At 62.4% G+C, this 199,391-nt stretch carries 194 protein-coding genes, 4 tRNA genes, 1 other RNA gene, 2 pseudogenes and 2 riboswitches (1 of these 203 cut by a window edge); of the genes and pseudogenes, 86 read left to right on the top strand and 115 right to left on the bottom strand.

The features are described from left to right. Positions 1 to 65: 65 nt before the first annotated feature. Genes ASD58_RS22880 through ASD58_RS22850 form a run of 7 tightly spaced genes read right to left on the bottom strand, consistent with a single transcriptional unit; the run spans position 66 to position 8,644 of the window. Entirely contained in the window at positions 66 to 1,082 is a 1,017-nt protein-coding gene (locus ASD58_RS22880) for a diguanylate cyclase (RefSeq protein WP_057263513.1), read from the bottom strand. A 9-nt stretch (positions 1,083 to 1,091) separates the two neighbouring features. Continuing rightward, a complete protein-coding gene (gene cheB, locus ASD58_RS22875) occupies positions 1,092 to 2,120 on the bottom strand; it encodes a chemotaxis-specific protein-glutamate methyltransferase CheB (protein ID WP_057263512.1) in 1,029 nt (342 codons plus the stop codon). Beyond that, positions 2,117 to 4,426 carry a hybrid sensor histidine kinase/response regulator gene (locus ASD58_RS22870; protein WP_057263511.1) on the bottom strand — a complete coding sequence of 770 codons (2,310 nt, stop codon included), beginning with the start codon at positions 4,424 to 4,426 and terminating at the stop codon, positions 2,117 to 2,119. The genes cheB and ASD58_RS22870 overlap by 4 nt, the downstream gene beginning before the upstream one ends. Further along, positions 4,423 to 5,094, bottom strand: coding sequence for a chemotaxis protein CheW (locus tag ASD58_RS22865; RefSeq protein ID WP_057263510.1), 672 nt, complete (start codon positions 5,092 to 5,094; stop codon positions 4,423 to 4,425). The genes ASD58_RS22870 and ASD58_RS22865 overlap by 4 nt, the downstream gene beginning before the upstream one ends. A gap of 15 nt (positions 5,095 to 5,109) precedes the next feature. After that, the gene (locus ASD58_RS22860; protein ID WP_057263509.1) at positions 5,110 to 6,381 is read right to left on the bottom strand and encodes a protein-glutamate O-methyltransferase CheR; all 1,272 of its coding nucleotides are present in this window, start codon (positions 6,379 to 6,381) and stop codon (positions 5,110 to 5,112) included. After that, positions 6,378 to 6,836 (bottom strand): chemotaxis protein CheW, encoded by a 459-nt coding sequence (locus ASD58_RS22855; protein WP_057263508.1) that lies wholly within the window; start codon positions 6,834 to 6,836, stop codon positions 6,378 to 6,380. The genes ASD58_RS22860 and ASD58_RS22855 overlap by 4 nt, the downstream gene beginning before the upstream one ends. Beyond that, positions 6,833 to 8,644: a methyl-accepting chemotaxis protein gene (locus ASD58_RS22850; RefSeq protein ID WP_057263507.1), complete on the bottom strand. Its 1,812-nt coding sequence runs from the start codon at positions 8,642 to 8,644 to the stop codon at positions 6,833 to 6,835. Before ASD58_RS22850 ends, ASD58_RS22855 begins: the two co-directional genes overlap by 4 nt. Before the next feature lie 174 nt (positions 8,645 to 8,818). On the opposite strand from ASD58_RS22850, the gene ASD58_RS22845 reads away from it, so the two are divergent. Together ASD58_RS22845 and ASD58_RS22840 are read left to right on the top strand one after the other, a co-directional pair. Beyond that, positions 8,819 to 9,664 carry a phosphate ABC transporter substrate-binding protein gene (locus tag ASD58_RS22845; RefSeq protein WP_057263506.1) on the top strand — a complete coding sequence of 282 codons (846 nt, stop codon included), beginning with the start codon at positions 8,819 to 8,821 and terminating at the stop codon, positions 9,662 to 9,664. Continuing rightward, positions 9,639 to 12,944 carry an EAL domain-containing protein gene (locus tag ASD58_RS22840; RefSeq protein WP_082565617.1) on the top strand — a complete coding sequence of 1,102 codons (3,306 nt, stop codon included), beginning with the start codon at positions 9,639 to 9,641 and terminating at the stop codon, positions 12,942 to 12,944. The genes ASD58_RS22845 and ASD58_RS22840 overlap by 26 nt, the downstream gene beginning before the upstream one ends. A gap of 57 nt (positions 12,945 to 13,001) precedes the next feature. Here the strand turns inward: ASD58_RS22840 and ASD58_RS22835 are convergent, their stop codons facing one another. Genes ASD58_RS22835 through ASD58_RS22810 form a run of 6 tightly spaced genes read right to left on the bottom strand, consistent with a single transcriptional unit; the run spans position 13,002 to position 20,579 of the window. Further along, a complete protein-coding gene (locus ASD58_RS22835; RefSeq protein WP_057263504.1) occupies positions 13,002 to 14,234 on the bottom strand; it encodes an argininosuccinate synthase in 1,233 nt (410 codons plus the stop codon). Positions 14,235 to 14,241: 7 nt separating this feature from the next. Continuing rightward, positions 14,242 to 15,183: an ornithine carbamoyltransferase gene (gene argF, locus ASD58_RS22830; RefSeq protein ID WP_057263503.1), complete on the bottom strand. Its 942-nt coding sequence runs from the start codon at positions 15,181 to 15,183 to the stop codon at positions 14,242 to 14,244. A gap of 45 nt (positions 15,184 to 15,228) precedes the next feature. Further along, positions 15,229 to 18,063 carry an ATP-binding protein gene (locus ASD58_RS22825; RefSeq protein WP_057263502.1) on the bottom strand — a complete coding sequence of 945 codons (2,835 nt, stop codon included), beginning with the start codon at positions 18,061 to 18,063 and terminating at the stop codon, positions 15,229 to 15,231. A 10-nt stretch (positions 18,064 to 18,073) separates the two neighbouring features. Then, positions 18,074 to 18,973 (bottom strand): ribosome small subunit-dependent GTPase A, encoded by a 900-nt coding sequence (rsgA, locus tag ASD58_RS22820; protein WP_057263501.1) that lies wholly within the window; start codon positions 18,971 to 18,973, stop codon positions 18,074 to 18,076. Next, positions 18,970 to 19,311 (bottom strand): 4a-hydroxytetrahydrobiopterin dehydratase, encoded by a 342-nt coding sequence (locus ASD58_RS22815; protein ID WP_057263500.1) that lies wholly within the window; start codon positions 19,309 to 19,311, stop codon positions 18,970 to 18,972. Before ASD58_RS22815 ends, rsgA begins: the two co-directional genes overlap by 4 nt. Next, positions 19,308 to 20,579, bottom strand: a complete 1,272-nt coding sequence (locus ASD58_RS22810) for a M48 family metallopeptidase (RefSeq protein ID WP_057263499.1) — start codon at positions 20,577 to 20,579, stop codon at positions 19,308 to 19,310. The genes ASD58_RS22815 and ASD58_RS22810 overlap by 4 nt, the downstream gene beginning before the upstream one ends. Positions 20,580 to 20,636: 57 nt before the next feature. Here ASD58_RS22810 and orn point away from each other — a divergent pair, with 57 nt between their 5' ends. Beyond that, complete coding sequence (gene orn, locus ASD58_RS22805) at positions 20,637 to 21,233, top strand: oligoribonuclease (RefSeq protein WP_200951655.1); 597 nt, start codon at positions 20,637 to 20,639, stop codon at positions 21,231 to 21,233. An 18-nt stretch (positions 21,234 to 21,251) separates the two neighbouring features. On the opposite strand, the gene ASD58_RS22800 is transcribed toward orn, so the two are convergent. Together ASD58_RS22800 and ASD58_RS22795 are read right to left on the bottom strand one after the other, a co-directional pair. Continuing rightward, positions 21,252 to 22,073: a crotonase/enoyl-CoA hydratase family protein gene (locus ASD58_RS22800; RefSeq protein WP_229210066.1), complete on the bottom strand. Its 822-nt coding sequence runs from the start codon at positions 22,071 to 22,073 to the stop codon at positions 21,252 to 21,254. A gap of 110 nt (positions 22,074 to 22,183) precedes the next feature. Continuing rightward, on the bottom strand, positions 22,184 to 22,873 hold the full coding sequence (locus ASD58_RS22795) for a UPF0149 family protein (RefSeq protein ID WP_057263497.1): 690 nt from the start codon (positions 22,871 to 22,873) through the stop codon (positions 22,184 to 22,186). A 66-nt stretch (positions 22,874 to 22,939) separates the two neighbouring features. Here ASD58_RS22795 and ASD58_RS22790 point away from each other — a divergent pair, with 66 nt between their 5' ends. Continuing rightward, positions 22,940 to 23,917 (top strand): serine/threonine protein kinase, encoded by a 978-nt coding sequence (locus ASD58_RS22790; protein ID WP_057263496.1) that lies wholly within the window; start codon positions 22,940 to 22,942, stop codon positions 23,915 to 23,917. A 109-nt stretch (positions 23,918 to 24,026) separates the two neighbouring features. After that, positions 24,027 to 26,315: a hypothetical protein gene (locus ASD58_RS22785; protein ID WP_057263495.1), complete on the top strand. Its 2,289-nt coding sequence runs from the start codon at positions 24,027 to 24,029 to the stop codon at positions 26,313 to 26,315. Positions 26,316 to 26,421: 106 nt separating this feature from the next. On the opposite strand, the gene ASD58_RS22780 is transcribed toward ASD58_RS22785, so the two are convergent. Together ASD58_RS22780 and ASD58_RS22775 are read right to left on the bottom strand one after the other, a co-directional pair. Continuing rightward, positions 26,422 to 26,784 (bottom strand): hypothetical protein, encoded by a 363-nt coding sequence (locus ASD58_RS22780; RefSeq protein WP_057263494.1) that lies wholly within the window; start codon positions 26,782 to 26,784, stop codon positions 26,422 to 26,424. Continuing rightward, the gene (locus tag ASD58_RS22775; RefSeq protein WP_057263493.1) at positions 26,781 to 27,815 is read right to left on the bottom strand and encodes a DUF475 domain-containing protein; all 1,035 of its coding nucleotides are present in this window, start codon (positions 27,813 to 27,815) and stop codon (positions 26,781 to 26,783) included. The genes ASD58_RS22780 and ASD58_RS22775 overlap by 4 nt, the downstream gene beginning before the upstream one ends. Positions 27,816 to 27,882: 67 nt before the next feature. Between ASD58_RS22775 and ASD58_RS22770 the strand changes: the two genes are divergently transcribed. The 8 genes and pseudogenes from ASD58_RS22770 to ASD58_RS22735 all read left to right on the top strand — a co-directional run bounded on the left by ASD58_RS22770 (position 27,883) and on the right by ASD58_RS22735 (position 39,150). Then, on the top strand, positions 27,883 to 28,305 hold the full coding sequence (locus ASD58_RS22770; protein WP_057263492.1) for a divergent PAP2 family protein: 423 nt from the start codon (positions 27,883 to 27,885) through the stop codon (positions 28,303 to 28,305). A gap of 224 nt (positions 28,306 to 28,529) precedes the next feature. Then, a complete protein-coding gene (locus ASD58_RS22765; RefSeq protein ID WP_057263491.1) occupies positions 28,530 to 29,714 on the top strand; it encodes an efflux RND transporter periplasmic adaptor subunit in 1,185 nt (394 codons plus the stop codon). A 40-nt stretch (positions 29,715 to 29,754) separates the two neighbouring features. Beyond that, complete coding sequence (locus tag ASD58_RS22760; RefSeq protein WP_057263490.1) at positions 29,755 to 32,970, top strand: efflux RND transporter permease subunit; 3,216 nt, start codon at positions 29,755 to 29,757, stop codon at positions 32,968 to 32,970. A gap of 72 nt (positions 32,971 to 33,042) precedes the next feature. Continuing rightward, on the top strand, positions 33,043 to 36,255 hold the full coding sequence (locus tag ASD58_RS22755) for an efflux RND transporter permease subunit (protein ID WP_057263489.1): 3,213 nt from the start codon (positions 33,043 to 33,045) through the stop codon (positions 36,253 to 36,255). A gap of 156 nt (positions 36,256 to 36,411) precedes the next feature. Beyond that, positions 36,412 to 37,854 carry an OmpP1/FadL family transporter gene (locus tag ASD58_RS22750; RefSeq protein ID WP_156401433.1) on the top strand — a complete coding sequence of 481 codons (1,443 nt, stop codon included), beginning with the start codon at positions 36,412 to 36,414 and terminating at the stop codon, positions 37,852 to 37,854. A gap of 404 nt (positions 37,855 to 38,258) precedes the next feature. After that, positions 38,259 to 38,375 (top strand): annotated as a pseudogene (locus tag ASD58_RS30765) (MerR family DNA-binding transcriptional regulator); the annotation flags it as partial. A 24-nt stretch (positions 38,376 to 38,399) separates the two neighbouring features. Further along, positions 38,400 to 38,747 (top strand): hypothetical protein, encoded by a 348-nt coding sequence (locus ASD58_RS22740; RefSeq protein ID WP_057263486.1) that lies wholly within the window; start codon positions 38,400 to 38,402, stop codon positions 38,745 to 38,747. A gap of 10 nt (positions 38,748 to 38,757) precedes the next feature. After that, positions 38,758 to 39,150 (top strand): DUF6632 domain-containing protein, encoded by a 393-nt coding sequence (locus tag ASD58_RS22735; RefSeq protein ID WP_156401432.1) that lies wholly within the window; start codon positions 38,758 to 38,760, stop codon positions 39,148 to 39,150. Here the strand turns inward: ASD58_RS22735 and ASD58_RS22730 are convergent. From ASD58_RS22730 to ASD58_RS22715, 4 genes are all read right to left on the bottom strand, one after another. Further along, positions 39,147 to 39,476, bottom strand: coding sequence for a hypothetical protein (locus ASD58_RS22730; protein ID WP_057263484.1), 330 nt, complete (start codon positions 39,474 to 39,476; stop codon positions 39,147 to 39,149). The two genes, ASD58_RS22735 and ASD58_RS22730, sit on opposite strands and share 4 nt — an antisense overlap. Positions 39,477 to 39,517: 41 nt before the next feature. Then, positions 39,518 to 39,622: riboswitch (SAM-I-IV-variant riboswitch) on the bottom strand. Positions 39,623 to 39,729: 107 nt separating this feature from the next. Next, positions 39,730 to 40,062 (bottom strand): ferredoxin, encoded by a 333-nt coding sequence (locus ASD58_RS32915; RefSeq protein ID WP_082565616.1) that lies wholly within the window; start codon positions 40,060 to 40,062, stop codon positions 39,730 to 39,732. A gap of 58 nt (positions 40,063 to 40,120) precedes the next feature. Then, entirely contained in the window at positions 40,121 to 40,762 is a 642-nt protein-coding gene (locus tag ASD58_RS22720; protein WP_156401431.1) for a GNAT family N-acetyltransferase, read from the bottom strand. Positions 40,763 to 40,804: 42 nt separating this feature from the next. Further along, complete coding sequence (locus ASD58_RS22715; RefSeq protein ID WP_057263481.1) at positions 40,805 to 41,506, bottom strand: SDR family oxidoreductase; 702 nt, start codon at positions 41,504 to 41,506, stop codon at positions 40,805 to 40,807. A 184-nt stretch (positions 41,507 to 41,690) separates the two neighbouring features. Here ASD58_RS22715 and ASD58_RS22710 point away from each other — a divergent pair, with 184 nt between their 5' ends. Further along, positions 41,691 to 43,991, top strand: coding sequence for an isoamylase (locus ASD58_RS22710; RefSeq protein ID WP_057263480.1), 2,301 nt, complete (start codon positions 41,691 to 41,693; stop codon positions 43,989 to 43,991). Between the two features lie 56 nt (positions 43,992 to 44,047). Next, on the top strand, positions 44,048 to 45,133 hold the full coding sequence (locus tag ASD58_RS22705; RefSeq protein WP_082565615.1) for a serine hydrolase: 1,086 nt from the start codon (positions 44,048 to 44,050) through the stop codon (positions 45,131 to 45,133). A 29-nt stretch (positions 45,134 to 45,162) separates the two neighbouring features. On the opposite strand, the gene ASD58_RS31460 is transcribed toward ASD58_RS22705, so the two are convergent. The 17 genes and pseudogenes from ASD58_RS31460 to ASD58_RS22630 form a co-directional block, all read right to left on the bottom strand. Further along, positions 45,163 to 45,513, bottom strand: coding sequence for a hypothetical protein (locus ASD58_RS31460; RefSeq protein ID WP_156401430.1), 351 nt, complete (start codon positions 45,511 to 45,513; stop codon positions 45,163 to 45,165). 15 nt (positions 45,514 to 45,528) lie between these two features. Continuing rightward, complete coding sequence (locus tag ASD58_RS22700; protein ID WP_057263479.1) at positions 45,529 to 45,888, bottom strand: hypothetical protein; 360 nt, start codon at positions 45,886 to 45,888, stop codon at positions 45,529 to 45,531. Between the two features lie 13 nt (positions 45,889 to 45,901). Further along, complete coding sequence (locus ASD58_RS22695; RefSeq protein WP_057263478.1) at positions 45,902 to 46,825, bottom strand: NAD(P)H-hydrate dehydratase; 924 nt, start codon at positions 46,823 to 46,825, stop codon at positions 45,902 to 45,904. After that, a complete protein-coding gene (locus tag ASD58_RS22690) occupies positions 46,822 to 47,586 on the bottom strand; it encodes a histidine phosphatase family protein (protein WP_057263477.1) in 765 nt (254 codons plus the stop codon). The genes ASD58_RS22695 and ASD58_RS22690 overlap by 4 nt, the downstream gene beginning before the upstream one ends. A 174-nt stretch (positions 47,587 to 47,760) precedes the next feature. Continuing rightward, positions 47,761 to 51,300 (bottom strand): pectinesterase family protein, encoded by a 3,540-nt coding sequence (locus tag ASD58_RS22685; protein WP_057263476.1) that lies wholly within the window; start codon positions 51,298 to 51,300, stop codon positions 47,761 to 47,763. 33 nt (positions 51,301 to 51,333) lie between these two features. Next, positions 51,334 to 51,876 (bottom strand): PEP-CTERM sorting domain-containing protein, encoded by a 543-nt coding sequence (locus ASD58_RS22680; protein WP_162253049.1) that lies wholly within the window; start codon positions 51,874 to 51,876, stop codon positions 51,334 to 51,336. Positions 51,877 to 52,069: 193 nt separating this feature from the next. Beyond that, the gene (locus tag ASD58_RS22675; RefSeq protein WP_057263474.1) at positions 52,070 to 52,369 is read right to left on the bottom strand and encodes a cyclic-phosphate processing receiver domain-containing protein; all 300 of its coding nucleotides are present in this window, start codon (positions 52,367 to 52,369) and stop codon (positions 52,070 to 52,072) included. A gap of 53 nt (positions 52,370 to 52,422) precedes the next feature. Then, positions 52,423 to 52,758: a hypothetical protein gene (locus ASD58_RS22670; RefSeq protein ID WP_156401429.1), complete on the bottom strand. Its 336-nt coding sequence runs from the start codon at positions 52,756 to 52,758 to the stop codon at positions 52,423 to 52,425. Positions 52,759 to 53,306: 548 nt separating this feature from the next. Next, on the bottom strand, positions 53,307 to 53,684 hold the full coding sequence (locus ASD58_RS22665) for a hypothetical protein (protein ID WP_156401428.1): 378 nt from the start codon (positions 53,682 to 53,684) through the stop codon (positions 53,307 to 53,309). A gap of 86 nt (positions 53,685 to 53,770) precedes the next feature. Continuing rightward, positions 53,771 to 54,082 carry a hypothetical protein gene (locus ASD58_RS22660; RefSeq protein WP_057263471.1) on the bottom strand — a complete coding sequence of 104 codons (312 nt, stop codon included), beginning with the start codon at positions 54,080 to 54,082 and terminating at the stop codon, positions 53,771 to 53,773. 27 nt (positions 54,083 to 54,109) lie between these two features. Next, positions 54,110 to 54,388, bottom strand: coding sequence for a hypothetical protein (locus ASD58_RS22655; protein ID WP_057263470.1), 279 nt, complete (start codon positions 54,386 to 54,388; stop codon positions 54,110 to 54,112). 7 nt (positions 54,389 to 54,395) lie between these two features. Then, positions 54,396 to 54,665, bottom strand: a pseudogene (locus ASD58_RS30755) (TIGR02594 family protein); the annotation flags it as partial. 52 nt (positions 54,666 to 54,717) lie between these two features. Next, the gene (locus ASD58_RS22650; protein ID WP_057263469.1) at positions 54,718 to 55,152 is read right to left on the bottom strand and encodes a hypothetical protein; all 435 of its coding nucleotides are present in this window, start codon (positions 55,150 to 55,152) and stop codon (positions 54,718 to 54,720) included. 93 nt (positions 55,153 to 55,245) lie between these two features. Beyond that, positions 55,246 to 55,737 carry a hypothetical protein gene (locus ASD58_RS22645; RefSeq protein WP_156401427.1) on the bottom strand — a complete coding sequence of 164 codons (492 nt, stop codon included), beginning with the start codon at positions 55,735 to 55,737 and terminating at the stop codon, positions 55,246 to 55,248. Next, positions 55,709 to 56,161, bottom strand: a complete 453-nt coding sequence (locus ASD58_RS22640) for a type II toxin-antitoxin system RatA family toxin (protein ID WP_057263467.1) — start codon at positions 56,159 to 56,161, stop codon at positions 55,709 to 55,711. Before ASD58_RS22640 ends, ASD58_RS22645 begins: the two co-directional genes overlap by 29 nt. A gap of 23 nt (positions 56,162 to 56,184) precedes the next feature. After that, complete coding sequence (locus ASD58_RS22635; protein WP_156401426.1) at positions 56,185 to 56,637, bottom strand: hypothetical protein; 453 nt, start codon at positions 56,635 to 56,637, stop codon at positions 56,185 to 56,187. Positions 56,638 to 56,668: 31 nt separating this feature from the next. Continuing rightward, entirely contained in the window at positions 56,669 to 58,066 is a 1,398-nt protein-coding gene (locus ASD58_RS22630; protein ID WP_057263465.1) for an L-cystine transporter, read from the bottom strand. Positions 58,067 to 58,173: 107 nt separating this feature from the next. On the opposite strand from ASD58_RS22630, the gene ASD58_RS22625 reads away from it, so the two are divergent. After that, positions 58,174 to 59,805: a methyl-accepting chemotaxis protein gene (locus ASD58_RS22625; protein ID WP_057263464.1), complete on the top strand. Its 1,632-nt coding sequence runs from the start codon at positions 58,174 to 58,176 to the stop codon at positions 59,803 to 59,805. On the opposite strand, the gene ASD58_RS30750 is transcribed toward ASD58_RS22625, so the two are convergent. The 4 genes from ASD58_RS30750 to ASD58_RS22610 form a co-directional block, all read right to left on the bottom strand. Next, positions 59,724 to 59,921, bottom strand: a complete 198-nt coding sequence (locus ASD58_RS30750; RefSeq protein ID WP_082565612.1) for a DUF2970 domain-containing protein — start codon at positions 59,919 to 59,921, stop codon at positions 59,724 to 59,726. The two genes, ASD58_RS22625 and ASD58_RS30750, sit on opposite strands and share 82 nt — an antisense overlap. Before the next feature lie 82 nt (positions 59,922 to 60,003). Continuing rightward, a complete protein-coding gene (locus ASD58_RS22620) occupies positions 60,004 to 60,741 on the bottom strand; it encodes a hypothetical protein (RefSeq protein WP_057263463.1) in 738 nt (245 codons plus the stop codon). Between the two features lie 58 nt (positions 60,742 to 60,799). Beyond that, on the bottom strand, positions 60,800 to 61,720 hold the full coding sequence (locus tag ASD58_RS22615; RefSeq protein WP_057263462.1) for a GGDEF domain-containing protein: 921 nt from the start codon (positions 61,718 to 61,720) through the stop codon (positions 60,800 to 60,802). A 76-nt stretch (positions 61,721 to 61,796) separates the two neighbouring features. After that, entirely contained in the window at positions 61,797 to 62,393 is a 597-nt protein-coding gene (locus ASD58_RS22610; protein ID WP_057263461.1) for a YigZ family protein, read from the bottom strand. 95 nt (positions 62,394 to 62,488) lie between these two features. On the opposite strand from ASD58_RS22610, the gene ASD58_RS22605 reads away from it, so the two are divergent. Continuing rightward, positions 62,489 to 64,102 carry a hypothetical protein gene (locus ASD58_RS22605; protein WP_156401425.1) on the top strand — a complete coding sequence of 538 codons (1,614 nt, stop codon included), beginning with the start codon at positions 62,489 to 62,491 and terminating at the stop codon, positions 64,100 to 64,102. Next, positions 64,092 to 65,207, top strand: a complete 1,116-nt coding sequence (locus ASD58_RS22600) for a sterol desaturase family protein (RefSeq protein WP_057263459.1) — start codon at positions 64,092 to 64,094, stop codon at positions 65,205 to 65,207. The genes ASD58_RS22605 and ASD58_RS22600 overlap by 11 nt, the downstream gene beginning before the upstream one ends. On the opposite strand, the gene ASD58_RS22595 is transcribed toward ASD58_RS22600, so the two are convergent. Continuing rightward, the gene (locus ASD58_RS22595; protein ID WP_057263458.1) at positions 65,119 to 66,468 is read right to left on the bottom strand and encodes an APC family permease; all 1,350 of its coding nucleotides are present in this window, start codon (positions 66,466 to 66,468) and stop codon (positions 65,119 to 65,121) included. The genes ASD58_RS22600 and ASD58_RS22595 overlap by 89 nt on opposite strands. Continuing rightward, positions 66,452 to 67,516 (bottom strand): aromatic ring-hydroxylating dioxygenase subunit alpha, encoded by a 1,065-nt coding sequence (locus ASD58_RS22590; protein ID WP_057263457.1) that lies wholly within the window; start codon positions 67,514 to 67,516, stop codon positions 66,452 to 66,454. The genes ASD58_RS22595 and ASD58_RS22590 overlap by 17 nt, the downstream gene beginning before the upstream one ends. 70 nt (positions 67,517 to 67,586) lie before the next feature. Here ASD58_RS22590 and ASD58_RS22585 point away from each other — a divergent pair, with 70 nt between their 5' ends. From ASD58_RS22585 to ASD58_RS22575, 3 genes are read left to right on the top strand one after another with little or no spacing between them, the layout of a single operon-like run. After that, a complete protein-coding gene (locus ASD58_RS22585) occupies positions 67,587 to 67,979 on the top strand; it encodes a hypothetical protein (RefSeq protein ID WP_057263456.1) in 393 nt (130 codons plus the stop codon). A gap of 21 nt (positions 67,980 to 68,000) precedes the next feature. Continuing rightward, a complete protein-coding gene (locus ASD58_RS22580) occupies positions 68,001 to 68,459 on the top strand; it encodes a MarR family winged helix-turn-helix transcriptional regulator (RefSeq protein ID WP_057263455.1) in 459 nt (152 codons plus the stop codon). Beyond that, positions 68,456 to 69,910 carry an MDR family MFS transporter gene (locus tag ASD58_RS22575; protein WP_229210065.1) on the top strand — a complete coding sequence of 485 codons (1,455 nt, stop codon included), beginning with the start codon at positions 68,456 to 68,458 and terminating at the stop codon, positions 69,908 to 69,910. The genes ASD58_RS22580 and ASD58_RS22575 overlap by 4 nt, the downstream gene beginning before the upstream one ends. A gap of 22 nt (positions 69,911 to 69,932) precedes the next feature. On the opposite strand, the gene ASD58_RS22570 is transcribed toward ASD58_RS22575, so the two are convergent. Beyond that, positions 69,933 to 70,499, bottom strand: coding sequence for a hypothetical protein (locus tag ASD58_RS22570; protein WP_156401424.1), 567 nt, complete (start codon positions 70,497 to 70,499; stop codon positions 69,933 to 69,935). 235 nt (positions 70,500 to 70,734) lie between these two features. Here ASD58_RS22570 and ASD58_RS22565 point away from each other — a divergent pair, with 235 nt between their 5' ends. Then, positions 70,735 to 73,473, top strand: a complete 2,739-nt coding sequence (locus ASD58_RS22565) for a TonB-dependent receptor (protein WP_057263453.1) — start codon at positions 70,735 to 70,737, stop codon at positions 73,471 to 73,473. Here ASD58_RS22565 and ASD58_RS22560 read toward each other — a convergent pair. Together ASD58_RS22560 and ASD58_RS22555 are read right to left on the bottom strand one after the other, a co-directional pair. Then, positions 73,470 to 74,156 carry a YjjG family noncanonical pyrimidine nucleotidase gene (locus tag ASD58_RS22560; protein WP_057263452.1) on the bottom strand — a complete coding sequence of 229 codons (687 nt, stop codon included), beginning with the start codon at positions 74,154 to 74,156 and terminating at the stop codon, positions 73,470 to 73,472. The two genes, ASD58_RS22565 and ASD58_RS22560, sit on opposite strands and share 4 nt — an antisense overlap. A gap of 51 nt (positions 74,157 to 74,207) precedes the next feature. After that, a tRNA-Lys gene (locus ASD58_RS22555) sits at positions 74,208 to 74,283 on the bottom strand. A gap of 106 nt (positions 74,284 to 74,389) precedes the next feature. Between ASD58_RS22555 and ASD58_RS22550 the strand changes: the two genes are divergently transcribed. Next, positions 74,390 to 74,605, top strand: a complete 216-nt coding sequence (locus ASD58_RS22550) for a hypothetical protein (RefSeq protein ID WP_057263451.1) — start codon at positions 74,390 to 74,392, stop codon at positions 74,603 to 74,605. A gap of 7 nt (positions 74,606 to 74,612) precedes the next feature. Further along, positions 74,613 to 75,260 carry a pentapeptide repeat-containing protein gene (locus ASD58_RS22545; RefSeq protein ID WP_373994469.1) on the top strand — a complete coding sequence of 216 codons (648 nt, stop codon included), beginning with the start codon at positions 74,613 to 74,615 and terminating at the stop codon, positions 75,258 to 75,260. Positions 75,261 to 75,265: 5 nt separating this feature from the next. Here the strand turns inward: ASD58_RS22545 and ASD58_RS22540 are convergent, their stop codons facing one another. From ASD58_RS22540 to ASD58_RS22525, 4 genes are read right to left on the bottom strand one after another with little or no spacing between them, the layout of a single operon-like run. Further along, a complete protein-coding gene (locus ASD58_RS22540; protein WP_156401423.1) occupies positions 75,266 to 77,062 on the bottom strand; it encodes an FUSC family protein in 1,797 nt (598 codons plus the stop codon). Between the two features lie 5 nt (positions 77,063 to 77,067). Further along, positions 77,068 to 78,093 (bottom strand): multidrug transporter subunit MdtN, encoded by a 1,026-nt coding sequence (gene mdtN, locus ASD58_RS22535; protein WP_057263448.1) that lies wholly within the window; start codon positions 78,091 to 78,093, stop codon positions 77,068 to 77,070. A 9-nt stretch (positions 78,094 to 78,102) separates the two neighbouring features. Next, complete coding sequence (locus tag ASD58_RS22530; RefSeq protein WP_229210064.1) at positions 78,103 to 78,312, bottom strand: YtcA family lipoprotein; 210 nt, start codon at positions 78,310 to 78,312, stop codon at positions 78,103 to 78,105. Between the two features lie 52 nt (positions 78,313 to 78,364). Then, positions 78,365 to 78,790, bottom strand: a complete 426-nt coding sequence (locus tag ASD58_RS22525; protein WP_057263446.1) for a MarR family winged helix-turn-helix transcriptional regulator — start codon at positions 78,788 to 78,790, stop codon at positions 78,365 to 78,367. A gap of 125 nt (positions 78,791 to 78,915) precedes the next feature. Here ASD58_RS22525 and ASD58_RS22520 point away from each other — a divergent pair, with 125 nt between their 5' ends. Continuing rightward, complete coding sequence (locus ASD58_RS22520; RefSeq protein ID WP_057263445.1) at positions 78,916 to 80,061, top strand: glycerophosphodiester phosphodiesterase; 1,146 nt, start codon at positions 78,916 to 78,918, stop codon at positions 80,059 to 80,061. Between the two features lies 1 nt (position 80,062). On the opposite strand, the gene ASD58_RS22515 is transcribed toward ASD58_RS22520, so the two are convergent. The 4 genes from ASD58_RS22515 to ASD58_RS22500 form a co-directional block, all read right to left on the bottom strand. Then, positions 80,063 to 83,050 carry a TonB-dependent receptor gene (locus tag ASD58_RS22515; protein ID WP_057263444.1) on the bottom strand — a complete coding sequence of 996 codons (2,988 nt, stop codon included), beginning with the start codon at positions 83,048 to 83,050 and terminating at the stop codon, positions 80,063 to 80,065. A 121-nt stretch (positions 83,051 to 83,171) separates the two neighbouring features. Next, positions 83,172 to 85,184 carry a hypothetical protein gene (locus tag ASD58_RS22510; protein ID WP_057263443.1) on the bottom strand — a complete coding sequence of 671 codons (2,013 nt, stop codon included), beginning with the start codon at positions 85,182 to 85,184 and terminating at the stop codon, positions 83,172 to 83,174. A 10-nt stretch (positions 85,185 to 85,194) separates the two neighbouring features. Further along, positions 85,195 to 87,144, bottom strand: a complete 1,950-nt coding sequence (locus tag ASD58_RS22505) for a glycoside hydrolase family 97 protein (RefSeq protein WP_082565611.1) — start codon at positions 87,142 to 87,144, stop codon at positions 85,195 to 85,197. A 78-nt stretch (positions 87,145 to 87,222) separates the two neighbouring features. Then, positions 87,223 to 88,254, bottom strand: coding sequence for a LysR family transcriptional regulator (locus ASD58_RS22500; RefSeq protein WP_082565621.1), 1,032 nt, complete (start codon positions 88,252 to 88,254; stop codon positions 87,223 to 87,225). Between the two features lie 154 nt (positions 88,255 to 88,408). Between ASD58_RS22500 and ASD58_RS22495 the strand changes: the two genes are divergently transcribed. The 4 genes from ASD58_RS22495 to ASD58_RS22480 all read left to right on the top strand — a co-directional run bounded on the left by ASD58_RS22495 (position 88,409) and on the right by ASD58_RS22480 (position 93,038). After that, positions 88,409 to 89,635, top strand: a complete 1,227-nt coding sequence (locus tag ASD58_RS22495) for a GNAT family N-acetyltransferase (protein ID WP_057263441.1) — start codon at positions 88,409 to 88,411, stop codon at positions 89,633 to 89,635. A 104-nt stretch (positions 89,636 to 89,739) separates the two neighbouring features. After that, a complete protein-coding gene (locus ASD58_RS22490; protein WP_307178039.1) occupies positions 89,740 to 90,804 on the top strand; it encodes an acyltransferase in 1,065 nt (354 codons plus the stop codon). 234 nt (positions 90,805 to 91,038) lie between these two features. Then, positions 91,039 to 92,163 (top strand): S1C family serine protease, encoded by a 1,125-nt coding sequence (locus ASD58_RS22485; protein ID WP_156401422.1) that lies wholly within the window; start codon positions 91,039 to 91,041, stop codon positions 92,161 to 92,163. 197 nt (positions 92,164 to 92,360) lie between these two features. Further along, on the top strand, positions 92,361 to 93,038 hold the full coding sequence (locus ASD58_RS22480) for an ABC transporter substrate-binding protein (RefSeq protein WP_162253048.1): 678 nt from the start codon (positions 92,361 to 92,363) through the stop codon (positions 93,036 to 93,038). Between the two features lie 277 nt (positions 93,039 to 93,315). Here ASD58_RS22480 and ASD58_RS32660 read toward each other — a convergent pair whose 3' ends face one another. From ASD58_RS32660 to ASD58_RS22455, 5 genes are all read right to left on the bottom strand, one after another. Further along, positions 93,316 to 96,177 carry a hypothetical protein gene (locus ASD58_RS32660; RefSeq protein ID WP_057263437.1) on the bottom strand — a complete coding sequence of 954 codons (2,862 nt, stop codon included), beginning with the start codon at positions 96,175 to 96,177 and terminating at the stop codon, positions 93,316 to 93,318. 126 nt (positions 96,178 to 96,303) lie between these two features. After that, positions 96,304 to 96,621, bottom strand: a complete 318-nt coding sequence (locus tag ASD58_RS22470; protein ID WP_057263436.1) for a putative quinol monooxygenase — start codon at positions 96,619 to 96,621, stop codon at positions 96,304 to 96,306. A gap of 31 nt (positions 96,622 to 96,652) precedes the next feature. Beyond that, complete coding sequence (locus ASD58_RS22465) at positions 96,653 to 96,868, bottom strand: hypothetical protein (RefSeq protein WP_057263435.1); 216 nt, start codon at positions 96,866 to 96,868, stop codon at positions 96,653 to 96,655. Between the two features lie 50 nt (positions 96,869 to 96,918). Further along, positions 96,919 to 98,871, bottom strand: coding sequence for a phosphatase PAP2 family protein (locus tag ASD58_RS22460; protein WP_057263434.1), 1,953 nt, complete (start codon positions 98,869 to 98,871; stop codon positions 96,919 to 96,921). 97 nt (positions 98,872 to 98,968) lie between these two features. After that, a complete protein-coding gene (locus ASD58_RS22455; RefSeq protein WP_057263433.1) occupies positions 98,969 to 99,892 on the bottom strand; it encodes a LysR family transcriptional regulator in 924 nt (307 codons plus the stop codon). A gap of 114 nt (positions 99,893 to 100,006) precedes the next feature. On the opposite strand from ASD58_RS22455, the gene ASD58_RS22450 reads away from it, so the two are divergent. Then, the gene (locus tag ASD58_RS22450) at positions 100,007 to 100,399 is read left to right on the top strand and encodes a RidA family protein (protein WP_057263535.1); all 393 of its coding nucleotides are present in this window, start codon (positions 100,007 to 100,009) and stop codon (positions 100,397 to 100,399) included. Between the two features lie 65 nt (positions 100,400 to 100,464). Here the strand turns inward: ASD58_RS22450 and ASD58_RS22445 are convergent. The 10 genes from ASD58_RS22445 to ASD58_RS22400 form a co-directional block, all read right to left on the bottom strand. After that, positions 100,465 to 100,540: transfer RNA gene (locus ASD58_RS22445), tRNA-Lys, on the bottom strand. A 17-nt stretch (positions 100,541 to 100,557) separates the two neighbouring features. Next, positions 100,558 to 100,633, bottom strand: a tRNA-Lys gene (locus ASD58_RS22440). 64 nt (positions 100,634 to 100,697) lie between these two features. Beyond that, positions 100,698 to 101,450 (bottom strand): tol-pal system protein YbgF, encoded by a 753-nt coding sequence (ybgF, locus tag ASD58_RS22435; protein ID WP_057263432.1) that lies wholly within the window; start codon positions 101,448 to 101,450, stop codon positions 100,698 to 100,700. An 87-nt stretch (positions 101,451 to 101,537) separates the two neighbouring features. Next, positions 101,538 to 102,062 (bottom strand): peptidoglycan-associated lipoprotein Pal, encoded by a 525-nt coding sequence (pal, locus tag ASD58_RS22430; RefSeq protein ID WP_057263431.1) that lies wholly within the window; start codon positions 102,060 to 102,062, stop codon positions 101,538 to 101,540. A 55-nt stretch (positions 102,063 to 102,117) separates the two neighbouring features. Beyond that, a complete protein-coding gene (tolB, locus tag ASD58_RS22425; protein WP_057263430.1) occupies positions 102,118 to 103,383 on the bottom strand; it encodes a Tol-Pal system beta propeller repeat protein TolB in 1,266 nt (421 codons plus the stop codon). Next, on the bottom strand, positions 103,383 to 104,222 hold the full coding sequence (locus tag ASD58_RS22420) for an energy transducer TonB (protein WP_057263429.1): 840 nt from the start codon (positions 104,220 to 104,222) through the stop codon (positions 103,383 to 103,385). Before ASD58_RS22420 ends, tolB begins: the two co-directional genes overlap by 1 nt. A 3-nt stretch (positions 104,223 to 104,225) precedes the next feature. Continuing rightward, a complete protein-coding gene (locus ASD58_RS22415) occupies positions 104,226 to 104,666 on the bottom strand; it encodes an ExbD/TolR family protein (RefSeq protein ID WP_057263428.1) in 441 nt (146 codons plus the stop codon). A gap of 15 nt (positions 104,667 to 104,681) precedes the next feature. Beyond that, positions 104,682 to 105,371 (bottom strand): protein TolQ, encoded by a 690-nt coding sequence (gene tolQ, locus ASD58_RS22410; RefSeq protein ID WP_057263427.1) that lies wholly within the window; start codon positions 105,369 to 105,371, stop codon positions 104,682 to 104,684. A gap of 18 nt (positions 105,372 to 105,389) precedes the next feature. Next, positions 105,390 to 105,788 carry a tol-pal system-associated acyl-CoA thioesterase gene (ybgC, locus tag ASD58_RS22405; RefSeq protein ID WP_057263426.1) on the bottom strand — a complete coding sequence of 133 codons (399 nt, stop codon included), beginning with the start codon at positions 105,786 to 105,788 and terminating at the stop codon, positions 105,390 to 105,392. 119 nt (positions 105,789 to 105,907) lie between these two features. Further along, positions 105,908 to 106,651, bottom strand: a complete 744-nt coding sequence (locus tag ASD58_RS22400; RefSeq protein ID WP_057263425.1) for an SDR family NAD(P)-dependent oxidoreductase — start codon at positions 106,649 to 106,651, stop codon at positions 105,908 to 105,910. 241 nt (positions 106,652 to 106,892) lie between these two features. Further along, positions 106,893 to 107,005, top strand: a riboswitch (ZMP/ZTP riboswitch). Positions 107,006 to 107,086: 81 nt separating this feature from the next. Here ASD58_RS22400 and glyA point away from each other — a divergent pair. From glyA to ASD58_RS22350, 10 genes are all read left to right on the top strand, one after another. After that, positions 107,087 to 108,331: a serine hydroxymethyltransferase gene (gene glyA, locus ASD58_RS22395; protein ID WP_057263424.1), complete on the top strand. Its 1,245-nt coding sequence runs from the start codon at positions 107,087 to 107,089 to the stop codon at positions 108,329 to 108,331. Positions 108,332 to 108,409: 78 nt separating this feature from the next. Then, a complete protein-coding gene (nrdR, locus tag ASD58_RS22390) occupies positions 108,410 to 108,883 on the top strand; it encodes a transcriptional regulator NrdR (RefSeq protein WP_057263423.1) in 474 nt (157 codons plus the stop codon). Between the two features lie 60 nt (positions 108,884 to 108,943). Next, positions 108,944 to 109,564, top strand: a complete 621-nt coding sequence (gene pilV / locus ASD58_RS22385; protein WP_082565609.1) for a type IV pilus modification protein PilV — start codon at positions 108,944 to 108,946, stop codon at positions 109,562 to 109,564. Further along, a complete protein-coding gene (locus ASD58_RS22380) occupies positions 109,564 to 110,439 on the top strand; it encodes a PilW family protein (protein WP_057263421.1) in 876 nt (291 codons plus the stop codon). The genes pilV and ASD58_RS22380 overlap by 1 nt, the downstream gene beginning before the upstream one ends. Positions 110,440 to 110,450: 11 nt before the next feature. Further along, a complete protein-coding gene (locus tag ASD58_RS22375; RefSeq protein WP_082565608.1) occupies positions 110,451 to 111,056 on the top strand; it encodes a PilX N-terminal domain-containing pilus assembly protein in 606 nt (201 codons plus the stop codon). Then, positions 111,053 to 111,496 carry a type IV pilin protein gene (locus ASD58_RS22370; RefSeq protein WP_057263420.1) on the top strand — a complete coding sequence of 148 codons (444 nt, stop codon included), beginning with the start codon at positions 111,053 to 111,055 and terminating at the stop codon, positions 111,494 to 111,496. Before ASD58_RS22375 ends, ASD58_RS22370 begins: the two co-directional genes overlap by 4 nt. Further along, positions 111,424 to 112,050 carry a GspH/FimT family pseudopilin gene (locus ASD58_RS22365; protein ID WP_082565607.1) on the top strand — a complete coding sequence of 209 codons (627 nt, stop codon included), beginning with the start codon at positions 111,424 to 111,426 and terminating at the stop codon, positions 112,048 to 112,050. Before ASD58_RS22370 ends, ASD58_RS22365 begins: the two co-directional genes overlap by 73 nt. Continuing rightward, on the top strand, positions 112,047 to 113,144 hold the full coding sequence (gene ribD / locus ASD58_RS22360; RefSeq protein WP_057263419.1) for a bifunctional diaminohydroxyphosphoribosylaminopyrimidine deaminase/5-amino-6-(5-phosphoribosylamino)uracil reductase RibD: 1,098 nt from the start codon (positions 112,047 to 112,049) through the stop codon (positions 113,142 to 113,144). The genes ASD58_RS22365 and ribD overlap by 4 nt, the downstream gene beginning before the upstream one ends. 8 nt (positions 113,145 to 113,152) lie before the next feature. Beyond that, positions 113,153 to 113,767, top strand: a complete 615-nt coding sequence (locus tag ASD58_RS22355) for a riboflavin synthase (RefSeq protein WP_057263418.1) — start codon at positions 113,153 to 113,155, stop codon at positions 113,765 to 113,767. Between the two features lie 113 nt (positions 113,768 to 113,880). After that, positions 113,881 to 114,735 (top strand): alpha/beta hydrolase, encoded by an 855-nt coding sequence (locus ASD58_RS22350; protein WP_229210063.1) that lies wholly within the window; start codon positions 113,881 to 113,883, stop codon positions 114,733 to 114,735. Between the two features lie 5 nt (positions 114,736 to 114,740). Here the strand turns inward: ASD58_RS22350 and ASD58_RS22345 are convergent, their stop codons facing one another. Further along, positions 114,741 to 115,454 (bottom strand): SDR family oxidoreductase, encoded by a 714-nt coding sequence (locus ASD58_RS22345; RefSeq protein WP_057263417.1) that lies wholly within the window; start codon positions 115,452 to 115,454, stop codon positions 114,741 to 114,743. Between the two features lie 118 nt (positions 115,455 to 115,572). Next, entirely contained in the window at positions 115,573 to 115,995 is a 423-nt protein-coding gene (locus tag ASD58_RS22340) for an OsmC family protein (protein WP_057263416.1), read from the bottom strand. A gap of 144 nt (positions 115,996 to 116,139) precedes the next feature. Between ASD58_RS22340 and ribBA the strand changes: the two genes are divergently transcribed. The 3 genes from ribBA to nusB are packed head-to-tail and all read left to right on the top strand — an operon-like array spanning position 116,140 to position 118,274. After that, a complete protein-coding gene (gene ribBA / locus ASD58_RS22335; protein WP_057263415.1) occupies positions 116,140 to 117,249 on the top strand; it encodes a bifunctional 3,4-dihydroxy-2-butanone-4-phosphate synthase/GTP cyclohydrolase II in 1,110 nt (369 codons plus the stop codon). A 45-nt stretch (positions 117,250 to 117,294) separates the two neighbouring features. Beyond that, the gene (ribH, locus tag ASD58_RS22330; RefSeq protein WP_057263414.1) at positions 117,295 to 117,783 is read left to right on the top strand and encodes a 6,7-dimethyl-8-ribityllumazine synthase; all 489 of its coding nucleotides are present in this window, start codon (positions 117,295 to 117,297) and stop codon (positions 117,781 to 117,783) included. A 20-nt stretch (positions 117,784 to 117,803) separates the two neighbouring features. Then, positions 117,804 to 118,274: a transcription antitermination factor NusB gene (gene nusB, locus ASD58_RS22325; RefSeq protein ID WP_057263413.1), complete on the top strand. Its 471-nt coding sequence runs from the start codon at positions 117,804 to 117,806 to the stop codon at positions 118,272 to 118,274. Here the strand turns inward: nusB and ASD58_RS22320 are convergent. Next, positions 118,271 to 118,981, bottom strand: a complete 711-nt coding sequence (locus ASD58_RS22320; protein WP_057263412.1) for a hypothetical protein — start codon at positions 118,979 to 118,981, stop codon at positions 118,271 to 118,273. The two genes, nusB and ASD58_RS22320, sit on opposite strands and share 4 nt — an antisense overlap. Before the next feature lie 69 nt (positions 118,982 to 119,050). Further along, positions 119,051 to 119,977, bottom strand: a complete 927-nt coding sequence (locus tag ASD58_RS22315) for a lytic transglycosylase domain-containing protein (RefSeq protein ID WP_082565606.1) — start codon at positions 119,975 to 119,977, stop codon at positions 119,051 to 119,053. A gap of 478 nt (positions 119,978 to 120,455) precedes the next feature. Between ASD58_RS22315 and ubiD the strand changes: the two genes are divergently transcribed. Beyond that, positions 120,456 to 121,940, top strand: coding sequence for a 4-hydroxy-3-polyprenylbenzoate decarboxylase (gene ubiD / locus ASD58_RS22310; protein ID WP_082565605.1), 1,485 nt, complete (start codon positions 120,456 to 120,458; stop codon positions 121,938 to 121,940). A 16-nt stretch (positions 121,941 to 121,956) separates the two neighbouring features. Further along, positions 121,957 to 122,055, top strand: an RNA gene (gene ffs / locus ASD58_RS30745) — signal recognition particle sRNA small type. 45 nt (positions 122,056 to 122,100) lie between these two features. On the opposite strand, the gene ASD58_RS22305 is transcribed toward ffs, so the two are convergent. Further along, a complete protein-coding gene (locus ASD58_RS22305; protein ID WP_057263410.1) occupies positions 122,101 to 122,763 on the bottom strand; it encodes a DUF2987 domain-containing protein in 663 nt (220 codons plus the stop codon). A gap of 96 nt (positions 122,764 to 122,859) precedes the next feature. On the opposite strand from ASD58_RS22305, the gene dnaX reads away from it, so the two are divergent. Genes dnaX through recR form a run of 4 tightly spaced genes read left to right on the top strand, consistent with a single transcriptional unit; the run spans position 122,860 to position 126,635 of the window. Then, positions 122,860 to 125,376, top strand: coding sequence for a DNA polymerase III subunit gamma/tau (gene dnaX, locus ASD58_RS22300; protein WP_057263531.1), 2,517 nt, complete (start codon positions 122,860 to 122,862; stop codon positions 125,374 to 125,376). A gap of 37 nt (positions 125,377 to 125,413) precedes the next feature. Then, positions 125,414 to 125,740, top strand: a complete 327-nt coding sequence (locus ASD58_RS22295; protein ID WP_057263409.1) for a YbaB/EbfC family nucleoid-associated protein — start codon at positions 125,414 to 125,416, stop codon at positions 125,738 to 125,740. A 9-nt stretch (positions 125,741 to 125,749) separates the two neighbouring features. After that, on the top strand, positions 125,750 to 126,040 hold the full coding sequence (locus ASD58_RS22290; protein WP_057263408.1) for a YciI family protein: 291 nt from the start codon (positions 125,750 to 125,752) through the stop codon (positions 126,038 to 126,040). Between the two features lie 4 nt (positions 126,041 to 126,044). Beyond that, entirely contained in the window at positions 126,045 to 126,635 is a 591-nt protein-coding gene (gene recR, locus ASD58_RS22285) for a recombination mediator RecR (protein ID WP_057263407.1), read from the top strand. Here recR and ASD58_RS22280 read toward each other — a convergent pair. The 4 genes from ASD58_RS22280 to ASD58_RS22265 form a co-directional block, all read right to left on the bottom strand. Next, positions 126,615 to 128,702, bottom strand: coding sequence for a bifunctional diguanylate cyclase/phosphodiesterase (locus ASD58_RS22280; RefSeq protein ID WP_057263406.1), 2,088 nt, complete (start codon positions 128,700 to 128,702; stop codon positions 126,615 to 126,617). The genes recR and ASD58_RS22280 overlap by 21 nt on opposite strands. 4 nt (positions 128,703 to 128,706) lie before the next feature. Continuing rightward, on the bottom strand, positions 128,707 to 131,520 hold the full coding sequence (locus ASD58_RS22275; RefSeq protein WP_057263405.1) for a response regulator: 2,814 nt from the start codon (positions 131,518 to 131,520) through the stop codon (positions 128,707 to 128,709). 84 nt (positions 131,521 to 131,604) lie between these two features. Continuing rightward, positions 131,605 to 131,805, bottom strand: a complete 201-nt coding sequence (locus ASD58_RS22270) for a YbdD/YjiX family protein (RefSeq protein WP_057263404.1) — start codon at positions 131,803 to 131,805, stop codon at positions 131,605 to 131,607. A gap of 4 nt (positions 131,806 to 131,809) precedes the next feature. Continuing rightward, entirely contained in the window at positions 131,810 to 133,870 is a 2,061-nt protein-coding gene (locus ASD58_RS22265) for a carbon starvation CstA family protein (protein ID WP_057263403.1), read from the bottom strand. A 129-nt stretch (positions 133,871 to 133,999) separates the two neighbouring features. Here ASD58_RS22265 and ASD58_RS22260 point away from each other — a divergent pair, with 129 nt between their 5' ends. The 4 genes from ASD58_RS22260 (at position 134,000) to ASD58_RS22245 (ending at position 139,419) form a co-directional block, all read left to right on the top strand. Next, a complete protein-coding gene (locus ASD58_RS22260; RefSeq protein ID WP_057263402.1) occupies positions 134,000 to 135,361 on the top strand; it encodes a cache domain-containing protein in 1,362 nt (453 codons plus the stop codon). Then, positions 135,358 to 135,987, top strand: a complete 630-nt coding sequence (locus tag ASD58_RS22255; protein ID WP_057263401.1) for a response regulator transcription factor — start codon at positions 135,358 to 135,360, stop codon at positions 135,985 to 135,987. Before ASD58_RS22260 ends, ASD58_RS22255 begins: the two co-directional genes overlap by 4 nt. Before the next feature lie 295 nt (positions 135,988 to 136,282). Then, positions 136,283 to 137,356 carry an HDOD domain-containing protein gene (locus ASD58_RS22250; protein WP_229210062.1) on the top strand — a complete coding sequence of 358 codons (1,074 nt, stop codon included), beginning with the start codon at positions 136,283 to 136,285 and terminating at the stop codon, positions 137,354 to 137,356. A gap of 2 nt (positions 137,357 to 137,358) precedes the next feature. After that, the gene (locus tag ASD58_RS22245; protein ID WP_057263399.1) at positions 137,359 to 139,419 is read left to right on the top strand and encodes a bifunctional diguanylate cyclase/phosphodiesterase; all 2,061 of its coding nucleotides are present in this window, start codon (positions 137,359 to 137,361) and stop codon (positions 139,417 to 139,419) included. On the opposite strand, the gene ASD58_RS22240 is transcribed toward ASD58_RS22245, so the two are convergent. The 6 genes from ASD58_RS22240 to ASD58_RS22215 form a co-directional block, all read right to left on the bottom strand. Then, positions 139,416 to 140,204, bottom strand: a complete 789-nt coding sequence (locus ASD58_RS22240; protein ID WP_057263398.1) for an alpha/beta fold hydrolase — start codon at positions 140,202 to 140,204, stop codon at positions 139,416 to 139,418. The genes ASD58_RS22245 and ASD58_RS22240 overlap by 4 nt on opposite strands. Before the next feature lie 10 nt (positions 140,205 to 140,214). Then, a complete protein-coding gene (locus ASD58_RS22235) occupies positions 140,215 to 141,240 on the bottom strand; it encodes an alpha/beta hydrolase (protein ID WP_156401421.1) in 1,026 nt (341 codons plus the stop codon). 101 nt (positions 141,241 to 141,341) lie between these two features. Next, entirely contained in the window at positions 141,342 to 141,686 is a 345-nt protein-coding gene (locus ASD58_RS22230; RefSeq protein ID WP_057263397.1) for a YggL family protein, read from the bottom strand. Positions 141,687 to 141,739: 53 nt separating this feature from the next. Continuing rightward, positions 141,740 to 142,072 (bottom strand): response regulator, encoded by a 333-nt coding sequence (locus tag ASD58_RS22225; RefSeq protein ID WP_057263396.1) that lies wholly within the window; start codon positions 142,070 to 142,072, stop codon positions 141,740 to 141,742. Between the two features lie 9 nt (positions 142,073 to 142,081). Then, positions 142,082 to 142,414, bottom strand: a complete 333-nt coding sequence (locus ASD58_RS22220; RefSeq protein ID WP_057263395.1) for a hypothetical protein — start codon at positions 142,412 to 142,414, stop codon at positions 142,082 to 142,084. Positions 142,415 to 142,665: 251 nt separating this feature from the next. Beyond that, positions 142,666 to 142,755 (bottom strand) — tRNA-Ser (locus ASD58_RS22215). A gap of 127 nt (positions 142,756 to 142,882) precedes the next feature. Between ASD58_RS22215 and ASD58_RS22210 the strand changes: the two genes are divergently transcribed. Continuing rightward, a complete protein-coding gene (locus ASD58_RS22210) occupies positions 142,883 to 143,968 on the top strand; it encodes a M23 family metallopeptidase (RefSeq protein ID WP_057263394.1) in 1,086 nt (361 codons plus the stop codon). Positions 143,969 to 143,971: 3 nt separating this feature from the next. Here the strand turns inward: ASD58_RS22210 and ASD58_RS22205 are convergent, their stop codons facing one another. Together ASD58_RS22205 and ASD58_RS22200 are read right to left on the bottom strand one after the other, a co-directional pair. After that, on the bottom strand, positions 143,972 to 145,003 hold the full coding sequence (locus ASD58_RS22205) for a LacI family DNA-binding transcriptional regulator (protein WP_057263393.1): 1,032 nt from the start codon (positions 145,001 to 145,003) through the stop codon (positions 143,972 to 143,974). Between the two features lie 53 nt (positions 145,004 to 145,056). Continuing rightward, on the bottom strand, positions 145,057 to 146,619 hold the full coding sequence (locus ASD58_RS22200) for a tryptophan halogenase family protein (RefSeq protein WP_057263392.1): 1,563 nt from the start codon (positions 146,617 to 146,619) through the stop codon (positions 145,057 to 145,059). 110 nt (positions 146,620 to 146,729) lie between these two features. Here ASD58_RS22200 and ASD58_RS22195 point away from each other — a divergent pair, with 110 nt between their 5' ends. The 3 genes from ASD58_RS22195 to ASD58_RS22185 all read left to right on the top strand — a co-directional run bounded on the left by ASD58_RS22195 (position 146,730) and on the right by ASD58_RS22185 (position 151,758). Then, the gene (locus ASD58_RS22195; protein ID WP_057263391.1) at positions 146,730 to 149,090 is read left to right on the top strand and encodes a TonB-dependent receptor; all 2,361 of its coding nucleotides are present in this window, start codon (positions 146,730 to 146,732) and stop codon (positions 149,088 to 149,090) included. Between the two features lie 71 nt (positions 149,091 to 149,161). Then, positions 149,162 to 150,463 (top strand): GH1 family beta-glucosidase, encoded by a 1,302-nt coding sequence (locus ASD58_RS22190; RefSeq protein ID WP_057263390.1) that lies wholly within the window; start codon positions 149,162 to 149,164, stop codon positions 150,461 to 150,463. Continuing rightward, entirely contained in the window at positions 150,460 to 151,758 is a 1,299-nt protein-coding gene (locus ASD58_RS22185; RefSeq protein WP_057263389.1) for an MFS transporter, read from the top strand. The genes ASD58_RS22190 and ASD58_RS22185 overlap by 4 nt, the downstream gene beginning before the upstream one ends. Here ASD58_RS22185 and ASD58_RS22180 read toward each other — a convergent pair. Next, the gene (locus ASD58_RS22180) at positions 151,734 to 152,564 is read right to left on the bottom strand and encodes an alpha/beta fold hydrolase (RefSeq protein ID WP_057263388.1); all 831 of its coding nucleotides are present in this window, start codon (positions 152,562 to 152,564) and stop codon (positions 151,734 to 151,736) included. The genes ASD58_RS22185 and ASD58_RS22180 overlap by 25 nt on opposite strands. 152 nt (positions 152,565 to 152,716) lie before the next feature. Here ASD58_RS22180 and ASD58_RS22175 point away from each other — a divergent pair, with 152 nt between their 5' ends. From ASD58_RS22175 to ASD58_RS22165, 3 genes are all read left to right on the top strand, one after another. Then, positions 152,717 to 153,613: a ribose-phosphate pyrophosphokinase gene (locus tag ASD58_RS22175; protein WP_057263387.1), complete on the top strand. Its 897-nt coding sequence runs from the start codon at positions 152,717 to 152,719 to the stop codon at positions 153,611 to 153,613. A 15-nt stretch (positions 153,614 to 153,628) separates the two neighbouring features. Next, positions 153,629 to 154,351: a hypothetical protein gene (locus ASD58_RS22170; RefSeq protein WP_057263386.1), complete on the top strand. Its 723-nt coding sequence runs from the start codon at positions 153,629 to 153,631 to the stop codon at positions 154,349 to 154,351. 113 nt (positions 154,352 to 154,464) lie between these two features. Further along, complete coding sequence (locus tag ASD58_RS22165; protein ID WP_057263385.1) at positions 154,465 to 155,025, top strand: hypothetical protein; 561 nt, start codon at positions 154,465 to 154,467, stop codon at positions 155,023 to 155,025. Here ASD58_RS22165 and ASD58_RS22160 read toward each other — a convergent pair. Beyond that, the gene (locus ASD58_RS22160; RefSeq protein WP_057263384.1) at positions 155,022 to 156,038 is read right to left on the bottom strand and encodes a zinc-binding alcohol dehydrogenase family protein; all 1,017 of its coding nucleotides are present in this window, start codon (positions 156,036 to 156,038) and stop codon (positions 155,022 to 155,024) included. The genes ASD58_RS22165 and ASD58_RS22160 overlap by 4 nt on opposite strands. 102 nt (positions 156,039 to 156,140) lie before the next feature. Here ASD58_RS22160 and ASD58_RS22155 point away from each other — a divergent pair, with 102 nt between their 5' ends. Further along, positions 156,141 to 157,043 carry a LysR family transcriptional regulator gene (locus tag ASD58_RS22155; RefSeq protein WP_057263383.1) on the top strand — a complete coding sequence of 301 codons (903 nt, stop codon included), beginning with the start codon at positions 156,141 to 156,143 and terminating at the stop codon, positions 157,041 to 157,043. Here the strand turns inward: ASD58_RS22155 and ASD58_RS22150 are convergent. After that, on the bottom strand, positions 157,040 to 157,264 hold the full coding sequence (locus ASD58_RS22150) for a hypothetical protein (RefSeq protein ID WP_057263382.1): 225 nt from the start codon (positions 157,262 to 157,264) through the stop codon (positions 157,040 to 157,042). The two genes, ASD58_RS22155 and ASD58_RS22150, sit on opposite strands and share 4 nt — an antisense overlap. A gap of 110 nt (positions 157,265 to 157,374) precedes the next feature. On the opposite strand from ASD58_RS22150, the gene ASD58_RS22145 reads away from it, so the two are divergent. From ASD58_RS22145 to ASD58_RS22135, 3 genes are read left to right on the top strand one after another with little or no spacing between them, the layout of a single operon-like run. Continuing rightward, positions 157,375 to 158,037: a phosphatase PAP2 family protein gene (locus tag ASD58_RS22145; RefSeq protein WP_057263381.1), complete on the top strand. Its 663-nt coding sequence runs from the start codon at positions 157,375 to 157,377 to the stop codon at positions 158,035 to 158,037. Next, positions 158,034 to 158,936, top strand: coding sequence for a diacylglycerol kinase family protein (locus tag ASD58_RS22140; RefSeq protein WP_156401419.1), 903 nt, complete (start codon positions 158,034 to 158,036; stop codon positions 158,934 to 158,936). Before ASD58_RS22145 ends, ASD58_RS22140 begins: the two co-directional genes overlap by 4 nt. Continuing rightward, on the top strand, positions 158,936 to 159,745 hold the full coding sequence (locus ASD58_RS22135) for a metallophosphoesterase (protein WP_057263380.1): 810 nt from the start codon (positions 158,936 to 158,938) through the stop codon (positions 159,743 to 159,745). Before ASD58_RS22140 ends, ASD58_RS22135 begins: the two co-directional genes overlap by 1 nt. Here the strand turns inward: ASD58_RS22135 and ASD58_RS22130 are convergent. The 3 genes from ASD58_RS22130 to ASD58_RS22120 form a co-directional block, all read right to left on the bottom strand. After that, a complete protein-coding gene (locus ASD58_RS22130; RefSeq protein ID WP_057263379.1) occupies positions 159,742 to 160,212 on the bottom strand; it encodes a hypothetical protein in 471 nt (156 codons plus the stop codon). The genes ASD58_RS22135 and ASD58_RS22130 overlap by 4 nt on opposite strands. 53 nt (positions 160,213 to 160,265) lie before the next feature. Then, the gene (locus ASD58_RS22125; RefSeq protein ID WP_057263378.1) at positions 160,266 to 161,690 is read right to left on the bottom strand and encodes a phosphatidylserine/phosphatidylglycerophosphate/cardiolipin synthase family protein; all 1,425 of its coding nucleotides are present in this window, start codon (positions 161,688 to 161,690) and stop codon (positions 160,266 to 160,268) included. 64 nt (positions 161,691 to 161,754) lie between these two features. Continuing rightward, on the bottom strand, positions 161,755 to 163,032 hold the full coding sequence (locus ASD58_RS22120) for an acetyl-CoA hydrolase/transferase family protein (protein ID WP_057263377.1): 1,278 nt from the start codon (positions 163,030 to 163,032) through the stop codon (positions 161,755 to 161,757). Between the two features lie 71 nt (positions 163,033 to 163,103). Between ASD58_RS22120 and ASD58_RS22115 the strand changes: the two genes are divergently transcribed. Both ASD58_RS22115 and ASD58_RS22110 read left to right on the top strand, forming a co-directional pair. Then, entirely contained in the window at positions 163,104 to 164,189 is a 1,086-nt protein-coding gene (locus tag ASD58_RS22115; RefSeq protein WP_057263376.1) for a porin, read from the top strand. Between the two features lie 42 nt (positions 164,190 to 164,231). Then, entirely contained in the window at positions 164,232 to 165,071 is an 840-nt protein-coding gene (locus ASD58_RS22110) for a branched-chain amino acid aminotransferase (RefSeq protein ID WP_057263375.1), read from the top strand. Here the strand turns inward: ASD58_RS22110 and ASD58_RS22105 are convergent. The 4 genes from ASD58_RS22105 to ASD58_RS22095 all read right to left on the bottom strand — a co-directional run bounded on the left by ASD58_RS22105 (position 165,052) and on the right by ASD58_RS22095 (position 167,379). Next, positions 165,052 to 165,645, bottom strand: coding sequence for a DUF3617 domain-containing protein (locus tag ASD58_RS22105; RefSeq protein WP_057263374.1), 594 nt, complete (start codon positions 165,643 to 165,645; stop codon positions 165,052 to 165,054). The genes ASD58_RS22110 and ASD58_RS22105 overlap by 20 nt on opposite strands. Positions 165,646 to 165,707: 62 nt before the next feature. Next, a complete protein-coding gene (locus ASD58_RS22100) occupies positions 165,708 to 166,373 on the bottom strand; it encodes an OmpA family protein (RefSeq protein WP_057263373.1) in 666 nt (221 codons plus the stop codon). A gap of 96 nt (positions 166,374 to 166,469) precedes the next feature. Next, the gene (locus ASD58_RS31455) at positions 166,470 to 166,616 is read right to left on the bottom strand and encodes a lmo0937 family membrane protein (RefSeq protein WP_139232699.1); all 147 of its coding nucleotides are present in this window, start codon (positions 166,614 to 166,616) and stop codon (positions 166,470 to 166,472) included. A 79-nt stretch (positions 166,617 to 166,695) separates the two neighbouring features. Next, positions 166,696 to 167,379, bottom strand: a complete 684-nt coding sequence (locus ASD58_RS22095; RefSeq protein WP_057263372.1) for a glycine zipper 2TM domain-containing protein — start codon at positions 167,377 to 167,379, stop codon at positions 166,696 to 166,698. A gap of 128 nt (positions 167,380 to 167,507) precedes the next feature. Between ASD58_RS22095 and ASD58_RS22090 the strand changes: the two genes are divergently transcribed. Next, a complete protein-coding gene (locus tag ASD58_RS22090) occupies positions 167,508 to 168,227 on the top strand; it encodes a Crp/Fnr family transcriptional regulator (RefSeq protein WP_057263371.1) in 720 nt (239 codons plus the stop codon). Here ASD58_RS22090 and ASD58_RS22085 read toward each other — a convergent pair. Both ASD58_RS22085 and ASD58_RS22080 read right to left on the bottom strand, forming a co-directional pair. Continuing rightward, a complete protein-coding gene (locus ASD58_RS22085; protein WP_057263370.1) occupies positions 168,224 to 168,445 on the bottom strand; it encodes a glycine zipper 2TM domain-containing protein in 222 nt (73 codons plus the stop codon). The two genes, ASD58_RS22090 and ASD58_RS22085, sit on opposite strands and share 4 nt — an antisense overlap. Positions 168,446 to 168,534: 89 nt before the next feature. Further along, on the bottom strand, positions 168,535 to 170,553 hold the full coding sequence (locus ASD58_RS22080; RefSeq protein ID WP_057263369.1) for an AsmA family protein: 2,019 nt from the start codon (positions 170,551 to 170,553) through the stop codon (positions 168,535 to 168,537). 109 nt (positions 170,554 to 170,662) lie between these two features. On the opposite strand from ASD58_RS22080, the gene ASD58_RS22075 reads away from it, so the two are divergent. From ASD58_RS22075 to ASD58_RS22050, 6 genes are read left to right on the top strand one after another with little or no spacing between them, the layout of a single operon-like run. Further along, positions 170,663 to 171,055 (top strand): DUF4398 domain-containing protein, encoded by a 393-nt coding sequence (locus ASD58_RS22075; protein ID WP_057263368.1) that lies wholly within the window; start codon positions 170,663 to 170,665, stop codon positions 171,053 to 171,055. A gap of 13 nt (positions 171,056 to 171,068) precedes the next feature. Continuing rightward, positions 171,069 to 171,962, top strand: a complete 894-nt coding sequence (locus ASD58_RS22070) for an OmpA family protein (RefSeq protein WP_057263367.1) — start codon at positions 171,069 to 171,071, stop codon at positions 171,960 to 171,962. Between the two features lie 12 nt (positions 171,963 to 171,974). After that, positions 171,975 to 172,481, top strand: coding sequence for a bacterioferritin (locus ASD58_RS22065; protein ID WP_057263366.1), 507 nt, complete (start codon positions 171,975 to 171,977; stop codon positions 172,479 to 172,481). A 26-nt stretch (positions 172,482 to 172,507) separates the two neighbouring features. Further along, positions 172,508 to 172,810 carry a YqjD family protein gene (locus tag ASD58_RS22060; protein WP_057263365.1) on the top strand — a complete coding sequence of 101 codons (303 nt, stop codon included), beginning with the start codon at positions 172,508 to 172,510 and terminating at the stop codon, positions 172,808 to 172,810. 3 nt (positions 172,811 to 172,813) lie between these two features. Next, on the top strand, positions 172,814 to 173,200 hold the full coding sequence (locus ASD58_RS22055) for a phage holin family protein (RefSeq protein ID WP_057263364.1): 387 nt from the start codon (positions 172,814 to 172,816) through the stop codon (positions 173,198 to 173,200). 10 nt (positions 173,201 to 173,210) lie between these two features. Continuing rightward, complete coding sequence (locus tag ASD58_RS22050) at positions 173,211 to 173,570, top strand: hypothetical protein (RefSeq protein ID WP_057263363.1); 360 nt, start codon at positions 173,211 to 173,213, stop codon at positions 173,568 to 173,570. Here ASD58_RS22050 and ASD58_RS22045 read toward each other — a convergent pair. The 4 genes from ASD58_RS22045 to ASD58_RS22035 all read right to left on the bottom strand — a co-directional run bounded on the left by ASD58_RS22045 (position 173,567) and on the right by ASD58_RS22035 (position 175,232). Further along, positions 173,567 to 174,121 (bottom strand): Crp/Fnr family transcriptional regulator, encoded by a 555-nt coding sequence (locus ASD58_RS22045; protein WP_082565603.1) that lies wholly within the window; start codon positions 174,119 to 174,121, stop codon positions 173,567 to 173,569. The genes ASD58_RS22050 and ASD58_RS22045 overlap by 4 nt on opposite strands. A 135-nt stretch (positions 174,122 to 174,256) precedes the next feature. After that, positions 174,257 to 174,604: a hypothetical protein gene (locus tag ASD58_RS22040; RefSeq protein WP_057263361.1), complete on the bottom strand. Its 348-nt coding sequence runs from the start codon at positions 174,602 to 174,604 to the stop codon at positions 174,257 to 174,259. 14 nt (positions 174,605 to 174,618) lie between these two features. Beyond that, complete coding sequence (locus ASD58_RS30740) at positions 174,619 to 174,771, bottom strand: DUF3309 domain-containing protein (RefSeq protein ID WP_082507486.1); 153 nt, start codon at positions 174,769 to 174,771, stop codon at positions 174,619 to 174,621. Positions 174,772 to 174,782: 11 nt separating this feature from the next. Continuing rightward, positions 174,783 to 175,232: a glycine zipper 2TM domain-containing protein gene (locus ASD58_RS22035; protein WP_057263360.1), complete on the bottom strand. Its 450-nt coding sequence runs from the start codon at positions 175,230 to 175,232 to the stop codon at positions 174,783 to 174,785. A gap of 156 nt (positions 175,233 to 175,388) precedes the next feature. Between ASD58_RS22035 and ASD58_RS22030 the strand changes: the two genes are divergently transcribed. Beyond that, positions 175,389 to 175,700 (top strand): BON domain-containing protein, encoded by a 312-nt coding sequence (locus ASD58_RS22030; protein WP_057263359.1) that lies wholly within the window; start codon positions 175,389 to 175,391, stop codon positions 175,698 to 175,700. Between the two features lie 18 nt (positions 175,701 to 175,718). Continuing rightward, entirely contained in the window at positions 175,719 to 176,789 is a 1,071-nt protein-coding gene (locus tag ASD58_RS22025; protein WP_057263358.1) for an AI-2E family transporter, read from the top strand. A gap of 2 nt (positions 176,790 to 176,791) precedes the next feature. Here ASD58_RS22025 and ASD58_RS22020 read toward each other — a convergent pair whose 3' ends face one another. The 3 genes from ASD58_RS22020 to ASD58_RS31945 form a co-directional block, all read right to left on the bottom strand. Then, on the bottom strand, positions 176,792 to 177,667 hold the full coding sequence (locus ASD58_RS22020) for a YihY/virulence factor BrkB family protein (RefSeq protein WP_057263357.1): 876 nt from the start codon (positions 177,665 to 177,667) through the stop codon (positions 176,792 to 176,794). A gap of 98 nt (positions 177,668 to 177,765) precedes the next feature. Then, positions 177,766 to 178,818, bottom strand: coding sequence for an OmpA family protein (locus ASD58_RS22015; RefSeq protein ID WP_057263356.1), 1,053 nt, complete (start codon positions 178,816 to 178,818; stop codon positions 177,766 to 177,768). A 252-nt stretch (positions 178,819 to 179,070) separates the two neighbouring features. Then, positions 179,071 to 179,319 carry a hypothetical protein gene (locus ASD58_RS31945; protein WP_057263355.1) on the bottom strand — a complete coding sequence of 83 codons (249 nt, stop codon included), beginning with the start codon at positions 179,317 to 179,319 and terminating at the stop codon, positions 179,071 to 179,073. 231 nt (positions 179,320 to 179,550) lie between these two features. Here ASD58_RS31945 and ASD58_RS22005 point away from each other — a divergent pair, with 231 nt between their 5' ends. The 3 genes from ASD58_RS22005 (at position 179,551) to ASD58_RS21995 (ending at position 182,388) form a co-directional block, all read left to right on the top strand. Next, the gene (locus ASD58_RS22005; RefSeq protein ID WP_229210060.1) at positions 179,551 to 180,186 is read left to right on the top strand and encodes a winged helix-turn-helix domain-containing protein; all 636 of its coding nucleotides are present in this window, start codon (positions 179,551 to 179,553) and stop codon (positions 180,184 to 180,186) included. A 93-nt stretch (positions 180,187 to 180,279) separates the two neighbouring features. Further along, positions 180,280 to 181,176 carry a zinc-dependent peptidase gene (locus tag ASD58_RS22000; protein WP_057263527.1) on the top strand — a complete coding sequence of 299 codons (897 nt, stop codon included), beginning with the start codon at positions 180,280 to 180,282 and terminating at the stop codon, positions 181,174 to 181,176. 18 nt (positions 181,177 to 181,194) lie between these two features. After that, positions 181,195 to 182,388, top strand: coding sequence for an ATP-binding protein (locus tag ASD58_RS21995; RefSeq protein WP_057263354.1), 1,194 nt, complete (start codon positions 181,195 to 181,197; stop codon positions 182,386 to 182,388). On the opposite strand, the gene ASD58_RS21990 is transcribed toward ASD58_RS21995, so the two are convergent. Next, entirely contained in the window at positions 182,348 to 183,610 is a 1,263-nt protein-coding gene (locus ASD58_RS21990) for an HD domain-containing phosphohydrolase (protein WP_057263353.1), read from the bottom strand. The two genes, ASD58_RS21995 and ASD58_RS21990, sit on opposite strands and share 41 nt — an antisense overlap. Continuing rightward, positions 183,607 to 185,028: an ATP-binding protein gene (locus tag ASD58_RS21985; RefSeq protein WP_057263352.1), complete on the bottom strand. Its 1,422-nt coding sequence runs from the start codon at positions 185,026 to 185,028 to the stop codon at positions 183,607 to 183,609. Before ASD58_RS21985 ends, ASD58_RS21990 begins: the two co-directional genes overlap by 4 nt. A gap of 122 nt (positions 185,029 to 185,150) precedes the next feature. Between ASD58_RS21985 and ASD58_RS21980 the strand changes: the two genes are divergently transcribed. After that, on the top strand, positions 185,151 to 185,681 hold the full coding sequence (locus ASD58_RS21980; protein WP_057263351.1) for a glycine zipper domain-containing protein: 531 nt from the start codon (positions 185,151 to 185,153) through the stop codon (positions 185,679 to 185,681). 167 nt (positions 185,682 to 185,848) lie between these two features. Continuing rightward, on the top strand, positions 185,849 to 186,208 hold the full coding sequence (locus tag ASD58_RS21975; protein ID WP_057263350.1) for a hypothetical protein: 360 nt from the start codon (positions 185,849 to 185,851) through the stop codon (positions 186,206 to 186,208). 8 nt (positions 186,209 to 186,216) lie between these two features. Here the strand turns inward: ASD58_RS21975 and ASD58_RS21970 are convergent, their stop codons facing one another. The 7 genes from ASD58_RS21970 to ASD58_RS21940 form a co-directional block, all read right to left on the bottom strand. Continuing rightward, complete coding sequence (locus ASD58_RS21970) at positions 186,217 to 187,116, bottom strand: universal stress protein (protein WP_057263349.1); 900 nt, start codon at positions 187,114 to 187,116, stop codon at positions 186,217 to 186,219. Positions 187,117 to 187,125: 9 nt separating this feature from the next. Further along, entirely contained in the window at positions 187,126 to 187,503 is a 378-nt protein-coding gene (locus ASD58_RS21965) for a TraR/DksA family transcriptional regulator (protein ID WP_057263348.1), read from the bottom strand. 54 nt (positions 187,504 to 187,557) lie between these two features. Continuing rightward, complete coding sequence (locus tag ASD58_RS21960) at positions 187,558 to 188,022, bottom strand: hypothetical protein (RefSeq protein WP_057263347.1); 465 nt, start codon at positions 188,020 to 188,022, stop codon at positions 187,558 to 187,560. Beyond that, on the bottom strand, positions 188,019 to 188,849 hold the full coding sequence (locus tag ASD58_RS21955) for a hypothetical protein (protein ID WP_200951650.1): 831 nt from the start codon (positions 188,847 to 188,849) through the stop codon (positions 188,019 to 188,021). Before ASD58_RS21955 ends, ASD58_RS21960 begins: the two co-directional genes overlap by 4 nt. A 72-nt stretch (positions 188,850 to 188,921) precedes the next feature. Further along, the gene (gene otnI / locus ASD58_RS21950; protein WP_057263346.1) at positions 188,922 to 189,704 is read right to left on the bottom strand and encodes a 2-oxo-tetronate isomerase; all 783 of its coding nucleotides are present in this window, start codon (positions 189,702 to 189,704) and stop codon (positions 188,922 to 188,924) included. A 29-nt stretch (positions 189,705 to 189,733) separates the two neighbouring features. Next, complete coding sequence (locus ASD58_RS21945; RefSeq protein WP_082565601.1) at positions 189,734 to 191,152, bottom strand: DEAD/DEAH box helicase; 1,419 nt, start codon at positions 191,150 to 191,152, stop codon at positions 189,734 to 189,736. 152 nt (positions 191,153 to 191,304) lie between these two features. After that, positions 191,305 to 192,087 (bottom strand): inositol monophosphatase family protein, encoded by a 783-nt coding sequence (locus ASD58_RS21940; RefSeq protein ID WP_057263345.1) that lies wholly within the window; start codon positions 192,085 to 192,087, stop codon positions 191,305 to 191,307. Positions 192,088 to 192,238: 151 nt separating this feature from the next. Between ASD58_RS21940 and ASD58_RS21935 the strand changes: the two genes are divergently transcribed. The 6 genes from ASD58_RS21935 to ASD58_RS21910 form a co-directional block, all read left to right on the top strand. Then, positions 192,239 to 193,000 (top strand): RNA methyltransferase, encoded by a 762-nt coding sequence (locus tag ASD58_RS21935; RefSeq protein ID WP_057263344.1) that lies wholly within the window; start codon positions 192,239 to 192,241, stop codon positions 192,998 to 193,000. Between the two features lie 68 nt (positions 193,001 to 193,068). Beyond that, complete coding sequence (locus tag ASD58_RS21930; protein WP_057263343.1) at positions 193,069 to 193,566, top strand: hypothetical protein; 498 nt, start codon at positions 193,069 to 193,071, stop codon at positions 193,564 to 193,566. Continuing rightward, the gene (locus ASD58_RS21925; RefSeq protein WP_057263342.1) at positions 193,563 to 195,170 is read left to right on the top strand and encodes a GMC family oxidoreductase; all 1,608 of its coding nucleotides are present in this window, start codon (positions 193,563 to 193,565) and stop codon (positions 195,168 to 195,170) included. The genes ASD58_RS21930 and ASD58_RS21925 overlap by 4 nt, the downstream gene beginning before the upstream one ends. A gap of 3 nt (positions 195,171 to 195,173) precedes the next feature. Then, complete coding sequence (locus tag ASD58_RS21920) at positions 195,174 to 196,061, top strand: triacylglycerol lipase (protein ID WP_057263341.1); 888 nt, start codon at positions 195,174 to 195,176, stop codon at positions 196,059 to 196,061. Between the two features lie 69 nt (positions 196,062 to 196,130). Then, complete coding sequence (locus ASD58_RS21915; protein WP_057263340.1) at positions 196,131 to 197,099, top strand: PAS domain-containing sensor histidine kinase; 969 nt, start codon at positions 196,131 to 196,133, stop codon at positions 197,097 to 197,099. A gap of 35 nt (positions 197,100 to 197,134) precedes the next feature. Next, on the top strand, positions 197,135 to 199,391 hold the 5' portion of the coding sequence (locus tag ASD58_RS21910) for an EAL domain-containing protein (RefSeq protein ID WP_057263339.1). 1,364 nt of this gene lie beyond the right edge of the window; only the first 2,257 of its 3,621 coding nucleotides appear in the window; its start codon is at positions 197,135 to 197,137; its stop codon lies off the right edge, out of view.

The raw sequence follows: 199,391 nt of genomic DNA, 5'->3' as shown, positions 1-199,391 counted from the left end.
CCGGCAATCGGACATAAATTTCGCTTGCGAAATTTATGTCCGATTGCCGGAGCTGACCCCGACTTTCATTCTGCATTGACGACGCGGTTGCGGCCGGCGGCCTTGGCGGCGTAGAGGGCGCGGTCGGCTGCCCCTACCAACTCGCTCCACGACGATTCCTTGCTCGGCACGACGGTGCGCACCCCAATCGACATGGTCAGCACGCCATAGGGCAGGGCGTTGGCATTCTCGATCTCCAGCTTCTCCAGCTGGCGCAGGCAGGCGCTGGCCACGTTCATGGCGCCGGCGTTGTCGGTTTCCGGCAAGATGATGGCGAATTCCTCGCCGCCGTAGCGCGTGACCAGGTCGGCCGGGCGCTTCAGGTTCTCGGTCATCACGGCCGCCACCTTCTTCAGCGCCAGGTCGCCGGCCGGGTGGCCATAGCTGTCGTTGTATTGCTTGAAATAGTCGACGTCCACCATCAGCAGCGACAAGGGCGTCTTGTCGCGCTTTCCGCGCTGCCATTCCAGTACCAGGGTTTCGTCGAAGCGGCGGCGGTTGGAAATGCCGGTCAGCGGGTCGAGCGCAGCCAGCTTTTGCAGCTCCACATTGGCCGCCGCCAGCTTTTGCTGGCTCTCGCGCAGGAAGCGGAAGGCCTGGTCGCGCTGCAGGCGGTGGATGTGGGCGTTCGAGTGGTGGCGCACGCGTGCCAGCAATTCCAGCTTGTCGGGCAGCTTCACCAGGTAGTCGTTGGCGCCGACGGCAAAGCCGTGCGCCTTCAGTTTGGGATCTTCGCGTGCCGACAGCACGATGATCGGCACATGCGCCAGCATTTCCTCCGCACGGAAACGGCGGATCAGTTCAAAGCCGTCCACTTCCGGCATTACCAGGTCTTGCAGGATCACGGTGGGCTGCAGCGAGTTGGCGCAGGAAATGGCTTCACGCGCGTCGGTGATGAAGTGGAATTCGATATCGTCCTGGTCGGCCAGCATGCGCCGCACCGCTTCCGCAATGATCAACTGGTCGTCAACCAGCAGCACGCGCACCTTGAAGTGGGTCAGGCTTGGTTCGGTTTCCAGGTTCAAGGTGAGTACGTCAGGCATCGCTTTCCTTCAAATCAGTTTGCCTCCGATCGTGCTTCGCAGGAATGGGCCGATCTTTTCGAGAGGCAGGATGGTCTGCGCCGCGTCCAGTTCTATCGCGGCACGCGGCATGCCATATACCGCGCAGCTAGCCTGGTCCTGGGCAATGGTGTTCTTGCCCGCGCGGCGCAGTGCCAGCATGCCTTCGGCGCCATCGCGCCCCATGCCGGTCAGCAGTACGCCGACTGCGTCGCCTTTCCAGTGCTGTGCCACGCAGTTAAAAAACACATCGACCGAAGGCCGGTATGCATAATCCTTCGGGTTGGCATCGTAACCCAGTTGGTACTTTTCATCCAGCACCAGATGGTCGTTGCTTTTGGCGACCATGACAATACCACCCTGCAGTGGGGTACGGTTTTCAATTGCACGCACCGGCACGGCCAGTTGCTCCGACAGCCATTTGGCAAAATGGTCGGCAAAGTTCTCGTCGATGTGTTGTACCACGACGACGGCGCAATTGGGGGGCGGCGTCCAGCCGGCGAGGATGCGTGCCACCGCCATCGGGCCGCCGGTCGAGGCGCCGATCGCCACCAGGGTATCGAGCGCCGCTTCGCGCGGCTCCGGCACGGTCGCATAGCGGCGCGGCGGCATGGACTGGCTGCCGCCGCTGTGGCGGATCAACTTGTCCATGGTCTTGATCTTGTGCAGAAGTTCGGCGTCGCCGCCTTCTTTCCCCTGCAGCACGGGAGTGGCCGTCACGTCGAGCGCGCCGGCGCCCAGGGCGCGGAAAACCTGGTTGACGTTGTCCTGCGGGCGCCCGGTCACCACCAGGATGGCGCAGGGGCATTCCTCCATGATGCGGCGCGTTGCTTCGACCCCGTCCAGCTCCGGCATATTGAGGTCCATCAGGACCAGGTCGGGCCGGTCGGTGGTGCATTTATGTACCGCTTCCAGCCCGGTGCGGGCGATCCATGCCACCTGGTGCTCCTGCGTGCTGGCGACCACGCGCCGCAGCGCTTCGGCCGCCATCGGAACGTCGTTGGCAATTCCTATCCTCATCGGTAAGCGTCGCCTATCAGGTCGGACACTGCATCGAGCAGTGTCTCGTCGTGGAAGCTGCCCTTGGTCAGGTAATAGTCCGCCCCCGCAGCCAGGCCGCGTGCGCGATCTTCCGGCCGGTCCTTGTAGGAGACGATCATCACGGGCAGCTTATGCAAGTGCAGGTCCTTCTTGATCAGGGTGACCAGTTCAATGCCATCCATGCGCGGCATGTCGACGTCGGTGATGACCAGGTCGTAGTCGCCGCTGCGCACCACGTTCCAGCCATCGATGCCGTCAATCGCGATGTCCACCTCAAAACCGCGCCCGACCAGCAATTTACGCTCCATTTCGCGCACCGTGAGCGAATCGTCCACGACAAGGATGCGTTTCATTCTACGCCGTCCGGCGTGGTCTGCGCGCGTAAGTTGATGCAGGCCGCCTTCTTCCAGAAGCTTCTCAACCGATAGCAACAGGTCGGGCACGTCCAGGATCAGCACCGGCTCGCCGTCGTCCAGCAGGGCGGCGGCCGAAATATCGCGCATCTTGCCGAAAATCGGGTCGATCGCCTGTACTGCCAGGCTTTCTTCGCCGCGGATCTTGTCCACCACCAGCGCATAGCGGCGCGTGCTGCCGCCGATGACCACCACCGGCATTTCCCCGGCATGCTCCATGTCGCCCAGTTCCAGCACCTGGGCGGCTGCCACCAGGCCAAGATGCTCGCCATCGTGCTCGAAGAACTGCTTGTTTTCCAAAGTGTGCACGGCGTCTTGCGGCACCATCAGGACGCGTTCCACCTTGACGATGGGGACGGCATAAGCCTCGCCCTTGACGTCCACCACCAGGGCGCGCACGATCGATTGCGTCAGCGGCAGGGTGATCGAAGTGCGGAAGCCCTTGCCCAGTTCGGACTCGATGCGCACCGTGCCGTTTTGCTGGCGGATGGTGTCGTGCACGATGTCCAGACCCACTCCGCGGCCGGAAATTTCGGTAATGCCGCCTTTCAGGCTGAAGGCGGGCAGGAACAGGAATTCCATCAGCTCTGCGTGCGACATGGCGGCCACCATCTGCTCGGTGGCCATCTTGCGTTCGATGACGGTGCGGCGGATCTTTTCCGGATCGACGCCGCGCCCGTCGTCGTTGATTTCGATATTCAGCATTCCGGCGCGGTGGCGCGCTTCCATGACGATGGTGCCGGTGGCCGGCTTGCCGGCGGCAAGTCGTTCGTGTGCGTTTTCCATGCCATGGTCGACGGCATTGCGCAGCATGTGGTTCAGCGGGCTTTCGATGCGCAGCAGGATGTCGCGGTCGACCAGGGTGTCTTCGCCTTCCACCTGCAGCACCACGTCCTTGCCCAGGTTGCGCGCCAGGTCGCGCACCATGCGCGGGAAATGCTGGATGCCGTCGCGGAAGGGACGCATGCGCAGGGACAGCACTTCGTCGACCATGTTCTCGGAACCGGTCAGCAGGCGCCGTTCATAATTCTCCATGTCGGTGATGTGCTCCAGCATGAACTGCTTGAGCGGTTGGCTTTTCTGGATCGCCAGCAGGGCTTTTTCCTTCAGCACCGGGTCGCTGGTGTGGGAGGCCGCTTCCATCACGTCTTCCAGTACCGAGAACAGGGTGGCCTGGTTGCGCTTGTAGCGTTGCATGCCCTGGATCAGCGGATGCAGTTGGTGGGCGTTGATGCGGGCTTCGCTCGCCAGCGCGAGCAGGCGGTCGAAATTTTGTGCGGTTTTCATCGGCGGCAGGCTGCGGCCGGGGATGGTCTGCTCCGCGCCTTCCGGCAGCGCATCGATGGACGGGCTGGCGGCGGACACGGGTTCCAATGCCGGTGCCGGTGCCGGTGCAGGCATTTCAGCGGCCATCGCAGGTGCGGGCGGCGTCGCGGACGAAGATGCCAGCACCACCGGCTCCGGCAGGAAAGCAATCCCCTGCACGTCATTCATGGTCTTGCTGACTTGTGCGCCATTGGCAGCCAGCCATGCATCGAGGTCGCCGTTGACGCGCGAGCACTGCACGATCAGGTCGACCGCCGCCAGCAGGGCATCGACCCGGTTCGGCGTCAGTTTCAGCTTGCCCGCCTGGGCGGCGATGAACGCGTCCTCCATGCCATGCGCAAGCTGCACGATCATTTCCAGCCCGACGATTGAGGCGGCCCCCTTGATCGAATGCGCGGCCCGCATCATCGATTCCACGGCCGCCGGATCGTTGCGGCGCTCGAAGGCCAGCAGGCCGTCGGTCAGGATCTGGGTCTGGCTGTCGGCTTCCATACGGAACAGGTCCAGCATGGAAAACTGGCTCAGGTCATCCTTCTTGTCGCTCATCGCAAGGTCCTCGCGAGTTGGTAGCCAAGCAGGCTGTCGTCCAGGCAGCCGACTTGCATGTCCTGGTGCGGCAATACGCCGGCCAGGTAACGCTCGATGCCCTTGTTAATGGTGGCGGCGGGAGGTTTCAGTTCGCCGGCGGCGTAGCGGATGATGCCGTGCAGTTCGGCCACAGGAAGGGCGTAGGCCTGGCTTTCCCACTGTACCAGCAGCATGCGGGCGAAAGTATGGCGGCCGGTGCTTGCCTCGCCGCCGGCTTCATCGATGCCCAACAGCTCGGCTAGCGATATGCAGGGATACAGCTTGCCGCCGGCGTTCACCACGCCGCGCAAGCCGCGCGCATCGCGGTGCGGCAGGCGGTGCGGGATGGCTTTCGGTGCGATCTGCAGGAACATGCTGGTCGGCAGGGCGAGCCACTCGCGGCCGATGCGGAAGGCGACGCAGGAGCTGTCGTGGCGCGCGCCTTCGTCCTGCGTAGCGCGGAAGTGTTCGGCCCATTCGCGCAGATAGCCCGGACCGACGGGGCGCTGCAGGTTGCGGACTGCGGCGCCGGCGTACACCTCGCAGTTGCGGCAGTGGACCGCCTTGTCGAGGATCTCGCAGCTATGGTCGCCGGCAACACCGATGCGTTTCCAGCAGGCGTCCAGGTCTTGGATTTGATCAGTCATTGTTCTCGTCGGCTATCACTGTGGCTGCTGGCGCTGGAATACGCGCGCCGCACGCGCCTTCAGCGTGGCGGCGGCACTGCTGTTGCCGCCTTGCTCTTGCAGCAGGGCCAGGTGGCACAGGGCTTCGTAATGGTCCGGCTGCAGGTAGAGGCAGCGTTTCAGGTGCATTTCGGCGTCGGCAGGCTTGCCGGCAGTTTCGGCCAGCAGGCCGAGGATGAAATACGCCTCGGCCGATTCAGGTTGCTGGGCGAGGAATTCGCGGCAGGCGGAATCGGCTTCCAGCAATTTTCCGGCGTCGGCCAGCTTGCGCGCGTGCGCGAGCAGGGATTCGTCGCCGGCGGCGACCATCGGAGGCGTTGCGGGCGCGTGGGCGCCGGGGCGGCTGGCATGAGGCGAGCGCGGCGCGCCGCCTTGGCGCGGGGCGGGCGCAGCGGGACGTTGCGCACGGTCGGCGCTGGCCGTTTGGCCTGGGCGCGACGCGCCGACGGGCAGGGCTGCACGAGCTGGGGCGCCGGGGCGCTTGATGTCCTTGCGCAGGGCGAATGCCTGGCGGTGCGGCAGCGGCGAGAAGCCGTAGCGGACGAAGGACGGTACTTCCGCGTACCCCGCCAGGATCATGCCGTCATTGGCCAGGTGCGCGGACAGGCGCTCGATGGCGGCAGCGGTCGTCGGTTCGTCGAAGTAGATCAGCAGGTTGCGGCAGAAAATCACGTCATATTGCTGCGCCGTGCCAAGCTCGCCTTCCAGGATACTGCCCTGCCCGAATCGGATGCGCGAGCGCAGGGCGTCGTTGATGCGGTATTGCTCGTCTTCGCCGGTCCAGGTGAAGTAGCGGTCACGGAAAGACAGTTCCTGACCGCGGAAGGCGTTGCGCCCGAATACGCCTGCTTCGGCGCGCGCAATGCAGGCTGCGCTGATGTCCAAGGCATCGATCACGAAGGCTTGCGTCTTTACCCCGGCATCGCACAAGGCCATCGCCATCGAATAGGGCTCCTCGCCGCCGGCACAAGGCACGGACAGGATGCGCACGATTTTGGCGCCTGCGGCGAGCCGCTGGCGAACAAACCCGACCGCCGCTGCAAACGCCTGCGGGTCGCGGAACAGCCAGGACTCCGGCACCACCACCAGCTCCACCAGTTCGCGCAGCTCCGCTTCGTCAAGCCGGTCGGCGTAAGACTTGCGCACCGTTTCGCCAGTCGTCTCCATGCGCCGTTTCACCGCCTGTTCGACCGTGCCGCGGGCCAGGTTCATGCCGGTCAGGCGGCGCAATGTGGAGAGTACGTTCATCCTGTTGCAGCCTCCGCCGGGAACAGGCGCGCCCGCAACTCGGCCGGCAGCAGGTCATTGACCTCGACCAGTTGCACCATGCCTTTCGCGTCGCCTGCCACCCGGCCCAGGAACGGTGCCCCCCGCACTCCGCTTGGCGCCAGGTCCTGCGGCGATATGTCTTGCACGCCGTGCACGCGCTCGGCCATCAAACCCAGCGCATGCACCGTGCCATCGGGCGCCGCGTAATCGGTCACCACGATGCGCGTGTCGAAATGCTGCCGCGATGGCGCCCCGCCGCCGATGCGCGACAGGTCGATCACCGGTATCGGATCACCGTGCAGGTTCAACAGGCCCGCCACACTGTCCGGCGCCAGCGGAATGCCTTTCAATTCCAGCAAGGGCAGCACGCGCCGCACCTGCCGCAGCGGCAGGCCGTAGCGGTCGGGGCCAATGTGGAAGACCAGTACCTTCATGCGTTCACGGCGAAAGTGGAGACACTCGATTGCAGGTCGCCGGCCGCGTACTGGAGCTGGTGCACGGCTTCGCTGGTGGCCTTCAGCGATTCGACGGTCTGCTGGGTCGCGTCGTTAAGCTGCATCATGGTCTCGGTGATCTGCTGCGCGCCCACGGCCTGCGCCTGCATGCCTTGCAGCACGGCGTCGAATTGCGGCGCCAACTTCTGCACCTGGTCCATCACGCCGGACAACTGGTCGGTCACCTGGCGCACCTCGCCCACGCTGCGGCGGATCTCCTCCGAGAACTTGTCCATGCCCATCACGCTGGCGGAAACGGCCGACTGCATTTCCTTCAACATCTGCTCGATATCCCAGGTCGACACCGATGTCTGGTCGGCCAGGCGGCGGATTTCGGTTGCCACCACCGAGAAGCCGCGGCCCGCTTCGCCCGCCTTCTCCGCTTCGATGGCGGCATTCAGCGACAGGATATTGGTCTGGTCGGCCACCTTGGTGATGGTGGTCAGCACGGAGTTGATGTTGGAAGCCTTTTCCGACAAGGCCGCCAGCTTGGCATTGATCGAATCGGTCGCATTGACCATATTCTGCATGGTCTGGTCCATGCGGCGCAGGTTGCCTTGCGCTTCGGAAGTGGCGCTGGTGGTGTAGTCGGCCACCGCAGTCGCATCTTCCATGGTCTTGAGGAGCTGCGATGTATTCGAAGAGATCTCCTTGGTAGTGCTGAGCACTTCAACGGAGGTCTGCGCCTGCTCGACGCCGGTCGCCTCCTGCTGCTTGGCCGAAGCGGCAATCTCGGTTGCCGAAGTCGTGACCTGGATACCGGCCTTCTGCACATTGGTCAACAGTTGGCGCAGGTTGTCGAACATGCGCTGCAGGCCGTCGCCAAGCTGGCCGATGGCATCTTCGCCGCTTACGGAGATCTTGCCGGTCATGTCGCCGCCCGCGGCTCGCGAAACCGCCTCCAGCAGGGAATCGACTTTAGAGCGAAGCTGGTTGGTCTGCTCCATTTCGCGCTGCGTTGCAGTTTGAAGTTCAAGTGCCATCTTGTTGAAGTTCTCGCTGACCTTGCCCAGTTCGTCGCCTGATGTCACGTCAACGCGTACCGACTGCTCACCGCTGCCGAGCCGGGAAAGCGCCGCGGTAAGATTGCCCAGGGGCCCCAGGATTGCACGCGCCAGCGTATAGGAGATCAGCAGCGACAGGACCACGACTGCGGCACCGCCACCGATCATCAGGTTGTTCTGGCTGGAATGCAGGTCTACAGCCTTGGTGCTGCGTTCGGCCAGCAGCTTGCGCTCTTCGTCGGCCGCCTGGTCCAGCAGGTCCCGTGCACCGCTGACAATCGCGCCGGCTTCCTTCAGTTCCGAGGACTGGGCCAGGATTTCAGCTGCGCCCTTGGTGTCGCCCAGTGCGCGGCGCTTGTCGATCTGGCGGCGGATATTGACATCGGCCCAGGTGGCGAGCAAGGCTTGCGCGCGCTTCAATCTTTCGTTCTGCTGTGGATTGTCGGCCGTGAGCTGAACGGCCTTCAAGACATGCTGCTTCAGCAGTTCCGAATTTTCGCGTTCGCTGGCGATCAGCGACTCGCTGCCGGTCAGTATATAGCCGCGCGTATCGACCTGGATTTGCAGCGATACGCTGTTGATCCGGTCAAGTTCGATCAGCACTTCCATCGTGTGCCGGTCCCACCGATTGGCGTCGGTAAGGCTGGCAAAATTGTTATAGGCCAGCATCAGCAGGATCACAATAATGCCGACTATGGTGCCGAAACCCAGGTACAGCTTGTTTTTGATACTGAAGTTATTCATGCACGGGCTCCCGGTGTTGACTTTCAAGCGAATGTAGCAAAAAAGCATAGGGGGCGCAAAGTAATCCAGGTGATAACCTGCATATTGCAAGTTGATTCGCCGCTGCCGCTTCCTTTGCAGGCCCCGCAAGAGTTGTTACGATATCCTGTAACTCGGTCCCCCTGGAGGTGCGTGATGAGATCCTGGACGGCAGTTCTGGCCTGCGCACTGGCGGCGCTTTGCATGGTAACGGGCTCCCGCGCCCAGTCGAATCCGGTCCACAGCAGGGACGTCCAGACTGGCCAGTTGCGCATTGCAGGATCCAGCACCATGGCTCCGCTGGTAACGGCTATCGCGCAACGCTTCCACGCGCGCTATCCGCAGGTCGACATCAGCGTGGAAGCGGGAGGTTCCGGCCGCGGCCTGCAAGATGCCCGAGCCGGCAACGTCAACATAGGCATGGTCTCGCGCGCCTTGGGCGAGGCGGACAAGGACTTGTACACCTTGCCGATTGGCCGCGATGGCGTCGCCGTGGTGATTCACGGCTCCAACCCGGTAAACGCCCTCACGCTCAGGCAGGTTGCCGATATCTATACCGGCAAGATAAACAACTGGAAGCAGGTCGGAGGCAAGGCAGCGCCGATTGCGGTCATCAAATCGGAGGAGAAGCGCAGTTCGTCGGAACTGTTCACCCATTACTTCCAGTTGCGCTACCAGGACCTGAAGAGCCAACTGACTGCCGGCGACAACGTGGAACGGATCGGCATGCTCCTCCAGCATCCGAACGCCATCCTCTACATGTCGGTGGGGGAGGCCGAGCGCAACGCAGTGAAGGGCGCACCCCTGAAGCTGCTGCCGATTGAGGGCATCCCGGCCACCAGCCGTTCCATTCGCAGCGGCGATTACCCGATTGCCCGGCCACTGACCCTGGTCACCAAAGGTACCCCGTCAGGCCTGACCAAGCTATTCATTGAGTTTGCGGCATCATCCCAGGTATCGGACCTGGTGGTCGCCCATGACTTCGTTCCCTACCTCGACTGATATGCCGATACTGCGCTATTTCGACCTGCTTAGCCTGCGCGCGAAACTCTTCATCGGTTTTTCGGCGTTGACGGCCCTGATGCTGGTCGCCGGCGCGGTGTCGATTATCAGCCACCGCGAGGCGCTGGAGTCCGTCAGGCGCTACCTGGCCCATGACCGGCGCATTTCCGAATACAGCCTGCAAAGCAGCGCCCTGATGCTCAAGGCCCGGCGCAATGAAAAAGACTTCCTGCTCAAGGTGCGTGAGTATGGATATGAAGAAGCGCGCTCGCGTTATGTGACTTTGCTGCAGGCATCCCTTGCCGGTGTGCGCGACAATATGCGCATGGTGCGCAGCCTGACCGACAACGCCGGCGAGCGCGAACAGGCCAGCATGATCGAACGGATCTGCGGCGAATACGAAGAGGGACTGCTGCGTGTCGTCAAGAGCTACGAGCAGTTGGGGCGGCGCGACAGCGGCCTGGAAGCGCAAATGCGGCAGCAGGCCCACGAGCTGGAAGACCGGTTTGCAGGCGGCATGCCGGCCAGTTGGACCATTCAGCTGCTGCAACTGCGCCGGGCGGAGAAAGACTTCATCATGCGCGGCAGTGTCGTATATGTGAACAGATTCCGCGATCACGCCACGCAACTGAGGGATTCGATCGTCCAAAGCCCGCTGCCGGAGCGTTCGCGCAATCGGGTAATTGGCCTGCTGGATGCCTACCGAACGCTGTTCCGCCAGTACGCAGACGTCGCGCAGCAAATCGAAACCGATTCGAACGCTTACCTGAATGCTGTGCACACGGTGGAGCCCATGCTGGAACGCCTGCGGGCCAACACCGACAACCAGGAGCTTGCCACCATCGCCGCCCTGAACCAGCGTGGCCAGGACACCATGCTGACCTTTGTGGCCACGACCATAGTCGCGACGTTGATTGCAGTGATCATCGCCAGCTTCATCCTGCGCAATGTGACCGATTCGCTGGAAGCGTGCGTGGGTTTTGCGCGTCGCCTCGAAGTGGGCGACCTGTCGGCACGCCTGCTGACCGAACCAGGCAGGGACTTCAGCGTCTTGATCCAGTCGATGAACCGCATGGCGGCGGGACTGCAGGGCGCTGAGCAAGCCCGGCGCCGCAATGAAGAAGAACTGCAAAGGCTGAACCGCGCCTTGCGCGTGCTCTCGCTATGTAATGAAACCCTGGTACGTGCTGCCAACGAGCCGGAACTGCTGGAAGCGCTATGCCGCCATATCGCCGATAGCGGCGGCTACCGGCTGGCGCTGGTCGTTTTCCCGAACATGAGCGAGCCGGCAGCATATGCCGGATCAGGCCTGGATTCGATCGATCCCGTGCAACTGCTCGCTGTGGTGGAAACGCTGCAGCAAGGCACCTCGGTCGTCATATTCGGTAACGGCATTGCCCTGGCGTTGCAGGCGCGCGAACGGATGCTTGGCGTGCTGGCGATTTACGCCGGACAGGAATCCATGTTCGATGCCGAGGAGGTGCGGGTGCTTCGGCAGTTGGCAGGTGACCTGGCTGTCGGCATCGCCAGTTTGCGCGAGTCGGTACAGCGCAAGTGCTTCGAACTGGAACTGGAGCGTCAGGCCAATTTCGACTCACTGACCGGCCTTGCCAACCGCTTTACTTTGGAAGCGCGGGTCGCGCAGTCCGTCGACGATGCCCGGCGCAACTACAGCAAACTGGTCACGATGTTCATCGACCTGAATCGCTTCAAGGTCGTGAACGATACGCTGGGCCATGCCGCCGGCGACCAATTGCTGGTGGAAGTGGCACGGCGGCTGGAACGCGCAATTCGCGCATCGGACACGGTGGCGCGCGTGGGCGGGGATGAATTCGTGGTGATCATGAAGAACATCCAGTTGGCCTCCGATGCGGAAGCTGTCGCCAGGAAGATTGTCGAATCGCTGGCACATCCCCTGGTGGTCAAGGGCCACGAGCTGATTCCCTCTGCCGCGATCGGCATCAGCATCTTCCCGGACGATGCCGAGGATGCGCAAGCCATGATGCGCAATGCCGACCTGGCGATGTATGACGCCAAGGTCCTGGGTAGCTCAAATTTCAGGTTCTATGCCCCAGAGATGAATGCGCGCATGGCTGCACGCTTCGCGATGGAGGCGGACCTGCGGCACGCCCTCAAGCACGGCGAATTCGAAGTGTATTACCAGCCGCAGGTCAGCCTTGCCACAGGCGGGGTGAAGGGCGCTGAAGCGCTGGTGCGCTGGCGGCACCCAGGCCAGGGCATGATCTCGCCGGCGGAGTTCATTCCCTTGGCGGAGGACACTGGGCTGATCCTGCCCCTAGGCGAGTGGGTGCTGCGCGATGTGTGCGCGCAATTGCGCCGCTGGCTCGATGCCGGGGTGCCGGTGCCGCCTGTCGCAGTCAACCTGTCAGCTCGCCAGTTTCGCCACGGCGGGCTGGCGGAACTGGTAGGCGAGATACTGGCCAGCTACCGGCTGGAAGCCAGGTTGCTGCACCTGGAAATCACCGAGAGCGCGATCATGCACGATGTGGAGGCGGCGGTCGAAACCCTGCGTTCGTTGAAGGCGCTGGGCATCGGGATCTCGCTGGACGATTTCGGCACCGGTTATTCCTCGCTTAGCTACTTGAAACGCTTCCCGGTCGATTACCTGAAAATCGACCAGTCATTTGTACGTGACATCACCCGCGTTCCGGACGACGCGGCGATCTGCAATGCGATTATCGGCCTGGCCCACCACCTGCGCCTGACGGTGATTGCAGAAGGCGTGGAAACCGACGCGCAGTTGCAATACCTGCGCAAGCAGGAGTGCGAGCTGGTGCAGGGCTATTTCCTCAGCAAGCCCTTGCCGGCGGCCGGCTTCGAGGCTTTCCTGGAGGCGCCGGCCGCACTTGGCGGACAAGACGCCGAGGAAGGGCAGAAGACCCTGTTGATCGTCGACGACGAAGCCAGCATCGTGCGCGCACTGCAACGCGAGCTGTATGGGGAGGGCTATCGCATCCTGACGGCGGAAAATGCGGAAGAAGCGCTCGAGCTGCTGGCCTTGCATGACGTGCACGTGATTATTTCCGACCAGAAGATGCCCGGCATGAGCGGGACGGAATTCCTTGGCCGCGCAAGGGATATGTACCCTGACACGGTTCGCCTGATGTTGTCCGGCTATGCCGAACTGGAATCGGCGCTGGATGCCATCAATCACGGTGCGGTGTTCCGCTTCTTTACCAAGCCATGGAATGATGAATCCATGCGGCGCCACATCCGGGAGGCGTTTCGCCATCACGCCATGGCACGTGAGTACACCTAGCGGGCAAAAAAAAATCGGGCCGCATGTGCGGCCCGATCGATAAAGCGGGATCAGTGATTACTGGCCGCGCTTATTCCTTGCGTTGGCGGCGATGCGCATGCGCAGCGCGTTCAGCTTGATGAAGCCGCCAGCGTCGGCCTGGTTGTAGGCGCCGCCGTCTTCGTCGAAGGTGGCGATGGTCTGGTCGAACAGCGAATCGGTCTTCGAATCGCGGGCCACCACGATCACGTTGCCCTTGTACAGCTTGACGCGCACCCAACCGTTGACGGTTGCCTGGGTGTGGTCGATCAGGGTTTGCAGGGCAACGCGCTCCGGCGCCCACCAGTAGCCGTTGTAAATCAGCGAAGCGTAGCGCGGCATCAGGTCGTCCTTCAGGTGCGCCACTTCGCGGTCCAGGGTGATCGACTCGATGGCGCGGTGCGCCTTCAGCATGATGGTGCCGCCAGGGGTTTCGTAGCAGCCGCGCGACTTCATGCCGACGTAGCGGTTCTCCACCAGGTCCAGGCGGCCGATGCCGTGCTTGCCGCCCAGGCGGTTCAGCTCAGTCAGCACGGTGGCAGGGGACATGCGGGTACCGTTCAGGGCCACGATGTCGCCTTTCTCGAATTCGATATCCAGGTATTCCGCCTGGTCCGGTGCCGCTTCCGGGCTGACCGTCCAGCGCCACATCGATTCCTCGGCTTCGGCACTCGGGTTTTCCAGGTGGCGGCCTTCGAACGAGATGTGCAGCAGGTTGGCGTCCATCGAGTAAGGCGCGCCGCCATTCTTGTGCTTCATGTCGATGTCGATGCCGGCGTCTTCCGCGTATTTCAGCAGCTTTTCGCGCGACAGCAGGTCCCACTCGCGCCATGGTGCGATCACGCGCACGCCCGGCTTCAGTGCGTAGGCGCCCAGCTCGAAACGAACCTGGTCGTTGCCCTTGCCGGTGGCGCCGTGCGAGATGGCGTCGGCGCCGGTCTGGTTGGCGATCTCGATCAGGCGCTTGGCGATCAGCGGACGTGCGATCGAGGTGCCCAGCAGGTATTCGCCTTCGTACACGGTGTTGGCGCGGAACATCGGGAACACGAAGTCGCGCACGAATTCTTCGCGCACGTCGTCGATGAAGATGTTTTCAGGCTTGATGCCGAACTTCAGCGCCTTGGCGCGTGCCGGCTCCAGCTCTTCACCCTGGCCCAGGTCGGCGGTGAAGGTCACGATCTCGCAGTTGTAGTTATCCTGCAGCCATTTCAGGATCACGGAGGTGTCCAGGCCGCCGGAGTAGGCGAGGACTACTTTTTTTACGTCACTCATGGTTTTCTCAGTCAGTTGGGTTTTCGTTGTCGATCTTGCCGAGCAAGAGATATTCGATCAGTGCCTTCTGCACGTGCAGGCGGTTCTCGGCTTCGTCCCAGACCACGGATTGCGGGCCGTCGATGACTTCAGCGGCCACTTCTTCGCCGCGGTGGGCCGGCAGGCAGTGCATGAACAGGGCGTCCGGCTTGGCGCGGGACATCTTGGCCGAATCGACGATCCAGCCGTCGAAGGCCTTCAGGCGGGCTGCGTTTTCTTCTTCGTAGCCCATCGAGGTCCAGACGTCGGTGTTGACCAGGTCCGCGCCTTCGCAGGCGTCGGACGGGTTGGCGAAGAAGGTGTAGCGGTCGGTCGACACCAGCGACATGTCCATGTCGTAGCCGTGCGGCGTCGAGACATTGACGTGGAAGCCGAAGACTTCGGCCGCCTGCAGCCAGGAGTACAGCATATTGTTGGCGTCGCCCACCCAGGCCACCACCTTGCCCTTGATCGAGCCGCGATGCTCGATATAGGTGAAGATATCGGCAAATACCTGGCACGGATGGTGTTCGTTGGTCAGGCCGTTAATCACCGGCACGCGCGAATGGGCAGCGAAACGCTCGATGATGTCCTGGCCGAAGGTGCGCACCATGATGATGTCGCACATGCGGGACATGACCTGGCCCGCGTCTTCCACCGGCTCGCCGCGGCCCAGTTGGGAATCGCGGGTATTCAGGTAGATCGCAGCGCCGCCCAGCTGGTGCATGCCGGCCTCGAAGGACAGGCGGGTACGGGTCGAATTCTTGTCGAACACCATGACCAGGGTACGGTCGACCAGGGGATGGTAAATCTCGTAGGCTTTGAACTTGCGCTTGATTTCCGCCGCGCGGGCGATCACATATTCGTACTCCTCCAGGCTCAGGTCATTGAACTGGAGATAGTGCTTGATGCTGTTAGGTGGTATAGACATCTTTGCTAAGTTTTGCTGCGGTGGACTAAAGATTATACGGGCATTTCAATAAATCGTGGCCGGGCGTTCGGGGTCATGCCTTGGCGCTGATAACGGCAGGTCCAGGGTGAAGGTGGTGCCTGCGTTGCCGCTGTCGACGGCGATCTGGCCGCCCAGCAGGGACGTGACGATGTTGTAACTGATTGATAACCCCAGTCCCGAGCCGCCTTGCCCCAGTTTGGTGGTGAAAAACGGGTCGAAAATGCGCGTCAGGTTCTCCGGCGCGATGCCGCCGCCGTCGTCACTGAATGATATCAGCACGCGGCCTTGCGCCGGCGTCGTGGCCACCAGGCGCAGTTGGCCGCCTTGGCGGCCGTCGAAGGCATGCAGCAGGGCGTTGTTGATCAAATTGGTGATGACCTGGCCGAAGGGGCCTGGATAGCTGTCCAGCATGACCATCTCCGGCACCTCGAACTCCATCGAGTGGCCGTCCTTGCGGATGCGGTTCATTACAGTCGCCACCACCTCGTGCGTCACCTGGTGCAGGTTGAAGATGCGCCGCTGCTCGGTGGTGCGGTCGACCGCCACCTGCTTGAAGCTCGAAACCAGGTCGGCCGCGCTATGCAGCCCGCGCATTACCAGGGTGGACGCCTTGCGCGCATCGTCGATGAAGGTCAGCAGTTCCGACTTGCGCAGGCCACGGCCGTTGATGACCTCTTCCAGCTCGGTGGTTTTCTGTTCCAGCGTGCTGGCAATCAGCAGGCTGTTGCCGATCGGCGTATTCAGTTCATGCGCCACGCCGGCCATCAGCGCGCCGAGGGCGGCCAGCTTTTGCTGCGACACCAGTTGCGACTGCGCTTCCTGCAGCTGCATATAGGCCAGTGCGTTGTCGAGGGCGATGGCGCCGTAGGCGCACAGGGTACGGAAGATCAGGCGCTCCCGTTCACCATAGGCATTGGCATGCATGGCTTGCGCCGTCATCACGCCCAGCGCGCGTTCGCCCACCAGCAGCGGCACATACAATGCGCTGCGGCTGGCTGCCGTGCCGGGCGTGACCAGGCTGTCGCGCTCGGACGGTACCTGGTCGATATAGACCTCGCGCCGCTCGCGCAGGCATTGCGCGGTATAGGCGGTGGGGTGGTCGAGCGGGATCGCGTTGCGGGGCAGGGCTTGTCCGGCTTCCACGCCAAAGGCGCGCTCCAGTTGGCGGCCGGAAGCATCGACCAGGTAGACCGCGAAGGTATTGGCCGACAGCAGGGCGTGGGCATGGCGGTCCAGTGCCTGGAATACGGCGCCGGCATCGAGGTGGGTGGTGATTTCCTGGCCGATGGCGGACAGGCGCTCCAGCAGCTTGCTGGTCTGCTGCAGCACTTCGGCGCGGCGCGCTTCGGACATGGCCAGTTCGCGGTGGTGCAGGCCCTCCGCGCGCGCTTGCTCCGTCTGGTGGTGCACCTGCATGGCGATGGCGCGGCTGGTGGCTTCCAGCGTGTGGGTCTTTTCGCGCGCCGCGCTGGCGGCGGTAGCCATTTCATAGGCCCGGGCAAAATCGCCCAGGCGCGCATATTCGGCACCCAGCGCGTCGTACAGGTCGCCCGGCACCGTGTAGCCCTGGATGGTTTGCGCCGCCTCCAGCGCCTGGTGCAGGTAATGCAGGCGGGCGTTCGGCGCCTGCATGCCGGGCGGCGCCGACAACTGGAGCTGGCCATGGATCAGGGCCAGCACGCGCAGCGCCGCGATATGGTGGAAGGCGTTGTGGTGGCGGGCGGCGCGATCCACCGCCAGCAGCGCCATGTCCAGCGCTTCCAGTGAACGATTGAGGAAGCACAGGGCGTGGGCCTGGCCGCGCAGGGCCACGATCTTGAAGTCGCCCTGTTGCAGCGCTTCGGCGCGTTCCGACAGGCGCTGGAAGGCGTCCAGCGCCTCTCCATAATCTTTTTTGTCCAGGCATAATTCCCCCAGGTGCTGCAAGGCGATGGCGTAGGTTCTGCCATTGGCCTGCGGCGCCAGGATCACCAGCGCTTCGCGCAGCAATTCTTCCGCTGCGTCCAGCCGGCCCAGGCGGCGCACGATGTCCGCCGTGTGCACCAGGCAGGAGCCGATGCTGCGCGGCCAGCCGGTCGGCTTGGTCAGCTCCATGGCGCGTTGCATCCAATCCAGGCCAGAGTGGTGATCGTTCAGTTGCGAGAACTTTTCCGCGATATTGGTGGCGGCGGTGGCGGCAGCGCGGACCTGGCCGGTTTCCAGCGCTGCTTCGTAGCTGCGGATGTAGAAGCCGGCCGAATTGCCGATGTCGCCTGCCTGGCTGGCTGCAATGGCGAAGAAATCGTTGATCCAGCAGTCGACGCTGGGCGGCACGTCCTGGGACAGGTCGAAACGCAGACCCCAGCGCTTGGTGGCGGCGTGCAGGTCGCGCAAGGCTGCCCAGCGCGCCTGGACTGCATCTGCAATGGCGGCACGCTGTTCATCGCCCGCCGCGTGGGCCGCGTTGGCGCAGGCTTCCAGTTCGGCGTCGCGCTGCCCGTGGTTGCCGCGGTCGACCGAGATCCACGCTTTCAGCCAGTGCGCGTCGGCGCGGCCCGTATTGTCTTCCTGCGCTTCGAACACCTGCAATGCGCGCGAAGCCAGGTTGGCGGCGACATCGAGTTCGCCCAGCAGCCAGCGGATTTCACCGTCCACCAGCTGCAGCCGCGCTTCCAGGGAAGCGCGCGCATCGTCCGGCAGGTGGGCCGAGGGCAGCAGGGCAGCCGCTTCGCGCGCCAGCTCCTGCGCACGCTTGCCGTCGCGCTGGCGCAGGTGCCAGGCCAGGGGCAGCAGCACCGGAAGCCGCGCAATGCCACGCAAGGGCAGGAGCTCCAGCTCCCACTGCGCAACGGCATCGTCATCGACAAACAGAAGCTGCATTGGCGTCCCGTCAATAAAGCGTTTGCGAGGACTCGTGCAACAACTGGCCGTAAAGCGTATGCCGCATTTTCGCGATCTTGCCTTCGTTGACCGCCTCCAGCACCGCGCATTGCGGCTCGCTCAGGTGCCGGCAGTTGTAGAAGCGGCAGCTACCAAGATACGGCTGGAAATCGCGGAAGGCGCGCTCCAGCATGCCTTCGCTCAGGTGGTACAGCCCAAACTCCTGGAAGCCCGGCGAATCGATCACGCTCGAATCGGGGCCCACGTGGTACAGGCGGGTAAAGGTGGTGGTGTGCTTGCCGGTATCGAGCGCCTCGCTGATCTCGCGGGTGGCGATATCGGCGTCCGGCACCAGGATGTTGATCAGGGAAGACTTGCCCATGCCGGACTGGCCGATCAGGATCGAGGAATGCCCCTGCAGCAGCGGCGCCAGGGCGGCGTCGGTCTGCTCCGGCTGGCCAGTGGCCGACACTTCGATCACTTCATAGCCCATGGCCGAATACACCTGCAGGCGCTTGCGTGCGTGCTCCAGCATGTCGGTCACGTCGACCTTGTTCAGCAGCAGGCGCACGTGGATGCCGGCCGCCTCCGCCGCCACCAGGGCGCGCGACACCAGGTCGTCCGAGAAGCTTGGTTCGGTCGCAACCACGATGAACAGTTGGTCCACATTGGCGGCCAGCAGCTTGGATTTGTACTGGTCGGAGCGGTACAGCAGCGTCTTGCGCTCCTGGATCTTGTCGATCACCGCCTGGTCGGGCGAGGTCAGGGTCAGGTCGACGAAATCGCCGACCGCCACATTGGTCTTTTTGCCGCGCGTGACGCATTGCAGGCGCTGGCCTTCCGCTTCCGCCAGGTAGTGGCGGCCGTGCGCTGCGATGATGGTGCCGGTGCGTTTGGTTCCCTTGCTCATGCCTGGCCCAGTGCATCGGCCTTGGCGGCGCAAATGAAATCGTTGATCGACAAGCCGTTGACCGAGTGCGTGTCATAGCGCACCTGGCAAGTCTTGTAGCCCACCACCAGCTCGGGATGATGGTCTTCGCGGTGGGAGATGTAGGCCAGCGCATTCACGAAGGCCATGGTCTCGTAGTAGTTGTTGAAGCCGAAGGTGTTCACCAGTTTGCCGCTGGCCATGCTCCAGCCATCCAGCAATTGGCACAGGCGCAGCGCTTCGGCTGCATCCAGGGCTTGCGTCTGGTGGCCGCAGCGCAGGGCACGCAGGTCGGCCGCGGTGTGGATATTTGCAGTCATTGAGATGCCGCCAGGTTGAGTTGACGGATCCGCACGCTGGCGGGTGGATGCGAATCGTAGAAGGCCGAATGCAGCGGGTCGGGCGTCAGGGTTGATGCATTGTCGTCGAACATCTTGACCAGTGCCGAAACCAGGTCGCGCGAATTGGTGTGCTTGACGGCGAATGCATCGGCTTCGAATTCATGCTTGCGCGAGCCGATCGAGAACAGCGGCGCAAACAGGAAGGTGAATATTGGCAAGGTCAGCAAGAACAGCAGCAGCGCCAGCGCGTCGTTGCTTTGGCCCGGCACGATGATGGGGTTGACGCCCAGGCCGGTGTAGAACCAGAGCTGGGTTTTCAGGTAGCCCAGCAAGGCCAGCATCGGCAGCAGCAGCGCCAGCATGATGGCGAGACCCTTGGCCACGTGCTTCAGCTTGAAGTGACCCAATTCATGCGCCAGCACGGCCTCGATTTCCTGCGGCGCCAGGCGCTCGATCAGGGTGTCGTAGAACACGATGCGCTTGGTGCGGCCAAAGCCGGAGAAGTAGGCATTCGACTTGGTGCTGCGCTTGGAGCCATCCATCACGAACAGGCCGCGCGATGCAAACGACACGCGCTGGGCCAGGCCATTGATGCGCGCAGTCAGCGCCTCGTCGGCCAGTGGCGTGAACTTGTTAAACAGGGGCATGATGACTGTGGGCGCAATTGCCTGGATCAGCAGGTTGTAGGCGGCGATGGCGCCCCACGCATACAGCCACCACAGGGTGCCGGCCTTGGCCATCAGTTCCAGCACAATCCAGGCCAGCGGCAGCATCAGCGCCAGGGACAAGCCCAACTCCTTGGCGAAGTCCTGGAAGAACAAGCCCTTGCCCATGCGGTTGAAGCCAAAGCGCTGCTCCAGTACAAACTGGCGGTAGTAACTGAGGGGCAGGTCCAGAATGCTGGTGATCAGCGCGAAGGAGGCCAGCAGGCCAAGCTGGTAGACCATGCCGCCATCGGTCAGCTTGAAAATGGTGACGGACAGCCATTGCAGGCCGCCCAGCAAGGTAAAGCAGACCAGCATGATCGCGCTGAACATGAGGTCAACCAGGCCAAGCTTGGTGCGTGCCACCGTGTATGCCGCAGCCTTCTGGTGTGCCATCAGCGAGATTTTTTCCGCGAAATCAGCGGGAACCGCGTGGCGGTGCTGCAGCACGTGGCGAATTTGGCGCGAGGCCAGCCAGAAGCGCACCAGCAGGGATGATGTTAAAAATGCAATGAACAAAAACGAAAACGCGTGTGAATACATTCTGTGCCTGTGAGAAAATGGCGGATTAACCTGCCTTATATTGTCTTAGAGAGAATTATGTCACAAGCGAACGACACCCCAGCAACCCCAGCAACCCCAGCCACCCCACAACGCCCGAATGAGATGAACCTGGTTTGGGTCGATATGGAGATGACCGGCCTGGAGCCTGAGACCGACCGCATTATCGAAGTGGCAATGGTGGTCACCGACATGCACCTGAACGTGCTGGCCGAAGGCCCGGTGCTGGCGATCCACCAGTCGGACGAAACGCTGGACAAGATGGACGCCTGGAACAAAGGCACCCACGGCCGTTCCGGCCTGATCGACCGCGTGAAAGCGTCGACCGTGAGCGAAGCCCAGGCTGAAGCCGAACTGATTGCCTTCATGCGCCAATGGGTCCCGAACGGCAAATCGCCAATGTGCGGCAATACCATCGGTCAGGACCGCCGCTTCATGGTCAAGTACATGCCGAAGCTGGAGGCCTTCTTCCACTATCGCAATATCGACGTCTCGACCCTGAAAGAACTGGGCCGCCGCTGGAAGCCGGAAATGGTCGCCGGCTTCAAGAAAGCACAAAAGCACACCGCGCTGGCCGACATCGTCGAATCGATCGAAGAACTGAAGTACTACCGCGAAAACTTCATCAAGCTGTAAATACAGCAGAGCCCGTGTCTAGTCCTTGAAGGCCGGGGCGCGTTTGGCCATGCTGGACATCATGGCTTCCTGCAGGTCGGCCGACATCAGCATGGCGGCGTTCCAGGTGGCGTTGTAAGTGAGGCCGTCGGCGATCGAGTGGTCGCGGGCGTAGGTGATCATCTCTTTCACGCCGCGCACGGCCAGCGGGGCCTTGGATGCGATGTCGGCGGCAATCGCGCGGACGCCTTCGCGTAGCGCTTCCGGCGATTCGAACACGCGGTTCACCAGGCGGATTTCTTTGGCTTCGGCGGCGTCAACCTTGCGTGCGGTGTAGGCCAGTTCGCGCGCCATGCCTTCGCCGATCAGGCGCGGCAGGCGCTGCAAGGTGCCCACGTCGGCCGTCATGCCGATATCGATTTCCTTGATCGAGAACCAGGCATCTGCCGAGCAATAGCGCATGTCGGCACAGGTGACCAGGTCGATGCCGCCGCCGACGCAGGCGCCGTGCACCGATGCCAGGACCGGCTTGCGGCAGCGTTCCAGGCTGGTCAGGGTGTCCTGCAGGTCGAGGATGATGCGGCGCAGGGATTCTCGCATGCGGCCATCGCAGTCGTTCCGGATCTGCTGGCCCAGGCCCATCATCATCTGCAGGTCGATCCCCGCCGTGAAGGCCTTGCCTTCGCCTTCCAGCACCGCTACGCGGATCTCGGGCGTATCGTCCACGTAGCGGAATGCGCTGCGGATGTCGTGCCACATGGCCAGGTTCATGGCGTTCATTTTTTCCGGCCGGTTCAGCCGCACGGTGGCGATGTGGGCGTCGACGCTGATGGTGACTGTTTCCAGATCGGGAATGCTCATGGGTCTCTCCTCTATGGTCAGGCTCGCAATTATGGCAGCGGCCTTGCGCCAGGTTTAGAGTAAAGACCTTAAAAAGCCCGCGCTTGGCGGGCTTTCAGGAAGCTTGGCGCTTATTGTTCGGCGCCGTGGCACTTCTTGTACTTCTTGCCGCTGCCGCATGGGCAGTCGTCGTTGCGGCCGACCTTCGGCTCTTCGTGCTTGACGGTGGTCACGCCGGTCTTGCGGCGCGGTACCCACCATTTGTGGATGGCTGGCAGGTTGGCTTCGATATCCAGTGCCAGTTGGTGGGCTTTCACCGGGTCTTCCACTTCCGGCAGTTCTTCCGGCTTGATCTCGTCGGCGCCCAGCAGGTAGATCGGGCGCATCAGCGGCGCCGCTTCGGAATCCCAGATCTCGTCCCAGGAACCTTCGCGCAGTTCCATGCCTTCCCAGAAGCCCCAGCACCAGGCTTCGGCGTTCAGCAGGACCTTGCCTTCGTGCTCGTGCTCGACGAACAGCGGCTCGAACTCTTTCGGCGCCACTTCAAAGGTCACCAGCACTTCGTTCATGAAGCGGGTGATCAGGTTGTAGATGCGCTCTTCCTGCTTGGGATTCTTGAACTTCGGGCCATCCTTGCGGTCTTCGCCCCAGATGCTGGGCAGCCATTCCGCCGGTGTGATCGGCTCCGGGCCGATGGCGATGGCGGTCAGGTAGCCATGCAGGTGGTCCATTGTCATGGAATCCTCCGGGCTCTGGTCGCCCAGCAGGAAGTTGTCGAGTTCGTCGAATTCTTTGTCGGTCAATGGCTGGTCGAGTTGCATGGCTTGGTGCTCAATATATTGGGTCGAAGGGCGACAGTATACGCCCTGGCCCTTACAATAGCGAGAATGACGCACCCATTCTTCGATTTGAGCCCGGACCGGGTACTCGACGCCCTGGCCAGCATCGGCCTGTATGGCGATGGCCGCCTGCTGGCGCTGAATTCCTATGAAAACCGTGTCTACCAGGTGGGCATGGAGGAGGGGCCGCCGCTGGTGGCCAAGTTTTACCGCCCCGGACGCTGGAGCGACGAGCAGATCCTGGAGGAGCATGCCTTCGTGCAGGAGCTTCAGGAACGCGAGGTTCCTGCCGTGCCTGCGCTGGAGCGCGACGGCCGTACCCTGCATGCATTCGAGGGCTTCCGCTTCGCAGTCTTCCCGCGCCATGGCGGGCGGGCACCGGAAATGGACGACCCCAAGGTGCTGGAATGGACCGGCCGCTTTATCGGCCGTATTCACGCGGCCGGCGCGGCGCGTCCGTTTGCCACGCGCCCCACGCTGGATGCAGCTTCCTTCGGCGCAGAGCCGCGCGACTGGCTGCTGGCCAACGACTTCCTGCCGCCGGAACTGGTCACGCCCTGGCGTTCGGTGGTCGACCAGGCCCTGGACGGCGTGCGGCGCTGCTATGAGCGGGCAGGGCAGGTGGAGTTGATCCGCCTGCATGGGGATTGTCATGGCGGCAATGTTTTGTGGACCGATGCCGGCCCGCATTTCGTCGACTTCGACGATGCCCGCATGGGCCCGGCCGTGCAGGACTTATGGATGATGCTGTCCGGCGAGCGCAGCGACATGGTGCGCCAGATGGGCGATATCCTGGCCGGGTACGAGGACATGCGCGAATTCGACCCGCGCGAGCTCTACCTGGTGGAAGCCCTGCGCACGTTGCGCCTTATCCACTACTCGGCCTGGCTGGCGCGGCGTTGGGACGATCCGGCGTTCCCGGTGGCTTTTCCGTGGTTTAATACACAACGATACTGGCAAGATCGTATCCTCGAATTGCGCGAACAGATCGCGCTGATGGACGAGCCTCCCCTCTGGCCGGTTTAACTGGTAAAACGCGAGAATTGGCGGGATTTTCCCGCCTTGCTCGCGAGCTTCGCCCCTGCTGGACTCATCGATAATGGCAACATCACCCTAAAAGCCAAGCGAGATCCTCATGCAAGCACAACTGCCGCCAAACACCGACACCGTCGCCAGCGACCGTGCTGAGCATGAGAAAGCCGAGCTGAAGGCGATCACCGAAGCGATCGCCCGCGTCGAAGCCGAAGCAAAAGCCCAGTGCGCCGCCGAATCGCGCGCCGTGGCCGAAGCCCGCGCCCGCGCCTTGGCTGAAGACCGCGCCGCACTCGAATCGGCAGCCGCTGCAGCGGCAGTCCAGAACGCCGAAGCTGCCGAAGAAGCCATCAAAGTCAACAAGGAGCGCCTGGAAACCCTGCGCGCCGCCGCCTCCGCCAGTGTGGCCCGCCTGGAAGCCGTCAAGCAGGAGACCGCCGAACTGCGCGCCCGCGTCGATGCCGACATCCAGGTGCGCCTGGCCGCCGAACAGCGCGCCAAGGCGGAAGAAGAAGGCCGCCGCCGCGCCGCCGAACAGGTCGCCGAAGAAGCCAAGCTGACCGAGATGGCCAGCAAGGCCGCCGAAGATCTGGCCGTCCAGGCCGAACAAGCCCGTATGCAAGCCGTCGAGCGTGCCGCCGCCGTGCAGGCCGCCCGCGACGAAGTGGTGGGCGTGGCATCCGCCGACGCCCGCATGGCCGCCATCGCCCGTGAGCGCGAGCGCCAGGCCCACGCTGCCCGCATGACCGCCGAACAACTGGCCAACACCGAAGCCGAAGCGCTGGAAGCGACCCGCCAGCGCGAGCGTGCCGACCAGGTAGCGCTGGAAGCGGCCTTCAAGCGCGCCGCCGCCGAAGTGCGCGCGCTGGAAGAAGCCCGCGCCCTGGCCCACCTGGAGCAGGAGCGCGAACAGATCGCCCTGGCCAAGGCGGAATCCGACCGCAGCGCCGCCCAGTCGCTGCACCTGCGCCTGCAGACTGAAAAAGAAATCCGCGACGCCGCCCTGCATCGCGAACGGGTCGAAGCCATGGCTGCCGGCGCCGCCCAGGCGCGCCGCGATGCCGACTTACAGATCATTGCCGCCACCGAGCGCCGCGTCGACTCCGACCGCCAACTGCACGCCATCGCCATGGCGCGCGTGGAAGCCGAGCAGCAAGCCGATTTCGAAACCCGTGCCCGCCTGGAAGCGGAAGCGGTGGCGCTGGAGCAGGCCAAGCTGCGCGAACAGGCCGAGCAGGCTGCCGCCGAGCAGGCCCGCATCGAAGCCGAAGAACACCAGCGCGCAGCCGCCATCGCCGCCGAGCGCAAGGAACTGTCAGCGCGCTCCATCACCGTGGCGGCCGAACAGGCATCCGCCGAAAAGATCGAACGCGATGCCGTGGCTGTCCAAATGGCCGCGGCCGAACATGCCAATGCCCTGGCCCAGGAAAAAGCCGCCGCCGCCGTGCGCCTGGCCGATGCCGAGCGTGCCCGCGCCGAGGCGGAGCAGGCGGCCCTGGATGCCATCAATGCCCGCCTGGCGGAAGCCGAACGTGGCCGTGCTGAAGCCGAACAGGCGGCAATGGCTGCCATGAGCGAGCGCATCGCCGCTGAAGAAGTGGCGACTGCGGCGGCCAAGGCGCGGGTCGATGCCGAACGCGCCGGTGCGGCCGAAGCGCGTCGCAAGGCCGCTGCCGATGCCCGCCTGCAGGTGGCAGCCGAACAGGAAGCCGCCGCCGTGCGCGCAATGGCCGAGCAGGTTGAGTACGACGCGGCGAACAAGGCCGCCGCTGCCGAAGCCGCTGCCGCCCAGGCACGCCTGGCCGGTGAGCTGGTCAAGGCGCAGGCTGAGCGTACCAAGGCCGAGCAGGCCCGCGTTGCGGCGGAGGAGTCGCTGCTCAAGTCCGAACTGGAATTCGTGGCCAAGGAGCGCGATACCCTGGCGCTGATCGACCAGAAACTGGTGCAGCAGCGCGCGGCCAATGCAGCCGAGGTGCGCGCGGCGAAGGCGATCGAGGTGCGCGTGGAGCTGGAGAAGAAGGCGGCCGCTGCGGCCAAGGCGCGCGCGGATGCCGAGGAACAGTTGGTTGAAGTAGCGCGCCAGCGTGAGGCGGCCGAGGTGGCTGCAAATGAGGCGGAGTGGGCCAAGCTGGCGGAGCAGAAGACCCTGGTCGATACCGTTCATGCCCATGCCGAGCTGCAGCGCCGTGTGACCGCGACGACTGCGGCGATGGTGGAGTCGAAGAAGAAGCTGCTGGAGCAGGAGTCGCGCCGCCAGCATGCGGCGCAGAATATGCTGACCGCGATGGAGGATAAGGCGGCGCATCCGGCCGATGAGCATTCTGAAACCATGGCGCGCGATGTGATTGGGCGCCTGAAGGATACTGCCGGCGCCGTGTGGCGCGGCCGCTAAAACCGGTAAACCGGTGTCTGACCCGCAGGGTCAGACACCCGGCCCGCGGCCGCCGCGAGATAGTGTCAGACCCTGCGGGTCTGACACTGGTTTACCGGTTTGGTGGTTACGGCTGAACGCTCACCGACTCAACAAAGTACTGGGTATCGCCAAAGCACGAAGTCGGCACCCCCTTATGCTGCGCATAATGCAGCACCACCCGCTTGCCCGCCGCCGCGCCGATCTGTGCCGCCACCGCATCGTCCCGCACGGTAAATTCAAACTTTTCCGGAATCGCGCCCGGCATGGAAGTCAGCAGGATCTCTCCCTCCCAGGTCTTGCAAATCCACCCGCGCTTGGAAAACTTCTGCAGGTAGCCGGCGCGTTCACCTTCCGAATACGAATAGCTCAACGCCATCCACACATACGCTGCAAACAGCAGCGCCACGGCGGCCAGCAGGCCGCCAACAATCACCAACACACGGCTCATTCAGACTCCACGGGATTTGATTTCTTATATTTGAGGGAAGACCACAGCGAAACACCGATGAACGCCACCCCGGACAGGCCGGTGAACCACTCCGGAATGTGATACTTCACGCTGGCGAACATGATCAGGGCCAGGATGCCGATCGCATAGTGCGCGCCGTGTTCGAGGTAAATGAACTCGTCCAGGGTGCCCTTGTGCACCAGGTAGACCGTCAGCGAACGCACGTACATGGCGCCAATCGCCAGGCCCAGCATGATGATCACCACGTCGCTGGTGATGGCAAAGGCGCCGATCACGCCGTCGAAGGAGAAGGAAGCATCCAGCACTTCCAGGTAGAGGAAGCCGCCGATCGAGCCGCCGGCTACCGCCTTGCCGACTTCGCCGTGGCCTTCTTCTTCCAGCAGGCTGCTGATCCAGCCCACGCCCACGTAAATCGCGGTGCCGATCACGCCGGAATAGAGCACGGTATAGCGCTTGGTCTCCGGCACCATCTGCACGCACAGCACCACAGCCACCAGGGTCAGCAGCACGGCCAGGCTCTCGGTGCCGTACTTGCCTACTTTTTCCTCAAACCAGTGAATCCAGTGCACGTCCTTTTCTTCGTCGAACAGGAAATTCAGGAAAACCAGCAGCAGGAAGGCGCCGCCGAAGGCTGCCACTTCCTCATGCACGCCCAGCAGGTGGCGCGAATACTCTTCCGGCGTCTTGAGCGCCATATCCCACACCGACAGCATGTCCAGCCCGGTCGCTGCCGCCACAATCGCCAGCGGGAAGATCAGACGCATGCCGAACACGGCCACCAGGATACCGACCGTCAGGAACAGCTTCTGCCAGAATGCATTCCAGTTCTTGAGCACCGAGGCGTTGACCACGGCATTGTCAAACGAGAGGGAGACTTCCATCACCCCCAGGACACCGGTAATCCACAGCGCGGTAATTGCGGCGGACATGCCGCCATGGTTATAGCCCCACCAGCCGGCCAGCCCCATCAGAACGATGGTGACAATAAAAGAAATCCTGAAATGCTTCATTTTTGCTTGCTATTAATATTGTTAGTGCGCCGATTATAATGGGGGATTGCACCTTAGGACGCTATAAATGGATCTCGCTTACCTGCTGACGCCTGTTTTGACCTGGATTACTGTCGGTCCGATCAAATTCCTGATTAACAGTATCAAAGCCCGCAAATGGGCATTCAACCTGGTCGGGAATGGCGGTTTCCCATCCAACCACAGCGCCGTGGTCTCCAGCATGGCGACCCTGATCGCCCTGCGCGAAGGCATCGGCCACCCGGCTTTCGGCGTGGCGGTCGCGCTGTGCTTCATCGTGATCATCGATGCCAACAGCCTGCGCCAGCACGTCGGCCGTCAGGCAGCTGCCATCAACCGCCTGGCCAAGGATGCCACGGACCACAAATGGCTGCGCGAACGGATGGGCCATACCGTGATTGAGATCAGCGGCGGCCTGGCCACCGGTATTGCGATGGGCCACATCATTTTTGCCCTGTTCCCCCGCGTTTAATCCCCTCCAAATCCATCCGGATTGCTACACTAATGTAATAATCCGGATCAGCCGTTCAGTCTTCATTTTTGCGGTTCATCCGCGAATCCTGCAGTCCAGCCCTAAAAACCCGCAGTCTGGCCCGCGGTGAATTGACACTCTCCCTCTGTAAAAGGATACTTTTGCACGCTGCAGAAGTATGCATTCAATATTCAAATAAGCCGTCCACCAAACTGGAGATTCACATGTTGCGTAAAACCCTATTAGCTCTCGCCGTTGCATCCGCGCTGGTCGCTTGCGGCAAGTCCGACAAGGCGCCTGAAGCCGGCAAGGCCAGCGCTTCGGCGACTGCCGACGCGAAAGGCAAGGGCGATGACAAGAAGCTTGCAACGCTGCAGGTTGCATCTGAAGATCTGGTGACGGTGGAAAGCAATGCCCTGTCGTCCGGCCCGGTGGTCACCGGCTCCATCCAGCCTGAGCGCAAGGCCGACCTGCGCGCCGAAGTTGGCGCCGTCGTCATGCAAGTGCTGAAAGAGAACGGCGAGCCGGTGAAAAAAGGCGACCTGCTGGTGCGCCTGGACGACACCTCCTTGCGCGACGCGCTGAACTCGGCCCAGGAGGCGGTGCGCGCCTCGACCCAGTCGATGGACCAGGCCGAACGCGTGCTGGCCCGCCAGAAGACCCTGAAAGCCTCCGGTATGGTGTCCTCCCAGGTGCTGGAAGACGCGGAAGTGCGCCGTAACAATGCCCAATCCGACCTGTCGGCCGCCAAGGCCCGCCTGGTCGCCGCCAACCAGCAACTGACCCGCACCCTGGTGCGCGCGCCGTTCGACGGCATCGTCTCCGAGCGTAAAGTCTCGGCCGGCGACACCGCGCAAATCGGCAAGGAACTGGTGAAAGTGGTCGACCCGGCTTCGATGCGCTTTGAGGGCCGCGTCTCGGCCGACTCGGTAGGCGTGGTGAAAGCAGGGCAGGGCGTGGTGTTCGCCATCAACGGCTACCCGGGCCAGAATTTCCTGGGCAAGGTCAAGCGCGTCGACCCGGCTGCCAACCCTGTCACCCGCCAGGTGGAAGTGCTGGTCGATTTCGCCGACAAGAACCTGCCGCGCGTTGCCGGCCTGTTTGCCGAAGGCCGCATCGAAGCGGAAACCACGTCGGCCCTGATGGTGCCGGAATCGGCCCTGGTCAAGCAAGGCGACACTACCTATGTCTGGAAGATCAAGGACAAGGCCCTGGCCAAAGCCACGCTCCAGATGGGCGCCCGCGATGCGCGCAGCGGCAACTGGCAGGTGCAGACCGGCCTGTCCAAGGGCGACATCGTGATGCGCACCCCGGCCTCCGGTTTCCGCGACGGCCAGAAAGTCGACCTGCAGATCAACAAGGCAGTCGCTTCCGCCTCGGTGCCGGCCGATGCCGTCAAAGGCAACTAAAAGAAACATAGCAATCCAGGGCAACCGGGGAAACCAAACCATGTTCCTTTCCAATTTCAGTATCAAGCGCCCCGTCGCCATGATCGTGCTGATCGTGGCAATGATGGCCATGGGCCTGCTGGCCCTGTCCAAGCTGCGCGTCAACCAGAATCCCGACGTCGAGATTCCGCTGTTGATCGTCAACATCCCGTATCCGGGCGCTTCGCCGGAAACGGTCGAACGCGAGGTGGTCAACCGCCTGGAAAAGTCGCTGCAATCGATCGCCGGCGTGACCGACCTGTACTCGACCTCGCGCGAGGGCAGTGCCACCATCGAAATGCGCTTCACGTTCCAGAAGAACCTGATCGAAGCGTCCGACGAGGTGCGCAACGCCATCGCTTCGGTGCGCTACAAGCTGCCGACCGAGATGCGCGAGCCGATGATCCAGCGTATCGACACCTCGGCCGACCCGATCATGCAGATGTCGCTGTCGTCCAAGACCCAGTCGCACGCCGTGCTGTCGCGCCTGGCCGAAGACAAGCTGGCTGACCGCTACCGCGCGCTGGATGGCGTGGCGGTGGTCAACGTCAACGGCTCGCTGCGCCGCGAACTGTCGGTGCTGCTGCGCGCCGACAAGCTGCGCGAGTTCAATGTCTCGGTAGCCGAAGTGGCCAATGCGGTGCGCATGCAGAACACCAATGCCCCGGTAGGCAAGGTGCGCGGCGACCTGGAAGAGAAGGCGATCCGCCTGGTGGGCCGCATCGAGCGTCCGGAAGAATTCAAGGACATCGTGGTCAAGCGCAATGGCGACCAGCTGGTGCGCCTGGGCCAGGTCGCCACCATTGAAGACGGCTTTGCCGAAATCAATAACGTCAGCCTGCGCTCGGGCAAGCCGAACGTCGGCCTGGCCGTGATCCGCGCCCGCGACGCTTCCACCGTATCGGTGGCCAAGGCAGTACGCAAGCTGACCGACGAGATCAACAAGGAGTTCAAGGACGAAGGCCAGGGCACCTCGCTGGAAGTCACGCGCGACGGCGGCGAAGACGCGCAGGATTCCCTGAACAACGTGATCGAGGCGCTGGTGTTCGGCGCCGTGCTGACCATTTTCGTGGTGTACGCCTTCCTCAATTCCTGGCGCTCCACCCTGATCACCGCGCTGTCGCTGCCAACGTCGGTGGTGGCGGCCTTCATCGCGGTCTGGCTGTGCGGCTTTACCCTGAATTTCATGACCCTGCTCGGCCTGTCGCTAGCGATCGGCGTGCTGATCGACGATGCGATCGTGGTGCGTGAAAACATCGTGCGCCATATGCAGAACGGTTCCGATCGCCGCAAGGCAGCGCTGGAAGGCACGGCCGAAATCGGCCTGGCCGTGGCGGCAACCACTTTCTCCATCATGGCCGTGTTCATCCCGGTCGCCTTCATGGGCGGCATGCCGGGCGAATGGTTCCGTCCATTCGCGCTGACCGTGACCTGTTCGGTGGCTGTTTCGCTGTTCATTTCCTTTACGCTGGACCCGATGCTGTCGGCTTACTGGGGCGATCCGCCTGATCACCACAGCGCGCCGAAGAAGGGCATCGGCAAGGTGCTCGACAAGTTCAATCACTGGTTCGACCACCAGGCCGATCGCTACGGCAAGGTGATTGCCTGGGCGCTGCACCACCGCCGCTGGATGGCAGTGATTGCGGTGGCAACCTTTGTTGGCGCGCTGTTCTTGCAGGGTACCCTGGGCGGCTCGAGCTTCCTGCCTAAAGTGGACTTCGGCACAATCGCCATCGACGTGCGCACGCCATCCTCGTCCAGCCTCGATTACACCAAGACCAAGATGGACAAGGCTGCGCAGATCGCCCACACCATCAAGGAAGTGAAGGCGACCAGCACCTACGTCAACCTGTCGGGCGGCCGTATCTGGGTCGACATCGGCAAGCGCAAGGAGCGCAAGCGCGACGCCACCGAAATCGGCATGGAACTGCGCCAGAAGCTGGCCGGCCTGGTGGGCGGCGAGTTCGTGGTGCTGGAAGACATCAACAACGGCGCCCGCAAGCCGGTGCAGATCGACTTCGTCGGCCCGGATTCGCGCAAGCTGATGGAGATCACCAACCAGTACATGGAGAAGCTGCGCCAGGTCAAAGGTGCGGTCGACGTCGGCCTGTCCGAACAGGATCCGAAAGACGAGCTGCAGATTGAGCTGAACCGAGGCCTGGCCAACTCGATGGGCATTTCCGCCGGCGATGCGGCGCAATCCCTGCGCGTCGCCTTCGCCGGTATCGAAGTGGGCGATTGGGTCGATCCGACCGGCGAGACCCGCGACGTGGCAGTACGCCTGCATCCGGAAGATCGCGTCAGCCCCGATAACATCGAGCGCCTGCCAATCGCCGTGACCGGCACCAACCAGATGGTGCCGCTGGACCAGATTGCCAAGATCACGATGGGCAAGGGCCCGGCCACCATCCGCCACAAGAACGGCAAGCGCATGGTGTCGGTCTCGGCCAACGTGGAAGGGCGTTCGAACGGCGAGGTGATCGAGGAAGCCCGCAAGCTGGCAACGCAAATGGACTACCCGCCGGGCTTCGGCATGGACGTGGGCGGCTCCGGCAAGGACCAGGCGGAAGTGTTCGGCGCGATGGGCATTGCCCTGGTGTCCGGCATTGGCCTGATGTACCTGGTGTTGGTGATGCAGTTCGGCTCCTTTACGGCGCCGGGCGCGGTGATGCTGTCCTTGCCGCTGTCCCTGATCGGCGTGGTGGTCGGCCTGCTGCTAACTGGGGGCACGCTGAACCTGATGAGCTTTATCGGGGTGATCATGCTGATGGGCCTGGTGGCCAAGAACGCCATCCTGCTGCTTGATGCGGCGCGCAAGCGCGAAGAAGAGGGCTACGGTCGCGAAGATGCGCTGATGTATGCCGGCCGCATGCGCCTGCGCCCGATCCTGATGACGACCTTCGCGCTGATCGCGGGCATGATGCCAGTGGCCATCGGCATGGGCGATGGCGGTGAGTTCTACCGCCCGATGGCGGTGGCCATTATCGGCGGCACCATCACTTCCACCCTGCTGACCCTGCTGGTGGTGCCGACCTTCTACGACAGCATCGAAATCACCCGCGACAGCATGGTGGCCAAGTTCAAGTTGCGCGCGGAACGCTGGAACACTGCCGTGGCCTTCGTGCTCACTTTCGTGGAAGCGATCCTGGCGCTGCTCTTCGTGCGCCTGGTGTACCGCTTGCTCAAGAAGCTGTTCGTCCTGGCCACCGGCCGTGGCCGCCAGGCGAACATGGCCTGACCTGCCGGCAGGACCAAGGAAGGGCCCCCGGGCCCTTTTTTGATACATCACAAATTAACAAAAAGTTAATCAATGTTTTTATCTAACTTCAGTGTGAAACGGCCGGTCGCGATGATCGTGCTGATCGTGGCAATGATGGCGATGGGTTTGCTGGCCCTGTCCAAATTGCGCGTCAACCAGAACCCGGACGTCGAAGTCCCGGCCCTGTTCATCAACATTCCTTATCCCGGCGCTTCGCCGGAAACGGTGGAACGCGAGGTAGTCAACCGCCTGGAAAAGTCGCTGCAGTCGATTACCGGCGTGACCCAGATTGAAACGGAAGCGCGCGAAGGCGTGGCGACCTTCGAAATCGAGTTCAGCTTCGACAAGAACCTGATCGAAGCGTCCGACGAGGTACGCAACGCCATCGCCGCGGTACGCTACAAGCTGCCGACCGAGATGCGCGAGCCGATGATCCAGCGCTTCGACACCAGCCAGGAGCCGGTGATGCAACTGGCGCTGTCGTCCACCAAGCAGTCGCACGCCGCCATCTCGCGCCTGGCCGAAGACAAGCTGGCCGACCGCTTCCGTGCGCTCGATGGCGTGGCGGTGGTCAACGTCAACGGTGCGCTGCGCCGCGAACTGTCGGTGCTGTTGCGCGCCGAGAAGCTGCGTGAATACAATGTGTCGGTGTCGGATGTGGCCAACGCCCTGCGCATGCAGAACACCAATGCGCCGGTGGGCAAGGTGCGCGGCACTTTGGAAGAATCGGCGATCCGCCTGGTGGGCCGCATCGAGCGTCCGGAAGAATTCAAGGACGTGGTGGTCAAGCGCAATGGCGATATGCTGGTGCGCCTGGGCCAGGTGGCGACCATCGAGGACGGTTTTGCCGAGGTCAATAACGTCAGCCTGCGGTCCAGCAAGGACAATGTGGGCCTGTTCGTGATCCGCGCGCGCGACGCGTCGGCTGTTTCGGTAGCCAAGAAAATCCGCACGCTGGTGGATACCATCAACAAGGAGCTGGCGGCCGAAGGGCAGGGCAGCAAGCTGGAAATTACCCGCGACGGCGGTGAACAGGCCCAGCGTTCGCTGAACAACGTGGTCGAAGCACTGGTGTTCGGCGCCGTGCTGACCATTTTCGTGGTGTACGCCTTCCTCAATTCCTGGCGCTCCACCCTGATCACCGCGCTGTCGCTGCCGACCTCCGTGATCGCGGCCTTCATCGCGGTGTGGCTGTGCGGTTTCACCCTGAACTTCATGACCCTGCTCGGCCTGTCGCTGGCGATCGGCGTGCTGATCGACGATGCGATCGTGGTGCGTGAAAACATCGTGCGCCATATGCAGAACGGTTCCGACCGCCGCAGCGCGGCCCTGAACGGCACGGCCGAAATCGGCCTGGCCGTGGCAGCGACCACCTTCTCCATCATGGCGGTGTTCATTCCTGTCGCCTTCATGGGCGGCATGGCCGGCCAGTGGTTCCGTCCCTTCGCACTGACCGTGACCTGCTCGGTGGCGGTGTCGCTGTTCATTTCCTTCACGCTGGACCCGATGCTGTCGGCCTTCTGGGGCGACCCGCCGGACCATCACACGGCGCCGAAGAAGGGCATTGGCAAGGCGCTCGACAATTTCAACCACTGGTTCGACCACCAGGCCGACCGTTACGGCAAGGTGATCGCCTGGGCGCTGCACCACCGCCGCTGGATGGCCGTGATCGCCTTTGCCACCTTCGTTGGCGCCATCGTGCTGCAGGCCACCATGGGCGGCACGAGCTTCCTGCCGAAGCAGGATATCGGCTTGATCAAGGTGGAAGTGCGCACGCCGTCTTCCTCCAGCCTGGCCTTTACCCGCAGCAAAATGAGCAAGGTCTCCGAGATCGCGCTTGGCATCAAGGACGTCAAGGCCACCAATGTGAATGTCAACCTGGCCGGCGGCTCGATTTATGTGGATATCGGCAAGCGCAGTGAACGCAAGCGCAATGCCCAGGATATCGGCAGCGAGTTGCGCCAGAAGCTGGCGGGCATGGTGGGCGGCGAGTTCACCGTGATCGACGACTTCTCCAACAATGGCCGCAAGCCGGTGCAGATCGACTTTATCGGTCCCGATTCGCGCAAGCTGATGGAACTGACCAGCCAGTTCATGGAAAGGCTGCGCCAGGTCAACGGCGCGGTGGATGTGGGCCTGTCGGAACAGGATCCGAAGTCCGAACTGCAAATCGAACTGAACCGCGGCCTGGCCAATTCGATGGGCATTTCGGCCGGCGATGCAGCCACCTCGCTGCGCGTGGCCTTTGCCGGCATCGAGGTGGGCGACTGGGTTGACCCGACCGGCGAAACCCGTGACGTGGCAGTGCGCCTGCATCCGCTGGACCGCCTGAGCCCGGAAAACATCGAACGCTTGCCGATCAGCGTGCCGGGCACCGGCCAGATGGTGCCGCTGGACCAGATCGCCAAGATCACGATGGGCAAGGGGCCGGCTGCCATCCGTCACCTGAACGGCATGCGTACCATTTCCGTCACCGCCAACGTGGAAGGCCGTTCGGCTGGCGAAGTGAACAAGGATGCCCAGAAGATCGCCAAGGAAATGAACTTCCCGCCGGGCTTCGGCATGGATGTGGGCGGCGCCGGCAAGGACCAGAATGAAGTGTTCGGCGCCATGGGCATTGCCCTGCTGGCGGGCATCGGCTTGATGTACCTGGTGCTGGTGATGCAGTTCGGCTCCTTCACGGCGCCGGGCGCGGTGATGCTGTCGCTGCCGCTGTCCCTGATCGGCGTGGTGCTGGGCCTGCTGTTCACCCACAACACGCTGAACCTGATGTCGCTGATCGGGGTGATCATGCTGATGGGCCTGGTCGCCAAGAATGCGATCCTGCTGCTCGACGCCGCCCGCAAGCAGGAAGAAGAGGGCGTCAGCCGCGAAGATGCGCTGATGAACGCCGGCCGCATGCGCCTGCGCCCGATCCTGATGACGACCTTTGCCCTGATTGCCGGCATGATGCCGGTGGCCATCGGCTGGGGCGATGGCGGCCAGTTCTATGCGCCGATGGCGGTGGCGATCATTGGCGGTACGGTCACGTCCACGCTGCTCACTTTGCTGGTCGTGCCGACTTTCTACGACAGCATCGAGATTGCCAAGGACCGCATGATTGCCAAGTTCCACCGCCGCGACGAGCGCTGGGGTGCGGCAGCAGCTTTCCTGCTGACGTTCGTGGAAGCGATCCTGGCCTTGCTGTTTGTCCGCCTGGCATTCCGCCTTGTTGTGAAGCTGTTCTCGCTTGTAACCAGAAAGCAACAAAGAGGGATGGCCTGATCCCCTGGGAAAGAGGGCCTGCGGGCCCTGTTTTCTTAAACTATTTTCAATCAAAAAGCACCGTCGTACTGTTTTAGTGTAGACTTCGGTGCCCTTGCGCATTTTCTAATCGCGCAAGGTTAAACATATATCAATAACGAACAGCCGAGACCTACCTTGAACCCAAAATACCTCTCCCTGATGATTGCTGCAGCGCTGTCGGCTGCCGCAATGAACGCTAACGCATCCGGTTACCGCTTCGGTTCCCAGTCGGTGTCCGGCCAAGGCACTGCGGATTCCAATACCGCTGAAGCTGCCGACGCTTCCACCATTTTCGCCAACCCAGCCGGCCTGTCCCGTCTGGAAGGCACCCAATTCTCCGGCGGCATCACCGCCGTGGTACCGCATTCGAGCTACGAAGACCAGGGTTCGAAGCGCTTCACCGGCACCCCGGCTGGCGGCACTGCCACCCAGGACGACTACGCGCCGAACGCGGTCGCTGCACCATCCCTGTACATCTCCCACAAGCTGAACGACCAGTGGGCCCTGGGCTTTGGTACCTTCGTGCCTTACGGCGCAAAGCTGGACTATGACAACAACTGGACCGGCCGCTACGCGCTGACCAAGATCGACCTGAAGTCGGTCACCCTGAACCCATCCGTCTCCTTCAAGCTGAACGAGCGCCACTCCTTCGGCTTCGGTATCGATGCCGAGTTCATGAAGGCCAAGCTGGGCCAGGGCGTTGACGTGCCTGGTTCCATCATCTTCCTGAACGCCAACGCAGCGAACCCAGCGATTGCCGCGCGCCGCGCTGCGCTGCTGCAAGCAATCGTCGCCAAAGGCGGCAACCCGGCAGCCCTGGCAGCCGTCAAAGACGCGCATGCCACCATGGACGGCAAGGATTGGGGCGTAGGCTTCAACCTGGGCTACATGTTCAACCTGACCCAGGACACCCGCTTCGGCCTGTCCTACCGTTCGTCGATCCATCACAAGCTGAAGGGCGACGCAGTATGGGACTTCTCCGGCGTGACCACCGATCCAGTCGTGAACGCGGTGCTGCAAGCTTCCTCGCGCAAGACCAACTCGCCAGCGCTGGTTGACATCAAGACCCCGGAAACCCTGTCGGCCAACGTGTTCTCCCAGATCGACGACAAGCTGGCTCTGATGGCTGACCTGACCTGGTCGCGTCACTCCCGCATGGAAAACCTGAACATTCAGTTCGTGGGCACCGGCGAAGGCGACGAAGTGATCCGCCAGCAATGGAAAAACACCATGCGCGCATCGCTGGGCATGAACTACAAGCTGAACGACGCGTGGCTGCTGCGCGCCGGTGTGGCAATCGACGAGTCCCCAGTGGACAAGGCATCCCTGCGCCACGCAGCACTGCCTGATTCGGACCGCAAGCAGATCTCCTTCGGTGCAAACTGGAAGGTGTCGGCCAACTCCTCGATCGACCTGGCATACAGCTTCCTGAAGTTCGATGATGCATCGACCTCTTACCAGAACCAGTGCAGCCCACTGGCCGCGGCAGGCACCTGCACCGGCAACGGCGAAACCACCATCGGCACCTGGAAGACCCACATGTCGCTGGTTGGCCTGTCGTACAACTACAAGTTCTAATCCTTCCCGGATGAACCGAGAAGCCGGCGCTTGCGCCGGCTTTTTTCATTTGGGCGCGGCTTGCATCCATTGGCGGTATTGAAAATTCCTGATGACAGTGTCCGACTGCTGCCGCACAGGCCTTCGGCAAGTGCGGCTGGCATCTGGCGGCCCGGATGGTTTCGGAAGGGGCGTGGTCCTTGTCCGCCCTATTTTCCTCCATAGCGGCCTTGGCGATGCGGTTCGGAATTACAGCCCCGTTGGGCAGTGTCAATGATGCGAAAGGATTCATCGTGGAGTCACGTGAGTTGCGATGGCTCCACCTTAGGATTAAAGTTCACTTGAAGGTCAAGCATTTATTCTGGCCGTTGACCTTCAAGCGGGCTTTAAGCTTATAGTAATGGCATGAGCCATGGATGGGCGCTATGAAAATTGGGGAACTGGCCAGGCATGCCGGCCTTGCTGCGTCGGCGATTCGCTTCTACGAATCGAAAGGGCTGCTGAAGGTCGGTAGCCGGCAGTCGAACGGCTATCGTGAATATCGCAAGCGTCCGGCATAACGAATCATGGCTCTTAAATTCGTCATAGGCTTGTTGTTCCTGTTTTCCGCTTACTTCCATTGGTTCGCGATCGAGAATTCGGCGTTCGTCTGGATGGACCTTGCTGCGCTGCCTATGCTGTGCGGTATCGGTTTGGTGTTGGGCCGTCGTTGGGCGAGTTATCTTTGGTATTTGATGGCGGCCGGCGTCAGCGCCTGGTGGCTGGTCACCATTGCCGGCATGGCGTTAAGCGGGTGGCCGGCGAGTGACGTTACAGAAACCGTAGTCTCCTTGATACCCGGGCTTCTCCTTTTGGCGGTTGCCATTGGCGGCAGTGTCGCGGTGCGAAGAGCTTATTTGCGGAGTGCCACATAGGGAGCGCGGAATGAGAGCAGAAGATCGCTTGAAGTACCTCAAAGTCTCGCTGCTGGTCTTTGGCGCTACTTTCCTTTTCGCCGTATATCCGCTTACCGTTCTCTGGCCCGCCGGGTGGGCGTGGCATCACGGGCGCTCGGAATATCTCGAAATGATCATTGCCATCTACGCGACCTTAGGCATATTCCTTCTGCTTGCGGCCAGGGACCCGGAGCGGCACACCAGCCTTATTGCATTCACCATCTGGTCCAGCATTGTTCATGGAGCAGTCATGGCGGTGCAGGCCATGGGCAATCCAATGCATGCAGGCCACCTGGCTGGCGACGTTCCTGCCCTGTTCATCGTTGCTGCCGTCCTGGGGTGGCTATGTCCTCGAGCCCTCAGGGCCCCGTTTGGCAATTAAGAACGCTGCGTTGTGTCGCTGTCGAAGTGGAGCATGTGCTCGACATGCACTTTGAATTCCCCATTCAGGCTTGCGAGTTCCGAGCGCAATTCGCGCGCCGAGTCGTCACCGATGCCTTTGACGGTAATACAGTGCTCGTAGCAGCCTGCCCGCCGCGAAATGACCCATTTCTCGATTTGGGCGTTGGAGTTTTTTAGTGTCGTTTCCAACTGGCCGGCAACCGGCTCATTCGTTCCCAGCGAAAGATGGAACGTATGGGTCATGCGGAATTGGTTGCGCCATACGCTGGTGTCGATGGACGGGGCGTGGGAGGTATGTGTTGTCATGGTCTCTCCTGAGAGCTTGGCCCGATTCGGAGCAAACCATGTCGCGCCCGCTTCGTTGCCGTTAATAGGCCGCATCGCCGTATTGGCTTCCACCTTGCCCGGGTGAGGCAGGTTGGCGTCGGAAAATCCGACTCTTGATGCTAATTAGCTGATAACAAAGTTCGTTGAACGAATTTCGTTATACAGAACATGTGTTCAATATAGCGGAATTTTTTGGAGTCAGCAACAGGTCGATCAAATGATGGCCAAGTCGTCAACATTGCAGTTTGGACTTGAGCCGATGGAGCCAGTTGACCTTCTTTGGCTGGAGGTGATCGCAGCAAACTGGATTATTGCCCAGGCGTTCGATGATCCGTGGATCGTCCCCACCATAACGGAGGGCATCCACGCAGCACACTTCGATTGCCTGGCAGGCGTGTTCGATTTCCTCAGGCGTAGTTGGCTGCCGCAAAAAGTACGTGTCAGAGTTGTCGTCGTTGAGTTCGGCGAGAAGTTCAGGCGCCAGGCTTTCAGGGGCGCCGCAGGACAGACATTCACCAGTTGTATAAAACGACCCTGGCGCGTTCTTTTTGAAGCGTTGACTCATATTTTTCTCAACGTGTTAGATGCGGAGATAGGTCCGCCAGTGAGCAGAACCTGAGCGATCATTGATTTGCGGGCAGTACGGCAGTGGACCAAGGCGCAATGACGCTCCATCCAAGTCGAGTGTAAAGAGCGCGGCCGTCCTCGGTCGCTACCAGCAGCCGTTCGTTCACATCGGCTTGGACTGCGAGGCGGTCCAGCGAGTGCATGACGACACTGCCCAAGCCGCGGCGCCGATGGGATTCTGCCGTTTCGATCTGGTCGAATATGGCGGTCCGGCCGTGCAGCACAATGCGCCCTGATGCGGCAAGTTCTCCGCTTTCGTGAATCACGCGCACGACCTGTGCGCCGTGCTCTGCTTCGAACCTGGTGTGATATCCATGGGGAATCGTCACTTCGCTTAACGCTTGCCGGGGTCCCATCATGAGGTAGCCGGGGCTTTCAACATTCCAGCGCACGGGCAGCGCCTGCCGCAACACATGAGGCGCAACGGCCGCTTTGAGGAATATGCAAGGGGCGTGAATGCGGTCGGCGCAGGCTTGAAGCGCTTGCCCTGCATCGAGAAAAACGTGGCGTCGCAATTGCTCCGGCTTCCCGACTTCAACGACAAGGCCTCCGTCCAACGGAAGCGGCAAAGGCACACCGCGCGATAAACTCCAGCCAGTGAGCCAGCGTTCGATAAGTGCGAGATCTACAGTTTTCAACCTTGGTACTCCATTCACGTTACATTCTCGAACACAGTGGTTCTATGGGTTTTTCAGCTTCCAGCCGCCGTCGCAGTCGATGATGCTGCCGGTGATGAAGGTGTTGGTCGTGACAAACATGATGGCGCTGGCCAAGTCTTCGGGTTTGCCAACGCGGCCGACCGGGACTTCGCTGGCGAGCTTTTCAAACAGTTCGGCCTTCGCTGCCTCGGGAACGCGCGACCACCAGGGCGTGTCGACAACCCCGGGCACAACGGCGTTGACGCGCGTGGGGCGCAACTCCGATGCGAGGATGGGCACCATGGCTTCCAGCGCCGCGTTAATGGCGGCCAGGCCCGCGGTGCCTGGCTTCAGCGCGCGCGAGGAGATAGCGCCGACGAAGGTGATCGATCCTCCCGGCCTGAGCGTTGCCAATGCAGCCTTGGCGCAGGCGACCTGCGGCCAGAACTTTCCTTCGAAGCCCTTTCGCAGCTCACCGATATCAAGCTCACGGAAATTTCCGGCGCCGGATGCGCCGGAGACGCTTAGTACCAGGTGATCGAATTCGCCGTGTTCGGCAAAGAAGCGCTGCACCGATTCAGGATCGCTGGCGTCGATTTGGGCCGTGGCGGCGCCGGCTGCCTGTGCATCGGGAAATTTCCCCATATCGCGGCCGGCGGCCAGCACCGAATGTCCCGCCTCAACGGCCATCGTGGCGGCAGCCAGGCCAATCCCGGAGGTTCCGCCAATGATGATGTATCTCATGCCTGCTCCAAGTGATGTTTTTACCAACACGGCGCACGAGTGTAGCAGGGGCGGGAAGATCTTGCTTTTGTAGTGCAATTACATCGCCGTGATTGCAATGTAGTTGAGTAAACACCAGCTAAGGCGCAGAATCGATTCGCTACCAAGTAGCAAAAATACATAAATCAAGAATAGGGAGACATTAATGAAAGTTCGCCGTACCCTCCGGGTGGCGATGCTGGGCTGCGCATTGCTCGGCAGCCCAGTCGTCCAAGCTGCCATCAATGCCAATAGCCTCGGCGCCGCCTACGACGCCACCAAATCCAGCGTCAACTTCAAGATTTACTCGAGCCGCGCCACCCGTATCGACCTGTACCTGTACAGCGCCGCCACCGGCCAACAGGAAAAAGCCAGCTTGCCGATGACCCTTGGCAGCGGCGGGATCTGGAGCCTGAATGTCACCAGCAGCCAATTGGCCAGCTACGGCATCAGCGGCATGGTCTATTACGGCTACCGCGCCTGGGGACCGAACTGGCCATACAACGCGGGGTGGACCAAAGGTTCGTCGACCGGTTTCATTGCCGATGTCGATGCCAACGGCAACCGCTTCAACCCCAACAAGCTGCTGACCGACCCTTACGCGCTGGAGATCAGCCACGACCCAACCACTGCCACCATGAGCAACGGTACGATCTACGCCAGTGGTGCCCTGTACCGCAATATCGACAGCGGCAGCAGTGCGCCCAAAGGCATCGTGCTGCAAGGGGATACCCAGTCGATCGGCACCAAGCCGACCCGCGCATTCAAGGACGACATCGTGTACGAAGCCCATGTGCGGGGGCTGACCAGGAACGACAGCAGCATTGCGGCTTCCTATCGCGGCACCTACAAGGGCGCCGGCCTGAAAGCGCCATACCTGGCAAGCCTTGGCGTGACCGCAGTCGAATTCCTGCCGGTACAGGAAACCCAGAACGACACCAACGATGCGGACCCGAATTCCAACACTGGAGACAATTACTGGGGCTACATGACCCTGAACTATTTTGCGCCGGACCGCCGCTACAGCTACGACCAGGTAGCAGGGGGCCCGACCCGCGAGTTCAAGGAAATGGTCAAAGCCTTCCACGACAACGGCATCAAGGTGTACATCGACGTGGTCTACAACCACACGGGCGAGGGCGGCCAATGGAATGCCGGCGACAAGACCACTTACAACATCTACGGCATGCGCGGGCTGGATAACCCGACCTACTACTCGCTGACCAGCGATTTCCAGAATTCCTGGGACAACACCGGCGTAGGCGGCAACTACAACACCCGCAACACCGTGGCACAGAACCTGATCGTCGATTCGCTGGCCTACTGGCGCGACAAACTGGGCGTGGACGGCTTCCGCTACGACCTGGCTTCGGTGCTGGGCAACACCTGCCAGCACGGTTGCTACAACTTCGACAAAATGGACAGCGGCAATGCGCTGAACCGCATCGTGGCTGAATTGCCGCCACGCGCCGCCACCGGCGGCAGCGGTGTTGACCATATCGCCGAGCCTTGGGCGATCGGCGGCAATTCTTACCAGGTCGGCGGCTTCCCGACTGGCTGGGCCGAGTGGAACGGCATCTATCGCGACGTCATCCGGCAGGACCAGAACAAGATGGGGCAGGTGGCCATCACTCCGGGCACCCTGGCGACGCGCTTTTCAGGCTCCAGCGACTTGTACGGCGACGATGGGCGCAAGCCATGGCACTCGGTGAACTTCATCACCGCCCACGATGGCTTCACGCTGAAGGACCTGTATAGCTGCAATGCGAAGAACAACAGCCAGGCCTGGCCTTATGGCCCAAGCGATGGCGGCGAAGACAATAACAATAGCTGGGACCAGGGCGGCATAGCGAGCGATCAGCGCAAGGCGGCGCGCAACGGCATGGCGCTGATGTTGTTGTCGGGCGGCGTGCCGATGATGGTGGGCGGCGACGAGTCGCTGCGCAGCATCAACTGCAACAACAATCCCTACAACCTGGATTCCGCCGCCACGTGGCAGAACTGGAGCTGGAATTCGGACCAGTCCAACTTCCAGTCCTTCAGTAAAGGACTGGTCGCCTTCCGCAAAGCGCATCCCGCGCTGCGGCCGGCGAACTTCTACTCATCGACAGACGGCAACGGCAACGTGATGGAGCAACTGCGCTGGTTCAAGCCCGACGGAGCAGTGGCCGATGCGGCTTACTTCAACGACAGCAATAACCACGCGATTGCCTGGCGCGTCGACGGCAGCGAGTTTGGCGACAGCGCCTCGGCCATCTACGTTGCCTACAACGGCTGGAGCGGCAGTGTGAACTTCACGCTGCCTTGGCCCGGCACTGGCAAGAGCTGGTACCGCGTGACCGACACCTGCACCTGGGCCGAAGGCGCCGGCCAGGTTCGTGCCGCTGGCGCTGAAGACGTCATCGGCGGCGAAAACTATGTCTATGGTGTCTGCGGCCGTGGCCTGCTGCTGCTGATTGCGAAGTAGAATAGTCGGCGTCGCCAGCCAGGTGGCGCCGAATCTTCTTGAGTGAGGGTTTTCTAATGAACCGCCGCGAATACTTGGGCCTTGTTGGAACGTTTGCCATGACGCCGCTTGCCTCAGCGTTCGCCGAGGCGCTGCCGTCCAGCTATGAGGCGGCGCTGGCTGCCTATCCCGACTTCAATGGCACCGTCGTCGTGGGCCGCGGTTCTTCCATTTTGTTCGGCAGGGCGATTGGCGTGGCCGATCCGCAATCGCAGGCTCCGATGGCGTTGGGCACGCGTTTCGAGACGGGATCGGTGTCGAAATGGGTTGCCTCGATGGTTGTGATGAAAATGGTCGACCAGGGCATCCTCCGGCTGGACGAGCCGATCAAGCAGTATCTGCCCGGTTACCGCGCGGACAATGGCGCCCGGCTGACGCTGCGCCATCTGATGTATCATTCAAGCGGCGTGCCCAATGACTTGATCGCGGCCAGGAAGGCCGATCCCGCCGTGGCGCATACCGAGCTCGAACAAATGGACGCGGTGCAGCGCTATGCCAGCGGCGACTTGCGTTTCACGCCGGGCTCCGCCTGGGACTATTCCCATTCGAACTGGCTGATTGTGAAAGCGATTGCCGAGCGCATGGGGCGCCGACCCTACCGCGACGTGGTTGCGGCCTGGTTACTGGAACCTTTGGGCCTGCGCGACAGCGGCCTTTTCAACGGTGAGTCGAGTGCAGTGCCAGGTATGGCGCTGGCTTACTCAGGCCCGGTCACCGCATGGCAACGCAAAGTGAACGCCGTACCGGATTATATGGCCATGGCGGGAGGCTTCTACAGCAGCGCGCCCGACATGCTGCGGCTGATGGATGGCGTACTCAGTGGCAGTATCCTGACACCGGCCTCTCGGGCGGCGCTGATGAAAGTGCAGATGCCCGACCAGCGCTACGCGCTTGGCGGTCGAACACGCGTGGAATCGATCGCAGGCCAGCCACGCGAGGCAGCCTGGGAGGATGGCTCGAATGGCGGTTTTCGCCTGGTTGCGCGGCGTGTGCTGGCAGACGGTATCACCGTCATCATTTTCAATAACAGCAGCTTCGACCATCAAAAGCTTGGCACCCTGGCAAGCGGATTGATGGACGCAGCCTATGCCAGATCTGGATAAAACGCCGACGTTGTGACGTCGGCGTTGTATCAGCGGCCGGGTTGCTGACCGGTGGGCGGGGTTGAGGTGCCGGGCGTATTGGCGGGGTTATCGGCGGGTGTTGCCCCAGTGGCGGGAGCTGTTGGCTGGGTGCCTTGCGTGGCGGCGCTACCACCGCTGGCGCCACTGGTTGAATTGCCGGCACCGGCCGCAGGTGGGCTAGCGAGCGCGGCCGCAGGCGTTGCTGCGGTACCGGTGCCGCCCGTATCCGGGGTGGTTTTGGTCCCGATGCCTGTCGGCGGATTGGCCGGGCTTTCGGCGTTTTTCCTGTTGCAGGCCGGGAGTGAGGTTGCAAGCAGGGTGGCCAGTATCAGGGCACCTGCGTGGCGGAAGGTCGGCATGGCATGGCCTCCGCATTAATAAGTGGGACGGCGGTCGCGTTGCGCGTCCTTTTGGTCCACCTTGTCCGGCGCGGTGGATGGCGGCTGGCCGGCGCCGGCCGTGCCACTGGTTCCGCTGGTGCCGCTGGTGCCGGGGGTGGCGCCGGTAGCTGGCGGTGTCGTGGTGTCAGGCGGTGGCGTCGCGGTGTCGGACGGAGGCGTGGTGGGCGTCACTGGCGCTGGGGCCGGCGTGGCAGGCGCCGCTGCCGGTGGCACGGTTTCTGGCGCAGTTACGGGCGCCGGCACCGTGTCTTCCGCATTTTTTTTGCAGCCGGCCAGGCCGGCCGCCAGGGCTGCGCCCAGCAACAGGGCGCCTGCTTTGCTCATGGTATTCATTTTAAGATTCCTTTCATTGGGCAGCCAGCACCCGCAATAGCGCAGGGACTTCGGCTGCAATTTCACGGGCCAGGTAGCCCAGCGGGCCGCAACGCAGCGCCAGTTGTTCGCCGGCCGCCGCGTGCAGCACCACGCCCCAGGCCGCAGCCTGTTCCAGCGAAGCGCCACGCGCCAGCAGCCCGGCGATGATGCCGGCCAGGGTATCCCCCGAACCAGAGATGGCCAGGCCGGCATTGCCGCCCTGGTGCCGCCACAGCTTGCCGTCCGGCGTCGCCAACACCGTCGCGGCGCCTTTCAAGGCAACCACGGCATTCCAGCGGCCGGCGGCGGTTTGCGCTGCGCGGTGCGGTTCCTGTTCGATATGGCTCCGCACGCCGCCCGTCAGGCGCGCCAGTTCACCGGCATGGGGTGTCAGCAGCACTGGCGTGGAAAAGCGGAAGTGCTCCCAATCGACCGCTTCGTCCAGCAAATGCGGCTCGCCGCGCGGATGCACAGCGCACATGGCGGTGGCATCGAGCACGATGGGGATGGCGCTGAAGCGTTGCAATAGGTGATGCACCAGTTCTACGCAACTGGCTTCATCTTCCATGCCGGGGCCGACCAGCAAGGCATCGGCCTTGCCCGCCAGTTCAGCGAGGCGGCGCGTGCTGTCGGCCTGGAAGCCGTGCGCCGGTGTTTCCCCCAAACTGATCACGTGCGCTTCAGGAATCGCTGCCCCCACTTGGGGCGCAACGCTGGCAGCGGTGGCGATAGTCAGCTTGCCGGCGCCGGCGCGCAAGGCCGCTTCGCCGGCCAGGATGGCTGCACCCGGCATTTCCGCCGAGCCTGCCACGACCAGCACGTGGCCACGTGCTTCCTTATCGCCGTCGAAGCCGGGTTGCGGCAAGGGCCAGTCGCGCAGCAGGGCAGGATTCAGATCGATCGGTGCGGCGTTCATGGTTTCGGCGCAGCCGGAATGTCCGGCTTATCGGTAACGGGCGTGCCGCTTTCTTTCAGCGGCGCGACGAAGTTTTCCAGTTCCAGCACCAGCTTGCCACGCTTGCCTGCTTGCGGATCGAACTGGTAGGAGGTCACGCCGCAATTTGGTACGTCGGCCCCGCGGTCGATGGCGAGGATGGTTTCCTCGTCAAGTCGCTCGACCAGGTAGCGGAAGCAATTCACGATGACCTGGTGGCCGATGATCAGCACGCGCTCGCGGCGATATTCGCGGGTGATGGTATCGAGCACGCTGCGCAGGCGCAGGATCACGTCGCACCAGCTCTCGCCGCCGGGCGGGCGGAAGTAAAACTTGCCGACGTGCTTACGCTGCGCCGCCAGGTCGGGATATTTATCCGCGATGCCCAGTGGCGTCAGGCGGTCGGTGATGCCGAATTCTTTTTCGCGCAGGCGTTCGTCGGAGACCACGGCCAGCATGTCTTCCGGGCCGAGGCACTGCAGCACGGCTTGCGCGGTGGCGCGGGCGCGCAGGTAAGGGGAGTACAGCACGACGTTAGGCTGCTGCCCGGGCGGCAGGGCGGCGAACCATTGCGCCAGCGCGACGGCCTGGCGCATGCCCAGTTCGGAGAGGGGGACATCAACATCGCGCTCGGCAATGTCGATCAGCAACTCATTGGCAGCCGTGGCAGCGTCGCGCGCCACATTGCCGGCACTCTGGCCGTGCCGCACGAGCCAGATCTGTTGCGGCCATTTTTGCTCCATCGCCTACCTTTCGGTGGATAGCCAAAAGCCTATGGTAAGCGATGCGATCATGAGGCGGCACACAATCGCCACCAGCAAGGTCTACGGCCGCGCCCGTGTCACACCATGGGGTCACACCCCAAGTGTGACACGGGCTCTGCCATGCAACGGCCGAGCTTGTGTACCGATCGGCATTTACGGATTCCAGCCGGTGCCGTTGTTGTAGGCGGCGAAGATCTGGGCGCGGTTGGCGAATCCGGCGGCGACGTCGGAGGCGCTGAGCTGGTAGCCGCCGACGCGCGTGGCGAGGTTGAGTGGATTGCCCAGCAAGTCGCTACTGCCATATTCGCGCCAGCCGCTGGCGGCATTCGGCACGGACGGATTGGGGGCTGGTTGGCCATTGACCCCGGCCCCGGCCCAGCCGACTGCAGCTATGTGGCTATCCATCTGGCAGTTGATGAAGGCGATGTTGTCCCATACGCTTGCGCTGCCGGAACTGCGTGCCAGGTAGGTCGCGCCGCTTGGCACGTCGCCGTGCGCCGGGCCTGGCCCGGGGCCGTGCGTCAGGCGGCTGTTGAGGAAGACGTAGCCTTTGTCGCTGGCATTCGGCACGCGCGCCTGCAGGACGTAGCCTCCGCTGCTGGCGCTGGTGGTGTCGCCGACCGAGCGGATTTCGCTTTCTTCGAACAATGCGGCGTGGCTGCCGCCCCAGATGAAATCGACATTGCCCGCTACCAGCGTGTGGAAGAACCACGACCAGCCTTTCAGGTTCAGCGTGTCCTGCTCGCTGTGGAAGGCGGCGTCTCGCGCGACCAGGCGGCCGTTGTCGTTGTTGAAGTAGAGCGCCTCCGCTTGCGCTGAGATGTTGGCTGCGCGCAGGGTGGTATTGCGCAGGGTGAGGGTGTCGAGTACCAGCATGTCCGAGGCCTCTACCAGCATGACGGAGCGCCCGCCGGCCGCAGTGGCGCTGGTGCCGGGAACCTGGCTGGCACCGGTGCCCGGGTTCAGGGTGTCGTAGTTGGCGTACTGGATCACCGTGCCGTCGCGGCTTTCACCGCGCAGTGTCACATTGTCCTTGCCGCGCAGGTAGAGCAATTCGTTGTAGCTGCCGTTGCGGATGGTGACTGTCGCCGGCGTGGCCTTGTCCACGTTCTGCATCAGGAAGTTCAGCGCGCCCTGGATGGTGGCGAAGTCGCTGCCGGCGTCGGTGCCGACCAAGAGGTCCGGCCCGGATGGTGCGGCAGCCCTGGTGGTGAAGGACCAGTTGCCCAGTTTGCCGATGCCGACGAACGGTGTGCCATTCAGCGTGGCGCCATTGAATACGCCATTGGCAATTGCGACGTAGTATTCGGTGCCGTAGGCCAGCTTGCCATTGTGCGGCTTGACCGTTACGACGTTGCCGTTGATGGCGATCGGATTGGTATTCAACTTGCGCACCGCAGCCTGGCCCGGATAGCCCAGTTCATCGGATTCGCCGGACAGCTTGATCACGTCGACCAGCACATCGTCCAACTTGCGGAAGATGCGGATAGTGCCGCTATTGCCCAGCGTCGGCGTGCTGTCGAATACCAGCCGCAGGCCGGCGTCGACATGTGCTTCGCCTTGTACGGCGGAAGGCGACGCGCGGCCGGTAAGGGTGTAAGTCTGGGTCGGCTGCACAAATTGCGCACCAATGGTGGCGCTGATCAGCCGGACCAGGGTTGGATCGCTGTCGCTGGACACGCGCACGGTGGCGTTGCCGGCGCCGACAGGCGTCAGCACCAGGGTATTGCCACTGATGCCGACCGCCAGTACCGCCGGGTTGTTGGAACTGGCGCTAAAACCATCGGCCGTGCCGTCCGGCTTGAGCGCGGTGACCGCCAACTGCAAAGGAGCATCGCCCGCTTCGGCGTTGTAGCTGGTGGTGGCGGGATTGAGCGTCAGTTGCGAGGGCTTCAGGCTTGGGTCGCCAATCCGTACATCGTCGATCTGGAACGATTTGTTGGCGGTGTAAAGGCCGACCAGCCCGCGTGCGCTGAAGGCGGTGTCAGTGACGGAACCAAGCGATTCGCCATCGAGATAGACCGTTAGCGTGCTGCCGATCATCTCGAAGCGCACGGTGTAGAACACCGAATCCATGTTGATTGGTTTGCGCACCTGCTTGGGCCGGGTCAGTGCGCCATTCAGCATCTTGGCGATTTCGACCTGGGTGCTGGTGTTCGAATTCTGCACGTTCAATCCGGCGCCATACCAGTTGCTGGCATTGGTATAGCGCGTAATCAGGTAGAGCTGCTTGTTGCCGGTCGTGCTGTTGGTTTGCGGCTTGATGCGCGCTTCAACGAAGTAGTCGCCGCCCGGCACGTTGGCCATGGCGGAGGGCTTCAGCAGGGCCAGCACGCCGCCGGTAGTGGCGGCGGTGTACTGCATCAGCATATTCGATGCGCCGACAGCTTCGGCCTTGACGCTGAAATTGCCGTTCGGGCCGACCGCGGGCAGCAGGTCCCAGTTGGCGGCGGTGCCGGACTGGAAGTCGTCGCAGAAATACAGGCCGCTGGGTGGGCAAGTCAGGGTAAGGATCGGTGTGCCGCTGGTGTCGCCTGTGCCGCTGATGCTGGTGGACAGCTTGCCGGCGCCAGCCTGCGCCAGGGCGTTGGCTTTCACCAGCGAGACAGGGCGCACACCGTATGTGTATGGCGGCGTCCACGTCACGTTATTGTTGATGGTGCAGCCGGCCAGCAAGGTTCCGTTCAGTAGCGAGCCGCTGTCCTTGAAGGTGCCCGTGGCCGCGCCGCCCGGATTGACCACAATGCTGCTGCAACCCTGTGCGCCCGTGATTTCAAACACGTTTGCATTCGACAGTATCCTGGAGTTGAAGCCGGCGCCAATGCTGTACAAGTTTGCATACACGGCGGCGTCGCGGCTGCCGGTGAAATAGTTGTTGAACAGGTGGACCTGGCCGTAGCGCACGCGTGGAGCGCGGCTGGACACGTTGCGGAATACGTTGTTGCTGAAAGTGACGCGCAGCTTGCCTTCATCGGCCGTGGCACCGTCGCCAGAGCCGATAAGATTGTTTTTGTGGTGTTCGCCGAACACGTTGTACGACACCGTCACGAAGTCGGATGCGTTGGTGATGTCGACCGCACCGTCGTGGCACTGTTTGAGCTGGCCATTCTCCGTTGGAAGCAGGTTGTCCGTCATCGGCGCATCGGTGAAGGTGTTGTGGTCGATCCAGATATGATCGGAGCCCGAAACGCCAATCGCATCGTAAGCGGAATTCCACGCACCGTTGGCGCCATCGTTCGGGTCCCACACTGGGCCGACATCGCAGGGGGCAACGATTTTCAGGTTGCGGATGATGATTTGCGAGACGCCGACAAGCTGGATATGGCCATTGACGATTCCTGCACCGGCTCCGGACCCGATCAGCGTCGTATTGTTCTTCAAACGGATGGCGCCGCGAATAGCCTGGTCGCCTGTATTCGCATAAGGCACGCCCTCGGTCATGTCGATGGTTCCTGTGACCTTGATGACTTTCGGATTGGTGCCGCCGTTGTTGATCGCATTGACCAACTGGGCGCGGTTGGCCACGCTGTAGATTTGCGAAGCGATGGCGGCCGAGCCGGCGGAGGTGCCGCCAGCCTGGCTTGCCCAGCCATCTGCCGGAGCGACGGCGCGTGCCGGTTCGTCGGCCGCGTGTGCGGGCAGGCAAAGCGCCGCGAGCAGGGCGAGCGCGATCCTGAAACCTTTAAGTTCCATATGATTCTCCTTGGGAGGAAAGGGGGGGGCGGTTTAGCTGCGGCGTGTACGGCGGCGGCCTGCCGCCAGCGCGGCAACGCCACCCAGCATCAGCGCAACGCTGCCGGGTTCCGGTACAGCGGCGGCGTCCAGTTGCGCAGTGATGCTGGCAAATTCAGTCCAGGTGGTGCCGGTCAGGTCGATGTCGATCGACTTGCCGTTCGCGCCCAGGGACAGCACCGGGAGCCCGCCAATGCCGCTGCTATCGAGCAGCTTGAAGGCGGACAGCGGTGTGGCCAGTGTATCGCCGAAATCGAAGTGAAACTGGTAAGTGCCCGGCGTGATGGCGCCGTTGGCTATCACGGTCAGCAGGCCGCTGGCGTCGAAGTCGAAACCGAACATGGCATCGGCGCTGAGGAATTCGACGCCGGTGCCCGATGGATCGAGGGCAGTGGTGTTGGAACCCGGTTCAAGCTGGAACAGGTGGTCGAGGCCGACGATGGTGTCGGGCGAGCCGTTGTAAGTGGCCGTAATGACGGCATCCTGCAAAGGTAGCGGTGCTGCGTGTGCAATTCCTGTGGCGAGTACGGCAGCCACTAATGTCTCCATTATGGTTCTTTTCATCGTGCGCTCCGGTGGGGCTGAATAGGCGTGCCTGATCGGCAAGACTAATCTTATATTGGCCTGACCAATAGTTCAATCAATCAGACCAAATGTGATGCGGTCGGACCACGTTGCCCTGCTGGAACATGATTAAGGAGCAGACTCAGCCCCGGCGTTGTTAATCAGGTCAAATGCCTTTTTTTACCATCCGTTCGATAGCCCGAATGCCGGCGACCATCTTGTCCCGGGCGGACGAATTAGCGGAGTGGACGGAGATTCTTGGCGGCTTGAAGCCGCGAAGGGCCACTGCCTCTTCAATCCAGAGTACAACGTCATAACCCGTGCCACGCTCGTCGTCGCCAAGGTCGTGGTCAAGGCTTATTTCCACGACCGATCCGCTTTCCAAAAGAGTGATGGCTTCTTCGGGCCAAAAGACTCGCATCCACCCCTCGGGAGTGCTGCGCTCGTCGTCAAGATATACGCGCATATGATCAGGTTGTAGTCAAAAATGGAGCCCGTCTAATGAAAAGGTAGCTGCGATCATCTCAATGCGCAAGATAGGACAAGGGACCAAATGCTGCCAAAAATGGCTGCCCCCAGGAACCAGCAAAACATTCGTCGGGTGATGATCTCGACTTGAGCGCCCTCTACCGGGTCGAGGAACCAAGTGCGAGAGAATGGCCCTGCGATGCGGCCTATGACAAAAAACACGACTGGAATGACCAGAAACGCTGCGAAGGCAATAAGCGTGACAGCGTTCTTTGTCAGTAAAGAGTCGAACGGATGGCGATCCGTCCAAAGTTCAAACGGAACCATGCCGAAGGTGCACCAGGCGCCTGCAAGCGCAGCGGATCGTTTAGTCGGATCGATACTCATGGTTCGGCTATCGAACATTCCACACCACGAAGGCGCAGGGTTTTGCACAAGACGTTGAGCACCTGCTCATTGTCATTCTGCCCGACAAAGTAACGTCCCGATTGTAGTGCGTCTCGCCCGGAGCTGAAAGCAAAAACCGGGGCGTCTTGGTTCCTGATTGAGCCCTCAAGGTAGTACGCGAACTCATTGTTTGTGCTTTTGCTGGAAAAGACACATGGAAGCTCCGCGAGCCACTTCGAAAATGCCAGACTTATCTTGTGCAGGACAGGAAATTGCGCTCGAAGTGGCGTCGCCAAAAAATGAACTTCGCCGACGCTCCAAAGTACGCCACAACGAACCTGAGGTAAATAAATAGTCACGACAGGAGACGCGTTCGAATCGATTCGTCCGGCTGAGTCATGGTTAAGCGGGCCACAGTCTCCAAAGTACAGAACGTAGCCATAATCGGTGCGAATCTCATCCGGAGGCTGGGACAAAGACCTGAACCATGTAAGGACCTCCGACGTTTCAGAGGGATCTGCAATGAACCTGTATGTGGTACCCATGTATCACTTACCCCGCACTTGTTGGAAGGGCGTGGGTGTGGCGACTGCATCTGAGGCATATGCTTCCCCGGCGGCTTTGAGCTCCAAGTTGATTCCTCTTGCACAACGAAGCGTAGTTGTCCCGTTCGGCGAAACCTTTGCTGTGGTCATCTCGCCGATGGAAAACAAAGTCGCGCCTTCGCCGCCAATCTCGGTAGCGGAGCAGTGATAGATCACCACATCCTTTATCGGAAATGCGACGTCAGCGTAAATTTTGATGCCTAGCGTGCCTGAAGGGGCGGGCGATCTCAAATCGAACCGCTGGTTGATACTCAGGCCATCTGCCGGCACTTCGAGAGGTCCAGCTATCGCAACGCCATTTCGGACCACGAACAATTTCAAAGGCTCGTCGTTTCGTATGACAGAGCTCGAGCATCCAGACAACACGAATGGGAGAAGAGTCACGCATAGAACGGTTTTTAGTCGCATCAAGGTGTTCTGCCTTGGATTAGATTGGACCATAAAGCAAGGGCGGCATCCCGGTCAATTGGTGAGAGCCTCTTTGTTTCAAGCACCTCGGACATGTCCGCATCTGAATACTTCGTGTAGAGCGCATAGCCATTCGAAAAGATCGAAATGCAGCAAAGCGGACCAGATTCGGACCCGCACTCGATCCAGGAATCCGGGTGGTCGGCATCGGCATGATCAAAGAGCTCGTCAAGTGCGTCTTCCATCTGCGCTGTCGTTGGATTTCGCAGCGAGTCGCCGAATACCTTGGTGAGTGTTATCCATTCGTGCATGTAGTGAGTCCCCTGTCCGGAGGTGAGTTAGCCAACGACTTTGCCACCGGAAGCCTGAACCGACTTCAGTACAAATGCCTGCATTTCTTGCGAGACCGTCTCAAGTGGCAACGTGATGAACTGTGCTTTGGAAAACAACAAAAGCCAAAAGCCTGAATAGCACCCTTCCGCGAGCAGCCAGGCGAAGGCAATGGCGACGACTGATAATGCTAAAGGGAGGCGAACGCCGACAGATCGGCGCCAATAAGCCAGCACAGCTCGACGAAGAAGTTGTTTGTCATAGGTGAGAATGGCTTGATGTGACATGTCGTTGCTAATTTTCCGGATTGAGAGGGTTCGGCCACCTATAGGCCAGAACCGTAGATTTTGGATAGAAGTGTTCCCGTACCTGTTGTAGCTGATTTCCGCCTAGGAGGTAGACGAATTCTTCGTCTTCTCTCAAATAGAAGCCCACGTGGCCTTTCCAACTAGCCGGGTCGTCTCGCCAAAGAACTGCGACGCAGCCAGGTACGGGCTGTTCCAGTGTTACGCCCCAGTGAAGCCAAGACCTGGCCAGAGCGGACGCTGTACCGACGATTCCTGCTTGAGCATACGCTCTAACGCCTTGAAAATTGGGTAGCACTTACGTGCTTGATTTAACCGGCGCGCGTCAGCGCGTCCGGGTTGAATGAATTGTTGGGCGAATTTGCAGCCGCAAAGTCTTTTGCTGCCAGAAGTGCCTTTACCAACGCTGGACGTGTGCGGGGAGACTTCAGCTCGCCAGGAAGGCGGCTAAGCCAATGTTGATTCGGACCGACGTTGCTAGCACGTGCCTCGGTCAGATGGCGGGACGTCGGCAAGACCGTCTTCGAAAGGACGTCAATGTAGTGATCGATCTGAGCGGAGGAGCTGAAAAGGAGATCGAACGCCTCGAATTCAACATGCAGCATAGCGAAGCCCTTGTGTGGAACGGCAATCGGTGCCGCCGGCACAAATACACCAAGTACACCTTCGGCCGGAACGTGCACCAAAAATGCACCAGGGGCGCTGCGCCAGTCCGCTTCAAAGGTGAAATGAAATTTGCTGCTCATATGTTCAGGAGGCCCAACGTAGTTATGCGTCATATTGACGATTTATTAAACCTCATTATGACGGCCAAATTCGTCATAATCAAATTGCGAGGGTTAAATGCCGGGGCCTCCGGGCTGAACCGACGATACCTTCACCGTTGCCCAGTCGAGGGCCAAGTGTCCAAGTGAGATTGCGCAGCCATCGTTCGGCAGCATGCAAAACTCCGTCCCACCCGGAGCGTAACCGAGGGCGGTCCAGTTCAGCGATACCACCTTGCCCCAAGGGTAATTGGTGGTGGAAATCAGATTCTTGATTTGATCGCGGCTGGTGTATGCGGTCGAGGCTGACTTGATGAAATACTCGACTATCTCTTGCTCGGTGAATGCGGTCGGGCTGAGTGGGCGTACAACGTGTGGCTTTTTGTCGCGGGGGCCGCCATTCAGGCCGATGACGGTGGCCCAGCCATCAGCCTGTTCTATTTCAAGCAGGTGGCGCACTTCGACCCAGTCTTCGCATATCCAGTCATATTCTGTGCCGTCGCGAGGAACGGATACCAGCGCTGGTTCAAATCTGACTTCAAATGGGCCGATAATTATCGAGTGCATACCGTTGGAGTGCGGCGATTCGCTTTCGCGTCTCGCGCTTGAAAAAAAATACCACCACTGGTGTCAGCAGCCAGGAAAGCCAGCGCGGCTTGGTGGTGATGTTGTATGAAAAAAGCACCCTGGTCTTGTCGGGGGCCAGCTCCTTGAAGTTCCATCCGCCGGCAAATTTGTCGAAGATGTAGGGCCCCTTGATCAGCTTCACCGCGGCGACCTTGTTGGGCTGGTAGGACACGTAGACCGTATCCATGCTAAGGCCATTGGCCGCGGTGCAGCGAACCAGTTCGCCTTGTGCGGCATCGGTGGCATTGACCAGGAAGGCCCCCGTAGTGAGCGGGTCCCACTTCGCCCTCAAATCGTAGTCCTGGGTGAGGTTGAACAAGTATTCGGCACTTGCGCCGACTTCGAATTCGTAGCGGATCAACATGGCTCTTTTACGCAGGGGCGCTCTTATGCAAGTAATTCTTCTACTTCCAGAATGAACGAAGCGAGATCCGGTTGGGGGCTCTTTCCGCAATTGAAACGCCCTTGTGTGGACCAGCCGACCAGGGCGGTCATTGGCTCTTGCGTCATGGGATCCAGCGAGCGCTCAAGACCGACAACGAGGCCAACTCCGGGCTGCGGCTGCAAGGCTGCCAGAAAATACGCTTCATTGCGCTCTTGAGGTTCTGGCAGCGTGAGGATAAGGGCTGAGTGCCCACCTTTCAATTCGCGAGACATGACGCTCAAGCCGTCGCTGCCGACTCTTTCTTCCTCGGGCAAGTCCAGCCCCAAACCGCCCCATAAGGCCCGGAAATAATCTTCGCCATCCGGCGGCGAAAAGCGTTCCAGGAATTTGTCGATGCTTTGTACCGCCATGGCGGCGATCAGGTGTTTTGCTTTGAAATGATGGGAGCGGGGCATGTGTTATTCTGGCTTGATACCAAAGTCCTTGTTACGCAGCGCTTTGGGAGTCGACCTGCAATTCCTGGTCGCTGGCGAACGCAGCCATATTGGTTTCACCCATCACGCGGCTGGTGACCGTGCCCGCCGCAATGGACCCGCTGACGTTCAGCGCGGTACGGCCCATGTCGATCAGTGGTTCGATCGAGATCAGCAAGCCCGCCAATGCCACCGGCAGGTTCATGGAAGACAGCACGATCAGCGCCGCGAAGGTCGCGCCGCCGCCCACGCCGGCCACTCCGACTGAGCCGATGGTGATGATCGCCAGAAGCGGAACCAGGAACGATGCGGTGAACGGGTCGATGCCGACAGTCGGCGCAATCATCACCGCCAGCATGGCCGGGTAAATGCCCGCGCAGCCGTTCTGGCCGATGGTGGCGCCGAACGAGGCGGCAAAGTTTGCGATGCCTTCCGGCGTGCCCAGGCGCTGGGTCTGGGTTTGCACGCTCATTGGAATGGAGCCTGCGCTGGTGCGGGAAGTGAAGGCGAAGGTCAGCACCGGCAGGATCTTCCTGGTGTAGCGCAGCGGATTGAGTCCGCTGGCGCTGACCATTGCCAGGTGCACGCAGAACATCAGCAGCAGGGCGCAATAGGATGCCACTACAAAGCCAATCAGGTTCAGGATGTCGGCGTAGCTGGAACTGGACACCACCTGCGCCATCAGCGCGAAAACGCCATATGGCGTCAGGCGCAGCACCAGCGTCACCATGCGCATCACGATGGTGTGTGCCACATGCACGGCGTGGTCGAAGGAGGTGAAGTGCTCCGGTTTCTTTTCCGCGATGCCGATGGCGGCAATTCCGACAAATACCGCAAACACCACCACCGCAATGGTCGAGGTCTTGCGCGCTCCCGTCATATCGAGGAAGGGATTGCTCGGGATGAAGGACAGCAGCATGTTCGGCAGCGAAATCGATTGGGCATCGGCCAGCTTGCCTTCCAGGTAGGCGCCGCGCGCCACCTCGGCTGCATTCGAAGCCAGGCCTGCCGCGCTCAGGCCAAACAGCTTGGCCATCAGGATGCCGATCGCCGCCGCCACTGTGGTGGTCAGCATCAGGGTGCCGATGGTGAGTGCGCTGATCTTGCCCAGCGAGCTGGCATTGCGTAGCTTGAGGATGGCTGAAACGATGGACACCATAATCAGCGGCATCACGATCATCTGCAGCAGTTTGACGTAGCCGCTGCCGACGATATCGAGGTACTGGCCGGTCACCTTGATCACTTCGCTGCCGGCGCCATACAAGGCCTGCAGCCCGGCGCCCAGCACAACACCCAGGCCCAGCGCGCTGAATACGCGCACGGTGAAGCTGGCGTGGCGCTTCTGCTGCACGACGAGGAAGGCCAGCACAATGGCCGCGACGGCCAGGTTGAGGATCACTTGCAGGTTCATGTGGGGGCAGCGGCTTATATTTTGGAATCGACAGATTCTAATTGAATTGGTGTAGTCTTGCCTATTTGCAGTACCGAGGTTGCAGAGTCGCTACGAAAGGAATAGCTATGTCAAAGCAATCCATGAAGGTGGGCACCCGGCTTGCGCTTGGCTTTGGCCTGGTACTGGCGCTGATGGCTGGCGTGTCGGGCCTCGGTATCTATAACATGCACCGCATTCACGCCCAGCTCGAAAAGGTCGTTCAGCTCAACGTGGCGAAACTGAGTTATGTACAGGACATGTCGGAATCGGTGCACGTAGTCGCACGCGTTTCGCGCACCCTGGTGCTGCTGTCGGATGAAGCGGCGATGCGGCGTGAACTGCCAAAGATCCAGGAAGCCCGCGCCCAGTACGACAAGGCGCAGGCGGCGCTGGAGGCCCTGCCTGCCACGGAGAAGGGCAAGGCGATCCGCGCCCGCATCCGCGCCCTCCAGCAGGAGGCCAGCCCTTTGACCGACCAGTTGCTGCAACTGGCCTTGCAGCATAAGGACGATGAGGCGGTGGCCCTGCTGATGCAGAAAGCGGGCCCGGTCACCCAGCGCTGGCAGGATGTAATGGATGAAGATGTGCAGCTTCAGCGCCAACACAACGCCAGGGATGCAGCCGCAGCAAGCGAAGCTTACTCCTCGGCTCGCACCATGATGCTGGCCATGAGCGTCATGGCGCTGGTGGCTGGCGTGGTTGCCGCTACCGTGATTGCGCGCCGCCTGCTTGGCCAGTTGGGCGGCGAGCCCGATGTGGCGGCCGAAATCGCAGGACGCATTGCCGCCGGCGACCTGACCGTGCAGGTGGAAACCCGCAAGGACGACGAGGCCAGCATGATGAAGGCCATGAGCGTGATGCGCGACAGCTTGCTGCGCATCGTGTCGGAAGTGCGGCAGGGAACGGAGACCATCAACACGGCCGCGACCCAGATCGCTGCCGGCAACCTGGACCTGTCGTCGCGTACCGAGCAGCAGGCCAGTGCGCTGGAGGAAACCGCATCTTCGATGGAGGAGCTGACCAGCGCCGTGCGTGAAAACGGCAGCAACGCACGCCAGGCCAACGAGCTGGCTGCTGCAGCTACCGCAGTGGCGCAACAGGGCGGCGACGTGGTGGGGCAGGTGGTGCAGACCATGGGGTCGATCAGCGATTCTTCGCGCAAGATCTCGGACATCATCGGCGTGATCGACGGCATCGCGTTCCAGACCAATATCCTGGCCCTGAATGCGGCCGTGGAGGCAGCGCGTGCCGGCGAGCAGGGGCGCGGTTTTGCGGTGGTCGCCAGCGAAGTGCGCCAGCTCGCCCAGCGTTCGGCCGCTGCCGCCAAGGAAATCAAGGACCTGATCGTCAGCTCGGTGGAGCAGGTGGACCAGGGCAGCGCCCTGGTGGCGCGTGCCGGCAGCACCATGGAGGAAGTGGTGGCTTCGGTGCAGCGGGTGTCGCAGATCATGCGCGAAATCACGGCGGCAGGCGACGAGCAGAGCGCCGGCATCGAGCAGATCAACCGGGCCGTGACAGAAATGGATACGGTGACACAGCAGAACGCCGCGTTGGTGGAGGAGGCCGCCTCAGCGGCCGATGCGCTGAAACAGCAGGCCGCCCACCTCGATACTGTGGTGGGCGTGTTCAAGCTGCATCATGATGTGGCCAAGCGCACCACGAACAGCAGGATGCCGACGAAGCAGCTTGCTGCAATCAGCCCGCCTGCGATGACGTAGCCGGGGCGCAGGGCGCCGACGTCGCGTTCAAAATCGCTGCGGCGGCGCAGTCCGATGAAGGACCAGGCCACAGCCAGCATGGTTTCGCCGAAGCCGCGCGGTTTGGTGTTGTCCATGTCGTTTCCTTTCGAGGTTGGGCCTATTGTGCGCCGGCCCGGCCTCGAAAAACAGGCGCAGAAGCGCCGGGAAACGACCGTATCAGTTGGCGCGCAGCCTGGCCGCCGCTTTGAGGAGTTTGCTGCGCTGGCCGCCGGCCCAATCCAGGCGCAGCAGGTCGGCATCGCCCAGCGACTCCAGGCTGGCGGCTGCCTCGTCGCTGCCGCCGTCCGCTTCGTCCAGCATTTCCTCGTACAGCTCGGGGTAGGCCTGGATGCGCAGCATGACTTCGTCCGCCACTTCATCTTCCACCAGGGTGTCGCCCCAGGCCAGCAGGCGTTCGGCCAGCTCATGGAGCGGGGCGTAGCGCTCGGGCGACCTGGCTTGCTGCAGCAGCTGGTCGAAGCTGGCCAATGCCTCCTGCAACTGGCGGGTGCAGGACGAGACGTGGCAGGCGTAGGTGGCAAATTCGCGTGCCAGCGGACCGCCCTCGGCCATCTTGTGCCAGCTTGCCAGCATGGCGTCGCCGCCCAGCACCGGCCCTGCGCCGGGCACTTGCCAGGCCTGCGGCGCGGCCAGCTGGCGCAACTGCACTTCGGCGCGCGCTACGCAGACCTGCAGGTCATCCAGGCGCCGCGCATAGGCGCTGTTGGCGCGCGATTCGCGCAGCTTGTCCAGCAAGTGAAGGGGAAGGGATTCGCGGCCGCGCCATCGGGCAACGGCTGGCAGGGTGGCGGCACGCGGCGCGGAGGCCGGTGCCAGCAGGTGGTTCATTGCGCGCGCGCCGCGGCTGCGCAGCAGCCAGGTGTCGCCAGGTTTGAACTGCAGCAAAGAGTCCATCGCAACCTCCCTCGGTCTTTGAGGGAATTCTGAACCTTTTATCAAGTCCTAGCAAGCCTCAGTCGGTGCCGATAATGCGATTGCGCCCGGCGCGCTTGGCCTGGTACAGGGCGTCGTCGCCGCGTTTCAGCACGTCCTCGCAGGAGCCGTCCCCGGAGCGCAAGCAGGTCAACCCGCCGCTGATGGTGACGCAGTCGCCGATGCGGCCAAGGCCTTGCAGGGTTTCCGCGATGCGCAGGCGCAGGCGTTCTGCAATAGGCGCCGCTTGCTCACAGGTGGTGTGTGGCATCAGGACCACGAATTCGTCGCCGCCCAGGCGGGCCGCCGCATCGGTGCTGCGCAATTCGCGCTGGCAGACGTCGGCGGTGGTCTTGATCACCGCGTCGCCGGCCAGGTGTCCATGTTCGTCGTTCACCCGCTTGAAGTGGTCGATGTCGAAGATCAGCATGGTCATGGGGGTGCCGTAGCGCTCGAAGGTGTCGAAATGCTCGGCCAGCACGCTCATGAGCTTGCGGCGGTTCAGCAGGCCGGACAGGGCATCCACTTCGCTCAGCATGCGGAGCTGGTCTTCCATCTCCTTGCGTGCCGTGATGTTGCTGGCAACCCACAGTACCGCATCTTCCTCGTCAACCTGGAAGTCCAGTGCCTGGATGCGTCCTTCGAACCACAGGCGGTAGCTGGGGCCGCTGGTTGCCAGGCCTTTGATATCGCCCTGCACCAGGCTGTACTCGACAATGTGCAGCGCGCGCCAGGCCAGGGCGGTTTCGATCTCTTTCAGGAACCAGGTGGCCTTGTCCGCTGTCAGCACGTCGTGCACGGTTTTGCCGATCAGGTGCGAACCGTCGTGGTAGTAGCGCACGTCGATGCCGCCGTAAATGGCCTTATAGCGGCCGCTCCGCGTCAGGATGAACGCGGGGTCGGGCAAGGCATTCAACAAGGATGCAAGTTGGATGCCTGAAAATAGTGTTTCGTCGCGCATGTCTACGACAGTAGCCAGAGCCGGGAAATAACGCAAAAATTGTTAATAGGAAATTATTTATTTGTAACTATTTAAACTATTCAGTAATTGCTGAGGGCCATTCGAGCTGGCCGCTGGCCGCATCATTCAGGCGGGCCACCAGCGCTGGCGCGGCGGTTTCCGCAATGCGGAAGGCCAGCGTTACGCGCTGGTCATGGCTCACTTCCAGCAGGCTGGCGCCAGCGGCGGAAAGCTCGCGCCGCAGCAAGCCTTCCAATGAATAAGGCAGGGTGCAGCGCAATTCGGTGTAGCGCACAATGGCGATTTTTTCAACCTTCAGCAAGGCCTGGGCCACCGCATCGGTATAGGCCCGCACCAGGCCGCCGGCGCCCAGCTTGATGCCGCCGTAGTAGCGCACCACTGCGGCCAGCACGCCTTCCAGGTCCTGGTGGCGCAGCACGTCCAGCATGGGGCGGCCGGCGGTGCCGCCCGGTTCGCCATCGTCGACCGCTGCCGACTGGCCACCCGCCAGCAGGGCCCAGCATACGTGGGCTGCATCGGGATGCTCGACGCGCAGGCGTGCCACGATGGCCTGGGCTTCGCTGCGGTCTGCCACAGGGTGGACAAAGCCGAGAAAACGGCTTTTCTTTACAACTAAATCGCTAGTCGCGAGAGATATAATGGTTTGTGGCATGGGGCCAACATGATACAGGTTTGCTGCCTGTTAACGCCCGGCATGACTTACAATGCTGTTGCGATTTTTTCAACTAGGTATTCGTGGCGAGCTTCGTGGCGACTTATCGGATCAAAACCCTTGGCGTGCAAAACGGCTTCCTGCAGGAGCGGGTCGAAGCACGCCTGATGCTTTTGTTCCGCCGCCCGCTGGAAGCGGTGCGCCCGATCCTCGCTGGCAATGGCGCGATCGTGAAAAAAGGTATCGACTGGGCCATGGCCGAGCGTTTCCGCGACGCCTTGATAACCTGCGGCATCCGTTGCGAAGTCGAAGAGGAAAAGCCGCCTCCTGCGCGCGCCACCCTGGCTGAATACGCGGCGCAATTGCAGTCGCACCTGGAGTCGCTGGATCCGGGCCGGCGCTGGACTTTCATGGCGGAAGAAGGCGAGCTGTTTGGCGTGCCCGGCCCCGAGTCGCCGTATCCGCTGGAATTGCTGGTCCCGCTGGAGAACATGTACCAGGAATGGCTGGCCGTGTCGCTGGCCGCCAGCGAGGATCTGCTGCGCCACACTGCCGGCATGGTCCTGATGGGCAATACGCCGGGCATGGTGGAGGAGGCCGTGCGCCACCTGCTGCCGATCGTGCGCAACAGTGCGGAGCGCGGGCAAGCCATGCTGGCCGCGGCCCGTGGCTATTCGCCCCTGCTGTTCCGGCCGATCTGCGAAGGTCTGGAAATGGGCCTGGCATTCCATCGGGGCACGGTGGTGCACCGCGTGGCGCGCGCCCACCTGGAAGCCTGGGACATGACGGAAGATGCGGCGTTCGAAGCCGCCTTTGCCAACCTGCGCGCGCGCTCCACCGCGCCGCTGCTGCCTTCGCCCCAGGGCGTCTTCGGCGGCGGCTGGGACGATGGCTACGATTCGTCGCGCATGCTGCTGCCGGAGCTGATCGAAGCTGCCGTCCCCGAAGGCCGCCCGGTGGTCATGGTGCCCACGCGCGGCATGCTGATGGTGTGCAGCGACAAGAACGAAGTGGCGATGGACGCGATGCTGAAAGCGGCGATTTCCGCCATGCGCGAAGAAAAGATGGTCATGCCCCGCTTGCTGCGCCTGGTGGATGGCCGCTGGCAAATCTTCGTGCCGCCAAGCCTGACGCGGCGCCTGAACAGCTTGTCCAAGTACGTGGAGGGCAACGATTACCGCCTGCAGAAAGAGCTGCTGAAAGCGCACGAATGGGCCAGTGGGCGCAATCGCTGCGTGGTGACCTACCTGGTCGGCAAGCTCGGTCCGGAGCAAGTCCGCACCAGCGCCTGCACCTGGACGCGCGATATGCCAAGCCTGCTGCCGAAGACCGATTTGCTGTACTTTGCCGATCCTGCCAGCCTGGATCCGCCGATTACCGTGACCTGGGAAGCCGCGATGCCGGTGGTCGGTGCACTGATGCAGCGCACCGATGATTACCCGCCCCGCTATTATGTGGAAGGCTTCCCGAACGAAGTGCAGCTGGCGCAACTGGCCGACATCGCTGCCGCCGCGCGGCGCGAAGCAAAGGCCCAGGCCCTGGCCGCGGCCCAGGCTGCGCAAGCTGCCCTGGCGGCGCAGAATACCCGTCCCATGCTGGATTCCCGGCGCATGCAGACTGTCGCGGCGGTGTTGAACCGTCCCGTGGGCGAAGTGTTGCGCAGCGCGCTCGGCCGCAAGGCAGGCGCCAAGCCCGCGCATGCTCGATAACAATGCGCTGGTGGCTGCGGCCACGCCTGTTTTCCTGGTCTTGATCGCGGCCGAAGCCTGGCTGGCGCACCGCCGCCGGTTCAAGGCTTATTCGCTGGCTGACAGCCTGACCAGCATGGCTTGCGGCATCTGGACCGTGACGCTGGAAGTTTTCACCAAATCCGCCATGCTGCTGGCCTACGGCTGGGTGTTCGGCCATTTGTCGCTGTGGCAGTCGGCGCCTGGCTCCATGTGGACCTGGGCATGGTCGTTCATGGCCTTCGACTTTGTCTATTACTGGGCGCACCGCTGGTCGCATGAGATCAACTTCCTGTGGGCGGTGCATTCGCCGCACCACCAGAGCGAAGAATTCAACCTTACCACCGCGCTGCGCCAGGGCGCCTTCCAGGATGTATTCCACGCGCCGCTGTTCATGGTGCTGGCGCTGCTTGGCTGCCCGCCGGGCGTGTTCATCATCCAGCTCACGCTGAGCAAATTCTATCAATTCTGGATTCACACCCGCCTGATAGGGCGCGTGCCGCTGCTCGAAGGTATCCTCAACACGCCCAGTGCGCATCGCGTGCACCATGCCGTGAACGACGTCTACCTGGACCGCAATTACGCCGCCACGCTGATGGTCTGGGACCGCCTGTTCGGCACCTATATCGAAGAAAGCGAGGACTGCGTGTACGGCGTGCGCAAGGGCGGCCCGGGCTGGAATGCGGTGTGGGCGCAATTCGCCTGGCCGGCCGTGATGTGGCATGACGCTGTGCGCACTGCGCGCTGGCGCGACAAGTTCGCGCTGTGGTTCCGCCATACCGGCTGGCGCCCGGCCGATGTCGCCGCTGCCGATCCGTGGCCGGCCTTCACGCTGCCGCCGGGCCGCCTGTTCACCGCGACCCGTGCGGCTACTGGCGGTGCGCGCTGGACCATCGCCGCGCTGTTGGCATTTGCCGCCGCCGTGGTCATGCAGAACCAGTTGATCGCGAATGCAGCGACGCTGGCGCTACCCGCCAGGCTGGCACTGGTCGGTGCCGTTACTGCGGCGCTGCTGCTGGTGGCGTATTGCCTTCAGCCTGCTGCGCCTTCTGTCGCCAGCGCACCAGCCAGAACACCGGCAGGCTGATCGCGCCCAGGGCGACGCCCCACCAGAAGGCTTCCTTGCCCATGCCGTAAAAGGCCCAGAGCGAAAACACGCAGGTCATCACCGCACTCAGCGACAGCGCCGTGCCGCGCGCCAGCACGCCGCGCCGGTGCAGCGTGAATACCGCGGCGCCGCCAACCAGGTAGAGCGGCATGCTGGCTGCCGTCACCACCAGCGTCAGGAAGGTAAAGGCCTCGGCCATGGAGCGGCTGTAGTTCATCGCGCTCATCACGCTGGCCAGTGCCCCCACCAGCAGCAGCGACCGGGCTGGTGCGCCGTGGCGGTTGGCCGCTTTCAGCGCAGCGGGAAAGATGCCGTGGCGGGCCATGGAGGCGGTGACTTCGCCTGCCAGCATGGTCCAGCCGTTCAGCGCACCCAGGCCGCTGAAGATGACGGCAATTGCCAGCCAATGTCCGCTGCCGGCATCCCAGTAGCGGAGGAACAGGTCGACGAAGGGGGCATTGGATGCGGCCAGTTCCGCCTGCGGCAACAGCAGCATGGGAATGGTGCAGACCAGCACATACACCACTGCCGCCACCAGTGTGCCTGCGATCGTGGCGCGCGGGATGGTACGCTCCGGCTGGTGCACCTTGGTGGCCGGCAGGGCGGCGCATTCCACGCCCAGCATGGCGAACAAGGCGATAGTGCCGGCAGCGGCCGTGCCATCCAGGGTGAACGGGGTCGGCGGCAGGTGCGCCGCATATGCCGCGCCGTTGCTGACGAAGATCCATGCGCCGAGCAGCACGATGGCTCCCATCGGCAACAGCTTGAGCGCTGCCGATACGAGCTGCACCCGGCCCGAAGCCAGCGCCCCGCGCAAGCTGACCAGCACGAAGAACCAGATGATGGCCATGGCCGCCAGCGGCGGCAGGGCGGGATGGGACGACAGTGCCGGCAGCAGCGTGGTCAGGTAGCCCACGATGCCGATTGCCAGTGCCGCATTGGTGACCCAGATCGACACCCAATAGCACCACATGGTGAAGAAGGCGACGCCATTGCCGAGGGCGCGGCGGCAGTAGCCGTAGGGCCCGTCCTCGTCCGGCATGGCGCGCGCCAGCCGCGCAAAGACGTGGGCGATGAACAGGCAGCCGATCACGGTGATCGCCCACCCGGCAAAGGCGTTCCTGCCGAACGGCGCCAGCGCGGCGGGCAGCATGAAGATGCCCATGCCGATCATATTCCCCACGATCAGGGAGGTGCACATCCAGAAGCCGAGCGGCTTGCCTTTATCCGTGGCGTGCATAGGCGGCGCGCAACAGGTTCTGGAAATGCCACACGCCGCTTTCGCGCTTCGGGTTCAGGCGCCCAGCGCTGTACGATCCGGATGCCAGGCCTCGCTGGACATGCTCGCAGATGCTGATGTCCTCCGCCTGGATCTCGTCGCTGAAGGCTTGCTCGGCCTGTACGCGTGCCTGCACTTCGGGATCGTCGGTGTAGTAATAGTCGAACTCCACGATGCATTGGCGGTGGCCGAGCGGCAGGATGCGGTTGGTCTGCAAGCGGCCCGGCGTGATGTTCAGCATGATGTTGGGGTAGATGAAGTAGTACCAGGCATTGCCGTCGCCGTAGATGCCGTCGTTGTTGCGCAGCGGCGAATGCTGCAGCGAATGCCATTGCGCCAGTTCGGTGTCGTAGACGCGGTAGTCGAGCACCTTCGACAGGCCGGGATGGACAAAGGGCAGGTGATAACCCTCGAGAAAATTGTCGATATAGACCTTCCAGTTGCATTCGAGCTTGTAGGTGTCGCGTTTGGCGAAACGCATGTGCGACAAGTCGGCCGGTGCGATGCGCTCGGCGATGCCGGCGAAGACTTGTTCGAACGGCGGCGTGGCTTCGTCCAGCGCCACAAACACCAGGCCTTGCCACTCGCGCACCTGGATGCGGGGCAGGCGGATCGCCGACCTGTCGAAACCAGCCGCGCCTTGCATTTCAGTGGCGGCGCGCAGGGCGCCATCCAGTTCGTAAGTCCAGCCGTGGTATTTGCAGTGCAGCGCTCGCGCACCTTTGCCATTGCAGGTCGCGAGCGGCCCGGCGCGATGGCGGCAGACGTTGAAGAAAGCCTGCAGGCTGCCATCGGGCTGGCGTATGATGAGGATCGGCTTGCCGGCAATATCGCCCACCACATGGTCGCCGGCCGCAGCGAGTTCCCCCGTGTGCGCCGCCAGTTGCCAGGTCGAGCCGAAGACTTCGCGCTGTTCGAATTCCAGCCATTGCTGGTCGGTGTAAAAGCTGGCATGCAGCGCGTGGGCGCGGTCCAGCGGTTCGATACGGCAATGCTCCTGAGGGGTCATGTGTGCTCCGCGGTGCGAAAGATTCACTCTCTCACAAATTGCAGCGCACTGGAAGAAAGAGGTTGCAAAAATGGAGGAACGTCTTTTCTTCGAAGGCTTGCAGGCCTTGGCCGCGTCGGCCTTCCCCAAGCATTGCGGCTATTGCGGACGGGTGTTCGCCACCGCGCAGGAGTTCATGCAGCAAACCCAATCGGTCCGCCGCGACATCACAGGCCTCAAGCAAGGCTTCGATGACGACAGCGTTGCGATTGTCGAGGCTTACCGCAATTGCCTGTGCGGCTCCACGCTGATGGACTTCTTCAGCGACCGGCGCGATATCTCCGAAGCCGGCGCCCGGCGCCGCGAAATGTTCGAGAAACTGCTGCCGCACTTGCAGGAGAAGGGCATGACGCTGGCCGCTGCGCGCGAACACCTGCTGGCGCTTTTGCGCGGCCAGGGGAAATCCGGTAATATGGGTAGGTAGCCTACCTAATTATCGTGAGTAATGCCAAAAAAACATGAAGCAAGCTTGTCGCCGCGCGTGCTTGCCGCCAGCGAGGCATTGCGCCTGACACTGAAACGGCTGGTACGCGAGATGCGGCGCGACGCCAGCGAAAACGGCGGCGATATTCCGCTGGTGCAGTACATGCTGCTGGCCATCATCCAGGAGCAGCCTGGCATCGGCGTGGCGGAACTGGCGCGCATGGAAAACGTGCGGGCCGCCACCATGAGTGGCCATATCAAGTCGATGGAGGAGGCGGGCCTGGTCGAACGCAGCGCGCCCGATCCGCAAGACCGGCGCCGCTCCGGCCTGCAGGCCACCGCGCTCGGCACCGAGCGCATCGAAGCCCTGCGCGACAAGCGCCGCGACTGGATGGCGCAGCGCATCGCCGGCCTGACGCCGGCCCAACTATCCGCGCTGGAAGCTGCCATCGAACCCCTGAATCTCATCGGAAGCCCATGAAGGACACCCCCGTTACCGAGCGCGAAATCCGCGCCGTCTACCTGGCCATGATGGCCGTGCTGGGCCTCAGTGCGCTGGACCAGAGCATCGTTGCCACCGCCTTGCCGCGCATCGTGGCCGACCTGGGCGGCATGGCCCACCTGTCCTGGGTGGTGACGGCCTATGTGCTGGCCTCCACCGCCACCATGCCGCTGTACGGCAAGCTGGCCGACCAGTACGGCCGCCGGCCAATGATCTTCGCCGCGATGGGCGCTTTCCTGCTTGGCTCCGCGCTTTGCGGCCTGGCGCAGGACATGACGCAGTTGATCGTGTTCCGCGCGCTGCAAGGCGTGGGCGCAGGCGGCTTCCTGCCGCTGGCGCAGATCATCATCGCCGACATCATTCCGCCTGCGGAACGCGGCAAGCGCATGGGCATGGTGCCGGTGGTGTACGCTGCCACCAGCCTGCTGGGCCCCGTGCTGGGCGGCCTGATTACCGATGCGCTGTCCTGGCACTGGACCTTCTACGTCAACCTGCCGGTTGGCGCCGTGGCTTTCTACGCCATTGCGCGGGCGCTGCACAAGGAAAAGGTGCACCATGCGCACCGCGTCGATTACCTGGGCTCAGTACTGATGACCGGCTCGATCACGTCTGCGTTGCTGGTGCTGGCGCTGGGCGGCACCGAATGGGCCTGGGACTCGCTGCAGGTGCGGGTCTGCTGCGTGCTGGCCGTGGTGCTGGGCAGCTGGCTGGCGGTGCATGTGCGCAAGGTGCCGGAGCCGGTGCTGCCGCCGGACTTGTTCGGCAACCGGGTCTTCAATATCGCCAGCGTGGTGATGGCGCTGACTTTCATGGGCCTGATGGGCGCCACCGTGTTCTTCCCCTTGTTCTTCCAGGTGGTAATGGGCAGCAGCCCCGCCAGTTCGGGCTTGCTGACCGTGGCCATGATGATTGGCCTGGTTGGCTCCTCGATGCTGAGCGGGCGCCGGCTGGCGCGCACCGGCAAGTACAAGGGCGTGCAACAGGGTGGGCTGGTCGCCGCACTGGTGGCATTTGCCACGCTGGCACTGGGAATGGAGGCAGGTTGGGGCTACTGGGTCATCGAGCCGGCAATCTTCCTGCTTGGCGCCGGCCTGGGACTGGTGATGCCCAACATGACCATCGCAGTGCAGAACGCCTTGCCGCTGCCGCGCCGCGGCGTGGGAACGGCGATGCTGACTTTCTTCCGCTCGCTGGGAGGCTTGCTGGGCGTGACGGGTTCGGGCGCCATGCTGGCGCGTTCGCTGCACATCCATGGCGTAAAGGCCGTGGCGGCGGTGGGGCCGGGCATCAGCGTGTTGCCGTCCACGGTGACCGTGTACCGCCACGCGATTGCCGGCATCTTCGGCGCGGGTGCTGTGCTGGTGCTGCTAGGCCTGATCGTGCTGCTGTTCCTGCCGGAGATTCCCATGGCAGGCCAAAAAGCCGATTAATGCGCGGCCCGGGGGGCATGCATCAGGGGATGAGCAGCATGCCGACCGCGAACAGGAACCAGATCACGCCACCGAGCGTGCACCAGATGATATTGGCAACGGTGAAGGTATCGTTACTGCTGCCTTCAGGATCGCCACAGCGGGCGTTGACTTCGGCCTGGGCCTGCTTCAGCAATATGCCTATCGGGAGCAGGAGCAGGATCGAGACTACGGTCAGGAAGGTCGAACTCTTGCCGCCCCACGAAAGGGCGTAGCCGGCGAACATCAGGAATACCATGCCGTTCGCATAGGTTTCACAATCCCAGTCGCGCCAATTGCCGGTGGAGTCGTAGGCGGCGATTTCCCGGTACAGGGTACGCGTGAACAAGATGGCGAAGAGGGCGCGCGGCAGCGGCCAGAGGTCTTCGCCGGTGGCGAGTTTGTGCAACTGCCAGTTCCGGAAATTCCAATAGAGGTGGTACAGGCCGAAGGTAAGGAAGAACAGCGTCAGCATCTTGCGCGTGGAGACCACGTAAAAGCGGTCGTCCACGCCTGAATGGCTTGGTTCGTCGAAGTTGGCGTTCGGTGCGGCGTAGACGTTATCTGACACTGGGAGTCCTGCGGTGCAAAACCGCAAATTGTAACCATCGTTGCAGTAGGCAAACAATCAAATCGTCGCAAGTTGTATAAATCCGACATCAAGCCGGATTAGGTCCTCGCCCGATGGGAAAGGGAGGCCGGTATGACTCATATGTTTTCGGAATATCAATACCGAAAGACGCAATACTTTGATATTGCAGGCCCTGCGTAACATTGGCTCACCAAACCAAAATAACGGAGACAATATGCGTAAGACTGTATTGGCGGCGCTGATCGCAGAGATGCTGCTGCCGCTGGGTGCCTATGCTCAAACGGCCGATGAGGCTATCGACCCTTCGGCCAAGGTGGTAGTGAGCGGTGTCCGCGCTTCCCTGGCTTCCTCGCTCGCGACCAAGCGTTTGCAGGAAGGTGTAGTAGATGCCGTATCGGCCGAAGACGCCGGCAAATTCCCGGATACGAATATCGCGGAATCGCTGCAGCGCGTCACCGGCGTGCAGATCCAGCGCAACAACGGGGAGGGACGTTACATCTCCGTGCGTGGCCTGGGCCCGGAGTTCAATAATGTGCTGGTCAACGGCCGCACCATGACCAGCGACACCGGCGGCCGCGATTTCTCGTTCGACTTGCTGTCGTCCGACCTGATCTCGAAAGCCATCGTCTACAAGACTTCCATGCCCTTCCTGCCCGAGGGCGGTATCGGCTCGACGGTCGACATCCAGACCGCGCGGCCGTTGTCCGGCAAGGCGGGCCACACTGGCGTGGTCAATGTGTTCGACTCCTACGATTCGAACTCGAAGAAGAACACGCCAAACGTCAGCGGCATGTATTCCTTCGCCAACGAGAACAAGTCCTTTGGCGTGACCGCCTCGCTGTCCTACACCGACCGCGCATCGAAGCAGAACAAGGCCATTAACGACGCCTGGAACCTGCGCGACGTCTACATGATCGACGGCGACCTGAATTCCACGGGCCTGACCATGGCCAACGTCACCAGCAAGAAGCTGCTGATGCCGCAAAGCTTCGGCTACCAGCAGGAGAACGAAACCCGTAAGCGCCTGGTCAGCAACGTGACTGTGCAATTCAACCCGTCCGCCGACTGGAAACTGACTGCCGATGCGCTGTACTCGCGTCTTAACCAGCGCAACGACGTGATTGCGATCAGCGATTGGAACAACCCGGTGCAACTGGGGGTGAAGTACGATGCGAACAACCAGGTCACCAGCTTCCTGCGTCCCGGCGCGAACTTCTTTGCCAATAACCCGGCGCTGGTCGGCGACGGCACCGGCGTTCTCACCGACGCCAACTCGAACGACATGATCGTCAAGGGCGGCGACCGGCTGTCGATCACCAAGGCTTTCGGCCTGAATTCGAAGTGGAACGTGTCGCCGGAATGGAAGCTGGAAGGCGATATCTCGAATTCGCGCACCACGACCAAAACCCCGGACCAGTGGATCGTGGCCGGCATGGTGCCGAAGAATGGCGACTCGCTGACCTTCGGCAGCATTCCCAGCCTGACCTTCGGCGACGGCATTACCGACCCGAATGCGGTGCGGGCGCACGCCGTGTCGAACAAGGATGTGCGCTTTGCCGACGAATTGAACGAAGCGCGCATGAGTGCATCGTGGTCGCATGACATGGGCGCCTTCAAAGGCCTCGATACCGGGGTCTCGTATTCGCAGCGCAAAGTGGGGCGTGACCAATGGGAGAGCGATTCCTGGAATGCGTTCAGCGGCTACCATGTCTCGCTGCCCTCGTCGCTGTTTACGGTGAAATCGCTGGATAACGCCTTCCCCGGCGCACCGGCCAGCTACCTGAGCTTCGACCCCTACGCTTACATGAATTACCTGAACCAGCCGTCCACGCTGGCACAGTCGAACGATCCTGCGCTGTACCTGGACAAGACCAAGTTCCCGAACGGCCCGATGGCGATCGACTACACCAAGCCGAACTTCTGGAGCGTCAAGGAAAAGGTATCAAGCATCTTCCTCGATTCGAAATGGGAGGGCGAACGCTGGTCGGCCAATGCCGGCGTGCGGGTGGTGCACGTGAATTCGACGTCCACCGGTATCAGCCGCGTGCTGCTGTCTGCGACCAAGAGCCCGAACGACACCACCTACATCCTGAACTACGGCCCGGCGGTCGAGACTGCGGTCGACAACAGCTATAACAGCGTGCTGCCATCCGGTAACCTGAAGTTCGACCTGACCGACGATATGGTGCTGCGCCTGGCTGCCTCCAAAACCCAGACCCGGCCAACCCTGAACCAGATGGGCGTGGACAACTGGTACGGCGGCCGCTTCGGCGACGTGCAGACCGGCGGCGGCAATCCTTACCTGAAACCGATGGAGTCGAAAAACCTGGACCTGTCGTATGAGTGGTACCTGTCGAAGACCAACTTCCTCGGCGCGGCGATCTTCCAGAAGAAGGTATCGAACTTCCTCGAGAAGCGGCTGGAAGACATCACCATTCCGCAGTATTCGGAGGTGGTGCATGACACCCGTATCCGCAATGGCCAGAAGGGCAAGATCAAGGGCATCGAACTGGCCGGCCAGTACGCCTTCGACAATGGTATCGCCTGGCTGCGCGGCTTTGGTGTCGCAGCCAACTACACCTTCGTCGACGCCACTGCCAGCCGTGAAGATGCCGCGTCGCTGGATTGCGGCTACCCCGGCTTGTCGAAGCAGTCGTACAACGCTTCGGTGTTCTATGAGAACGAGACCTTCTCGGCGCGCGTGAGCTACAACTGGCGCAACAAGTTCGCTGTCGATTGCGGCGGCGGCAGCACCCAGCCGCGCACCCGCGCAGCCTACGGCCAGTACGACCTGAGCCTGCGCTACAACGTCACGCCGAAGATCGCGCTGTACCTGGACGGCATCAACTTGAGCAATTCGCGCATGCACGAATATGCCAACAACGAGAGCCAGTTCCTGACGCTGGAGGATGTGGGACGCCGGGTCAACGCCGGCCTGCGCTTCGCCTTCTAAGCAAGCAAAGGCGCGATCTCGTCGAGGTGGGCGGCTTCGAAAGTGGGCAGTGCTTCCGTGTCGTTGTTCAGGCGGCCCGGGTTGTACCAGCAGCTCTCGATGCCGAAACGGTTGGCGCCGAGGATGTCGGCGTCCAGCCGGTCGCCAACGATGATGGTTGCGCCCTTGTTGAAGGTGCGCGCCATGTTGGTGGCGTATTCGAAGAAGCGGCTGTCCGGCTTGGCAAAGCCGCATGCTTCGGAGGTCGCGGTGAAGGAGATGTAGTCGCCCAGGCCGGAGCTGGCAATGCGGCGGTCCTGGATGTGGGCTACGCCGTTGGTGATGATGCCGACTTCGCCAGCCGCGGCAAGCGTCTCGCACAGGCGCCTTGCGCCATCGATCAGCACCACCGTCTCGGACAGCGACTCCAGGTAACGGAGGCTGGCTTGCTGCGGATCGATTTCCAGCGCGCAGGCGGCGAATGTTTTGCGGAAGCGTTCCACTTTCAGGAACTCCTTCGAAACCGTGCCCGCTTCGAATGCCCGCCACAACTCGATGTTGATGCCTTGATATTGCCGGAACAGCTCGTCGACGCCGTCGCTGTAACCCAGCTCGCGCAACACGCGTTCGAAGGAGAGCTTTTCGGAAGCCCGGAAATCCAGCAGGGTGTCGTCGAGGTCGAACAGGAAGAGGGAGTGCTTCATAGTGCAGATAATAAAATAGCCAGCCCGAAGGCTGGCTATTCTATCTTTTTCTGGTAGGCCGTGCGGGGCTCGAACCTGCGACCAACGGATTAAAAGTCCGCTGCTCTACCAACTGAGCTAACGACCCGAAGGGCCCGAATTATATAGACCTCGAATCGATTCGGCAAGTGCCAACGGCAAGATAGCCGGGCGTTATAATCAGCGGATTGAACCTGCTTCATCCGGAATAAATCATGTCTTACGAAGAATATCTCGACGAAGTGACCACGCTCATCTTCGAAAAATACAACCTGAAAGACTCCCTCGCGGTCAAACTGGTGATGGATGCGCAGGATGCGGAGTTCTTCGTCCGCCACGACGACGACAAGAAGCTCCGCAACATCGACCAGGCCCACAAGGACGCCAAGACGATCTACGAATCCTACGCGGCAAAAAGCCAGCGCCGCTGACATGGAAATGGATCGCGATTCGCTGGCGCAGCAGCTTGCGGCCGGCGTCCGTCATTTCGTGCAGTGCAGCTTTGACGAAGCCGACTTGTCCCGCCTCGACCTGCAGGACTGCGTATTTGAACGCTGCACTTTCAACGAGACGATCCTGTACGCCTGCAAGCTGGCCCGCAGCAGTTGGCAGCGTTGCCGCGGCATGGCGGCGGACTTCGAATCGGCCGACCTGGTCGACGCCCAATTCCAGGGCTGCGACCTGAATAACAGCAAATGGCGCCGCACCAAGCTGGCCTCGGCCAGCTTCCGCAGTTGCAAACTGACCGGCGCGGCGTTTGAAGAGGTGTCGCACCTCGGCGCCAGTTTTGAGGAAAGCCTGCTGGTTGGCGCGGACATGCGCGGTTTCTCATTCCGCAAGGCGAGCCTGAACCAATTGGACTTCTCGGACGCCGACCTGTCCGGCTGCGATTTTCGCGAAGCCGTGCTGGAAGGCTGCAGCCTGCGTGAAGCGGTACTCAAGCTGGCCCGCTTTGAAGGCGCGGACCTGCGAGGGGCCGACCTCGGCGGCTTGAAACTGACCGACGTGCGCGCCTTCAGAGGTGCTGTCATCTCCTACGTCCAGGCCGCGGCAATCCTGGGCGAGATGGGACTTGTCGTAGCCTGACCGCCTCAGTGGCTGGCCTGCTGCATGGCCAGCTTTTCTTCCGCCTGCGCCAGTACGTTCGCAATGCGGCGCGAATTGCGGTCACGCCATCCCGGCTCCAGCGCGACCCTGGCCTGCAATTCCCGGCACTGGTTCAACAATGCCCATGCATTCAGGCGCGCAGCGCCAATGTTTTCGTGGTCTGCATGTGCGCAGGCGGCAACGGCTTTCCGCAGGCGCGACAGGGACGTCTTGAGCGCCTGGCCTTCGCGTTCTGGCCACAGCAGTGTGTACACGGTGATCGAAATCGCCAGCCCAAGCAGGATGCCGATCAGGCGGTCGCGGATTTCCGTCACATCGGACACCGGGCCAAAGCTGCCCAGTTGCGCCAGGGCGAAGGCAAACATCATCTGCACGCCGATGTAGTTCGAGCGGGGCGACCCGACTGCGATCCAGGCGCCCACTGCGATGATGGGCAGGGACATGGCCAGCAGGCCGACGATGCTGTCCAGGTGCGGCACCACGAATACGGTCGCTGCCAGCGCCGCCAGGCTGCCCAGGCAGCAGCCCAGCAGGCGGGCAATGCCCTTATGAGTCGTCGCGCCGAGGCTTGGCAGGGCCAGGATGATGCAGGTCTGCATTGCCGTATGGATGCCTGGCCATTGCAGGCCGGTGTAGATGACATAGCTGACCGTCGCCGCCAGCACGGCCTTGAAGGCAAACTTCAGGTAGACGATGCGCAGCGGGTTGCCGGCGGCGCTGGACGCAGCGGCCTGCCCGGAGTTGCCTGCTGCCGCGCGGGTTCGGCCTGCGGGCGCCTCATCTGCTTCCACATCTGCTTCTGCCGCAGCGCGCAAGGCCCGCGCCATCTCGCGCAAGATTGCCTGGTGCGCAAGCGGTACGCGCGCCGCGCCAGTTGCGGTTTCCTCCGCCGTGCCGGGCAGGCCGGAAATCTCCGGCGCCGCATCAGCAAGCTCGAAGGCCGTGTCGTGGCCAAGGCACTCACGCAAGGCGGCGCATGCTGCGCGAATCGAGGCCATTTGCCGGAGCTCCTCTGGCGAAGGTTCGAACGGCTCAAGCCTTGCCATTTGCGCGGCTGCTGCATGCAGGCGGCTCACTGCCGCAGCGCGCGCCGTGGTGCGTTCCTTGTTTCCCAAGGCCGCAAATGCTAGTTGCCGCTGCAAGGCCAGCACGCCGCGCCCAACCCGGCCGCTGTGAAAGGCAGGCGCTGCGGCGCCGGCGATGCGCGCATCGAGTTGGTGTTCAACTTCGTCGAGCTGGCGGCCATATTCCTCCACCAGCAGCTTGACGGGTAGCGCAGGCCGGAACAGGCGCTGGATGATCATCGTCACCACGATAGGGTAAGTTGTGGCCACGCCCACCCACAGCAGGGCGCGCGTCATGACTTCCGGATCTTCGTAGATGTCGGCCATGCTCTGACCGTACACCACGATCAGCGCAACCAGGAATCCGATGGCGCCAAGCCTGTGGGTTCTCATGAAATACATGCCGCAGAACGCCACCAGGGCCGCACCGAGAATGCGCAGCATTGGCGCGTCGATGAAGACCTTGAGCAGCAGGATGGACGCAAGCACTGAAAGAATGCTGCCGACAATCAGCACCATCCCGCTCATGCGGGTCAGCACCGTGTTCTCCTGCGCCGTGAAGAACACCATGATCAGCGACAGCGAGAGCGAAGGAACCTGCAACGTCATCGAACAGATGATGACCACCGTGCAGCTTGCGAGAAGGCGCAGCACTGCGTCCAGGCGGCCAGGGAAGGGCGCCAGCTCGCTGCGGATGCGCGCAATCAGTGCTTCCATGACGTTCACTTCGCGTTCAGCATGGCCACGGCGGAAGCGCCGATGCGGAATGCCGCGTCAGGCTGTTCGATCAGGATGCGCACGGGGAAGCGCTGCGCCACCCGCACCCAGTTGATGGAACGCGGCACGCGCGGCAGGCCGGCCACTTCACTGCCGCCATCGTCAGGGAATACGCCATAGCCGATCGATTCGACGGTGCCGCTGTAACGCTTGGAGGTGTCGCCAAGCAGGTAGACCTGGGCCTGACGGCCGGCCTTGATGCCTGCCAGATCGGTCTCGCGGAAATTGGCCACCACGTACCAGCGGCTGGAACTGGCCAGCGTGAAGACCGGATGCCCCGCGGCGGCGAACTGCCCCACCGAGGTTTTCAGGTTCAGCACAATGCCGTCGCCAGGCGCTCGCACTTCGGTATAGGACAGGTTCAGCCGCGCCAGCGCGATCTCCGACTTCGCCACTTCGCGCCTGGCGACCAGCGCATCGACGCCGCTGACGGAAGCCTCGGCGCGCCGCGCATCCAGCAAGGCCGCACTGAGTTGCGATTGCGCGCTGCGCTTGGCTGTGCGCGCCTGGTCGATGCGCTCGGCCGAGACAAAGCCCTTGGTCAGCAGGGGCTCCAGCCGCGCCAGTGTATCGCCCGCCTGTTCGGCGGCGGCCTTGGCATGTTCGACGTTAGCCTGGGCTGCTGCCGCGGCAAACTTCTGTGCATCGACCGAGCGCTGGGTCAGCTTGATTTCGCTGTCGAGTGCTTTCAGGCTGGCTTCCGCCTTGGCCAGTGTTTCTTCGAACGGCTGGGGATCGATGCGGAACAGCAGGTCGCCTTTCTTGACGCGCTGGTTGTCGGCCACCGGCAGGTCCACGATGCGTCCATTGACTTCAGGCGCGACGTTGATGGTGTCGGCATAGACGTAGGCGTCATCGGTGCGCGGCGCCTGGTCGATCGAGCGCACCACGTAAATGGCAAGGCCGATTGCTGCCAGTGTCAGGGCCAAAACGATGGCGGTCCAGCGGCGGGAGTTCCTGGTCTTCTTCATGACGTCACCTCAATGTTGGAAAAATACGAGCCAGGCCGACAGGGAAAGCACGGTGGCGAGCGCGGGGTAACCCAGTGCCAGCAGGTGCGACGGGACGCCTGCCAGCCAGCCGCGCGCATTCAGCACTGCATGCAGCAGGAAGCACAGCACCGTGGCGCCGGCAATGCAGAAAAGCCAGTCGGGGAAATAAGCTCCCAGCACATTGATTGAAGGTTCCACATTCATTCCTTAATGTACGATTGCCTAGGCAACCTTTAGGGCAAAAAAAGACCTACTTCCCGGCGAACATTTTCAATAGAAGGGACTCGAAGGTATGCAGTTCCTGCGCGCTGAAAGCGCCGAAATACTGTTCGATCACGGTGCCCGAAGCTTCCAGCAGGCTTGGGAAGAGGCGGCGGCCTTCTGCACTCAATTCCAGTTGCACGGTGCGGCGGTTGTCGACGCTTGGCGCCTTCTGGATCATGCCTTTCTGTTCCAGGCGGTTCAGCATGCGGGTCATCGCGCCCGGGCTGTATGAGAGCTCCTTGCAGATCTGCGCCGCGATATTGGCGCGGCCGCTGTGCAGGGTAGACAGCACCACGTACTGCGCCGCCGTGATATCGAAAGGCGCGAGCTTGATGTCCAGCTCTTCTTCCAGCGTTTTCTGCGCGCGGCTGATGAGCCGGGCAACGCGGCGCGGGGTGGTATGTTTATTCATAAATGTACTATACGTTGCCTAGGCAACGGTTGTCAAGAACCTTGCGCACGCTTGCGCAATTCACAAGCATGTCATTTTCGCTACCTACAATCCGCCACATTTTTAACTTACACAGCGGGGAAAAGATGAAAAAAGCAGTGGGCGGTGCGGTTGCGGCAGCGGTGTTGGCGGCGTGTGGCGGAACTTTACTGGCGCCGCTTCCTACCCTGGATGGCAAGCCGACCTTGGTGGTCGCACACCGGGGCGCCAGCGGCTACCTGCCGGAAGAAACGGTGGAAGCCTATGCCAAGGCCATTGATATGGGTGCCGATGCCATTGAGCCGGACGTGATCTCGACCAAGGACGGCGTGCTGATTGCCCGCCACGATCCAAACCTGGCCTTCAGCACCGACGTGGCGCAACACCCTGAATTCGCGGGCCGCAAGCGCAAGCTGAGTGTCGATGGCGAAATGCAGGATGGCTGGTTCGCCAGCGATTTCACGCTGGCGGAGATCAAGACCCTGGGCGGCATTTCCACCGACGCCGAACGCCCGCAGCAGTTCAATGGCCAATACAAGATTGCGACCATCCAGGAAGTGATCGACTTGATCAAGAAGAGCGGGCGCAATATTGCCATCTACCCGGAAACCAAGAACCCGACTTTCCACCGCCAGCAAGGCTTGCCGCTGGAGGACAAGCTGCTGGCAATGCTGACCGCGGCCGGCTGGACTGAACGCGAATCGCCGGTCTTTATCCAGTCCTTCGAACCAGGCAGCCTGAAATACATGCGCAGCAAAGGTTCCAGGCTGAAGATGGTGCAGTTGATCGACGCCGACGACGTGGACCTGAAAACCGGCGCCCTGACTTACGCAGCGCCATACGACAAGCCGTTCGACTGGGCACAGGCGGGCGACAAGCGCCTGTTCAGCGATATGGTGACGCCGGCCGGCCTGGCCGAGATCAAGACCTATGCCGACGGCATCGGCCCATGGAAACGCTACATCGTCAGCGTGAAGGGAGCGCTGGACATCAACGGCGACGGCAAGGTGAACGATGCCGACACCACCACCATGGAGCCGACCTCGCTGGTGGCGGATGCGCACAAGGCAGGCCTGTTCGTGCATCCCTACACCTTCCGCAACGAGAAGCGCCGCCTGGCCAGCAACTACAAGGGCGATCCTGCGCTGGAATACAAGCAGTTCTTCGCCCTTGGCGTCGATGGCCTGTTCACCGACTTCGCCGACACGGCGCTGGCAGCGCGTGCGGAGTACCTGAAGGAAGTCAAGCGCTGATTCAGAACTTGTGGTTGTACTCCGCGGCAAAGCGCACCTGGCGTTCAGGTGCGCGCCCCAGCACTTGCCCATAGTACGGGCTGACCGTGTTGGCGCCCGCATTGTAGACCGGCTGGGTGGCCAGCGTGGTCTGGCGGTTCAGCAGGTTGAACACGTCCGCCTTCAAGGCCAGTCCCTTGAACATGCGCGGCATATAGGTGGCGTTGAGCGCGATGCGGAAGTCGGTCGGCATCCTGCCCGCGGAGCCTCGCGGTGCGGGCTTGTCGTCGCAGTAGAACACGGCGGCGCCGTAGCCAGCGGCCGGGTTCCTGCCATCCTGGTTAAGCGCAGGCGGCAGGTTGCCGATGCAGGATTTTGGCGCTCCCGTGACGATGTTGATGTTGCCGCCAACGGTCCATTCCTGGCCAAGCTGGTAATAGCCGTAGGCCTTCAGCACATGGGTATGGTCGTTTGGCAGCGGGCCGCTGGCGTAGTCCATCAGCTCCGGGAAGTCGAAGGAGGTGGTGGCGGCAATGTCGGCCTGGCCGATGTCGGACATCACCTGGCCTTCCATATTGCCCCGGCTGCGCGATAGCGTGTAGTTCAATTTTCCGTACCAGCCGTTGCGCATGGGGTGTTCGATGAAGAAGTCCAGCGCGGTGTAAATGCGGCTTACTTTCGGCAGGCCGATGTCTTCGGCCGTCAACGGGATGGACACCAGTTTGCCGTCGCCTGCCAGGTCGAGCGTCAAGGTGTTGTCGCGGCCTGGATTGATCAGCAGGCATGGCATGTCGTATTTGCTGGTATCGACGTTATTGCGTTTGCCCCATGCGCGCAAAGGTCGCGCATCGCACCAGTCCTCGATGGTATTGCGCAGCGTGCGGTAGGTGACTTTGCTGCCGACCGTGTACTCCGGCGTCAATGCCGCTTCCAAGCCCAGCGCAATTTCGTCCTGGTAGGTCGCGCCCAGGTTGCTCGATGCGACCTGGCGCGGGTCTTTGGCATTGCCCCATTCATTGCCGCCGGAAACACGCGGGGAAATTTCCGTCAGCCCGGTCGGTACGCCGGTTTTCGGGTCAACGCCCGTATAAGTGTAGTAGTGGTCGATATGCACCGGGTTGCCAGCCAGGCGCAGTGCCACGCTGGTCGGGATCTGCAGGTGGTAGCGGCCAAGGTTGGCGAAGGCTTTCAATGTGCTGTCGCCGCGCACGTCCCAGGATGCGCCCAAGCGTGGGGCCAGCATGTGGCGTTGCGCCGCGTAGGCCTGGCCGAAGCTGTTCTTGTTGGTGAACTGTTCGTTGCGCAGGCCCAGGTCGAGCAATACGGTATCGGTGACCTGCCAGCGGTCCTGGATGTATTGCGCCGACTGGTCGGTCTTTGGTGAGGCCGAGTCGCTCTGGTGATACTCATTCACGTAGTAGCCCTGCAGTCCGTAGCCGCCGCCGGAAGCGGGCGTGTTGCCGCCTGGGACCCGCTCGTTTGGATCGCCGCGGAAGTAGGTCCAGCTGCCACCGCCCGCCAGCTCCGAGCCATTGATCGAAGAGACGTTGTTGCGGTCGATACCGGCACGCAGCGCATGGTCGCCCAGTTTGTACTCGACATCCAGGCGCAGCGTGGATTGCTTGTCTTCCGCATTTGGCACCTGGATGGTGCCGCCGATGGCCTGCGGGTTGGTATAAACCAGTCCCGGCACCTGCGCATTGATCGGGGCGATGATCTGGTACACGCCAGGCAGGTAGCCTTCGCGTGATTGCGGATAGGTCGACTTGAAACGGCCCGCCAGTGCAGTCACGGTCAGGTTGTCGGTCAGGAAGCCGGTGTACTTCAGGATCGAGTCGTTGGTCTTGGCGCCATCGCCAGTGGTGCCGCCGGCGCGCACGTCGTTACGCTGCAAGGTGGCGTAGTCGAAGCCAAAGATCTGCTGCGTCTTCTTGTTCTCGTCGTGGATCTGGGTGAACTCGAGGCGATGGTTGTCGCTGATGTTGTAATCGAGTTTCAGCAGGTAGCGGGGAGTGCGGGCCTCGCGCTCGGTCCAGCCATTGGTTTTGTTGAGGGAATCGGAATCCTTGCTGATGTAGCCGGTGCTGAAACGGTCCTGTTCGATATTGGCGAACATGAACAGCTTGTCCTTGATCAGCGGGCCGCCGACGTAGGCGCTGCCAAAGACGTCGGTGGCGTTGTTGCTGTGGCGGTAGGTGAGCAGCTTGCCGTCGGTCTTCGGGTTACGGCCGGTATTAGGGTAGTAGGTATCGTCCGGTTTGGCGCGCAGCCAGTCGGGCGTGTATTGCAGCACGGCGCCGGCCTCCCAGCTGTTGGTGCCGCTCTTAGTGGTGATGTTCACCACGCCGCCGGTGGAACGGCCGAATTCCGCACTGTAGCCGCCTTGCAGGATCTGCGCCTGTGCGATGGCGAAGAAGGGCAGGGTGGTCGAGCCGATCTGGCGATAGACGTTCGTGACGGGGAAACCGTTGATAAAGTAAGCATTCTCGGTCACGCCGGCGCCACCGAAGCTGTCGCCGCCGATGCGCGTGTTGCCGCGTGCGGTACCGGGAGCAAGCTGGATGATGCCGGACAGGCTTTGCGAAATCGGCAGCGAAGTCAGTTGGCGTGCGGTGAAGACGGCACCATTGTTGGTGTTGCTGACATCGATCGTCGGACGTCGGCTGCTTACCGTCACGGCCTGGATCGTTTCGAAGGACGCTTCCACACCTTGGCCAATCAGCGCTTCCACTTCCAGCACGCGTTCGACTACGCCGTTTCGGACCAGCATCACCTTGTAGACGCCTGGCGGCATGGAGCTGGCGTTATAGCGCCCGTTGGCATCGACGGTAATGGTACGGCGCGCGCCGGTAGCGATATTCTCCAGCACTACGCTGGCACCGCCCGCGTTGGCGACCTGGCCGAAGATGCTGCCGGTGGCATTCGATTGCGCATGGACTGGCCCAGCGAAAGCCAATGCAAGGGCGTGTGCGACAAGCGTCATCCGCACACGTTGGGATTTGTTCTTCATTGCGTCTCCTGTTGTGGTTATGATTCGGCCGCGCAAGGGCGGCCGACGGAGACATGCTAGGTAGGATGGTGATGGCGAACAATTGAATGTTTACTCGCCATGTATGCCCAAAACGGTATATCTAGTCTGCCAGTGTGACGAGCAGCGGCGCCTTGCCGTCCCAGGCTTGGTCCAGCAAGGTCTTTCCATCAAGGCGCACCAGCACGCGCTGGCCGCGTTGAGCACGCGTTGTGACAATATCGACGCCATCGCCTTCTTCGCCGGCGCCGAACGCACGCATATGCCGCAAGGCCATGCGCGGCCAGCCTTTCGGCAGGCGCGGTGCAATGGTGAAGCTGCGCAGGCTGGTCGCTTCAATGCCGAACAGGCCCTCCGTCACCACCCGCGCATACAGCCCGCTCTCGGCGGACAGGTGGCGCTGCTGGCCTTCCGGCCAGGCTTCCACCGCATACGGAACATGCTCGCCCAGCAGGCGGCGGCCCGAGTAGTAGCGCAGGTAAGGCATGGTGCGTTCCAATTCGCCCGCTTTCAGCAGGCCGCGCAGCGCATACAGCGTGGCGCGGTCCCAGAAGGTTTTGTCGCCTGCTTCTGTGAGCACGCCGTTCTCGCTCCAGAGCTGTGGCGAGAGCAGCGCATCGACCGTGCCGCGCTGGCGTTCAGTGATACCCAAGGCCAGCGGCAATGCGATCCATGCGCGCAGCTTTTCGTTGCCGTCGTAGTAGCGGTATGTGTCGAAGCCGCCCATGCGGGCACCGAAGTATCGCTCGATGGCGCTGCGCTGCGACTCCGCTTCCTGTCGCAGGGCGGTGGCACGCTGCACGTCGCCCAGCGAAGCCGCCAGGCGCGCCGCGCCTTGCAGGCCGCCATAGGCCAGTACATTGGTCGACAGGTTGGCTTTGCCGGACGGGAAGCGGCCTTCCAGTTCATCGCTGTCTGAATGCACGATGCCTTGCGCATCGCGCTTGCGGCGCGTGAATTCCAGGCACCAGTCGATCAGGGGCAGCAACTGGCGTGCGGTACCGCTGTCGCCCTGGGCCAGCGCGAACTGGCTGGCCCCGTAGGAAATCATGGCGCAGTCGCCGCGGTCGCCGGCGCCGTTCCAGTAGCTGCGTCCTTCGGCGATGATGGAGGAGGGAATCGGCTTGAATTCAGCGTTCATGTAGCGCGCGAACATGCCGAAGCTGGTGAGCGCGCTTTGCACGCCGGCGCTGTCGCCCAGGTAAGGGAAGAAGGGGTTGATGTACTCCGCCTGGTCGTTGGCCCAGATGGCTGCGTAATAGCGTGTGCCGCCCGGCCCGTGCAGCAGGCCGCCGCGGGTGGCGAAAATGCTCTCCGCGGCGCGGATTTTTGAAAAGGCGAACATGGCGTCGAGCACCGGCTCCGGCGTTTCCAGCACCAGGTTGGCACGCCATTGCGCTACCTTGCGCGCGCGCTCCTGCAGGGCCTCGCTGCCGTCCACGTACACCATCTCGTTCTGCAGGCGGCCGCTGATGATCACGTCCAGGTGAACGCGGGCCCCGGGCGCAAGCTCGCCTTCGCGGGCAGGCGAGCGCACCTCGATCACGTAGGCGCCATGAGTGCCGCGTTCCGCCGGCGTAGTTTCGCTGCGTTCCAGCGCGCCGAAGCTGTAGCGCCGTGCGGCGGCGCCGGTGTTGACCAGCTCCAGCCGCTCAACCAGTGCCGGCTCGCCGGGCGACGGCGTCAGCGTGCGCGTCAGTACCAGGCCTGGCGCCAATTGCGAGCGTAGCGCGAGCCGGCCGTCGAAACGCACCTGCTGCAGGCGTTCGGCACCGACGGGCCGGCCGTCGATCGCGATGGCTGGCGATGCCTCCTCGCCAAACTTGCGAATCAGGCTGGCGTGGGTGTCATCGGGAATGGTGCGCAGCATCGGCCACACCACGGTGCGCGACAGCAGCAGGGAGCCGTCGGCCTGGCTGCCGTAGTCGATCACGGCCGAGACCTGGCGGCCGCTCATTTCCAGCTGGTCGCGGTGGAGGTCTTTCACCTGCCAGCGAATGGCGTCGCCGTCGATCTGCCAGCGCGGCGTGAAGGCTGGCGGCGCCGCGTGGGCCAACCCGGCGGCCAGCAGCGCGGCAGCGAAAATGGCCGCGCGAGCGCGAAACGTGCGTTGCATCTGTGTCTCCTTATTTTGTCTTGCGGATGATTGCCGCCCAACCGCCGCCCGGCGCCAGGTGCATCATTATGCGGCTGCTGCGAGTAACGCTTGCACTGCCTTTCTGAACATCGGTGGCGAAGACCGCTGCATTCGGGCCGTCCTCCATGCTGTCCAACTGGTAGTTGCCGTCGCCCAGGAATGACAGGTCCAGTTCCAGGTCGCGCCCATCGGCACCTGTCATGGCGCCCACATACCACGTATCGCCGCGCCGGCGCGCCATGGCCACATAGCGGCCAAGCTGCGCGTGCAGCACGCGGCTCTCGTCCCATTCCACCGGTACCTGGCGGATGAATTCCAGCGACGATGGATTGGCGCGGTATTGCGAAGGGCTGTCGGCCAGCATCTGAAGCGGGCTTTCGTAGATCATGTACATCGCCAACTGGTGCGCGCGTGTGCCCTGGCTCATGGGGCGGTCGAAGCTGGCAACGAAGTCCTTGCGGTGCGCGTTGCTCATGGCGCCTGGCGTGTAATCGACCGGGCCGGCGAACATGCGGATGAAGGGCAGGGTGACGTCGTGTTCCGGCGTCTGCTTGTCGCTCCACTTGTTGTTTTCCAGGCCTTTCACGCCTTCGAAGGTAAGCACGTTGGGCCAGGTGCGCTGCAGGCCGCTGGGCTTGAAGCTGCCGTGGAAGTCCACCAGCAGGCGGCGTGCGGCTGCTTCGCGTGCCACGCGCTCGTAGTAGTTCACCATCCACTGGTCGGAGCGCTGCATGAAGTCGACCTTGATGCCGGCTGCGCCCCAGCGCGCGAACTGGTCCAGCGCCGCGGTCATCTGGGTGTCCAGCGTTTTCCACGAAACCCACAGTATGATGCCGACGCCGCGCTGCCTGGCATAGGCCATCAGTTCGGGCATGTCGATCTCCGGCTTGACAGCCAGCAGGTCGCCCAGCTTGTACCAGCCTTCATCCATGATGATGTATTCGAGGCCGTTGTCGGCTGCGAAGTCGATGTAATGGCGGTAGGTGCGCGTGTCGAGGCCGGACTGGAATGGCACGCCATACAGCTTGTTGCCGTTATACCAGTCCCAGGCGACCTTGCCCGGCTTGATCCAGGCAGTTTCCTTCAGCTCCTGCGGTTCCGCCAGCAGGTAAGGCATCTGGTTCAGCAACAGTCCGCCGGCATTGGCGGAAATGCCCAGGATGCGCCACGGGAATGTGCGCTTGCCTTCGGTGCGCGCGATGTAGGGCGCTTCCTGCGTGACCGGCACATTGCGGTCGTCGCGCGCCTTCTCGGCCAGGGCAACTTTCGGGAACAGGGCGCGCAGGCCGGCCGGGTCACCGTGCAAGTACAGGCCGGGATAGTCGCGCAGGCCGGATTCCGTGAACACCAGGTGCACCCCGCCGTCCTGCACCAGGGCTGGCACGCCAACCAGCTTGCCGGCGGCATCACCCACGGTCAACGCCTGGTAATAATGCTCGTTATGCGACTGCATCGACTTTTCCTGCGGCCAGTACAGGGTGTCCTGCGGCCGCAAGTTGATGCCGGCCTGCTCGTCTTCCACCGTGACCTGGCCGGGCAGGGAAGTGCGGAAGCGGTAGGCGATGCCTTCATCGTAGGCGCGCACCTCCAGCGCATAGCCGCCCGCGAAATCGAGTTGCAGCGCGTTGTAATGGTCGCGCACCTCGCGCGACTTCTGCGCCACTACTGGGCGCACGACCGTGTCGACGCTGCGGCGCTGCTGTCCGGTCAGGCGCGGCTTGTCGCCGAGCGTGCCGATGCCGGCCAGGGTCATGCCGATCGGTGTGGGCAATACCAGCTCGGTGCCGTGGTGGCTGACGGCGATAGACAGGCGTTCAGCCGTGTCGACCGTCACGCGCAACTGGCGGTCGGGGGATGTGAGTTCGAGCTGGCGCGCGGCCTGGCTGGCCAGCGGCGCGATCAGCAGCAGCGCGCCGGCCAGGCGGCGCGCGAAGGGCATATGGTTCAAGGCGGGTCTCCGGATCTAGGTGTGCCGCGCCATGCTATGCCTACGCCCGGGAACCGATCCAATGACTTTTTACGCGAGAGCTATGTCGTAGAGGTTATATGCCGCCGCGGCGTGCGGCTCGCATTCTGGCACGGAAGCCGGCGCAGGCAGCGGCTCAGGCGCCGAGTCCGCAGACGCTTCGCGCCGGATCGCTTGCAGCAGCAGTTCGGCGCCCGGCGACAGCACACTGTCGCGCCTACGGATAATGCCGAAAGGGTCCATGCGGCAGTCCAGGTCCAGCGGCAGGATCGCCAGCAGGCCCAGTTCCTGGTAGCGCAGCGCCACGTCCGCCGACATGACGTTCAGCGCATCGCTCATTTGCAGCATGCTGGTGATCAGCACGATCTCGCTGGTATCGACGATATCGCCCGGCGGCTCCAGGCCGGCGTTATGGAATAACTGGTCGAAGCGCTGGCGCAGGATGCTGCCGGGCGGCGGCGTAATCCACGGCGCCTGCACCAGGTCGTGAAGGGTAAGGCCGCTGCGCCCGTCCAATGGGTGCCCGCTACGCGCCACGACTACCACCGGCTCCGGAGCCAGCTCCTCGTACTGCAATTCCGCGCCATCGTGAAAGCCGGTCAGGCGCGCCAGCAGGAAATCGAGCGTGCCGCGCTGCAGGCGCTCCAGCAATTCGTTGCTGGACTCGATCTGCACGCCGATGCGTAGTTGCGGCACCTGCTGCTTGATGCGCGTGATGGCGCGCGGCAGCAGGCTCATTGCGGGCGTCATGATGCTGCCCACGTCGACCTGGCCCGCAAGGCCGGCCTTGAGCGCCACGATATCCTCATGCGCACGCGCCAGGCTGCTCAAGGCCATGCGGGCGTGGCGGATCATGCTTTCGCCATAAATGGTCGGCACCATGCCGCGCGGATGGCGTTCGAACAGGGCGATGCCGAGCATGTCTTCCAGTTCCTTGAGCTGTTTGGACGCTGCCGGCTGTGTCATGCACAAGGCCTCGGCGGCGCGCAGGATATTGCCCGCATCATCGATGGCGATCAACAGCAGGAGCTGGCGCGTCTTGAGCCGCGCCCGCAGGTACCAGTTCGGATTTGGAGCAGTCATTGCATTGCCTTTCGGGTCGATTGGCATTTTTATCATGTTCAAATTGTTATCGGTGTCGCCAATTTGTCGATTGGATGCATATCGTGGCCTCCCTTAACTTATTCAGCACAATGCAGCTCGTGTTAGACTGCGCCGTCCAATTGCCAATTTTGTAATGATGAAGATCCAGCAAAAACTGCGCTCAGTCAAAACCGCCTTGTCCGAACGCCGCGAAGTGCGCAAGCGCCTGCGCGGCCCCGCCCAACTGCGTTATGCCATCGCCGACTCGATCGGCATGCTCGATGCACAGGCGTGGCAAGGCCTCACCGCTCAATCGGGTTTCTTCCTGTCCCACCAGTACCTGCGGTCGTTGGAGAACGTACTGCCGACCAACCTGGAGCCGCGTTACGCGCTGGTGTATGAAGACGACCAGCCGGTTGCCGCACTCTATATGCAGCTCGCCGACATCAAGCTGGCGCAGGCCAGCAAGACCTCCTTCGGTTCGCTGGGCGAGAGCCTGGGCCAGCGCGTGCTCACCTGCGGCAATCTGCTGACCTTCGGCCAGCACGGCATCGCCATCGCGCCTGGCGTCGATCCCGAGCTGGCGTGGCACGGCGTGGCGGAAGTGCTGTACCGCGTGCGGCAGGCGGAAAAGCTGGCCGGCTCGGCCAACTTCGTCATGATCAAGGATCTGCACGGCCCACAGGTGGAGGATGCCGCCTTCCTCAAGAACCTGAGCTACCGTTTCGTTGAGACGGAGCCGAATATGGTGCTGACGCTGGGCGACGACTGGAAAAGCTACGACGACTACCTGGCCAGCCTGGCCTCGAAGTACCGCGCCAACGTTCGCAACGGCATCCTGAAGCCGATCGAAGCGGCGCAATGCACGGTGGAGCACTTCACCGACATGGAAGCAATGCAGGACGAAGTGCACGCCCTGTACAAGGCAGTGCAGGTGAATGCCGGCTTCCGTCCGTTCGAACTGCGGCCGGAATATTTCCCGGCCTTGCAGCAGGCGGCAGGGGAGCGTTTCCGCTGCAGCGTGGTCAAGCGCGAAGGCAAGATGCTGGGCTTCCTGGTGACCATAGCCGACAGCGAGACTGCCATTGCCTTCCACATCGGCTTTGACCGCGCCGCGGCGGCCGACCTGCCGATCTACCTGCGCCTGCTGCACGCCGGTATTGCCGACGCCATTGCCCTGGGCTGCAAGCGCGTATCCTTCGGCCGCACCGCGCTGGAACCGAAAGCCGCCCTGGGCGCTCGTCCGGAGGCGTTCGGCGTATTGATCCGCCACCGCCAGCCTTTGATGAACAAGGTGATCAAGCATCTGTTGTTGAATATTGACCACGATGATGCCCCCGATCGCAGCCCGTTCAAGAAGGCGGAAGGCAAGGCCGCGTAACATCTGGTTACTTACGCGGTGCTAGACGCGCGCCTCTAATCTGCTGAGCTCGGTTATCATGTCGACCTTTTGCATAGTCGGCAGCAGATTGAATGAAGTATGGCGTGATCAATTTATTAAAGGCTGTTGCAGCACAGTTAATTGTGTTGCACCACCTCGCGTTTTACGGCCCCATGGCCGACCACGTGCGGCTTATCCTGCCAGACCTGATCGACTGGCTGGCTGGCAGCGCGCGCATTGCCGTGCAAGTATTCCTGGTGGTGGGCGGCTTTCTGGCCGCCAAATCGCTGGCCCCAAGTGCACAACCGGTAATGGTCGACCCGCTGGGCGCTGTCTGGCGCCGCTATGCCAAGCTGGCGCCGCCCTTCATCGCCGCGACGCTGATTGCCGCGGTGGCGTCCATGCTGGCCAGCCAGTGGATGGACCATCATTCCATTTCCGCCCCGGCCACCGTGAGCCAGCTCGCGGCGCACGCGGTGCTGGCCCATGGCGTGCTCGGTTTCCCATCGCTGTCGGCAGGGGCCTGGTACGTTGCCATTGATTTCCAGTTGTACGTCATGGTGGTGGCCATTTTGTGGCTGGCCGCCCGCATCAGCGGCCCGGTACGCCGCGCCTGGCTGGTGCCTGGCCTGGTCGCCATTGGCAGCGCGCTGTCCCTGCTGCACTTCAACCTGGACTCCGATTGGGATAATTGGGGGCCGTACTTCTTCGGCAGCTATAGTCTGGGCCTGGCCGCATGGTGGGCCGGCGACCCGCGCCGCAAGACGCGCGGCGCAGTCCTGGTGCAGGCGGCGATCTTCCTGCCAGCCCTGGTGGCGCTGGCGGTCAACTTCCGCAGCCGCCTGGCGCTGGCCATGATGGTGGCCTGTGCGCTGGTGATCTTCGGTCGCACGCAGTTCAGCGGTGAAGGCCGCGTGCAGGCAGTCGTCAACTCGCTGGCACGAACCTCCTACTCGGTATTCCTGATTCACTTCCCGGTCTGCCTGCTGGTGAACGCTGCCTTCACCCGCTTCGTGCCGGCCGACCCGGTGTTGCAAGGCGTGGGCATGCTGACCGCCTGGGGCGCCAGCCTGGCTGCCGGTGCCGCATTCCACCGCTGGATCGAAGTGCCGCTGGGACGCCTGTTGCAATCTTCTTCGGCCACCGCCGGCGCCGCCCAGCGCGCATAAGGGCGCGGCGACCAGGATCAAAAAACAACTCCAGGCGAAGGCCGATGCTGCATGAATGATTACATATCTTGCTGATATGCTATTATTTCGGCATTGCCTCTCGGAAATGGAGTTTTCAAGTTGAAGATTTATCGAAGCTTATTGGGCGCCGCCCTGATTGCGTTAACTGGATTGGCAAGCAATGCCGGATGGGCCGCGGACAATCCGCCGGCTGCTCCGATCAGTGTTTCGTCGTTGGGAGTCAAGAAAACGACCCAGTTCAAAATCTGGAGATCCAATATTGAGCCTACTTCTTCCATCGGCACCTGGGGACGTGGGCTGTTCTGTTCGGACAAGTCAGATATCTATTACAACAAGAATATCGACAATTACAACGTAGCGCAGTTCGGCAAGGCGTTTTCGGAGCGGCTCGCTGCCCTTGGCTATCCGAAGTATGAAGGCGAAGAATCGGCGTTTGCCGACAAGCTCGGCGATGAACCTGACTTCAAGGCCGGCTTTACTTTGCTGGCGTTGAATTACCAGGGCTGTGGCGAGCCGAAAGACATGCATGGCAAGGGCACCATCAAGCTGAGGGTCGAATTGTTTTCATCAAAGACCAAGAAGGTGGCTTACAGCGCCACCCTGAACGGCAGCCATGCTACTGAAGATTCTTCCAAGATGGAGGCGTTCGACGCAGCGCTTTTCACCAACGCGTTGAATGGCATGTTCTCCGATCCGAAATTTGTCGACCTTTTCCGGGAAGGTGGCGATATAGCCGCGGCTTCGTTCAATGACAAGATCGATGTCGTGAATGGCACCAGGATTACGGAAGGCATGGGCAAAAGCTCGAAGGAGCTGCTTAACCTCGTGGTCACGGTGGATGCCAGCCTTGGCAGCGGTTCCGGATTCTTTGTCGGGAATGGCGGCTACATCCTGTCCAACTACCACGTGGTTGGCGAGGCAAAGTATGTCAAGGTCAAGTTCACCGGCGGCATCTCGACTGTCGGGGAAGTGGTGCGCCGCGACCCGGTGCGCGACGTGGCTTTGATCAAGACCAATGTTGAACCAGGCCGCAGCATTTCCATTCGCCGCGGACCGATCAAGGTCGGCGAGGAAGTGTATGCGATTGGCTCGCCATTCGGCGACCAGTTGAGCGGTACGACGACGCGCGGCATTATCAGCGCCGACCGCATCCTGGAAGACCTGCGTTTTATCCAGAGCGACGTGTCGATCAACCCCGGGAACAGCGGCGGCCCGCTGGTCGACGCCGCGGGCGACGTGCTGGCAATCGCCGTGTTAAAGAAGGAAAATGCCGCCGGCATCGGCATGTTCATTCCGATCACCGAGGCGCTGGAAAAACTGGGATTGAATCTCAAGTAAGCGTCCGCCTCACGGGCCGGGACTGTCACGGTCCAGGCCCGGCTCTTTTTGGCTAGGCATAGCGTCATGCCTGGTATATCGTATAAGAAGAGCAGGGAGGCCGTATGTGGCGTGGGCATGCACGGGGAGTCCTGGTGCGCAGTTGTCTTTGGTTGGCCTTGGCCACCAATAGCGTCGCGAGCGCACAGGTCGTGGCCATGCCCGAAGTCCATGTCGGCATGGGCTTGCCGAAACCGCCCTACGTCATGGAATCAGGCGTTGCAGGGCTGGATTACGACATCGCCAGGCAAGCGCTGGCTGCCGGTGGCTATAAGCTGGTTGGCCATATGCTTCCGCAAACCCGGGCGCTGGCGATGCTGCGCGCCGGCCAACTCGATGGACTGCTGTCGATCAGCGAAGGAATTGGCGGCCAGGACTTCTTCACGGACAATTACATCGTCTACCAGAACGTCGCCACAACGCTCACGCGCCGCAACCTGAAGATTGAGCAGATCGAGGACCTGGCCAATTATTCGGTAGCCGCATTCCAGAACGCGAGCATGGTGTTGGGTGACCGCTTCAGCATGGTTGTCAGCGGGCACTCGGATTACCGGGAAGTGCCGGCCCAGATCACGCAAAACAAGCTGCTTTTTACCGGCAGGGTAGACGTTGTGGTGGGCGACCGTTTGATCTTCCGCTATTTCTCTGAAAAGCTGGAGCCGCAAATCGATGCCCGGCAGGCAGTAAGCTTCCACCGGATTTTCCCTGAAAACCCGCGCCGGGCGGTGTTTCGCGACGCCCGCGTGCGCGATGCGTTCAATGCCGGCCTGAAGAGCCTTCATGCCAACGGTACTTATGATGCGATCGTGAAGCAGTACCTTGGCCCGCGGCCTTAAGACTGATGAGCAGGGGGCCATGGATTCGTTCGGGTACTGCGGTCCTGGCGGCGAGCTTTCTCGCTCGGGAAGTAGAAGTACGAGCGGGATATCAGGTCAAGAGTGGGCCTCTAATCCTTGCACTTTTTCGTAATACGCAGCCAGCGCTTGTTCTGCAGCCGCGCCGCGTTGGCCATGAGGTGCCGGGCTGCGATTCTTATGCGGGCGGTCGGCTGCAACGTGCCTTCGTCATTCCCCGGGCCGAGTACTTCATCCAACTTTTGAGTTAGCGCCTGTATCAGGATAACGCGGAGCTTGGTCGGAATACCAGGGCCATGATCAAAAGCAGCCCAAGCACCGTCATCAACCAGGCTTGCGGTTCGGGCACGGGAGCGATGCCGAGCGCGTACTCGAATCCGAACCCGCCTGGCTGGTCTAGCGTGAAGATCGCAGTGACCAGCAAGTCCTGCAGGCCGGCATTGGCTGCACCCAAAAGCAGCAAGCGGTGGTCGAAGAAAAGGTCGACCTCCGCCAGCGAGTCGAACGATCGCGTGAACAGTTCAGCTCCGTGGTTGCTGATCGAGAGCGCCATTGAAGCGAAGCCGCTTTGTTCGGCCAGCGTATCCAACATGGCGAATGCGAGTTGACCGGGCGCTGAAAGGTCGAACTGGTAGTGCGCCGTTAGCGTGGTTGATAGCGGGCCGCCAGGAAATTCGGGACGCACCAGGACGCCCATTGCGCCGATCCCGGCCAACAGCCCGTTGGCGAAAGCGTCGCCGAGGTGCGCAGCCTCGCCCGGCGCCACCGCTGCGTGGGAAAAAGCCGAATGCCATTCGGGATCGAATTGCAGGGTAGGGGCCGCGCCGCCGATGTTGGCCGAAGTCACTACGGCCAATGCCGTGCCATTGATATTGGCCACTGCGCTGGCGCCGGCTTCCGATCGATCCCAACTCGATGAGATGCTTTCCGCCTTCAACGTCCCCTGCAAGCCATAGCCTGTCGTCCTGGCCGCGTTGTCAACGGCGCCAAAGGCGCGCGACTTTGCCTGTGCGTCGACATTTTGTCCCCAGCCATGCGCACGGGCGTAGGCGCCGCTGCCGCCGTTTGCTTCGGAACTGACTATGACTATCGCATCTGACGTGCTTTCAGTGCCGGCGATGCCTGTTGCCTCGGAGTGGGCGGCACCTGCAGCGAAGGCGATTGCGTGCGCTGTGGCGCTGCCGTCGCGGACGGGGCGGTAAGTGTTGATGCTCCTGCCGCCTTCCGCCCAAGCATACGCCGAGCCGTCGCCCGCCGATACGACGGTCGCGCGCGCGTTCGCACTGCCGGCACGGATGTCGCCCGGCAGGGTGCCAAGCATCACGAAGCCGCCTTGTGCGTGGCTGACGGCCTCGGCTTGCGCCCCGGCGGCCGTGGCCAGCAGCGCGGAAATGGCGCTGGCGGAGCCGCTCCCGCCAGCGTAAGCTCCCTTGCTACCAGTACCACTGTCGCCTCCCTTGGCACCAGTGCTCACCCTGATTTGCGCGGCTTTGCTTTCTGTCCAGCCAAGGCGTGAGCTGGCGTTGCCGCCACTGCCGGAAACGCCGCCTTCGCTGTCGCCGCCATTGCCGCCAACTGCGCCTTGACCCAACGTTAAGCTTCCATTGCTGCTGCCAACGACGCTATCGGCAATGTGTGCGGATGCCCCGTTGCCGCCGTTAGCGCCTGCCAGCCCCATTCCGCCAGCGCCGCCGCGCACGCTGGCACCGACTTCCACTTCTCTTTCGCCGTGCCCACTTGCACGGGCGGTCCCCTTTCCGCCATCGCCGCCGCGGCTGCCAGCGCCGCGTGCCCCGCCACCGGTTCCGCCATAGGCCGAAGCGTTGCTAAACACGCCGGAGTGGCCTGCCGCATCGCTAAAGGAGTAGCCGTCGCCCCCCACGGCACCCCGGCCACCGTCGTCCTGCCATCCTCCTTCGCCGCCGTAGCCGTAGGCGTTTGAGTGAACCGGTGCCAGGCCGCTGATATTTGACCGCGCAAGGCCAGTCGCTCCGGCACTGGTTGTGCCCCCGTGGTCGGCATAGCCGCCACTGCCACCATGGCTGATGACGAACACCTGGATCTCGGAAGCCTTGCTATCGCTCAGTTCCAGCGCTGCTTCGCTGGCGCCTGCCTTGCCTGCCATGCCGCCGCTGCTGAAGCCAGCGGAGCCGCCAAATACGCTGACAGTATGGCGGACCTTGCCGTTCGTCGAAATCGCGGGCGTCCCGGTGTAGCTCATTGCCGCGCCGTCACCGCCATCGGCACCGCCAAAGCCCGGGCCACCAAGTCCGCCACCCAGCCAGATATTCGTCTTGAGATTGCCGCTGCTCGCGCTGGCCGACAGCGTCGTGCGCGCCACAGCACCTGCGCCGCCACGGTGGCCAATGCCCCATCCTGCCCCGCCGTGGCCGCCTTGTGTGCTGCTCGAGAGGGTAAGGCCCGGCCCGGCCGTTTTGGCCGATAAGGAGCTCGAAGCGGCGCCGCCATCGGCGCCGTTGCCTGCCAGCAGCGCATCGCCGCCTTGCCCTGCCGTCACTTCAAGCGTAGCTGACGAGGGCGTATCGTCATAGCCGATCAGTGCCAGTGCTGCCTGTGCCGAACCGGCGCGGCCAGCACCTTTGCCGCCTTTGCCGCCCGTGGCCCGGACCGTCACGCCCTCGGCTTTCCTCGGCCCAGGCCACAGCACGGCGGTCACGCTGGCATCACCGCCGGCACCGCCAGTGGCGTAAGTTCCGTCGGCGGCTCCTGCCCCGCCGGCACCGGGAAGGCCCGCGTTGCCGCCGTCACCGCCTTTTGCAATCGCATAAATATACGGGCCGAAAATGTAGGGAAAATGCGGTGTGCCATACACTTGCAGGCGTGCGTTACCGCCGGCCCCGCCAACGCCCGCGGCACCACCGTTTTGCCCGGTATCGCCTGCAGCCCCATTGCCGCCCGCGCCACCTGCTCCCCCGGTGACTATGTGGGTCTGCGCCGTGGCTACGTTGACCAGGATGCCCAGTTCCTGGCCCGCCGCGCCAGCGCCACCCGCGGCCCCAGGCGATGTGCCTGAAGTGCCCGGCGCACCTGGCTTTCCTGTGATTTCGACCGCCAGCGCATGCCCGCTGGCAATGGCGAACAACAAAGTCAGTTGGTGCAAGGATCGTCTCATGTCTTCGCTCGCTGAAGTGATGGGATCTGCAGTTGTGGCCGGTAGCGATGTCGTGCGAATGAAATGTACACCTGTGGCGGGAAAATGTAGGGCGGAGAGCTGACTACAGGACAGCTAGGCAGTCTGGAGCAACTCTTCGCGCAGGAAACCTTCGTGCCGCGTCATGCGGACCAGCTCTGGCGGTGCGCTAAGGTAAGTCCCGAACTTTGCGACCAGTGCTTGCAAGGGCGCGCTTTCGAGGTGTGCCTGCATCGCTTGTGCGTCGGCATAGCGCTCGAATACGATGATGCGGTTTTCGTTTTCAAGATCGCTGAGCACTTCGTATTGCAAGGTTCCAGGTTCGGTACGTGAAAAGGCTACCAGTTGGTCCAGCCCGGCGAGCAGGTCGCGGCGAAATTGTGGATGAACGTCGAGAGTGGCAAGCAAATACATGGAAGCTCCGTGAGTGGATGGAGCTCACAGCTTATACAATCGGACGCGATGGTGGATTGTGGAAATGGGACTTTTCGCGCATGCCCGTGATGATTCCCTGCGGCGTGTGGCCAGTCAGTGCGCGGGTCTCGTGCTCGCCGAGGCGGGCCAGGAAAAACTGGTCGAGCGCGGCCGCTCGCATGGCTGGTCCGTCGGCTTGCGCAAGCCGGTCTGAAAGGCGGTCGGCATCATCGCCCCAGACTGGCATGCTGGCGATGTTACCCGATTCCGCGCAGGCCGGCTTGTGAGGCCTCGTCCTTAATTGTTGATGGCCAGGGTGAGGGAGGTGGCGCTGTAGCTTGGCGTGACGTTGGCAAAACCATCCACCGTGATGGTGGTGAATTTGCCCTTCAGGCTAGCCGCCGTGATGACGGTCAGCACTTCGCCGGCTTTCGGCTTGTAGCCGTTGGCGAACTTCACCCGCAGCGTTCCGCCGGCAATGGTGGCGGTGGACGCCACGGCCAGGCTGCCCTGGCTGCCGGCAGCGGACCCGCCGAGATCCAACTCCAGCGTGGTGTTGCCGCTTAACTGGGTATATTTGCCGGCCAGTTTCAGCGCAGTGGGGGCGTTGGCCACCACCGTGCCGCCGCTGACATAGACGTCGCCTGTGCCGAAGGCGGATGCGGAATCGCCTTGCAAGGTGCCGGCGCTGATCTCCGTGCCGCCGCTCCAGGAATTGGCCCCGGCCAGCTTCAGCGCGCCTGTGCCTTGCTTGACCAATTTGCCGCTGCCGCCGATGTCGTTGCGCCAGCGGTCCTGCGCGTTGAAGCCGCCTTTGCTGGCATCCATCGCGATGGTGACGTTGCCGTTGAATGCGCCATAGCCATCGGCTGCGGCAAACAGGTTCAGGCGCCCCCAGCCTTCAGCGTCATCCATCACAGGATAGCCGGAGGGCAGGGCCGTGGTTTTCAGCACCACGCGGCGCTGCGTATCGCTCAAGTAGGGCTGGCGGGTCTCCAGCAGCACTTCGGCGCTTTTCGGCACGGAGGCGGTGACATTGGTTGCGGCAACCGGTGCAAAGCCATAGGTGAGACGGCGCAGGTAGTTCGCCTTGTTGGCGGCATAGTCGGCAAAGCGGTCGTTGGCGACAGTGCCGGATTGCGCGTAGGCGGCGAAGGTATCGGCAGTGGTGCCGGTGGCTGCCATCAATGCCGTATGCGCCTGTGCCACTGCGGCAGCCTTCCTGGCCGCGTTGGCCGGATCGGCCAGGTTGGCTGCGGCGCTGGCCTGGCCGAGGATACGGCCGCTTAACACGTCCAGTGGCGAATGCATGCCGGCCAGGATGCGCGATTCGCCCAGTTCGAGGCCACGGCTTAGCATTTCCTGGAAACGCTCCGGCACTGCATAAGCCATGGCTACCGCGTCGCGCACCGCTTCGGCTGAGTGGCCGCTGGTGAAGCCGCCATCGGTTGCCGGAGTGCTGCTCTTGGCCGGCACCAGCGCTGGCAGCACCTGCACGCTGCTGCTCCAGCGATAGGGACGGGCGTATTTGTAGAAGCGCTTGGCCGGCTCGGTGGAAGCGTTGGTGCCGACCAGGTTGACCAGGTCGACCACGCTGCCGAAGCTGGCGTTGGCACTGCCGGCAACGCCGGTATTGTTGCCGGTGTCGTTATACAGCTTGCTGGTGGCGTCGCTGGCGACCGAAGTGATGCTGGTGACCTGCTGGGCTGCGGTGCGCCAGGCATTGGTCAACGGGCCCATGCCGTCGGTCACGCTGTAGCCTTTGCCACGGCGGTCATCCAGGTAGGCCTGCACCGCTTGTTCCGGCGTGCGATTCGCGGTGGCCTTGATGACGTAGTCGATATTCGCCTGGTGCGCGGCGGCGTTGACCACCTTGCCGTCCGCAGTGCTGTCGTTCGGCACCCCGCTCCAGGTGGAGGCGACGACGGCCGGGAAGCCGTCGACAGCTGGTGCGCTGACGCCGGCATCGACAATTTCGGTCAGCGGTTTCCAGATATCGAGGAAGCCTCCCAGGACGCGCACGCCGGCGTTGGTGGACAGCGTCGCATAGCGGGCATCGCCGCGCTGGTTGGTAGCAATGGTCTCGACAAAGGCGGTGGCGGCTGGGAGGGGAACCACTTCTGCCGCGCCCTGGTCGGCTGGCGCTGCCGGGATCACCAGCGGTTCGTCGGAAGAGCCGCCGCCGCAGGCGCTCAAGGCCAGTGCGATACTCAGGGCCAGGGCGTGGCGAGGCGATGAAAGCATTTGCATGTTGGATATCGTGTGCTAGTTGAAAACGCACTAAGGTAAAGAGCGCTTATGACACGACTGTTACGTAAGGCCGCTGGAAGGGCGCTTGCTGCAAATGTTATCGGTCGATACCTAAAACGATATCTTGTATTTCATGCCGCGCCATCAGTTCGACGATCCAGTCTATGAACACGCGAAGCTGTTTGCGAACATATCGATTCGGCGGATATGCCACGTGAAGCGGCATCGGCTCGATACGCCAGTCGGTGAATATCCGCACGAGCGCACCGCTCGCAACATGTGCCCTTGCCATGTACTGCGGCAGCCATAACACGCCAAGCCCGGCCAGTCCAGCCGTCAAATAGGCATTGCCATCGTCGATCGCCAGGAAGTAGCGGCCGCCGATTTTGACGCGTTCTCCGGATTTCTCCATTGCGTATGGCAAACCGTTGGTCCAGCGGTAGTGGATGATACGGTGGCCGGCGCCGTGCAAATCGTCGGGGGAGGTTGGCGTTCCCGCCTGGGTCAAGTATGAGGGTGCTGCATAGACGCCCAATTGCAGGTCGGCGACGCGCCGCGCAACAAGCGATGCATCCTCGATTTCGCCGCCACGCACCACGCAGTCGACATTGTCGCCAATCAGGTCGATCTTGCGGTCGCTGGCGCCGATATCAAGTTGGATCTCCGGGTAGCGCGCGTGGAATTCAGGCAGCGCAGGCACCAGGATGATGTTCGCAAATGGGCTCGGGACATCCACCCGCAGCAAGCCGCGCGGCGCGGTCGATTCGCTAAGAATATTGTTTTCTATGTCTTCAAGATCGGTCAGCAGGCGAACTACGCGCTCGTAATAATCGGAGCCGGCAGTCGTCACATTCACTTTGCGGGTCGTTCTGTTGAGCAGCTTGGTGCGCAGGTCGGCTTCCAGTTGCTGCACGAGCTGGGTGACCGTGGTTTTGCTTACACCCAGCGTTTCGGCGGCCTTGGTAAAGCTGCCAGCCTCAACAACGCGAACGAATGCCCGCATGCCTTCCAGCTTATCCATCACGAAACTCCTGATAATTTGGATTTTTCAAACAGTGTAGCAGCCGTTTTGCGGTTTATCCGAATGATTGGCGTGGCTATAGTGCTCGCATCCACCAACACAAGGAGCATGCGCATGAAAACGCGCGAAACCATTTTTCCTGCCGGACGGCACGAACTCTACGCAGTCCATAAATACTCGGCAGCGGTCCGTTCCGGGGATTTGCTATTCGTCTCCGGCCAGGTCGGCAGCCGCAATGACGGGGCGCCGGAACCCGAATTCGAGGCTCAGGTACGGCTGGCGTTTGAAAACTTGAAGGCGACGTTGGAGGCGGGCGGCTGCGGGCTGGGCGACATCGTTGACGTAACGACGTTCCACACGGACCCGGCAAAACAGTTCGATACAGTCCTGGCGATCAAGGACGAGATATTCCCGACGGCGCCATATCCGAACTGGACCGCGGTAGGGGTCAACTGGCTGGCAGGGTTCGACTTCGAGATCAAAGTCATTGCCCGGGTTCCGGGCTAATACAGGCGAGAGACCAGAAACAAAAAAGCCCACGAACCGAAATTCGTGGGCTTCCTTGCGTATCTTGGTAGGCCGTGCGGGGCTCGAACCTGCGACCAACGGATTAAAAGTCCGCTGCTCTACCAACTGAGCTAACGACCCAAGGTTCTAATTTCGAATGGTAGGCCGTGCGGGGCTCGAACCTGCGACCAACGGATTAAAAGTCCGCTGCTCTACCAACTGAGCTAACGACCCGTCGAAAGAAGAAGCGAGATTATAGGCTGGACTATCCCAGCTGTCAAATGCTCGCCTGCACTTTTTACTTGATGGATTTCAGGCGGTCCTTGGCGGTAGCTGCCGCAGGGGTGCCTGGATAGTTCTTGATCAAGTCTTGCAATGTCTTTTTGGCATTGTTGACTGCCTTCAGCTCGGTCTGGCAGCTGGCGATGTTCAGCATGGCGTCGGCGGCCTTAGGATTATCCGGCCAGGTCTTCACCACGACTTGTTGCGCAGTGATGGCGTTCTTGCAGTCGCCCTGGGCATAGTGGGCATTGCCCAGCCAGTATTGGGCGTTCGGCGCATAGGCCGAGGCGCCAAAGCGCTTTACGAAGTCGCCCAGGGAGTTGGCTGCGCCTTTGTAGTCGCCGCTCTTGAACTGCGCCATCGCGCTGTCGTATGCGTTCTGTTCGTCCATGTTGACCGAGGAAGTCTGGCCGTCGATGGTCACCTGGCGCGGCTCGAGCTTCTTCATGCGGGCGTCGAGGTCGGTGTAGAAGTCCTTCTGGCGCTTTTGTGCGACCTGAATTTCGTTCAACAGGATTTCAGTCTGGCCGCGCAGGCGGGCGACTTCTTCGCGGAGCTGGTCCTGTTGCGAGATCATGTCCAACGTGGTGTTCTTGTCGGTCTTGGTGTCGATCAGGTTTTTCAGGTCCGCTTCCAGCTTGGCGACCTTGGACTTCAGATCCATGATGGCTTTGCGCGCCTCGTCATCGTCGAAGATGCCGGCGGATGCGGTCAGGGGCAGGGTGGCAGCGAACACGGCTGCCATCAGGGCAGACTTAGTGAATTTCATTTTTCTTCCTTGCACAAAAAAAGAAATGGGGCAGGGCGCAGTATAAACTGCGCGCTGCCCCTTGTGCGGCATTGTTAAGCTAGCGAATTACTTAGCTTTGTAAACGATGTCAGCACGGCGGTTCTGCGACCATGCTTCTTCGTTGTGGCCTTCAGCCTTAGGCTTTTCTTCGCCCAGGGACACGGCTTCCATGCGGGACTCGGTCACGCCCAGGGCTGCCATCGACTTGCGCACAGCTTCAGCACGCTTCTGGCCCAGGGCCAGGTTGTACTCGGAGCCGCCGCGTTCGTCGGTGTTACCTTGGATCAGGATGGTGCGCTGGTTTTTGCCCAGGTAAGCAGCGTGGTTCGACACCACTTCTTTGCCGTCTTCACGCACAACGTAGCTGTCGAAGTCGAAGTACACGGAACGGTTGGCCAGCTTGCCGCCTGGTACGTCCAGTTCGTCAACTTCGGCAACCACTGGCTTGACTTCGCGTGGCTCAGCGGCTTTTGGCTGTTCCACTGGCTTCTCCACTACGACTGGTGGTTTGGCTTCTGGTTGTGGGGTGGAGCAAGCTGCCAGCAGGGCGGCGGTGCTGAGGATGAAGGCTACGTGTTTTACGTTACGCATTTTTATTTCTCCTGGTCGTTAAAGGTGCTACTTCTCGTTTACTTCTTTTACTTCTTCACTTCATGAAAGGGCCCCAAGTGGGTTCCTTGATATTGCCCGCCTGAATACTCAGGCGCTGCTTAACCCGGCCGTCTGTCGATGCCACCGCCAGCGAGCGGCGGCCGCCGTTCTGAGTGGCGTACAGGATGTACTTGCCATTCGGAGCGAAGCTTGGCGAATCGTCGCTGGTGGTATCGGACAGGCGTTGCTCTTGGCGGGAATCCAGGTCCAGTACGAACAACTGGAAGACGCCGCCTTCGCGCCGCGAAATATAAGCCAGCGTCTTGCCGTCAGCGGAAATGCGCGGGCTGATATTGTACGAGCTGCCGAACGTCACGCGCTGCGGTTCGCCGCCGTTGACGCTCATGCGATAGATCTGAGGACCGCCGCTGCGGTCGCTGGTGAAGAAGATGTTCTGGCCATCGGCGCTGAATTGCGGCTCGGTGTCGATGGTGCTGCCGTTGGTCAGCCGGCGGATGCCGCTGCCGTCGGCATTGACGATAAAGATCTGCGTGTTGCCGGTCTTGGACAGGGCCACGGCCAGGCGCTTGCCGTCCGGCGACCAGGCCGGCGCGGAGTTATTGCCTTTTTCGTTGGCCACGACGGTGCGCTGGCGGGTCACCAGGTTCTGCACGTAGACCACTGGCTTGCGCTGTTCGAACGAAACGTAGGCGACCTTGGTGCCGTCAGGCGACCAGGATGGCGAAATGATTGGTTCGGTCGAGGTCAGGGCAGGGATCACGTTCTCGCCGTCGGCGTCCGCCACTTCCAGGCGGTATTGGCGACCCTGCTGGACCACGTAGGCGATACGGGTCGAGAAGATGCCCTTGATGCCGGTCAGTTTTTCATACACGTCATCGGCGATCTTGTGCGCGGCCAGGCGGCCGTACTGGTTCGGCATCGGGGCGCGGAAGCCGGACAAGTCGTTGCCCTGCACCGTCGACATCAGGCGGTACTGGACTTCAAACTGGCCGTTGCCGAGGGTCTGCACGGAGCAGGCCACCAGGGCGTCTGCACCGCGCGCCTTCCAGCTGGTTGCTTCGGTCTGCATCAGGTTGGTGGTCGGCGTCGCGTCGATGACCTTGAACATGCCGCTGCGGGTCAGGTCGGCTTTGACGATTTCCGAGATCTGGGCCGGGGCCGAGGCTTCGCCGGCGCATGGGCCGATGGCGACCGGGATCTGGTTGCTGCCCACGCCGGAAATTTCGACGCGAAGCTGTGCCTGTGCCGACAGCGCAAACGCTGCGCCGGCAACTACGAACATCAATTTAGCTTTGTTCATCAAGGTACGTCCTTCAAATTGAACACGAGTTCAAGCTCGCGCGCCACCGTGCCGTCGTCACGCTTGGGCAGGGGCGAGGCCTTATAAATCGCATTCTCCACCGCAGTGTCATATGCAGCTACGCCGCTGCTCTTGGTCTTCTTAACGGACATGACTTCGCCGCTTGGAAGCTGGCTGACCATGAACCGGGCTTCAATATCCTGCTTAGCGCCAGGATAATCGATGCGGCCCATGATCTTGGTGCGCAGCTTGGCGACATAGCCCTTGTCCAGGTTAGGCGCGGTCGAACGTGCCGCTGTTCCGGTGGAGCCTGCAGCTGCCGAACCCATGATGCGCTGCATTTCTGCAGCACGGGTCTTGGCGAGCTTTTCCTTCTCTTTCAGATCCGCCAGTTTTTTGGCTTTTTCCTTTTCCTGTTTTTCCTGCTTCTCGAGTTCAGCTTCTCGCTTGGCGTCTTCCAGCTTCTTCTTCAACTCGGCCAGTTTCTTCTCTTCAGCTTCTTTCTTTTCTTTTTCTTTTTTCTTCTGCAGCGCGATGTCCGGATTCGGTTGCACCGGCTTCACCACTTCCGGTGGTGGGGGCGGTGGCTCTGGCGTGCGCGCAGGTGGCTCAGGCTCTGGTTGCGGCTCTGGTTCCGGAGCTCTTGGCGCAGCCATCTGCGTAGTCATGTCCCAGATCTCGGCATCAACGCCCACCGGATCATTGTTCCACCGAATGCCAACCCACAAAAACGCAAACAGCACGCCATGCATCACCACGGCGAGCGCAAACGCGCGGGTGCCGCCGTGCCGTTTCGGCACACGGTACGGTCCGCCTGCATTTGCCATCGTCATTGCCATGCCTTACTTCGTTGCCAAGCCAACGCGGTTAATCCCCAACTTCTTCGCTTCGGAAATCAGTGTGATCACATCGTCGTACTTGCTTTCCTTGTCGCCGGCGATCAGCACCGGGTACTCAGGATATTGTTCATGCAGGCCGCGCAGCTTGCGTACCAGGGCCTCGCGATTCGGTTCGGTTTCCGGCGCCTCGGCCGCTTTGCCGGCGATGCCGATCATCAGCGAGCCGTTCGGCTTCACCTGCACCTGGATATAGGCATCCGGCGGGCGCGACGCTTTTTCGGCATGCGGCAGGTCGATCGACTGCGGGTTGTTCGAAGTCGGCATCACCATGAAGATGATCAGCAGGCAGAGCATCACGTCGATATAAGGCACGACGTTGATCTCGGACTTCAGTTTGCGGCCGCCGCGGCTGCCGCGCAGGCCACTTGAGAAGGAGGATGCCATCTTCAGTTTCGCCTTTTAACGGGACTGGCGCTGCAGGATGTTCGAGAATTCTTCAACGAAGCTCTCGAAGCGGATCGCCAGGCGGTCAATATCGTGCGAGAAGCGGTTGTACGCCACCACGGCCGGGATTGCAGCGAACAGGCCGATAGCAGTCGCGATCAGCGCTTCGGCAATGCCGGGCGCCACGGCCGACAGCGTCGCCTGCTGCACATTGGCCAGGCCGCGGAAGGCGTTCATGATGCCCCACACGGTACCGAGCAAGCCGATGTATGGGGAGACGGAACCGACCGAAGCCAGGAAGGCCAGGTGCGCTTCCAGTGCATCCATCTCGCGCTGGAATGCGGCACGCATGGCGCGGCGGGCGCCATCCAGCACGTCGCCCATATTCATGTCGCGGCTGCTGGCAGCGGCTTGCTTGCCCTTGATGTATTCACCCATGCCGGCTTCGAAGATGCGGGCCAGGGCGCCGCTGTTGGCGCGGTTGCTGCCAGCACTGGCGTGCAGGGCGTGCAGGTTGCCGCCGGCCCAGAAGGTCTTTTCGAATTCGATGGTCTGCTTGCGCGCGCCGCGCACGTCAAACAGCTTCTTGAAAATATAGGTCCAGCTAATGATGGAAACCGCAAGCAGCAGCGCCATGATCAACTGAACGATCAGGTGTGCGTTGGTGATGAGGGCGATGAAGGAGAGGTCTTGGGTGACGTTCATTGTTTCTCAATCTAATTATTATGCGCGCATGCGGGCCGCAACGGCATCAGGCACGGCGCGTGGGCGCAGGGCCGAGTCGACGCAGCCTACTTTAACGTGGGCAGTATTTAAGAGGCGGTCGCCGCACCATGCCTCCTGTACAAACTGGATCGAAGCGCGGCCCAGTTTATCAATACGAAGCGTCAATTTTATTACATCGTCTAGTCGTGCCGGCGCGTGGTAGTCCGCGCTGACATTTTTGACAACAAACATGGCGTCGTGTTCTCGCAGGAGGCTGTCCTGGTTAACGTCGAGGGAGCGCAACCACTCGGTGCGCGCGCGCTCGAAGAACTTCAAATAGTTCGCGTAATAGACAATTCCGCCGGCGTCCGTGTCTTCGTAATAGACGCGGACCTCCCAGGTGAACTCAGACGACATAGATAGAAGAGCTACTAAGTGAGAATCGGCAACATTTTACGCCAAATGAATCGGCGACAAGGCATTTTGCACAATCTCGTAACAATTGCTTACGGTTTTCCCTTATATGGGGCCGCATTTTAGCCGCGTTTTATCGCGAATGGCGAGAATCCTTGGCAGGTTGGCATTAATTCGATGGAGTTTACATTAATGTGTTGCGGCAATGTTGCAATCCAGAAAGCTGTGTTGGCGATATCTTCAGCGGTCAGCGGGGTGGTGCCTTCGTAGACCTTGGCTGCGGCAGAGTCATCTTTGAGGCGCACATTGGAGAATTCGGTGCCGCCGCATAGTCCCGGCGCGATATTGGTAGCGCGCACACCGGTGCCGATCAGGTCGGCGCGCAGGTTGAGCGTGAACTGTTCGACGAAGGCTTTGGTGGCGCCATAGACATTGCCACCAGGGTAAGGGTAGGCGCCGGCCACCGAGCCGAGGTTGATGATGATGCCGCGGCCGCGCTCGACCATGCCGGGGAGCAGGGCGCGGGTGATCGTGACCAGGCCGGTGCAGTTGGTGGCGATCATGGTTTCCCAGTCGCCCAGGTCGGCTTCGTGGGCGCCTTTGATGCCGAGGGCCAGGCCGGCGTTATTAATCAGGACGTCGATTTCTTTCCAGTCGGCGGGCAGTGAGGCCAGGGCGTCGTGGATCGCACCCTTGTCGGTGACGTCCAGTTTGACCGGGAGCAGGTTGGGGCCCAGTTCGCTCGCCAGGGCTTCCAGGCGCTCGGCGCGGCGGCCGGCGGCGATCACTTTGTGTCCGTTCTTGACGAAAACACGCGCCATCGCGGCGCCAAAACCAGCCGTTGCGCCGGTAACTAACACGATCATGGTCGAACTCCCAATATTAATGGAGGGATTGTATGCCGAAATTCGGGGTCAGGTCTGTCATTTGGACAGCTAGCGCTATCGTTTGACCTTCCTCAATACGGGAAAAGGGCCGAAATCGCGTATTGAGCATAGTCAAAGATGGTGCTTGCGTGTCCAAATGACAGACCTGACCCCGAATCTCTGCGAAAGCGGCACAACCGTTGCCCTTAATTGCTACTTAACATACAATCTTGGCTCCATTACGGTCTCACGTAACTGGCGAAAAACTAGCTGGCGCTTGCGCTGCTGGTGAGAGGTGGGCAACCACCGGGGAACGTGAGATATATCAATCAGCCGTTCGCCTGGGCAGCCACGATGGAAACGTGCGTTTCGGCTGCCCTGTCACTTTTTGGCTCCCGATTCGATCCAATCTGCCTTAAAAACTGGAGTAATTTCATGTTCGCAAAAGATCACACCCTCGCCAACGTTGACGCGGAGCTGTTTGCCGCTATCCAGAACGAGAACAAGCGCCAGCACGACCACATCGAGCTGATCGCCTCTGAGAACTACACCTCGCCAGCCGTAATGGAAGCCCAGGGCTCCCAGCTCACCAACAAATACGCCGAAGGCTATCCAGGCAAGCGCTACTACGGTGGCTGCGAATACGTGGACGTCGTCGAGCAACTGGCCATCGACCGCGTCAAGCAGCTGTTTGGCGCTGAAGCCGCCAACGTGCAGCCTAACTCCGGCTCCCAGGCTAACCAGGGTGTGTTCTTCGCTGTCCTGAAACCAGGCGACACCATCATGGGCATGTCGCTGGCAGAAGGCGGCCACCTGACCCACGGCATGGCGCTGAACATGTCCGGCAAATGGTTCAACGTTGTTTCCTACGGCCTGACCGCTGAAGAAGATATTGACTACGACGCAATGGAAGCCCTGGCTAAAGAACACAAGCCTAAGCTGATCATCGCTGGCGCATCGGCCTTCTCCAAGAAGATCGACTTCGAGCGCTTCTCTAAAGTAGCTAAAGCCGTTGGCGCTTACTTCATGGTCGACATGGCTCACTACGCTGGCCTGATCGCCGCTGGCCTGTACCCGAACCCAGTGCCGCACGCTGACTTCGTGACCTCCACCACCCACAAGTCCCTGCGCGGCCCACGTGGCGGCATCATCCTGATGAAAGCCGAACACGAAAAGATCATCAACTCCGCGATCTTCCCTGGCATCCAGGGCGGCCCGCTGATGCACGTGATCGCCGGCAAGGCGGTGGCCTTCAAGGAAGCCCTGTCCCCGGAATTCAAGGCCTACCAGCAGCAAGTGGTTAAGAACGCCGACGTGCTGGCCAAGACCCTGATCAAGCGCGGCCTGCGCATCGTGTCCGGCGGCACCGAGTCGCACGTGTTCCTGGTCGACCTGCGCGCCAAGAACCTGACCGGCAAGGAAGCGGAAGCTATCCTGGGCCAGGCTCACATGACCTGCAACAAGAACGGCATCCCTAACGACCCACAGAAGCCATTCGTGACTTCCGGCATTCGTCTAGGTTCGCCAGCCTTCACCACCCGCGGTTTCAAGGAAGCCGAAGCGGAAGAAGTGGGCAACCTGATCGCCGACGTGCTGGATAACCCGCACGACGCAGCAACCATCGAGCGCGTGAAAGCCGCTGTGAAGGTGCTGGCTGATAAATTCCCTGTTTACGCCTAAGCAAGCGGTTGGTACTATCGAGGCGCCGGATCGTAAGGTCCGGCGCTTTTTCATTACATAATAAGAGACGCCACATCCATGAAATGCCCGTTCTGCCAGCACGATGATATCCAGGTCCTCGACACCCGCGTGTCGGAGGAAGGGGACGCCATCAAGCGGCGCCGGCGCTGCGTGAACTGCGATAAGCGCTTCACCACTTGGGAGCGGATCGAATTGACCATGCCCTATGTGGTCAAGAAAAACGGCAGCCGCACCGAGTATTCGGCCGACAAGCTGCGCGCCAGCCTGATGCTGGCCTTGCGCAAGCGGCCTGTTGCAGCCGAGTCCGTCGACAAGGCAGTTTCCTCCATCGAAGAAAAGCTGCTGACCAGCGGCCAGCGTGAAGTCGATTCCGTCTACGTTGGCGAACTGGTCATGGCAGAACTCAAGCGCCTCGATAAAGTGGCCTACATCCGCTTCGCTTCCGTGTATAAAAACTTCGAAGACCTGGCCGAATTCCAGGACGCGATCGAAGAAGTTGGTGACGGTCAAGAGCTCTCTTCCAAGGCTTGATATTTCTCAAACCCGCGAATCCTCTGCTGACTAATTTGATCAGCAGGGGAGGGCTGCGCCATGCGTCGTCCATATGCGGGTTTCACCATGGTGGAAGTGCTGGTTGCCGTGCTGCTGCTGGCCGTCGGGCTGGTCGGCGCGCTGGCGATGCAGGCACATGCCATGCGCACTCGACAGGAATCAGCACTGCAGACCGAAGCCCTGCAGGCCGCTGCCACGCTTGCTGACCACATTCGCGCCAACGCGGCGCAGTCCTCCGCCTATCTGGGGTTTGAATTTGATTCTGCGGCCGACGCCGGCGCGACTGATGCGCCGGCCGCTTGCAGTGGCGCTCCTTGCGACCCAACCGCCGTGGCGCGGCAGGAGCTCAGTGAGTTCAGGCAGCATCTGGCCGCCGCATTGCCGCTTGCGCGCGCTGTGATTTGCCAGGACTCCAACACGGCGCCAGGCGGGCAGTTGCAATGGACTTGCTCCGGGGCCGCTGATGCGCCGGTAGTTATCAAAATAGGCTGGCGCAGCCGCCGGCCGGATGGTTCGGCCGCGGCGGATACTACGCCAGGTGTTGCGTTGCCCATCGCGCTGGCCGGCTCGCTTTCCGTGCCTCCGCCAAACGCGCCGCCCGGACAAACGCCTCCGTCTGGCCCGTCGCCAAGCCCGCTACCTGGCGCTGGAGGGCATTAATGAGCGCGCGGCAACACGGCCTGGCCCTGGCCGAAATCCTCATCGCCATGGCGCTTAGCCTGCTGGTCGCCCTGGCGGCCGCCTCGCTCCTCCACGCCTCCAATGGCGACTTCCTGCACAACGGCGCCAACACGCGCATTGACGACAGTGGCCGCTTTGCACTGGCAATCATCGGCCAATCATTGCGCCAGGCTGGGTATGCTGGCGAGCCGGGCGCCATGGCTGCCGCCGCGGCACCAACGCCCCTGCCCGTCGAAGGCCGCGATGCCGCAGGCGTGGCAAGTAACGCAGATGGGCTTGGCGACGCACAGCCGTCCGTTAACGGCAGCGATGCAATTGCCATCCGCTATGCACCGGCGGCGATTACCGGTGCGGAAGGCGGCGGCGCCATGCTCAATTGCGCCGGCTTCCCGGCCGATCCGGGTGAGTGGGCCTGGAGCATTTTCTACGTCGCCCGCGCCAGCGACGGCATTGCCGAACTGCGCTGCAAATACAAGGGTGAGAACGGTTGGGGTTCCGATGCTGTGGTGCGCGGCGTGGACGCTTTCCACGTTCTTTACGGCATCGACACGGATAGCCCGCGCGACAACATCCCCAACCTTTACCTGACAGCCGCTGGCATTGTTGCCCTTGATGCCACGCTTCCCGCGTCCGAACGGGCGGTACGCACGCACTGGCGCCGCGTGACCAGCGTCCGCATTGCCTTGCTGCTTCATGGCGAACGCGGCTCGCGTGCCGGCAACCTGCTGAGCAGTTACGAGTTGCTGCCTGGCGCCGATCCTGCCGCGCGCATCGACGAAGCCAGCTTACCGCTGCCAATGCAGCATCGCGCGCGCCGCCTGTTCACAGCAACAGTCGCCGTGCGCAACCAGTAATGGAGGCAGCCATGTATCACGACCAACGTGGCGTCACTCTTCCCATCACGATGTTGCTGCTACTTGCCGCATTAGCTGTCGGCGCGTCCGCGGCGCAAATGGCCATGCTGGGCGAGAAGGCCGCCCGCGCAGAGCGGGACCGCCTGATCGCCTTCCAGTCTGCGGAGGATGCACTGATGGATGCAGAACGCGATATCAACGCCGGCCTGGGCCAGCCAGTCGATAGTCCCGCCGCCCAGCAAACGCCGGAGAGACCTGTGGCAAGTGGTCCTGCGCCCGCACCCGCACCGGCGCCCGCGTGGCAATCAGTTGACCTGGCGGGCGATGGCGGCACCGAATACGGCGCGCTGACCGGTGCCGCGATGGCGACCGGGCAGGGAACGCTGCCCTTCCGCCGCCCGCGCTACCTGGTGGAGCGCATCGCCTACACGCCAGCCGGTGCGCCGCCAGCCTATTATTATCGTGTGACGGTGATTGGCTTTGGTACACGTCCCGGCGCCGAGACTGTGCTGCAAGCCAGTTACACTCCACCGTTACCAGTGCATCGCCATAGCTGGCGGGAGATCATGGACTGGCAAGCGTTGCACGACGCCGCAAGCCGCGAGGACGGCAAATGACCAAGCGCGCCTCCGCTGGCGGCAGCTTGCTCGGCATGCTGACTACGCTCGTCATCATTGCCATTCTCGCTGCCGCGGCGATGCCCGTCTGGAGCGAAGCCGTCATCCGCATGCGCCGCGGCGAAGCGCAAGCTGCGCTGCAGGAGCTGATGCAGCAGCAAGAGCGCCACTTTACGCGCTTCAACAGCTACGTTGCGTTTTCGACAGGGAGCGGTGGCGAATACCGCTGGTGGTCGGGCCGCACCGCCAGCTCCAGTGCCTACGAGCTGGAAGGCAAGGCCTGCGATGGCCAGCAAATCCGCGACTGCATCCAACTGGTCGCCACGCCCGGCACGCCCAACGTCGACCGCCACTTCAGGGATCCGCAATGCGAACGCCTCATTCTCACCAGCAGCGGGCTTCACCTCGCGACAGGTCCCTCACGCAGCTGCTGGCGCTGAAACATGCGCTCCGCCAGCCGGCAGGGACGCGCCCCGGCTTCACCCTGCTGGAGCTGATGATCGTCCTGGCCATCCTGTCGGTCCTGTTCGCCTCGGCACTGCCTGATCTGAGCAATATGCTGGCTGGGCGCCAATTGCGCAGCGCCTCCGCCGATCTGCTGGCGGCCATCAACGATACCCGGGCCCAGGCCATCGCCCGCCGCCGCGTGGTAACCCTGCTCGCCGAAAACGGCAATTGGCAGCAAGGTTGGCTGATTATTATCGACGCCAATTCCAATCGCAGTCCTGACGCAGGTGAAGCAATCCTGTACCGCCACGTGGCCGCGCCGGAGCGCCTGCAGGTAAGGGCCAGGTTCACCGACAACACGGCCCCGGCCTATATTTCATATAATGCAGCAGGACGAAGCTGCCGCGCCGCCCACCCGAATGCCGCCAACTTTGGCACCATCACCCTTGAACTGGCCGGCGCGCAGCGCAATATCAAGATCAATATGCAGGGCAGGGCGCGTTTATGCGATCCAGCCCTGGAACCGGCAACCTGCGCAAGCATATGAATATCAACAGCGACCTCGAAGGCATGCGGCTTGCCCTGCAATGGGCAGAAAAAGGGCTGTTCACCACCTCCCCGAATCCACGCATCGGCTGCGTGATCGTGCGCGATGGCGCGGTGATCGGCGAAGGCGTGACGCAAGCCGCGGGCCAGGATCATGCCGAAATCCAGGCATTGAAGGATGCCAAGCGCCGTGGCCACGACGTGCGCGGGGCCACCGCCTACGTCACGCTGGAACCCTGCAGCCACCACGGCCGCACGCCGCCCTGTGCCGACGCTCTGGTGCGGGAAGGCCTGGGCCGCGTTGTCGCGGCGATGGAAGATCCGAACCCGCTGGTTGCCGGCAATGGCATGGCGCGCCTCTCTGCCGCCGGAATCGAGGTTGCCAGCGGGCTGCTGGCCGACCAGGCCTATGAGATGAATATCGGCTTCTTCCACCGCATGCGCCACGGCTTGCCATGGGTGCGGATGAAAACCGCCGCCAGCCTGGATGGCATGACCGCCCTGCATAATGGCCAAAGCCAGTGGATCACCGGACCCGAGGCGCGTGCCGACGGCCACGCCTGGCGTGCCCGCGCCTGCGCCATCCTGACCGGCATCGGCACGGTGAAGGCCGATGATCCGCAACTGAACGTGCGTGCCGTCGAGACCCCGCGCCAACCGCGTCGCATTGTGGTCGACAGCAAGCTGGAAATCAGCCCGCAAGCGCGCGTGCTGGAAGGCGGCGGCACCTGGATCGTCGCCGCCGCCCATCACCCGGAAAAAGAAGCAATCCTGCGCGACAAGGGCGCCGAAATCATCGTGCTGCCCAACGCCCACGGCAAAGTCGATTTGCCAGAACTGATGCGCGAGCTGGGCCGCCGGCAGGTCAACGAACTGCACGTCGAAGCGGGCGGCAAGCTGAATGGCTCCATGATCCGCGAAGGCTGTGTGGACGAACTGCTGGTCTACCTGGCCCCAACCCTGCTGGGCGACGCGCAAGGCATGTTCGCCCTGCCTGCGCTGACTGAGCTCAGCGGCAAGCACAGCCTGAAATTCCACGAGGTTAAGCAAGTCGGCGCCGATTTGCGTATCCTTGCCCGATTCAATCCTCAATAAAGATCACTATGTTTACTGGAATCGTAGCCGCAGTCGGCAAAATCAAAACGGTAACCCCGCTGGAAGGCGGCGCGGATGCAGGCGTGCGCCTGGACGTGGACGCAGGCGGCCTGCCGATGGCCGACGTTGGCCTGGGCGACTCGATCGCCCTGAACGGCGCCTGCATGACGGTGGTGGAGAAAACCGCGACCGGCTTCACCGTCGACGTTTCGCGCGAAAGCCTGAACAAGACCGTCGGCCTCGACACCACCGCCGAAGTGAACCTGGAAAAAGCCCTGACCCTGGCCGAGCGCCTGGGCGGCCACCTGGTCTCCGGCCACGTCGATGGCCTGGGCGTGGTGCGCAAGTTCGAACCGGTCGGCGAATCGCACGAACTGGTGATCGAAGCGCCGCGCGACCTGGCGAAATACCTGGCTTACAAAGGTTCGGTGGTGGTGAATGGTGTGTCGCTGACCGTCAATCGCGTTGAAGACAGCGCATCCGGCTGCTCGTTCTCGATCAACCTGATCCCGCACACCATCCAGGTCACCACCCTGAAGCACCTGAAAGCGGGCTCCAGGGTCAACCTCGAGATCGACCTGATCGCCCGCTACGTGGAGCGCATGCTGTCGCTTAAAAGCTAAGCGGCCGCTTGGCTGTGCCCTCTCACATGCGTATCTTTTTTTGCGTCGTTGCACTAGTTTTCGCTTCGAACGCGCAAGCCGGCCCCTGGGCGCCTGCGGAGGGGCTTCGGCAAATGCCGATCTGGCCGGGCGCTATCCCTGATGCGCAAGCGCCCCGCGGGCCGGAAAGCGAACTGCGGATACGCGAAGATAAGCTCGTCGCTGGGCGCCCTTGGCTCGAAGTGGCCAATGTCACACGCCCAACGATGACGGTCTATTCGCCAAAGGCGATGAACACGGGGGCTGCCGTTGTCGTGTTTCCGGGCGGTGGCTACCGGGTGCTGGCAATTGACCTCGAAGGCACCGAAGTCTGCGACTGGTTGACATCAATCGGCGTGACTTGTGCGCTCCTCAAATACCGTGTGCCGGGGTCCGGCCCGCACTGGGATACGGAACGCAATATGCGCGTTATCCCGAAAGTGCACACGGCGCTGCAGGATGCACAGCGGGCCGTCGGACTTGTTCGCTATCATGCCTCCGAATGGAACATCGACCCGCACAAGATCGGTGTAATTGGTTTTTCCGCTGGCGGTCATCTGGTGGCTTCCGTCAGCACTCATCACAAGCGCAACTATGTACCAGTCGACAAGGCAGATGAAGAGAGCTGTCGTCCGGATTTTGCCATTGCCCTTTATCCTGGGCATATGTCGGCCAATTACAAGGCCGACCTCTCAAGGTTAAATCCGGCCATCACTGTCACTAGCCAGACACCGCCGACTTTCCTCGTGCATGCGCAGGACGATCCGATTGATCCAGTCGAGTTTTCCCTTCTCTATTATGCGGCACTGAGAAATGCCAATGTCTCTGTCGAGATGCATCTTTATGCGCAGGGCGGTCACGCGTTCGGACTGCGTCACGACAAGTCCGCGATCACGAAGTGGCCAGGCCTGGTCGAAACCTGGCTCGGCACACTAGGGATGATCCCTTAAGCACTTTATGCGGCTGCTCGCGCGGCGGCGATGTAGGCTGGCAGTTCGGCGTTGATTCCCAGCTTGATCTGGCGGGTGAGGTCATCCGCCAGCACCTCTTCTTTTCCTTCCGCCAGCGCTGCAAAGATCTGCTTGGCGACTTCTTCCGGCTTGATCTTGTCGATTTCGTAGCCGGCGGTCATGTCGGTATCCATATAGCCCATGTGGGCACCCACCACTTGCGTACCTTGTGTGGCCAGTTCGACACGCAGGCCGTTGGTCAGCGCCCAGGCGGCGGACTTCGACATGCTGTAGGTATTGGTCGGGCCTTGGCTGTACCACGCCAGCACGGACAGGATGTTGACGATGGCGCCGCCGCCGTTGGCTTTTAATGTCGGGGCGAAGCCTTTGCTCAGCAACATTGGGCCAATCAAGTTGGTTTCCAGTTCGGCGCGTGCTTGTTCGAGGGCGTTGTCGGCCAGGATGCCGCCGGCGCGGACAATGCCGGCATTGTTGATCAGTACGGAGACATCTTTGTATTCGCGGGTGACCGCAGCGATTTCGTCGTGATTGGTGACATCCAGTTGGACTGGCGTCACGCCGGGCAGGGTGACCGTTTTGGGGTCGCGGGCCGCGCCGTAGACTTTTTTCGCGCCGGCAGCCAGGGCTACTTTCGCCAGTTGCAGGCCCAGGCCACGGTTTGCGCCAGTGATGAATACGACGGAATCTTTGAGCTTCATGATGGTTTCCTTGAGGGTTAATGATGACGATCGTCATCGAATGACTTAATAATAGTGATCGCAATTAAAAAATTCAAGGAAAATTTTGAAAGGGCGCGCGTGGCGCCCCGGCGAGCCGTTACAGCAAGGTAGCGGTGAGGGTGATGTTGGTATTGAACAGCTTCGAAACCGGGCAGCCCAGTTTTGCCTTATTGGCAAGCTCTTCGAACTTTGCCTTGTCGGCGCCAGGAATTTTAGCCTGCAGGTCAAGGTGGATGGCGCTGATGGCAAAGCCGTCGGCCACCTTGTCCAGCGTCACTTCAGCCTTGGTTTCCATCTTTTCTGCGGTAAAACCCGCTTCGCCAAGGATCAGCGACAGGGCCATGGTAAAGCAGCCGGCATGCGCCGCCCCGATCAATTCTTCCGGATTGGTGCCCGGCTTGCCCTCGAAACGGCTGGAAAATCCATACGGCGCCGCCTGTAGCGCGCCGCTTGCCGTACTGATCGCTCCGCGTCCATCCTTGATGCCGCCAGTCCAGACGGCCGAACCGCTAGTCTTCATCGTTGCCTCCTTCAGGGTTGAAAAAGCAATTCAGTCTAGGCCAAAACCCCTAAAGGCGGCGCCCAAGGGGCGGAAGTGCGCCAAATCCTTTAAAATAGCGGGTTAACAAAGAAACGCTCTGTGCCTCACATCAAAGGAAAAAATATGTCCATTTCCAGCACCGAAGAAATCGTCGCCGAACTGCGCGCCGGTCGCATGGTGATCCTGGTCGATGAAGAAGACCGTGAAAACGAAGGCGACCTGGTGCTGGCCGCCGAACACGTCACGCCGGAAGCGATCAATTTCATGATCAAGCATGCGCGCGGCCTGGTGTGCCTGACCCTGACCGAAGAGCATTGCAACCAGCTCGACCTGACCATGATGACCGCCAAGAACGGCACTTCGTTCGGCACCAATTTCACCGTGTCGATCGAAGCGGCGGAGGGCGTGACTACCGGTATTTCGGCTGCCGACCGCGCCAAGACCATCCAGGTAGCCGTGGCCAAAGGCGCCAAGCCAAGCGATATCGTGCAGCCGGGCCACATTTTCCCGCTGCGCGCAGTGCCGGGCGGTGTGCTGATGCGCGCCGGTCATACCGAAGCGGGCTGCGACCTGACTGCGATGGCTGGCCTGATGCCGGCTTCCGTGATCTGCGAGATCATCAAGGACGACGGCACCATGGCGCGCCTGCCGGAGCTGCTGGAATTCGCCAAGGAACACGGCCTGAAGATCGGCACCATCGCCGACCTGATCCACTATCGCAGCCAGAATGAATGCATGGTGGAGCGTATTGCCGAACGTCCGCTGCGCACCGCGCACGGCGACTTCCGCATGATCGCTTTCCGCGACAAGCCAAGCGGCGCGGCCCACCTGGCGCTGGTGCATGGCGACATGGCCCCAGGCAAGGAATCGCTGGTGCGCGTACACCAGCCGGTGTCGATCCTGGACCTGCTGGAAACCGAAGCCACTACCCATTCCTGGAACGTGTCGTCCTCGATGAAGGCAATCAAGGCGGCGGAGCAGGGCGTGATGGTGCTGCTGAATTGCGGCGAGACCGCCGAGCAGTTGTTCGGCCAGCTGGATGCGCTGGACAAGAACGTGCGTCCAACCGGCCGCGCTGCCAGCATGGACCTGCGCAGCTATGGCATTGGCGCGCAAATCCTGCGCGACGTGGGCGTCCACAAGATGCAGTTGCTGGCCAGCCCGCGCAAGATGCCTTCGATGACCGGCTTTAACCTTGAAGTCACCGGCTACATGGCCAAACCTGCCGCCTGATTAACAGGCGCGGCATAATCCAATATCCTTAGAAAGAGGTACACCATGACCGTAGCAACCTACGAAACCAACCTGTCCGGCGAAAACCTGCGCATCGGCATCGTGCAAGCGCGCTTCAACGAAGACGTTTGCCATGGCCTGCTGTCCGCATGCCTGCAGGAGCTGAAGAACCTGGGCGTGGAAGATGAAGACATCCTGCACGTGACCGTACCGGGCGCGCTGGAAATTCCGCTGGTGCTGCAGAAGATGGCCGAATCCAACCAGTTCGACGCGCTGATCGCGCTGGGCGCCGTCATCCGCGGCGAAACCTACCACTTCGAACTGGTGTCCAACGAATCCGGCGCGGGCGTAACCCGCGTGGGCCTGGACTACAGCATCCCAATCGCCAACGCCATCCTGACCACCGAAAACGACGAACAAGCGGAAGTCCGCATGGCCGTCAAAGGTGCCGAAGCTGCCCGCTGCGCAGTGGAAATGGCCAACCTGTCGATCGCCCTGGAAGAATTGCACCAGGACCTGGGCGACGACGAGTAATTCAACAAGAAGGTAAGAACATGACTGACAATATGACGCACGCTAACCCTAGCAAGAACCGCACGCCGCGCCACCGCGCGCGTGAGTTCGCGCTCCAGGGCCTGTACCAGTGGCTGCTGAACAATGAAGAAGCGACCAAGGTCGTCAATAATATCCGCGGCGCCCATGGCTTCGACAAGGCGGACGGCGAGTATTTTGCCGACCTGCTGCGCGGCACCATCAAGCAATCGGTCGAACTGCGTGAAGTGTTCACGCCGCTGGTCGATCGCGGCATTGGCGAGCTGTCCCCGATCGAGCATGCAGTGCTGCTGATCGGCGCCTATGAACTGAAGAACCACGTCGAGATCCCATACCGCGTGGTGATCAACGAGGCAGTGGAACTGACCAAGTCCTTCGGCGGTATCGATGGCCACAAATACGTGAACGGCGTGCTGGACAAGCTGGCCGCCCAACTGCGCGCTGACGAAGTCGCGGCAGACAAGAAGCGTTAATCCCTTCCCCCGGCGCCTGCGGCACTGTCCGCAGGCCCGTCTTTCAGTACCAGTTGCCCCTTCACCAGCCATGCGGCTGAAAAGGCCATGACCGCAAGGGTCTCCGGCCAGAAGATGGACTGCTGCTGCCCATTCAGCTCCAGGATTGCTATCCACACGAAGGCCACCGCCATCATGGCACCGCAGGCAATGTAGACCTTATTGCGCGTGCATTTCTCCTGCGTTGGCATGGACGGCGTATTGGCGCGGAAGCGGAACGTCACCAGATAAAACGTCAGCACGAAGAAGGCAGCCACGAAAAGGAAGTGGTAGCCCAGCGGTCCGTGAGGAGCATGCAGCAGGGCCGCCACCAGTTTGGTTTCGTCGTCCGGCAGGATGGTGCCTGGCGACCTGAGGACGCCGATCGAGATCTTCATCGGGAAGAGTGCGATGCCGATTGCCGATGCGCCGGCCAATATGGAAATCCAGCGGTCGCGCCGATGACCGGTATTAAAGAACGCCATCACTACGCCGCCCACGACCAGGGCGCCGACGAAGACGTCGCGTGCACTGCTGTAGTAATAGGCGCTGATGGAATTGGTAGTCCAGACCTGGTCGGGCGAAAGAAAGGCGAGCAGGCGAACGCTGACCGGCATCAGGAAGGCGATCCAGCCCACGGTTTGCTGCAAGGCCCGCTCGGAGATGAGCAAGTGGTTTGAGGTCGACATGGCCCCATTCTGCGCCGCACATAATAAAAAAGCCACCCGGGGGTGGCTTCGTGCGCGGCGGGCCGGCGCTTACAGGCCTGCCAACTGGTCTGCGCTGATGGGCTTGTCAGCCTGTGCCACGGTGGTTGGGGCATCTTTCGCCTTGACCGGGGCAGGGGCGGCAGCAACCTGCTGTGGCGGAGTGATGTAAGGCACCTTCTTGCCGGCGGAGACCTGCTTCAGGCGGGAGTATTCCGCCATCACGCGCGAGCCATAGCCATCATCGGTTTCGAAGGCTGCCGCGCCAACATAGGATTTAAGGCCGGCTTCAACGGAACCGCCCTTTGCCACGTAATCCCGCAGGATCAGGGCGCCGACGCGGATGTTGGCCACTGGATTCAGCGCTGCCTGCACGCCGCCCATGTCCTGGAATTTGTCGGTGTGGACCTTGGACATCACCTGCATCAGGCCTTGCGCGCCCATCGGGCTTTCCGCGAACGGATTCAGGCCGGACTCGATCGCCATTACGGCCAGGATCAGCAGTGGATCCAGCTTGATTTCACGAGCGGTCAGGTAGGCGGTGGAGACCAGCATATTGGTCGCATCGCCAGCTACGCGGTAGCGCTTGGACAGCCAGTTGGTCACGGCATCCTGCTGCTTCTTGGAGCCCACCAGGTCTTTGTCCTCGCCGGCAAGCTGCGATTCGGCAGTGGCGATGACCAGCCCGGCAGGACGCGCAGCAGGCGCTTCCATCAGCTCGGACAGTGGAGGTGCAACGACAACTTGTTGGGGCGCTGGCGGCTGGCCGCGCAGGGCGTGAGCCAGGTCGGATGCCAGTTCAGGACGGGCAACCATGGCGCAAGCCATAACCAGTGCAGCGATACCCAGGAGGCTCAGCATGGACTGAGCGGCGGTCAGCAGACCGCGTGCCGAAATGCTCTGCGTGGAAATCCACGCGGCGGGCTGGCAAGCCCACAGGCGGGCGCTATCAAGCAACCCATTGAATCGATTGTTCATTCAGAACTCCCCTGAAATGTAAGAGTCAAAACGCGTCCCCGCCGCGTGAAAACCGCGGTCAATTCGACGTGCCATAGTCGTTACATCAGTGTTATCTTCGTCCACCGCCGCACAGGTCGCACGGGACTGGACGCCATCATTGTTTGCTAAAGCTGGCGGGTCTATGGGGCCAGTTGCAACACAACTTTTTCCGGGATGGAGGCAGACGCCTCGTGAAAAACACTCCTTAAAATGTCTGTGGAGCCCGGATACTCCGTGAATGTAATGAGTGACAACTTAGTTGGCATAAAGGCCATGCCCTCATCAGGTAGGTCAAATTGTAGGAGGGGTATTATATCTAGTCAATACTAACACTCGCGTTCTTTATTACTTTTGAGTATGATTTTCTCGTGAACACATTGACAAAAACCAATAAAATCAACGGCTTGACTAAAAGTGCTCAGACGCCCCGTCCGGAGCAAAAAAATCGTAAAAAAGTATGAAATATCGCGATCTCCGAGATTTTATTTCTCAACTGCAAGCAATGGGCGAACTTAAGCGCACAAGCTTGCCTGTTTCGCCACACCTCGAGATGACGGAAGTCTGCGACCGTACCCTGCGTGCCGGCGGGCCGGCCATCCTGTTCGAGAAGCCGGCTGGTTTCGACATGCCGGTGCTGGGCAACCTGTTCGGCACCCCGCGGCGCGTGGCGCTGGGCATGGGCGCTGACGATGTGGGTGAGTTGCGCAAGATCGGCCACGTTCTGGCACAGTTGAAAGAACCCGAGCCGCCCAAAGGCTTCAAGGACTTGATGGGACTGGGCTCCCTGGTCAAGGCAGTATGGGATATGTCGCCGAAAGAGATGCGCGGCGCGCCATGCCAGGAGATTGTCTGGGAAGGCAACGACGTGGACCTGGGCCGCCTGCCGATCCAGCATTGCTGGCCTGGCGATGTAGCGCCCCTTATTACATGGGGCCTGGTAATTACTAAAGGCCCGAACAAGAAGCGCCAGAACCTGGGCATCTATCGCCAGCAGGTACTGGGGCGAAACAAGGTGATCATGCGCTGGCTGGCGCATCGCGGCGGCGCGCTGGATTTCCGTGAGCACTGCATCAAGAATCCAGGCCAGCCTTATCCGGTCTGCGTCGCGCTGGGTGCCGACCCGGCGACTATCCTCGGCGCAGTCACGCCAGTGCCGGACAGCCTGTCGGAATATCAATTTGCAGGCCTGCTGCGCGGCAGCCGCACCGAACTGGTGAAGGCTATCGGCAGCGAGCTGCGTGTGCCGGCTTCGGCGGAGATTGTGCTGGAAGGGCATATCTATCCGGATGAAAACCATCCTTCCGGCTACGAGCATGGCCTGGAAGGCCCGTATGGCGACCATACCGGCTATTACAATGAGCAGGACTGGTTCCCGGTCTTCACCATCGACCGCATCACCATGCGGCGTGACCCGATCTACCACTCGACGTATACAGGCAAGCCGCCGGATGAGCCGGCAGTGCTGGGCGTTGCGCTGAATGAGGTCTTCGTGCCGCTGCTGCAGAAGCAGTTCAGCGAGATCACCGACTTTTACTTGCCGCCGGAAGGCTGCAGCTACCGCATGGCGGTGGTGCAGATCCGCAAACAGTACGCGGGCCACGCCAAGCGCGTGATGTTCGGCGTGTGGAGCTTCCTGCGCCAGTTCATGTATACCAAATTCATTATCGTGGTGGACGAGGACGTGAACATCCGCGACTGGAAGGAAGTGATCTGGGCGATAACAACCCGCGTTGATCCGACCCGCGACACCACGCTGGTCGACAATACGCCTATCGACTACCTGGATTTCGCTTCGCCGGTCAGTGGCCTGGGCAGCAAGATGGGCATCGACGCCACCAATAAATGGCCGGGTGAAACCAGCCGGGAATGGGGTACCACGATCGCCATGACGCCTGAAGTGAAGGCCCGTGTGGATGAAATTTGGCAGCAGCTAGGTTTATAGCCTATAATTGCGCCCGGGCGGGCCCCTGCGCATTGTGGCACGGTTAACCTGGTCAGGTCGGGAACGAAGCAGCCAAAGCTGTTCACCGCAAGTGCCGCAGATCAGGCTCGCCTCCTTGAATTCATGAAAAAAGCTGCCACTGGCAGCTTTTTTTATTTTCTCACTCCGAATCCAGCTCGGCTTGTAGGGGGCAGGCGGAAGTCTCTACCAGCGGATTTTCCTTCAGCAGCGCTGTATCGGCCGGCAAACGGATCTTGTTGCCGGCGTCGCTGAGGAAGCGCTTGATGCCGCTCCTCGATTGGATCGTCAACTGGGATGGCTTGTCAAAGGTCAGCAGGACGGACTTCATTGTCGGCGCGAACCAGCTAAAGGCGCCGGCAACCTTGCCAATGGCTGCATTGCCCTGGGCTACGCTGCCCATCAACTTGTTATATGGCCATTGCGTGCCTTCCGGGACGATCGCATCCAGGTTGTAGATTACGCTGATCTTTTCGCCTTTCCCCTGGGTGGTCATGATTTTGGCGTCTTCGGCCAACCATTGCGGGTTGGGCGCCATGCGCAGGTGGGACTTGTCGTCTAGCGGCAGGGCGGTGCGCGTGCCGCCATGCACCACCGTTAAATTCATGTCTGCTGCCTTGAGTTTCTTGTTGGACGGTTCCACTGTCAGGTAGAAGTCCAGCTTATCGCGCTCGGAGGCGGGCAGGGCGTAAAAGCGATCCAGGCGGATCGATTCGACAAACTTCCTATAGGTGGTCCATTCACGCTCTTCCGCGTGGGCGCCACTGGCGCTGGCCAACAGGGCAATCAGGAGCAGCTTTTTCATGGGGGTGCGGTTGCAAAAAAGGCAAAGTCTAGACGAAGTCTGGCCAAACGTCTAATGTTGTCCGCAGCACCTGCTATCTACGGTAAAATCCTGATCATGTCCTATCAAGTCCTCGCTCGCAAATACCGTCCCCGGAACTTTGAAACGCTTGTCGGCCAGGAGCACGTTGTGCGTGCGCTGACCCATGCGTTGCATACCGGTCGCCTGCACCACGCCTACCTGTTTACCGGGACGCGCGGTGTCGGCAAGACGACGCTGTCCCGCATCCTGGCCAAGTCGCTCAATTGCGTTGGACCGGACGGCAATGGCGGCATCACGGCTACCCCGTGCGGTGTATGCGAGGCTTGTACCGCGATCGATGGCGGCCGTTTTGTCGACTATGTCGAGATGGACGCGGCATCCAACCGTGGCGTCGACGAAATGGCGCAGTTGCTCGAGCAGGCGGTGTACGCCCCGTCCAATGCGCGCTTCAAGGTCTATATGATCGACGAGGTCCACATGCTGACCAACCACGCCTTCAATGCGATGCTGAAGACGCTGGAGGAGCCGCCCGAGCATATCAAGTTCATTCTGGCGACCACCGATCCGCAAAAGATTCCTGTCACTGTGCTGTCGCGCTGCCTGCAGTTCAACCTGAAGCAGATGCCGCCGGGGCATATCGTCGGCCACCTGGAAAATATCCTGGGCCAGGAAAACGTGGTATTCGAACAGCCTGCCTTGCGCCTGCTGGCACAGGGCGCACATGGTTCGATGCGTGACGCCTTGTCGCTGACCGACCAGGCGATTGCCTACGCCGCCGGCGCTGTGACGCTGGATGCAGTGCAGGGCATGCTGGGCGCTTTGGACCAGTCCTACCTGGTGCGTTTGCTTGATGCGCTGGCCAATAAGGATGGCGCGGACCTGATGGCGGTTGCCGATGAAATGGCGACGCGTTCGCTGTCTTACAACGGCGCCTTGCAAGACCTTGGCACCTTGCTGCACCGGATCGCGCTGGCGCAGACCGTGCCTTCCGCCGTGCCTGCGGACCTGCCCGAATATAACGATGTGGTGCGCCTGGCTTCCCTGTTCGATGCAGAGGAAGTGCAGTTGTATTACCAGATCGCCGTGCATGGCCGGAATGAACTGGGACTGGCGCCGGATGAATATGCCGGCTTCTCCATGACCCTGTTACGCATGCTTGCCTTTCGGCCCGGCATGGGCGGGGCGGATGGCCAACCGGCCGGCGCCCCGGTAGCGGCTCGTCCCGCCGGGGCGAATCCGGCTCGCGCCGCTGCAGCCGCCGCCATGGCTGCTTCGGCCGCAACCGCGGACCGCATGAGTGTTCCGGTTGGCCAGCCTGCGCCGGCCGGCGCATTTTCCTCGGTTCCGTCAGTGCCGCCAGCCGTGCCGCCTGCGCCGCCTGTCCAGCAAGTCGCGCCTGCCGCTGCGGCCGCAGCGAATGCGGCCAGCGCTTCGCACCTGGCCAGCGTGCCGAGCGGCGCTTCGCAAGACACTGCATCGGCAGACGCACCGGCGGCGGCATCCGAACCGGCACCGCAGGCTTTTGCGCCGGCCACCGCATCGGACTCCGCGCCGGCGCCGCAGCCTGCTGCTCCTGCTCCTGCTCCGGCACCGCAGCTTACTGCACCGCCGCCAGCGCCTGCAGCCGACAGCCGCCCGATGAGCCCCGCAAAAATGGCCATCACCGCTGCATTGGAAGCCGCGCGCGCCGCGGCCGCCGCCCGCACCGGCCAGCGAGCCCCGGCGCCAGCACGTCCAGCGGCACCGCAAGCCGACGCCCCTGCATCGCCGCCTGCTGCTGCACCGGCCGCCGCTGCACACGCCGCGCCAGCCGCAGCGCCGCGCGCCGCGATGCCGTCCGCTCCGGCACAAGCCCAATACTCGGCACCTGCCGCGCCGCGTGCACCGGCACCGTGGGAAGACGCTCCAGCTCCAAGTGCACCATCCGCGCAAGCCGGCGCACCATGGGACGAGCAGGGCGGCACCGCCACCGTGATGGAAGCTCCACATCAAGTGCAACAGCGCCGTGCCGCCCCGGTGCAGCAACAAGCGGAAGAAGACGACCTCCCGCCCTGGGTAACCGACTTCTCCGAAGATTCCGCAGTGCCGGCCGGCGCCGACCACATTTCCGGGATCTCGCAGGCACCGCAGCATCGCGCGGCCGCGCCAGCCAAGGCGCCATATGAATATGTCATCAACCCGATTCCCGAACTGGGCTGGGATGGCAATTGGCCAGCGCTGGCCGCCCACCTGCCGCTGCGCGGCGTGGCGCAGCAACTGGCAACGCAAGCCGAACTGGTAAGCTGCAGCTTCGACGGCAATATGGCCGTGTTCCGGATCCGCTGCCCGATCGAAACCTGGGCCACCCCGGCCAACGTGGAGAAACTGACCTCCGCGCTGACCGAACGCTTCGGCCGGGCCGCGCGCGTCGAGACCGAAATTGGCAAGGCCTGGTACACCACCAGCGTCGAAGCCCAGGTCCACCGCGACAACTGCCAGCGCGCCGCTGAAGAAACAGTGGCCGCCGACCCATTTATCAAAGCAATGGCGCGCGACTTCGGCGCCTTCATCGTGCCCGGCTCGATCGTGGCGCCGATGACGCCCGCGCACTAAACCCAATATTCAACACCGAAATACGGAGAACCACACCATGATGAAGAACCAACTGGCCGGCCTGATGAAGCAAGCGCAAGCCATGCAGGACAATATGAAGAAGGCGCAGGAAGCGCTGGCCCTGATCGAAGTTGAAGGCCAGGCCGGCGCCGGCATGGTGAAGGTCGTGATGACCTGCAAGAACGATGTGAAGCGCGTTTCGATCGATCCATCGCTGCTGGGCGACGACAAGGACATGCTGGAAGACCTGGTAGCTGCCGCCTTCAATGACGCCGTGCGCAAGGCCGAAGCCACCGCTTCCGAAAAAATGAGCGGCCTGACCGCCGGCATGCCTCTGCCACCTGGCTTCAAGATGCCGTTCTAAACCTGCATCATGTTCATCATCACGCTCACGTACCTGAAACCGGCCGAGGAGATCGACAAGCTCCTCGCCGCGCATAGCGAGTACCTGCGCGAGCAATATGCCAACGGCATGTTCCTGATGTCTGGACGCCTGGTGCCGCGTACCGGCGGCGTCATTCTTGCCACGGCCGACAGCCGGGCCGATATCGAAGCGGTGATCGAGCTGGATCCGTTCAATGAAGCGGGTGCTGCAAGCTACACGATCACCGAATTCGTGCCCACCAAGACGGCCGATTTCCTGAGCGCCTTCAAGCAATCCTGAGCCAATGGCGAAGTCCTTTGAATTTTTGACGGAGGCGCTGCGCCGCCTGCCTGGCGTCGGTCCCAAGTCGGCCCAGCGCATGGCCTTCCACCTGCTGCAGCACGACCGCGAAGGCGCCGCCATGCTCTCGCGCGCCCTGTACCAGGCAGTGGAGCAGGTGCACCACTGCGCCCTGTGCAATACCTTCACCGAAACCGAAATCTGCGACACCTGCGCCGACGAGTCGCGCGACAAGCGCCAGCTATGCGTGGTCGAAACGCCGGCCGACCAGGTGATGATCGAATCCACCCTGACTTACAAAGGCCTGTATTTCGTGCTGATGGGCCGCTTGTCGCCGCTGGACGGCATCGGCCCGAAAGACATCCACCTCGAAAAGCTGCTGGCGCGCGCCGCCGACGGCGTGGTGGAAGAAGTGGTGCTGGCAACGAACTTCACCAATGAAGGCGAAGCCACTGCCCACTACATCAGCGAAATGCTGAAAGCCCGCGGCCTGGCCGTAACCCGCCTGGCGCGCGGCGTGCCGGTGGGCGGCGAACTCGAATACGTGGACGCCGGCACCATCGCCCGCGCCATGCTAGACCGCCGCAGCACCTGATCCTACGCACGCCAGCATCTGGCTGATGGCGTCCTGCGGGGCGGGGCGGCCGAGCAGGTAGCCTTGGGCCATGTCGCAGCCGTAGTGCTTCAGCAGGTCGAGTTGCTCGGGCGTTTCGACTCCTTCTGCCACCACGATCATTTTCAAGCCGTGCGCCATGGCGATGATGGCGCGCGTGATGGCGGCGTTTTCGCTGTCCTGCGGCAGGCCGCTGATAAAGCTCTTGTCGATCTTCAGCGCGCGCACGTCGAAGCGTTTCAGGTAGCTCATGGACGAGTAGCCGGTGCCGAAATCGTCGATCGATAAGAACACGCCGATGCCGCGCAACTGCTCCAGCGTGGCCAGCGTGGCGAGGGCGTTGTCCATCAAGGTGCCTTCGGTCAGTTCCAGTTCGAGCAGGCTGGGATCGAGGCCGGTGTCGTGCAGCACGGCCAACACGATCTGCGCCAGGTTTTCGTCCTTGAACTGGCGGGCGGAGAGGTTGACCGCCATGCGGATCGGCCGCTCGCATTCGCGCTGCCAGGCGCGCGCCTGGCCACAGGCGGTGCGCAGCACCCATTCGCCGATCGGCACGATCAGCCCCGTTTCTTCCGCCAGAGGGATGAATTCCGTCGGCGGGATGATGCCGTGTTCAGGGTGCCTCCAGCGAATCAATGCCTCCACGCCGACGATGCGGGTAGTGGGGACGTCGACTTGCGGCTGGTACAGCAGGTATAACTCGTTGTTCTGCAAAGCCTTGCGCAATCCGACTTCCAGCTTGACGTGGCTCATGATCTGCATCGTCAGCGAAGAGCTGTATAGCTTGGCGTTGTTCTTGCCGCAGTTCTTGGCATGGTACATGGCGGTGTCGGCGAATTTCAGCAGCGAGGTGCAGTCCTCGCCATCTTCCGGATAGAGCGAGATGCCGATGCTGGCGGTGACGAAGATCTCATGGCCGTCCAGGTTGAAGGGGCGGCGCATGGCGTCTTTCACGCGGTGCGCCACGGCCAGCGCATCGTCCACCCGTTCGATATCGGGCAGCAGGATGGTGAATTCGTCGCCGCCCAGGCGCGCCAGGCTGCACAAGTGGTCGCTGGGGCGGATGGTTTCGCGCAGGCGCTCGGTGACGATCTGCAGCAACAGGTCGCCCACGTTGTGGCCCAGCGTATCGTTGATGCGCTTGAAGGAATCCAGGTCCATGAACAGGATGGCGAATTTGCGCTGTTCGCGCTGCGAGCGTTCCAGTTCGCGCTCCAGGGTCTCAAGGAAGGCCTGCCGGTTGGGGATGCCGGTCAGGCTGTCGCAGTAGGCCAGCTTGCGGATCTGTTCTTCCGTGCGTTTGCGTTCGCTGATGTCGCGCACCAGGCCGAGCACTTCGCCGGATGCGGTACTCACCAGGCGCGCTTCAAAGTGGTGGCCGCTGCCGTCGCGCGTCAGTTCGTAATCGACCGAATGCACCGAGGCGGAATGCAGCACGGCCGACAATTGATCGAGCATGCGGCTGGCAATCGGCGCGGGCAGCACGTCACGGATGTGCCGCCCCACGCATTCGCGGCTGGCGAAATCGGCGCCTGGCTCATGGCCTTCTTCGTAATCGAGGTAGTAGCCGTCGGCACTGAGGCGGAAGAAGGTGTCGGGGATGGCAGCCAGTACGGCGCGGTTATGGGCGTCGGCGATGCGCAGACGGGCGATGGCATCGCTGGCGCGCAGTACATACAGCACGCGATGGCCGAGGATCGGCCAGTTGATCGGCTTGGAGACGAAGTCGGTGGCACCGGCTTCATAGGCTTGCGTGACCGCGCCCAGGTCGTCGCCGCCGGTAACCATGATAACGGGGATGTGGGACGAGCTTTCCAGCTTGCGGATGGCGCGGCAGACGGAGAAGCCGTCGAGCAGCGGCATGTCGACGTCCAGCAGCACCAGGTCTGGCGCATTGTCGCGGAAACTGGCCACGGCGGCGCGGCCGTCGCTCGCTTCCACGGCGTCGAGCCCGACTTGGGCCAGCATTTCAAGCATCAGCAGGCGCATGACGGGATCGTCATCCGCCACCAGCACGGTACCGCGTTTGGGTGAATAGAGCGCTGCCATGATGTCATACTCCCTTCGGCAGGATGAGACTGAGCGAATGCCGGACTGACTGGAATTCGCGCTCCAGTTGCGCTATCAGGTCTGCCGCGCCATCGGTGTCGCCGGCGCGGGCCATCTGTTCCAGCTCCTTGAACAGCCTGGCCAGCGTGTCGGCGCCGACGTTGGCGCTGCTGGATTTCAGGCTGTGGGCGGTTTTGCGGATGGTGCCTGGGTCGCTTTCTGCGACCGCTTCGTGTAGTGCTGCGAGCTGGCGGGGAGTGTCTTGCAGGAAGGTGGCCAGCACGCGCTGCAGCAATAATTCACCCTGGCCCGCGCTGAGGGCGCGGATGGCGTCGAGCGCGAGCGGGTTGATGGCAGCCGGCGGGGCTGACGGCAGTGCGGCGGACAACATGGCGCTCGGCGAGTCGGGAGCGGGCGATGGGCGCGGCAGTGCGATCCAGCGGCCCAGCGTGTCGGCCAGCGCCTGCTGCGAAAACGGTTTGCTGATGTAATCGTCCATGCCCGCCGCCAGGCAGCGTTCGCGATCGCCCTGCAGGGCGTTGGCAGTGATGGCGACGATCGGCGTGGCGCGTGTGCGTCCGCGCTGTTGTTCGAGGCGACGGATTTCGGCGGTAGCGGCCATGCCATCCATCACCGGCATCATGCAGTCCATCAGCACCAGGTCATAGTCGCCGGCGCGCACGGCGGCAAGCGCTTCTTCGCCGTTGGCGGCGCAGGCCACTTCCATGCCCAGGCCGCGCAGCATGGCCGACGCCACCTCCACGTTGACCGGGTTGTCCTCCGCCAGCAAGGCGCGCGGACGCTGGCCTGCGCGGGGACGCGGCGAGACCTGCGCCGGCGCTACGCCGGCCAGGGCGACTGCGCCCACGCCCTCATTGGCGCGCACTGGCGTCACGATGCAGTCGTACAGATCAGGCTCGCGCACCGGTTTAATGAGCTGGAACGCCACCCCTGCAGCACGGCGCTGCACCTGGTCCGCCGCATTGCGTTCGGAAGCCAGCAGGATCAAGCGAACCTGCGAAATATCGGGATCGGATTTGATCTCGGCCGCCAGAGCCAGCCCGCCAATATCGTCCAGCCCCATGTCGAGCAGCGCCACATCGTAGGGCCTCCCGCGCGCGGCGGCCGCATGCAGCTCGCGCAGCGCATCGGCAGCGCTGGGCGCGCAACTGCCTTGCAAATGCCAGCGCGTCAGCAGGCGTTGCAGCGCCAGCGCACTCTCGGCCTGGCGATCGACCACCAGTGCGCGCAAGCCCTTGGTCGGCTTTTGCTGGAAGCCCGCTTCGTCCGCATCCACGCGCCGCTTGTCGAACTGCACGGTGAACCAGAACACCGAGCCACGCCCCAAAGCGTTATCGATGCCGATCGAGCCGCCCATCAGCTCCACCAGTTGCTTGGAAATCGCCAGGCCCAGGCCGGTGCCGCCATGTTTGCGGGTTGTCGAGCCGTCGCCCTGCGAGAAAGAGTCGAAGATATGGGCCCGTGCCTCGCGCGATACGCCAATGCCGGTATCGTGCACCTCCACCCGCAAGCGCGCCGACTGGGCGTCTTCCTCCGCCACCCGGACCGCAACCGTGATCCGCCCCTGCTCGGTGAATTTGACCGCATTACCGAGCAGGTTGACGATCACCTGCCGCAGCCGGTTCGGATCGCCGCAGATCGCCAGCGGAATATTGTTGGCCACCGCGAACTCCATCTCGATACCCTTGGACTGGGCTTGCGGCGCAAACACGTTCTCGATATCGTCCAGCAGCTCGCGCAGGTTGAAGTTGATGTATTCAACGGTCAGCTTGCCCGCTTCAACCTTGGAAAAGTCGAGGATGTCGTTGATGATCACCAGCAGGTGCTCGCCCGAGCGCCGCACCATGCTGGTGTAATGGCGCTGGGTTTCGGTGAGGTGGGTGGCTGCCAGCAGCTCCGCCATGCCCAGCACCCCGTTCATCGGCGTGCGGATTTCATGCGACATATTGGCCAGGAAGGCGCTCTTGGCCTGGCTGGCTGCTTCTGCCGAGTCCTTGGCCTTTTCGAGTTGCGCGGTGCGGATGCTGACCTGCCGTTCCAGCTCGCCACGGTATTGTGCCAGCTTGGTGTCGCGGCTCTCGATCTGCGCCAGCATGCCGTTGAAACTGTCGATCAGCGTACCCAGTTCATCGCTGCGCTGGTGCTGCACCTGGGCGTAGGTCTGGCTGCTGCTTACCTTGTCCGCCGCCGCAATCAACTGCGCGATAGGCGCCGCAATGCCTTCGCGGAAGCGGGCCGACAGCACCAGCGCCAGCCAGAACGAGGAGGCGGTGGCCGCCGCCGTAATGCTAAGGTTGCGCAGGATGCCCAGCCACAGGGAAGCCTGGCCGGCTTCGATCATCACCGCCCCGATCACATGCTGGCGCACCCGCACCGGCCGGTAAAGCCGCAGCAGCGGCGCCCACGGCGGACCGTCGCGCTCGGCCAGTTCGCCGGATGCCAGTTGCCGCAGGCGCGGCGCATCCAATGCGTCGGGCGCCAGTTCGCGCAGGGCAGGGTAGGAGGCAAACAGCTTGCCGTCCCGGTCGAACAGGGCGGCGCGCGTGATATCGCTCTTGACCGCCAGCGCGGCCAGGGCTTGTTCGGCCGTCGGCCGGTCGGCATAGAGCAGGGAGGCGACGCTGTTGGCGCCGATGACGTCAGCCAGCGAGGTAAGCTGCTTGCGTTCCTCGCTGGTGTGGGAAAGGATGGACGCGACCGCGAACGCCACGAACACCAGCAGCAAGGCGCTGCCGGTGGTGAGCACGGAGATGATGGCCAGTTTCTGGCTTAGGCCGGACCGTTCGAAGTTGAGCATTTTCGCCGCCGAAGGACGATTCCATCGGGCAAAGAATAAATGCTAAGAATTTCGACACTTTGATCTGGCTCTAACTTCCAGTCACTAGCAGCAACCACCCCGCTTGCCTGCACCGCCGTAGCGCGCTTCTTGCCGCTCGCGGAAAAATTCCTCGTAGCTCATCACGGGCTCACCCGGGTGGGTGTTCTCGCGATGGGCGACGTAGGTGTCGTATTCCGGCAGGCCGCACATCAGCCGCATGCTCTGTCCGAGGTAGCGGCCTGCCTTGACGATTTCGCCCAGCATGGTGTTACTTGGCCGCAGCGGCGTATTGGGCCGGGGCTTCGTTATGGGTTGGGCGGCTGGCGTTCCAGGCCGCCAGCGCGGTGCGCACGCCGAACACCAGCACGCTGACCACGACGATCATGAAGAAGGCCGCCAGGCCCGCATCCAGGTAGTCGTTGAAGATCACTTGCTGCATCTGTTCGATCGACTTGGCCGGTGCCAGCACCTTGCCGTCGGCCAGGGCGGCCTGGTATTTCGCAGCGTGGGCCATGAAGCCGATCTTCGGATTGGCGTCGAAGATCTTCTGCCAGCCGGCAGTCAGGGTGCACAGCAGCAGCCAGACGGTCGGCAGCACGGTGACCCAGGCGTATTTGGCGCGCTTCATCTTGAACAGCACACAGGTCGCCAGGATCAGCGCGATCGCGGCCAGCATCTGGTTGGCGATGCCGAACAGCGGCCACAGGGTGTTGATGCCGCCCAGTGGATCGACCACGCCCTGGTACAGGAAGTAGCCCCAGGCAGCCACGCACAGGCCGGTAGCCAGCAGACTGGCGAACACGGAGTCGGTGCGCTTCAGCGACGGCGCGAAGGAACCCAGCAAATCCTGCAGCATGAAGCGGCCGGCGCGGGTGCCCGCGTCGACAGCGGTCAGGATGAACAGCGCTTCGAACAGGATGGCGAAGTGGTACCAGAACGCCATCATGGCCTTGCCGCCCACTACATTGGACAGGATGTGCGCCATGCCTACCGCCAGGGTAGGGGCGCCGCCGGCACGGGAGATGATGGTCGCTTCGCCCACGTCCTTGGCGGTCTGGGTCAGCATTTCAGGCGTGACGTAGAAGCCCCACTGGGAAATCGCCTGCGCCGCCGATTCGGCCGTGGTGCCGAGCAGTGCGGCCGGGCTGTTCATTGCAAAGTACACGCCAGGCTCGATGGTCGATGCGGCGACCAGTGCCATGATGGCGACGAAGGATTCCATCAGCATCGCCCCGTAGCCGATGAAGCGGGCATGGGTTTCGTTCTCGATCATCTTCGGCGTGGTGCCGGAGGAGATCAGCGCGTGGAAGCCGGAAACGGCACCGCAAGCGATGGTGATGAACAGGAAGGGGAACAGGTTGCCGCTCCACACAGGGCCGGTGCCGTCGATGAACTTGGTCAGCGAAGGCATTTGCAGCATCGGCGACACGATCACGATGCCCAGCGCCAGGCCGACAATGGTGCCGATCTTCAGGAAGGTGGACAGGTAGTCGCGCGGCGCCAGCAGCAGCCACACCGGCAGCACGGAAGCGATGAAGCCGTAGCCGATCAGCATCCAGGTCAGCTCAGTGCCGGTGAAATCGAACATTGGCGCCAGGGCCGGGTTTTCCTGCACCCATTGGCCGCCGAAGATGGCCAGCATCAGCAGCACGAAGCCGATCAGCGATACTTCGCCGATGCGGCCTACGCGCAAGTAGCGGGTGTAGACACCCATGAACAGCGCGATCGGGATGGTGGCCATCACGGTGAAGGAACCCCAAGGCGAATGCGCCAGCGCTTTCACCACGATCAGGGCCAGCACGGCCAGGATGATCACCATGATCATGAAGGTGCCCAGCAGCGCGATATTGCCCGGGACCGGGCCCAGTTCGGACTTGATCAGGTCACCGAGCGAACGGCCGTCGCGGCGGGTGGAAATGAACAGCACCATGAAGTCCTGCACGGCGCCGGCAAACACCACGCCAGCCAGGATCCACAGCATGCCAGGCAGGTAGCCCATTTGCGCTGCCAACACGGGGCCGACCAGCGGGCCGGCGCCGGCGATTGCGGCGAAGTGGTGGCCGAACAGGACGTTCTTGTTGGTCGGTACGTAGTCCAGGCCATCGTTGTATTTGTAGGCCGGGGTCAGGCGGTCAGCCTCCAGGCCCATGACGTTTTTGGCAATGAACAGGCTGTAAAAGCGGTACGCGATCAGGTACACGCAAACGGCTGCAATCACCAGCCAGATGGCGCTGACCGGTTCGCCGCGCTTGAGGGCAATCACGCCCAGGGCGCTGGCTCCCAGCACGGACATCGCCGCCCAGCCAAGTTTCTTCATAACGGGATTCATCGGGGTCTCCTCCAAGGATGAATGGCCAGTATTCAGGAATTGAATATCTGTCACAAGCGCACCACTACGCAAACGCCGTCCGTACAACTACGTAGGACAAGCGCGCAGCAGCGGGCTTACAATCGCCGCATGAAGCTGCGGCAAAAGTTCCTGTTCCTGGCCATTGCGCCCCTGATCCTGGCCCTGTGCGCGATCGCCATTGCGGTGCGCTACCAGGCGACCACGCTCGCCCGCCAGCAGCGCGACACCATCCAGCAGGCCTACCTGGCCAGCAAGGAAGCGGAACTCAAACACTACGTCACGCTGGCCAACCATTCGATTGCCCACCTGGTGCAGTCCGGCCGCAAGGACCCGGCCACGCTCGACGAAGCGAAACGCATCCTGTCGACCCTGAGTTTCGGTGATGACGGATATTTCTTCGTCTACGACATGCAGGGCAATTCGCTGATGCATCCGCGCCAGCCGGAGCTGGTGGGGCAGAACCTGTTCATGCTGAGGGACGACGAAGGCAATCCCACCATCCAGCGCCTGCTGGCCCGCGCCCGTGAAGGGGGAGGGCTGGAGCGCTACAACTGGGTCAAACCATCCACCCACAAATCGGCCCCCAAGCTTGGCTACGTGATTCCATTGCCGGAATGGGGCTGGATGCTGGGCACCGGCATTTACCTGGACGATGTCGACGCCGCGCTGGCCAAGGTCGACGCCCAGCAGCGCGGCAATATCCGCAACACCTTGCTGTGGATGGCGGCGATTGCGGCCATGGCGCTGGTGGCGGTGGGCGTGTCCGGCCTGGCGTTGAATATCCGCGAATACCGCGTGGCCGATGCCAAGCTCAAGGTGCTGGCGCAGCGCGTGGTCGAATCGCAGGAGGAGGAAAGGGCGCGCCTGTCGCGCGACCTGCACGACGGTATCAGCCAATGGCTGGTGTCGATCAAGCTGCAGATCGAAGCGGGCATTATCCGGCTTGGCAATCCTGCGCAGCAGGACAAGGCCAAGGCAGCTTTCGAACACACGGCGGAACAGTTGAACAATGTGCTGGGCGAGGTGCGCCGCATCTCGCATAACCTGCGTCCCGCCATCCTGGACGACCTGGGCCTGGCGGCCGCGCTCGACCACCTGGCCGCTGAATTTCGCGTGCACATCGGCGTCGACGTAGCCTTCAGCGCGGCCGGCTGCACCGACCGATTGCCGGACGTGGCCAACACGGTGCTGTTCCGCATTGCGCAGGAAGCGCTGACCAATATCGAGCGCCACGCAGCCGCCACCCGCATCAATATTGAACTTGAAGGCGATGCCGGAGGCGTCACGCTGCGCATCGCCGACAACGGCAGCGGCTTCGATGCCGAGGGCATCGCCGGCCATCCGAAGCGTGGCATCGGCTTACGGAATATGATGGAACGCATGGACGCGATCGGCGGCCAGTTCCGCATCGAATCCTCGCCAGCCGGCACCATCGTGGTGGCGCGTGTAGACAACAGAGGCAATCAATGAGTGAGCTGCGAACAAGAATCCTGCTGGTAGACGACCATCCCCTGGTGCGCGACGGCCTGCGCGCGCGGCTGGAAGCCATGGCGCAATTCGAAGTAGTAGCGGAAGCAGGCAGCGCGGCCGAAGCGCTGGAAGCTGCAGGCTTGCACAGCCCCGACCTGGTGCTGATGGACATCAATATGCGCGGCACCAACGGCATTGAAGCCACCGCCCTGTTCAAGCGCCAATTCCCGGCGATTGCGGTGCTGATCCTGTCGATGCACGACAAGCTGGAATACGTGACCCAGGCCATCCAGGCCGGCGCCCGCGGCTATGTGCTGAAAGACGCGCCGGGCAAGGATATCGTGGTCGCCATCGAAACGGTGATGGCCGGCGGCATCTACTACAGCGCCAACCTGGCGCAGCAACTGGCCAAGCCCATGGCCCAGGATAACCAGCTCACCAGCCGTGAAGCGGAGGTGCTGCGCCACCTCGCCAATGGCGAATCCAACAAGCTTATTGCGCGTCAACTGGACCTCAGCGTGCGCACAGTGGAAACCCACCGCCTTAATATAAAACGCAAGCTTGGCATCGAAGGACAGGCAGAATTGATCAAGTTTGCCGTCCAACACGCACAATTCGATAAGTAGGAATTGCCAATTTAATACAGTAATGTATCGTTACTGGTACAAAACCTGCAATTCGATTATCTCCTCTATCACCCAAAAGCTGACTTTTGGGCAATTTCTGTTAGACTCCCCGAGTCTTGTAACACAGGGTGTCTGCGCGCGCTCAATGGTTGCTTTACATCAATAGACCATTTACCATTGTTCGTGTTACCACACCGAGATTCCGATGTTTGCGTCAGATCCGAAATCGATACCGCTGGTGGGAATCAAGCCTGTCCTGGATGCCCAAAACCACTGGGTAGGACTGGCGTTTCAAATGCCGGTAGCCGCATCGCTGTCAACGCTGCAATCGCTCCTGTGCTGCCCTGAATCCGAACAACTGGGTTCCCTCGATTACTTCATCCCCCTTGCCGATCCGCTCGCACTCGACGCTACCCAGCTCGATGGCCTGCCGCTTGAGCGCATGGTATTCACCGTTCCCGCCGCGCTGCTGGCCGATGTGGCGGTGCAGGCGCGCTGCAAGCAGCTAGCTGACCGTGGTTTGCGCTTGCTGGCGGACGGCGAAGCCGGCGTCGCCGCCGCGCGAGCCGGCATCCGTGGCCTTGATGCCGATTGCGCCGATGCGTTGCCCGGTGCGCTGGCGCTGATGTCGCTGCCCGGCCCGCACCTGGCGCGCAATGCCGATCCGGTGCGCGCCGGCGAATGCCGCAAAGCCGGTTTCACGCTGTTTCGCGGCGAGCTGCCGCGTGTGCAGGAACATGAGGCGGGGCAGGGCGATGGCACCACCCGCAAACGCCTGCTTGCGCTGCTTGGCCTGCTGGCCCAGGATGCCGATTCGCGTGAACTGGAAGCCTTGCTGAAGCAGGACCCGGCGTTGTCCTTCCAGTTGCTCAAGCTGGTCAATTCGGCTGCCTTCGCGCCGAGCAGCAACCCGATCCACAACTTCGGCCAGGCCATCAACCTGCTGGGACGCCGCCAGCTGCAACGCTGGTTGCAACTGCTGCTGTACGCGCGCCAGCAGGCCGACGGCCCGGCCAATGCATTGCTGCCGCTGGCGGCCCTGCGCGCGGCGCAAATGGAAGCCTTGTGCAAGCTGCGCGAAGGCGACCGCGATGAGCAGGACATGGCGTTCCTGGTCGGCGTATTCTCGCTGCTGGACGTGCTGCTGGCGATGCCGATGACCGAGATCGTATCCGCCCTGAACCTTGACCTGGACGTGGTCGCGGCCCTGCTGGACCGCAGCGGCGAACTGGGTGAAATGCTGGCGCTGGTCGAAATGCATGAACCGCAGGCGAGCGCCCTGCGCGACGTTGGCATCGACAACGAAACCTATTGGCGCAGCCTGTTGCAGGCCTACCATTGGGCGCTGCAGGTCAGCAGGAACGTGTAAGCATGCACCAGCAACCGGTTGCCAACTTCCTCGCCAGCAGCGCCGCCATGTGCGATGCCGTGCTGCGCCTGCGCGGACCCGCGCTGGTAGAGGAATTGGGCCGCATCGCGCGTGAAGTCACCGGTAGCCCGCACGGCCGCTACGTGCCGCGCGACATGACCCCCGCCACCGGCTTGCCGGGATGGGAAAGCGGACTGTCGCAACTGGTCCAGTTCGACAGCCAGTACTTCGGCCGCTTTGAAGTGTCGGGCCTGGAGAGCTATGCGGAGACCACCCGTCAGAACCTGGCCAGCCTGGCCAGCCTGGCCGCCAGCGTGCTGCAAGTGCACTCGGTAGCGCAGCGCACCACCCACGCCTACGTGCAGGTGGAAGCGCGCCTGCAGCACCAGTCGCAGATCCTGGACCAGATCCACGAGTCGGTCCTGACGATGGACCTGAACGGTTTCATCACAAGCTGGAACAAGGGCGCCGAGCGCCTGTTCGGCTATTCGGCGGTGGAAGCGGTCGGCCGCAACATCATCTTCCTGTACGACGACGAAGATGAAGACCTCGGTGATGAATTCCTGGAGCAGGGCGGGCGCCTGATGGAAGTGCGCCGCAAGAAAAAGAATGGCGAAATATTCTGGGCCAGCCTGTCGCTGTCGCAGCTGTGCGATATGGAAGACCGCTCGATCGGCCTGATCGCCTACCTGACCGACATCACTGAGCGCAAGCAGGCGGAGGAACGCATCCACCACCTGGCGTATTACGATGCGCTGACAGGCCTGCCGAACCGCTCGCTCCTGACCAAGCTGGTAGACCAGGCCCTGATCGTGGCCCAGCGCAGCAAGGCCCACGGCTGCGTCATGTTCATCGACTTGAACCGCTTCAAGCTGATTAACGACACGCTGGGCCGTGCCGTTGGCGATGCGCTGCTGCGTGAAATATCGCAGCGCTTCCGCCTGGCCCTGCGCGACCAGGACGTGGTGGCGCGCCTGTCCGGCGACGAATTCGCGGTCGGCCTGTTCGATATCCACCAGCATTACGAGGCGAGCATGGTAGCCAACAAGCTGCTGTCGGCGCTGAACGAGCCTTTCCTGATCGACGGCCACGACCTGCGCGTCAGCGCATCGATCGGCATCAGCGTCTACCCGCAGGACGGCAACGACGCGGAAACCTTGCTGCGCCTGGCCGATATCGCCATGTACCGCGCCAAGCAGAACTCCTCGACGGACGGCGAGCATATCGCCTTCTACAGCCAGGACATGAACAAAGGCATGCAGGAACGCATGCGCATCGAATCCGGACTGCGCCAGGCGCTGGGCAACGGACAACTGCTGCTGCATTACCAGCCGAAGTTTGAAATCAGCACCGGTAAGATCATCGGCGCCGAAGCGCTGGTGCGCTGGAAGCATCCCGAGCGCGGGCTGGTGCCGCCGGCCGAATTCATCCCGCTGGCGGAAGCAACCGGGCTGGTGGTGCAAGTCGGCGAATGGGTCCTGGAGGCCGCTTGCGCGCAGGCGCAGGCCTGGAAGGAAAAGGGCTTGCCTCCGGTACGGCTGGCAGTCAACGTATCGGCGCGCGAATTCACCTCCGCGCTGCCGGGCCGCGTGATGGAAACGCTGCAGCGCTACGGCCTCGAACCGTCCTGGCTGGAACTGGAAATCACCGAATCCACCCTGATGCACAATATCGAACGCGTGATCGGCATCATGGACCGCCTGACCGCCTCCGGCATCACGTTATCGCTGGACGATTTCGGTACCGGCTATTCCAGCCTGTCCTACCTGAAGCGCTTCCCGATCGATACGCTGAAGATCGACCGCTCCTTCACCACCGGAATCCCGGTCGACACCAACGACTGTGCCATTGCCAGCACCATCATCAGCATCGCCCAGCAACTGAAGCACAAGGTGATCGCCGAAGGGGTTGAAACCCCCGAACAACTGGCCTTCCTCAAGGATTCGGGCTGCGACGAAGTGCAGGGCTACCTGTTCTCGCGCCCCTTGCCCGCCCAGGAGTTCGAAGACGCCCTGTTACGGAACTGGACGCCTGCGGAGCCCCGCGCCGCCAACGCGGGCTAGTTCGCCACCTCCATCATCCAGCGCGAGACCTCATCGCGCGAAGCGGCGGGCGCGCCTGTATGCGTGGCGTCCGGCTCATATAGCCTGGTGCGCGGATTGCGCGGCAGGGCATCGAAGTTAGCCTGCTTGGCCTTGAGCAGGCCAGGATAATCGTTCTTCGGCACCACCAGCAGCACGGGATTTTCCGGCCGCATGCCGCGAATCGACTGCATCAGGTTCATCGCGCCGTCGGGATCGAACCAGGAGACGTAGTTATCAGGCTTGCAGACAACTGCATAGGTTCCCTTGGCGCCTTCGAAATCCTGCAATCGCGCGGTCTCGCCGCCTTTGCCCGCTGCGATGAGCTTCCTGGCCTCCTCCAGGGTTCCGCCCAGCTTTTCTCGAATCACCTGGCTGGCGCTGCTTGCGCCGGGCGCGATGGCAATGACGCCGTCCACCGCATGCTTGCTGCCGTAGTGCAGTGCGAACGTTCCGCCCTGGCTATGTCCGGCCACGAAAAGGCGGCTTGCGCCTTTTGCCCGCAAACCCGTCAACGCCGCCTCGATTTCCCCTTCCGCCGCAGCCGTATTGACGTCGTAATTCCGGTTGCCCGACCAGGGCATTTCGATATTGGCGACAAGGTGCCCCTTGGCCTCCAGACCGGACGCCAGTTCCGCCACAAATTTTGCCGGCGAACCGCCTTTGCCGTGCATGACAACTACGCCCACGGCTTGCGGCGCGGTCTGCGCCATGGCTGTGCCAGCGAACACGAATATCGCTGCAAGCCTGCTGAAAAATCCAATCATCGCCCCTCCCTTATTTGGGTACAAAGCTGTCCACTTCATCGATAAGCTGCGCGCGGCCGCGGTCCGGGCGCTCCAGGTGCAGGAAGTGGGTGGCGCCAGGAATGCGCACCATGCGCACGGCGGCGGCGTGCACCAGGTCCGCCTGCAGGTTCGCCATGTCTTCCGGTCGCGACCAGAAATCCTTTTCACCGGCTATCGCCAGCACTGGCGCCGTGATCAGCGACGCGTCCCACAACTGGCGGCCAGTGGCGAGGTAGAAGCTGTCTTCCATCGCCCCGCAGGGCGCACGGAAGCTGCGCGGCTCGCGCTGGGCGCTGGTGCTGTCACTATCCAGTGCCGCCTCGACATAAGCCTTTGCCACGCCCGGATCGCGCGCACTGTCCTTATCCTCGCCCAGCGTGCGGTCCCACGGGCCCAGGGTAGACGCCGCGTCGGACACACGGTAATTGCCGCAAGCCGCGCGGTTGAAGGTGCCTAGCTGTTCCTTGTCCTCCATGCCCGTTCCGCGCCCAATCAGTGGATGCGCGGTGGTGCCGCGATAGAGGCTGTTCAGCATGACCACCGCGCTCAGTTTCGGCGAATGCAGGGTCGCATAATGCCCGGCCCATTGGCCCCCAGTCGCCCAGCCAAGCAGCGCCACCTTGGCGCCGCCACTGCGCCTGCGCGCAAAGTCCACCGCCGCATCGATATCTTCGACAGCGGCATTGGTGCGCACCAGTGCCGCACCTGTCGTCGGCGCCGACGCCATCTCGGCAAGCCTGGTTGAAGCGCCATAGCCGCGCACATCGAGCGTGTAGACATCAAATCCGCGTGCCGCCAGGTCGGCCGCCAGCGAGCCGCCCGCCACCGGCAAGTCGAACGAAGCCTTCGAGCTGACCCGCGCACCATGCACCAGCAGGATAGGGCGCTTGCCGTGATGCTGCCCGACCTCGGTCACCGCCAGGGTGATGCCCGGCGCGGAAGGCACGTCGAATTGTTGCGAAGCCTGGGCTGGAAAAGCCAGCAAGCCTGCTGCGGTGAGAAGCAGTGATTTCACTTTGCCCTTCCGTGATTAGTGGAATGGCAAGGTTAGCATAATAAAAAAGGGCAGCCACACGGGCTGCCCTTTCCTGGTCGATGGGAGCGCTGGACGCGCAATTAACCCCAACCGTACCAGGCGTCGCGCAGTTCGCCGACTTTGATGTTGGTCAGTTTGGCCTGCTTGGAAAGCCAATCCTGCACCAGGGTGCGGTGGCTTTCGTCGACTTTGCCGTATGGCTTGTTCGACACCATGATGCCGCCGAAATCGTCGTCGTATCCACCGCCAAAGGCGAGGCCATTGGCCTCGATGGCTTCTTCGAGGAACTGGTGGATCAGCGCGTTGTGTTCAGCAAGGGTCAGCGTGCCGACCAGTTGTGCCTCGACGAGGAAACCGAGTTCCTGGAATTCACCGAGGTGCTTTTTCTTGAGTTGGCGTCTGTTATAGCGGCGGGATGCGGTCATGATGGTGCCTGAAATTTAGGACCTGGGATGTTAGTACAGGAGAAGGGCTCCGCCTAATGCCGGACCGGCGCCGCCTGTCCGGGAGCCGGCAAATTCATCGACAGCAGCACGTCCAGTTCCGTGTGATTGACCGGCTTGGTCAGGTGAAAGTCGAAGCCGGCCTCGCGCGTCAACCGGCGATCGGCTTCCTGGCCCCATCCGGTGACGGCGATGATACGCGGCCCGGGTTGGGTGGTTCGCCCCCGCAGTTCGCGCGCCACGTCGAAGCCCGACATTCCGGGCATGCCCAGGTCGAGCAGGACGACTTCCGGCTCGAACTCGAACGCGAGTCTGAGCCCTTCTTGTCCATTATGGACCTCGCGCACCTGGTGGCCGGAGGCCTGCAACGGAAGTTTCTAGTAGAAGTCCCCGCGAGCCCTTCTCGCTTCGTAGTTCAACGACTCCACAGTACTTGATACTTTACCCAGATGCTGCGATTCTTCTTCGACCCGATCCTGTAATGCTTCCAGTTCAGTCCAAGCTTCTTTGGTCTGCGAACTGAGAACCTGGAGTTCTTTCAGAGTACGCTCCATGTGCGCCTGAATTTCATCAGTTTTGCCGACCAGGCTAGCCTGCAATTCGTTGGCCTGTACAACCTTGCCTCGAAGTGCTGCGATATATTCTGCGCCTTCCGCTGCAGACTTAAAGTGAGGCTGCGTAAGTTCTATTCGACCCGCCGTCCATTCCATGTCGAGCTGTTACACGGTTGCATAAGCCAGAAAATCCCAGGCAAAACCCACTGATCGCTCCGTTCTCTTATTTACTTGATAATGGCCTGGGCTGGTGTGAGAGTTGCGAAACAGAGTGTTTACTGAGATGGGTTGCGGAAACCGTTTCCGCAACTCAGGTGTTACGAGGAGAGGATGAAGTCCCATAGGCGGCTCAAAGGGCGGCGCGGAAAAACAAGAGCCCTTGATTTACAAGGGCTCGTTATGATGTCTGGCGGAAGCGGTGAGATTCGAACTCACGAACGGGATTAACCGTCGGCAGTTTTCAAGACTGCTGCCTTCAACCACTCGGCCACGCTTCCGGAGGGCTGGATTATACATTCCCCACGCCAATCACGCCAAGAATCATGCAGTTCGTCGCAAATTCCCGCATTTGCGCCCCGGTGCCGGGTAAAGTCGCCCCACTTTTAAAAACTCTTGGGGGACTGAATGAAATTGCATAACACCGCCTTCGCGGCAATGGCTCTGGCTAGCGGCATGGCTTGGGCTGCCCCTGTCGAAGTGAGCGTGTCGCCGGCCAAGCCGCTGATTGAGCAGGGCAAGGGCCAGCAACTGCTGAACATCGACTTCCTGGTCAAGAACGATAGCCAGGACAAGGTTGAACTGAGCGAAGTCGAAGTTTCCGTGCTGGGCGACGCCGGCAAGCTGGTGGCGCAGTACCGCGTAGGTGCCAATGGCCGCAGCGTGCTGGTGGTGCCAAATCGCTTGATTGAGCCGGGCAAGTCGGAGTTGGTATTCAACCCCCTGTTTGCATTCCCCCAGGAGCTGGATATCTCCCGCCTGCGCTATACCTTCAAATTCGACGTGGGCGACGACACCAAATACACCGTTGAAGTTCCAGTGGCGCCAAGCGCGTTCAAGCCGAAAGCGCAGTTGCAACTGCCGCTCGCCGGACCGGTGCTGGTGCACGACGGCCATGATTTCTATGGCCATCACCGCCGCCTGCCATTGCTCGATCCGATGGCGCAAGCGCTGAAATGGCAGCGCAACTTCATGCGCTACAGCTATGACTTCGTTGCCACCGACGACCAGGGGCGCATGTTCAAGGGCGACGGTTCACGCAATGAAGACTGGTATGGCTGGGGAAAGCCCATCGTGGCGCCGGCGGGCGGCAAAGTGATTCGTGCAGTTGCCACCATTCCGGATAACTCCAAGGGCAAGGGACCTTCCTTTGGCAAGGAACAGTTCATCGCCGACCCGAGCATCATGTGGGGCAACCATGTGGAGATCGACCATGGCAACGGTGAAATCAGCCTGTTGGCCCATATGAAGCAGGGCAGCGTGACAGTCAAGGTGGGCGATACCGTGAAAGCGGGGCAGAAGGTCGGTGAAATGGGCTTTTCGGGCGACGCCTTCCTGGTACACCTGCACTATGACCTGAAGAATGCGCCCGGATTTGATGCGGATGCGCTGCCATCGCCCTTCAATAATTTCGAGCGCCTGACCGGCAAGAACTGGCTCAAGGTCAAGCAGGGTCAGGTCGATAGCGGCGACGTGGTGCGCCGCCTGCCGTAAGCGCTAGCGGATGCGCCGCGTGGTTTCGCGCACCACCAGCTCCACCGGCGGAATCGTGCCTTCCACTTCCTCGCCGTTGATCAATCCGAGCATGGACTGCACGGCCGTCTGGCCGATGACGTACAGCGGCTGGCGGATGGTGGTCAGCGGCGGCGTGGTGTACGAGGAGCCAGGCAGGTCGTCGAAGCCGACCAGCGAAACGTCGTCCGGCACGCGGATGCCTTTGCGGTACAGGAAAAGCCGCGCGCCGTATGCTGTCTGGTCGTTGACCGCGAAGACTGCGGTGAACGGATGCTGGCTGTCGTACAGGCGGTTCATCGCCATCAGGCCGCCGGCTTCCTGCAGGTTGCCCTCCACGACCAGCGCCGGGTCGAAGGGAATATCTGCTTCCTTCAGCGCACGTTTGTAGCCGGCCAGGCGCTCCACCGAATCGCGGTTTTCGACCGGGCCCGCCAGGTGGGCGATACGGCGGTGGCCCATTTCGATCAGGTGGCGCACGGCCAGCCAGGCGCCGTGTTCATTATCGAGTGCGAAGCCGATGGCGCGGTTGGTGCGCAGCACGCGGCCCAGCGATACGACGGGGCGTTGCGCGGCGAAGCCCAGCACCGCTGCGTCGGTCATGCGGCCGGTCAGCAGGATGATGCCGTCCACTTTGCGCGCCAGCAGCAGCCGGATGCGCTCCGCCTCTTCGTCGGCATTCCAGTGGCCGCTGACGATCACCGAGGCGTAGCCGGTGCCTTTCAGCCCGTCGTCAACGCCGTGCAGGATCTCGTCGAAGAAGGGCGAGGCGATGTCCTGCACCACGATCCCGATCGTCATCGTGCGCCCGTGCTTCAGGCTCTGCGCCATCTGGTTGGGGGCAAAATTCAGCTCGCTGATCGCGGCCTGCACGGCTTGCCGCTTGTCGTCTGCCACCTTGGCGGTGCCGTTCAGGATGCGCGATACGGTGCTGGGGGAGACGCCCGCGCGGCGGGCTACGTCGGTCAGCGTGGCTGGCGTGGGGATGTTGGCGTGGTCGTTCAAGGGGTTTCTCATTATGAAATGCTTTTCAAGCGGAGATTACCATAGAACTTGGCAGCAGAAAGCGCTCAGTGGCTTAGCGTTGCACGAATGGCATGAAAGTCGTTTCTGAAAGCGTTTTCATGCTGGCATAGCTGGGTGACGAAGGCGCGATGGTCTGGCAGGTCTGCCACCGCCCGCGCCGACACGGCGGCGATGTTGGCGAATTCCTGGCGTGCCACGTCGGCCAGCCCCTGCAAGCCGGCCAAGGGCGGCATCGTCTTGGGGAAGCCCATGCCGTACAGGACGTATTGCCAGCTGGTGGGCGGGTACATTTCGAAATCGGTCAGGAAATCCATGCGCTGCGGCGGGCGGCAGCGCCACATGGCGAGCTTGTCGCGCAGGCTGTCGGTCCAGGTGGCGGGGTCGCAGTTGTCGATCCAGAATTGCTCACGGCGCTTGCTCAGGCAGTAGTGCAGCTTGATGAAGTCCACGATGCGGGCATAGCGTTCGCTCATGAACTGGTTGAAGTGGCGCGCCACCGGAGCCATTTCGCCGTTGTGCGGGAACAGGGCGCCCAGCATGTGCACCGCCGATTCCACCAGGCCGATGCCGGATGCTTCGAGTGGTTCGAGGAAGCCGCCGGCAAGGCCGATCGCTACGCAATTCTTGATCCAGTGTTGTTCGCGGTAGCCGACGCGCATGGGGATCTTGCGCACGTTCAGTCCATCCGCCGCCGGGCCGGCGTAGGCGCGCAGTACTTGCTCGGCGCGTTCGTCGCTGGTGTGTCGGCTCGAATAGACGTAGCCGATGCCGCGCCGTTCCTGCAGGCCGATGTCCCAGGTCCAGCCGGCTTCGTGTGCGGTGGAGATGGTGGCGGAGGCGATTGGCGTGTCCAGGGCAGGGTGGGGCACTTGCACCGCCAGCGCCGTATCGCACAACAGCACGTCGCTCACGCTGCGGAACGGCGAGCCAAGCGCGCCGCCGATCAGCAGCGCGCGGAAGCCGGAGCAGTCGATGTATAGGTCGGCAGTGAGCGCACCGTGTTCGCGGGTTTCGACGCTGGCAATGGCGCCATCGAGGTCGCGCTGCACGCCTTCGACGTGGTCCTGCACGTGGCGCACGCCGAGTTTGCGGGCGTGCCTGGCCAGCAGCCCCGCAAAACGGATGGCGTCGAAGTGGTAGGCGTAGTTCATCGGGCCGTTGTAGTCGCTGTCGCCGGGACGTTTTGGCGCGCGCTGCGCATCGACTACACGCTTTTGCATGGTGACGGCTTCGGCGAATGGCGTATCGCCCGCCAGGCCTTGCAGCCAATAGGGCAGCAGTTCCGGTGCGCCCGGGCGCTGGCTCGGCATCGAGAACGGATGGAAGTAGTGGTCGCCGCCATACAGCCAGTTCTGGAAGGTGATGCCTTGCTTGAAAGTGGCGCTCGATTCGCGCACGAATTCCGCTTCCGGAATGCCGAGTGCCGCCAGCGTCGCGCGCAGGGAGGGGAAGCTGCCTTCGCCTACGCCAATGGCGCCGATTTCGGGTGCTTCGACCAGCGTGATTTCCTTGCTGTCGCCGAACATCTTGGCCAGGTAAGCGGCGCACAGCCAGCCTGCGCTGCCGCCGCCAACGATGAGTATCCGCTGTGTTGGAATCGGTACCATTTTTGTCGTCTCCTTAAAAAATTTGTTGACTTTTTATTTTTTGAAAATGTACCATGAAAACGTTTTCAAGCAATAAGAAATCGTTTTCACAACAACAACCCGGAGACAATATGAAGTTTTCTGCAATCCAGATCGGGGTGCTGGCCCTGGTCGCGTCCGCAAATAGCGCTACCGCGCAACAAGCTCCCGCTGCGCCTGCCGCCAATACCGATTCCACCGTCGTGCCGGAAGTGCTGATCACGGCGACCAAGCGCACCACTTCCCTGCAAAAAACTCCGGTGGCGGTGACCGCCCTGGACGCAGCGGCGCTCGAAGACGCACACGTGCAAACCATCCAGGACGTCACCAACCTAGTGCCAAGCTTCCAGGCCACCGGCCAGGGCGACCACGGCGTCATCACCATGACCATGCGCGGCATCGGCAACGACTCCGCCAAGACCGAATACGCCGATCCTGAAGTGGCCTTCTTTGTGGACGGCATCTACTCGCCACGTCCGGAAGGCGCCACCGCGCTGCTGTTCGACGTGGAAGCGATTGAAGTGCTGCGCGGCCCGCAAGGCACGCTGTGGGGCCGCAACTCCACCGTGGGCGCGGTCAATATGCAGACGGTCAAGCCCAAGCTGAAGGAGTTCTCGGGCAGCGTCTCCGGCGGCATCGGCGATTACGCCCGCCTCGGCGCCCGTGCCGCCCTGAACGTGCCGACCGGCGACAACTCCGCTCTGCGCGTGGCGGTGATCCACGAGCAGCATGACGGCTACGTGAAGTACCAGACCTTGCCGAATATCTCGCTGGCATCCCAGCAGGCGGCTTACCTGGCAGGCGGCGGCGATCCCGCCAAGTTCCAGCCGATTAACCCGAACAACTACGTCGTCAACGGCCCGCGCTACAACGCGCAGAACCAGAGCGGCGTGCGCGTGAGCTGGCTGTACCAGCCGACCGATCGCCTGAAGTGGAATATCTCCTACGAGCGCTTCCAGGACCGCGGCACCCCGAACATGAACCTGATGCAGACGCCGCGCGCTGGCCAGGACGAGTGGTCGGCCCTGATCGATACCGCCCCGTTCCTGCACCGTAATGTGAACACCTTCCGCAGCCGCCTCGAATACGCGGTGAGCCCGGACATGTCGCTGACCTACATTGCCGGCCACTCCAAGTTCTCCGGCTCGTCCACCTACGACCAGGACGGCGGCCGCGTGCTGCCAACCAGCTTCACCACGGGCGGCGACTACCAGGCCAACAACACCGTCTGGTCCAAGTACAGCAGCAACAGCCACGAACTGCAATTGCAATCGGTCGGCCAGAAGGAAGTGGACTGGCAACTGGGCGCCTACTATGCGGCGGAAGACAACGGCATCCGCTTCGACATCCCGATCATGCACGGCACGCAGCAAGGCAGCGTGGCATGGCAAGGGTCCTTCATCCAGCCGAAAGAAACTGTGGATTCGCGCGCCGTGTTCGGCCAGGCCACCTGGAATGTCGGTAGCATGCACCTGACCGGCGGCCTGCGCTACACCTCGGACAAGCGCACCAACGAAGGTGGTAACGGCTATACCTGGAACGGCGACCCAACTGTGCCGCAGGTTCCGCTGAGCCCAAGCATCGACCCGACCAAGCCTGGCCAAGGCTACAGCCCAAGTGTGCCGTCAAACGATGGCCGCTACAAAGGCAGCAAGACCACCGGCCTGGCACGCCTGAGCTACGACGTCGACAAGAACCATATGCTGTACGCCAGCGTAGCTACCGGCTACAAGGCCGGCGGCCTGCAGGATGGCGGCCGTACTTACGATCCCGAGACCCTGACCAATTACGAGATCGGCAGCAAGAGCTCCTTCCTGGGCGGCGCACTGCGCATCAACAACGCCCTGTACTATGAGAACTTCAAGGACTTCCAGTTCAGTTCTCCAGTTACCAAGCCGGACGGGTCGCACATCTTCGTCACCAGTAACGTGGACGGCGCCAAGGTGTGGGGCTTCGAATCGGAAATCCAGGCCAAGCTGTCGCCGGACGACAAGCTGGCGCTGGCCCTGGCATACACGCATACCAAGCTGGGCTTCCTGATCGCCGGCTCGAACGACTATGCCCTGCCGTTCTGCCCGGACCTGAACTCGAACTGCCTGGACGTGACCGGCAACATCATGCCGCACGCTCCAAAGTTCTCGGCCCACCTGAACTACCAGCACACCTTCCGCCTGGCGAATGGCGACACCTTGATTCCGCGCGTTTCGGCACACTACGAAACCAAGTCCGAGCTGTCGATCTTCAACCTGGGACCGGAAGACCAGCAAGCTGCTTACACCAAGTTCGACCTCGGCCTGCGCTACCAGGGACCGAAGCAGTTCTGGGTGGATGCCTTCGTGCGTAACGTAGGCGACAAGCGCATCAAGACCAGCGCCATGAACGGCGCCAATGTGTGGGTGGCGCAGTACCTGCCTCCACGCACCATCGGTGTTAACGCGGGCATCGACTTCTAAGCCCGTCGCAACGCGGCCTGCCTCGTCCCCCGGGGCAGGCCATCCCTAAGCTTTTACCTGCGAAATCAAGAATGAAAGATACACGCCTGCCGCCCGACTTTCTCTGGGGCGTAGCCACCAGCGCCTTCCAGATCGAGGGCGCCAACCAGGAGGACGGCAAAGGCCTCTCTATCTGGGACGTTTTCTGCAATACGCCCGGCAAGATCAAGGATGGCAGCGACGGCAGCGTCGCCTGCGATCACTACCATCGCTATCGCGAGGACGTTGACATCATCGATTCCCTCGGTGTCGACGCCTACCGCTTCTCCATCGCCTGGTCGCGCGTGCAGCCGGACGGCAAGGGCGCCTGGAATGAAGCCGGCTTCGCCTTTTACGACCGCCTGATCTCAGCCTTGCACGAAAAAGGCAAGCAGGCCTACGTCACGCTCTACCACTGGGATTTGCCGCAAGCCTTGCAGGAAGAGGGCGGCTGGCTGAATCGTGCCACCTGCGAATACTTTGCCGAATACGCGGCCGAAGTAGCACGCCGCTTCGGCGATCGCGTGGCCAGCATCGCCACCCATAACGAGCCTTGGTGCACGGCGAACCTCGGTTACGGCAACGGCCAGTTCGCGCCGGGCGTGCGCGACGCGAAGGCCGCCGTCCAGGTTTCGCACCACCTGCTGTTGTCCCACGGGCTTGCAATGACTGCCATGCGCGCAGTCGGCTCGAAGGCGAAACTCGGCATTGTGCTGAACCAGTGGACCGCCGATCCGGCCACCGACAGCGACGCCGACCGCGCCCTGGCGGAAGTGGAATACGCGCGTTCGGTACAATGGTTCATGGACCCAATTTTCAAAGGCCGTTATCCGGAACTGGCGCTGCGCCACCATGGCGCCAATGCCCCGCAAGTGGAGGCCGGCGACATGGCCGCCATCCACCAGCCGATCGATTTCCTTGGCGTGAATTACTACTTCCGCGCCTTCTGCAGCGCCGAAGACCCGCCGCGCACCCCGCCGCTGGAAAACGGCCGCACCGACATGGGGTGGGAAATTTACCCGCAAGGCCTGACTGAATTGCTGCTCAAGCTGAAAGGCGAATACGAGCTGCCGCCGATCTACATTACTGAGAACGGCATGGCCAGCAGCACGCCGCAGCACGATGAGGAGCGCATCTCCTTCATTTCACGCCATTTCGATGCGCTGGCCAGCGCGATGCAGCAAGGCGTCGACGTGCAAGGCTACTTCATGTGGAGCTTGCTGGATAACTTCGAATGGGATTCCGGCTACGCCAAGCGCTTCGGCATCGTCCATGTCGATTACGCCACGCAAAAGCGCACGCTGAAAGACAGCGCGCATTGGTACCGTGAGTTCATCAAGGTGCAGCGCTCATGAACCGCTCGCCGCTGCAGTGGGTGCCCACCGGCTATTTCGCGATGGCGATGGGCTACATGATGCTGACCAGCGTCACCTCCATCATGTTCAAGAACCTGGGCATGGACAATGGCCGCGCTGCGCAGTATTCGAGCATGCTGATCCTGGCCTACACCATCAAGCCGCTGTTTGCGCCGGTGGTGGAAATGTACCGCACCAAGAAGTTCTTTGTGCTGGTCACCCAGTTGCTGCTTGGCCTGGGCTTCGGCGCGGTCGCCCTGGTGATGGGCATGCCGGGTTCGATGGCGCTGATGATGGTGCTGTTCTGGATCATGTCCTTCATCGGCGCCACTATGGATATTGCCAGCGATGGCGTGTACGTCACTTCGCTCAGTTCGCGCAGCCAGTCGCTGTACTGCGGCGTGCAAAGCCTGAGTTGGAATATCGGCCCGGTGGTGGCTTCCGGGGTGCTGGTCTACCTGAGCGGCCGCCTGCATTCGGACTACGGGATGGATTGGCTGGGTGCCTGGCGCATCGTCTTCGTCGCCGTCGCGGTCCTGCTGCTGGTGATTACGGCCTGGCACTGGCGCGCCATGCCGGATGGCGCACGTGCGGCCGATACGCCGGAAAGCCTGGCGCAGGCGGGGTTCATCCTGCGCGACGCCTTCAAGACCTTCTTCGAAAAGCGCGGCGTATGGACCATGGTGGCCTTTGCGCTGTTGTATCGCGTGTCGATTGGCTTGCTGGAAAAGATCGGCCCGTTCTTCATGGTCGATCCGGTCGAGAAGGGCGGTCTGGGCATGTCCAACGAGTTGCTGGGCATCGTCTATGGCACCTATGGCTTGCTGGCGGTGCTGGCCGGCTCCCTGATTGGCGGCTGGTATGTGGCCAAACGCGGCCTCAAGCCCGTGCTGTTCACACTGTGCTGCGTGCTGAATATTCCGATTGCCACGTTCCTGCTGATGGCGATCTACCAGCCCTCCAACCTGTGGGTGATCGGCGCCGGCGTGGTGGTTGAGAAGTTCTCCTTCGGCTTTGGCTCGGTAGGCTTCATGATCTACCTGATGCAGCAACTGGCGCCCGGCAAATACACCACCACCCATTATGCGTTCGGCACTGGACTGATGGGCATGTGCGGCATGTTGACCGGCATGGTCAGCGGCCACCTGCAGGAAGCCATGGGCTACGTCAGCTACTTCTGGCTGGTGATGGCGGCGACCGTGCCATCGTTTATCGTCACCTGGTACGCGCCTTTCCACCATGAAGAAGCGCGTACCGCGGCCGACGCCGATCAACTGCAGTGTGAGGCCGGCTGACGCTTGCCGTCGCGGGCGCCGATCACGTCGCGGATGGCGGTGACCACCACTTCGGGATTCGCCTGCTGCATCTGGTGATCGGAGTCCACGATCACCTTGCAGGCTTTCGGATACATGTTCTTGACCATGGTGCGGGTCTGCTCGTCGTCGTTGACGGTGCCGAGGTCGACGGCCACCGCGCCGGCCGACTTGGGCACGTTGAACAGTCGAACAACCGGAATGTCGTCACTCCACGGCATGGCCAGCATGGCCTGTCCGGTGCTGTTGATCTGGTCGACTTCCGCCTCCATTGCGGAATTCAGGAACACGTACTTGGCCATGCGGGTCATGAGCGGAAAGTCTTCCGGCTTCTTGATGATGCCGGGGTAGATCGAGTCGACCAGCACCACGCCCTGGACTTCCTGCGGGTAGGCGCGCGCATACATCTGCATGTACAGGCCGCCGAGCGAATGGCCAACCAGGGTATAGGGCGGCTGCAGGCCTTGCTGTTGCAGCAGCTTGCGCAATTCTTCCACCACGGTCTTGCCGTCGCGCGGCGTCGCAGGCTTGTCGCTCTTGCCGTAGCCGGGGCGGTTGTAAGCAAACACGTTCGCCTCCTTGGCGATTTCGGGAATCACCTTGTCCCATTTGTCGAGCGTGATGCGTGAACCATTTTCAAAGACCACGGTGGCCGGTGCGCCGGGTTTGGCGATCTTCAGGACTTCAATCTTATGGCCGGCAAAATCCTGCAGCAGGGCTTCGCTATGCGCCTGGGTGCTTGCCAACGCCATTGCCAGCAAGGGCAGGGTGAAACGGTTCAAGGGCATGAGTGTCTCCAAGTTGAATAACGGAGGCGATTCTGACTGGCGCCACCGTCAGCTACCCGGAGATTGCGACAAGTTGTCAAAAATGATGCTTGAATTGCACAAATCGCAGCCTGGGAGCTAGAATAAAAGTCACTACCTTTGGGGGAATCGCCATGACGCCAATCCTGTTTGCCTTGCCCGGCAATGAAGCAACGACAGCGCAATTGTCGGCATTGTCAGGCTGGGAGCAGGGGAGTTTGCAGGTGCGGCGCTTCCCGGATGGCGAATCCTACGTGCGCTATCACTCGGACGTGAAAGGACGCCAGGTAGTCCTGGTCTGCACCCTGGACCGGCCGGACGACCGTTTCATGCCCCTGTATTTCGCCGCCTGCATCGCCCGCGACCTGGGCGCCGCCAGCGTGGGCCTGGTCACGCCTTACCTGGCCTATATGCGGCACGACGCCATCTTCAATCCCGGCGAGGGCATTACTTCCGCCCACTTCGCGCGGCTGGTGTCGGGCGTATTCCACTGGATGGTGACCATCGATCCCCACTTGCACCGCCACCATGACCTGGCCGAGATCTATACCATCCCGACCCGCGTCGTGCGCGCCGCGCCGGCCATATCGCAATGGATCGCCGCCAATGTGGCGCAGCCGTTGGTGATCGGGCCGGACGCCGAGAGCGAGCAGTGGGCTTCCGAAGTGGCGCGCGGCGCCGGCTGCCCCTTCATCGTGCTGCAAAAAGTGCGCCGCGGCGACCATGACGTGGAAGTCTCGGTCCCGGAGACTGAGCACTGGCTGCACCATACCCCGGTCATTGTTGACGATATCGCATCCACGGCCCGTACCATGATTGCTGCCGTCGGCCACGTGCGCCGCGCCGGCCTGCCGCCGCCGGTATGCGTCGCAGTCCACCCGCTATTCGCCGGCACGGCGTTCGAAGACTTGCAAGCTGCCGGCGTAGCCCGTACCGCCAGTTGCGACACCGTTCCGCACAGCAGCAACGCCATTCCTGTCGCATCCTTGCTGGCTCCGGCCCTGGCAGACATGACACGGGGCGCAGCCTAAGCTATATTCCTGCCTATGTGGAATTGGATTCGTAACTGGTATCGCAAGCTGCGCATGCCGTCAGCCTACCGCGCTTACGAGCGCAGGCTGCGTGCCGCCCATGAGGAAGAGGCGCGCAGGAAGTTTTCAACTGTGCGCTACGAGGCGCGCCTGCTGGCAGCCAACAAGGCGATGGAGGAGCGCGCCCAGCGCCGCTTCGACATGCCAGTCGCCAAACTGCAGCTTGAAGTGGTGGCGCTGGAGAAGCAGCTCGAGTCCTGCCTTGCGCAGTTAAACAATTTCGAGCGCCCCTTCCGCGACGAGTACGAAGAGCTGGAAGCGGAAATGGCCCTGCTGGGCGAACGCCGCCGCAATGCCTACGCGGCCAAGGACATCAAGGCCATCGACGAAGTCAACGCGGAAATCGCCGAACTGCAAAAGCGTACCAATGCAGTACGTGGCGACCTGGCCGTGCAGACCGACCTGCGCGACCAGGGCCTGACGCCAGAAAAGCTGCGCCGCACCGTGCAGCGATGCGAGGGCCGCCTGCAAACCATCCAGGACGAGCAGGAGCGCATCCAGCGCGAACGCGCCAACTACATGAATCACTCGACCGACCGTGCCGAAGTCGATGCAATCGAACGCGAGATGCTGGCGCTGGAACGCAAGCACATCCAGTTCCTGCGCGACTTCGACTCGCCTGCCGAACGCCGCCGCCGCGAACGCGCCCACGAACAAACCTGGCTCAACGGCGCCTAATCGCCCCACCTTTAATCTGCATCAACCCTTGGCATGTTCGCGCCGGTCCAGCGCTGCCTATACTTGGCTTGTCACGCCCTGCCTTTGCACGGCGGATCGTCGGGAGGACGGCCATGCGCAACCAATCCCTTGGCAGCAATATCGGTGCGATCCTGCGCCGGTGCAAAAATATGGAAACGTCCATGCGGCGCGCAGGCTTGCCGGCTTTCCTGGCCTGCTTGCCGCTGGCGCTGCTGGCCTGGCAGTATGCGCTGATCCTGCGCAAAAAAAATGCCAACATCAGCCGCATCAGCCGCCGCATCGAGCGTTGGCAAGGCACGGTTTCGGAACTGTCCGCCCACGATTACGCCCGCACCGAATTCATCGATCTTGACCGCAGGATGCGTGCCGATATCGAGGGCGCCTGCGATTCCATGCGCACGCTGCGCGATCTGTGCGTGGAAATCTGCGAAATGTTTAGCGCTGTCGGCTACCAGTCGCCCATGCTGCAGCGCGGCCGGGACCGTTTCGATGCAACGGTCAAAGAGGCCTGCCGGCTGTCTCAAACATTGATCGACCTGGTCGATGCGCATGACCGGCGCGCGCTGGCGACCCGCCAGCAGCAGCATGCGATCGAACAGGCCGGCGCGGCGAGCGCGGCGGCACATGCTGCGCGCGCTGCCGCCGAGGCTTAGAAACCTTCCAGCACAATCTTGCCGCGCGCGCGATTGCTTTCGAGCAGGGCGTGCGCGCGTTTCAGGTTGGCGGCGTTGATGGCGCCGAAGCGCTCTCCCAGCGTGGTTTTCAGCACGCCGCTATCCACCAGCCGCGACACATCGTTCAGCAGGGCATGTTGCTGCGCCATGTCCTCGGTTTCAAACATGGAGCGCGTGAACATGAACTCCCAATGCAGCGACACGCTCTTGCGTTTCAACAGGCGCACGTCGATATGCGCAGGATCGTCGATCAGGGCCAGTTTGCCTTGCGGGGCCACCAGTTCGGCCAGCGCGGCGAAATGGTGTTCGCTTTCGTTCAGGCTGGCGATGTAATTGACGGGCGGCAGGCCGAGGCGGCGGATTTCTTCGTCCAGCGGCTTGCTGTGATCGATGACGTGGTGGGCGCCAAGCGACTTCACCCACTCTGCGGTTTCAGGACGAGAGGCGGTTCCGATTACGGTCAGTCCCGTCAACTGGCGCGCCAATTGCACAAGGATGGAGCCGACGCCGCCAGCCGCGCCCGTCACCAGCAGCGATTTGCCGGCTTCGCGTGCGGTGTCGCGGCTTGCGCCCAGGCGGTCGAACAGCAATTCCCAGGCAGTGATGGCGGTCAAGGGCAGGGCGGCTGCTTCGGCGAAGCTGAGCTTGGCCGGTTTGTGGCCGGCGATGCGTTCGTCAACCAGGTGCAGTTCGGCATTGGTGCCCGAGCGGCCAAGCGCACCGGCATACCAGACTTCGTCGCCCGGCTTGAACAGGCTAACGCCGGGCCCGACTGCACGCACGATGCCGGTGGCATCCCAGCCCAGCACCTTGGTCTCGCCTTCTGCCGGGGCGACATTGCGGCGGATCTTGGTATCCACCGGGTTGACGGAAACAGCCTTGATCTCGACCAGCAGGTCGCGGCCGGTAGCAACCGGTACAGGCAATTCAATATCGATCAGCGCATCTGCGTGGTCAATTGGCAGGGAGGTGCGATAGGCAACAGCTTTCATGCTTGTGTCTTTCGTAAAAAGTGGCGATGTCGGTATCTTCGATCATCACGGCTTCATGAAAAAGACTAAAATCATGGAAACACTTTCAAAGGATTGCTGAAAATGCTGCGCCTGGACGACCTGGAAGTCTTCGTCAACACGGCTGACCGCGGCAGCCTGTCGGCGGCAGCGCGCTCGCTGGATATATCGCCGGCGCTGGCCAGCGCCGCCCTGAAACGGTTGGAAGATGAGCTGCAACTGCGCCTGTTCGCCCGCACCACACGCTCGCTGCGCCTGACGGCGGAAGGCGAGCATTACCTGCGCCACGCGCGGGAAGCGGTGCGTCAATTGCGCGAAGGGCATGAGGCGATCAGGCAGGGCCAGCAGGAATTGGCTGGCTTGCTGAAAATTTCGATGCCATCGGATGTGGGGCGCAATGTACTGTTGCCGTGGCTGGATGCTTTCCAGGCCGAGTATCCGGCTATCAGCCTGCAGCTATTCGTCAGCGACCGGGTCGCCGATATGTACCGCCAGCCAGTCGACCTGGCCCTGCGGTACGGAAAGCTCGATGATTCCAGCCTGGTGGCCATGCCTATTGCGCCCGGCAACCGGCGCGCGCTGGTGGCTTCGCCTGAATACTTGCGCCGGCACGGCACGCCGGCCAACCTGGACGAACTGGCGCAGCACAATTGCTTGCGCTTTGCTTTGGATGATGTGCTGTACGACCGCTGGGCCTTCCCCGCCCAGGGCAAAGTAGTGCAAGTCAGGGGCAATCGCAGCAGCGATGATGCCGACCTGGTGCGCCGCTGGGCGGTAGCGGGATTGGGGATTGCCTACAAATCACGGCTGGACGTGACCGCCGACCTGAAGGCCGGTCGCTTGCGTCTGCTGCTACCAGATGTAATGGGTGAAGAGGTGCCATTACAGCTGGTTTGCATGCATCGCTCGCAGGTCACGCCCGTCGTGATTCGTTTGCGCGACTATTTGCGCGCTCAGTATGAACAGCTATGCGAGACTGAAGCTTAATAGGCTTTGGAGAAGATCAGCAGCCAGCGGCTGAACAGCAGAACTTCCAGGTGGCCAGGCTGAACGCCGGTGTCGCACTCGATGATCGGGTTCACAGCGTAGAAGCGCTTGCGGAAGTCGCGGCACACCAGCACTTCGCGTTTGCCGAAGCGAACCAGGAAAGACATAGGGGCATATTCCAGGCCAAAGCGGGAGCCGAAGGTGCTGTGCATAGTGGTCATGACGAATTCCTTTTGCTGTGTTGTGTGTTTAACGAGTGATTAGAATAACACAAATACTGTATGAATCAACAGTACTGGATGAAAAATCAGGTTTTTTTATTAAGCGTTGTATGAGAGATACGATCCGCCTTCCTTTACATCTTGTGGCCGGGCTGGTCCTGCTGATCATGGCAGCGGCCGTGTTCGACGCCATTGCCGGCGCTGCGGTGGGCCCCGGTGCCCGCCTGGCGGCCTTCGATATCAGCGTGTCGCAATGGCTGCACGCACGGGCCAGCGAACCGTGGACCACGCTCTTGCTGGCCGTGAGCCACCTGCACAGCGTGGCGGGAATTGCCTTGCTGACGCTGCTGTTTGCCTGGCAGCTCTGGCGGCGGCAGGCGCACTATTGGCTGCTGACCCTGCTGCTATCCGTGCCGCCAGGCATGGTGCTTAATGTGCTGCTCAAGGAAAACTATCAACGCATACGGCCCAGCTTTGATGTCCCGCTGCTGACCTTGCCGACCTACAGCTTCCCCAGCGGCCATACGCTAGCCGCGACGGTGTTTTACGGCGTGCTGGCTTGCTATTTTTGGACGCAAGCCCATAGCGGCGCGCAACGGGCGGCACTGGTCGCGGGCACGGTAATGATGGTGGCGCTGGTTGCCTTCAGCCGCGTTTACCTTGGCGTGCATTACCTGACCGACGTGCTGGCGGCGGTGGCGGAAGGACTGGGCTGGCTGGCGATTTGCGTGACGGCCGTCTCCAGCCTGCGCCGCCACCGGGAGCGCCTGTGAGCCGGATAGCGGTCATCGTCAACGCTGGCGCCGGCCTGGGCTACGGGCTGCCCTGGCGCGAGTCGCTGGCCGAACGCTTTGCCAGCCACGGACTGGATGCTGAAATCACCCTTGCTGCCGATGTCAATCACCTGATGGAGGCCGCCCGCGTCGCGCTGGCTGCCGGTGCGCCGGTTGTGGTGGCCGGGGGAGGCGATGGCACTATCAACGCCGTGGCCTCGGTCGTGCTGGATAGCGGCGCCGTTTTCGGCGTGCTGCCGATGGGTACGCTCAACCATTTCGCGCGCGACCTGCGCATTCCACTCCAGCTCGATGCGGCCATTGCCACCCTGGCGGCGGGCCATGTGGCGCTGGTTGACGTGGGGGAGGTGAATGGCCGCATCTTCCTCAACAATTCCAGCCTCGGGCTTTACCCGGACATTGTGCGCGACCGCCAGCGGCAGCAGCGCCGCCTCGGGCGCGGCAAGTGGACGGCGTTCGGCTGGGCGACACTGGCTGCGTTACGGCGTTATCCTTTCCTCAGCTTGCGCCTGACCCTTGGCGAGCAAGGCTATGCGCGGCGCACGCCTTTCGTTTTCATCGGTAATAATGAATACCAGATGCAGGGTTTCAATATCGGCGAAAGGGCGCGTATCGATGGCGGCACGTTGAGTGTCTACGTGGCGCAGCGGCCGACGCGCTTTGGCTTATTGAAGCTGGCCTTGCGGGCGCTGTTTGGGCGGTTGCGCCAATCGCGCGAGTTCCATGTTTTCCAGGCCGGCGAAATGGCGATCGAAACCCGCCATCGCCGCCTGCGGGTGGCGACCGACGGCGAGGTATCGGTCATGACGCCGCCGTTGCGCTACAGGATCCGCCCGGCCGCCTTGCCGGTGATCGTGCCGCACCCTCGGGAGGATTGATGCGAACCCTGGTCCATATCTCCGATCTGCATTTCGGCCGTGTCGATAATGCCTTGCTGGCACCCTTGCGCGAGCTGATTGGCGATATACGGCCGGACGTGGTGGTGGTGTCCGGCGACCTGACCCAGCGCGCCCGTAGTGCGCAATTCCGTCAGGCGCGGCACTATCTGGATACCTTGCCTACGCCGCAGATCGTGGTGCCGGGCAATCACGACATTCCGCTGTATAACGTGGCGGCCCGCTTCTTCCAGCCGCTGGTGAAATATCGGCGCTACATCACGCGTGACCTGGAGCCGGAGTTCGTGGACGATGAAATTGCCGTGCTGGGCCTGAACACTGCGCGCTCACTGACCTTCAAGGATGGCCGGGTTAACCGGCGCCAGGTGGAATACCTGCGGCAGCGCTTCTCGCGCCTGCCGCGCGAGGTCACACGGGTCGTGGTGACGCATCACCCCTTCGATCTGCCGCCGCACAAGGATAACGACGACATCGTGGACCGTGCGCCGATGGCGATGGAAACCTTTGCCCGCTGTGGTGTCGATCTGCTGCTGGCCGGGCACCTGCACACCAGCCACACGCACAACACCTCGGATCGCTACGAGATCGATGGTTACGCCGCGCTGGTGGTCCAGGCCGGCACCGCTACCTCCACCCGCAGCCGGGGCGAAACAAATTCATTCAATGTCTTGCGCGTGCAGCATGACGAAATCCAGGTCGAGCGCTATGGCTGGATCGAAGGCACCGGCTTCACCCTCGCCGCCACCGACATTTTCCGTCGCCAGGGCGACATCTGGCACCCCGCAGCCTAAAATACACCAAGTACCTTGGCGAGCAAGCCCAGTACGCCCGCAATCAGGGCCGACATCAGCGCAAAGATCAAGTAGTAGATTTTGTCGAAACGGCTGTTCAAGGCATCGAGCCGGCGAGTCATCGCTTCGTTGCTTGCGTCGAGCCTGTCGTTGAAATTTTTCTGCGTGGCATCGAGCCTGTCACTGAAATTTTTCTGAGTGGCATCAAGCCTGTCACCGAAATTTTTCTGAGTGGCATCGAGCCTGTCGCTGAAATTTCTCTGAATGGCGTCAAGCCTGCCATTGAACTTTTCCTGATTCGCATCGATCTTGTCGTTCAGCTTTTCCAGCCCCCTGTCGAGCTTGTCGAGCCGCAGTATTACTTCTTCCACCATCACCTCCAGCCTCGTTACGCGCGTGGGGATACCTGCATGGTCATCGCCGGGCGGCGGCTTGTCAAGCGAGGTGGGCGGTTTACGATCGTTCATGGTTCTTCCAGCCTAGGCCGAAAGCCACGCTACGGTTTGACGCATATCAAAGCTCAGAGCCAGTAGTCCCACACACGGGCAAGCCACTCCTTGAGGCGGTTGGAAATAGGGCGCTTGTTCCACTCCACCAGCGTCACTTCTTTGGAGTTGTGCAGGTCTTCCTTGAACGCATTCTCCATTTCGAGCCCGAACACATCGCCCATCACAATCACATTGACCTCGCTGTTGTGGAGGAAGCTGCGCCGGTCGAGATTGGTGGAACCGACGGTAGACCACACGCCATCAATCACCACTGTCTTCGCATGCAGCACCGATAGCTTGAGTTCATGGATTTTCACCCCGGCCTCCAGCAAGGGCTGGTAAAACGCCCGCCCTGCATGGAAGACCAGCCCGCTGTCGGAAACGCTTGGCAGTACAAGCTGCACGTCGACACCGCGCCGTGCAGCCTCGGTCAGTGCCGCCATGGTCTGGTCATCCGGCACGAAGTAGGCGCAGGTAATGTGGATCGACTTTTTTGCTTCCTGCATCGCCAGCAGCAGCGCTTTATAGATCTCAAAGTGGCCGTCGGGACGCGAACCCAGCACACGCACTATCTTGTCGCCTGCCGGCGCCACGGACGTGAAGTATTTGGCGTCGCGCAGATCGTCCGCATCCTGCTCGATCCAGGCTTGCACGAACAGCCACTGCATGGCCTGCACCGCCGGCCCCTCAATGCGCACATGCGTGTCGCGCCAGCCGACGTCGTTCTCGCCTTTTTCGCGCGCCGGGCTGGATCCGCCGCCGGAGCCCGAGCCGATGCCGCCGGAGCCGCCGCCGCGGAACGGCGAACTCCTCGAATAGGTATCGCTGATATTGATCCCGCCCGTGAAGCCAACCTTGCCATCCACGATCAGCATCTTGCGATGGTCGCGGTTATTCAGCTTCCAGCCATTGCCGCGCGCCTTGGCCGGGTTCACCGGATTGAAGGCCAGCAGCTTCACGCCGCCTTCCTTCATGTGGTCGAAGAACTCCTGCGGTACGCCGATGGTGCCGACACTGTCGTAAATCACGTTGACTACCACGCCTTCGCGCTGCTTCTGGATCAGCAGGTCGGCGAACTTCATGCCCAGCTCATCCTGGTCGAAGATATAGGTCTCGAAATTGATGTGGTCCTTGGCCGCGCCAATGGCTTTCATCATTTCCGCCATGGTTTGCGGCCCATCGAACAGCAATTGCACCTTGTTGCCGGCAATCAGCGGCACGCCGGTCGCGGTTTCCTCCAGCGCTGCCTGGCCCTTCAGGTCCAGGGTGGATTTGGCCCAGCGCTTTTTCAGCAACTGCTCGGTGGTCTGGCGCGGCAGCTTGCCCTTGGCGGTGACGACTTCGGGCACCGCGCTGGCACGTGCCTTGGCCCGGTCGGCATCGACCTCCGGCAACGAAGCGCAGGCCAGCAGCGTCCAGCCCGCGAGGATAAAAGCCAGCCAGCGACTTGCCTTCATGGGGCACCTCCGAAGGCCAGTCTAAGCCAGCAGCGAACGGTTGAATGTTCGCTGCCGAACATAGTCAGCAGTAGTTCAGCCGGGCCGCCTCGCGTCGCAATTCGCCCCGGAAGTCAGGGTGCGCGATGGAAATCAGCGCATCGGCCCGCTGCTTGGCCGACTTGCCGCGCAGCTGCGCCACGCCATATTCTGTCACCACGTAGTTGATGTCGTTCTTGCTCGTGGTCACATGTGTTCCGGCGCAAAGCGTGGGAACGATGCGTGAAATGCTGCCTTCCTTGGCAGTCGATGGCAGCACGATGAACGACTTGCCGCCGCGCGAACGATTGGCTGCGCGCACGAAGTCCACCTGGCCGCCGGTGCCGGAATAGGGCAGGTGGGCCAGGCTTTCCGAACCGCACTGTCCCAGCAGGTCGACCTGCAGGCTGGCGTTGATCGATACCAGCTTGTCGTTCTGCGCGGCGATGTAGGGATCGTTGGTAAAGCTGACCGGATGCATTTCCAGCATCGGGTTGTGGTGCATGAAGTCGTACAGCTTGCGCGAGCCCAGCGCAAAGGTTGCCACCATGCGTCCCGGCATGAAGGTTTTGCGGCGGTTGGTCACGGCGCCGCACTGCACCAGCTTGAGGATGCCGTCGCCAATCATTTCCGTGTGAATGCCAAGGTCCTGTTTGCCGGTAAGCTGCATCACCACCGCATCGGGAATGCCGCCATAGCCGATCTGCAGGGTCGAGCCATCTTCAATCATTGGCGCCACATGGGCGGCAATCGCCTCCTGCACCGGGCCGATCTTCGGCAACCCGACTTCGATCACCGGTTCAGTGCTCTCGACCACGGCGCTGACCTGTGAAATATGGACATGGCATTGGCCATGCGCAAACGGCACGTTGGGATTGGATTCCAGCACGATCACGCGCGCTTTCTGCAGCGCCGCCATGGTGTAGTCGGCGCCCAGGCTGAGCGAAAAGTTGCCGTGAGCGTCCATTTCCGAAGCCAGCGCGAATACCACGTCGGCCGGCATCTGGCCGTGTTCGATCAAGGAGGGAATTTCCGAAAAATAGGCCGGGATGAAATCGGCCCAGCCCGCTTGGCCGGCAGGGCGCGAAGCGCCGCCGAAGAACAGCGCGCAATGCCGCACATGGTGGGCCGTTTCCGGATCGAAGTAATCGTATTTGCGCATGGCCAGGATTTGCGCCACCTGCACGCCTTTGAAGTTGCGGCGCTGCGCCGACAGTTCCTGCAACAGGGCAGGCGGCTCGCCGGCGCCGGTAGGAACAATGATCATGTCGCCGTCACGCACGAGGCGGACGGCGTCGGCGGCGCTGCAACGCTTGCTGGACATACGCGGTCTCCGGATAGTTTTGTTTGTGTGCGCACAGATTGCATGACAGTGCTTACCCTAAGCTGACAAACATGAAAGCTCTTGCCATCCTGCTCACTATGCCTGCACTGGCGCTGGCGCAGACCAGGGAACCGCCGGCGGGACAGGGCGTCCAGCCTTATGGCGTCGTCGATGCCGGCGTAGTGCTCGAACGCGGCTGCAAGCAGAGTTGTGCCGGCAGCAAGGTATCGCCCGGCATCTCGGAAGGCTCGCGCATCGGCGTTAGCGGGCGCGAACCGCTGGGCAGCAATGGCAATTCCGCCGTCTTCACCCTGGAAGGCGGCGTCGAGAACGACACCGGGCGCTCGGAAGAAGGCCGGCTGCTGGGGCGCCAGGCCTGGGTCGGGCTTGACGGGCCGTGGGGCATGCTGACGCTGGGCCGCCAGTACAACCTGCAATACGAGACCCTGGCCGAGGTGGCCGATCCCTTCCATGGAGGACTCGCCGGTACCGCAACCAACCTGATGGGCTTTACCACCAAGCGCTACGACAACGCCGTCAAATACCGCACACCATCCGGGCACCAATGGAGCGCCAGCGCCATCTACAGCTTCGGCGAGTCGGAATTCAGCACCTCGCGCAACCGCGCCTATGGTGCCACGCTGGGCTTTGCCAACGGCATGTTCGAAGTCCGCGTTGCCCACCAGCGCAAGCGCAATCCGATCGAGGCGGTCGGCACTACCCAGCCGGTCGACCTGTCAGCGCGCAACACGCTGGTGGCGGCCAACCTGCATTTCGGGGCCGCCACCGTCTTTGCCGCCTATGGCATCAACCGCGGCCTGGGCAGTTCGCCATGGGATCCATCGAATCCCTATGGCGTCCTGACGCTGACCACGCCTTCGCTCTACAGCCACGATATGCTGGCAGGCATCTCCTATACCAGCGGGCGCATGACCTATATGGCGTCTTTCATTCACAAGGATGACCGCAGCCCGCCCAACCAGGACGCCGACCAGGCAGCAGTCGGCGTGCTGTACGCCTTATCCAAGCGCACCGCGCTGCACGCCTCCTTCGCCCACATCCGCAATCGCAACGGCGCCCCTTATACCGCCGGCACCGCCAGCGAAACCGGAAAGGGTAGCCGCGCCATTACCTTCGGCCTGCGCCACGCTTTCTGATGTGCTACATTCCCAAGCTGGAACTTTCAGCGGGGAACACTTATGTATCTGACTTACTTCAATGGAAACTGGGCGGAAGGCAATGCGCCACTGTTCGGCGCAATGGACCACAGCGTCTGGCTCGGCTCGTCTGTCTTCGACGGCGCGCGCGCCATGCGCGGCAAGCTGCCGGACCTGCGCCCGCACCTGGAGCGCGTGATCCGTTCGGCGCGCAGCCTGGGCCTGGAATGCCCGCTCAGCGTGGAGGAAATGGAAAAGCTGGTGAAAGAGGGCGTGGCCCGTTTCCCGGCCGACGCCGAGCTGTACATCCGCCCCTTGGTATTTGCCACTGACGGCTTGCTGATCCCGGTTTCCGAAAAGTCCGCCTTTGCGCTGACCTTGTTCGACGCACCGGTGCCGCAGTTCACCGGCTTCTCGGCCTGCCTGTCGGCGATGCGCCGCCCGGACCCGGATATGGCGCCGACCGATGCCAAGGCTTCTGCCTTGTACGCCAATTCAACCCGAGTGCTGCGCGAAGCGAAAGAACGCGGCTGCGACAATGCGGTGGTATGCGACAGCCAGGGCAATGTGGCCGAGTTCGCCACTGCCAACCTGTTCTTCGTCACGCCGGAAGGCAAGGTGGTCACGCCGGCCCTGAACGGCACTTTCCTGGCCGGCATTACCCGTGCCCGCGTCATCAAGCTGCTGGCCGAGGCCGGCATCGAAGTGGCGCAGCGCACGGTCAGGCCGGAAGAACTGGATCGCGCCAGCGAAATCTTCAATACCGGCAACTTCGGCAAGGTCATGCCATGCGTGCGCTATAACGGCCGCGAACTGCCGGCCGGTCCGGTCGCTGCCAAGGCCCGCGAGCTGTACTGGGCCTTTATTGAGCGCGGCGAGTAACAGGTTGCACTTCGGGGCCAGGCTTGCTGGGTGGCGCGGCCGGTGCCGGCGCCGCCACGCTGCCGCAATCGGCGCCCAGCCAGCGACCGCTGCCTTCCACCACCATGTTTTGCGGTTTGCCCTGCGCTGAACTGTTCACGTTCATGCGCATGCTGTAAGCGGTATTGCCGTTGAAAATCACCTGGCCATTGCCGCTCGACGGCGGCCGGGTGCAATTGAATGTCACGTTCAAACCGCCCGGCACCGGCGTGCGCGTAGTGGTGCACTGGCCGGGCTGGCCAGCAGGCAGGTCCTGCTTGTCGGCCATGTCCTTGGTCAGGCAGTAAGTGAGCTTGACGCCACCGTTATCGCCCAGTCCCAGGTTGACGCCGTGGCGCGCCATCATCTGTTCCATTGCCTTGCGCTGCTCCGGCGCCATATTCGCCATCTGCTGCTGGGCAGCCGCCATGACTGCCATCATTTCGGGACTGGCAGAGGCAATGCGGTTGTCCAGCTCCCACAGGCCTGGTTTCAATGTCTGCGCCATCGCCGGCGCGGCGGCCAGGCAAAGCAGCAAGAAGGATCTGGTTTTCATGTCGGCTCCTGGGGATGCGATGCACGGCCCGCTGCATCATGCGCCGGGCCGCTCGGGATGGCTTAGCCTTGCGGCGGGCGTGGTTCGGCCACGTAGATTTCCACGCGGCGGTTGCGCGCGCGGCCGGCGGCATCGTCGTTCGATGCCACGGGTTCCTGTTCGCCGCGGCCTTCGATCACGATGCGGGTCGGCGACACGCCGCGCGTGGCCAGGTAGTCGCGCGTATGGGCCGCGCGCTCAACCGACAGCGGCTGGTTGACGCTGGCGTTGCCGGTGCTGTCGGTGTGGCCGACAATGCTCACGGTGGTGGCCGGGTTTTCATTGAGCGTGCTGGCAAAGCGGTCCAGGATGGGGCGGAAGTCCGGCTTGATGTCGGAGCGGCCGGTGTCGAACGAGATATCGCTCGGGATTTCCAGCTTCAGGCGATTGTCGCCGGTTTGCGAAACCTGTACGCCAGTGCCCTGGGTGGCCTGTTCCATCTGCTGCTTCTGCGCCTCCATGCGCTTGGACCAGACGTTGCCCACCACGGCGCCTACCGCTGCACCCAGCACGGCGCCGCCGGCAGCCCGTTTGCCGCCGCCAGGGCCGGTCGCGGCGCCGAGCACGGCGCCAATGCCGGCACCGACACCTGCACCGGTGGCAGTGCCGCGCTGGGTGGCGTTCATATCCGCACAGCCGGTCGTGGCAAGCACGGCAATCAGCAAGGCAGCAAGGGTTTTATTGGGCATGAGCTTCTCCTTCGTTAAATATGCTCGAAAAAACGCGGGACGGGTCCTGCGCCGCAGTCCCCGCCCCGCTAGTGTACGCCGGCTTGGCCGGCTTAACTAAATGCCGCGCCCACTGATCAGGCGCAGCAGGATCATGATGACAGCCACGACCAGCAAGATATGGATGAAACCGCCCACAGTGTAGGAGGTCACCAGGCCGAGCAGCCACAAGATGATGAGTACGACAGCGATCGTATAGAGCATGATGTTTTCCTCTCATAGTCCGTAATCCTGGATGCATTATTGCCGTGTCCAACGCCATCATCTGTTCGATGCCGAACGATCAGCGGCGTTGCAGGCGGCCCTTAACGACTTTCACATGATCGCCGGCCTGCCAGCTGGCCGAGCTGCTGCTGATGGTGCGCACCTTGCCGTCATCCATGCGCACGCGCACCTGGTAGTGGGTGGTCGACTTCATATTGCCTTCCACCTGGTTGCCCACCACGGCGCCGCCGACTGCGCCCGCCACGGTGGCGATCTTGCGGCCCGAACCGCCGCCGACCTGGTTGCCCAGCAAGCCGCCGACAAGCGCGCCGCCGGCTGCGCCAAGGCCGCTGCCCTGGCCGCGCTGGGTGACCGTGTGCACCGATTCCACCACGCCGCAGCTATGGCACACGGCCGGCGCTTGCGCCACAGGCGCTTCGGCGGAGCGTGCGTCCGGCGCCGCGCGCTCGGCCGGCGCCGCGCCGCCGCCGTAGCTGCCGCCGCCACTGCCGGAGTAGCCCGAGGTATCGGCCACGCGGTTGATCGGCGCATAGCCCGCCGGCGCTGGCGGTGGGGCGCCGACGTCGCGCGCATCGACTTGCACCGGCGCCTGGGCAACCGGCGGCCCCATCTTCGCGCCCGATTGCGGCAGCCAGCCCATCACGGCGGCGATGCCGACGCCGCAAAACAGCACCACGGCGATGGCGGCGATCAGCAGCATCGGGTGGGTGGTATAGCTCATGATTTTGGTTTCTCGTTCCATGCTGAAAATCCTTTCCTGTTGGCTAGACACATTGTGGCTGCCGGGCTGGCCAGCTTCCGTGCGTCAGCGTACATACAGTCTTTTTAATTGCCGCTACGCTCCGCCTAAACTCCACCAGGCCGACGGCAATGACCCTGAATCTTCATACCGTTCCAAGCAGTGAATCGCCACCACCCCGCATTGGCAACCGCCTGCTGGCAACCCTGCCGGAAGACGACCTCGAACACCTCGAGGGCTTGTGCGAACTGGTGGACCTCGAGGCCGGCGACATCCTGTTCGAAGCCGGCCAACCCATCGACTACATCTATTTCCCGCTCGACACCCTGGTTTCGCTGCTGGCGGTGGCCGAAGGCCGCATGACGCTGGAAGTCGGTTCGGCCGGGCGCGAAGGCATGGTTGGCGCTTCGGTGGCGCTGGGCCAGCGTTTTGCCCAGGTGCGGGCCGTGGTCCAGCGCAGCGGCCACGCGCTGCGGATGGAGGCGGAAGATTTCATCGCCGAGTTCGCGGAACTGGAATCGCTGCAGCGCCTGCTGCACCGCTATACCGACAGCCTGCTGGCACAGGCCATCCAGATTGCCGTCTGCAGCCGCTTCCACGTGCTGGAGGCGCGCCTGGCGCGCTCGCTGCTCGTCACGCGCGACCGCCTGCAATCGGACCGCTTCCACATGACCCACGAATTCCTGGCCCATGCGCTGGGCGTGCGCCGGGTCGGCGTGACCAAGGCGGCCAGCGCACTGCAGGGGCAGGGATTGATCAGCTACAGCCGGGGCAATATCGAAATATTGGACCCGGCTGGTTTGGAAGCGGTGTCCTGCCATTGCTACCAGCAGGTGCGCATGCCGTCTTAGCGGCGTGGTTTGTCGACCTGGTTGCCGATCACGCCGCCGACCACCGCACCGCCGACAGTACCGGTAGTGGAGCCGCCGGTCAGCACGGAACCGGCGACGGCGCCGACACCGGCGCCAATGGCCGTGTTCTTATCCTGTTGCGACATCGAGGAGCATGCACCCAGGCCCAGCATGGCGGTAGCGATAGCAAGGCGGGCTACGATCTGTTTGGTCTTCATGATGTTTCCTCCGTTTCTTGGAATACGGTTCCTAGCTTACGGGGAGGGGCCCAAGTGATCTGTTCGCCATTTCACGATGTTACGCATTGTTACCTTTGCATCTTGCCCGGCGGCGGCGCTTGCGGCTTTGCACGGGCTGCGGCCAGCAGGGCGGCGCACTGGTTGTCGCCTTCGCCGCCGGCGCTGATCAGCGGTGCCAGGGCAGCTACCGGCGCGGCAATGGCGCCGAGGGCCAGCGCGCCGCCGGCGCGCAGCGCAATCACGCCTTTGTCGATGTCGACGTCGGGCTGCTTGAGCGAACCGCGCACATAGATCGGTGCGCGCAGCGAGATGATGCGCAGGCCCTTGGACTCCGGCTTCAGCGTCAGGTCGATTTTTTCGCTGGCCAGGTTGACCGTACCGTTGATGCGGACAGTCGCGTCTTCCGTGTCGGCAATGAAGTAGCGCGTCTGCGCCAGGCCGTCGCGCACGCCGAAGTCGCCGGCCAGGCAATTCAGGTGCACCGGCTTGTCGCCAAACAATTTGGTCAGCACAATATTGCCGATGTTCAGGCCCATCTGCTCCAGCAGCAGCTTGCTGACAGTGCCGTCGTTGACCAGGGTCTTCAGCTCGCCATTCGAATGGGCCAGCATGGCGGCCACCGAATTGCCTTTGGCAGTCAGCTTGGCGTCGGCATTGATTTCGCCGATGGTGGCCTGTTTGAGTTCCGGCAGCTTGGGCAGCAGCTGTTTCAGCTTGATATGGCGGGCATTGGCGTCGAGCGTGGCTGCCACCGCCTCGCCGCTGCTGCCATCGAGGGTGGCCTTGGAGGCGACCTGGCCGCCGGCAAATTCAAAGTTGAGCGGCGTCAGGCGCAGCACGCCGTCCTTCAGGTGGAATTCCGTTTGCAGCTTGCTGAGCGGCAGTTCCTTGGTGCGCACGATGCGTTCGGCGTGGAAGCTGACGTCGGCATCGATTGCCGTCCAGCGTTCGGTCTTGAAGGTTTCCACCGGCAGCAGCTTGCCCGCCGGCTGCACTGCTGCGACGCCGCGCTCTTCTTTCCTGGCGTTGGAGTCGGCGCCGATCAGCGGGCCGAGGTCGGTAAATTGCAGCAGCCGCGAATGCACCGCGCCGGTCAGCAGGCCGCGTGGCTGGCGCTGCTGGAACGACAGGGTGCCGGCAATATCGCTGTCGCCGACGCGGCCGGTGAATTTCTCGTAGGTCCACTGGCTGGCGCCCTCGGCCAGGTGGCCGCTCAAACGCCCGGCCGTGGTGAAGGGCGGGGTTTCCGGCAGCAGCAGCCCGGTCAGCGCATACAGCCGGGCGGCCGAGGCGCCGGCCACCTTGAGCTGCAGGTCGATGGCGGCCAGTTGGGCTGGATTGGTCAGCGTGCCTTGCGCTGCCACGCTGACCAGGCCGACCTTGGCATCGGCCTGGATCGGGAAGGGCAGGCTGGTGTCGCGCAGCGCCAGCATGGCGCCGGTCTTGCCTTTGCCGCTGATGTCCTGCTTGTTCCATTTGCCGGCCAGCGTCCATTGCACGCCGTAGCGCGGGTCGTTGTCGAGGGTGTCGACGTGGGCGGTGGCGGCGATGTTCTGCTGCGCATCGTCAAGCTTGATGGTGCCGCGCGTGAACACCACGCGGTCCAGCTCCATGCGCCATGCGGATGGCGGGCGTTTGGGCAAGGTCCAGTTGTTCTTGCCGTCGGCCTGGCGCAGCAGGGCAAGCTGCGGCTGGTCGAAGCGCAGTTCGGGAATGGCAATCTTGCGGCCCAGCAGGGCAAACGGGCTCAGCGAGAACGCCAGGGTTTGCGCCGCTGCGGTATCGCCGGCCGGCAGGCCGGCGGGGTTGCCGACGTGCACATCCCGCGCCACCAGGTGGGGCCAGGGAATGTGGTCGCGCCAACTGCGCGCCTGCGGCGGCAGGGCCTGTTTTTGCCAGGTCAGCGATAAATTGCCGCGCAGCTCCACGGGTCTTTGCAGCGCCTCGCTGGCACGCGAGCCCAGCCAGGGCCGGGCGCGGTTCCAGTCGTAGTTCAACAGGACGATCAGGGCCAGCGCCGGAATGGCCAGCAGGAAGCCCAGCACGGCCAGGCTGATTTTTGCGCGGCGGGAAATTGTGTGTGCCATGGCGCCAGCTTACACCGGGCTGCCGGGCTTCAATGTGCGGCACCGTACTGAACCCAGCGGGGACAGCTTATATAACTGCCATACCCCAATCGCTTTGAGGAGAACAACAATGGATTCGCTGAATCGCCTACCACTGTTGACGTCTGCCTGCGCAGCATGTGTGATCGCGCTGGCTGGTTGCAGCAGCATGAAGACCCCGGCCACGGCCGAAGTAGCCTCGTCGCGCACCGCGGTGGAAGCCGCCGCTTCGACCGGCGCACCGGAACTGGCTCCGGCCGAGATGGCGGCAGCGCGCGACAAGATGCTGCGCGCCAACCAGGCGCTGGCAGCCAAGGACTACCGCACCGCGCAAGACCTGGCGCAGCAGGCGCAAGCCGATGCCAAGCTGGCGCAAAGCAAGGCCGGCAGCGCGAAGGCTACCGAGGCCGCCAATCAACTGCAAGATGACATCCGTGTGCTGCGCGAAGAACTTGATCGCGCCAACAGCACCATGACTCGCTGAGAAAGGAGCCGCCATGTTCAAGCCATTCCTGAAACCTACTGCGCTGGCCGCCGCCCTGGCCCTGGCCGCCTGCAGCACCACGCCCACCACCACCAACGAACTGGAAGTGGCGCGCGCCGATTACGCGCAAGCCCAGGGCAATCCGATGGTCGCCAAATATGCCAGCGCCGAACTGGCCGCCGCTACCCGCGCGCTGGACCAGGCCAATACGGCGTCGGCACGCAATGAAAGCCTGCAGACGATCGACAAGCTGGCCTATATCGCCAAGCAGAAGATCGCCAGCGCCCAGGAGATCGCCCGCGCCAAGTCGGCCGAGGACCAGTTGAAGGACGCTGCCTCCCAGCGTGACCAGGTGCGCCTGCAAGCGCGTACCGCGGAAGCCGAAGCCGCCCAGCGCCGCGCCGACCAGGCCCGCATGGATGCCGAGAACGCGCAGAACCAGGCCGCCAGCGCCGAGGCGGCGACGCGCGATGCGCAAGCGCGCGCCGCCGCACTGGCCGCTGCGCTGTCGGAGCTGCAGGCCAAGCAGACCGAACGCGGTATCGTGATCACCTTCGGCGACGTGCTGTTCAACGTCGACCAGGCCAACCTGACGCCGCAAGGCATGGCTATCGCCCAGCGCCTGGCCGATGTGCTGCGCGATAACCCGGACCGCACCGTGCTGGTCGAAGGTTTCACCGACAGCACCGGTAGCGACGCCTACAACCTGCAGCTGTCGCAGCGGCGCGCCGAGGCGATCCGCATGGCCCTGGGCCAGATGGGCATCGAGCGTTCGCGCATTGAAACGCGCGGCTATGGCGAAGCGTATCCAGTGGCCAGCAATGCCACGGCTGGCGAGCGCCAGATGAACCGGCGGGTGGAAATCGTGCTGTCCGAAGCGGGCCGCCCGGTGACCCAGCGCCGCTAACGAGGAGTTTTCATGATCGATAAAAACGCGATCCGCGCGGCGGCCCGCAATATGGCCGACGGTCCCGTGACCGAAGGCTACAAGGGCAACCGCGCGCTGGTGCTGCAAATGCTGAACGAAGCGCTGGCCACCGAGCTGGTCTGCATCAACCGCTACAAGCGCCACTACTACATGGTGACGGGCCTGTCGAACGCCTCGATCAAGGCCGAGTTCCTGGAGCATGCGACGCAGGAGCAGGAACATGCCGACTGGCTGGCCGAGCGCATCGTCCAGCTCAATGGCGAACCCGATTTCAATCCAGCAACGTTGCTCGAAAGGAGCCATGCCGAGTATGATGACTCAAGGGAGGTGCAAGCGATGGTGCGGGCCAACCTGGTAGCAGAACGGGTGGCCATCGAGAGCTATCGCCAGATGATCGAACTGATTGGTGACAGCGACCCGACGACCAAGCAACTCTTGACGCAAATCATGGCGGTGGAGGAAGAACACGCCGACGATATGCGAGACTTATTGGCGTAAATCACTTACGAAAGAGGAGTCCTATCATGCTGGAACAGAACATCAGTACCGTCAACAACGATGTGAAAACGCTGGTCAAGGATGCGCAAGCCCTGTTCACGGCCGCTACCGCGCTGACCGGTGAAAAAGCGGACGAATTGCGTGGCCGCGGCATGAAAGCGCTCGATAGCGCCCTGGCCAAGGCCCACGAAGCCCAGGCCAGCGCGATTGCCGGCGCCAAGCAGGCCGCCGCTTCGACCGATGCCTACGTCAAGGAAAACCCATGGCGTTCGATTGCCGTGGCAGCCGGCGTGGGCCTGCTGGTCGGCGTTATCCTCGGCCGCAAATAAGCGATGTCCGCCGAGCACCAGGTACCACCACCGCCCGGCCTGATTGCCTCAGTGGCCGGGCTTGCCAAAAATTGCCTGCACCTTTTACTGTCGCGCCTGGAACTGGCAGCCCTTGAGCTGACCGAGGTGCGCGACACCTTGCTGCAATTGTCCATCGTGTTTGCCGTGGCCTTGCTGGCTGCCTGGTTCGCCATTGCGTTTGGCACGGCTACCCTGATTTACCTGTGCTGGGAAGCGATGGGCTGGAAGATCCTGCTGGTACTGGCGATTGCCTTTGCAGTCATGGCAATCGGCCTGGTGCTGTGGGGGCGCAGCCTGGTGCGGCAAGGCAAACTAGGCTTGTCGGCGACAATGGCGGAACTCAAGTCCGACCGCGACATGCTGCTTTGAAAGGGAGACCATGGCGTCCAGACAGGAACTACAGGCGCTCGCCGTAGCCAAGGAAAGGCTGGTGCGGGAAGGGGAGTTGTACCGCCTCAGCACGCTGCGCTCCAAGCATGAAGTGATCAACGCCCTGCAGCCGCAAGCCTTGCTGCATGGAGCCGTCGACCAGGCCATCGGGACGCTGCAATCGCGCCTCGGCGCCTTCATTGGCCAGGGCGGCGGCTTGTCCGGCATCAGTTTCAAGACCGTGCTGCCGTATGCGGTCACGCTGGGTTCGTGGATTGCCCGCAAGCGCTTGTGGAAGCCGGCAGCGGCGGCCGGCGTGCTGGCGGCAGTCGGCGCCTGGTGGCTGATGCGCCGCAGGCCCGACGCTTAAGGCGTCTTGCGCAGGCGCGACATGTATTGCGTGGTAATGCCGAGGTAGGAGGCCAGCGCGCGCTGGGTGATGCGCCGTTCGAGGCCGGGGAACTGGCTGCGGAACGCCTCCAGCCGCGCTTCCGCCGTAGTGTGGCTGCGGATCTGCAGGTTGGCCGCATAACGGCGGATGCTGCATTCGATAATCTTCAGGTAGTACTCGTTGACGAAGTTGTGCTCGGCCTTGTGCCGCTGCATGGCGGCCCAGTCGATGCGCCAGGCTTCGAGCGCAGTCTCGGCCACGAAGAATTCCAGCGCGGGTGCGCCTTGCAAGCCGCTCATCATATCGCTGTGCGAGCCGGTGTTTTCGCCTTCGGTGATGAAGCCCAGGGTCAGGTCTTCGCCGGCCACCGAGATATGGCCGCGCCGCGCCACGCCGCTGGAAATCCAGTAGTAATGGGTGGCCCGCGTGCCTGCCTCCTGCAGCATGGTGCCCTTGCGCACGTGGACCGGCGTCACGTGCGGGGCACTCAGTGCGGTATAGCGGTCGTAGAGCTCAATGCCAATGCCCAACCGTTGGACGGTTGTTGCCCGGTGTTGCTCTCTTTGTAATTGGTATGCATGTGGCATTCTCGCATCATACCTGACCCGGCCAGAGGTCAGGATGACTTTTTATGATGCAGCCATAACTGGCGGTTGTTTGCTTGCCTATTTGCCACTTGTTTCAAAGGTACGCGACAGGTCGCGCGTGGCCAGGTGGATCTGGCGCGCATTGGCCAAATCCGACTGGGCAGTGCTGCGCGCTTCCCTCACGCAGTCGCTGTTTGCGCCAGCCCCTTGCTGCTTGCAGGCTTCCAGGGCTTCGCGCAGCGCGGCATTGATTTCCTTGCGCAGCGTGGCGAGCTGGGCCGCTTCGCTGCGGTCCGGCTGGCTCCAGCGCGGCGGGTCGCCACGCTTGAGCTCTTGTTGTTGCTGTCGTGCAACCTCAGGCGGCGTGACCTGGGCGCCGGCCAGCCCGCACAGGGCCAGCGCGGCAACGCCAATCAGCTTTTTCATGATGTGCTCCTTCGCTACAGCCTGCCGGTCAGCAGCAGGATCAGCAGGACGACAACAATCAGGCCGGCAACGCCGCTCGGGGCATATCCCCAGTTGCGGCTATGCGGCCAGGTCGGCAGGGCGCCAATGACAAGCAGCACCAGCACGATCAGCAGGATGGTGGCCATGGCAACCTCCTTTAGTAACGATACACCCGGCCATCGACCATGCGCACGCGCGTGCCGACCCGCAAGTCGTAGGCGCTGTCCTGGTTGATGGTACGGTAGTCGCCGTTATCCAGCCGCACGCTGATCTGGTACACATCGCGCGGCATGTTACGGTTTTCTTCAACGCGGTTGCCGATCACGGCGCCGCCAATGGCGCCGGCAGCGGTGGCCGCGGTACGGCCGGAACCGGAGCCGATCTGGCTGCCGGCCAAGGCGCCCAGCAAGCCGCCGGCGACTGCGCCGGCCCCGCTGGTGGCCGGGTCAACGCGCACCACGCGGATCGAGTCCACCGTGCCATACGTCGAGATATCAGCCTGCGAGGAATAATCGGTTGCCTGGGGATAGGATGAATTGCTGGCGCAGCCGGCCGACAGAGCGGCCACCGCCACCATCATCGCTGCTAGGGATACAGTCGGTTTCATAACATCTCCTCCTGTGGGTGGGATTAGGCGCAGCTTATGGCTGGCTGCTCGCGCTCGTCTGTGCGATCCCGCACAATGTTCGCTGGCGAACAGAAAACTAGCCTTGTTAGCTGGACACTAGTGCCCGGAACACCCACCACACATAGGAGAAGCGTCATGAAAATCGCATCCAGATTCGCAACTGCCGTGTTCATTGCATCGACCCTCGGCCTGGCCGGCTGCGCCTCGACCCCAACCCAGGAAAGCGTCGGCGAATATGTCGACGACTCTGCACTGACTACCAAGGTCAAGGCCAGCATTTTCAACGAGCCATCGCTGAAGTCGACTGAAATCAATGTCGAGACCTTCAAAGGCACCGTGCAGCTGAGCGGCTTCGTGGCCCAGCCTGCCGACATCACCCGCGCCGGCGAAATCGCGCGCGGCGTGAAAGGTGTCAAAGAAGTCAAGAACGACATCCGCGTCAAATAAACGCGGGTGGCATGGCTCATGCGCCTGGCGCAGACCATCCTTGCCACCGTCGCCTTCCTGTACGCCTTGCAGTGGGGCCGGGACTTCCTCGTGCCCCTGCTGCTCGGCATCCTGCTGGCCTACACGCTTAATCCGCTGGTAGCCTGGCTGGAGCGCGTGCGCGTGCGGCGTGCGCTTGGCACCACGCTGGTCACGCTTGCCATCCTGTTGGGTGGTGCGGTGACGGCGGAGAAGGTGCACGTCGAATTTTCCAACATCATCGAAGAACTGCCGGATGCTGGCCGCAAGCTGTCGCGCCTGGTCGCCTCGACCACCAGCGGCAAGGACAGCACGCTGAAACGCATCCAGGACGTTGCGACCCAGATCGAGCAGGCGACTTCAGGCAAGCCGGCGACGGCGCCGCGCAAGTCGGTGGCCGTGGTGACGCAGGAGGGCGGCCATATCAAGGTAATCGACTGGGTCTGGGCCGGCTCGCGCGGCCTGCTGTCCTTTCTGAGCCAGGCCACCATGGTGGTGTTCCTGATGTTCTTCCTGCTGCTGTCCGGCGATACCTTCAAGCGCAAGCTGGTCAAGCTGGCTGGGCCTTCGCTGACGCGCAAGAAGGTCACGCTGCAAATCCTCGACGAAATCAACAGTTCGATCCAGGGCTATATGTTCATGCTGCTGGTGACCAATGTGCTGCTGGCGCTGCTGATGTGGCTGGCCCTGCATTTCATCGGCCTTGAAAACGCCGGCGCCTGGGCTATCGTGGCCGGCTTGCTGCACCTGATGCCGTATTTCGGGCCCTTGCTGATCGTGTGTGCGCTGAGCGTGGCCTCTTACCTGCAGTCCGAGTCGCTGCAAATGGTGGCGCTGGTGGCGCTGGCATCGATCGCCATTGCGACCCTGGTCGGCACCGTTATCGCCACCTGGATGACCGGCCGCATCGCGCGCATGAATGCCGCCGCCGTATTCGTCAGCCTGCTGTTCTGGGGCTGGTTATGGGGCGTGTGGGGCTTGCTGCTGGGCGTGCCGGTGGTGGTGATCGTGAAAGTGGTCGCCGAAAAGGTCGAGGGGATGGAGGTGGTCGCCGAACTGCTCGGCGAATAGAGCTAATGCCGGTCGCGCAGGCTGCCAAGCTGGAGCGCATACTGGCGCGCGAATTCGGCGCCGAGGAAGAACACCTGGGCCGAGTAGTAGACCCAGAGCAGCACGGCGATCAATGAGCCGGCGGCGCCGAAGCTGTCGGTGACGCCGCTGTTGCCGATGTAGACCCCGATGCCGTATTTGCCGAGCGTGAACAGGGCGGCAGTGCCGAAGGCGCCGATCGCCACGTCGCGCCACGACAGCTTCACGCGCGGCAGCATCTTGTAGATCACCCCGAACAGGGCGGAAATCACGAAGAAGCTGATCACGTGGTTGAGGATGGTCAGCAGCAGCGCCGCGTCCTGCCAGTAGGCGCCCATTTTCTTCTCGACGAAGGAGAGGGCGGCGCTGACTACCAGCGATACCAGCAGCAGGAAGCCCAGCACCAGCACCATGCCGAAGGACAGCAGCCGGGTGCGCACGGTATCCCACAGGCCGCCGCCCGTCGAGGGCGGCAATTGCCAGATTTCGTCGAGGCTGCCTTTCAATTCGGTGAATACGCTGGTGGCGCCGAACAGCAGCAGGGCGCCGGCAATCAGGGTAGCGATCACGCCTTGCTTCTCGTTGGCGGCGCCGGACAGGATCAATTGGATCGCTTCGGCGCCCTGGCTGCCGACCAGGCCACGCAGCTGGAAGAACAGTTCGCCCTGCGCAGCTTCCCTGCCGTAGAACAGGCCGGCAATCGCAATCACCAGCACCAGGATGGGCGCCAGCGAAAACAAGGTGTAGAAGGCAAGCGCGGCCCCTTTGCTGCTGGCGCGGTGCTCCAGCCATTCGGTGATGGCGCACCAGCCAACGGCAGGCAGCTTCTTGGCGATGTGGGGGAAGCGTCTCCAGCTCATGGGGACAACCTTACGCCGGCACGGCCGGCCTGACCGTGCGCCGGGGCACAAATAGAAAAGGAGCCCGAAGGCTCCTTTTCAGACTGCGCAGGCAGTGATTACTTCACGCGGCGTTCCGCGGTCACCTGGTCGATTTCCACGCGACGGTTTGGTTCCAGGCACTTGATCAGGTCTGGGCGCTTCATTTTCTTGTCGTTGCACTGAACCACTGGCTGGGACTTGCCCTTGCCTTGTGCGGTCAGGCGGGAAGAGTCAACACCTTTGCCGACCAGGTAGGCCTTGACGGCTTCAGCACGGCGCTCGGACAGCTTCTGGTTGTACTTGTCGGAACCCAGGCGGTCGGTGTGGCCGGTGATGACGACATTGTTGACCGACTTGTCTTCGGTCAGCAGCTTGGCCATGTCGTCCAGCTTAGGCTGTTCCGGCGCCAGGTTGGCGCTGTCGAAGGCGAACAGTTCGTTAGCGGCCATGGTCACTTTTTCGAACTTCGGTGCTGGCGGCGGCGGCGCCACCGGTGCTACGACTGGGGCCGGAGTTGGCTCAGGTGCTGCAACTGGCGCCACCGGTGCCGGCGCTGGTGCTGGCTGCGGTGCTGCGCCCAGCAGGTAGTTCAGCGAGAACATCAGGTACTTGTTGTTCGATTTCGAGTTGTTGAACTCGTTGCCGCGGATGAAGCCATGCACATTGCGCAGGTCAGCTTGCAGGAACAGGCGCTCGGTGATGTTGGCTTGCAGGCCCAGGCCTACGGACACGAATGGGGAGTTGCGCTTTGGCTCGGCCAGGCTGTTCGCTGCCGTGAACACGTCGCGTTCCATGCCGGTACCTACCAGCAGGAATGGACGTACCGATTTGCGGGAGAACATGTACAGGCCGTCGACGCCCAGGGTTTTCTGGCCGTAGCGTGCGCCGTTGTCACGCACTGCGCCGTGGGTGGCGTTGAATTGCAGGTCCCACTTGTCGTTCAGTGCCTTGCCCATTTTCAGGCCGAAAGCGGCATCGTCCTTGTCCACGCCCCATACGCCGTCAGGGCGGATCACGCCGGCGCCGGCGCCAACGTACCAGTTTTGGTTGAGCAGGGTGTCCTGCGCCGAAGCGGCGAACGAAGCCGACAACATAGCTGCTGCGATGGCGATATTTTTAATCTTATTCACTAGAAAACTCCCGTTGTTTGAGTAGCAAAGTCGCAAAAAAAGTTGCGCGACTCTCTTTCCCAGCGGTGATGCATTGCTGTGGGTTCAGTTTAGGCGGCGTTACTCGCCAGTATCAGTGCGCTAGCGCACATTTTACTTTGAAGTATAGCAAGTATGTAGTATTTCTACAACATATGCTTAAATTCACTATTGATATTTTCTTCAAGCCGCCACCTAAACGGGCATAGGTGGCGGTTGGTTGACTAACTATAACTATTTCTTTTCCGGTTCCGGCGGCGGGGTTTGCGGCTGCACGATCACGGTGTCGCCGGCCTTGCCCGGCTCGCCTTGCGGGCCTGGCGTGCCCGGTTCACCTGGTGGACCGGATGGCCCAGGTGGCCCTGGCACGACGGCTGGCGGCGGTGCCGGCTCGACGGCCGGCGGAGGGTTGTTGGTAACGGTCTTTTCGCAGGCGGTCAGGCCCACCAGGGCCAGGGCTGCGAGCAGGACTGGATATTTCATGGTCGTTCCTCTCTGGTTGGTTGATGCCGGGACCAGCATAGGTCGCTGCCGGGTTCGCACTCTGTACGGGAACACACACAGTAAATGCTGGTCCAAGCACTTGACGCACCTGAAATTGGCAAAGAGCCAATGTTTGTGCGTTTGTATGTTCGTTGCCGCACAGACCGATGAGTCGCAGGCGGGCACTCTGGAGCCTGCGAATCCACCCTGGCATCTACAAGGAGTGTTCAAATGCACGCAATCAGAGAATCGTCCCATGGCCTCGAAATCGAAGCTACCGCAGAGCTGCCGGCACCGTTGCCGGCTGTACCGTCCCGTCCACGCCTGGCGCTTGTCGAGCGTCCCGGTCCCGTGACGGAGCGCAAAGCCCTGTCGCTGGCCCCGATCGAGCGCGTCCGATCCACCTCGGCGACCCTGCGCCGCATCGAAAATATGCAGAAACTGGTGGCGGAATTACAAAACCACGAAATGCTGGCCGACGAAATCGCCTGGTTCCTGAAATTTTCGCCTTCGGGCGCCCGTAAATACATCCGCGACCTGCGCGAAGCTGGCGTGATCGAACTGGCTCGCTATATAGAAGGCACGGCGACCTACCTGGGCAAGGCTGTCTACCAGCTGACCCCAGACGCCGAACGCGTGCAAGCCTTCCTGGCCGCGATCGCCCAGCCCAAGCGCGAAGGTGCGCCACCGCGCAAGGAGCGCCCAAGCCTGCGCGAGCAGAGCATGGCTGGCAATGGCCGTCACTTCCATATCCTGGCAGACGACACCCATTATGCGATCCGCGTCAACCGCGGCCCGGTCCAGCGCGATCCGCTGGTAGCAGCCCTGTTTGGCGCCCCGAGCTCCCTGCAAAAGGCCATGCCTTAAGCCGGAACAGTGATAAGCTTCCATTGATGGCATGTTGAAATGCCGTTAACCAGCCCCATCTGTGGCGGAACGAGTTCTGTTATGGACGGCATCATGGACGCTTGGGTTTTGCTTATCTTGACGGCGCTGGGCATTGCGGCGCCGATCGTGTATCCACGCTGGACCTTGCGGCGGGCGCTGGCCCGGCCGCTGCCTGCCGCCGAGCAGGCGACGCTCGAACGCAGCATTCCCTTCTACCGCAAACTGGCGCCGGATCTGCAGCGCCAGTTGCAGCGCATGGTGGTGCAATTCCTGCACCAGAAAAAATTCGTCGCTTGCGCCGGCCTCGAGCTGAGCGATGAGATGCGCATCACCATCGCCGCCCAGGCGTGCCTGCTGTTGCTGAACAAGCCGAGCAAGGTGTACCGTGCACTGCACACCATCCTGGTCTATCCCGGCGCCTTCATCGCCCACCGCGACGAAATGGGAGCGGGCGGCGTGATCACCCCGTCGCGCCGGCAGATGCTGGGCGAGTCGTGGAGCGACGGCCGCATTGTGCTGTCGTGGGATGACGTTGAACGCGGGACGCTGGACTGGCAGGGCGGCAACAACGTCGTGCTGCACGAGTTTGCCCACCAGCTCGACAGCGAATCGGGCAGCAATAATGGTGCGCCTTACCTCGGCAGCCCTGACAACTACCGCAGCTGGTCGGAAGTGCTGTCGCGCGATTACGCCAACCTGCGCCACGAAGCCTGGCTGGGCCGGCCAGACAGCGTGCTGGACCATTACGGCGCCAGCAGCCCGGCCGAATTCTTTGCCGTGGTGACGGAAACCTTCTTCACGCGGCCGTGGCAGTTGGCCGAGCGCCATGCGGCCTTGTACGGCGAGCTGCAAAAATATTACCGGGTCGACCCGCGCGACTGGCTGGCAGCACCGCCGCCGCCAGTGCCGGAACCGGCCTTCCTCTCGATGCCAATGCCTGTGCGGCGGTTCGCCTGGGCCGACTGGTAAGGAGACGACAAAGGCGCCATGGAATTCGAAGACTTCGATTTCATTACCAGCGAAGCGCCGGCCCGCGCCAGCGAACCGGCCGATCCGCTGCAGCGCCTGAAATACCTGGTCGACAACACCCCGGCCATCATCTACAGCACGGTGCCGAGCGGCGACTTCAAGATGACCTTCGTCAGCGCCAACGCGCTGAACGTGCTGGGTTACCGGCCCGCGGACATGGTGACCGACCCCAATTTCTGGTTCGACCATATCCACCCCGACGATGCGCCAAACATCTTTTCCAGCCTGGCGCAGATCTTCACCGAAGGCGAGAAGGCCTACGAATACCGCTTCCGCACGGCCGATGGCCGCTACCTGTGGATGCATGACAAGTTGCGCCTGATCCGCGACGAGCAGGGCGCGCCGCTGGAAGTGATCGGTTCCCTGACCGACATCACCGACCGCAAGCAGATGGAAGAAACCCTGCTGCAAGCGCAGAACATGGCGTCGATCGGCCAACTGGCAGCGGGCGTGGCGCACGAAATCAACAACCCGGTGGGCTTTGTGACCTCCAACATCGGCACCCTGAAAAGCTATGCCGATACCCTGTTCGACCTGGTCGAACACAGCGCCACGGCGGAGCAGCGCCGTCAGGCCGATTTCGACTTCATGAAGGAAGATACCGCCGCCTTGCTGCGCGAATCGATGGATGGCTTGCGCCGCGTGCGCGACATCGTGCAGGCGCTGAAGGATTTTTCGGAGGCCGGCGACAGCCAATGGCAGCAGACCGATGTGCATGAAGGGCTCGAGAGCACGCTCAACGCGCTGGCCAATGAACTGCGCTTCAAGGCCAAGGTGGACAAGCATTTTGGCAAGCTGCCGCCGGTGCGGGGCCTGCCCGGCCAGTTGAACCAGGTGTTCCGCGCCATCCTGCTGAACGCGATCCAGGCGCTGCCGGCCCAGGGCATCATCCGCATCGTCACCGGGGCCGACCGCGAGGCCGTGCATGTGCGCATCCAGGACAATGGCGTCGGCATCCCGCCGGAAAACCTGGGCCGCATCTTCGATCCCTTCTTCACCACCAAGCCGGTCGGCAGCGGCACCGGGCTGGGACTTTACCTGGCTTACGGCATCGTCAGCAAGCACGGCGGCCGCATCAATGTGATTTCCGAGCCTGGTAAAGGCTCGGCATTTACCGTGGTCCTGCCACTGCGCCCCGCTGAACCCAGATAGGCAGGCGGTGCCCGCTTTTTTTCTCGAAGTCCTGCAACTGCTGGATCATGCGCTCGTTGAGCACGTGGTCCGACGCCAGCAGCATCAGGCCATCGCGGCTGACCACGTCGCGCGACAGCACCATCCCCGGCACCAGTTCGCCGGACAGCAATTCGACGTCGCTGCTTTCCGCCGCGCCGCGGATGCCGCCGTCGACCACCTGGCGGAAGGCTTGCACTACCGCCGGGTCGTAGCGCTTGCCGCTGCCGTCCATCACCAATGACTTGGCTTCTTCCGGCTTCAGGTGGCGCTGCACCAGGGCGCCTTGCTGCAGGTTGTAGTAATCGATCGCCAGGGTCAGGATGCGCGAGCCGATCGGAATGGCGAAGCCGGCCAGCCGGTCCGGATAGCCCTGGCCGTCAAAGCGCTCCATCTGGTGGCGCACGATGGCGGCAACGCCGGCCATGTCGGTCAGCGGCATCAGCAGCTGCGCACCCGACACCGGGTGCTTGCGGAACAGCGCCAGGTCGGCGCCTTGCAGCATGGTCATCGGGGTGCGCAGCATATCGTCGGAAAAGCCGATGCGGCCCAGGTCGTGCAGCAGGGCGGCAATGAAGATATCCTGCACCTCGTTCATGTCGAGCTTGAGCTGGGTCGCCATCTTGCGCGCCAGGTCGGCCACCTGGCGCGTCTGGCCGGTCTGGCCGGTGCCGCGCGCTTCGGCAATGCTGGACAGGATCTTGATGGTGGTCAGGAAGTTGGCCTTGAGCTGGCGCGTGCGCTCCTCGACCTTTTGTTCCAGGCCGGCGTTGAGCGACTTCAATTCCTCGTTCTGCTTCACGGTCAGCGCTTCCAGGCGCTGCTTTTCCACCTCGAGCTGGTGGCGTTCCAGCGCGTGGCGCACGATCAGCAGGATGTCGTTGTCGTCCCAGGGCTTGGTGATGTAGCGGTAGATCTCGCCGCAGTTGATCGCGTCCTGGATCGACTGCACGTCGGAGTAGCCGGTCAGCAGTAGGCGCACGGTATTGGGCCAGCGTTCGCGCACCTGGGCCAGGAAGCGGGCGCCATCCATTTCCGGCATGCGCATGTCGGAAATCACCAGGTCGACCGGCTGCTGCTCCAGCAATTCCAGGCCTTGTGCGCCGCTGATGGCCGTCAGCACCTCGTAGCCTTTGCCGCGGAACAGGCGGCGCAGCGAGGAGAGGATGTTCGGCTCGTCGTCGACACACAGGATGGTCATCATAGGGTGGCTTCCTTCTGCTCGTTGGGAGGACGCTTCTTAGGCAGGGTGACACGGAACGTGGTGCCGCGGCCGAGGGCGGATTGGACCTCGATCCGGCCGTGGTGCTTTTGCACGATGCCGTAGGACATGGACAGTCCCAGGCCGGTGCCTTTGCCGACTTCCTTGGTGGTGAAGAACGGGTCGAAGATGCGGCCCAGGTTTTCCGGCGCAATGCCGGCGCCGTTGTCGCCGATGCTGAACCAGACTTGCTCGCCGTCGCAGCCGGTGCGGATTTCGATGCGCCCGCGCATCGAGCCGATGGCGTGGGCGGCGTTGACCAGCAGGTTCATCACCACCTGGTTGATTTGCAGCGGCAGGCATTCGATGTCGGGAATCTCGCCGTATTCGCGCACCACGTCGGCCTTGTACTTGATTTCATTGCTGACGATGTTGAGGGTGGAGTCGATGCCCTGGCGCAGGTCGGCCCAGACCCATTCCTGCTGGCTGTCGACGCGCGAGAAGTCCTTCAGGTCCTGCACGATGTGGCGCACGCGCACGATGCCTTCCTTCGACTCCTGCATCAGGGTCGGGATGTCGGTGCGCAGGAAGCCCAGCTCCACCTGGTCGCGCATGGCGCGCAGGCGGGCTGCCACGGCCGGATCGACGATCGCCGCCTCGGCTTCCTGGTAGGCGTCCAGCATGGAGAACAGGCTGTCCAGGTAGCTTTGCAGGGTGCCGAAATTGGAGAAGATGTAGCCGATCGGATTGTTGATTTCGTGCGCCACGCCGGCCGCCAGTTGGCCGATCGAAGCCAGCTTGTCGGACTGCACCAGTTGCTGCTGGGTGCGGCTGAGGGTTTCATTGAGCTCGGTCAGTTCGATATTGCGGCGCCGCAGCTCCTCTTCGGCACTCTGGCGCTGGCGGATGTCTTCGGCCAGCTGGGCGGTGCGCTGGCGCACGGTCTGTTCGAGGTTGTCGTGCGCGCGGCGCAGGGCGTTTTCCGCCACCCGGCGCTCGGTGACGTCGCGCAGGCTCTGGATGGCGCCCACCAGCTTGCCGTCATGGCCGCGCAGCGGCGCCGCCGTCGATTGCAGCCAGTGCCCGGCCGCGCCGAGATTGGGGAAAAAGTCTTCTTCCTCGTAGGCGCCGTCGATCAGCGAGGAGGGCTTGTACTTGTCGCGGAAATTGCGGTCGGTGGCGGGATCGATATTGTCCACGATCAGGTCGGCCAGCAGGGGGCGCGGCTTGGTGTAGAAGGCTTGCCAGTGCTGGCGCGTGCCCACCATTTCATGCGTGCCCCAGCCCAGCAAGTGTTCGCAAGCCTTGTTCCAGTGGGTGATCACATGGTCGACGTCGATGACAAAGGTCGCAACGGGGTGACCGTCCAGGAGTTCGGACAGTGCGTGCTCGACAGACCTTTCGACGTGGAAGCTACTCATGTCAAAGTGGCATCTGATGTGACGAAGTGATTATACGGCGGGAAATAGAAAAGGTGCGCGTGCGATAGCTAACAGTCATAACCGCGTGGCTTAGGCAGGCTAGGGCTTTTGGAGGAAACACCATGGCCACCATCATTGCAGGACATTTCCAGTTGCAGGAAACCGCGCTCGACGTTTGCGAAGCGTTCAAGGCAGCCGGCTTTGACGCCGGCCGCGTCACGAGCTTTTTCAACAACCCGCCGGGGCAGCACAATGTGATCCCGACCGGCGGCGACCGCGCCGAGTCGCCGGGGGCCAAGCAGACCCCGCAGGCGGTGGCCAAGGGCGAGGTCACCGGCGCGGCCATCGGCGCGGCAGCCGGCGCGGCCACCATCCCGTTGACCGGGCCGCTGGGGCCGGTGCTCGGCGGCCTGGTCGGCGCGCACGTGGGCTCACTGTACAGTTTTTCTGAGATGAAAGAAAAAAATGAATCAGGCCCACCGCCGCGCCACTCCGGCATGATGGTAGCGGTGGCCGTGGACGGCGAGCAGGAGGCGCGCGCGGTCGAGCTGATGCGCCAGCAGGGGGCCGAAAAAGTCGAGCGCTCCCAGGGCATTATCGAGAACGGCGACTGGAAAGATTTCGATCCCTTGTCAGTCCCGCAATATGTTTGAATGGCCTGTTGCGGAATGCAAACGCCCCCTGTGCGAAAAGTAATTTTCGGTATGATAGTTGCTACAATAAAAGCAGCGAACTAGACGTGGATCATGACCACGGCGTGCCGTCCAGTACATCATCTGCCACAAGAGCTATCGCTTTGTTCTGAGGGGGGAGAGGGCCAATGACACAGGCATGGGTAGTACTTTCGCGGCCGGACCGCCGCGATGTTTCGGCGCCGACCGAAGCCCAACTGGTGGCGGCTTTGTCGGATGTGTATGGGGGCAAGATCCGCAGCCCCGACGGCATACCCGGCAGCGCCACCCTCAAGTTCGGTTATGACGATGGCCTGATGTACCAGGTCGAAGTCGGCCAGGATGGTGCAGTGCGCTACGAGGAGTGGTCGGACCGCGATTGCGAGATTGCCCTCGCCACGCCGCGCCATATGAGCTGCAAGCAGGAAGACGCGCTGCAAATCTGGAAGTGGCTGGCGTTGCGCCAGGTGGCCAAGATTCGCAACCAGGCCTGGCTGTCCGGCGATTGATGGCGCGCTCAATGTGACATCAGCAGCGGCAGCGTCATGGCATCGAGCACGCTGCGCGTGACACCGCCCAACAAGGTTTCGCGGAAGCGCGAATGCCCATACGCCCCCATCACCAGTAAATCGCAATCGCGCTCGCCGGCCAGGGCCAGCAATTGTTCGCCCACATTGCCGGGGCGCTTCAGGATGCCCTGGCGCTCGCTTTGCCCCAGGACCAGTTGCGCCATCACGCCATGCCGTTCCAGCCAGGCCAGCAGGTCGGTGCCGGGCGGCTCGCCAAACACGCCGGGACGCGCTTCGGCATCGATCATGGCCACCGTCACGCTGTCGGCGCGCCGCAGCAGCGGCAGCGCGTCCTGCAGCGCACGGCCGGCTTCGCGGCTGGCATTCCAGCCCACCAGGATGTGGCGCGCCGGCGCCGGGCCGCCCGGGCTGGCCACGCCGTCGCTGCTGACGGCAATGGCAGCCGAGGTGCGTGCGGCAAAAGGCATCACCAGCACCGGCTTGCCGCTGCCGGCCAGCACTTCGGCCGGCACGTCGGGACCGCGCCCGTGGGGCGTGAGCTGGCCGACAATCACCAGGTCGGCGTGGCGTGCCATCAGGCTTAGCCCGGCGGCCGGTTCATCGTCAAGGATGCGCTGCTCGAAAGATTGCACGCCCAGCGCGCGCAGGCGCGGTGCAAACTCGGCCAGCGCATGGCTGGCACGCTCACGCAGGATATCGAGGTGGCGCGCCAGGTTGGGATCGTTGTCGTCCACCGTTTCGTTCTGGTACAGGAAGCGCGAAATGCCGGTGGTGGCGACGCCCACCACGTGGGCGCCTTCCTGCAGCGCCAGTTCTGCCGCCAGCAGGACGCGTGCTGCGCTGTGGGGCGCTTCGTCGACATGCACGAGGATGGTTTTGTAGGCCATGGCTTGCTCTCAGCGCAGGGCCGCCGTCGCTTTCTCCAGCCGTGTCTGGCAGGCGATGCACAGCGGCGCTTCCGGCCGCGCATTCAGGCGCGAGAACGGGATCTCGTTGCCGCAGTTGTCGCACAGGCCGTAGCTGCCTTCGTCGAGCTTGGCCAGGGCATGGCGGATACTGCTGAGCTGAGCCTGCTTGTGCTCGTCGGCTTCCAGTTCGAGCTGGTTCAGGGTGCGATTGCTGGCGCTGTCTGCCGGCGAGGTTTCGATTTCCTCGACCGCCGGGACACGCGCCAGCTCGCCGTCCATGCGGCCGGCAAGCTGCTGCAAAAGTGCTAGCTTGCGTTGCTCCAGCGCGGCTTGCATTGATGCAAGCTGATCCGGCGACAGGCCCATGGCGGTCTCCACGAATTCGTTGTTCGGAAGACCATTGTATGCCTGCTGCGTTATTTACGCACTCTCGCGTGCATGCCGTGCGGCGAGCTGCTTTTTCAGGCTTTCCAGCGGCGCTGCCAGGTGTTCCGGCCGTGCCGCCGCGATCGCCGCCGCCACCGCCAGCAGGTCGGCGCTGATGCCGGCCAGCTCCTTGACGCGCTCGATGCGGCGGATGGTTTCGCGCGCCTCGCCGGCCAGGCGCAGCAACTCGGGCAGGGTGACGCCCATCCCTTCCAGCGAATGGCTGGCGGCATCGACATACAGGCTGTTGGCTTGCTGGCGCAGCGCCACTTCGTTCTCGAACAGGGCCTGGGCGGCCCCGTGCGTGAGGGGCGCGGCGCCGCCTTTGCCGTTATTGCCTTCCAGCCGCTGCTGCTGGCGGATGCCGCGCATGATGCGCTGGTGCAGTTCGTCGGCGCTGGCGGACAGGCTGTCGGCCAGCGTTTCCAGGTCGTGCGGCAGGGCGGCGGTCAGGCTCATGGCTGGGCTCCTTTGGCGGTGGCAGTGGCGGAAGGGATGGCGGGCGGCGTGGCGCCGGCCGGGCCGGCAGCCGGCAGCGGGTCGAGGCCGCGGTACAAGGCCGCATGGCGTTCGCGGATGGCGTCGATGTTTTGTGCCGCCAGCGTGTGGCGCAGGCCGAGCAGGCGGTATTCCTTCAGCTTTTCCTGCTGGTGCGAGCGGGCCAGCGCGGCCAGCAGGCGGTCGCGCGGCGCATCGGCATAGGGGATTTCCACTTCGAGCATGCCGAGCACGATGCGTTGCTCGTTGTCGTGGTTCTTGTTGAAGTAGCGCAGCAGGGTATGCATGGCGTCGAGCGTACCCTGCAGCGGTTCATAGCCCTCGCGCAGCATGGCTTGCACCGCCTGGTCCTGCTCGCGCGCGGTGGCGGCGCGCAGCAGCAGGCGCACCAGCCCGGCATAGGCGTTGACGTGGCGGTCGCTCAGTCCGGTGTCGGGCCAGGCTTTGATGCTCGCGGCCATCTGCTTGACCTGGTCGCCGTAGTTGAAGGTGTCGCCGCTGGCCAGGGCGCCGAGTGCGCGCAGGTAGGTGGTGGCGGCGCTGTGCAAGGCGATGAAATCGGGATAGGCGTCATGGCGCTTGCGGTCGATCGCTTCCTCGCGCTGGGCGGCGGCGGGGTTGAGGTAGGGTTGCTCGCGCTGGTAAGTGTCGCGGAAGCGTTGGCTGAGATCGTTGAATCCGGAGAGCTTGGGCGCGTCGTCGGCCAGGGCGCGCACCGCTTGCAGGCGCGGATTGCTGGCGCAGGCGGCCAGTAGCAGGCACAACAGGATGCACAGATAGCGTTTCATGATCGGTCTCCTCGGGCGGCAGAGACCATCTTGCGCCTTGGCGCCGGCGGCGCGTTTGCGCCAGCGCAAAGGTCAGGCTGGAAGGTAAGGCGAGAGCCAGGCCAGGCTGTCTTCGGTGCGCGCGCTCGGCAGGTACTCGCAGCCGATCCAGCCCTGGTAGCCGAGCTGGTCGAGCAGGCCGAACAGGTAAGGGTAGTTGATCTCGCCGGTGCCCGGCTGGTGGCGGCCCGGCGTGTCGGCCAGTTGCATGTGGCGGATATTGGGCAGGCAGGCGCGGATGGTGTTGGCCAGTTCGCCTTCCATACGCTGCATATGGTAGATGTCGTATTGCAGGAACAGGTTGGGGCGTGCGGCGTCGGCCAGGATGCCGAGCGCCTGCCGGCTATGGTTCAGGAAGTAGCCGGGAATGTCGAAATGGTTGATCGGTTCGACCAGCACTTCAATGCCATGCGGCGCGAACTGGTCGGCAGCGAATTGCAGGGCGCGCACATACGCCTCGCGCGCACGTTCCGGCGCCAGGCCGCCGGGCAGGATGCCGGCCATGCAATGCACGCGCGGCGTACCAAGCTCCCTGGCGTATTCCAGGGCGATGCCGACGCTGTCCTGGAATTCCTCGAAGCGGCGCGGATCGCAAGCCATGCCGCGTTCGCCCGCCTGCCAGTCGCCCGGCGGCAGGTTGTGCAGCACCAGTTGCAACTGGTGGCGCTGCAAGCGTTCCTTGATATGGTCTGAATCGAAGGCGTAAGGGAAGAGGAATTCCACGCCCCTGAAGCCTGCCGCATGCGCCAGCCCGAAGCGCTCGATGAACGGCGCTTCGGTGAACAGCATGGAGAGGTTGGCTGCGAACTTTGGCATGCCCGCGATTATAACGGGCCTGGCCTGGCTCAGCGTGGAGGGCGGTTGCGCGGGGCGTTGGATGGGCGGGAGCCGCTTGGGCTGCCGCCTGGGCGGGCGTCGCGGCGAATGCCGGCCGGGGCCGCACCGCGCGGCGCGTTGCCGCTGCCGTTGGCCGCTACGCGTGGCTTGCCCTGGCCGTTCTGGCTGCGGTTGCCGCCGCCATTGCCGTTACCGCCGCCACCCTGGCGTGCCGGGCGGTTCTGGTGGTGGCCAACGCCGCTGCGCAACTGGATCGGCTGTGCCTTGGCATTCGGATCGGGCTCGAAACCGGCGATCACTTCGCGCGGCAGGGTTTGCTTGATCAGGCGTTCGATGTCGCGCAGCATGGTGTGTTCATCGACGCAGACCAGGGACACCGCTTCGCCCTTGGCGCCGGCGCGGCCGGTGCGGCCAATGCGGTGCACATAGTCTTCCGGTACGTTCGGCAGGTCGTAGTTGACCACGTGCGGCAGCTGGTCGATGTCGATGCCGCGCGCGGCGATATCGGTGGCGACCAGGCATTGCAGCGTGCCGTCCTTGAACTCGGCCAAAGCACGGGTACGCGCGGTCTGGCTCTTGTTGCCGTGGATCGCCATGGCTTTCACGCCGTCGCGGCCCAGCTGTTCGACCAGCTTGTTGGCGCCGTGCTTGGTGCGGGTGAATACCAGCACCTGGGTCCAGCCGTGCGTGCGGATCAGGTGCGACAGCATCGGGTGCTTCTTGTCGCGGTCGACCGGGTGGATCTTCTGCGAAATGATTTCCACCGTCGAATTGCGGCGCGCCACTTCGATGGTCTTCGGATTATCCAGCAGGCCGTCGGCCAGGGCCTTGATCTCGTCGGAGAAGGTGGCCGAAAACAGCAGGTTCTGGCGCTTCGGCGGCAGGGCAGCCAGCACCTTGCGGATGTCGCGGATGAAGCCCATGTCCAGCATGCGGTCGGCTTCGTCCAGGATCAGGATTTCGATCTTGTCGAGGTTGACGGTGCCCTGGCCCATGTGGTCCAGCAAGCGGCCGGGGGTGGCAACCAGGATGTCGACGCCGTGCTTGAGCAGCTTGATCTGCGGGTTGATGCTGACGCCGCCAAAGATCACGGCTGAATTCAGCTTGGTGTATTTACCGTAGGTCTTGACGCTTTCTTCCACCTGCGCCGCCAGTTCGCGGGTCGGGGTCAGGATCAGGGCGCGGATCGGGCGCGGCGAGGTGTTGTTCGCCAGCTTGCTGCCAATGGCGTCGGTGGACAGGCGATGCAGCACAGGCAGCGTGAAGCCGGCGGTCTTGCCGGTGCCGGTCTGGGCGCCGGCCAGCAGGTCGCCGCCATTCAATACGGCAGGAATGGCCTGGCTTTGAATCGGAGTGGGGGCTGTATAGCCGGTTTCGGCTACCGCGCGCACGATGGCATCTGACAAGCCGAGGTCGGAGAAAGACATAGTGTGGTTATTATAGAAATTATGTGGAAATTATTGCCATACGGAAACGTCGGCCCTGTGCGGAGTATAACAGTAAGTCAGATTCGTTGACGCACAGCAATAGCAAATGAGGCCCCGCAGGGCCTCATTGTGTGGCGGATTTGGGCTTGTTTTTATGCAAATTCCGCCAGCAGGCCAACCATCTGGCCGAACACTTTCGGCGAGGCCGCGATGATGTGGCCGGTATTCATATAGTTGGATTCGCCGTTGAATTCGCCAGCGATGCCGCCGGCTTCGGTCACCAGCAGGGCGCCGGCCGCGATGTCCCAAGGTTTCAGGTTCTTTTCGTAGTAGCCGTCCAGGCGGCCGCAGGCGACGTAGGCCAGGTCCAGGGCGGCGGAGCCGGCGCGGCGGATGCCGTGCGAACGCTCAGCCATGATGGTGAACATCTTGGCGAATTCGGCGATGGCGGCCGGGCTGCCCGGCTTGTAGCCGGAGGCCAGCAGGGCGCCGCTGATGCGGTCGAGCTTGTTGACGCGGATGCGCTTTTCGTTGAGGTAGGCGCCGGCGCCTTTGCTGGCGGTGAACAGGTCGTTGTGCACCGGGTCGTAGACCACGGCCTGGGTCACCACGCCTTTTTGCTGCAGGGCGATGGAGATGCAGTACTGTGGGAAGCCATGCATGAAGTTGGTGGTGCCGTCCAGTGGATCGATGATCCACACGTATTCGCTCTCGTCATTGACGGTGCCGGTGATGCCGGATTCTTCGGCGAAGATGGCATGGTCCGGGTAGGCTTTCAGCAGCACTTCGATGATGGCCTGTTCGGCGGCCTGGTCAACATCAGTGACGAAGTCATTGTGTTGTTTTTCAGTTACGTTCACGCGATCCAGGTCGAAGGATGCGCGGTTGATCACAGCGGCGCCACGGCGCGCGGCCTTGATGGCCGTATTCAGCATTGGGTGCATACTAGCTTCCGTAAAATAGACATTGCCGCCCACGGAAACGCTTCGCGCATCCGGCAGCGGAAATGATGACAAGATTGAAAAAGAGCGGCGCGTTGTGCGGGCAGAGTAAAATGCGGCCCAACGCAGAATCCCGCTATTGTAAATGAAGCAGACCGAAACCGCATCCTCCGCCTTCCGCCGCCTCCGTGTCGTTTTGGTGGAAACCAGCCGCCCGGGCAATATCGGGTCGGTGGCGCGCGCCATGAAAACCATGGGTTTCAGCGACCTGGTGCTGGTCAATCCGCGCTTCGAAGGGGCGTGCGGGCATGAAGAGGCGGTGGCTTTCGCCTCCGGGGCGCAGGACATCCTGTCCGCGGCGCGGGTGGTGGGCAGCATGGCCGAAGCGCTGGCAGGCATCAACTTCACGGCTGCCGTATCGGCCCGGCTGCGCGAGTTTTCGCCGCCGGTGGTGACGCCGCGCGAATTTGCCGGGCAACTGGCGGCCGGCGCCGAGCTGCGCGCGGCCCTGATCTTCGGCAACGAGCGCTTCGGCCTGCCGAATGAAATTGTCGAGCCTTGCAATGTGCTGGTGAATATTCCGGCCAATCCCGATTATTCGTCCCTGAACCTGGCGCAGGCGGCCCAGGTGCTGCTCTATGAGTGCCGCATGGCGGCGCTGGATGGGCAGCGCGCGGCCAGCCCGGTCGGTTTCCACGGCGAGGCGGCCAGCGCGGCGCAGATCGAGGGCATGTACCAGCACCTGGAGCAGGCGCTGGTCGAGGTCGGCTTTCTCGATGCAAACAATCCGCGCAAGCTGATGCCGCGCCTGAAGCGCATGTTCGCCCGCGCCGGGCTGGAAACGGAAGAGGTCAACATCCTGCGCGGGATTGCGCGCCAGATGCAGGCGCGCAGCGGCAAGGATTAGAGTCCTTTCTCTAGCCGGGGCGCGGCGGCGTCCTTAGAATCCCCCTATAACTATTAAGAGGGGACTTGATGCAACGCAGATCATTCTTGAAGGCCGGGCTGCTGGGCGGCCTGGCACTTGTCGCAGGCGGGGCCGTGTACCGGCAACTGCGCCCTGCGGTGGCGCAGCGTTTTGCGCTCGACGACCAGGGCCGCAGCATACTGGCCGTGCTGATTCCCGCCATGGCCGGCTGTGCACCCGATGCGCCTGCGCTGGCGGCAGCGATCGACCGCGTTGGCGCGGCCATCAACGGCTTGCCGCTGCGGGTGCAAAAGGAAATCAGCGACCTGTTTGGCCTGCTTTCCATGGCGCCCACGCGCCGCCTGCTGGCCGGCGTGCCCGCCTGGCCGGAAGCGACGCCGGCCGAAGTGGCGGCTTTCCTGCAAAGCTGGCGCACCCACCGCACTGAAATGCTGCAAACGGCTTACCACGGCCTGCACGACCTGGTGATCGGCGGCTGGTATGCCGAGCCTTCCACCTGGGCGGACATCGGCTATCCCGGCCCGATGAAGGAGCTGAGCGCATGAGCAGTCCAATTCCTGATCCGATCCAGGCCGGCATCGCCGCCGGCTGGCAAGTCATCGACGCCTCTTCCCTGCAGCAGGACCGCAGCTTCGATGCCGACGTGGTCATCGTCGGCACCGGTGCCGGCGGCGGCGTGACGGCGGAAATCCTGGCGCAGGCCGGCCTGAAGGTGCTGATGGTGGAAGAGGGGGCGCTGAAATCCTCAAAGGATTTCAAGATGCGCGAGGCTGACGCCTACCCATCCCTGTACCAGGAATCCGCCGCCCGCAAGACCGCCGACAAGGCAATCAACATCCTACAAGGCCGCACGGTGGGCGGCACCACGGTCGTCAACTGGACCTCCAGCTTCCGCACGCCGGCCGACACGCTGGGCTGGTGGCAGTCGAAATACGGCCTGCGCGACTATGGCGTGGAAGACATGGCGCCCTGGTTCCAGAAGATGGAAGAGCGCCTGCACATCAATGATTGGCCGACGCCGCCGAACGCCAACAACGACTTGCTGCGCAGCGGGGCCGAAAAGCTCGGCATCAAGACTGCCCTGATCCGCCGCAACGTGAATGGCTGCTGGAACCTGGGTTACTGCGGCATGGGCTGCCCGACCAATGCCAAGCAGTCGATGCTGGTGACGACCATTCCGGCTGCGCTGGAAAAAGGCGCGCTGCTGCTGACGCATGCCCGCGCCGAACGCTTCACGCTGGCCGGAGGCCAGGCCAGTGCGCTGGAGTGCGTGGCGCTGACCGCCGACGGCATGCAGCCGAGCGGCCGCCGCCTGACGCTCAAGGCGCGCCACTTCGTGGTGTCCGGCGGTGCGATCAACTCGCCGGCGCTGCTGCTGCGTTCCGGCGCGCCCGATCCGCAGCAACTGCTCGGCCAGCGCACTTTCCTGCATCCGGTGGTGGTCTCGATGGGGCTTTATCCGCAGGCGGTGGAAGCCTTCAACGGCGCGCCGCAAACCGTGTATTCCGACCATTTCATGCACACCCAGGCGGTGGATGGCCCGATGGGCTACAAGCTGGAAGTCGCCCCACTGCATCCGGTGCTGGGCGCCACCACCCTGTCGGCCTTCGGTGCCGCGCACGCCAACCTGATGAAGCGCTTCGCCCATGTGCAGGGCATGCTGGCGCTGCTGCGCGATGGCTTCCATCCGGAATCCGCAGGCGGCCGCGTTACGCTGCGCAGCGACGGCTCGCCGCAACTGGACTATCCGCTGACGCCGTACTTCTGGGACGGCGCCCGCCGCGCCTTGCTGACGATGGCCGAAATCCAGTTCGCCGCCGGCGCCGATGCCGTGAGCCCGGTGCATGAACTGGTCACGCAGCCGTACAAGAACTGGGACGAGGCGCGCCAGGCCATCGCCGCGCTGCCGATGCAAAAGCTGCTGACGCGGGTAGTGTCGGCCCACGTCATGGGCGGCTGCGCGATGACGGGCGATGCCGCCACCGGCGTGGTTGCGCCAGACGGCTTGTATCGCGGCATCGGCAACCTGTCGGTGCATGACGGTTCCCTGTTCCCGACTTCCCTCGGCGCCAACCCGCAGTTGTCGATTTACGGCGTGACGGCCCGGCTGGCAAGCGGCCTGGCCGAGCGCCTGGCGAGAAAGGCCTGACCAATGGTAAAACGCATGCTGATGATGATCATGGCCACGCAAGTGGCCGTCGCGATCGTCATCGCGTGGGCGCTTTCGCGCCTGGTTCCGGCCGACGTGGCGCTGCTGCTGGCGGTGATCGTTGTACTGTTGGTACGCTTGGCCATCACCGCCAACAATTTCCGCATGACGCTGCGGCCAGTGCCGGAACAGGCGCAACTGGGGCTGCTGCAACGCGTGCAACTGTTCTTTCACGAGTATGCGTCCACCATGGCGGTGACCTCCTGGCATATGCTGCGCCACCAGCCGCGCATGCATATTGCAAGGACGCCGCGCGGCCTGCCGGTGCTGCTGGTGCACGGTTACGGCGCGAACGGCGGCTTCTGGGTGCACCTGGCGGCGCAGCTGGAGGAGCGTGGCTACAGCCATGCCACCGTGGACCTGGAACCGGTGTTCGGCGATATCGAGGATTTTGCCGTGCAGTTGGAGCAAGGCGTACAAGGGCTGCTGGCTGCCAGCCGCAGCGAGAAGGTGGTCATCGTGGCGCACAGCATGGGCGGGCTGGTGGCACGGGCCTGGCTGCGCCGCTTTGGCGCTGCCCATGTGGCGCGCATCATCACGCTGGCCACGCCGCACCATGGCACCGACCTGGCACATATGGGGCCGGGTCGCAACGCCGGCCAGATGCGGCGCGATGCGGAATGGCTGGCGCAGCTCAATGCCGCCGACCGCGGCCAGCGCGGCCTGTTCACGTCCATCTACTCCTGGCACGACAACATCATTGCACCGCAGGATTCCTGCCATCTTCCGGGGGCGCGCAATATCGCCTTGCATGGCATTGGCCATGTCGGCATGGGCCGCCATCCCGCTATCTCGAGCCACATTCTTGCGGAGATTATGGGGATCACTTAGACTGTCTTGAGGCCAAGCAAGAAACGCTGCAATTTTGATCCGAGTGGGTTTCAATCAGAAAGCGGGACGATGGCGACAGACTACGGCAAGATCGAGGACACCCTGGAGGCCGAAGAGCGCTTCGGCAGCCTGCTTGAATCCATGCCGGATGCGATCGTGGTAGCCGATGAAGATGGCCGCATCGTGTTGGCCAACAGCCGGGCGGAAGACCTGTTCGATTACCTGCCGGGCGAATTGCGCGGCATGGCGCTGGAGGCCTTGCTGCCTAAAGGGCCGGAAGCCTGCGCGATGCGCAAGGGCGGAGACCGGTTCCCGGCCGATGTGCGCAGCAGCCAGCTGCGTGAGGGCGGCCGCAGATTGCAAGTCCATTCCGTGCGCGATATCAGCGAACTGGCCAAGGCCAGCCAGGCCAAGGAGCGCTTCCTGGGCAGCATGTCGCATGAATTGCGCACGCCGCTGAATGCCATCATCGGCTTCACCGGCACCTTGCTGATGCAGCTTCCGGGACCGCTGAATGCGGACCAGGACAAGCAACTGCGCACCGTGCAAGCCAGTGCACGCCACCTGCTATCCCTGATCAACGATTTGCTGGACTTTGCCAAGATTGGTTCGGGCAAGGTGGAGCTGCATCCGGAGCCGCTGAACTGCCGCGCCGTTGTTGAAGAACTGGTGCTGGCGCTCCGGTCGCAGGCAAAGCAGAAAGGCCTGGTGCTGCACTTCCGCGCGCCGGCCCAGGCGCTGATGCTGCGCACCGACCGCCGCGCCTTGCAGCAGATGCTGGGCAACCTGTTGAATAACGCGATCAAATTTACCGAACGGGGCGAAGTCAGTATCGCGCTGGAACGCAGCGTCGCCGAGGGCAGGCCGGTGGTGCAGGTCAGCGTCAGCGATACCGGGACCGGGGTCACCGACGACATCATGCAGCAACTGGGCATTCGCCTGAGCCAGAAGCTCGCGGCATTGTTGAACGGATCGATACGGCATTTCGACAAACCGGGCAATGGCAGCATATTTGTGCTCACATTGCCGCTGGAATAGCGGATACTAGAGGCGATACATTGACAGGAGTAGCAATGTCAGCACGCATCCTGATTATCGAAGACAACCCAACGAATATGGAGCTGATGGTGTACCTGCTCCGCGCCTTCGGCTATCAGCCACTCCTGGCCCACAACGGCGAGGAAGGCGTGGAAGTGGCGCGCCGCGAAGTGCCCGACCTGATCATCTGCGATGTGCACCTGCCTAAGCTCGACGGCTACGGCGTGGTGGCGCAACTGAAGCAAGACCCGCAACTGAAAGACATTCCGGCGCTGGCCGTGACCGCGCTGGCCATGGTTGGCGACCGCGAAAAGCTGCTGGCGGCCGGCTTTGACGGCTATATCGGCAAGCCGATCGAGCCCGACACCTTCGTCACGCAAATCGAGTCTTTTTTACCGGGGGAGATGTCGCCCCGGGATGAGAACGACATCGCGACGATCCTGATCGTCGACGACCACGTGCTGAACCGCGAGTTCCTGATGACGCTTCTCGGTTACAGCGGCCACCGCTTGCTGGAAGCCTCCAGCGGCATGGAAGGCTTGAAGGTGATGGAGGCGGAACGGCCGGACCTGGTCATTTCCGACATCCTGATGCCGAACATGGATGGCTACGAATTCGTCAACCGCATCCGCAGCAAGCCGGAGCTGGCGGACGTGCCGATCATTTTCTACACCGCGACTTACCGCGAACGCGAGGCGATGGCCGTGGCCGAAGCTTGCGGCGTGCGCTGGGTGCTGCCCAAGCCGTCCGATCCGGACGTGATCCTGAAAACGGTGCACCAGGCGCTGGGCATGGCGGAACAGGGCGAGGCGCTGCCGGCGTTCGCACCGGAGCCACCCAACCAGGGACGCTTGTTCGATATCGAGCATAAGGTTGCCGAATACATTGATGAACTGGAGTCCAGCAGCCAGCTCATTACGCGCATCGCCAATAATGGCGACTCGCATGAAGAGCCCGAGCACCTGAACCAGATGACGGAGCGGCTGTCGCGTTCGCTCTCCAGCCTGCAGGCAGTCAGCCTGCGCCTGACGGCGCTGATCGAGCTGGGAATCGAACTGGGCGCCGAACGCGATGCGCAGGGCCTGATCGAAATCGGCGTGCGCGTGGCGCAGAATATCTGCGTGTCGCGCTTCGCCTGCATCGGCGTACTGGAACAGGATGCGCAGGAAACCAGCTATTTCGCCACCTGCGGCACAGCCGAGCAGGCCAAGGTGGTGGCGGCCCAAGCGCGCGCCGGCATCCTCGACAGCCTGCTGCAGCAACGCCAGCCAGTGCGCATGAGCCGCCTGGGCGGCGATCCGCGCGAGATCGGCCTGCCGGCCGCGCATCCGCAGGTGCATTCCTTCCTTGGCGTGCCGATCGCTTCACGCGAACGGGTGCATGGCTGGCTGTACCTGGTAGACAAGCTGGGCGCCGATGAATTCAATGAAGTGGATGAGCGGGTGGCAGTGACGGTGGCAGCGCAGATCTCGGTCGCCTACGAAAACCTGCTGCTGTACGAGGAAATCAGTCGCCACCACGCCCAGCTGCAACTGGACATGAACGCGCGCATCCGGCTCGACGAAGACCTTCGCCGCTTCCGGCTGGCGATGGATGCGACGGCCGACGCCATCTTCCTGGTGGACCGGGCCAATTCCTGCTTCATCGACGTCAACGTCACGGCGTGCCGCATGCTGGGCTTCGCGCGTGAAGAATTCCTGAAAGTGGGGCCGGAGCGCGAGCTCGACCCCGGCCTGCAGCCCTTGCAGGACCTGTACGACAAGCTGCTGGCGGGCGACCAGAGCGGGGCGATGGCCGAGCTGGTGCTGGAATGCAAAGACGGGGCGCCCCTGTCGGTGGAGGTGCAGCGCCGCACGCTGCGCTCGGGCCAGAACTGGATCCTGGTGGCCGTGGCGCGCGATATCACGGAGCGCAAGGAGGCCGAGCGCCGCCTGCTCAAGCTGGCCCACTTCGATACCCTGACCGGCCTGCCGAACCGCAGCCAGTTCTACGATTCGCTGATGCTGTCGCTGAAGCAGGCGGCCGAGCATAACTGGGCGCTGGCGGTGCTGTTCCTTGACATGGACCGCTTCAAGAACATCAACGATACCTTGGGCCATACCATCGGCGACGAACTGCTGCGGCAGTTCTCCAGCCGCCTGGTGGAATGCCTGCGCGTGCGCGACACCATCGGGCGTTTCGGCGGCGACGAATTCGCCGCGATCCTGATGCTGCCGGAAGGCGCGCAGAATGCCATTGCAGTGGTCGACAAGATACGGGAATCGATGCGCCAGCCCTTCGATCTGAAGGGAC

Origin of the sequence: Duganella sp. Root1480D1 (assembly GCF_001427305.1) — a bacterium.
Taxonomy (GTDB): domain Bacteria; phylum Pseudomonadota; class Gammaproteobacteria; order Burkholderiales; family Burkholderiaceae_D; genus Rugamonas.
Note: the sequence above shows the minus strand (reverse complement) of the source record. Positions and strands in the feature narration are given on the sequence as shown.

Excerpts from the sequence above, each read along its gene's own strand:
- ASD58_RS22880 (WP_057263513.1), bottom strand. The coding sequence starts at position 1,082 with ATGCCTGACGTACTCACCTTGAACCTGGAAACCGAACCAAGCCTGACC.
- cheB (WP_057263512.1), bottom strand. The coding sequence starts at position 2,120 with ATGAGGATAGGAATTGCCAACGACGTTCCGATGGCGGCCGAAGCGCTG.
- ASD58_RS22870 (WP_057263511.1), bottom strand. The coding sequence starts at position 4,426 with ATGAGCGACAAGAAGGATGACCTGAGCCAGTTTTCCATGCTGGACCTG.
- ASD58_RS22865 (WP_057263510.1), bottom strand. The coding sequence starts at position 5,094 with ATGACTGATCAAATCCAAGACCTGGACGCCTGCTGGAAACGCATCGGT.
- ASD58_RS22860 (WP_057263509.1), bottom strand. The coding sequence starts at position 6,381 with ATGAACGTACTCTCCACATTGCGCCGCCTGACCGGCATGAACCTGGCC.
- ASD58_RS22855 (WP_057263508.1), bottom strand. The coding sequence starts at position 6,836 with ATGAAGGTACTGGTCTTCCACATTGGCCCCGACCGCTACGGCCTGCCG.
- ASD58_RS22850 (WP_057263507.1), bottom strand. The coding sequence starts at position 8,644 with ATGAATAACTTCAGTATCAAAAACAAGCTGTACCTGGGTTTCGGCACC.
- ASD58_RS22845 (WP_057263506.1), top strand. The coding sequence starts at position 8,819 with ATGAGATCCTGGACGGCAGTTCTGGCCTGCGCACTGGCGGCGCTTTGC.
- ASD58_RS22840 (WP_082565617.1), top strand. The coding sequence starts at position 9,639 with ATGACTTCGTTCCCTACCTCGACTGATATGCCGATACTGCGCTATTTC.
- ASD58_RS22835 (WP_057263504.1), bottom strand. The coding sequence starts at position 14,234 with ATGAGTGACGTAAAAAAAGTAGTCCTCGCCTACTCCGGCGGCCTGGAC.
- argF (WP_057263503.1), bottom strand. The coding sequence starts at position 15,183 with ATGTCTATACCACCTAACAGCATCAAGCACTATCTCCAGTTCAATGAC.
- ASD58_RS22825 (WP_057263502.1), bottom strand. The coding sequence starts at position 18,063 with ATGCAGCTTCTGTTTGTCGATGACGATGCCGTTGCGCAGTGGGAGCTG.
- rsgA (WP_057263501.1), bottom strand. The coding sequence starts at position 18,973 with ATGAGCAAGGGAACCAAACGCACCGGCACCATCATCGCAGCGCACGGC.
- ASD58_RS22815 (WP_057263500.1), bottom strand. The coding sequence starts at position 19,311 with ATGACTGCAAATATCCACACCGCGGCCGACCTGCGTGCCCTGCGCTGC.
- ASD58_RS22810 (WP_057263499.1), bottom strand. The coding sequence starts at position 20,579 with ATGTATTCACACGCGTTTTCGTTTTTGTTCATTGCATTTTTAACATCA.
- orn (WP_200951655.1), top strand. The coding sequence starts at position 20,637 with ATGTCACAAGCGAACGACACCCCAGCAACCCCAGCAACCCCAGCCACC.
- ASD58_RS22800 (WP_229210066.1), bottom strand. The coding sequence starts at position 22,073 with ATGAGCATTCCCGATCTGGAAACAGTCACCATCAGCGTCGACGCCCAC.
- ASD58_RS22795 (WP_057263497.1), bottom strand. The coding sequence starts at position 22,873 with ATGCAACTCGACCAGCCATTGACCGACAAAGAATTCGACGAACTCGAC.
- ASD58_RS22790 (WP_057263496.1), top strand. The coding sequence starts at position 22,940 with ATGACGCACCCATTCTTCGATTTGAGCCCGGACCGGGTACTCGACGCC.
- ASD58_RS22785 (WP_057263495.1), top strand. The coding sequence starts at position 24,027 with ATGCAAGCACAACTGCCGCCAAACACCGACACCGTCGCCAGCGACCGT.
- ASD58_RS22780 (WP_057263494.1), bottom strand. The coding sequence starts at position 26,784 with ATGAGCCGTGTGTTGGTGATTGTTGGCGGCCTGCTGGCCGCCGTGGCG.
- ASD58_RS22775 (WP_057263493.1), bottom strand. The coding sequence starts at position 27,815 with ATGAAGCATTTCAGGATTTCTTTTATTGTCACCATCGTTCTGATGGGG.
- ASD58_RS22770 (WP_057263492.1), top strand. The coding sequence starts at position 27,883 with ATGGATCTCGCTTACCTGCTGACGCCTGTTTTGACCTGGATTACTGTC.
- ASD58_RS22765 (WP_057263491.1), top strand. The coding sequence starts at position 28,530 with ATGTTGCGTAAAACCCTATTAGCTCTCGCCGTTGCATCCGCGCTGGTC.
- ASD58_RS22760 (WP_057263490.1), top strand. The coding sequence starts at position 29,755 with ATGTTCCTTTCCAATTTCAGTATCAAGCGCCCCGTCGCCATGATCGTG.
- ASD58_RS22755 (WP_057263489.1), top strand. The coding sequence starts at position 33,043 with ATGTTTTTATCTAACTTCAGTGTGAAACGGCCGGTCGCGATGATCGTG.
- ASD58_RS22740 (WP_057263486.1), top strand. The coding sequence starts at position 38,400 with ATGGCTCTTAAATTCGTCATAGGCTTGTTGTTCCTGTTTTCCGCTTAC.
- ASD58_RS22735 (WP_156401432.1), top strand. The coding sequence starts at position 38,758 with ATGAGAGCAGAAGATCGCTTGAAGTACCTCAAAGTCTCGCTGCTGGTC.
- ASD58_RS22730 (WP_057263484.1), bottom strand. The coding sequence starts at position 39,476 with ATGACAACACATACCTCCCACGCCCCGTCCATCGACACCAGCGTATGG.
- ASD58_RS32915 (WP_082565616.1), bottom strand. The coding sequence starts at position 40,062 with ATGAGTCAACGCTTCAAAAAGAACGCGCCAGGGTCGTTTTATACAACT.
- ASD58_RS22715 (WP_057263481.1), bottom strand. The coding sequence starts at position 41,506 with ATGAGATACATCATCATTGGCGGAACCTCCGGGATTGGCCTGGCTGCC.
- ASD58_RS22710 (WP_057263480.1), top strand. The coding sequence starts at position 41,691 with ATGAAAGTTCGCCGTACCCTCCGGGTGGCGATGCTGGGCTGCGCATTG.
- ASD58_RS22705 (WP_082565615.1), top strand. The coding sequence starts at position 44,048 with ATGAACCGCCGCGAATACTTGGGCCTTGTTGGAACGTTTGCCATGACG.
- ASD58_RS31460 (WP_156401430.1), bottom strand. The coding sequence starts at position 45,513 with ATGCCGACCTTCCGCCACGCAGGTGCCCTGATACTGGCCACCCTGCTT.
- ASD58_RS22700 (WP_057263479.1), bottom strand. The coding sequence starts at position 45,888 with ATGAATACCATGAGCAAAGCAGGCGCCCTGTTGCTGGGCGCAGCCCTG.
- ASD58_RS22695 (WP_057263478.1), bottom strand. The coding sequence starts at position 46,825 with ATGAACGCCGCACCGATCGATCTGAATCCTGCCCTGCTGCGCGACTGG.
- ASD58_RS22690 (WP_057263477.1), bottom strand. The coding sequence starts at position 47,586 with ATGGAGCAAAAATGGCCGCAACAGATCTGGCTCGTGCGGCACGGCCAG.
- ASD58_RS22685 (WP_057263476.1), bottom strand. The coding sequence starts at position 51,300 with ATGGAACTTAAAGGTTTCAGGATCGCGCTCGCCCTGCTCGCGGCGCTT.
- ASD58_RS22675 (WP_057263474.1), bottom strand. The coding sequence starts at position 52,369 with ATGCGCGTATATCTTGACGACGAGCGCAGCACTCCCGAGGGGTGGATG.
- ASD58_RS22670 (WP_156401429.1), bottom strand. The coding sequence starts at position 52,758 with ATGAGTATCGATCCGACTAAACGATCCGCTGCGCTTGCAGGCGCCTGG.
- ASD58_RS22660 (WP_057263471.1), bottom strand. The coding sequence starts at position 54,082 with ATGCACGAATGGATAACACTCACCAAGGTATTCGGCGACTCGCTGCGA.
- ASD58_RS22655 (WP_057263470.1), bottom strand. The coding sequence starts at position 54,388 with ATGTCACATCAAGCCATTCTCACCTATGACAAACAACTTCTTCGTCGA.
- ASD58_RS22650 (WP_057263469.1), bottom strand. The coding sequence starts at position 55,152 with ATGAGCAGCAAATTTCATTTCACCTTTGAAGCGGACTGGCGCAGCGCC.
- ASD58_RS22645 (WP_156401427.1), bottom strand. The coding sequence starts at position 55,737 with ATGCACTCGATAATTATCGGCCCATTTGAAGTCAGATTTGAACCAGCG.
- ASD58_RS22640 (WP_057263467.1), bottom strand. The coding sequence starts at position 56,161 with ATGTTGATCCGCTACGAATTCGAAGTCGGCGCAAGTGCCGAATACTTG.
- ASD58_RS22635 (WP_156401426.1), bottom strand. The coding sequence starts at position 56,637 with ATGCCCCGCTCCCATCATTTCAAAGCAAAACACCTGATCGCCGCCATG.
- ASD58_RS22630 (WP_057263465.1), bottom strand. The coding sequence starts at position 58,066 with ATGAACCTGCAAGTGATCCTCAACCTGGCCGTCGCGGCCATTGTGCTG.
- ASD58_RS22625 (WP_057263464.1), top strand. The coding sequence starts at position 58,174 with ATGTCAAAGCAATCCATGAAGGTGGGCACCCGGCTTGCGCTTGGCTTT.
- ASD58_RS30750 (WP_082565612.1), bottom strand. The coding sequence starts at position 59,921 with ATGGACAACACCAAACCGCGCGGCTTCGGCGAAACCATGCTGGCTGTG.
- ASD58_RS22620 (WP_057263463.1), bottom strand. The coding sequence starts at position 60,741 with ATGGACTCTTTGCTGCAGTTCAAACCTGGCGACACCTGGCTGCTGCGC.
- ASD58_RS22615 (WP_057263462.1), bottom strand. The coding sequence starts at position 61,720 with ATGCGCGACGAAACACTATTTTCAGGCATCCAACTTGCATCCTTGTTG.
- ASD58_RS22610 (WP_057263461.1), bottom strand. The coding sequence starts at position 62,393 with ATGCCACAAACCATTATATCTCTCGCGACTAGCGATTTAGTTGTAAAG.
- ASD58_RS22600 (WP_057263459.1), top strand. The coding sequence starts at position 64,092 with ATGCTCGATAACAATGCGCTGGTGGCTGCGGCCACGCCTGTTTTCCTG.
- ASD58_RS22595 (WP_057263458.1), bottom strand. The coding sequence starts at position 66,468 with ATGCACGCCACGGATAAAGGCAAGCCGCTCGGCTTCTGGATGTGCACC.
- ASD58_RS22590 (WP_057263457.1), bottom strand. The coding sequence starts at position 67,516 with ATGACCCCTCAGGAGCATTGCCGTATCGAACCGCTGGACCGCGCCCAC.
- ASD58_RS22585 (WP_057263456.1), top strand. The coding sequence starts at position 67,587 with ATGGAGGAACGTCTTTTCTTCGAAGGCTTGCAGGCCTTGGCCGCGTCG.
- ASD58_RS22580 (WP_057263455.1), top strand. The coding sequence starts at position 68,001 with ATGCCAAAAAAACATGAAGCAAGCTTGTCGCCGCGCGTGCTTGCCGCC.
- ASD58_RS22575 (WP_229210065.1), top strand. The coding sequence starts at position 68,456 with ATGAAGGACACCCCCGTTACCGAGCGCGAAATCCGCGCCGTCTACCTG.
- ASD58_RS22565 (WP_057263453.1), top strand. The coding sequence starts at position 70,735 with ATGCGTAAGACTGTATTGGCGGCGCTGATCGCAGAGATGCTGCTGCCG.
- ASD58_RS22560 (WP_057263452.1), bottom strand. The coding sequence starts at position 74,156 with ATGAAGCACTCCCTCTTCCTGTTCGACCTCGACGACACCCTGCTGGAT.
- ASD58_RS22550 (WP_057263451.1), top strand. The coding sequence starts at position 74,390 with ATGTCTTACGAAGAATATCTCGACGAAGTGACCACGCTCATCTTCGAA.
- ASD58_RS22545 (WP_373994469.1), top strand. The coding sequence starts at position 74,613 with ATGGATCGCGATTCGCTGGCGCAGCAGCTTGCGGCCGGCGTCCGTCAT.
- ASD58_RS22540 (WP_156401423.1), bottom strand. The coding sequence starts at position 77,062 with ATGGAAGCACTGATTGCGCGCATCCGCAGCGAGCTGGCGCCCTTCCCT.
- mdtN (WP_057263448.1), bottom strand. The coding sequence starts at position 78,093 with ATGAAGAAGACCAGGAACTCCCGCCGCTGGACCGCCATCGTTTTGGCC.
- ASD58_RS22525 (WP_057263446.1), bottom strand. The coding sequence starts at position 78,790 with ATGAATAAACATACCACCCCGCGCCGCGTTGCCCGGCTCATCAGCCGC.
- ASD58_RS22520 (WP_057263445.1), top strand. The coding sequence starts at position 78,916 with ATGAAAAAAGCAGTGGGCGGTGCGGTTGCGGCAGCGGTGTTGGCGGCG.
- ASD58_RS22515 (WP_057263444.1), bottom strand. The coding sequence starts at position 83,050 with ATGAAGAACAAATCCCAACGTGTGCGGATGACGCTTGTCGCACACGCC.
- ASD58_RS22510 (WP_057263443.1), bottom strand. The coding sequence starts at position 85,184 with ATGCAACGCACGTTTCGCGCTCGCGCGGCCATTTTCGCTGCCGCGCTG.
- ASD58_RS22505 (WP_082565611.1), bottom strand. The coding sequence starts at position 87,144 with ATGCCCTTCGCGCGCCGCCTGGCCGGCGCGCTGCTGCTGATCGCGCCG.
- ASD58_RS22500 (WP_082565621.1), bottom strand. The coding sequence starts at position 88,254 with ATGACTGCTCCAAATCCGAACTGGTACCTGCGGGCGCGGCTCAAGACG.
- ASD58_RS22495 (WP_057263441.1), top strand. The coding sequence starts at position 88,409 with ATGATGAAGATCCAGCAAAAACTGCGCTCAGTCAAAACCGCCTTGTCC.
- ASD58_RS22480 (WP_162253048.1), top strand. The coding sequence starts at position 92,361 with ATGCCCGAAGTCCATGTCGGCATGGGCTTGCCGAAACCGCCCTACGTC.
- ASD58_RS22470 (WP_057263436.1), bottom strand. The coding sequence starts at position 96,621 with ATGTATTTGCTTGCCACTCTCGACGTTCATCCACAATTTCGCCGCGAC.
- ASD58_RS22465 (WP_057263435.1), bottom strand. The coding sequence starts at position 96,868 with ATGCCAGTCTGGGGCGATGATGCCGACCGCCTTTCAGACCGGCTTGCG.
- ASD58_RS22460 (WP_057263434.1), bottom strand. The coding sequence starts at position 98,871 with ATGCAAATGCTTTCATCGCCTCGCCACGCCCTGGCCCTGAGTATCGCA.
- ASD58_RS22455 (WP_057263433.1), bottom strand. The coding sequence starts at position 99,892 with ATGGATAAGCTGGAAGGCATGCGGGCATTCGTTCGCGTTGTTGAGGCT.
- ASD58_RS22450 (WP_057263535.1), top strand. The coding sequence starts at position 100,007 with ATGAAAACGCGCGAAACCATTTTTCCTGCCGGACGGCACGAACTCTAC.
- ybgF (WP_057263432.1), bottom strand. The coding sequence starts at position 101,450 with ATGAAATTCACTAAGTCTGCCCTGATGGCAGCCGTGTTCGCTGCCACC.
- pal (WP_057263431.1), bottom strand. The coding sequence starts at position 102,062 with ATGCGTAACGTAAAACACGTAGCCTTCATCCTCAGCACCGCCGCCCTG.
- tolB (WP_057263430.1), bottom strand. The coding sequence starts at position 103,383 with ATGAACAAAGCTAAATTGATGTTCGTAGTTGCCGGCGCAGCGTTTGCG.
- ASD58_RS22420 (WP_057263429.1), bottom strand. The coding sequence starts at position 104,222 with ATGGCAATGACGATGGCAAATGCAGGCGGACCGTACCGTGTGCCGAAA.
- ASD58_RS22415 (WP_057263428.1), bottom strand. The coding sequence starts at position 104,666 with ATGGCATCCTCCTTCTCAAGTGGCCTGCGCGGCAGCCGCGGCGGCCGC.
- tolQ (WP_057263427.1), bottom strand. The coding sequence starts at position 105,371 with ATGAACGTCACCCAAGACCTCTCCTTCATCGCCCTCATCACCAACGCA.
- ybgC (WP_057263426.1), bottom strand. The coding sequence starts at position 105,788 with ATGTCGTCTGAGTTCACCTGGGAGGTCCGCGTCTATTACGAAGACACG.
- ASD58_RS22400 (WP_057263425.1), bottom strand. The coding sequence starts at position 106,651 with ATGATCGTGTTAGTTACCGGCGCAACGGCTGGTTTTGGCGCCGCGATG.
- glyA (WP_057263424.1), top strand. The coding sequence starts at position 107,087 with ATGTTCGCAAAAGATCACACCCTCGCCAACGTTGACGCGGAGCTGTTT.
- nrdR (WP_057263423.1), top strand. The coding sequence starts at position 108,410 with ATGAAATGCCCGTTCTGCCAGCACGATGATATCCAGGTCCTCGACACC.
- pilV (WP_082565609.1), top strand. The coding sequence starts at position 108,944 with ATGCGTCGTCCATATGCGGGTTTCACCATGGTGGAAGTGCTGGTTGCC.
- ASD58_RS22380 (WP_057263421.1), top strand. The coding sequence starts at position 109,564 with ATGAGCGCGCGGCAACACGGCCTGGCCCTGGCCGAAATCCTCATCGCC.
- ASD58_RS22375 (WP_082565608.1), top strand. The coding sequence starts at position 110,451 with ATGTATCACGACCAACGTGGCGTCACTCTTCCCATCACGATGTTGCTG.
- ASD58_RS22370 (WP_057263420.1), top strand. The coding sequence starts at position 111,053 with ATGACCAAGCGCGCCTCCGCTGGCGGCAGCTTGCTCGGCATGCTGACT.
- ASD58_RS22365 (WP_082565607.1), top strand. The coding sequence starts at position 111,424 with ATGCGAACGCCTCATTCTCACCAGCAGCGGGCTTCACCTCGCGACAGG.
- ribD (WP_057263419.1), top strand. The coding sequence starts at position 112,047 with ATGAATATCAACAGCGACCTCGAAGGCATGCGGCTTGCCCTGCAATGG.
- ASD58_RS22355 (WP_057263418.1), top strand. The coding sequence starts at position 113,153 with ATGTTTACTGGAATCGTAGCCGCAGTCGGCAAAATCAAAACGGTAACC.
- ASD58_RS22350 (WP_229210063.1), top strand. The coding sequence starts at position 113,881 with ATGCCGATCTGGCCGGGCGCTATCCCTGATGCGCAAGCGCCCCGCGGG.
- ASD58_RS22345 (WP_057263417.1), bottom strand. The coding sequence starts at position 115,454 with ATGAAGCTCAAAGATTCCGTCGTATTCATCACTGGCGCAAACCGTGGC.
- ASD58_RS22340 (WP_057263416.1), bottom strand. The coding sequence starts at position 115,995 with ATGAAGACTAGCGGTTCGGCCGTCTGGACTGGCGGCATCAAGGATGGA.
- ribBA (WP_057263415.1), top strand. The coding sequence starts at position 116,140 with ATGTCCATTTCCAGCACCGAAGAAATCGTCGCCGAACTGCGCGCCGGT.
- ribH (WP_057263414.1), top strand. The coding sequence starts at position 117,295 with ATGACCGTAGCAACCTACGAAACCAACCTGTCCGGCGAAAACCTGCGC.
- nusB (WP_057263413.1), top strand. The coding sequence starts at position 117,804 with ATGACTGACAATATGACGCACGCTAACCCTAGCAAGAACCGCACGCCG.
- ASD58_RS22320 (WP_057263412.1), bottom strand. The coding sequence starts at position 118,981 with ATGTCGACCTCAAACCACTTGCTCATCTCCGAGCGGGCCTTGCAGCAA.
- ASD58_RS22315 (WP_082565606.1), bottom strand. The coding sequence starts at position 119,977 with ATGAACAATCGATTCAATGGGTTGCTTGATAGCGCCCGCCTGTGGGCT.
- ubiD (WP_082565605.1), top strand. The coding sequence starts at position 120,456 with ATGAAATATCGCGATCTCCGAGATTTTATTTCTCAACTGCAAGCAATG.
- ASD58_RS22305 (WP_057263410.1), bottom strand. The coding sequence starts at position 122,763 with ATGAAAAAGCTGCTCCTGATTGCCCTGTTGGCCAGCGCCAGTGGCGCC.
- dnaX (WP_057263531.1), top strand. The coding sequence starts at position 122,860 with ATGTCCTATCAAGTCCTCGCTCGCAAATACCGTCCCCGGAACTTTGAA.
- ASD58_RS22295 (WP_057263409.1), top strand. The coding sequence starts at position 125,414 with ATGATGAAGAACCAACTGGCCGGCCTGATGAAGCAAGCGCAAGCCATG.
- ASD58_RS22290 (WP_057263408.1), top strand. The coding sequence starts at position 125,750 with ATGTTCATCATCACGCTCACGTACCTGAAACCGGCCGAGGAGATCGAC.
- recR (WP_057263407.1), top strand. The coding sequence starts at position 126,045 with ATGGCGAAGTCCTTTGAATTTTTGACGGAGGCGCTGCGCCGCCTGCCT.
- ASD58_RS22280 (WP_057263406.1), bottom strand. The coding sequence starts at position 128,702 with ATGGCAGCGCTCTATTCACCCAAACGCGGTACCGTGCTGGTGGCGGAT.
- ASD58_RS22275 (WP_057263405.1), bottom strand. The coding sequence starts at position 131,520 with ATGCTCAACTTCGAACGGTCCGGCCTAAGCCAGAAACTGGCCATCATC.
- ASD58_RS22270 (WP_057263404.1), bottom strand. The coding sequence starts at position 131,805 with ATGCTGGGCGAAATCGTCAAGGCAGGCCGCTACCTCGGACAGAGCATG.
- ASD58_RS22265 (WP_057263403.1), bottom strand. The coding sequence starts at position 133,870 with ATGAATCCCGTTATGAAGAAACTTGGCTGGGCGGCGATGTCCGTGCTG.
- ASD58_RS22260 (WP_057263402.1), top strand. The coding sequence starts at position 134,000 with ATGAAGCTGCGGCAAAAGTTCCTGTTCCTGGCCATTGCGCCCCTGATC.
- ASD58_RS22255 (WP_057263401.1), top strand. The coding sequence starts at position 135,358 with ATGAGTGAGCTGCGAACAAGAATCCTGCTGGTAGACGACCATCCCCTG.
- ASD58_RS22250 (WP_229210062.1), top strand. The coding sequence starts at position 136,283 with ATGCCGGTAGCCGCATCGCTGTCAACGCTGCAATCGCTCCTGTGCTGC.
- ASD58_RS22245 (WP_057263399.1), top strand. The coding sequence starts at position 137,359 with ATGCACCAGCAACCGGTTGCCAACTTCCTCGCCAGCAGCGCCGCCATG.
- ASD58_RS22240 (WP_057263398.1), bottom strand. The coding sequence starts at position 140,204 with ATGATTGGATTTTTCAGCAGGCTTGCAGCGATATTCGTGTTCGCTGGC.
- ASD58_RS22230 (WP_057263397.1), bottom strand. The coding sequence starts at position 141,686 with ATGACCGCATCCCGCCGCTATAACAGACGCCAACTCAAGAAAAAGCAC.
- ASD58_RS22220 (WP_057263395.1), bottom strand. The coding sequence starts at position 142,414 with ATGGAATGGACGGCGGGTCGAATAGAACTTACGCAGCCTCACTTTAAG.
- ASD58_RS22210 (WP_057263394.1), top strand. The coding sequence starts at position 142,883 with ATGAAATTGCATAACACCGCCTTCGCGGCAATGGCTCTGGCTAGCGGC.
- ASD58_RS22205 (WP_057263393.1), bottom strand. The coding sequence starts at position 145,003 with ATGAGAAACCCCTTGAACGACCACGCCAACATCCCCACGCCAGCCACG.
- ASD58_RS22200 (WP_057263392.1), bottom strand. The coding sequence starts at position 146,619 with ATGGTACCGATTCCAACACAGCGGATACTCATCGTTGGCGGCGGCAGC.
- ASD58_RS22195 (WP_057263391.1), top strand. The coding sequence starts at position 146,730 with ATGAAGTTTTCTGCAATCCAGATCGGGGTGCTGGCCCTGGTCGCGTCC.
- ASD58_RS22190 (WP_057263390.1), top strand. The coding sequence starts at position 149,162 with ATGAAAGATACACGCCTGCCGCCCGACTTTCTCTGGGGCGTAGCCACC.
- ASD58_RS22185 (WP_057263389.1), top strand. The coding sequence starts at position 150,460 with ATGAACCGCTCGCCGCTGCAGTGGGTGCCCACCGGCTATTTCGCGATG.
- ASD58_RS22180 (WP_057263388.1), bottom strand. The coding sequence starts at position 152,564 with ATGCCCTTGAACCGTTTCACCCTGCCCTTGCTGGCAATGGCGTTGGCA.
- ASD58_RS22175 (WP_057263387.1), top strand. The coding sequence starts at position 152,717 with ATGACGCCAATCCTGTTTGCCTTGCCCGGCAATGAAGCAACGACAGCG.
- ASD58_RS22170 (WP_057263386.1), top strand. The coding sequence starts at position 153,629 with ATGTGGAATTGGATTCGTAACTGGTATCGCAAGCTGCGCATGCCGTCA.
- ASD58_RS22165 (WP_057263385.1), top strand. The coding sequence starts at position 154,465 with ATGCGCAACCAATCCCTTGGCAGCAATATCGGTGCGATCCTGCGCCGG.
- ASD58_RS22160 (WP_057263384.1), bottom strand. The coding sequence starts at position 156,038 with ATGAAAGCTGTTGCCTATCGCACCTCCCTGCCAATTGACCACGCAGAT.
- ASD58_RS22155 (WP_057263383.1), top strand. The coding sequence starts at position 156,141 with ATGCTGCGCCTGGACGACCTGGAAGTCTTCGTCAACACGGCTGACCGC.
- ASD58_RS22150 (WP_057263382.1), bottom strand. The coding sequence starts at position 157,264 with ATGACCACTATGCACAGCACCTTCGGCTCCCGCTTTGGCCTGGAATAT.
- ASD58_RS22145 (WP_057263381.1), top strand. The coding sequence starts at position 157,375 with ATGAGAGATACGATCCGCCTTCCTTTACATCTTGTGGCCGGGCTGGTC.
- ASD58_RS22135 (WP_057263380.1), top strand. The coding sequence starts at position 158,936 with ATGCGAACCCTGGTCCATATCTCCGATCTGCATTTCGGCCGTGTCGAT.
- ASD58_RS22130 (WP_057263379.1), bottom strand. The coding sequence starts at position 160,212 with ATGAACGATCGTAAACCGCCCACCTCGCTTGACAAGCCGCCGCCCGGC.
- ASD58_RS22125 (WP_057263378.1), bottom strand. The coding sequence starts at position 161,690 with ATGAAGGCAAGTCGCTGGCTGGCTTTTATCCTCGCGGGCTGGACGCTG.
- ASD58_RS22120 (WP_057263377.1), bottom strand. The coding sequence starts at position 163,032 with ATGTCCAGCAAGCGTTGCAGCGCCGCCGACGCCGTCCGCCTCGTGCGT.
- ASD58_RS22115 (WP_057263376.1), top strand. The coding sequence starts at position 163,104 with ATGAAAGCTCTTGCCATCCTGCTCACTATGCCTGCACTGGCGCTGGCG.
- ASD58_RS22110 (WP_057263375.1), top strand. The coding sequence starts at position 164,232 with ATGTATCTGACTTACTTCAATGGAAACTGGGCGGAAGGCAATGCGCCA.
- ASD58_RS22105 (WP_057263374.1), bottom strand. The coding sequence starts at position 165,645 with ATGAAAACCAGATCCTTCTTGCTGCTTTGCCTGGCCGCCGCGCCGGCG.
- ASD58_RS22100 (WP_057263373.1), bottom strand. The coding sequence starts at position 166,373 with ATGCCCAATAAAACCCTTGCTGCCTTGCTGATTGCCGTGCTTGCCACG.
- ASD58_RS31455 (WP_139232699.1), bottom strand. The coding sequence starts at position 166,616 with ATGCTCTATACGATCGCTGTCGTACTCATCATCTTGTGGCTGCTCGGC.
- ASD58_RS22095 (WP_057263372.1), bottom strand. The coding sequence starts at position 167,379 with ATGGAACGAGAAACCAAAATCATGAGCTATACCACCCACCCGATGCTG.
- ASD58_RS22090 (WP_057263371.1), top strand. The coding sequence starts at position 167,508 with ATGACCCTGAATCTTCATACCGTTCCAAGCAGTGAATCGCCACCACCC.
- ASD58_RS22085 (WP_057263370.1), bottom strand. The coding sequence starts at position 168,445 with ATGAAGACCAAACAGATCGTAGCCCGCCTTGCTATCGCTACCGCCATG.
- ASD58_RS22080 (WP_057263369.1), bottom strand. The coding sequence starts at position 170,553 with ATGGCACACACAATTTCCCGCCGCGCAAAAATCAGCCTGGCCGTGCTG.
- ASD58_RS22075 (WP_057263368.1), top strand. The coding sequence starts at position 170,663 with ATGGATTCGCTGAATCGCCTACCACTGTTGACGTCTGCCTGCGCAGCA.
- ASD58_RS22070 (WP_057263367.1), top strand. The coding sequence starts at position 171,069 with ATGTTCAAGCCATTCCTGAAACCTACTGCGCTGGCCGCCGCCCTGGCC.
- ASD58_RS22065 (WP_057263366.1), top strand. The coding sequence starts at position 171,975 with ATGATCGATAAAAACGCGATCCGCGCGGCGGCCCGCAATATGGCCGAC.
- ASD58_RS22060 (WP_057263365.1), top strand. The coding sequence starts at position 172,508 with ATGCTGGAACAGAACATCAGTACCGTCAACAACGATGTGAAAACGCTG.
- ASD58_RS22055 (WP_057263364.1), top strand. The coding sequence starts at position 172,814 with ATGTCCGCCGAGCACCAGGTACCACCACCGCCCGGCCTGATTGCCTCA.
- ASD58_RS22050 (WP_057263363.1), top strand. The coding sequence starts at position 173,211 with ATGGCGTCCAGACAGGAACTACAGGCGCTCGCCGTAGCCAAGGAAAGG.
- ASD58_RS22040 (WP_057263361.1), bottom strand. The coding sequence starts at position 174,604 with ATGAAAAAGCTGATTGGCGTTGCCGCGCTGGCCCTGTGCGGGCTGGCC.
- ASD58_RS30740 (WP_082507486.1), bottom strand. The coding sequence starts at position 174,771 with ATGGCCACCATCCTGCTGATCGTGCTGGTGCTGCTTGTCATTGGCGCC.
- ASD58_RS22035 (WP_057263360.1), bottom strand. The coding sequence starts at position 175,232 with ATGAAACCGACTGTATCCCTAGCAGCGATGATGGTGGCGGTGGCCGCT.
- ASD58_RS22030 (WP_057263359.1), top strand. The coding sequence starts at position 175,389 with ATGAAAATCGCATCCAGATTCGCAACTGCCGTGTTCATTGCATCGACC.
- ASD58_RS22025 (WP_057263358.1), top strand. The coding sequence starts at position 175,719 with ATGCGCCTGGCGCAGACCATCCTTGCCACCGTCGCCTTCCTGTACGCC.
- ASD58_RS22020 (WP_057263357.1), bottom strand. The coding sequence starts at position 177,667 with ATGAGCTGGAGACGCTTCCCCCACATCGCCAAGAAGCTGCCTGCCGTT.
- ASD58_RS31945 (WP_057263355.1), bottom strand. The coding sequence starts at position 179,319 with ATGAAATATCCAGTCCTGCTCGCAGCCCTGGCCCTGGTGGGCCTGACC.
- ASD58_RS22005 (WP_229210060.1), top strand. The coding sequence starts at position 179,551 with ATGCACGCAATCAGAGAATCGTCCCATGGCCTCGAAATCGAAGCTACC.
- ASD58_RS22000 (WP_057263527.1), top strand. The coding sequence starts at position 180,280 with ATGGACGCTTGGGTTTTGCTTATCTTGACGGCGCTGGGCATTGCGGCG.
- ASD58_RS21995 (WP_057263354.1), top strand. The coding sequence starts at position 181,195 with ATGGAATTCGAAGACTTCGATTTCATTACCAGCGAAGCGCCGGCCCGC.
- ASD58_RS21990 (WP_057263353.1), bottom strand. The coding sequence starts at position 183,610 with ATGATGACCATCCTGTGTGTCGACGACGAGCCGAACATCCTCTCCTCG.
- ASD58_RS21985 (WP_057263352.1), bottom strand. The coding sequence starts at position 185,028 with ATGAGTAGCTTCCACGTCGAAAGGTCTGTCGAGCACGCACTGTCCGAA.
- ASD58_RS21980 (WP_057263351.1), top strand. The coding sequence starts at position 185,151 with ATGGCCACCATCATTGCAGGACATTTCCAGTTGCAGGAAACCGCGCTC.
- ASD58_RS21975 (WP_057263350.1), top strand. The coding sequence starts at position 185,849 with ATGACACAGGCATGGGTAGTACTTTCGCGGCCGGACCGCCGCGATGTT.
- ASD58_RS21970 (WP_057263349.1), bottom strand. The coding sequence starts at position 187,116 with ATGGCCTACAAAACCATCCTCGTGCATGTCGACGAAGCGCCCCACAGC.
- ASD58_RS21965 (WP_057263348.1), bottom strand. The coding sequence starts at position 187,503 with ATGGGCCTGTCGCCGGATCAGCTTGCATCAATGCAAGCCGCGCTGGAG.
- ASD58_RS21960 (WP_057263347.1), bottom strand. The coding sequence starts at position 188,022 with ATGAGCCTGACCGCCGCCCTGCCGCACGACCTGGAAACGCTGGCCGAC.
- ASD58_RS21955 (WP_200951650.1), bottom strand. The coding sequence starts at position 188,849 with ATGAAACGCTATCTGTGCATCCTGTTGTGCCTGCTACTGGCCGCCTGC.
- otnI (WP_057263346.1), bottom strand. The coding sequence starts at position 189,704 with ATGCCAAAGTTCGCAGCCAACCTCTCCATGCTGTTCACCGAAGCGCCG.
- ASD58_RS21945 (WP_082565601.1), bottom strand. The coding sequence starts at position 191,152 with ATGTCTTTCTCCGACCTCGGCTTGTCAGATGCCATCGTGCGCGCGGTA.
- ASD58_RS21940 (WP_057263345.1), bottom strand. The coding sequence starts at position 192,087 with ATGCTGAATACGGCCATCAAGGCCGCGCGCCGTGGCGCCGCTGTGATC.
- ASD58_RS21935 (WP_057263344.1), top strand. The coding sequence starts at position 192,239 with ATGAAGCAGACCGAAACCGCATCCTCCGCCTTCCGCCGCCTCCGTGTC.
- ASD58_RS21930 (WP_057263343.1), top strand. The coding sequence starts at position 193,069 with ATGCAACGCAGATCATTCTTGAAGGCCGGGCTGCTGGGCGGCCTGGCA.
- ASD58_RS21925 (WP_057263342.1), top strand. The coding sequence starts at position 193,563 with ATGAGCAGTCCAATTCCTGATCCGATCCAGGCCGGCATCGCCGCCGGC.
- ASD58_RS21920 (WP_057263341.1), top strand. The coding sequence starts at position 195,174 with ATGGTAAAACGCATGCTGATGATGATCATGGCCACGCAAGTGGCCGTC.
- ASD58_RS21915 (WP_057263340.1), top strand. The coding sequence starts at position 196,131 with ATGGCGACAGACTACGGCAAGATCGAGGACACCCTGGAGGCCGAAGAG.